The organism is Jeotgalibacillus campisalis (assembly GCF_000829515.1).
GTDB lineage: Bacteria > Bacillota > Bacilli > Bacillales > Jeotgalibacillaceae > Jeotgalibacillus > Jeotgalibacillus campisalis.
In genome coordinates, this window is record NZ_JXRR01000008.1 from 1 (window position 1) to 230686 (window position 230686).

Below are 230686 nucleotides of genomic sequence, written 5' to 3' on the forward strand. Positions count from 1 at the left end.
AATCGAAAAAGCATTTTTTCAGCAGAAGTGTAAAAAGGAAACGAGCAAAAAGTGTAAAATTCAACTTGACGTCTACAGCTTCATCTGATTCAACAGATAAAACATAATTTTATTCAGCCATTACCTATCCACATAGAGTTACAAACCAAATTGTCTTTGATGTTAAGGGCTGGATATCAAGGAAGAAATCCAGTTAGTCCACTGTATGCTCGACAGTTTACGATAGGAATCCCTAGTATATTAAAAGGAGAGTACGATGAAGAAAAAGGAAATATTATTGGTAATCGTTCGACTGCAAGTAGTTTTGCGTTAATAGGTATAAGTGGTATTGGAAAATCAACAGCGATTGAGAATATATTATTATTGTATCCTCAGGTCATTATACATTCTGACTATGAGCTAAATGGGATATCTATGGGTTATTTAAAACAAATTGTTTGGTTAGTTATTGAATGTCCTTTTAACGGTTCGAGAGGTACTTTGTGTAAAAACTTCTTTGAAGCAGTTGATAGCATTTTAGGTACAAACTATTATCAAAAATTTGCTAGCAAAAGAATGAATGAGTCTGACTTAATTGACAAGATGTCTCATATTGCCGCTCTTCATTGTATTGGGGTCCTCGTATTTGATGAAGTTCAGAGAATGCAGAAAGGGGAGGAAGGTCAACTAACGATGAATTTTTTTGTAGAACTACATAACAAACTAGGTGTGCCACTTATTTTTATAGGCACATATAAGGCGGTTGATCTTTTTACTCCTTTGTTAGCTAATGCGAGAAGAGCAAGTGGGATGGGTGCTGAATTTTTTGACAGAATGGATAAGGATAGAAAGTGGGATTACTTTCTTTCACAGCTATGGAAATTCCAATGGTTAAAAGAACAAATTCCCTTAACTGAGGAGATGAATGAATTGTTTTATAAAGAAACTTTAGGAATCACAGATTTGGTTGTTAATTTATTTATACAGTCACAATACTTAAGTATCACATCAGGAAACGAGAAATTAAGTATAAACTTAGTTAAAAAAGCTGCGAAGAAAAATTTAAAACTATTACAACCTATGCTCACAGCTTTAAGGACAGGTGACCACGATAAATTAAAGAAGTTTGATGATCTAAAGCCTGAATGGATTGATATAAATTCCTTTATAAAAGAATTACCAGGAGATGTGAATATCGAAGGTTCTTTTTCAAAAGAGCATAAGAAAGCACTCTCAGATGCCAAAGAATTTATAAAATATGTTAGCTTTGCTGAGAGTTTGGGTTTGAAAAAAATAGAAGCAGTTGAATTAGTGTCTAGACTTCTAGAGGAAGAAAATTTAGTGGCTTCAAATAACTATGTAGTAAATAAAAAAATTGCTGAAAATATATTGTCTATCACTAATTCTACTAAGAGTGTTAGTGCGATAAGAAAAACGAGTGGTAAAGTTATTGATAGTGATAATAATTACATGTATGTTATTGGGTTAAGAGCAGTGAAAGAGAAAAAGTCATTAGTGGAAGAGTTGCAAAAAGTTAATGCAATTGCTCCATTTAATGAATTCTTGGTTTAAAAAATATAATGGTTAGCTTTTTCCCCCCTATTTATCATGACGAGTTATTTTATAGTGTTCTAGCACGCTTTCATCAAAGAAGCGGAAATGAAAGCTGTAAGCAAACTTTAATAGAATTATTCAACAAATCAACGACCAGTGCAATTTCAGATTTTACTGGCGAGATTGGTGAGCTATGTAAAAATATTGACCAGGATAGATATAAACCGATTGAAATAATTAAAAAAAATACTTTGCTGCCATACTATTTGCCTTTTATAACAAAAGAGCAGGAAGATAAGATTAAACTCCAAATGATCCAAGGCAATTCAGTCGCTATTTCCGTTGCTCTAGGTTTAGCAGCGAGTAAAATTAAAGAAACAAATTTCTTTAGGTTTTGTATTAGTTGTTTTGTAAACGAAAAGGAAATATATGGTGAACCTTATTGGCATAGAACACATCAATTACCAGGAGTAATTATTTGTCCCAAACATAAAGAAACATTATCAATTTCACACATTCCCTACAGAAATAAACAAAATAAACATAGATTTTTTACTCTTGATGAGACTTCAATTAAGAACGGTAAGAAAATATCCGTTCCAACTCAATTCTTTGATCACTATGCGTTTATTGCTGAGCAATCATACAGGTTATTGAATGAAGAAGAGTTATTATCAGGTATTAAAAATATGCAAAACTTCCTTTTTGAAAAGTTAATAAGAAAAGGATACCTAACGCCTTCGAAACGTCTAAAAATGAAGGAATTAGTATCCTCATTTCTAAGGTCGTTTCCTCATGGGTTCTTAGATGATATTAATAGTAATTTTATCGAATTGAATAATGATACTTGGTTTCATAAGGTATTAAGAAAACCTCGTGTTGCATGTCACCCAGTAAGATATTTATTGGTTTTCAATTTTTTAGAAGAAGTAATGCCCAAGAGTTTGCTAATAAATCACTTTAAATTTCAACCATTTGGAATAGGTCCGTGGCCATGTTTAAATAAGGCTTCATTGCATTATAAAGAATTAAAAATCACTAACTGTGTTATTACTAGTGACTCTAAAACAAAACAACCAGTGGGTACGTTTATATGTGATTATTGTGATTTTATTTATTCAAGGAGGGGTCCAGATAGAGTAGAACAAGATAAATATAAAATTGGTAGAGTGAAGAACTTTGGAAATGTATGGTTGAATAAACTTTATGAACTAGATGCCTTAGGAGAACATTCTACTCTACATATTTCATCAGTGCTAGGTGTGGATTCAAATACTGTTAAAAAGTATCTAAGAAATAAAGATAATAAAGTTAAAAATGAAGTGATAGAAAGGAGAGAAATTCAGAACAGGGCTGGAGAAATGCATAAAGAGAACTTTCTAGCATTAAGGAATGAAAATCCTAAATTTAGTCGAACTCAACTAAGAAGGGCAAATCCCTCAACGTATATGTGGTTATATAGAAATGAAAAAAATTGGCTTTTTAGGAACTTGCCATCTCCTAAGAAACCTCATAAATCCATTGAAAAAGTAAATTGGGTTAAAAGGGACGAAGACTATTCTGTTTTAATTATTAAAGAGGCAATTAATATGTTATTTGAAGACCCTTTAATAAGAATATCTAAATCAAGGATAGGAATAAGATTAGACATTCGCACGAATTTAGAGACAAAGATAAATAAACTACCATGTTGTAAATCACTATTAAAGGATATAACAGAAACAGTAGAAGATTTTCAAATAAGAAGAGTAAGGTTTCATGCTACAAGATTAAGACAGGAAAACTTGCTATATACACGTTCAAGTTTACTTCGGGCTTCAGGTTTAAAAAGCCAATTAACAAATAGTGTAAATGCAGTAGTCATAGATGAATTGACGTATTTAAAAAACGAGGATGTTTGAGGCATTCTTTGGATGTATTTGATAATAAGCTAAAAAATTGGATGGGGGAGAAAAATGACAAATGAACTTTCTTTTTTCCCTTCACCATTTAAAGATGAAGACTTAAGAAGTGTTATAAAAAGATACCATAAGAGAAGTTGTAATAAACATGAAATAGAATCAAGAAGGGAACTATTAAACACTGCAGCAAATACAATTCTACCCAGAAATATTGATTTTTTATTACAAAGGCTGCCTTATAACTTTAAGAAGGAAGATCTAATTTTCAAACATACTTTATTTCCTATATTATTTCCTTTTGTAAATCATGGAAAGAAAGCAACGTTATTAGAAGATATTTCTGTTATCAAAGACGCCAAACATTCATCTAGTTTATACCTGAATAAATTTGTATCTAAAGAACTTAGATACTGTCCTGAGTGCAAAAAGATTGATATTAAAAAAAATGGAGAATATTATGCTAGAAGAATACATCAGTTGGAACGATTTAATTTTTGTAACATACATCATATAAATTTAGAAGATGAAGTAGGAAACACTATTTTTTCAGTACAACATGATGATATTCTATTGCTTAAACCAATTTTAATCGAAGTTGAGAATATATTAAATAATGAAAGAATTTTGACCATGGGTAATGAATTATCTTATAGGTATCTTGCAGCGTTTTTTGAAAAAAGCTATATTACAAGAGCTGGGAAACCGATTACATATAACTTTATTGAGGATATGTGGAATAATTATTCAGCTGTCTTGAGTAGATTAGGTATTGATCCCCACTTTTTATCGATGCATAATCGGATTTGGAAAATGATTAGACTTGAACATAAAACACCTCATCCTCTTTTACACATAATAATGATGAAATTTTTAAAGAAATCAATAGATAATTTTTTAACTGATAAACCTACTCCTATCTTGTCAGAAGTGCCTTTTGGTACTGGACCATGGGCTTGTCGGAACCACTTTTGTGAATTTTACAAAAAACCTATTATAGAAAGGGTAGTCCTCCGACTGCTATTTTTGAGTGCCCTTTATGCGGATTTATTTATTTAAAAAATGGAGGGTGTAATGAAAAAATAATAACAAAGGATTATGGTACAGTGTGGAAAGATGAACTAGTGTCAAAGTATAAAGAGACAACGTCTTTAAAAGAAACTTCCATCTCTCAAGGTGGATTAGAATATGATGAAAAATATACTTACTCGTGCTGATCATCTACTTGTGGGACATCAGAATTCCTCCTTTTAGGTATTCGTGATAAGGTGGCTGATGCTATAGAGATTACGGTATCTGTTGCCGGGCAACTTGTTACTATGGTATGGAAAAAAGGAATTATTGACTTGTGTTATTAGACGTCGAACAATATTAACTCTAATTAGAGATAATCCTGGATTGGGAAGATATCAATTAAAACAGTTAGCAAGAGGTGATTAGGAATGATAGAGGTTGGCTAAAAAATATTACCGAAGCCTAAATAATGAAATAATAGTTTATAATAAAAGTGAAGTAACTGATTTATGGAAAAGCATCACTAATTATAAAGGAGGGGGAAAATGACTGATATACACTATACATTACCTAGGAAATCGTATAAAGATGACCTAAAAGAACGTGAAGAATTTATCAAGAAAATTGAAGATGAGGCAAAAGACAACGTCAATCAAAAACCCTCAATTGCTCCCAAATTAAAAGAACGATATGAGATGTTGAACCGCATATTAGAGGAAACAAAATAAGTACAATAAATTCATTCTTATTGAATAAGATTTTAACTTGTAGAAAAGGGTAGGTTTTCACCCGAAATCTACAAGTTTTTTGTATAATTAAAGAACAAAATTTTGTAAAAATGAACGTAGAAAGGTTTGATAGTATGTCTAGAAGCCAGCTATTAATAGATGCTATAAGTGGTAAAGAAAGTATCGAAAACATTTTATTAAGATTAAAAGTTATCTTATCTGATTTTGATAATGAAAAAATAATGAATTGGGTTAATGGGGAATTAGAGGGATATAAGGAATTAGAAGACCTTCCAGCTTACAGAATCGTCCGCGGAAGCATTACAGGTACCTATGTTGTGAATTTTTCTTTTCAATATACAGATCAGCCTGTTCCATTAGAATTCCTTTTACCAAAAGAAAAAATAGTTGAGATTAGTACCGTTAATCTAACAGATGGGGTTTCAACAATTCAAAATATCCTGAATGGAGAGAATAGGGAAGGGTACGCTTCTGTTATTCCTACAGCTTTTTGTCATAGCATATCAACAGATCAACTACAAATAGCGGGGATGAAGGTAAAAGTCCCGTCAAACCATTTAGACAGCCTTGTATCTCGTGTGAAATCTAAGCTGGTAGAAGTAATCATAGCTCTTGAGAAGGAATTTGATAATCTTGATGATATGGATATTAGATCACAGATAGAGGAGAATGCTTCTGCAAAACAAGTAATCTACAACATTGAAAATATAATATATGATGAATCAGTCAAAGTGGGAGATAGGAACAAAATTGACGGTTCACGTATTGGGAATATATGGGTTAGGGGGGATAAAGAATGAGTATAAGAATTGGAAATAATAATAAGATAAAAAATTCCTCTATAGGTCATAAATACAGTTCAAACGGGGTGGAAAGTGACTCAAGTAGTAAAGAGAAATTCCACAAAAAGCACCCCGTTCTATTTAATTTGCTTATCTCACTTGTGGGAGGTTTCTTATTGCTTTTCTCTTTTTGGGAAAGCCTTGTAATATGGTTAGAGAGTTTTTTAAAGAGATAAGAGACATCATTTTAAACTTTTATTTTCTTGAAAAGGAGAAGGACTGCCAGCCAAATAATGTTAAAATAAAGTAAAGTATATTAATATGGGGGATCGAGGACAATATGCAAAAATTGTTTAGTACCGAATTGGCTTCCAAACTAACAACTGAGATAGAAGATAAATCTCAAAACAATGTATTTGCTAGGTTAACACCTGCGATGCAACAAAAAATAAAAGAAAAAGAAAAGTTAACTGCGGACGAACAAATTGAATATTTGATTGCAAAAGGCATTAAATTTACCAGTATGAAAGAGGAGGAAGCGAAGCGTTACTTGATGGAAAACTCATATTATTATAAAGTGACAGCTTATCGCTTAAATTTTCTAAAAGATAATGATGGGTTTTACCATAATTTAGATTTTGCTCACTTGACTGACCTAGCAACTATAGATATGCACCTACGATACTTGGTAATAAAGCTCTCTTTAGATATTGAACATGCTTTGAAGAGTTTATTAGTGAATTTAATAACAGATGATCCGGGACAAGATGGTTATCAAATTATCGAAGCTTATAATGATCATATTGCAAACAACTTGAAAAAAAGATCGGAAAATGGGATGCTTCCCCAGGATTATGTTCATGTTAAGGATAAAATTATAAAAGTAGTGAGGAATGTTCGTGACTACAATTATGACTTTTATCTAAAAACAAAAGATAAAACATCTATCTGGAAGCTTATTGAAATGATGTCATTTGGTCAATTAGTGTCATTCGTAAAATTTTATGTAGATAAGAGCCTTCACAAATCAAAAAAATTAAAAAAGGCTGCACTGTTATTAGGATACGCAAAGAACGTAAGAGACTCAGCTGCCCATAGTAGACCTATTTTGTTAAATGTGACAGAAATCAACCAATTAAATGGACAAGGTAGTTCGCATAAAACAAAGCAACCGCAAGCAGAACCTGAGTTGAAAACTTTTGTGAAACAAAATGGTCTTAATAAGAAAGTGGCTTCAAGGCTTCTTACTAATTTTAAAATAAATGATCTATGCTCTTTAATTCTTTTACATGACGTATATATTCAAAGCCCATATATGAGAAAAGCAAGAAAAAAGGAAATTATTAAGTTATATAGACGTGCATTATACAAAAAAAATATATATAAAAATGTCAAAGAGTTTGATGAAATCATCGAATTATTTTTCGGTGTCATTAAAAAATATAAAATAAAATGATTGACGTTTTCAGATAGAAATGTTATTCTTGCTAAAGATGAAAGGCCCTTTTTCCGAAGGGGTCGTCTACAAACTGGCTCTTTAAGGGTTGGCTGTAGATTACAGGACATAATAAAATCCTTGAAGCAAACACGCAAGATTGTGTTTTTGCTTCAAGGATTTTTTAGTAATATTCTAAAAAAGAGACCTTCAGTTTAACTAGCCGAAATCTGGATTATATTTTCAGGCTATGATAACTAAACCGAGAAATAATTTTTAAAAAATCAAAATATTTGTTCGTTTTTTTATACTTTTCTTTGAATATGTAGTACTTTGAAACCCTTTTCGTTACACTTACATCATAAAGTGTAATGGGATGGGTTTTTAATTTTTTAGAATAGTCGAATCTATTAAGTAATATAATAAGTTTAATACTAAAATGGATTACCAAAAGGAATACGTAATGATAGACAGCAACCAACATTTTGCTCTAACTTAACTTGATATATTTATACTTATTAAAAGTAATGAATTAATAAATAAATTAGAGTAAATTAAAAACTTATACTGTAATAGAATATCTTGGGAGGTTTTCAGGTGGAAAATGAATTAGTCAGATATTCAAGAGCTGGAGATGTGTTCCATTATCGATGGGCAGCCCGTCGTTGTCTCCAAATGATATACCCTAATTCAAAGATTAGTAGTATTACAATTGAAGGTTCAAAAGAAAGTGAATCTGCAGGCGAATACGTTATTGATGTTGCAGAATACTCCAATTCAAAAGAGGGAGAAATAAAAAATATATCTTACTACCAATTAAAACATACAAGTGTTAGGGCAGATAAACCGTTTATATTAAGTGATCTTAAAGGCACAATTGAAGGGTTTGCTGAACGATATTCTGCACGTTGTGGAAGTAATCATTCGAAAGGTGCAGTGAAAATAAGCTTTACAATTGTCACAAATAGACCGATTGCAGATAATTTCAAACAAAATATAGATATTATTTGTTCAGGAGGCATTGTTAATTCCGGATTTAGCACTACTCTACAGAAATATACTAAGTTAAAAGGAGAGCATTTAAAAGAATTTTGTGCACTTCTCCATTTCGTTGATGGTGAAGGAGATTATAATGAGCAAAAATATAGTCTCCATTCAGAAATATCCCAATTGATTGCTGGTACTGTTGATAATGCTCAAATTGAAAGCATTACTTCTTTGGTAAGAGATAAGGCATTGCCAAACACTGATGGAATTATTATTCGAGAAGAAATATTAAAACGCTTTGGAGTTAGTGCTGAGGGAGATTTATATCCAGCACCCCCAGAATTGGAAGAATTGAAGGATGTAATTCCAAGACAACACCATGATGATCTTATTGAAATAATCACAAATTCACCAGTGCCAATTATTATACATGCGGCAGGGGGAATTGGTAAATCTGTTTTTGCTCAAAATTTGGCTCGATCACTACCTAATTACTCATTTGGGGTAGTATACGACTGTTTTGGTGGAGGGCGATATAGAAACCGAAGTACAACTAGACATAGATACAGAGATGCACTTGTACAAATTAGTAACGAATTAGCAGCTCAAGGGCTGTGTGATCCTCTATTACCTCAATCTACGGCTTTAGAGGATGAAATATTAAGAAGTTTCTTAGTTAGAGTTAAAAGTTCCATTAATTCCCTTAGAAAAACCAATATGAAAGCAAACTTAGTAATAATAATTGATGCTGCTGATAATGCTGAAATGGCAGCAGAAGAATTTAGTCATTCGTGTTTTGCAAAAGAATTATTAAAAGAGTCTTTTCCTGAAGGGTGTATTTTAGTTGAGCTCTGCAGGACGGAAAGAGTCTATTTGCTCAACCCATCTCATTTAATTCTTCAAATAGAGCTAAAACCATTTTCTAGTGAAGAAACCTTGAATAATTTAAGACAATTCTTTCCTGAGGCTAAGAAACAAGAAGCCGAAGAGTTTCATCGATTGACAAATGGAAACCCACGCGTACAAGCCAATGCATTAAGCCGGGAATACCATTCAGTAATAGAAACTTTAAAAAGTTTGGGTCCATCATCCATAACAGTAGAAGATCAAATTGATGCACAGCTGCATTTAGCTGTCTCTTCGCTTAAGGAAATATATCCTACTCATTTTCAAGAAAAGATAAATACTATTTGTGTTAGTCTTGCAACTTTACCACCATTTATACCACTTGATGTGATATCTGTAGCAGCTGAAGTAGATGAAGCCACAGTAAGAAGCTTTGTTGCTGATCTGGGGCGGCCTCTTTGGATTACAGATACATCAGTTCAATTTAGAGATGAGCCTACGGAGACGTGGTTTCGAGAAAACTTTTCGGCTAATGTAGAGCAAATAAAAGGTTTTGTTAAACGGCTTAAACCATTAGCTTATAAATATTCTTATGTTGCAGAAGCACTACCGTCATTATTACTGCAGTCTGAACAATATGAGGAGCTGATGGAATTAGCTCTTTCACAAGAGTTTATTCCAAAGGAAAACCCGATAAACAGACGAAATATACTTGTATATAGATTACAGTTTGCTTTCAAAGCAGCTTTAAAAGTTGAAAAGCATGAGGATGCTATTAAGTTAGCACTACTGGCAGGAGAAGAAGTCGCAGGCGATAGAAGGCAATTTGAGATTCTTAAAGATAATATTGATTTAATACCTATCCTCTTAAACAATCAAAAAGTACAAGAGTTGGCTTATGGCCGGAAGTTGTATAGTGGATGGGAAGGTTCAGAGAACGTCTATTCAGCATCTTTGTTATCCTGCATCAGAGATTGTCATGGAGAATCTAGAGGATATTTAAGGTCAGCCCACAATTGGCTTAAATTATATTTTGAAGACAAAAGTATTAACGGTGGGTTCTCTCAAAGAAAACTACAAGATGAGGATATATTGGAATTAGCCTTTACACATCTTAATCTGCATGGAGTTAATGAGACTATTAAGTTCATTGTAAGGTGGCGACCTAATGAAATATCGTACCGCATTACAAGCTTATTAGCGAAGAGACTTATAGATATAGGTGACTTCAAAACTATCTTTGAAATGTTACAAGTCGATTCGAGAAACCAATATCTTGTTATTGCACTGGTACATGAGTTACTAGAGGTCGGAAAGTTAGCTAGCGTAGAAACAATAGAAACTTGCTTAGATTTACTTACAGTAAGTCGCGTGCGGATACCAATGCCATCGTATTCTTACAATAACAACATTAAATCTGCACTTCTTTCTTTTTTAGAAGTTTGTTATGCAAATAATTTACCAAAAGAAAAAATCCTTAGAGTAATAAGACATTACTTTGATATTAGAGGAACCCGAACGGTTACGAGTAACTTTAATAATGAGGACCGAAGTATTTATTTTCGTTCTATTGCTCTTAGATCTTTATTAGACGATAATAATGAACTAAAAATGGATATGCTTTTACCAGAAGATTTTACCAATAAGAAACAGAACTATAATGAAAAGCAAGAAGTTCAAGAATTTAAGGAAATAATTGGTGCACTATTACCCTGGTATATAATTAGAGCGCAAATCTTACTGGGTGATAAAGACGGTCTTCAGCTAATCGAACAGGCTGAAAAGAAATCGAGGGAGGCAACAAACCGTCGATATAAAGACTACGACATGATACCTTTTGAAATCTCGCATCTTCTATTTGAAGTTTTGAAGTTTTACAATAAAGCTAATCAAAATCAGGTAAATTTTATTTTCGATTCGTACTTAGAGAAAAACTCAAATATAAGATTCAAGGATTATTTAAAAGCAACTTACTTCGCATGTCGATTGGATCATCTTTCTGGTTTAGTCAGAAAGCTTGAACAAATATCATATCAAATAGTCAAATCAGAATCGGATGAGGGGCCCGAAATGGTTTCATCATGGTTCATAGATCTAGCCCGAGCGCTATTGCCTATAAGCAGGGATGACGCTGCAGCCTATTTTGATTTAGCAATTGAAGCTGTTTCAAAATTTGGTGATGAAATAGTCGAGCGATGGGATGCAGTAGTATCAATAGCAAATCAAGCATCACTCAATGGACAAACATTACCGGAATTGGCATATCGCTTTATTCGAGTTGCTGAACTAGTTGGAGATAACGTAGCACGTGAAAAATATTTTAATCGTGATGAGGCAATTAAGGTTTCTGCTAAGTTATCTCCAGTTTCTTCTTTAGCATCGTTAAGTAGATGGCGTGATCGCTACAAAGGATCATTTGATCGTCAACTTCCAGCGTTAATTCACGAATTAGTGCAATCTGAGAATTTAGATCCATCAGTAGGATGGTCTACCTCATCGTTCATTGATTATTATAAAATAGAAGACTTTGCTGTAGTATGTATTGAAAAAGAAAAATCTTTAAGTGCAAAACGGAAAATATTTGAATGTGCTTATAGAGATATTAGAGTTAACGATACTACTCAATTTCAATTTCAGAAATTAAGGCAATTTGTATCAAAATATTCTTTTGATACTCACGAAATATATGATGCAATCGATAGTTTTAGTATAGATGAGCAAGAAAGTAAGAAAAATAGTATAGAGTCTTTAGATACTAGTTACAAAGAATGTACCTGGGTAGATTTATTTGATGGTATTGACTTAACCTTATCCCATGATATCAATGAGTTAATTCAAAGATATGATAATTTCAAACATAATGCCAAAAAACATATTGATCCAAAAGTCTTTTGGCAAGAGATTTACAAAAGAGTTAGCGACAATGACACCATTCCATTTTTACGTGAATTGATTATTGCAGAAAATGCTGATTTTTATGATTGTATAAATGGATTGTCATATATGCCAAAAGAAATGAGAAATAGAATAGGAGTTAAAAGGGTACTGCCTGAAATACTGCATTTTGTTGCTAGAAGATATGCTAACTACCTAACAGGACATGGTACATTAGAGTTTTTTATGACAAGTATTAAAGTAGAAAGAGACTTGCAACCTTTTATTGTGAATGGAATCTTGGATGGATTAACTCGTAATAGCGAGCTCATAGATGCCAGTACGTTGTTTGGCTTTATAAATATTGCAGCATCTATTATCGACCCTTCTCAAGCTATGGAACTGCTTGAATTTGGCTTATCACGTTTTGAACAACACATTAGCGAAGACTATGCGGACGGGAACTGGTCAGAGAGTCTTACACCACCAGAAAATATAAATGTTGCTTTTACGGGATTTATTTGGTCTGCATTAGGGGCTCCCGAGTCAAAAATTAGATGGCAAGCTGCTCATGCTGTTCGCAGACTAGCTGAAGCGAATTGTGTTATGGAAATTTCTCATTTGATAAGGTGGATGGAAAATGGCCAAAACAATGCTTTTGTTAGTAAAGAATTTCCTTTTTATGACCTTCATGCTCAATTATATTTCTTAATTGCTCTTGCAAAAGTGTCAAAAGACCATCCTAAAGTGATAAAATCTCATTTTAGAATTTTTACTAAATATGCATTAGAAGGTACACCTCATATATTAATTCGAAAATTCGCAGCAGAGATTTCCTTAAATATAGAAAATGCTTTTCCAAATACTCTCACCAATGAAATAGTTTATAAACTGAGACAAGTTGGTGTAAGTCCGTTCCCCCTTAGTAAAGAAAGCAAGTATGGTGTAGAAGTTGAGAGTTACTTCCATGAAATTGGTCAAGTAGATACGAGTGTAGATTTTTCACATGGGTATGATATGGAAAAGCATTGGTTTGAAAGACTTGGGAATGTGTTTGGTGTTTCAGAAGATCAAATTGTGGAGCTTGTAAATGATGTAATAATTAATGAGTGGGGCATTGATAATAATACGGGAGACCCGCGCTACAGAGTCTGGAACTCTAATCGGAAAATTCAAACTACTTATCACGATCATGGAAGTTATCCACACACTGATACCTACGGTTTTTATCTTTCTTATCATGCGATGTTTGTTGTTGCGGGAAAACTCTTAGAAAAAATGCCAATAATAAAAAGAAATGATTGGTGCGATAATGAGTGGGAAGAATGGCTCCAAAGCCATCTTTTAACACGAGGTGATGGTGGCTGGTTGGCAGATCGCCGTGATCTAATTCCATTAAAGAATTATCGATTTATAGAAGAAGATTCTCAAGGTGATTGGCATAAAGATATAATAACAAATGATTTCTTAAATATATTATTAGACGAGCGGAAGGATAGTACGTGGTTAAATGTATTTGGATCATGGTTAGAAGGTGATACTGACAAAGAAGATACTTTTTCCATATCTACTGCATTTGTTAATACTGAAGTTTCTCAATCATTGCTAAATGCATTATCAAGTTGTTCAAATCCTAATGATTATAAATTACCAGAATATCAAGAGGAACGGATGGAGTTAAGTTTATCTCCATTTAATCTAAAAGGGTGGATATGGAGAGAGAACATAGAAAATAATTTAGATGAAAAAGATCCTCATGCAGCGAATATAAATTATCCACCCTATCAAATTGGAAAAACTATTGCAGATAAATTAGGATTAACTCCGGATGATGAAAAAAGAAATTGGTATATATCTAATGAAAAGGAAAAGTTATTAGATTGTGAAATTTGGAGTAACATAACCGAATACGATGAAGAACCGTCAAGAGAAGGGAATAAATTGAGTGCGAAATTATCTTTTTTAATTCATCTGTGTAACTATTTGGAGATAGAACTTATTATAGAAATACAAATTAATCGTAGGTATAAATATAAATCTTATATGATGAGGGAGGAAAAACATGAATATAAACCCCCGCAATCCAAGATTCTTATCCTCGGAGCAGATGGAAGACTTAGAGACGAAACAACGTATTATGAACTTAGGGAAAGCAATAGTTAAAGAATTAGATTTAAATAAAAGCACGGATACACTCGGCCGGTGGATGGCTCATTATATAGCTGAACAAATTGATAGAGCCACTACAGCAGATGAAGTAAATAAGGAAGGGTTAGAAAAAGATTGTTTTGAAGCTATTTTGAAATTATGGGAGCATAGAACATTTCTTCCTGGTGAGAACCGCCCTTTTAAAAATTATGATTCTATCTTAAAGGTACTGGATAAAATAAATCCTGATAATAAATCACCATTTTATTTTGACTCTAGAGATTTAACGAACGATTTGGAAACAACAGAAGAAGTGAGAAAATGGTTGGGAATTGCAGATACTCTTGATAAGACAGTACAAATAACTATGAATTACGTTATTAATCAAGCGGCTTTATGCGCTACGGATGAAAGAACAAGAACTTGGCTAGAAAACTCAATTAGTATAAGTGATAGTGATGATATTCCTTTATTTCTTCGTTTATTAAGGGACATGGAATTTGATGATACTGAAGGTACTCAAGTTGAAAAAGAACAGGAGAGACGAAAATATTTATTATTGAGAATTAAAGAATTAGAAGCCTTTGTTGATATTAATCGTGTAATAATTAATAGCTATAAACGAGAACTTGAGGAATTATGAATTCAGGGACTTAAAATAGAAATAATGTGAGTTAACAAGTTAGTGGTTAGTGTCTTCAAAAATTGCTAACCCAGCTAAGCTATCTAGATTGATATCCTAGTTTATCAAACACTTTAAAACGAGAGGAAATCGGACTTAATCCGATTTCCTCTCGTTTTTTTGTGGATCAAAAGGGGAAAAAGCTAAACTCAATAAATTTGTTAGGAGATATAAATGATTCAGCTAAGACCCCACATAACATGCTGCGAGATTATTCTATTTATCAGACGAGAAATAGAGTAAATGATGTAGAAGTTCCAAAAAAATATAAGGTGATTCTTATGATGCTTTACAATTAAGTGAAAATCTAATTTTTGAAAGGCTGTCCCTAGGGGCAGCCTTTTTTTATTGTTTGTCACTAAAGTCTAGTTTAGCAAACATTTTAAATTACTTTTAGGAGGGGATATTATGGCAAAGAGAAAAAGGAATAATTCAAATGAAGAAAAAATAAACAAATGGATTAAAGAAGGAAGGGGGCAAGGAGAGGGGTGTACCAGCAAAATATAAATCTTCCTTAGCAAAATAAACTGTATTCTTGGTCAAATAAAATGTTCCCTAACTCGAGCGGATATCGGAATCACCATCCGATTTTCCTCGTGTTTTTTGTTGGAGAAAAAGAGCGAGGGAATAACCTGGCGAGAAAAAACATGGGGAAAAGCAAGATATATTTGCTAGATATACTATTTCATGACAGATATACTAAATATAAGAAGATTACCATCATTGAAAAAATATAGGAGGAACTTAAATTATGTATATCAGCAAAGTGAAAATAAGTAATTTTAGAAATTTCAAAGAAACAGAAGTTGAGTTGGGGAAACAAATGGTTATTGTTGGGGAGAATAAAATAGGAAAGTCTAACTTTATACATGCGCTAAGACTGGTTTTAGATCCAACTTTATCTGAATCGAAACGTGTATTACAGATTTCAGACTTTTGGGATGGCTTAGATCTTCCGTTAAATAACGAAGAAATAAAAATAGATATTGAACTTACTGGGTTTGAACAAGATGATAAATTAAAATCCGTGCTTTCTGAATTTTTAGTAAAATCTTTACCGTTAACTGTAGGCTTAACCTATAAGTTTTTTCCAGAAGATGAAAACGGAAATAAAGTTTATAACTTCAAAGTTTATGGAACAAAAACAGAAAATATTTTTGGTTATGAACAAAGGAAATGGTTACCTCTTGAGGTTTTATCAGGGTTAAGAGACACCGAAAGTGATCTATCAAATTGGAGGAAATCTCCTTTAAGACCTTTAATTGAAAGAGCAATCGAAACGACAGATAAGCAAGAATTAGAGAACGTTGCTAAGGAAATTACTCGTTCAACAGATTCTTTAAAAGAATTGGACGAAATTGGATCGTTAACTGAAAGAATAAATACTCAATTAGAAAATATTGTAGGAGATAGACATTCGATAGAAACCAGTCTAGGTTTTTCTCCTGCTGATGCTTCAAAGCTTTACCGTGCAATAAAGATGTTTATTGATGATGGAAATAGAGGAATTAATGAGGCTAGCTTAGGATCTTCCAATTTACTTTATTTAGTGCTAAAGCTTCTTTCTTTAGAGCTATATGTAGATGAAAATGAACGTGCCCATACATTTTTAGCTATTGAAGAACCCGAGGCACACCTACATCCTCATTTACAAAGATTACTTTATAAATATTTGTTGAATCACGATAAGTTGATAGTTGAGGGTTCTCAAGAACAGCACAAAATTCATAGTGTTTCAAATATTTTAACGACGCATTCACCTCATATTGTAAGTGTTGCTCCATTGAGATCTATAGTTTTATTAAAAGAAACTCACGAAGAAGATCAAGCTACAAAAATAGTCTCTACTTCAAAAATTTCTTTAGATGATAAAGATGTCAAAGATTTGGAGCGCTACATTAATGTTACAAGAGGGGAGGTTCTTTTTTCTAAAGGGGTAATATTAGTTGAAGGAGACGCTGAAGAATTTTTGTTACCTTCCCTGTCAGAATTACATGGAATTGACCTGGATAAACATGGAATCACTGTGTGCTCGGTATCTGGAACTAATTTTCTTCCATATATCAAGCTTTTGGGGAGAAAAGGATTAGATATTCCTTTTGTAATTCTTACTGACTATGATCCTAACATTAGGAAACCTCTTATTCATAATCGCTTAATAAAATTATTAAATTTTATAGATGAAAATCATGAATATAAAGAATTAAAAACTGGGGATTTAGTTACCTATGGAGAAGAAGTTGGTATTTTTACAAATAGCCACACTTTAGAGATTGATCTATTTGATACAATGCCTGAGGAAATTTTAGAAACGTTAATTGAATTGACAACAAATAAGAAAGCAATTGAAAGAGCACAAGGCTGGAAGGCAGCAAGTAGCATTAATGGAAATAAAGACAGTTATCTTTCTGACATAGAAAGTATTGGAAAAGGGAGATTTGCTCAGAGATTAGCGACTAATCTTACAAAGAAATCAGTTGTTCCTGATTATGTGAAGGGAGCCTTAGATTATGTCATTGCTAAGGTTTGATAAGCTTCTTTATAGAGAAGCAGCCAAAGATTTAGAAAATAATGAAGCACAAAAAAAGGTTTATGATTCTACAGGGAATTGCGTTGTACTTGCTGGTCCAGGTAGTGGAAAGTCGAAAATTCTTACATTAAAGTTAGCCAAAATATTGAATGAAGATATAGAACCACCTCAAGGAGTTGCTTGCTTAACTTATAATAAAGAATGCGCAAGAGAACTAAAAGAGAAGTTAAACAAATTAGGTATCAATGAATCATCCACAATTTTTATTGATACTGTACATTCTTTTTGTTTAAATCACGTGATTAGACCTTACAAACATTTAGTGAACACTAATTTACCAAAGAAAATTAAAGTTGCTACTTCAAAGGAAATAAAGGATACAATGCTTCAAACATTCAATTTAACTATTGGAAAGAATGAAAAGCATACATCAAGCTGGTCAACAGCATTTAATGTATATAGAAGAACCTTTTTAGAAAGGGAATCTTCTGAATGGCAAACTAACGACAGCGATATAGCACAATGGATTCTTAATTACGAAAACTCATTAAGACATCAAGGGTTAATAGATTATGATGACATGGTTTTAAATGGGTTGTGGATGATTAAGGAAAATCAATGGATTCAAGAGTTACTTCAAGCAAAGTTTCCTGTTATAGCAGTTGATGAGTATCAAGATTTAGGGGCATCTTTGGATAAAATAATAAGAGTTCTCTGTATAGAAAATGACACTCGACTTCTAGCAGTTGGTGATCCAGATCAATCAATATATGGGTTTACAGGAGCTCAACCTAGTTTATTAAATGACCTTGCTCAACAATCAAGTGTTTTAAAAGTTAGACTAAAAAAGAATTACAGATCCAAAAAAAATATTGTTAAGGCATCGATTGCTTCATTATTAGAAGAAAGAGATTTTGTTTCAAGTAGAGATGGAGACGGAAGTATAATATTTCATAGTATTAGGGACGGAATTGATGCGCAATGTGATTATATTTGCAAAGAAGTAATCCCTAATATTCTTACTTCTGATCCTTCCAATACGCTTGGAGATATTGGAGTGTTATACATTGATAAAAATGATGGTGATCTAATTGCTGAGAAAGTAACAATAGAAGGTTTACAATATATTCGAGTAGATGGAAATGCTCCTTATAATAAAAATCAGCTAACTGTTTGGATAGAAAACTGTGCAATGTGGTGTTCTGGAGGATGGTTAAAAGGAAGCCCAAAATTTTCTGAAATTGAGCGTACTTTCGGTTCCTTTTTTTTAAATTCAAATATTTCGGAGTCAAAACTAGAAAGTAGGAAGTTAAATCTATTCAAATTTTTATTTAGATGTAGAGATGTTAAACTTAAACTAAGTGATTGGCTTGATGAATTTAACGATAGTATTGTTTCCGAATTATTAGATTTCTTTACTGAAGAGCCAGATATAGTAAAAGAATATAATAAATTAATTGTATCAGCAAAAAATGGACAACTAAAAGATTTTAAAATATCTTCTTTATCTCGCCAAGTAGGATCTAAAAGTCATTTGAATTTATATACTTTACACAGTTCCAAGGGATTAGAGTTTAAGTATGTAATTATGTTTGGTTTGGAACATGGAAGGATTCCTTGGTTGAATGTTCTTGAAAATAAGGTAAATGAGTCAAGGAGATTATTTTACGTAGGCCTAACTAGAGCAAAGGATGAAATTCATTTATTATCCTCAGGGTGGTATTATGATTACTATGGTAGGTATCAAAATTATGGACCATCTAAATTTGTCTTAGAACTTAAAGAATTTGTAGATAACAATTTGTAAATCGAATATGTTGATTTTGAGGTTTGTGCTTAATGAAAATTAGTGTCCAGGTGTTTTAATTTAAAAAATGATCAGCTGATAATGTGCCATTATTGTAAAAGAAACGATTGTCTGGATATGAAATAGGATAAAAATTAATATCATCTGAACCAACTTGAATTAATAATGATAGCTGTTGGTTGTATACATTTTGCTACTTATAAAAGAGTCATGTAAAAGTGAGGAACGGAACTTTTCACATCTTTCCTGAAATGCGTTATTCATTAATGATTTTTACTTTCCAATGTATAATAATTGCATTTCCAACTTTATTTGTTCAGCAACTATCAGAATTAACACGACCGTTTCCAACTTTATTAAAATTAAGCTTATAAATTAAGTTATATAAAACTTGATATTACTGGTTTTACGTTTCCAACTTTATTTGTTTTATACACGTAGTATTTCCCACTAAACTGAATTCTTGGCTAAATAAAACGTTCCCTAACACGAGCGAAAATCGGAATTAACATCCGATTTTCCTCGTGTTTTTTGTTTGATATAATAGCCAGTAAAAAAGTGTGAGAGAAAACCTGATTATGGAAATTCAGGTTTCACCGTGTTTCTCCGTGAAAAATTAGTATCTACCCTTTCCAATAAGGTAGATTCGATCTCCTTCTCCTTCAGCAGTTGCAAATTTCCCCGGGACCTCAGTTATTATTGACTATATAGCTTTCTGAATACCAGATAATAACATAGAATAGTAGTATGCTGGTTTGTAATTTCAATATGATGTGTACAAGAGTAGATAGATATGTTTAGAAAAACAATATTTGGATCTTATGCAGTTCTTAGAGGGGTACGTGCGAAATTACCGAAGAATGAATTTGTCTCAATTGCATAATCGCTCCATGTTCACCAAAAGAGAAATAGATTATTATTCAAATCTTGGCGAGATGCTCGGCTTCAGTGCTTTTATAGAAGATTCTCCTTATGAAAACTTGTTATCATTTTGGTTGGTTTACGAACGTCTTTCCAGATAATCTAGTCAGAGTGCTGCAAAAGGATCTCTCTGATCGAAAATTGCTTGTCATGATTCGAGCGAAACATTTTTAAATGGACTGATTTTCCTTTTTGCTGGCTTGTATTATAAATACATTCTTTTAGAAAAGCCAAACGCCTGGAAAAAAGAATTCCAAGCGTTCTTTTTACTTATTTTTAACATCCACTAATTCAAAACGCTCACAAACCAGCATCATATCCTGAGAAAATTCCAGTCCTGCTTCGCGCAGCTCTTTTGTGAAAAAGGCAGTATGAACTTCTTTCCAATGACGATAGGTGCGATCTCCTTCTCCTTCAGCAATCGCAAATTCCTCTGGAACCTCATTCATCGGCATAACTTGAACGTCTGCTGTTCTGATGATCGCTGCAGGTTCGTCTTTGCTGTTTAAAACTACACTGTAATCCTCAACGGCAGGCAGCGGTTCATTATCAAGTTCATAAAAAACCAATCCTGAACAAGTCGCCGATTTCACACCCTCTATGACTAATTGAGCCAGATAGTCCGGTTCAGCCCCAAACTGCCATGCAGTCACTTTCTTCGGTTTTTCTTTGCTTTGTGATCGCCAGAATTCATCCCAGTAGAGCTGTGATGCTTGATTCATATAGAATCTCCCCTAAAATATCGTTTAAATATAGTATATCATTTGCAAAATTAGAAAAGCAGGACTTGTTTTGTCCGTACGATAGGTATAATAACAATATAAGAAATTGAGAAAGGTGATTCATTATGACCAAGCATAAAGACCGATTTTGAAACCTTTTTTGCTGAAGCCCCAGAGATGAATGCATCACGAACACTCATTAAAGGTGTCATATGCGGGATAAGAGTCGAGGATATTGAAGAACCCACCATGCAGGAAATCCGCTACCTGGACAAGCTGGTGGATGAACTGGCAAAAGGAAAAGCAATGGAAAAGATATTGCGAAAGTAAGTTGGATCGTATTCCTGCGGGACAATACAAAAATCATACAGGCACGGCTCTTCTGACTGATAGGAATGCTATGCAGCAGAGGAGTCGTCCCTATGCATTTTAACGGTCATCAAGCTTACTGCTTACTAAGCTTGCAATTTTAGCTAAATGTTCATTCTTTTCTTTCTGCAGCTTAATCAGTGTGACCATAAACCAGATGACAAAAGCAAATGCTGCAATATATAAAATAAAGATTAGAAGTGGAAACCACGCAATAGCCATTTCATTCAAAATCTTACACCTTCCAGATTCGTATATTAAATGTTTATAAAATTCAATCATTACTATGTTAACATAAAATGGTAGGGAAATTTAATCAATATTTATTACGGGGGACTTCAGGTGAGATCAAAAATAGACATATTTGAAGATATTCAAAGCATTTTAGAAAAGGACTATGCCGGCTATTTAAATAAACGAGAGTTGAATCATCCCGAACACTATCAAGTTACAGACGAGATGAGCGACGAGCAATTTGAAGAGATAATGAAGAGTTATTTATATGATTTTAAAGATGGACATCTTGGCTTCAGTGCAAAAGACACATCGCTTCCACATCGAGGCTTTTCAGTAAGGAGATATGAAGATGCGCTGTATGTGACAGAAGCAAAGCAGGAAAACAGGCTGTCAGTTGGAGATAAGATCACGAGAATTGATGGCAAATCAATTGATGAAGTGGCAGTCATTTATCAAAAATATTTAGAGAATGATGAGCATGAACGTCAGTTCTGGAATGTGGTTATGCGGCGAGTAAAGTGCGTACAGTTTGAGCGGGATGGTGAACAAATTGAGCTGCAGCTTGGTGAGCACGAATGGAGTGATGAGCCAGAATATTCATACCAACAAATTGACTCGCACACTTGTTACATGAAATTCACTGATTTTTTACAAGAAAAGCCGATCCTGAGAGTGATTGAGGATAATAGAAAAGCGATTGAGCAAAGTGAGAACTTGATTATTGATGTACGTGTGAATGCAGGAGGAAATGATGCTTTTTATTTCGAACTGCTAAATTATATTTTTGATCGTGAGCTGGCTTTTTCCGAGCTGTTTACGGGCAATGAAGTGATGCTGACAAACTATACAGAGCGCAATGCTGAAGCTTGGATTGCTGATCTGGAAGAGTATCTAGAGCAGGACCTGGATGGTGAGACGGCGGAAATGATTCGGAATGATATTTCGTTGTTTAGAAAAAATACAGGAAAAGGGCTCCTTGAGGTAAAAGAAGATCTTGGTCATACGATCAAAGGGCGTCCCTCCCCGCAGTATGTATATGTACTATCGGATTATCAGTGTGGGAGTTCAGGCGATACATTTGTGAGAAATGCAAAAAAATCTCCCAAGGTTACTGTGGTCGGCCGCCCGACGATGGGAATCATGGACTACTTTAACGTGACAGCGATTGACTACGGAGACTTTGAGTTCTGGTATGGCGTTTCTAAAATGCACGATGATTATTTGACACATGGAAAAGGTGAAGCACCTGATGTGTATATTCCATGGACACCTGAGCATGTAAAGAAAGATATAGATCTTGAAGTTGTGATGAAGTTAATTAAAGGAGAAGTTTATACACAAAAATATTAGAATTCAGCTGCCAAGCCGAAGGTCATATGGTATGGACATTCAGCTTTTATGTTGAAATAGGGGCAAAAAGAAAAGGAATGGAGAAAGTAATGCAGAATTGAAGATTGAATGTCCATTTCCAATTTAACAGGCATAAGAGAGGAGCTTGTATATGACCAAAAGCATCCCAAGCCGCAAAGTGGATGGCTTTTTAAAGAAAGAAAAAAAGTGGCAGGCTGAATTTCAAAAGCTAAGGGAACTAATGCTTGAATGCGGACTGACGGAGGATTTTAAATGGATGCATCCCTGTTACACATTTGATGGGAAAAATGTTGTCATCATGCATGGGTTTAAAGAATATTGTGCTATTATGTTTCAAAAAGGGGCTTTGCTAGAAGACCCTGAACATCTTTTGATTCAACAAACGAAAAATTCACAGGCTGCACGACAAATCCGTTTCACAAATGCAAAAGAGATTATCGATCGGGAAGAAATCGTAAAAACGTATGTTAATCAGGCAATTGAAATTGAAAAAGCCGGTTTGGAAATCGAGTACAAAGATACTTCTGAATACGAGATTCCTGAAGAACTGCAGCGTAAATTTGAAGAAATTCCTGAGTTGCAGGCAGCCTTTGAATCATTGACACCCGGAAGGCAAAGAGGCTATCTTCTTTATTTTTCTGAAGCAAAACAAGCAAAAACGCGAGAGTCACGAATTGAAAAACACATGGACAAAATAATGGACGGCAAAGGCTTAAGAGATTGATAAGCTGTTCTGTGAATCAGTGCAGGTTCATTTAAAATACTGGGAGATCCTCTATGAAAAAATATGAAAATCAAATTCCTACAAGTATGAAAATGGGGTTTAAGTCTTTGTTGAGCATGGCGAAGGATTCCGTTACAGGAGTAGCGGATCAGCGGCCTACAGCGGCTATTTCTGTAAAGTCTTTTAAACAGGATAAAACTCCTTCGATTTCTGACTCCCCAAGAGTTACATGGTTCGGTCATTCAGCTTTTTATGTAGAAATAGAAGGTAAAAGACTTTTAGTTGATCCGATGTTCGGTTCACGTCCTTCGCCTTTTTCATGGGCGGGAACGAAACGCTATGAACGAAAGAGTTCAGTAAACCCTGAACACTTTTCGGAATTAGATGCGATCATTCTTTCCCATGACCATTATGATCACCTGGATCATGATTCTATTGTGAAATTACAGAATAAAACAAAGCGATTTATCGTTCCGCTTGGTGTGCGCCAGCGATTAATTAAGTGGGGTGTCCCAAAGGAGAAGATTACTGAACATGGCTGGTGGGACGAGCTGCAATTTGAAGGTCTTAAACTGGTTTGCACCCCCGCGAGACATTTTTCCGGAAGAGGTCTGTTTGACCGAAATTCGACTTTGTGGTGTTCATGGGTCATTAGCGGAATGGAAACAAAAATTTTCTACAGTGGAGACAGCGGGTACGGGCCACATTTTAAAGAGATTGGTGTATCGTACGGTCCCTTTGACCTGACTCTCATGGAATGCGGGCAGTATGATGAACGGTGGTCTGCGATTCATATGCAGCCGGAAGAAACCGTGCAGGCGCATCTTGATGTAAGAGGCAGCGTTTTAATACCGGTTCACTGGGGAGCTTTTACATTGGCTTTTCACTCATGGACTGATCCGGTGGAGAGGGTTACTAAAGCAGCGTTGGCCCATGACGTAACGATATCAACACCTGAGATGGGGCAATCCATTCGGGTTCATGCAGAAAACTATCCTGCCCGGGCCTGGTGGAGATGAAGCAGGTGGCGGGCTTTACTTTTAAAAACAAATCTATTATCAAACATTTCTTTTAAAAAGAAGTGTTTTTTTTTGTGCATTTTAGAGCATGGAGAATTTATAAAACGGTAAAGTTTGTTGGTTATATGGGGTACAAAGTGTCAGGAGTCAACCTGTTTATTCAGTTTCCATGCAGGGTAAAAAAACAATATGACCGTTTCAAATCAAAGTAGAAATGTCTGTTTTAGTACGGTCAACTGTTAAAAAAGAGGTGTTTTTACATGACTAAAGAAATAACGATTAAAAATAAAATTGGATTAGGTACAGCTCCCCTTGGAAATATGTTCAGGGAAGTTCCGGAGAATGAAGCGAGAGAGACGATTCAATCTGCATGGGATGAAGGCATCCGCTATTTTGACACAGCTCCCTTTTATGGTGCGGGTCTAGCAGAATCAAGACTGGGCGATGTTTTATCTGCTTATGACCGTGATGACTATATACTGAGCACAAAAGTCGGCCGCATCGTGCTGAATGAGGAAGAAGAAAAAGAGGGGCTGTTTGAAAACGGACGGAAAAACAAAATTAAGACCGATTATACTGAAGAAGGAACCCTCAAATCGATTGAGGATAGTATGAAACGTCTGAAAACGGACCGCCTGGATTTTGTATACGTTCATGATATTTCCCCGGATTTTCTCGGTGATGAATGGATTTCCAAGTTTGATGAAGCGCGTAAAGGTGCTTTTAGAGTGCTGGACCGCTTAAGAGATGAAGGGACCATTTCGGCCTGGGGCTTGGGTGTCAATACGACTGTTCCAATCGAAGTGGCGCTGGAGCTTAAAGAAGCGCATCCGAACCTGAGTCTATCGGCTACACAATACACGATTCTTCAGCATGAGGGTGCACTGGAGCGGATGATGCCCCTTGTTGAGGAAAAAAATGCAGGACTGGTAATCGGAGGAGCATTTAACTCAGGAGCCCTTCTGGGAGGCGACCATTTTGATTATCAGAAAATCACACCGGAAATTAAAGAACGGGTAAGCCGCTTCCAAGAAGTTGCCGAAAAGCACGGAGTTCATTTGAAAGATGCTGCTTTGCAGTTTTCTACAGCTCATCCGGCAGTTAAAGCGGTCGTGACGGGATCTACAAGACCAGACCGCATAAAAGAAGACTTGAAAGCTCTCCAAGCAGATATCCCTGCAGCATTCTGGGAGGAGCTTTTGAACAAAGAGCTTATATCTGCTAAAGCTCCGCTGCCAAAAAAGTAAACATCATTAACACCGACTAAACTGAATTTACCGCTTCATTGCGGTTAAGAATTGACCCCTGAGGTGAAGCAATAATTATTGTTTCCGACCCAGGGGCTTTTTTAGTTTTGTTATTCAGAAAAGGAGTTTACTGGATAGCTGGGAAAGCATACATAATAAAAACTTATGGAGATAACCAAAAAATAACTATTATACTTATAGGTTAATTGCTTATAAAGTAGAAGAGAACACAAAATAAATGGGAAATTGCCCATATAGAGGGAGGAAGCGCCATGTTATTTACATTTAAACGAATTGATCATGTTCAGTTAGCCGCACCAAAAGGATCGGAAGAAATGGCAAGAGCGTTTTATTCCGGCATTCTCGGTTTTGAAGAAGTAGAAAAGCCTGAAGTACTTAGGGCTCGCGGGGGTGTTTGGCTTAGAGCGGGTGAAAATCAGCTGCATATTGGGATTGAAGATCCATTTACACCTGCAAAAAAAGCGCATCCAGCATTTGAAGTGGAGAAGTTGGCGGAACTGAAAAAGCATCTCACTAAGCATGAAGTTCCGTATTTGGAAGATGATCTGCTTCCAGGCGCCAACAGAATCTATGCAGAGGATCCATTTGGGAACCGAATTGAATTGTTGGAATGGAGAAGATAAAAACAAGAAAGATAAAGAGCTGGGGCCGCATGTTAATTACAGTTTATATTCAGTAAATCTCTACTGAATTAATTTACGGCCCGTAATCGAATGAAAGCAATGGTAGCCGCTGACTGATACCCCGATCGTACCGCCGCCAGGAAATACAGAGTCTCCGCAAAGCCAGAAATTTTTAAGGGATGTGCGATGGGACACGCTGAGAAAAAGAGAATGCGACCTGGTTTGCGGAAACCCGCCGACCATGCCTGAAGGACGGTATGTAAACCGCTCCCAGGCCTTTGGTGCACCAGGATACAGCTCCACAAGAGCCTCATCAATTGCAGGGTAATACGCTCTGATAGTTCTGAGCATTTTCTCAGTAAATAGGGCTTTGTTTTCCTCATACTGCTCATCATTTTTCCAGTGGTCCAGGTTAATATGTGTACTCACGGTTAATGTGCGATAGCCTTCAGGCGCACGCAGACGATCGTGGGGATCAGAAATCGATAAAAATAAGTGGTCACCTTCATCGTGTCCTTTTCCATCTGGGTTCATCAGCTGCTGAAACAGCGGGAAGTCAGCGGGCAGATAAGCATCCTTTAAAGACAGATAGGCGGTCATGGTGCCCCATGTATCCTTTTTCGCCCGTTTTTTTAATCCCGTTGAAAGCTGAAGATACGACGGATGATCCAATAAACCAGGAAGGGATTGAATCGGAGCATTGCAAATAACATGATCAGCTGTTCTGATTTTGCCGCGATGGTCTTCAATTTCAAAGCGATCCCCGACTTTTTTAATAGAGGTTACCCGCCGCCCAAGAATGGCTTGAGCGCCATTACGTTTTGCCGCATTCATCAGCTCATAAGCAAACTGATACAATCCTCCCTGCACGTAAAAAGCGCCTTCATGATAAATATCCAGAGCGAGAACTCCCATGAGAAGGGCGCAATCCCTGCTTGTTGTCTGCATGCTGTCAATCAGCTGACCGTCAATAAAAGAAACTAAATCATGACAGGTATGCAAATCATGTTTTTTTAAAAGTGAGCTTATCGTTTTAAAAAAGTCCGGTGTTAAGGACACGTGTGCCGGACGAAGGGAAGAGAGAAGTTCAAACGCCTCTTTTCCTGTTTTCACTGGCAGGATGGGAAGCTTTTTCATGAGCAAGCGGATTTTCGCTGCTTTTTGATAAACCTCTTCATAAAATCCTGAAATTTCGTTCTTTTTCTGAGGGAACGCCTGCTGAAGTGCCTGCACGTGCTGCTGTCGGTCTGCATGAAACGTCAATGTCCGGTCGCCCTGCTTGATTTTCATGACAGAATCGAGCCTTTGGGCATCCGTTTTAATCCCTAAATGCCGAAAGATTCTCTCGTGTATGCCGCCTTTTTCAAGCCCCATGCCGAGTGTCGCTCCGGATGCAAATAGAAACTGATTGCGCTGGAACTTACCGGCGCATCCGCCCCATTCTCTTGAAGCTTCGAGGATTGTCACTCGGCATCCTGCCTGAGCAAGCATGGCGCCGGCAGTGAGTCCGCCGATGCCGCCTCCAACTACAATGATTTCTTTTTTCGCCATTTGACGTTCCCTCCAGTCAACTTCTATTGTAAATGTCTAAATTCGTTCATTCAATTTTCTGTGCGTTTGGAAAGAGTCCGTTTAGCTGCGGCTGCATCCTATCTATCATGTTGACAAATTTATTGCCGAAATAAAAAACAGGAGCTTCCTGGTGGAGGCTCCTGTTTTTCGTATTTGCTTTTGAGAATCAATTAGTTAAGATCAAAGCGATCTGCATTCATTACTTTCACCCATGCTGCTGCAAAGTCACGGACAAGCTTTTCTTTATTATCGTCTTGTGCGTACACTTCTGCCATAGCGCGCAGGACAGAGTTTGAACCGAATACAAGGTCAAAGCGTGTGGCGGTGCGCACGACTTCACCTGTTTTGCGGTCACGTCCTTCATACAGGTTAAAGCCTGCAGGTTTCCACTCGATGCCCATATCAAGCAGATTCACGAAGAAATCGTTCGAGAGTGTGCCGACACGGTCGGTGAAGACGCCATGTTTTGTGCCGCCATGATTTGTTCCAAGTACACGCATACCACCGATCAGCGCAGTCATTTCAGGCGCAGAAAGGTTTAATAGCTGTGCTTTGTCTACAAGCATTTCTTCCGGGCTGACACTGTATTCTTTTTGTTGATAGTTGCGGAAGCCATCAGAAACGGGCTCAAGCACTTCAAAGCCTTCTACATCTGTCTGCTCTTGTGTAGCGTCTCCGCGTCCAGGAGTAAACAGGATGGAGATGTAAACTCCTGCGTCTTTCGCAGCTTTTTCGACTGCTGCCGTTCCGCCAAGTACGATTAAATCTGCCATGCTGATATTCTTTTTAAATCCGCTTTGAATCGTTTCATAGACGGATAGTACTTTTGCAAGCTGCTCCGGCTCGTTTGCTTCCCAATCTTTCTGAGGCGCAAGACGGATACGGGAACCATTGGCACCGCCGCGATTATCTGAACCGCGGAATGTGCTTGCAGAAGCCCAGGCCGTTGTAATAAGCTCACTCACTGTCAGCTCTGAGTTCAGGATCGTTTCTTTAAGTTCGTTCACTTCTTTTTCCGTTAACGTATAGTCTACTTTCGGTACAGGATCCTGCCAGATTAATTCTTCTTCAGGAACTTCCGGGCCGAGGTAGCGGTCTTTAGGTCCCATATCACGGTGAAGCAGTTTAAACCAGGCACGTGAAAATGCTTCAGCAAACTGGTCCGGATTCTGGTGGAAACGACGGGAAATCTTCTCGTAATCAGGATCCATGCGCAATGCCATATCCGCTGTGGTCATCATGGTAGGAACTTTGATAGACGCATCTTCTGCGTCTGGTGCAAGGTGCTCTTCTTTAGGATTAATTGGAGCCCATTGGTTTGCACCTGAACGGCTCTTAGTCAGTTCCCATTCATAGCCAAATAACAGATCATAGTACCCGTTATCCCATTGCGTTGGGTTAGCTGTCCATGCCCCATCTACACCGCTTGTGATCGTATCGCGTCCTTTACCGCTGCCATGAGAGCTTAGCCAGCCTAGTCCTTGTGTTTCAATATCAGCTGCTTCTGGTGCTGCTCCCACTTTTTCTGGATTGCCTGCTCCGTGCGACTTGCCGAATGTATGGCCGCCGGCTGTTAACGCAACGGTTTCTTCGTCATTCATTCCCATGCGGGCAAACGTTTCGCGGATGTCTCGTGCACTTGCAAGCGGGTCCGGCTTGCCGTTTGGACCTTCAGGATTTACATAGATAAGACCCATTTGAACGGCTGCGAGAGGATTTTCAAGCTCACGGTCGCCGGAATAGCGGTTGTCGCCCAGCCACTCTTTTTCGTTGCCCCAGTAGATATCTTCTTCAGGATGCCACACATCTGGTCGTCCGCCGCCAAAACCGAACGTTTTTAATCCCATTGATTCAAGCGCAACATTACCGGTTAAAACAAGTAAGTCAGCCCAGGAAATCTTGTTTCCATACTTTTGCTTGATTGGCCATAGAAGGCGGCGTGCTTTATCAAGGTTGGCATTATCAGGCCAGCTGTTTAATGGAGCAAATCTCTGTTGGCCAGTTGCGCCGCCCCCGCGTCCGTCTCCTGTGCGGTACGTACCGGCTGCGTGCCATGACATACGGATAAAGAATGGGCCGTAGTGACCGTAGTCAGCCGGCCACCAGTCCTGGCTGTCTGTCATCAAATGATGAAGGTCCTTTTTCAGTGCTTCGTAATCCAGCTTTTTAAATTCTTCAGCATAATCAAAATCTTCTCCCATTGGGTTGGTCTTTTTATCATGCTGATGAAGGATGTGCAGGTTTAATTGATTCGGCCACCAATCCTTGTTGGAGGTTCCTACCTTTGCGGTTGTGATGGCACTTTCTTCGTGCGTTTTCTCTTGAGATTGTCCTTCAGAAAAAGGGCATTTCCCAGCATTGTTATTTTCGTTGTGATCCATTCTTCGATCTCCTCCCGAAATGGTAATATAGTAAATTAATTTTATAAATAATAGTCTAATAATCGTTATTACTTTATAATTATAATAAACTAGGAAGAGGAAAGTAAAGAGAAATGTTTTCGTTTCATTCTCAATTTCTTCTATCATTGAAAATATTGGGTAATAAAAAAAGAACCCCACGTTTGTGAGGTTCCAGCATTCTTAGTTATTTAGCTGTTAATTCTTTTTCCAGTTCTGCGATGCGGAGTGCGGCTTCTTCTTCAGAAATCTCATGACGCACAATGTAGCGGTTGCGTTCATGTTTGGTGCATTCCAGCGTACATCCGCCAAGGTGTTTGGCCTCATTTTCTTCTGACGTAATGATTTGTTTATTACACTCAGGGTTCGCACAGTTGATATATCGTTCGCATGGTGTGCCGTCAAAGTGATCTTTTCCAACCACCACATGTTCAACCTGATTAATCGGAACCGTCAGGCGCTCATCAAATACGTACATTTGACCGTCCCATAGCTGTCCTTTTACTTCAGGGTCTTTTCCGTAGGTCGCAATGCCGCCGTGCAGCTGGCCAACATCTTCAAAGCCTTCACGTACGAGCCAGCCTGAGAATTTTTCACACCGGATGCCGCCTGTACAGTAGGTCAGAACCCGCTTGCCATCCAGCAGTTCACGGTTATCACGAACCCAGTTCGGCAGGTCGCGGAATGTTTCCACATCAGGCCGGATCGCACCACGGAAATGACCGACATCATATTCATATGTGTTTCGAGCGTCGAGAACGATGGTGTCCTCACGCTGCATTTCTTCGTAAAATTCTTTTGGAGATAAATAATTCCCTGTTAATTCATTTGGATTTATATCATCTTCCAGACTTAAATGAACAAGCTCTGGACGGGGGCGGACATGCATTTTCTTAAAGGTATGCTCTTCAGCTTCATCTGTCTTAAAAACAATTCCTTCAAAAAGAGGATGGTTTTTCATTGCTTCCATGTATTGTTCTGTCTGCTCAATGGTACCTGAGCAAGTCCCGTTTATTCCTTCGTTTGCTACTAAAATACGGCCTTTAAGACCGAGCTCTTTACAATAAGCTAAATGCTCTTCAGAAAAAGCAGCCGGATCTTCAATCGTTGTGTAATGATAATATAATAAAACTCGATAATTCACTTTTTTTTCCACCTATCATTTTATTTTGCAGGAATAACCTGATGGGTTTGAACCGTCTTTTACTTTACCTTATTTATGGCAGTGCAGTAAAGAGGTAACGATCAGGAAATACGGCCATTTTCTACTAACCAGTATAGACTGTCACCAGTTTTTCAAACTTTGTAAGAAATGTTCTTTGTTAATTAATCTTTAGGGATCTTTTTTAAGAAAAGAGGGTGGCTGGGATATAGACTGTTGATAATAGGGTAAAGAATGAACATCTGATAAATAAAGGAGAAGGTTTAATGGACAGTATTATTTTTGACCTTGACGGCACCCTATGGGATCCAAGAGAAACCGTTTTGACATCGTGGAACCAGGCGTTAAAAGAGCAGGGCTACAATAAAGTGCTGACAAAAGAAGATTTGACAAAAACAATGGGGCTTCAAATGCATGAGATTGCGAAGATTCTATTTACAGAATTAAATGAGCAGGAACAAATAAAAATGATGGACGACTGCATAGCCATTGAGAATCCGTATGTGGCAGAACATGGGGGAGAGCTTTACCCGGAACTGGAAAACACCCTCAAAGAACTGCATAAATCTTACCGGCTTTTTATCGTCAGCAATTGTCAGGACGGCTATATTGAAGCATTCTATCACTATCATAAACTGGATCACTTTTTCACAGACTTTGAAAATCCGGGAAGAACCGGTCTGTCAAAAGGTGAAAACATTTCATTGATCATGCAGCGAAATGAGTTGAGAAATCCGGTTTATGTAGGGGACACACAGGGAGACCGCAATGCTGCCCGCGCCGCTGGAATCCCCTTTATTTATGCAGCGTACGGCTTTGGCGAGGTAGAGGATTTTGAGGGGAAAATAAATGGATTGGTGGAGCTTCCTGAGTTGCTTCGGACATTTCAGGGGTAAGTGGATGAAAGAAAATCCGATCCGATAACCGGTTGGAGTGTTCCTTTGTCTGGGATGGGTCTTGCTTTTGATAAGCGATGCCCTCTATAGTTTGATTGAAATGAGTGAAGGCATAGCGGAAATTCTGGAAAGCATGTAGAGAACCACAGAAAAGAGCGTTTACATTCGGTTTTTAAATCAGGTATACTCAATGTAAATCCTTTGGGAGTTGAGTTCATGCGCAATCGAAAAGGCTCTAAACGGTTTGAAAATCACGACCCTATTGAAGAAACAGAAAATGTTTATGCCATTTTGCCTCCTCCTGGAACGATTATTGGAGAGGCAACGGAAGAGGAAATGGAAACAGCCGCTGCACTTGAAATTAGACATATGGCTTTTGTGAGACTGCAGGACATGAATATTCGTTTTGATGGGGTTTCCTATAAGGAGATTTTAAAAGAGTTTCGGGAGTTTGAAACCGATTCAAGTGCATTTTGGAGAGGCGTGTGCAGACGACTGTCTGTTCCTTACGAGTGGGCCATCCGAATTGATCATGCAAATGGACCCATCTATATTGGAGATACCGGAGAACACGAGCTTTTGGAAATAGAGGAAACAGACTAACGATAGTATGAGGCACATTCCTTGCAGGGACATGTGCTTTTTTCAGTCTATAGAAATGATTCTATTTTAATATTTTGCGAGATTGAAAGGGGTGGCCACCTATGGGATGGATTCGAGGTAACGGCTTGGTACAGTAGATCTGATAGCAGATTGTGTCAAGCTTAAAAATGAAAGGCTGTCAGACTGCTGTGCCATTTCTGTATTTATTATAAAAAACAGGAAATGGAGTGGCAGGAATGAGAGAAAAAGAGATAAAGAAGGAATGGATGGATGCCCAGAAAGCGGGTTTTACAGGATGGGATTTTTCACGAATTGCGGCAAGTGTGTCAGAAGATCCGCTGCCGTGGGATTACAAAGAAATCGTTTTAGCTCATATAAAGCCGGAAGATCATCTGCTGGACATGGGAACGGGCGGGGGTGAATTTTTACTTGAGCTCGGTCATCCATATGACAATACGACCGTTACGGAAGCGTGGGAGCCAAATGTAAAGCTTTGCAAGGAAAAGCTTGCCCCGCTTGGCATTCGGGTGGAGCAGGTGTTTGAGGATGCAGTGCTGCCGTTTGAAGACCATGCATTTGATCTGGTTATCAACCGGCATGAAGCCTATGACATCTCGGAAGTACGCCGTATCTTAAAACCCGGCGGCTGTTTTATTACCCAGCAGGTAGGCGGGAGGAATAATGAGTGGCTGTCCGGGTTTTTAATTGAAGATTTTCAGCCGGAATACCCTGGTCTTTTTCTGCAAAAGGAAAAGGAGAAGTTTTTGGCTCATGGGTTCAACATAGAAGCGAATCAGGAAGCATTTCCTTTTATGCGCTTTTATGATGTGCCAGCGATCGTGTATTATGCGAAAATCCTGGAATGGGAGTTTCCCGGATTTTCAGTCGAAACGCATGTTGAACGATTAAAAAACCTTCAGGAAATGATTTCTGAACGAGGATATATCGAAACCCTTGAACACCGTTTTTTCTTGGTGGCCAGGAATAATAAATAATAGATGATTAGAGAGGCTGGAACCACAAAGTTCCAGTCTTTTTATTTTTTATGAATTTTTCAAAAGTGTAATTGACAACCTTTCTCATTTGGAGGTATACTAAGTTTGCTTGTGATTTTGATAATCATTCTCGGTTATAGAAGTCATAGGCACTATACGATCAGGAGGATTACATAATGACTAAATTCGTACGTATGTCTTTATTCGCACTGCTTATTCTTTCACTATCTGTTTTTATCGCAGCTTGTGGAAATGGTAATACAGAAGAAACGGATTCTGAGAATTCAGATGCTTCAGGTGATACAGGATCTGAAGAGGCCGGAGAAGTTAACTTGTATACAAGCCGGCACTATGAAACAGATCAGGCTCTATATGATGCATTTACAGAAGAAACTGGAATTGAAGTGAATGTCGTTGAAGGAAGCGGCGATGAGCTGATTGAGCGGTTAAATCAGGAGGGGGAAAGCACAGAAGCTGATTTGTTTATTACAGCGGATGCAGGAAACCTCCACTCAGCAAGTGAGAGTGAGCTGCTGCAGCCGGTAGAAAGCGAAGTACTGGCTGAAAACATTCCTGAAAAATTTCGTGATGTAGATAATGAATGGTTTGGTCTGACGAAGCGGGCGCGTGTCATTGTATATGATAAAGAACGTGTGGATCCTTCAGAACTATCAACGTATGAAGCATTGACGGAGCCTGAATGGGAGGACCGTATTGCCGTGCGCTCTTCAAGTAATATGTATAACATTTCTCTTCTTGCATCTTTAATTGAATTAAATGGATCTGAAGAAGCAGCCAAATGGGCAGAAGGAATTGTAAACAATATGGCGATTGAACCTCAGGGCGGGGATCGCGATCAGGCAAAAGCAGTGGCAGCCGGTCAAGCGGATGTTGCCATTATGAATACGTATTACATTGGCGGAATGCTGAATTCAGAGGATCCTGAGGAAGTTAAAGTTGCCGAGTCAGTCGGCGTCTTTTTCCCGAACCAGGATACAACCGGAACGCATGTAAATATAAGCGGCATTTCAATGACTAAGCATGCTAAAAATTCTGATGAAGCTATACAGTTGATGGAATACTTATCAAGTGAAGCATCTCAGGAGGAGTTTGCAGCAGCCAATTATGAATATCCGGTTAATCCGGCTGTTGAAGTCACAGGCTTGCTTGAATCATGGGGTGAATTTAAAGAACAGGATTTGAACTTATCTGTATTGGGAGAAAATCAGCAGGAAGCTATTCGCTTGTTTGACCAGGCTGGCTGGAAATAAGGATGCACTAGACAATAGACCGTGCCACGTAATTGTGGTACGGTTATATTGGTTTTATTGATAATGATTTTCACTATCTATTGATACTGAGATCATGAACAGCATGAGGGTGTGAACGATGAGACACGGAGTCAGGACGATTAAATCAAAATTTAATATATGGGCCATTTTAAGCCTGATCTTTATTGCCATCATTTTGATTCCCAACGGATTAATTGCTGTGAATGTTTTTACGGAATCGAATGAAAACTGGCAGCATATTAAAGAGTATTTGTTGAAGGAATACATTACAAATACAGTTATTTTAATAAGCTTTACTGCTCTTTTTTCCATGATGATCGGAGTAAGTCTCGCATGGTTCGTCACCATGTTTGAATTCCCCTTTAGACGCTTTTTTAAATGGGCACTCATCTTGCCTCTTGCCATTCCGCCCTATATTGGGGCATATGCCTACCACGGGTTAATTAACTATACAGGCATCATACAAAGTAAGCTTAGAAACGACTTCGATGTAACGGTGAACCAAGACTACTTTTCGATTATGAATAACCAGGGTGCCATTTTTATTTTTTCGATTTTTCTTTTTCCGTACGTTTATACGATAACTAAAGCATTTCTTCAAAATCAATCTTCTTCAATCATAGAAAACGCCCGATTACTTGGCAGCAGCTCCTTTGAAACGTTCTTTCGGGTGATTTTGCCTATTTCAAGAGCAGCGATTGTGGGGAGCGTTACACTAGTCGTTTTAGAAGTGCTGAATGATTATGGTGTGGCCAACTATTTTGGCATTCAAACCTTCAGTACTGCAATTTTTAGAACATGGTACGGAATGAAGGACCTCGACTCTGCTCTTAAGCTGGCCGGTGCCTTAATGTTTCTCGTAATCTTTATTCTGGTTCTTGAAAAAGTCAGCAGAGGCAGAAGAAGGTTCAGCTTTTCCACTACAAAAGTCAGACCGATTCAGCCAAAGAAATTAAAAGGTGTCAAGGCTTGGCTGCTCGCAGGTTATTGTTTTACGGTTTTCGGTGTTGCGTTTCTAATTCCGTTCACCCAGCTTTTGTATTGGGCGTTCTTAACATTTGAATCAGTCTTCAGCAGTGAATTTATTCAGCTGATCTATCAATCTGTTTTTATTGCATCGATTGCTTCCATTTTAATTGTCATTATCGCATTAATCATTGGGAACTATACAAGACTTCATAAGAGTCTTCTGACCTCTCTGATTTCACGGGTTACAACACTTGGCTATTCGATCCCGGGAGCAGCCATTGCGATTTCGATTATTACTATTTTTGTTGCACTCGACGGCTATTTGGCTGATCTATATCGAACGCTGCAGATTGAACCGGTCATTATTCTTAGAACCAGTCTTGTCATGCTGGTGTCTGCTTATATCATCCGTTTTCTTGCCATTGGGTATAATGCGGTTGATGCGGGCTATGAAAAAATGGGAAATACATTTACAGAAGCTTCACGCACATTAGGGTTCTCAACGGTTAAGACCTTTTTCAAAGTCGATCTTCCTATGATGAAGCCGGCGATATTTGGCGGGTTTATCCTGGTCTTTATTGATGTGTTAAAGGAGTTGCCGCTCACGCTCTTTCTACAGCCCTTTAACTTTGCTACGCTGGCTACTCAGGCCTATAAGTATGCAAACGATGAACGAGTGCACGAAGCAGCTCTTGCTTCCATTTTGATTATTATCGTCAGCGGTATTTTTATTTTTGTTTCCCACAAATTATTGGAAAAGGAGCCAGCGTAATGTTTGTTCAAATCAAAAATCTTCAGTATCAGTATAAAAATAGCACAGAGCCTGTTTTAAAAGATTTTTCGTTATCAATTGAGCAGGGAGAAATCATTACGATTCTTGGAGAAAGCGGGAGCGGGAAAAGTACGATTCTGCGACTGCTGTCAGGATTGGAAACACCGAAAAGCGGTTCCATTACCATAAATAATCATCTTATTTTCAGCGGGCACCATGTTATGCCTCCGGAAAAACGAAACGTGGGAATGGTCTTTCAGGATTATGCACTTTTCCCCCATATGACTGTGGAAAAAAACATAAAGTATGGCTTAAAGAAAATGAACCGCCGTGAAAAACAAAAAAGAATGGAAGAAATGCTTGAACTGATTAATATGACGAACTACAAGAATCGCTATCCATATGAACTGAGCGGCGGACAGCAGCAGCGTGTGGCATTAGCCCGTGCACTGGCACCTGCTCCATCCCTTCTGATTTTTGACGAACCGTTTTCGAATCTTGATGCAAATCTCCAAATTAAAATAAGAGATGAGCTTCGCGGGATTTTAAAAAAGACAGGAATTACATCTATTTTTGTGACGCATGATCAGGCGGATGCACAGGCCATCGCAGATCGTGTAGTCTTTATTGAAAAAGGGGTAATTAAACAGGTAGGGAAACCGGAAGAAGTGCTCGGCTGTGCAAGTCTTGTCATGTGGGCGAATTCATAAAAAAAGAAGGCATGAAAAATGCTCTTTCGGTTTTATGAACCATGTTCTAAAACACGTAATAGTACTCACCTGGGGACCCTTCTGAAAAAAGGGTCCTTGTTTTTTCTTTCGCCTGATTCTATGAGTTTGTTATACTTAGGAAATAACTTGAAAATATAGGAGGGCTCTGATGGAGACGATTACAAAAAAACGTACAAAGGCCATTTTAATTGATTTGGCCATCTCCGGACTTGTGACAGCTGGAGTTGAACAATTCCTTCGTAAAAAGGTGAAAAATGAGTTTGTTCATATGATGATTACGCCGACAGTAGTCCTGTGGGGACTTGAGTACATTCAGCTTCACTGTGGCGGTCAGACAATTGGCTATAAAAAAATGGGGCTCACGCTCGAAAGCATAGACGGGACGGAACTGTCTACAGAACAAATTTTAAAGAGATTGGTGTACAGAGATACTTTAAGCACACTCGATTTGTGGAAAAACCGGGCCTCCTTTGAAGGAGAAGAAGGTGCTGTACTGCCTCATGATGCCTTCGCTGGTACGGTTGTAAGAGAACAAGTATAACAAAGCTCTACATGTGAACCTCCTGAAGAATATAAAGTAAACATAAAAATCTCCATTCGTTCCTTTAAAGGATGAAACGAATGGAGATTTTTAATTTACTTCTTTTAAATGAATGCAGTCAGAAGATCTCAGTGGACTTTCATGATAACGTTCATGCATTTAGCCTCTAATCGTATAGAGTCCTTCTGCTTTAAATACACCCTTTATCGCATTGCGGCCCTCTGTCAGAACGGCTAGTCTCCAGTCGTGATCGTCAGGGTAGAACATGGCCTTAAATTCGCTGAGAATTTTCTGACGGTCTTCTTCATGCTCAGCTCCTTCATGATAAAGCCTGTTTTCAAGCGTAATGGTTAAGAATTCACGAATATTCGCAGACATGCTCGTTCCGAATGTGCCAAACTCAAAAAGAGCAGAAAACAGTCTTGTTTGAGGGAATTCCAGGTTCTTGATTTCATAGAAATGATTTGTTGAATCACCTTTCACATCACCGGGACTGAAGGTTTTTACATTTTTCAAGCCATATTCCTTCTTCAGTTCTTTATCACTGCGGCCATCATTTTCACTCATAACCATGGTGACCTCTTTCGTCGGTCCAAGAGCAGTATGCCAGTCCATGTGAATGACTTTGCTGAAAGTGGACAGCAATTTTCGCTGAATCGAAATTAAAAAGACAGCAGACTCTTCCTTTTCTTTTCCTCCGAAATAAACCCCGGTAGGAAATTCAAACTGACCCATGCCTTTTGCTTCCATCAGGCCGCTGTAGCCTTCTGACACGACGCCTCTTGACATATGATTGCGAATTTCTGACTCTTCCACCAGATAGCTTTTAATTTTTCCGTCTGGCAGAAATAACTTAAGTAAACGTTCATATTCTTTATTTATGTCTTCTGGAACACTTGAATCCACTAAATAGTTACGATTTAAATCCACATTGTTTTCAGTAACACGTCTGAAATGCTTCATTCCCCACGGATTCAGCGCGTGAATTAAGCAAATCCCTGTTCGTTTTACATCCACCAGATCTGCAAGCTCACTTGCAAAAACATCGAGCATCGCCGCACCTGCATAGCCTTCAATTCCATGCTCACCTGAAGTCATAAATAGCACACGCTCATTCGTTTCAGTACCCTCGGCGTAAATCATATCAATCGTATTGTCTTCTTCTTTGCCGATTGAGTGCGACGTAAGCTCGGCGTTAGGCCAAAGCGCTTTAATGATATCAAAATTTTTGCGGAAAACCTTTCGTGATTCCTCATAGGTTTTTGGGAAATAATCATCAATTGCTTTCATTTTACGTATCCTCTCCTCATCGTTCTTCTTATTACATAGCTTTCCACTTAAGTTGAATGCTGAAACATCAACAGAAACAAAGTACAAGTTCTTGTGAAAACAAAAAATAAAAGACTTCGAAATAGGACGATGTACTAAGCAGATTTACCACACACGCATATAGTAAATCAGAACGAATAAATAGAGGAAGTGAACTCGTTGGATAGGAGAAGAATGAATCGTCCACCCGGGCTGTGCCTGTTTCCTGGATATAATTGGTGTGGTCCGGGATGCAGCGGTCCCGGGGCCCCGGTAAATGAAGTCGATGCCTGCTGCAAAACCCATGATGAATGCTACGAACGAGGCGGGTCAATGTGTGAATGCGACCTCGCCTTTCTTGAGCAGCTGAAAAAACATGCAAATCCCCGAACAGAACAAGGCAAAAAAGCCGCTTTGATGCATGACTTTATCAAATTTAGAATGGCGTTCACTTGTGGAAGGAGATAGAGAGATAATTACCTGTCTAAAAACCTTTTCATTACAAAAGTTGTAATAAAAAGGTTTTTTTGTTTGGAAGTAGAAACTAATATATACGTCTGTTAAAACAGGTGATGCTAAAAAAGGGAGGTTGAGTATGAGCAATTCATACAGAGCATACGGCTGTTTTGTAAAGGAAAAAGGGTATACATTCAGGACATCTGCTTTTCTGCAATGGGGAAAAGGAACAAATTCTTTAGGCTGCTTTCTTTTACTAAATCCGGGAAGTTCAGAACCTTTAAAAAAGAGCAGCTTCTCAAACGTAAAAGAAGTGTACGAGCTTAAAGTAGACCCAACAATGACACAAATGGGGAGACTGGTCAGCAGGATCAATGAAGACAAGTCGCTGGACGGGAGAGTTCATATTTATAATTTATTTTCATTAAGGAATCCGAAGAGTAATTCAGCTATAGGTCTGTACGAGACAATCTCTCAACAGCATGAAACGACCATTATGGATGAACTTCCACTCTTAGAAGAACTCAAACAGCACCCGTGGATGTGTTACGGTTGGGGCATTCACGCGACTAAATATCGGCATTTATCTGCAAGAAAGAATAAGTGGATGGATCATGTGAAATATTCTCAGGTTCCTGCATTTGGTAAGATGCATGCAAATGGACAGGATTACTACCATATTCGCCCGCATTTAATTAGAAACCAACATAAAATTATAGAGGACTTAACCGGAGAGTATTTTAAATGCTTAAATAGTCCAGCTAAAAGATGAACCCAGGGTATGGTAAAATATAAAAACATTAATCGAATTCTGCCCTTCTCCTATTATCGGAAGAGGGCTTCTTTAATTTCATGCTTTTGCCGAAAGTTCCCTTATTCAATTAGCCCCGTATTGTGTAAAATGAATACGGAATGATTTTTTGAAGGGGGAAATAAAGCTGGATACGATTTTGTTTGATTGGTTTCAACATAACCCTTCACTGGCGATTGGCATAAGTTTGCTGGCAAGTGTGATCATCAGTGTATTTGCCTTCATACCCAGTTTTTTTCTTACAACAGCGAATATCGCTTTTTTTGGTTTTGAACAAGGGTTGCTTCTCTCTTTTGCAGGAGAGGTTTTAGGGGCGATTGTCAGCTTCTATTTATATAAAAAGGGAATTTTGTTATTGAAAGACCGCGGAAAGGCCAAGTATGTTAGATGGTTCGCACGGTTTGAGCAAGTAAAGGGTGTTAGAGCCTTTGGCTTGGTAATTGCCCTCCGTTTACTGCCTTTTATGCCGTCAGGTCTCGTCACTTTGCTCGCAGCGACTAGTTCAATGGGCGCTCTTTCTTTTATTGCCGCGAGTACTATAGGGAAAATTCCTGCGGTTGCATTAGAAGCGTATGGAGCGAATCAGCTGCTTCTTTTAAATAAAAATATACTTTGGTTAGTGGCAGCTAGTATAGTGATTTTTGTTTTCGTGTCTAAAAGAGCGTTGTCACGAGACGAACATACATGATCTGCGCGAGTATATTCTGAACTTAACCTTTTCGGTACAAAGGTCTAGCTAACATGGTTTGTTGAATAACGGCTTTATGATTTGATCCTTTACTAATGATTTCGGACGGGTGGATTCCTGACCGTTTCTTTAGAAAGGATTTTTTATTGCCTAATTAATAGTTTCGAAGATGCTGATTCTCTTAAATCATTCCTCTGGATCAGCTTGCAAGTTACAAAGACCAGTTTCACAGCCTTTTTCCAGTATATATAACTACTTTAATCAATTATTTTAAAAAGTTAAATACATATTATGACAAGCTATAGGTAATATGATACGATAGGTAACATGTTTGTTATTATTGTAACGGGAGTGAAATTTTTTGAAGGATATACCTAATCAAAGACGAATTCGCGTAGAACTAGAGGGGTTACGAGCAGTAGCTGCCATTTTAGTTGCCATATACCATATATGGTTCAACCGTGTTTCGGGTGGAGTCGATGTATTTTTCGTCGTATCAGGGTTTTTAATTACAACTTCTCTTTTATCGATGTATAACCGAAAAGGCAGGATTTTGTATTTTTCGTATGTAGTCAAGTTGTTAAAACGGTTACTGCCAACTGCGTGGATAATCGGAGTCATTACCTTTGTAGCAAGCTTATTTTTATTACCGCTTTTCACAAGGTACCAAGTATTAAGTGAATTTATAGCATCCTCATTTTATTTTCAAAACTGGAGATTGGCAATTGATGCAGTTGATTATTTAGCTCAAAATAATTCTGCGTCTCCGTACCAGCACTTTTGGGCATTAAGCATTCAGTTCCAATTTTATTTACTATGGCTGATTCTATTTTCTATTGCGGTCTCTTTAAGGAAAATAGTAAAAATAGATATGAAGAAAGTACTTATTCCTACTATTAGTATAGTGATTTTAGCATCACTGACCTATTCAATCTATTTAACAAGCGTAAATCAGCCAGTTGCTTATTATCATACCTTTACGCGTGTGTGGGAATTTGGTATTGGCGGAATTCTTTCTTTAACAATTCATAAAATTTCTATTAAGAAATCACTCGCCTGGATCATGGGGTGGATGGGCCTATTTGGCTTATTAAGCGGTGGAATACTGTTTCAAGTTTCGAGTGTATTCCCAGGTTATGCGGCATTGTGGCCGGTTTTATCAGCGGTGTTTATCATCGTGGCAGGGAATCATGCAGAACATTTCAGTGCTTATAAAGTTTTGAGCTGGAAGCCACTTGTTAAATTTGGTGGAATCTCTTATGCGTTTTACCTATGGCATTGGCCTCTATTAATCTTTTATTATGCCTATTTTGACGTTGAACAGGTTTCGATCATCAACGGATTATTGATCATGACGGTCGCAGCAGTTTTTGCTTACTTAACAATCAGGCTTATTGAGAAGCCAATCAGGACGATAGAAATTCCTGTTTGGAAGACAGCTTCTACAATTCTTGCAATGTCAATTCTATTAATAGTCTCAGCACAGCTGTATCAGAATAATCTATTAGAACAAGATGAAACAGAGAGTGTCTCTGGCTCTTTAGATGTGGTAATGGAAGATATAGTAGTGGAGGATGCAGATATTCCGTCACATCCAGGTGCGTTAATTAAATTTTATACAGACGATCTGCAGGGTGATGAAGGATTTGAGGAATCATACCTGCCAAGATTGGATAATGCTTCTCAGGACAGAGCCGACATTTATCCGGATAGCTGTATTTTAGGCGGCGGCACAACGGATGTAAGAGTATGCGAATACGGAGAAGTAGAAAATTACACCAAAACGATCGCACTTGTAGGGGGTTCGCATGCTGCTCATTGGCAGCCCATGCTAAGTGAGGTTGTGAAAGATGAAAATATACGAATCCAAACGTATTTAAAAGGAAATTGCCGCTTCACAACAAAAGTAGAATCAAAGTTTACAGAATGCAATGACTGGTTTGCGAATGTTATGCAGGCACTAGTTGACGATAAACCGGATTTGATTTTCTCAGTTGGGGACGCAGGTAAAAAAGACGAACACTTTGACACGGTGCCAGAGGGCTTTATCGATGCATGGGAATTCTTTGATTCTCAGGACATTCCTCTATTCTTAGTTAGAGATACTCCATGGTATGGTCAGAGCGTGCTGAACTGTATTAATGATAATCCGGAAAATCCTGAAGAATGTAAAGAAGACCGTGACGAAGTAATTAGAGATCCAAGTCCCTATTCTTTGGTAGAATCCTTTCCTGATAATGTAACAACAATGGATTTGACCGACTATTTTTGCGATGAAGACTACTGTTATTATGTAGTAGGAAATATCATTACGCACTTTGATAGTAATCATATTACGGCAACGTTCTCCAGAACATTCGCTCCTATTATGAAAGATGAGATCATGGAAGCTCTGGAAGGAACAAGTACGGCGGTAAATACAGAAGAATCCGATCTAACGACAAATTAATAATGAACGGGGGGCTGGGACATGTGTCTCAGCCTTTTTTTGTACACGGAACTTCTGATTTTCAAAATAAGGAAGTATTTATAATTGGCATTTATTGTACAATGAGGTATGGAAGTTGTGTCACCGCCTGACCACAGAATATCCAAAGTGGTGAGAATACACGAAGTTATGATGAGAGATTAATAGTCTTTAAAAAGGATAGCTTGCACAGTTTAAAGCCAGTTGATTTGAAACAGCAACTGGATGGGGAAGGAGAAGTTAATGAAATTATATAGTGCATTAATTCTATTAAGCTTAATTTGGGGACTTTCGTTTGTTTTTATAGAAGAATTAATTTCGACTGCGGGAGTTTGGGGAACTGTTTTTGTCAGGTGTCTTGCAGGTGCTGTCATCTTGATTCCGGTTCTTTTGTTGAAGAAAAAGCCAGAAAAAAAACAGCGTCCCCTGCCATGGAAAGCCATTATAACAGTCGGAGTTTTTAATGCGGGGCTGCCGTGGGGGTTGATCGCGCTCAGCCAGACCGAAATCACCAGCAGTGCTGCCGCGGTATTGAATGCTTCAACACCTATCTTAACTGCGGTGATGGGGTTTGCCGTTTTTTCTGTGCTCTTGAATAAACGTCAGTGGGGCGGGATTTTTCTGGGCTTCATTGGTATTTTAATCCTCATGAACTTTCAGTTGGGTGAATTATTTTCCGGACAATTTGTCGGGATTGGAACGATGATTCTAGCAGCCGCCTGCTATGGATTTTCTTCTCAATTTTCGAGAAGGTACTTAAAGGAAGTTAATGTATTTGTCCTAACCACACTTTCTTTGCTTGTTGGTGCCGGCATCGGAGGACTTGGTGCTGTTTTTACCACCCCGTCTTTATTCACTAATTTGGTCCAATCAGTCGATCTGCTTTTCGTAGGAGCAGTCATCGGGCTGGGGTGCCTGGGATCTGGAATTGCTCATCTGCTTTTCTATTATTTGATTAATGAAGGAGGAGCTGAATTTGCAACCACTGTAACCTATCTTGTTCCCTTAACCGCTATCCTGTGGGGGCATGTTTTACTGGATGAGGCCATCTCAAAAAATTTGATCGCAGGCTTAGTAACGATATTTATTGGCGTCTTCCTAGCGAATCAAAATATAAAATGGAACAGGCAGGCGAATGGATCTCTTAAAAGAAAGCAGGTATAAGGGTTGGTTGAATAGCTGGTTTTATTTCAAATTATCTATATGTGTTAACATAGAATAAACTGGGAATTCCTGATACTTAAAATGGAGGAGGAGAAGAACATGCACGTATCGTTTTGGCTGTCAATTTACTTTATTCTAGTTGGCTTTGTCGTTCTCATTTTTATAAAATGGTTAGCTGAAAAGAAAAACAAAACGACGACTCAATTCATGGTTGGGTGGATCATGGCTATAGCAGTATGGGGATCAGTAAGTGTTCTTCTAGTACCTTTCTTTATTTTTCAATAGATTCTTATTTAAATATAGGAGTGCGATCTTTACTTTTTGTCATTCGTTTGGAAAAATTTCCGCAAATCTGGAACCTTTCTCTCGTTCTTCCGTAGATATAGTCGGAATCATTAATTTTTTCTGAAGAATATCTTTAGGAAAACAAAAGGAGGAAGATTCATCATGGAAATGCTTCAGGCACTCACAATTATTGTTCCGATTTTAGTCATTCTGGCCATTGCAGGAGTAGTTGTGTTTATTTATTACAAGATTCGCTACAGAACGGCTCGCTCAAATCAGGCACTCATCATTACAGGGCCAAAATTGGGAGATACAGAGAAAGAGACAAATATATTTACTGATTTAGAAGGACGATCGATGAAGATTATCCGTGGGGGCGGCCATCTTTTACGGATGCACCAAACGGCTACACCTGTTGAACTGACTTCATTTCAGCTGAAGCTGACAACACCTCGTGTTTACACAAATGGAGGGGTGCCAATTGTGGCAGATGCGGTTGCGATGGTCAAGGTCGCGGATACGTTAAAAGGAATAGCGAATTACGCTGAGCAGTTTCTTGGTAAAAAATCATCAGAACTTGAAGAAGAAATTGCTGAAGTCCTGAGTGCAAACTTGCGGGCGATTCTATCAAAAATGACAGTAGAGCAAATTAATGAAGACCGTGAATCATTTAACGCGCAGGTAACTGACGTTGCGCAAAAGCAGCTTGATGATATGGGATTCCGGATTACATCACTTGGCTTGACGGATCTGCGAGATGCAGACAGTGAAAACGGCTATCTAGAAAATCTGGGCCGTCCGAGAATTGCTGAGGTTCGAAAGCTTGCAGAAATCGCAGAAGCAAACAGTGAAAAAGAAACGCGAATTCAGCGTGCGAACTCTGATAAGGAAGCAAAAGAAGAAGAATACAAGCGCCAAACAGAAATTGCGGCTGCACAAAAAATTAAAGACTTAAAAGATGCATCCATTAAAGAAGAAACCGAGCGTGCACGTGCAAAATCAGAACAATCGTACATACTGGAAAAAGCCAAACTTGATAAGCAGGTGCAAGAAGAGGAACTAGGTATACTTGCCAAGCGAAAAGAAGAAGAGCTTCGTATTCAGCAATACGAGCGCTCACGCCAGGTTGAAATTGAAGAAGAAGAAAACAAAATCCGCAGGGCCAAGTCAGATGCAGACTATTACACTGTCACAAGACAAGCAGAAGCGGACGCGCGCAAGGCTGAAATAGACGGAGAAGCGAAGGCGAAAATTAAACGTGAAGAAGGTCTTGCTGAAGCACAAGTTATCCTGGAGCGCGGTAAAGCAGAAGCAGAATCAAGACGTCTCTTGACTGAAGCCATTGCACAGCACGGGGAAGTTATTCTGGCAGAGAAACTCATTGAAATGCTGCCGATCTATGCAGAAAAAATTGCACAGCCATTATCAAATATTGATTCGGTAAAAATTATTGATACAGGCAACGGCGACGGTGTTTCCGCATACGGGAAAAGCATCACTCAGACCATGGTTGCGCTGCAGGAACCATTAAAGGAACTTGTAGGAATTGATGTCTCCAAGCTTCTTTCGGATGTAGTGAACCGCGGGAATACCCATACGGTTGTTTCTGAAAAAGAAAAAGCACAAGCCTCTCAAAATGGCGTTCAGCCTCCTGCAACTCAGGGACCGCAGACTGAGGAGCCAAAGAAGGAAGACTGACCACCATTTAATTCATAAAAAACAAACATGGAAGAGGTTGAGACTCAATGTTCTCAACCTTTTCTTATACTTGAAAAGAAGGAGGAAATGAAGTGAGGTTGCTGTCGCTACTTGAGTTACTAATCCTTGCGGTCATGTTCGGCTGGTTCTTCTATGTATTGGACCCTTTAATGGAAGATCGCTGGACTGCTTACTTGGCTTTCATAGGGATTGCTACCGTCATTACAATCCTTTTTTATAAGCTCGAGGGGAAAATTCCCATCCTGGAAAAACGATTGGACCAAAAGATCAGTTTGCTGCTTATCTTTTCTATCGTCATGATTCCAATATTATTGGCTTGGTGAACTAGAGGTAGGCTGTCCAAAAGCAGTACCGCAACTTCCCGTTGTCCTCGCAGATGTTCTTTCGCTATAATTAGCTATATCGATCAAGAAGGGAAGAACCTGGGTGATGATACGAATTAGGCTAGTGCTCCTGCTTGTGTTTGTTGTGCTGGTGGCAGCGGCCTGCTCGCCTGAAACAGAAAATCAGGAGAAGGAAACCGTTGAGCTGACCATTTCGGCAGCCTCAAGCCTTCAAGATGCATTGAGAGAAATTAAAACGGAATTTGAAAAGGATTACCCCTACATAAAAATCAATTATAATCTTGCTTCTTCCGGGACGCTTCAGCAGCAAATCTTACAGGGGGCGCCGGTGGATGTGTTTCTTTCTGCTGCAGCAGAAACATTTGATCCGCTTGTGGAAGAAGGACTGATTGATTCAGACCAATCGGTTGACTTGCTGGGAAATGAAATCGTCCTCATCGTTCCTAAAGGAACCCAAAGCGAATTTTCGTCGTTTGATCAAATTGTTTATGCAGAGCGAATTGCCATTGGCACTCCTGACTCCGTCCCGGCAGGCATCTACGGGAAAGAGGTGCTTGAAAATGTATCTGTTTGGGAGAAGACTGAAAGCAGCTTAATTTTTGCCAAGGATGTCAGGCAGGTTCTGACGTATGTAGAAACGAATAATGTGGATGCCGGCATCGTGTATAAAACAGACGCACTTCGTTCAGATAAAGTTGAGGTTGCGGCTGAAGCGGACGAAGAAGACCATACTCCCATCGTGTATCCGGCTGGCGTTGTGAGCTCGGGTAATCATCCGAAGGAAGCAGCGCTTTTCTATCAATACATACAAAACGATAAATCGATGGATTTGTTTAAAGAATACGGTTTTAAGGATTTGATTAAATAAATGACACAGGATTTTTGGGGACCCGTCCGATTATCGATTGAAATCGCAACTGTATCCAGTTTTTTTGTGCTGATTTTTGGACTGTTGCTTGGCAATTTCATGGCAAATAGAAAGTTTAAAGGAAAGATCGCAGTAGAAACCGTGTTTCTTCTGCCTCTCGTCCTGCCCCCTTCTGTGGTTGGTTTTCTGCTAATTATGATCTTTGGGCGAAACAGTCCAATCGGTCAATCGATAGAATGGCTGTTTGATCAACCCATCATGTTTACCTGGTGGGCGGCAGTTATCGCTTCTTCTGTTGTTGCTTTTCCGCTTATGTATCAAGCATCGAAAACAGGATTTGAATCTATTGATGAAGATATTCAGCGGGCAGCACGCGTCGATGGTGCGAGTGAGCGTACACTTTTTCTATATGTCTCGGTTCCGCTTGCATTAAAAGCAATTATTGCAGGAGGCATCCTGAGCTTTGCCAGAGCGTTAGGTGAATTTGGTGCCACCCTGATGTTTGCGGGAAATATCCCAGGTAAAACCCAGACTGTCCCGACTGCGATTTACATGGCAATAGATTCAGGAAATATGGATCTTGCCTGGCTTTGGGTAGCCTGCATGGTGGGGCTTTCTTTTTTCATGCTTACCCTCGTCAGTCTAATACGATCATAGATGTGCAATTCAGTTCGTTTACCTCTAGGCGCAGTCTTATTTCATGATGTAGATTTCAGGCGATTCGAACGATGTGTTTTTCACTTCTTGGGAACAACTAGTAGGTTTAGTAGGCGGAAGTTTTGTTTTGTTCTATCTACTCGGCTTTGTGCATTTTCAGGGGAAAACGGTATCGTTTCATACTGGCTCTTTCGTTCCGAAACGGAAGAGTTTTTTTGTGAAAAAAATTAGGAAGAAGGAGATCGACTGCAGGAAGGAGAATGCAAGAGGAAAGAGAAGCAACGTTTATCTTGATCTGATAAGGGTAAAATTACCATAAAGATTTTCTACTATGAGGAGTGAGCACTTGAATAAAAGCAGGATGGTCATTTGGTCCGTTTTTGCCTGTTTTGGTCTTGCGTTTCTGGTCATTTACCTTACTGGAAATGAAAATGCTGAAAACATTGAAGCGCAGCTAAAAGAGCGGCAGGGGAACTTTGACTCAATAATAAAAGAAAAAGAAACCAGTCATGGAATGCTCGTTTTTTATACACTGAGAAAAGAGGAAAGAGCAGGTATAGGCCTGGCGCTGTTTAAGGAAGAAAGCGAAGGGAACTGGGTGTATCAGGATGGAACGGCGCATCTCTCCAATCTCAATCGGCGCTCATTTCTCTCAGACTATATCGAAATTGACGAAGAAATCAAAGTCGTTTACGGGTATGTGCATGACTCCTCCATTCTTGATATGAACTTAGTAAAAGAGATGGAACTTGAAAATGATACGTTAATGGTGAGTGATTCGCATATTGCCTACACCTTTGTTGAAAAAGATAAAAAAGTAAAAATACAGCCGGTTGACAACTAGGTTGATGTACTTTTAAATTGTGAAAAAGCTGTGAAAGGGAGAGGCCTTTCACAGCTTTTCCTCTTAAGATTTCATGCCCTTCACTTGTGTTACTGCAAGTTAATTTTTAACTAGTAGAATTCCGTGAAATGAAAAGCATGGACAATCAACCGAAGCAGTTTGGCATTCCGGGTCTATGGACTGTTTTACTTAAAAGAAGGAGTTAAGTTTAACTCTTTTATCAGGAGCTGAGAGCGTGAAAGGAAAACGGACAGTTGTCACAGGGATCATTTTGTTAGTCATCGTTGTTGCTTATGCCACCTTTAAGCTAAGTTTGGATTATTTACAAACCAAGGAAGCATCCTATATTCCTCGGGATCCTTACAGAGAAGAAACAGTATTGGAAGAAGACATCGTGCGTCAAGAACCAAGAAGAATGATTTCTCACCCTGCCCCGTCGACAGAAGAGCGGGAGCTGCCGGTGGAAGCTGAAAAAAAGTATACCGTTTATGAAAATTCCCTATATGTCACAACGAACGAAGGGGAATCCTGGTTGAGGGTGCCGGATGACGAAACGGCGGGTTATTCAAGAATTAGCGATTACCTGGACGTTATATCATCTCACAGCATCTATCTGTCGAATGAAAGAATAAGCGTGGTCTATGGAGGCAGGGGAATAGAGAATCTATCCGTCCTGACAACGCGTGATCGTGGAGAAGTATGGAGTGTCGGCAGTGTTCCTAAAACGGCAAGCGGCGAACTGAATAAGGGATACGAGGAACTTTATATTGATTTTCTAGAGGATGGAACAGGGTATATTACTGCTGTGCCGGAAACAGGTGAGTCCATCCTGGCGTTCAGAAGTGTAAATAACGGGGTAACATGGGATCCTATTGAAAACAGGGATGCGCTATATACAGAAATTCTCAGGCATTTTGAGGTAAGGGAGGTGTCTGAATGATACGGAACCGGAAAATAAAATGGTTTCTTTCAGCAGGAATTTTTCTCCTATTTTTATTTCAACTATTGAGTATAGGAATCGCTGAACCACGCGGGTATTCTCTCTTATATGACTGGATGGCTTATGCGGTCAACTACGTGATTGTGATCATGATTCTTTTCCTTTACATACAAAACCTTTACGTCAGATGGGCCGTTCGAATGGCAGCTGTCATTCTGATTGTGAGTACGACCACCTTCTTTCTTTTCAAAGGGGATGTTCATCTAGTGGTTGAACAGTCGGAGGATCGGCGTCATGAGGTGATTTTAAAGGAATATAGCGAAATGAAACAGGAAACAATCAGCCTGAAACGAATTGCATGGATCTTTGGAAAACAAACAGGGATTTTGACGGGGAGCTCAGATTATAAGACGATTGAGAGAGATACATATAAAGTAGAGTGGCATCATGGAGATACAGCTGTCATTACGTATCAAGCATCAGAAGAAAAGGACTCCCTCGAGCAGGAAGTGGTCAACTTCAGGCCATCTTCTTATGTCAGTTATCAGAATGCGGTTGTCGGTTTGATGGGGAAATGGGTTGACGTTGATCAGCCTGAAAATTTCTTGCTGGCTGAAGGCAGTCAATTTGTCTATGCGCGCGATGGTGAACTTTTTTATTATCGTGCTGAGGATGCAGAGCAGCATGGAATTTATGCGGTGACGCTTAAAGGCATGGAACAAAATCCATCACTGACAATCGTGCTCAGCCCCGAGGCAGAGTTTGGTGATGATAATCTGATAAGCGGGTCCATTACGATTCATCCTGTGACGCTCGACCCGGCAGATGGTGCGATCTATGAGAGAGAATAGAAGTTCTTCAGTATGTCAGGCTTGTGCATATTCTGACACTCTTTAAAAGGGGAGAATGACGCATGCTGCTAGGCACCCGTTTAAATTTGGAGGCATATAGTAGGGTAAACGAGGAAAGCTGATGTGAAGCATGATGAAGTTTCGGAAGAAAGGTACGCTGTCTTTGCGAGCAAGCTTCATGATTTCATTTGTCCTTTTTATTATCTCAACTTTGTGCAGTGTCTGGCTGATCGATAAACGAATCGAACCGAGTATTATGAATATAGCAGAAACAAAGACACACGATATAGCCATTCAGGCAATTAATGAAGCGGTGTCGGAGGAAATGACGAACGAGTTGGATATAAAAGATTTAGTCATTTTTCAAGAAACAGGTGAAGGAACAGCTTATAGCTTTAACCCGGTTTTGTATAATCGGCTGGATAATGAGGCGTCAAACAGAGTCCAGGAGTTTTTAAATAATGGCTACAAAGCAAAAGAAGCAGAAGCAAAAAACATAAAGCTTGAAGATGATATTATCTATTATATGCCCCTCGGAATGACAACAGATAATCTGCTTTTATCAACACTTGGTCCAAAGATTCCCATACAATTTGAAACCATTGGCAATGTGACGACAACGATCGAAACAACGCTGAAAGAAAGCGGGATTAATAATACGTATTTGGAGATTTTTCTGGAAGTGGATGTGGAAATGAAAGTCATTATTCCTTCTATGAGCAAAACAATGGAAGTGAAAAATCTGATCAAGCTAGGTGATTTATTCCTTAAAGGCGATGTGCCGGAGTATTATGGAGACGTTCCTGCCATTAACAATGATGAAGGCGGGGATGCTCCATGAAGTGCGGGTTTTCTCGCCATAACAGATAAAAAAAGCGAAGAGGAATGTCCTCTTCGCTTCGTTTTTATTCAGGGTCTGTTTCTTGCTTTGATTGTTTTAAAATTTCCAGAGAAACCAGCAGTGTCTGGTAGTTCTCCATTTCTGCAACAGATAAGCGGTATATTCCCTTTTGAATGGAAAAGTCTGATGCATTTTCTTCGTTGTGCCGCTGGATCCATCCGCCAATTGTATCAATCTCGTCACTTTCATCAAAATGCATGCCAAACCGCTCTTCCAATTCTTCAAGAAGCACACGACCGTTAATATGATAGGTCATATCATCAATTTGCTGGATATCTAAAAGTTCGTCCCCATCAAATTCATCTCGGATTTCACCGACAATTTCTTCTAAGATGTCTTCCATCGTGACAAGTCCGGCTGTACCGCCATATTCATCAATAACTAATGCAATATGAAGCCGCTGTGACTGCATTTGAAGGAGTACTTCTTTAATCGTTGCCGTCTCATGAACCAACAGCAGATCATGTGTGATGTCTCCAACGTTTATTGCCACACCATTTGCAAAGTTTGTGAGCATTTCTTTCACGTTAATAAAACCAATTACATGATCCTTGTCACCGTTTTCTGTAACGGGGTAACGGGTGTATTGATGTTCATCAAAAATCGGTAAAATCTCCTGCTGATTAAGGGACTGGTCTATGGCTATCATCTGGGTTCTGGGAACCATGATATCCTTAACTGCCCGATCATCAAATGCAAAGATATTGTTCAGGTAGGAAAGCTCAGTTTGATTAATCTCGCCGCCTTTATAGCTCTCAGTGACAATAATTTTTAACTCTTCTTCGGAGTGAGCCTGATCATGTCCTGCAGGCCCTACGCCAAAAGCACGAAGCAATAAGCGTGCCGAGCCGTTTAAAGTCCAAATTAAAGGTTTCATAATTTGACCAAACCAGTATAGCGGGCGGGCAAGCAAAAGCGTCATTCTTTCAGCATACTGAATAGCAAGTGTCTTAGGAGCGAGTTCTCCTACCACCACATGCAAAAAAGTAACAAAAGAAAAAGCGATAATAAAGGAAGCTGTAGCAGCTACAGAAGCCGGGACATCGAAGCTATCAAACACCGGATATAGAATTCGCTCAACAGTCGGCTTTCCAAGCCAGCCGAGACCAAGTGCTGTCACTGTTATTCCAAGCTGACAGGCAGACAAATAATAATCTAAATTACTGGACAGCTTTTTTGCGATAACCGCTTTTTTATTGCCCTCTGATACTAACTGATCAAGCCGTGACGCTCTTACCTTCACAACAGCAAACTCTGAACCAACAAAAAAAGCGGTCAGTGCAATTAATAAAACAAGTAAAGATAAATTCAAAACGATTATGGGATCCAATATTCTCCCTCACAAAAGAGGGATTCACCTCCGGGTTCGATTACTTTTCATTTGATTCTGTTAAAGGCCTCATTGATTTCATCTGCAGACGTCAGCTGAAAGGAGCTGACTTTTGCAGCCCCCAATAGCGCTTACTACGATGTTTTATTAAATAGTTCAAGTTTAAGCTGCAGGATCTGGTGGTTCTCCATGTTGGTTACAGTCCATCTGGCTTTTTTACCTTCAATGGAGTCCTTTTCCACTGGTTCGTTATGCTGGTGTTGAAACCATCCGCCGATCGTATCAACATCTTCACTGTCAGTAAAGGTAAGACCGAACTGTTCTTCAAGGTCCTGCAGAAGCACACGTCCATTAATATAGTAAGTCGATGAATCAACTTTTTGAATTTCAGGAATTTCATCTGTGTCAAATTCATCTTGAATTTCACCCACAATTTCCTCCAGGATATCTTCCATTGTAAGAAGTCCTGCAGTTCCTCCGTATTCATCAATGACAAGCGCAACATGGACGCGCTCGGTCTGCATTTTTAACAAAGCATCCTGCAACGGAGTGATTTCATTAATCAAAACCAGCTCATGAAGACTGTCCTCGATGGATTGCTCCCTGCCGGCAGCATAATGGGTGAGCATTTCCTTTACATTAATAAATCCTAAGATGTGATCCTTATCGCCGTTTTCAGTAACCGGATAACGGGTGAAATGATGATTATTTAAAACAGACAGCAGCTCTTTATGGTTCATATTTAATGTCAGCGTAGTCATCTGTGTACGGGGAACCATGATATCCTTTGCCACACGCTCATCAAAGGTAAAGATGTTTTCCATATAAGACAATTCTGTTTCGTTGATTTCGCCGCTTTGAAAGCTTTGAGCCATAATGATTTTCAATTCTTCTTCCGAATGAGCTTGTTCATGCCCTGCAGGCTGAACGCCAAAGCTTCGAAGGAGAATCCGTGCCGAGCCATTTAATGTCCAGATAAACGGATACATAATTTTACCGAACCAATATAAAGGAGAAGCGAGAAGCAACGTCATTTTTTCGGCAAATTGAATGGCAAGTGTTTTAGGGGCGAGTTCGCCGATGACGACATGTAAAAAGGTCACGATCGAAAAGGCCAGTGCGAACGAGATAATTGCCGCAGCCGTATTTGGGATATTAAAGTTCTCAAACACAGGGTGTAAAATCTTCTCAACTGTAGGTTCACCGAGCCAGCCTAATCCTAAGGCGGTTACCGTTATTCCTAGTTGGCAGGCAGAAAGGTAGTAATCCAGATCTGTAATTAATTTTTTCGCCGTCACAGCACGTTTATTTCCCTCAGAAATTAACTGGTCAATGCGTGACATTCGAACCTTTACGACCGCGAATTCTGAACCGACGAAAAAAGCAGTAGCGGCGATCAGCACGGCTACGAGTACTAAATTTAAAAGTAATAGACTGTCCAATGAGTTCCCTCTGTGTGAGGGATTCACCTCCGAAAGTTTATAATAAAGTTAAAAGCTGCATGACGACTGTCAGTTTATTTGATAAATCATTGTAAACGATGCGTTTTTCAGATGAAGGAGCGTCTTTTAGTGCTTCTTCGAGCTGAGTAACTTTTTTTTGAAGGCGCTCGATTTCTTCCTGCACTTCAAGAAAAAGAGGTTCTTGCTTTTGAGGCTGTACCTGCTTTAGCTGTTGAGCAATTTCATCCAGAGACATTCTTTGTTTTTTTAAAAATTTTACTCTTTCAAGTGTTTGAAGTACATTTTTTTCATACATCCGGTAATTTGATTCCGAACGCTCCGATGATAAAAAACCGTAACGAGTGTAGTAATCAATCGTACGGGTGGATAGACCGCTTAGTTTAGCAACCTCTCCTATACGAAGTAAATCCTCCCCAAGGGACAGCACCTCCAAATATACAATAAACTAAACATACCACATATTATCAAAAAGTATACAGTACAACGTGATGGTTTTAGGGGGATAGTTGTAAAAAAGAAAAAACAGGGTAGCAATAGCGGCGAATGAATGTGAAAATTAATAGAAAATGAGAGAAGAGTGCGTAAACGAGGAGGAAACCAGACGTGCAGCAAATCGTGCAACAAGGAGAAGATCAAGCATTGCGTTCAAGAATTCAAGTCTTTCAGCGATTTGACGAGAATCCGCTGGAGGCTGAATCCGGTCTGATTGAGGAGGCCAACTGTTTTAAGGTAAAAGGGATACCTGGACCTGCTTTTAACAAAGTGCGACATCTGAACGGTGAGAAAAGGGCTGCGATAAAGGATATAGAGGCATGGTATGGCAACACCCGTTTTCAAATAGAAGTAACGCCCTATGAGGCAAACAAAAAACTGTTTCATTCACTTCATAAAAATGATTTTTATCAAACAGGGTTTCATAGCTCATTTATGGGCCGTACGATAAAAGTGGCAGAATCAGCATTAACAACTTCCATTGAAATCAGGCCCCTCGGTGAAAAGGAGTTTGAGGATTTTGCAGACGTCTATGTAAAAAGCTTCGGGCTGCCAGACAGCATTAAAGAAGGAGTCAGACAAAATAACGAATGTTTAAGGGATGCTGAAGGGTGGAGTTTTGTAAAGGCTGTAGACAAAGGCGCCATAGCAGGTATAGCGGCTGTTTATGTTGAGAACAACGTCGCCGTTCTGGCATCATCAGCTGTCTTGCCAGCATTTAGAGGAAAGGGAATTCAGCGGGCGCTGATTAAAAAAAGAGCAGAAATAGCAAAGCAGGCAGGAGCAGCCTACATCACAGGTGAAGCAGCATTTTCAAGCGCGAGTCATAGAAATATGATCCAATGCGGACTGGAGCTCGTCTATACAAAAGCCCTTTACAACAAGGTGACATAAGAATGATAAGCGTTCAAAAGAAAGCTGTCTTTTGAACGCATATCACGCTATTCATGTTCGATGATGTATTGAAGCCCGTCATAGGTAGTAGAAAAAATGAGGACGTCACGTTCCAGACTGGTCATGGTCGCAGCAAGAGAAGCAGGTATGCCGACAATGATGCATTTGGAGCCGATTAAGCTAATGCAATCAATCAATTTTTGAAAATAATGTGTTACGCCATCTTCCCCAACATAAACGTCATTTAAGCTTAACAATACATAGTCAACCCTGTCTTTTACGCAACGCTCCAAAACGTTTGTGATGAGGAGGTCAAAACGCTCCAGATCAAATTCACCAATTAGGGGGATGGCAATGGCATTCTTCCACACTTTTAATATAGGCGTAGAGAGCGCCTGGATCAGTTTTTCTTTTTCTTTTTCTTCTTCAGCCTTCGTGGTGACATCCATCAGCATCACGATATAGCCTTCAATAGAATTTTCTTCCTGCACAATCGGTGTGATGACAATGTCAGCGACAAATTGATCCCGGATCGTGATGCGGGAGCGGTGAGGGCCCGTCAGCTGATCCATAATTTTTTGCTGATAACCAGGACGCTGATGAAAATGGTTCATGCTTAGTCCGATCAGGTCCTGGCTTTCTTTTAAACCGAATAAAGGAGCCACTGAAGAAAGAAGGTTTTTAGCATGTGAGTTCATCCACATAACCGTATATTGATTATCAGCAATGATGATCGTTTCCCCAATACTGTCCAAAGCATTAAGAGAAGTAATATTTTTAGGAATGTTTCCATATGCACTCATGTGTGATCTCCTATCCAGTGTAAGATCGATATAATTACCGTTCTTGTCTGATAACTTACTACTCTAGTATAACTCAATACCGAACAATTCCTGAAGTTTAATACCATGTTATTTGAGAAAAGCGCTATTCATTGAAACATTTAAGCTGTTTTAAAGAACGATTGATAGGATAAAAGAGCCGATTACTAGATTAAAAAGGGTTGATTACTTCAAAAAAGGAAGGATGGCCAAAAAATGCATGATCAACACCATCTAAAGCAAATAGAAGAAAAGAGAAAATCGTTGTGAAAAAGATTTTGGCATTTGAAAGCGCAGAAGAGGCAGTTTTTTTTGAACCAGTCATATCGCGGATGATGAAACGCCTAGATACATATAAAAAGTTCCTGGAGAAAAATTTCAAGTTAACTTCCTGTCCCAAAGGAGTTATTTGGACAAGCAGCGAATTAGCCACGAAGCTTTTTTCATCCCTTCCCATTCCTGCTTATGCACGTGAGGACTTTATATACATCTCACCGGACCTTAATGCCTGGCAGGACTTGATGGTGCGCCAGCTAGAGGATAAGGAACTGCCAGAGGTGCGGGCCTATTATGAACAGTTTGGAGAAGATGAGTTGTTTGAAATACTTGCTCACGAGCTGACACATTATATTGACTTGTTTGTGGATGAGTTTGATGATGAACGGACAGACAGTATTTGGTTTGAAGAAGGCATGTGTTTTTATCTTCCCCGGAAATATGGTCTTTCTAAAAAGAGTTTTGAGAAAATCACAGAGATCGAAGGAAGATTGGCTAAAGCATTCAGCGAACAGTACGATGATCGATCACTGGACGATTTCGGTGCTGGTAGCTATCAGCAATCTCTCTCTGGCATCATGTTTGATTATTGGAGAAGTTATTTGACAGTTTACTCCCTTGTTGAAAAAATGGGGGGAGATGAACAAAAGCTGTTTTCTCTTTACCATAAGTGGGATCGAACGGGACGGGAAATGAGTTTAACAGGGTATTTTCAGATGAATAAATTATAGCTTCTGCTGCTGCAGGGGCTTTTTTTCAGTCAGATACTAAGTGAAAAAGTAAAGCTTCCTTGACGTAAAGGAAGCTTTACTTTATGATCAGTTTACAAGGAGGTGGGATGCAGTTGAAAAATAGATTGGCGGAGTATCGAAAAGGCAAATCATTATCACAGGATAAGTTGGCTGAGCTTTTGAAGGTGTCTCGGCAAACCATCATTTCGATTGAAAAAAACCGTTATTCTCCGTCACTTCCCCTTGCGTTACAAATTGCAAGAATCTTTCAAACCACCATCGAAGATATATTTATATATGAAGAGGAGGACCTTGACTGATGACTGATTATTATCCCCGTACGTTTTTTATTTGTGGAATTTTACTGGCATTACTGGGAGGATTATTGATTTTTGCTGGAGTCATGGCAGAATCTCCTCCTATACCCGCAGCTTATATGCAGCTCTCGCTTTCAGTCGTTTCTTTTTGCATGAGCTACTTGTATCCTCAATTCAAACAAAAAGATGAAAGGATGAAGGAAATCCGCAAACAGGGCGTGTATTATTCCTATTTTGCCATTCTCGGCTACCTCTTTCTTTTTCTCCTTCTTCTTCAATTGAATCTGATTTCCTGGGATGCACTTCTCATCTTAAATGTGCTGTCTGCACTTGCCATCTCAACGGTTTTCGTGTCATGGGTGATTCTTTCAAAACGCTATTAACAGGAGGTGAGAAGATGGAGTGGGTGTTTCCTGTGCTGGCTCTTATAGGCTTTCTATTGCTTTATGCGGTAACTAAACGAAATACAAACAATGGGTCACTTTCGAGAAAAGGGTTCATTCAATTTATTGCTGTTTTTGCAGGAACTTTTGCAGCAGTCATTGGTATTGTCTATTACCTTGCTTAAAAAAGTTATTGCATAAAAAAAGATAGTTTTTAATGGGTGCTTAAAGGATTCAAGAAGAGGCTGAGACAGCTGTGTTTCAGCCTGTTTATTTACAAAAAAAAGCAGAAATTTGTCAGCTTTATCGATTTAGACCCTCACCACTCTGTTTCCGCTCATCCGCTTTGTCCGGTGCCCCACTCATGCATCGCTTCAAGTACAGTCTTTAACGTAAAACCTTTGTCAGAAATGGAATACATCTTTCATTTCTGTGTCCAGGATCCCGATATTGAAGGATTGGTGGAAAAAATTCTTGCCCACGGAGGAAAGAAGCGTATGCCAATCCGTGAATACTATCCAAATGATAAGCCTTATAAGATGGTGTATGTAGAAGATCCATTTGGAAATATTTTCGAGATTTATACATATAGTTATGAGATGACTTATTCTCAAAGGGCTTACTAAGATTACGGCAGGCCCAGTTTGATAGGAAACTTGGCAGACTTTCTTAGATAGATCCGATATGTTCCTGTAAATGAAAAAGTAAACTACAGTTTTGTCTTATTTCAACTACCACCAGTCTCCCTTTTTACGGGATGACGGTGGTTTTTTAAGGTTTAAGACATCCTTCGCTTTAATCGACTAAAATAGAATCATCTCTGCTCGAGGCAACCATGTTATGATAAAGCATACAATCACGTCCCTTTAGAAAGGAGTGCGGCCTTTTGAATATACGGCTGAGTAAGAAAATCATCAAGGAAAATTGCGGGACCGTTTCCTTCAGTCGGGGGGAGGCTTTTTACCGCTCAAATAAAGTACATATAAAGGGATACAGTGACACAACATGCGAGGCTATCGTCACAGCGAAAGAGAAGTTTTACGTAACCATTAATCAAAATGGAAATGGCTACGAGGCATCTTGCAGCTGTCCAACGCTTGCTTCCTATGATAAAGACTGTCAGCACATTGCAGCTGTTTTAATTTGGATGCTTGAAGAGCAGCAAAAGCAAGTCCAGGCGCACTCCGCTACGCACTCAGGTGAATCATTTGAACCAAATGAACTGACAGAAGGATTTATGACACTTTTTAACGGGGAAGTTCAACGAGGAAGCGGACATCAGCGCCATTTTGAAACACGCAAGGAAATTGACTCTCACTTTATCCTGTCTCCGGTGGCAGTGAAAAAAGGGGAGAATTTGATTGCCATTGAAATGAAAATCGAAGGAACTGCCGTAAAAGACATCCGGTTGTTTCTTCATCATGTAAAAGAAGGAATGAAATTACAGATTTCCAAAACAACAGTATATGATCCAGCTGAGCACTGCTTTGATCTGGTCACAGACGGAGTTATTTTACAACTCATCGAGGCATTTAAGAATGATGCGATGTATAAGGATTCCTTTCAGGAGGGCGGAGCAAACGAACCTCATTTACTGCTAATTCCGCCATCTGTGTGGGACCCCCTCAAATCCTGCTTGAACAAATCTCCCAATGTAAGCCTGAACTATCGCCAAAAGACCTTCAACGGCCTGCACCTCTCAGATGAAAAACTTCCTTTGCAATTTGTCTTAACAAAATCAGAGGAGGAAGTTTATCAGCTTACGATTAATGGGATGCACGACATTGTCCTCATGCCCGCCTATTTTGCTGTAATAGCGGATGGGAAATGGATTGAGCTGAAAGAAGAAGACAGCAAACGACTGAACGATTTAAAAGCTATGCTCGACGCTTCAAAAACCAGCAGGATTCCTGTGCCGCCGGAACAAGTCGACCTATTTCTTGAAAAGGTAGTCCCGGGCTTAAAAAAGCTGGGTGACGTTGTGCTGCACGGGTTGCCGTCAGGGGCTTTTGAGAAAAAGCCGTTGGCCGCAAAGCTTTATTTGGACCGTGTGAAAGACCGGCTGCTGGCAGGGATTGAATTTTGCTATGGTGAAGTGACGATTAACCCGCTCGAAGATCAGAAGCGCTGGACTGGCTCACTTCTTGCCAGGGATAAAGAAAAAGAAGAAGAAATTCTGCAGCTGATGAAAGAAAGTGAAATGACGGAAACAGACAGCGGGTATTATCTTCACAATGAAGCGCTTGAATATCATTTTTTACACCATGTAGTCCCGAAAATGCAGGGTCTTGTTCAGCTGTACGCGACGACAGCGATCAGAAACCGGATTTTCAGAGAACATGCACCGCCAAAAATCAGCGTAAGAATTAAAAAAGAGCGGACAAATTGGCTTGAGTTTAAATTTGAAATGGAAGGTTTTCCGGAAAGAGAAATCCGCGCCCTTCTTTCTGCTCTTGAAGAAAAAAGAAAATACTACCGCTTGCGCAATGGATCTCTTTTTTCATTGGAAACAAAGGAGATAGACGAGATCAGACGCTTTTTAAACGCGGCACCTATACAAGCGCAAGAACTTGAACAGGAATTTGAAATGCCCCTCATAAAGGGATTGCGTCTGCTCGACAGTGTGCAGGCTGACGATTTTGTAAAGCTTGAGGAGTCATTCAAGCAGTTTCTTACTCAAATGGAGCATCCGGAGCAATTAACCTTTGAGCTTCCGGATTCTTTGAAGCACGTGCTGAGAGAGTATCAGAAGCATGGCTACAACTGGTTGAAACTGCTTGCAGGTTATGGATTCGGCGGAATTTTGGCAGATGATATGGGTCTTGGCAAAACGCTTCAAAGTATTGCTTTTATAGTATCTGAGCTGCCCGTAATGCGTAAAAATAATCAGCAGGCGCTCATTGTATGTCCATCGTCTGTTACCTACAACTGGCTGAAAGAATGTATGCAGTTTGCACCGGAGCTTGAGGCGGTTGTGCTTGATGGAAGTGCTGCTGAGCGAAAAGAAATACAACGGGAATCCGACCGTGTCGATGTGCTAATCACCTCATATCCATTGCTGCGGAAAGACGTAAAATGGTTTGAAGAAAAAAGGTTTCATACCGTTTTCTTTGATGAAGCACAGGCCTTTAAAAATCCTGTTACCCAAACGGCGCGTGCGGTTAAAAAAGTGGAAGCAGATCACCGTTTCGCCCTTACTGGAACCCCTGTTGAGAATTCAATTGAAGAACTATGGTCTATTTTTCATGTCGTTTTTCCGGAGTTATTTCAAGGATTAAAAGAATACAGCCATCTTTCCCGTAAAACGATTGCCAGGAGAGTCCGGCCTTTCCTCTTGCGACGTATGAAAGAGGATGTGCTAGAGGAGCTGCCGGAAAAATTAGAGCTGCTTGAATCGATGGAGCTGCTGCCGGAACAGAAAAAACTGTACGCCGCTTATCTTGCAAAGCTGCGTCACGATACTTTAAAGCATTTGGATAAGGATACATTAAGGAAAAACCGCATCAAAATTCTTGCAGGTCTAACAAGACTGCGTCAGATTTGCTGCCATCCAACGCTTTTTGTTGATGGATATACAGGAAAGTCTGCGAAGTTCGAACAGCTTCTGCAGATTTTAGAGGAATCGAGAATAGCCGGCAGAAGGGTGCTGGTGTTTTCACAATTTACGAAAATGCTCGGCTTGATTGGCAAGGAATTAACCATTCAGGGCCGTTCTTTTTATTACTTGGATGGCAAAACGCCTTCGGAGGAAAGGGTGGATATTTGCCAGCAATTTAATCAGGGAGAGCGGGATCTGATTTTGGTTTCACTAAAAGCAGGGGGGACAGGGCTGAATTTAACAGGCGCTGATACCGTCATTTTGTACGATACATGGTGGAACCCGGCAGTCGAAGAACAGGCCGCTGACCGGGCTCACCGGATGGGACAGAAAAAGGCCGTCCAAGTCATCAAGCTGATTGCGCGGGGGACCATTGAGGAAAAAATGAATGAACTACAGGAAAAAAAGCGGCACTTAATTGAAGAGCTGATTGATCAAAATAAAAATGAGCCCGTGTCGTTAACAGAGGAAGATATTCGAGATCTGCTTCGCGTATAGTGGGCATAAACCTATCAAGTTTCTTTACGGCAACAACAGAAAAAGAAAAAACTATGCACAAAAAAGGATGTCCGCACGATACGCTTTCGTGGGGACATCCTTTTTACTTATTTAGCATTATTTAGGTAAGCTGCTGTTCAGCAAACTCACGATATAAGTCATGATTCGCTACTAACTCCGCATGCGTACCGATTCCAGTGATTTCACCTTTTTCGATGAAAATAATTTTGTCCGAGTCTACGATGGTGGAAAGTCGATGAGCAATGACAAACGTGGTTCTGCCTTCCATAAGACGTGCGAGAGCCTGCTGAACAATACCTTCTGACTGGCTGTCAAGACTTGCAGTTGCTTCGTCCATCATAAGAATTTTAGGATCCCGTAAAAATGCACGGGCAATGGCAATCCGCTGTCTCTGGCCTCCGGAAAGCTTCACGCCGCGTTCTCCCACCTCAGTATCTAGTCCCTTTGGAAATTCTCTTATAAAAGGAGCGGCATACGCCATTTCAGCTACTTCCCATAAACGGTCATCGGAAATTTCCCCGTTTTCCTCAAGCCCGTAGGAAAGGTTTTCGCGGAGCGTTCCGGCCATCATTGGACTGTCTTGCGAAACATAGCCGATCTGGCTTCTCCAGGAATCCATCGAAAGATCTTCAATGGGAGTCTCCCCAATCAAAATCCTGCCGCTTGTCGGCTCATAAAACCGTTCGATTAAGCCAAACATCGTCGTTTTCCCGCCGCCGCTTGGTCCGGCGAAGGCAACCATTTCTCCAGGCTGCGCTTCAAAGGAAACATCTCTTAAAATCGGTTCATTCTCTTCATAAGCAAATGAGATATGCTCGACACGAACCGGCTGATTGGTAATATCAATATCCAACCCTGTACGTCCCTTTTCTAAAGGAAGTTCAATAATCTCGATAATTCGTTCAGTTGCGCCTTTAGCCTTTTGAAGCTGTGTGAAAAACATGGCAAAGGACGTGATAGGGAAAACAATTTGGAATAAATAAAGTAAAAAGGCCACGAGTGAACCGGTTGTCATAGAGCCTTCTGCCACGCGGACTCCGCCATAGCCTATAATCAGCACGATGACGACCATGACGACAAGGTAAATTAACGGGCCAATCATAGCAAAAATCCGCATTTCTTTTAGTCCATAGGAAAATAGGGTGTGAATCCCCGCTGCTCCTTTTGAACTTTCTGCCACTTCTGCATTAGATGCTTTCATTAAACGGATTTCACTTAATGTTTGTTGAATACTTCCGGTAAAGACGGCTGTTTCATCCTGAAGTCCCTTTGAAATTTTATTCATTTTCTTTCCAAGCGGCAGCATGATGCCAACTGTGACAGGCACAGAAATTAACATTAACAGTGTCATTCTCCAATCCATTACCAATAAAATAATGACTGCGCCGATGATCGTGATAATCCCTGTAATAAATTGAGGGAAGTGCTGTGAAATCAAATCCTTTACGATACCGGTATCATTTACAACCCGGCTGACAGATTCCCCGCTCGCTTTTTTATCAAAATAACTGACAGGCAGTCGAATGAGCTTCGTCCACATCATTTCACGCATGCCCGCTACAACTTTCTGGCCGACGTATCCAAGTAAATACGTTGATACCCCGTCGGTTAACGCCTGAATGATAAAAACGGCCCCTATTAACACAATCAGCCAGACGCTGAGGGATTCTACAGAAAATCCATCCACCAGTTCACGCGTCAGCAAAGGAATCGTCAAGCCGACAAGTGTGGTGATAATACTCCCGACAAGCCCGATGGTCAGGGCCACCTTTGGTATTTTTGTCGATAAAATAAGGGAAATAAATGGCTTCAAGCTATTTTGTTTTTGTTCCATACGTATCTCCTGACTATAAGGTTTTCAAGAAGAGTGTTAACGTTCTTCCCACATGTATTCTTGATAATTGTCTTTTGCCACCTTAACCCACTCGGTTCTCTCCTCATCCCATTCGAGGACTAAGATTTCCCCGTAATACCCCGATAATTCTGTCGTTTGAACGATCGCAATCCGCCCATCCCCTAACGAGACTACTTCTTCTTTCGCTGATTCTTGAGTGTATGGCTCCTGGTACACACTCTCATCAGCTCCCACAGGTTTTAAGGCAATAATAAGTAAACAAATAAAAATCCCTACTAATGACCGGCTGGACTTTGGTCTTTCCTTTTCCATTCTTTATCGCCCCCTTACCATTATCTGCCTTTTAATATTCCGTTTTTTCTATCTTCAATAAATAAAAACAAGTTTTGATCGCTCGCTTTCATCATACCTTTTTTTATCTTCTTATTCCTCTGGTTTGTTTTATTTCTATTGAGCAATGTCTTTTACACGCATCGTCACCGATCACATGAACAAGAACCTAGTTGCCTCTTGCATCATTCTTCTTCCTTCTTTACCATAGTAGTTAAGGGATTTAATGGTAAATATAAGATCATTTTCTAATCGTCTTCTTATGAAAAACGGGGGTATTCAATGTTCAGTTTAGTTGAGAGTTTAGAATTAATTTTAGGCTGGAGCATTATTCTGTTTATTGCTCTTCACTTGTATAGAAAAGCGGAGAACCTCCCGTCTATTTGGAAGGTCGCTATCGCTATAGCCGTTGGACTTTTTTCGTTTTCTATTAATATACCGGTTGCCGGTGAGTTAATTAGTCTGCCTATTTTACCCCTTGGTGTATGGGCTTTAAATTTCTTTTTAAGAAAAAGAGAAAGATCATGGGAACGCTACCGTCCATTTGCCTGGCTTGGATTTGGAGCAAATTTTGTATTTCTTATACTGGCTCTTCTAGCTATTCCTCTACAGAACCTGATCTATCCAGAAGATCGTCTAACTACCTACGTCAGCGATACGGAGAACGCGTCTCTTATTGTTCTTCATCCCTCCGCAGACGACAGCGCAGCACTTGATAAAAAAATACTTCTTGAGCAGTTGGAGATATCAAATCAGCAGGCTGTTCAAAGTGAAGAATGGTATTACGATACGGTGATGGATCATGAAATGGAAGATCGCAACGAACGATTTCCGTATCAGCTGGCTGAGGTTTCAGCAAAATGGGGAAGCGGGTTTTCTCCTCTAGTGTTTATAGAAGAAGATGGCCAAGGGATCGTAGTGATGAAAGAGGCAGAGCAAAAATATTTCCGGTTGGAACATTCTATTTTACAGAGAGGGGAAAGCTGATGCATAAAAAGTGGAAGTGGCTTTGGATCGTAGTTCCCTTAATACTGGTAACGGCTGGAGGCTTGTATTATTCAGCTGTGGTGAAAAACCCGGGCTCTTTTCTTTCGCAGGACCGCATCATAAATGAAATCAATAAGCAGTTTCGCAATGGGGAGACGGAAGAGATTTTAGATATTGAGTATTTAGACGACCGGAATGTGTTCGTTCCTTTTCGCTCCAATAAAGATCAGTACGGGATGGCTTATTGGGAATGGAGGATGAATGAGTGGGAGCTTATGATGGTCAGCTCTTCTGGAAATCCCGTTATGATTTCTAGTAATGAAGGTGATCCCGAGAATCAGTTCATCGTTTGGAATTTGCATCCTGATGACGAAGTTGAAAAAGCAGTCTTTTACTTAACGATGGAACGGAACTTTCAGGTTTCACAAGGAGAACAGCTGTATACTCCACGCGTTCAAATGAAGGAGGAAATTGGGTTTGAGAAGTCCTATGGATCTATGAAAATGCCTGCAGATTGGAGCACCTACATGAAAAGCTATCAACAAGCTTTAGCTCCTGAAGATGGAATCCCTTTTGATGTATTTAATGATGCCTTTTTCCCACAGCCGCATTTCGCCTACGGGTGGATTCCTTATACAAATCAAAATGAGGTGGCAGAACTTCAACATACGAGGGGGCAAAGCGGATTTTCAAGCGGATATACAGAAACCATCCTGCAATTGAATCCTTCGGAATTAGAGAGCAGCAGCGAAGAATCATAAAGGCGGAGGCGCTAGTGAAGGGCGTCTCCGCTTTTGTTCATGGTCATTGACGGACGTGGTCTCGCGGCTTTATACCATTGATAGCATAATATAATAATAATGATCACATCAATGGCATCCCCGCCGTAATACATCAGCATGCCCCCAGATTCTGCCTGCTGAGGATCAACGCCTGCAGGGGGATTAGCATAAATGAATTTCGATAAAATCCCGTGTCCGGCAAGTGCCGCCGTTAAGACCACAGCCCGATAAATAAATGGAGTGCGGTGACCAACAGGATCAATATAGATCATGGAAATGGTAAATAAATAACCTGCTGCAAAAACATGAAAATGAATGACGATATGTAACAGCAGTGAGTCGTGCATGGCAGAATAAAGATTCGTTGTATAAAGCAGCCACAGCCCTCCAATGTTTAGGACGGAAGCTGTCAGCGGGTCACTTATAAAGCGTATGGGCCGGCTTTTTAAAAGTCTGGATGTTTTTCTCCCCAGGGAAACAGGCACCGACCGCAAAAATAAAGTCATCGGTGCCGAAAGAACAAGCAAAAGCGGAGCGAGCATCCCAAGCAGCAAATGGCCAAGCATATGGGCAGTAAAGTCTGTATGCGCGCGCTCTGCAAGGGGACCAGTAACGGCTGCGGCTGCAAAGCTTATCCCGAGCACCCACAGTCCTGTCCGGTAAAGCGGCCAATTTTTAAGCTTCCGGCTCGAGAGGATAGAGGCTGCTATGTACAATGCGATTGCCGCTGCAAAAGGCAGCAGCAGTAATAAGTCAGTCCAGACCCACCCTGCTGCTTCATGTGTGTGGTGGTCATGCAAGACATTCCCTCCTCCTACTTTTTCGGACGTGTTTTCGCTGTGAGATAGGCACCTATGATAATCATAATAACCGCTGTTACGTTCCAGATAACATCATAGATCCATATATTCTCCACATACCGGATTTGATGGATGCCCATGACTTTGTGCTGGATAATGCCGTCATAAAGCTGGAAAATACCAGCACCTAAAAAGATGCCTCCAATCCACCTTTTCCTCCAAAAGGCTTTTCTCCTTCTAAGGTCGGCAACTAAAAACAGTCCTCCGACTGTAGCAAACCAGCTGAATGCGTGAAAAAAACCGTCTGATACTAAACCGGCATCAGTTGTGGACAGATCATAAAAATGGTGCCAGTGAAGCAGCTGATGAAAAACCGTTTCATCAAAAAATGCCACAAAGCCAAGTCCCACTAAAAAGCCTGACCAAAAATTCCGGGCAGAGTGAAAAGAGCGGTCCTCATGCGCATATCTTCTGTCCTTTAAGGTCGTCATAGAATATCCCTCCCCAGTTCCTCTTTTTCTTCCACTTTACCCCAACAGGAAAATGTATAATCAATTTAATAGAAGAATCATTAACAAGAAGGAGCGAGGGGAATTATGATGGAACGAATCGATCCACTAAAAGCAGCTGAACAATTTATCCAAAAGCATCATCCGCACTGCCAGGCAGCCCTATTAGCGGGAAGTGTAGTCAGAAAAGAAGCAACACCGACTTCTGATCTTGATATTGTTGTGTTTAATCAGTCGATCGAATCATCTTATCGATCCTCTTACCGGGAAGCAGGTTGGCCGATCGAAGTATTTGTTCACAGCCTGGAATCTTACAAGATATTTTTTAAAAGTGACTGTGAGCGTGCAAGACCATCTATGCCTAATATGGTGGCAGAGGGTCTCGTAATTAAAGATGATGGACAAATCGCTGCAATAAAAGAAGAGGCTCAGGCACTGCTTGATAAAGGACCTGCTCCATGGGATGCACAAACCGTCTTGTTGAAACGATATTTTTTAACTGACGCGCTGGATGATCTGTCAGGAAGCTCACTAAGGGAAGAAGAACTATTTATTGCCAACACACTGGCTGTTTTGCTCAGTGAATTTATTTTACGTATTAATAATCAATGGATCGGTGATTCAAAATGGATGATCCGTGCCTTAAAGCAATTCGATCCTATTATGGCGGTTGAATTTACTGAAAGCTTTGATGTTTTTTATCGCATGGGAGAGAAAGGGAAGATTATTAAAATGACTGAAAAAGTGCTGAGGCCTTACGGTGGATTGTTATTTGAAGGATTTTCATTAGGAAAGACTAATTAAAGAAAGATTTACCTGCTGTAGGGGAGCCCGCAAAGTTCAATGTAAGAAGTCCGGATAGACCTACAAAGTAAAGTAACAGAAATTTCAAACTTTCCATTGACTAGGCTATCTAGTTCGAATAACATAGTCTATATTAGAACTATTGACCTATCTATTGGGGAGAGATGTAAGAATGACAAGTACAGTTGGAAAAAAATTAATTACTGCCTTTATTATTGTTTCTATTATTTCTGCTGCATCTGGTGCTTATTCATATACCGTCCTCAGACAAATGGATCAGACCTTCAGTCAGGTTGCCGATACATTTTTTGAGGCAAAGTCGTATGCATTAAAGCTTGAAGGGGTTGTGCATGAACAGAACGACTCATTTCGCGGGTATCTGTTAACCGGTTCACAGGAGGATCTGGAAACATTTAACCAATTGAATGAAGAAACGAACAACATTGCCAATGATTTAAACCTTCTATTGGAAAATGAAGAGTCCAAGGCATTTTTAGATTCCATCATCCAAAAAAACTCTTCCATGCTTGATGTCAGCAAAAATGTTACGGCAATTTTTGATGCGACGCCACAGGTGGGGATTTCTCTGGCTAACAGTGATATGTCACCTCTGGCAGAAAGAATGGCAGAGGAATCAGCTGTATTTGTCTCAAATTTGGACGAACAAATTAACAGTGATCTGTCAGGGGCTTCTCAATCAATGGAGCAGGCGCGTGTCTGGTCTGTTGCGATAACCGTTCTGGCGCTTGTCATTGCGATTGGACTTGGTGTCGTTCTAACCTCACGGATTACCAAACCATTAAAATCCATGAAAACTCTTGCCGAGCAGATGGCTCGAGGAGATTTAACCGACGATTCTGCACCGATGAAAGGCAAGGATGAGATCGCAGCTCTGCATCATTCCTTTTTACAAATGAGAGATCATTTTAGGGGGCTCATTCATCAAATTTCCTTTAGTGCCACACAAGTAGCTGCCTCCTCAGAAGAATTGCTGGCAAATGCAGAGCAAACCTCACAGGCAACAGTGCAGACGGCCGCATCGATAGAAGATATTTCTAAGGGTTCGCATGATCAGATGAATGCATCCAATAAGAGCGTACAAAGACTGGGTCATATGACAACGAATGTAAGAGATTTATCCGAGAGCGCTGAAAGGATTGAAAAGTATTCAGTGCAATCTCTTACGCACGCAGAAGATGGAGGTCTTTTAGTAGAGGAAACACTGAGCAATATGAACGCGATTGATCATTCCGTTCAAGCATCTGATCACGCCATCCACGCATTAACGTCAAGAGCAGATGAAATTGGTACGATATTAGATGTTATTCGCAGCATTGCTGACCAGACAAATTTGCTGGCTCTAAATGCAGCCATTGAAGCTGCGCGTGCAGGTGAGCACGGAAGAGGCTTCGCTGTGGTGGCAGACGAGGTGCGAAAACTGGCTGAACAATCAGCCGGCTCAACGCATCAAATTAACGACCTGATAGAAGAAATGCAAAAAGAAACGAATCAATCCGTTCAAAAGATGAGTGATGTGAAAGAAGAAGTGACAAGGGGACTCGCAACCGCTGCGACTACGAAAGAAAAATTTCAATCGATCATTGAATCGGTTCAATCAATGTCAACTCAGATTGAACAGATGAATCAAACCGCTCGATCACTTTCAACCAATTCTGAAGAAGTATCACAATCCGTTACAACGATGGCTGCTGTTGCAGATGAAACAAACAGCCACTCCGACACAGTAAGTGCTGCCGCTCAACAAACACTCGCATCGATGGAAGAAGTCACACAATCTGCTTCTTCACTTACTGGAATGGCTGAAGAATTGCAATCTTATGTAGGCCGTTTCATTCTGCCGCAAGAGTCAGCAGGAAAAACGGTACCCGAAGAAGAGGAATGGACAGAAGAAATGCGAGAACAAGAGACTAGAGAAGAGATGGAGGATCATAATAAAATTGCTTAAACGGCATAGGTCATAAAAAAATCTCTTAAAGAAAATCCGGACCAACTCGAATTGTGAAAGTGTGAATATCGATTTACGGTCTGGATTTTTTTGCTGAAGCGGCTATTTTTCAGTCAGGACTTTTGGTTCATTTTTGGTAATTATTCTTAAGTATTTGAAAAGCGGGTAATACATAAGGGTACAATCTTTTCAGCGAAAAGGAGGAAATACCATGAACAAAACAACGAAAAATATCGTAGCAGGATCACTTTTAACAGCAGGTGCCGCTGCAGCAGCAGTGGGGTACCAAAAAATAAAGAAAACTGATCAAAAAGATTTTTTAGAAGATACAGATATGCGAAACAGCAAGAAAATTGATCGTCAGGAAAGCGTTTTTGCTGAAGACACTGATAAAGAAGAAGGTTTGACTAAGCTGGATTCTGCTTATCGTGGAGAATGGCAGGCAAATGGTTTTCCTCAGACACATGCTGAACAGCAGGAGCTCGAAAAAGAACAAGCAGAAATCGATAAAAATAAATAAAGCTAATTATATAGGGTAATAGGAAGTCGTCGTTCTTTCCATTGATAGGAAGGAACGGCGGCTTTTTTCTGCTGTAAAAAAACGCTTCTAAACACACTCAAAGAAGTTTAAATAAATACAGGTTTAAGTCATCATCATTTTCGCATGTAGAATATTGTTCGGCCTGTTCACCTCTATACCAAATCCCGGTTCCATCTGGTATGTATCCCCGCTTAATGTACATCCTTTGGGCAGCGCCATAACCGGAGTGCAGGCCTACTGCCAGCGTGACAAGGTTATGTTTTGCTTTAGATAGTGATTCTGCTGTATCCATGATTTTGCTGCCAATCCCTTTGTTCTGAAACTTTATCAACACGTTTAAATCTACAATTTCAGGGAGATTTTTAAACGCGAACGGGCCCTTGTCAGCACAAGGCAGTAAGGTGACATAGCCCGCAGCCTGATGATCTATTTCAGCGACTAGTACAGAAATTTTGTGTTCATTTTGTTTCTGGTAATAGCCTTCAAATAAGTCAGCAGGTTTATGCCATCCCTGCGCAGAAAAGGCGGATACAAATTGTTGGATATCACGATTAATCATGGGACGAATGATCAAATCGCCTTCTTGAAAATAGAGCATTTTCACCTCTCCTTGTCATCGTTGTATTAAAGAACTTTCCTAAAGCTTTTAGGAAGTACTGTAAGCTAAATTTTATCATGGCAGTAAGTATAAAAAGACTTAATTTTCGAAATATGGTATGGTAATGGAAATACTAACGGAAAAGGAGAAAGTCCGATGTAAAACACCCCTTATAAATCATCCAACTGAATAAGGAAAAGGAGCATTTATATGGGGAAAAAATCGTTTCGTTTCTTGTGGATCGGACAGACGATGGCCAATGCCGGGGATATTTTATTTATTGTCGGGCTAATTTCAACCATCTATCTGTTGACGGGTTCTGCAATGCTTATGGCACTGCTGCCATTTTTTAATATGACAGCAAGGTTTGTCAGTGCGCTTTTAGCCCCCTTTTTGCTTGATCGAATGCTTTTGCAGCGGTTACTGGCATTTTCTCAAATGGGAAAAACGGCAGTTCTCTTTGCGCTGGCTATTTTTTCAAGCATTTATTTGACCGATGAGACGATTGGGGTGCTGTTTATTTTTGTGGTGATCATTGCATTTTTAGATGGATGGGCAAGTCCTGCCAGAAATGCCCTGATCCCGAGACTTGTTGAAAAAGAGGAACTTGTCAAAGCTAATAGTTTTATAGGAGTGGCGGATCAGCTCATTCAGCTGGGCATGTGGCCGCTTGCAGCGATTTTTGCCGCATGGCTTGGGGCAGAAGAGGTCGTCTGGCTTACCGTTGGCCTCTACACAATTTCAGCTGTACTGATGTACTTGCTTATGAAGGTTGAGGATATAAAGAAAGCGGAAGATGAGCATAGCCAAACAAAATTTGAAGGATTTAAAGAAGGCTGGCTGACGATTGTGAAAAGTCCATTTTTACTAATTGTAAGTGTGTCAGAACTGATTGAATCCAATGCGAATGTCGTTTGGATTGCCGCTATTATGTATGTCTATGTGGCAGAGGTTCTCCAGGCCGGAGAACAATGGTGGGGGTACGTTAATTCAAGTTTTTTTGCAGGTCTTTTACTTGGAGGCATCCTTGGCTTGCGTTACAGCAGGCGAATTGAAGAAAAGACGAGATTTCTGATTTTAGCAGGTGCCTTGTTTACAGCGGCCGTTACTGTCGTATTCGCATTGATTGAAAATCCGCTGACTGCCCTGGTCTTATCAGCTGCATTTGGGTTTTTCAGTCAGTTAAAAGGAGTGGCTCAGCAGACACTTGTACAAAAAAGAGTGACAGAGCGGCTCCTGCCGAAGGTGTATTCAGCTCAGGAAGCGGCTTACTTTTCAATGTTCGGCCTTTCAACACTGGGATTTGGGTATTTAACGGAAGTGTATGGACCACGCTTTATCTTTTTAGTAGCTGGGGGATTGCTTCTTGCTTCGGCTGTCCTTTTAATAGCGTTCAGACGGCATTTAACAGATGAAGTGGCATCTCCTGAATCAAGGGGGATTGTATCTTGATGAGTCTATTTCGAAATAAAAATTTTGTTGTTATGTGGACCGGACAGCTGGCCACGATTTTTGGAAACAGATTTAGTGAGATCGCTATTCCCTTACTTGTTCTTCAGCTGACGGGATCTTCTCTTAGTGCGGCATTAGTCGTCGTTTGTTCGCAATTGGCGCCACTGCTGTTAAGTCTTCCTGCAGGAAGCTATGTGGAGGCCAGATCGAAGAAGAAGATAGCCATGGGAGCAGATGCTGTCAGCTTTTTTACCATGCTGTCACTAGTGGTGCTGGTTATGATAAATGAAGTGACCATTTGGACACTCGCCTTCGCGCTTTTTGTTCTTGGCGCATCCGGCGTATTTTTCCGGGTGTCATTCGTGGCGATGGTTCCCGGTGTGGCAGGACGAGGCAAGCTCGTTGAGGCTCATACGTATTTTGAAGGAGCCGATGCTTTGAGCACGTTAGCCGGACCGGTGTTTGCCGGACTGGTTTTGTCCGCTTTCGGTGCAGTATGGGCACTCGCAGTAGATGCATTTACTTTTTTTATCTCGTTTTTAGGAATTTTGTTTTTAACGGTCTCTGAAAAACGAAGAGAAGAGAGAAGAGAGATTATTCATTGGACGGGTCATTTTTCTTTAAGGGGTATAAGCCTGTTAGTTAAAAATCCGCTTCAGACATTCGTGACCTTTCATCAGGCTGTTTTAAGCTTTACGACAACCGCCATTACGTTAACGGTTATCGTCTACACCTCGGTTGTGCTGGATTTTAGCGAGTGGCAGACAGGAGTCGTGCTGTCTGCTGCAGGAGCGGGAAATCTGATCGGTGTATTCGTATTAAATAAGCTCAGCAGACTGTCCTGGCGGGTGCTATATGGCGGGTTGATGGCAATTTCAGCAGCAGGCATCTTTTTGATCATGGGGTCAAGTCATCTATTTATTTTATCTTTAGGCATGTTTTTATTTGATGGGGCGCTATCTGTAGCATTTGTGATTAATGGCACTGCCAGGCAGGCGATTACGCCGGATTCATTTTTAGCTCGTGTGGGAGGAGCAGGCCTGCTTCTCGGTGGAGTTGCTGCAATTGGAGGAACTCTTTTTGCCGGCAGTGTTTCGGAGATAATAGATCCAAGAGCAGCTCTGGGATTCTGCGGCTGTCTGCTTCTTTTTGCGTCGATCATTGCTTTTACCTTTAAAAATGGGAAAAGAAGTGTCAGAGAGCTGGAGCCAATTAATTTGGATGAATAGAAACAGTCTGCCTTAAAAATCATCAAAGGAGTGGTTCAATGTGGTCGAATCAGTTAACCGAAGCACTTGGAATTAAGTACCCGATTGTTCAAGCACCTATGGCAGGAGGCATAACAACAACCGAGCTTGTTGCAGCCGTGTCAAATGAAGGAGCACTCGGCATGATTGGGGCTGGATATATGACGTCTTCAGCCCTGTCTAAGCAAGTGAAAGAAGTGAAAGAAAAAACGAAAAATCCTTTTGGGGTAAATCTGTTTGTGCCTGTTCCTTATGCTGCATCAGAGGATGAATTGGAGGCTGCTTATCAAGTATTGAAGCCGTATCGAAAAAAGCTCGGTCTTTCAGATGAAGAGGTTGAAATACCTGATTATGATAGGGACGTAAAGACATTTCAGGATTTCATCGAGGTGATTGTGGAAGAAAAGGTGCCGATTTGTTCATTCACATTCAGCCTGCCGGATCAAAAGGTGATAAAGCGGCTAAAAGACGCCGGGGTGGTGCTGATCGGAACGGCCACCACCGTTGAGGAAGCGATGGCAGTTGAAAAGTCAGGAATGGATATGGTGGTGGTTCAAGGAAGTGAAGCCGGCGGGCACCGGGGTCATTTTCTGAAAAAAAATGAAGAGAGTATGATCGGGCTGCTGTCGTTGATTCCGCAGACGGTCAACCATGTGGACATCCCTGTCATCGCAGCAGGAGGCATAGCAGATGGCCGGGGGGCAATGGCTGTACATGTTCTTGGAGGGGCTGCCATACAAATAGGGACTGCCTTTTTAACCTGCAGGGAAAGCGGAGCAAACCCTGCTCAAAAAGAAGCCATCCTCCGTTCAAGTGAAGAGCAAATAGTCATGACGCGAGCATTTTCAGGGAAATGGGCAAGAGGCATTCAAAATCAATTTATCCATGAAATGAGTGACTTTCAATTTAACGTGCCGTCATTTCCTATACAGAATGCGCTGACCAAAGACATTCGCAGCGCTGCATCCCAACAGGTAAATACGGAATATATGTCCCTTTGGTCCGGTCAAAGTCCAAGAATGGCAAAAGAGCAGACGGTCAGGGAACTGATCCACTCGATCGCAGAACATGAGCATTTCACCTGTACACACAAACGGTAATCTCGCCCTTTTTTGTAACTGTAGCGATTAAAATATTGTCCAAATCTTCATTTTTTCTGCGAATTTGCTCAAGCAGCCATTTTTCATCTTTTCCGCAGAGCATAAGTTCAGCTCTATTGATTTTGCCTTCTTTCACAACTATGCGCGGCAGCTCAAATGGAGAAGAAGCCATTCCCATATCCGCAGGTGTTAGCGGCTGATGCTTAGGGTCCGGGAAAACAGAGATGGTTCCTCCAGGCTCCCACAGCGCAAGCGCGACTTTGCTGAAGTCCTCAAGTTGTTCTTTTCGCAGTTCAGCGAGCAGACTTTCCACTGTAATGCGTGCTTTTTTTAAATGGCGGTAATAGATCTGCCCGTTTTCAATCAGCGTAATAGGCGGCGGATCAACAAGTCTTTTCAATGGGCTGAAGTTCAGCGTTAAAAAGACGCCTGAAAGATAAAGAGTGACCAGCACGCTCATGGTTGTGATGGAGCCTGTCATGCCTAACCCCTCATCTGACAAAGGGTGGGCAATGATGTTTCCGATTAGTAAAGCCATCACAAAATCCATGAATCTCAGCTGGGAAATGGAACGCTGGCCCATGATTTTAGCGATGATCACAAGAAAGAAAAAACCAATGACGGCTCTAAGGCCCCATTCAAAAATAGAGAGGGATTCCTGACCGCTGAAAAAATCCATTGTACGTTCACATCCCGGAATAAAAGTGTTTTTCGTAGTGTTCCTCAAACAGCGAAATCCATTAAAAAGTAAATTCACTCCTTGACAGCTTGAATATCCTTCTATATATTGAATAAAAATGAAACGCGATGACGAGGACATGAATTTTTCTGAACGGTTTTTAGAGAGGGAGGCCATCGGCTGGGAGCTTCCTGACGCAGCAGAAAAAATTTACCCCCTTTGAGTTGTATTGATGAAGGCCAGTAGTCAATACCGCAGGAGCTGTGATAAAGCTGAACAAGCCGTCACTTGATGTTAAGGAGTGCCGGGAACTTGGGTGGAACCACGAGAAGAGCACACACTCGTCCCTATTTTAGGGATGATTGTGTGCTTTTTGTTTTTTATATTTTTTTGTGATGAAAAGGATTTGAAGAATTGTGGACGGTTGAACAGAGAGGGAAGCCACCGGCTGAAAGCTTCCTCAACGCAGCTCAATTCTTTACCGCCTTGGAGCTGAAGGAGTGAAGCAGCAGTAGCTCTTTCCGCAGAAGCTGCGATAAAGCTTGAATGAAGCCAACTTGATGTAGTTTAAAATCAGGATGGAAAGCTGGGTGGAACCGCGGGCTGCACACTCGTTCCTTTTGTATAGGGGATGAGTGTGTTTTTTGTTGTAAATTTTTATGAAAATGAGAGAATAACATGGAAAAAATTCAAATTCGGTTCCCGGATGGCAGAGAGGGCAGTTATCCACGCGGCATATCACTCGAGGAGGTAGCGCAGTCCATCAGCCCTCATTTAAGGAAGAATGCAGCTGCTGGGATCGTGAACGAGAAGCTGGCCGACTTGAAAAGCATTCTTCAGGAAGACGCATCGCTTGAACTGGTGATGCTTAAATCCAAAGAAGGGGCTGAAGTCATTAGACAGACGGCTGCGCAGGTACTGGCGCAGTCAATTAAACGTTTGTTTAATGGAGTGAACCTTGGTACAGGGCCTGTTATAGAGAATGGCTTTTATTACGATGCAGAGCTTGCAGAAACGATTTCTGTTCAGGATCTTGCCAAAATTGAAAAAGAGATGAAAAAGATTATAAATGAAAATTTTCAGATTGAACGTGAAGAAGTATCACGAAAAGATGCGGAAAGAATGTTTAAAGAAGATGCCTTAAAGCTTGAACAGGTAAGCGGGTTTTCGGAGGGGAAATGATTTCGATTTACCGTCATGGAGAGTTTGTTGACGTGTGTAAAGGAAATTCGATCTTTCCTATATCAATGAGAAAAACGAAAAAAGCAGGCCAGTCGTTATTCACCGGCTGTCTTTGGGTCGATTGACCGATTACTAGGAATCTTAATCGAGCATTACGGAGGGGCTTTTCCTCTCTGGATTGCCCCGGTTCAAGTAAAGATTCTCCCTGTTTCCAATAAAGCGCATCAAACGTATGCCAAAAAAGTTTCAAAGCAGTTCAAGCAGCAGGGAATCCGTACAGAGCTTGACCTTCGGGAAGAAAAACTCGGCTACAAAATGAGGGAAGCACAGCTGAAAAAAATCCCGTATATTCTCGTGATAGGAGATAAAGAAATGGAAAAGGAGAAGGTTAATTTACGCGTCTATGGGCAGGAGGGCAGCCGGGAGATCCATATAAAGGAGCTGATTCAGGAAGTGAAAAAAAGCCATGACGTGTTAGAGACTTATTAACTCCAAGTACCTAAGGAAAAATAGTTAGAAAACGACCACTTCAACTGACAAGATATTGGACGGTAAGCGCGGGCGTTCAACTTAATAGTTCTACAGTATAAATCCAAAAAAAAATTATAAAAATTTTTTCTGCAAAGATTCTGCATACAAATAGGGTAGATTATAACTGAATAAACAATTTGGAGGGATTATACGTGGAAATGAAACGGAAGCTTTTGTTAGGAACCATGATACTCACTATGAGCACAGCGCTTGCAGCATGCGGCGGGGAAGAAGACAATATGGGCACAGAAGAAGGAATGGAAGAGAATATGGAAGAGATGGATCATGGAGACGAATCAGATGATTCAATGGAGGGAATGGATCATTCAGATATGCATATGTCCGGTTCTGGTGAAGTGCCTGATGGTCTAGAAGAAGCGGAAACTCCTACCTTTGAAGAAGGGGACACAGCCATGATCACAGAAGCTCATATGGAAGGAATGGAAGGAGCAGAGGCTGTGATTGTCGGCGCATACGATACGGTTGCTTACAGCATTTCCTATGACCCGACTGATGGCGGGGAACGCATTGAAGATCACAAATGGATCATTCATGAGGAAATTGAAGATGCCAGAGAAGACCCTTATGCTGCAGGAGATGAAGTGGAAGTTGACGCTGACCATATGGAAGGAATGGACGGGGCAGCTGCAACGATTGATTCTGTTGAGGAAACAACCGTGTACATGGTTGATTTCACTTTGGAATCCGGTGAAGAAGTGACGAATCACAAGTGGGTTATTGAGAAAGAGCTGTCTGCTGAATAAGAAAAGGTGGTAATTTATTAATTTTTTCGTAGTCTGACTATCAATAGTGAACAGGAAAGTCACTATTAAAGGAGGCAGAATTCGATGAGTGACTATAAGAAAAACAGTATTACATTAACAGGAGCAGTAGGTCTTGGTACCGGTGTAATGATTAGCGCCGGTATTTTTGCCCTATTGGGACAAGTAGCAGAACTTTCCGGTGCGTGGTTCCCGCTAATGTTTATTGCAGGCGGAATCGCTACTGCTTTTAGTGCGTATTCATATATTAAATTGAGTAACGAATATCCCTCAGCAGGGGGAATTGGCATGTTTCTCGTGAAAGCCTATGGTAAAACAACGGTTACAGCGGGGGCTGCATTATTAATGGCGTTATCTATGGTCATTAATCAAAGTCTCGTCGCAAGAACTTTCGGTACGTACACCCTGCAATTATTTGGAACAGATTCAGGAAGCTGGCTGGTACCTGTACTAGGTGTTGGTTTGTTAACAGTCGCTTTCTTGATTAATATTACAGGAAATTCCTTTATTCAAACCTTTACTTCCATTATGTCCCTTTTGAAAATCTTAGGGCTGACCCTTTTTGCTATTGCAGGCTTATGGGCTGCAGGCTTTACTTTTGAGCCGGCTCAACCGGGAACAAATGCACCTGATCTGTCCGCTGCAAGTTATATTGCGGCTATTGCTCTTACTATTTTAGCGTTTAAAGGATTTACAACTATTACGAACAGCGGATCTGAGATCAAGGAACCTAAAAAGAATGTGGGCCGTGCCATTATGATTTCCATTGCTGTGAGTCTCACTGTCTATATGCTATTGGCTTGGGCAGTTTCAGGGAGCTTATCCATCACAGAAATTATTCAAGCGAAAGACTATGCACTGGCTGAAGCCGCAAGACCTGCTTTTGGTGAAATGGGGGTTTGGTTCACAGTCATTATTGCAATTCTTGCGACAGTTTCAGGGGTTATCGCCAGTGTTTTTGCAGTATCCAGAATGCTTGCCATGTTGACAGACATGAAGCTGATACCGCACAAACACTTCGGGATGCCTGGCGATATACAAAAGCATACCCTCGTGTATACGGTTGTCCTTGCGATGACTCTTACTGTTTTATTCGACTTAAGCAGAATTGCGGCTATTGGTGTGATTCTATATCTTGTCATGGACATCATTATTCATTGGGGAGTCTTAAAAAGGCTGAAAGAAAAAGTTGATGCAAATCGGGGGATTGTCACAGCTGCACTAGTGATTGATGGTATTGTACTTGGCGCTTTCATTTGGGTGAAACTGCAGCAGGATTGGTTGATCGTAGCAGTAGCTATAGCAATAACTGTCCTCACTTTTACTGGGGAAAAATTCTTTCTCAAGTCTGTTCAAAGCAAGGAAACTTAAATTAAGCAACGAACCTGGCATTCCCTAAGCATTGCCAGGTTCTTTTTCAATTGTTCTAATTAGGTCCACCGCCTGATTTTAGTTGATCCATTTATAGCCAACTCCCCAAACTGTCTGTAAGTGTTTTTCTAAAGGAAAGCCCATTTTTCTCAGTTTATCACGGAGATTTCTTACGTGTGAATCCACAGTGCGTCCATCAGTCCATGCCTCATATCCCCAAATAATGGTTAGCAGCTGTTCCCGTGAATAAACCCTTCCAGGATTTTTCAAAAGCTGTCCAAGTATAGAGAATTCTTTCGGTGTTACTTTCACCTGCTTTCCTTTGTAAGAAAGTTCATGTGAAAATTCGTCCCAAATCAATTCTCCACATTCAATTTTTCGGGCAAAATCTTCTGAGGTTCTTCTGAATACAGCATGAATTCTTGCAATTAATTCTCCCTCGTCAAAAGGTTTACTAATATAATCATCTGCCCCTGACTGCAATCCTTTGACAATCTCTTCTTTTTCAGTAAGGGCTGTCAGCAGGATGATTGGTATATCTGAAAATCTTCGTACCAATCTGCAGGTTTCGAAGCCATCCATCACAGGCATCATGACATCTAAGATCATTAAATCAGGTTCTTCTTTTTTTAAAAGCATCACGGCTTCTTCCCCGCTCCGCAATTTGAAGCATTCATACCCTAGAGGTTTCAGGTACAGTTCAAGTAAATCCAGCATCCGCTGTTCATCGTCTACTAGTACGATTTTTTTCATGAGGCAACTCCTTTTAAATCAATCACAATCCTTAAACCAGAATAGGTGTTTTCGGCTGAGATTTTTCCATTGTGGGCTTCGATAATTTCCTTTGCAATTGCAAGTCCAAGACCTGTACCTCCAGTCTCTCTATTCCTTGATGGATCAACTCTGTAAAAACGGTCAAATAGAAAAGGCAAATCCTCTTCATTCACGCCCGGCCCTTCGTCTGTTACGACAATACCATCTTTACTGATCGTGACCTGTACTGATTTACCAGGGGGTGTGTATTTTAGGGCGTTGTCCATCAGGTTGATCATGACTTGCTCAAATCGGTTACGGTCGATCTGTTTATAGAAAGTGGAAGATGCTTTAAGCTGAAGGCTGATTCGTTGTTCTGCAAATACAAGCTGTCTCCTGTCGATCATGTTTGTTATAAATGATGTCACTTCCGTTCTCTCGGGTTCTATTGTAAAGTTGTTTTCTTCCATTCGGGCGAGTTCAAACAAATCTTCAATTAACTTGTGGAGGCGTTCTGATTCTTCATAAATAATTCCACCATACACAGATTGATCTTTCTTTAGAAGTCCTGCGTATCCTTTGATGTAGGTAATGGGCGTCCTCAATTCATGGGCAATGGATGTCAAAAATGCTTTGCGGTTTTTTTGCATTTGATGAAGATCTCCAGAGATCTTAGTGATGGCTCTTGCCAGCTCGCCAATTTCATCTTTTCTTTTCATTTCAGGGACTGAGATCACTTCACCCTCGCTCAATTTTTCTGTTGCCTGTCTAATTGAAAGCAGCGGCTTTATGATAACGTGACTTAAAAAATAAAGACTGAAAATCAAAAAGATACTTGTTAAAAGGGCGGCAATTAAAAAATGCCGGTTTAACTCACTGATTAGTGACTGCACCTCCTTGGTCGGTTCGAGCATGATGACACTGCCGCCACCCTTCATCAAACTGATGCTTGCCAAAAACGGTTCGTTTCGCCAATCGTCTTCAACGATTCCTTCAGTTGACGAGATCCATTCTTCTCTCAAATGATTATTTGCGTTGTTGGATGTACCTGCAATTTGACCTGTTTCATTTATAATGATGACCTCTGTACTCGCTTTTTCCTCCATCATCACAACGTGTTCAACTGTACTTGGATCAAAATGATCAACCAGCACATCACGGTGACTGTTCCCACGCTGTTGAAGACTTTCCAGTTCATTTTGCACTTGTTGATTTACTAGCAGGTTGTGCATTACAAATAGAGATACTACTAAAATTAAGGAAATTCCTGATAAATAAAAGAGACTAATTTTCAAAGACAATTTACTCATTTCCACACCTCTTCCCGCATAACCAGTATACGAGGATTTTGTGCAAAAAATATGCAGAAATCAAGCTTTTTAATTAGTTCGTCTGTTTTTATTCAGTGGAAACCGGGTCTGGTCAAATAAAAGAACCGATTCTTATAAATATGGCACTTTTTCTAGTAAATCTTAATGAAAATTGTTCAAAAACCATATATTCTTCACCTGTATTCTGGATGTATGAACTGATATCATAGTATAAATTTTTCACAAATAAGGAGGTCTTCAGAAGAAGAGTGTGGAAAAAGAAGGGTGCCGATAAAAATACAGGAGCGGATCAAATGACCTTTTATATTTGTGAAACGTGCGGAGTTCAATACGAGAGAACAGAACATCCGCCAGAGAAATGCCTAATATGCGAAGAAGAAAGACAATACGTATCACCTCAGGGGCAGACATGGACGACTCTCGAAGCTATGAGAAGCAACGATGTCTACCATAATGAAATTTTGCAGGAGGAAGAAGGGCTATTCAGCATCACGACAACGCCATCCTTTGGAATCGGACAAACGGCTTATCTGGTTCAGGACCAAGGCTTTAATATGCTGTGGGACTGCATCACCTACATAGATGAAAAAACAAAAGAGGACTTGGTCTCAAAAGGCGGCCTTCATGCCATCGCGCTTTCTCATCCTCATTATTATTCTACTCAAGTGGAATGGGCAGAGGCGTTTAACGTCCCGATATATATTCATGAAGATGACCGGGAATGGGTGACAAGGTCTTCTGACAGGATTATTTACTGGAAAGAAGAATCCCTCTCCTTATCAGACGGAATAAAGCTTCACCGGCTTGGCGGGCATTTTAAAGGAGGAGCAGTGCTGCACTGGTCTTCTGACTGGCATAATGGAATTCTCCTGACAGGAGATGTCATTCAGGTGGCAGCAGACCGCAGATGGGTCAGCTTTATGTACAGCTATCCCAATATGATTCCACTGCCGGCAGCAACAGTAGCAAGAATCGCAAATCAAACCGCTTCACTCCCATTTGACCGTTTGTACAATGCCTTTCACCGTGTTGTAAAAGAAGAGGCAGGACAGGCTGTGCAGCGTTCAGCAAGGCGGTATATACAAGCGTTGGAAGGCAAAGATTTTACTACGTAAACGAGGTGACGGAGTTGTTTAGCTACTATGGAAAACTGAGTACAGAGGTCTATAATCTGACAAAGCCTCCCGGGCATTCTATCGACGGGGATATTGAGTATTACACAGATCGGTTAAAGGGTGTAAAGGGACAAATTCTTGAAGCAGGCTCAGGTACGGGCAGGATGCTCATCCCACTTTTGGAAGAAGGGCTGAGGGTAGATGGTATTGATTATTCTGAGGAGATGCTTGATTCCTGCAGGGAGCATTGTGAAAAAAGAGGCCTGTCACCCCAGCTGTATCAGGGAGATTTGAGGGACTTTTCATTACCTGAGAGGTATGACGCAATTATTATGCCAACAGGATCCTTTGCTTTGCTAGACAGCAGGGAGGCAGCAGAAAAGGCACTATCCTTATTTTATCAGCATCTCAATCCAGGTGGCAGGGTGATCATTGATTTGTATCTGCCAGCCTCCTTTCAAGAAGGAGAAGTAACAACAACGGCTTTTGATTTAGGAAACGGAGAAGGCATTACCCTGGAAAAAAAGTCTGTTGAAACAGATTGGATCCATCAGCAAACGGTAACCTATTTAAAGTACGAAAAGTGGAGCATGGGAAAGCTGATTGACACAGAGCTTCAACAGTTCACCCTCAGATGGTACGGGCTTGAAGAATTTATCATGCTACTTGAAAGAGCAGGCTTTAAAGAAGTTACATGTTCAGCGGGCTATCAGTTTTTGCAGCAGCCTTCAAATAAGGAGCAGGTTTTCACGTTTGAAGCAGTAAAATAGGGAGCAAGCAGACTGGGGGTGAGCTGGCAGAGCTTATCCCCTGCCTAGAGGAAAAGAGCTTAAAAGAGCCAGCAGGAGAATCCAATACAGGGTCTGTTTACCTATTTTTTATGCAAACGCTTTCAAAATTATCTGAATATGCTATGATTTTTGGAAGAGCTGTTGCTTTCAGAAGAAAAGACATCTACGAAAATGCAACCGCTTGCACTATTTATATAAAAGGAGAATGATCAGGTATGAAGCGTTTGACTGTTGTGCTGTTATCTTTTGTCTTACTGGTAAGTTTTATCGTCGCACCACTGCTTTCCGTACCTCAAGCCATGGCTGAAGAAGCCCCATACGATTCTGTGGTACTAAGAGGAAGCGCCGCGCCGCTTGATTGGAGCTCAAATCAAAATCCCCTAACGTACGACGAGGAAAGCAAGACGTGGGAAAGTGCCCCGATTCCTTTAACTGGCGGGACAGCATTGGAGTTTAAGTACGTCTATAACGGTGAATGGATGCAGGGAGATAACCTCGTTTTTACGCCGGATCGGGACGGGAACTATGTTTTTATTTTTTATCCGGAAGAAGAGCGGAAAGTGGATGTCCGTCTTGCGGATGACTATGAGGGCAGCATTACATTAAAGCTGACCGTTCCGGATACCACTCCTCAATGGGCCATTCCGACAGTGGCGACAAATTTAAATGCTTACAACTATGAATTAACATCTCTTCAAAAGGGAGAGGGGCCTAATGAATGGGTGTTGGAAATTGAAGGTAACTTTGGAGAAGAGCTGCAGTATTTGTACGGGCTTGGAGCAGAGCAGTACAAGGAAAATAAAGAGGAAAAGCGAACCGCTGTTTTTTCAAAAGAAGGAACAATCATTGAGGATACAGTTGAAAGCTGGGTGGCCGTTCCGATTGCTGAGAACGTTACGCATGATTTTCAGCACACCCCTTTTCTGCCAACAAAAAAGGATAGTGTAACAGTTAAAACAACAGTCGAACATTATGGACCAATTGATTCTGGGGCTGTATATTACACAGCCAATGGATCTTCTCCAAATGGGAAGCGGGGAGAGTCTGAAAAAAGTAAAGTGGTGCCGCTGAACGTGGATTCCACAACAGAGCAGGAAAATGGCCTTTTCATTACCGTTCTTTCGGGTGTGATTCCAAAACAGCCGGATCAATCTCGGGTAAAATACAAAATTGATGTGTGGCACTCAGAGGGTGAAGGCTCTCAATTTGCGGATACAAATAGCTTTGATCAAAAAGAGGCGACAGAGTTTGCGTATTATGTAGACAACTTTCAATCCCCGCAATGGGCGAAGGATGCTTCCATCTACCATGTTTTTGTAGATCGCTTTTATGATGGGAATACAGCGAATAATGAACCAGTAGATCCAGACCTGCCTTATGATGAGCAGTTAAAAGGCTGGATGGGAGGAGATCTGGAAGGAGTAAAGAAAAAAGTCCGGTACATTCAGGAGCTTGGCTTTGATACCATCTGGATCTCGCCTGTATTTGAAGGTCCTTATTCTCATGGATACCATCCGACTGACTTTAAAAAGATCGATGAACGCTTCGGTGATGAAAAAATCATGAAGGAACTGATTACAGAAGCTCATCGGAGAAAAATGAAAGTAGTCTATGATTTTGTACCAAACCATACTTCAAGCGGGCATCCATTCTTTGAAGATGCAAAAGCAAAAGGAGAAGGAAGTCCATTTTACAATTGGTACACCTTCACAGAATGGCCGAATCAGTACAATACGTTTTACGGTATTCCTGAGCTACCTGAATTAAATAATGATAACCTTGCAACAAGACGATATGTTTTAGGTAATGTGGTGCCTTATTGGCTTCGTCAATTAAAATTTGACGGCTTCCGTCTGGATTATGCTAAAGGGCCGAGCTACAGCTATTGGGTTGATTTTCGTCATGCTGTGAAAAAGACTAATCCGAATGCTTTTATCTTTGGTGAGGTTTGGGACACAAGAGAGAAAATTAACTCGTACGCTGGTAAATTAGATGGAGCACTGGACTTTGGTCTTGCGGATACAATGGTAAATGTATTTGCAAAGGACTCATCTATGACAGAACTGAGCACGACGATAGCAGATAATCTTTCAACGTATCCGAAAGAATATCAAATGGTCACGTTTTTAGATAACCACGATAAACCAAGATTCCTGTTTGAAGCAGAGGGAGATGTAAATAAACTGAAACTGGCTGCAGCTGCACAATTTACTTTGCCAGGCACTCCTGCTGTTTATTACGGCACAGAGGTTGGTTTGTCGCAAAGTAAAGATCATAATCTGGTGCCTGACTGGAAGGATCGCTATTACCGTGAATTGATGCCATGGAAAAAAGAAGATCAGGACCTGGAATTGAAAAAATTCTATAAAGACCTTGTCGCTCTTCGGAACAAGGAGCAGGCCCTGCGCACAGGTTCGTTTAAAGAAATCAGTGTGACAGAGGACGTATTTGTCTATGAGCGGAGCACGAAAAATAAGAAATTTTTAGTTGTTCTGAATAAAGGCGATGCATCGGGCTTATCGCTAAATACGATCTATAATCAGCCCTCTTTAGAAGGGGTAAAACTGCGGGACGCAATGGACCGGAGAAAATCAGTCCAACCTAAAAAGGGGGAACTGACTGTCAGAATGGCTGCCCAGTCGTTCACGGTATACGAGGTATCAGGCAAGCTCGAGCAAGCGGCGCCTGATGAAGCCAAAAAGTATAAGGAAGTTATCGTTAGAGGAAGCGAGCCGTTCAACTGGGAAAACAATGATTTTTCATTGTCTTATGATACCAATGAAAAAGTCTGGAAAACCAAGCCAGTCAAGCTTTCAGCAGGACAAAGAGTTGAATTTAAATTTGTCAGGGACGGGGAATGGCTCGAAGGGGACAACCTGGTCTACACAGCTGAGACCGAAAAAGAATATGTATTTGTCTTTAATGCGCTAGACGAGAGAAAGGTGGATGTTCGTTAAGCTGGAACGTAAATAATAAAGAAAAAAGAAAGGGCCTGGGACAAAAATGTCTCAGGCCCTTTGGCCGGTTCGCTGGCTCCGTTCATCTCTTACTAATTATTAATCCTGCCTAGTTTTTTAAAAGTTTTTTGTGTTTTGGCTCACCGTTTTTAAATTTAGCTATGTTCAAGATTGTTGTTGAAATTTGAATCACCAGTACTCAATGGTTATAGAGATAATTTAATCCCGATTGTCGATACATAGGTTGTCTAAGTTCACGGCATAATCCTATCTCTTATTTAACTAACGCAGCAGGATAGTTGAAGAATCGGCTTCGAATTAACAGACTGTTTGAAACTAAATTAGAATATTATCGTAAGTGTAATGTAAGGGATAATGAGGGTAGTTGTTGAAGTTTTAATAGAGGAGGTTTATATGAGAAAGTTTATAGTATCTTTCGTTTTAGTTGTTATCATAGCTTTAATAACTTTCAACATAAATAATAATAAAATTAGACATCAACCTATTTCATTAGAAAAGGTTGAAGAAATTGTTGTATTTCAAGAGTTTTATAAAGTTAATAATGGTGGTGGAGGGGTAACAATTGAACATCTTGATTCTAATATAGACACAATGGAAGCTAAACAACTTGTTCAATGGTTTAATTCGGTATCAAACGAAAATATAATCTCTGAAAATGAACTACCTCAAGCCTTGGCTGGAGTATCATTTGAAATGAAAAATAATAAAAGGGTAGTAGTTCATTATCATGAAGGGATATTCTACGTTTCAAATAAAGACAATACATATTCTTTTGTTAACCATGATATGAAGAGCTATTTTGAGAAAATACTAAAACAAAATGAAGCTAATCCTACATAAATGTTATTTCTTTAAAGGGTGCGATTGTTCAATAAGAGCAGTCGCTTTTTCACTAAAGCAGCAGTATAGTTCAACAATATAATGAATACGGGGGAAGTTCCAATGTTAATCAGAGAAATTAAACCTGATGATGCTGAAAGTTTTGTATATTTAATAAAACAAGTTGAAGCTGAGGCTGAATTTATGTTAATGGAAGCAGGAGAAAGAAAAATTTCCCCTGAACAACAACGAAAGGGACTGGAGCAATTGGGAAAGGAAAGTAATTCAACAATATTTGTTGCAGAACAAGAAGGGGGAAAGTTATTAGGGTATTTAATAGTCATTGGAGGAAATGCAAGAAGAACCAAACACTCTGTCTATCTTGTTATTGGAATCTCAACTCAATATCAAGGGCTTGGCATAGGGACAAAACTCTTTAAACAATTAGAGGAGTGGGCAACGCTACATAATATTCATCGACTAGAATTATCCGTAGTAACTCGTAATAAAGCTGGATTACGATTATATAAAAAAATGGGATTTGAAATTGAAGGAACAAAAAGACATTCGCTATTAATTGATGGAGAATTTGTTGATGAATACTATATGTCTAAACTTTTATAGAAATTCCTTGTTAAACTAACGGGTAGCGTTAGTTAAAGAAGCCATTAAAAATAACAAAAATAGATCGAAAAAAAATCGAAAAATTTTAAAAAAAAGAGACAGTAATGGTCAATAGTAAGAGGTGAGCGGAGCGGAAGGTGGCGACTCCTGCAGGATATGACGGCAAGCTGAGACTTTACAGGGCAACGTCCTAGAAAGGCTCAGCGCCGTCCCTGCGGAAAGCGTCCACCTGAAGTGCAGCGAACCGGTCCAAGAGGCTGAGACACTTTTGTCCCGGTCTCTTTTATCATATTGAAAAACAATATTAAACTATAACAAAGCCTTAAATTTAGATTAGATCCAATGAAATTTTATCTATACGTTCTAGATTCTATTTTCCAAGCCTCATTTCTTTTAAAACAACCATCCATATCCCTATTGTGTCTCGCCTTCACTACATACTAAATAATAAAAGATCAGGAGGAAATATCAGCTCGAATAGAGAAGACAAAATAAAGACCATTTTTAAAAAACAGTTGATAGAAAGGAGAGTCGTACTTGCTTATTCAGGAACAAGCCGTAGAAATAATTAGTGCCAGTTTCATCAAAGACAGCAGTGTTCGAGCCATCTTCCTGAAGGGATCGATGGAGCGGGGGAACACGACGAGTTTTCTGATATAGATCTCTATGTTCTTGTGAAGGAAGAAGAAAAAGAAGCCTTTCTATCCAGGAGGGTCAACCATTTAAAAGCATATGGCGATACCTCGATGAAGTATGGATCGTCGCTCCGCAAATGATTGCTGTATATAATGATTTGTTACATATCGATTTGTTTACGGTTACCTCAAAGACTTTTACAGAAAAAGACTTTTTTAGGGTCCTATACGATCCGTTTCAACTGATGCCCTCTTTTGAGTCAACGCAAAGCCTTAAACGGGATCACGCAGATTTTATAAATGATATCCACGATACAGCCTGGTTCTTATTTCAATACAAAAAATCAGCGGACAGAGGAAATGATATCTGGTCTGTTCGAATGCTGATGAATGTAATGCACCATTTGTCGTACGTCCTACTTCAAAAATATGCACCGCACCGGGCTCAGCTTGGTCAGAAAACGATTGAAACGTCCCTGCCAAAGCTTCTTGTTGAGGAAATAAAGGAAATTTTCACATGCATTACGCCGCGTAAGCATGCACAAGCGGCAATGTTAATCAGCCGGCTTTTAGAAAAAGAAAGAGAGTGGATCACCTCTCATCTTGATGACAATAGCCAGCTTCAGTATTTTCTCAAAGAAATGATTGACTGCCATGACCCAAATGGTAAATAGGCATGAAAAATCAATTTTACTAGAATGCAGGATTAGTATAGAAATTCTTTGGCTACACTGACTACTAATAGGATTTAAGGTTTGACTACGATAGTTTGAAAGGAGATTTACCATGAATCGACAGTTAATAAGAGTGGGAACTACTTATTTGCCCGTGAAAGATGTCCAGTGGTCTGCCAGTTGGTATGTAAAGAAATTAGGAGCTGAACTGAGCTATCAGGATGACGAAAAAGCGATTCTGAATATTGCAGACCAAAGCTTTTTCCTGGTGAAATCAAAGCCGGGCCAGTCCGCAAATTTTATTGATCATTCAGGCAAGGAACGATTTTCGATTACGTTTGAGGTGGATGGAGTAGATGCATTAGAGCAGCTTCATACAGACTTTCAGAATCGGCATATTCCGGTTGGTGAGATAGAGCAGCGGGGTCATACGGGAAAGAATTTTACCTTCAGGGACCCGTGCGGTAATAAGTTTGATGTATGGAGCGAATTGAGTCTGGCATTTAAAGAAACGCACAAAGTAAGCAGCTAGATTCGGTGGTCTCCCTTTGATATTTTCCAAAATAAAAAGGGCTTTCCACTTATTGCTCCGATGAGTTTAACATGTGGAGATGACATCCAAAATATTCTTCATTTGACATGTAAAGTAAACCTGTTAGTATAAGGGCAAGCAACAAAATAACTGCATATCGTCATTCTGCTGGGGGAGCTTTTAAAAGCTGAGACGGATTTTTCCGGACCCTTTGAACCTGATCTAGTTCGCACTAGCGTAGGGAAGTGGAGGCTCTTGTCCGGAAGCATCTAATTTCCAGAATCGCCGCCACTTTCTCTACTGATGAGGAAGTGGCTTTTTGTTGTTTAATTACGAATCTGGGGGAGTTAATCATGTCATTTACACAGGAAATTCGAAAGAAAGCCGATCATATCTGGCAGGCAAGCTTTGACCATCCTTTTGTAAAAGGGATTGGAGATGGAACATTATCACTTGAGCGATTTCGTTTTTACGTTATGCAGGATGCTTATTATTTAACTCATTTTGCAAAAGTGCAGGCACTCGGAGCTGTAAAAGCAACGGATCTTCATACCACAAACAGGCTTGCGATCCATGCACAGGGCACCTATGAAGCAGAGCTTGGCCTGCATCAGACATTCGCTGAACTTCTCCATATTACAGAAGAAGACGTGGCAGCTTTTGAACCGGCTCCTACGGCGTATGCCTATGCTTCTCATATGTACCGTGCAGGCCAGGGAAGTCTTGGAGATGTAATTGCAGGATTGCTTCCATGTTACTGGCTCTACTATGAAATCGGGGAAAAACTGAAAATGTGTTCTCCGGATGAACCAATTTACCAGCAGTGGATTGCCACATATGGCGGAGAGTGGTTCAGAGAATTGGTAGAGGAGCAGATTGAGCGCTTGGATGAATTGGCTCTAAAAGCATCTGAAGAAGATCGGAAGCGCTGGCTTGACCATTTTCTGATCAGCAGCCAATACGAATACGCTTTTTGGGAAATGGCCTATACACTCGAGCAGTGGCCGGTTGCACACCCTTCTTTTTCAAAGAAATAGGGAGGTAAATAGAATGAGTGATTTTCAGCTGCACGTCTTATCCACAGGTGGACAGCCGCCTGACCAATGGATTGAAATTGCAGGATATGTGCATAACGCTATGGATTACTTTCATATACGGGAAAAAAGAGCAACGGCTTCTCAATTACTGGAGTGGGTGGATCTTCTTTTAAAACAAGGAGTTCCCGCAGATAAAATCGTCATTAATGACCGAGTTGATGTCGCACTCGCAAGGAGCCTTAGCGTACAGCTTGCCTACCACAGTCTGCCGGTAAATGAAGTGAAAAAACTGAATAGTGGCATTCGATCCGGGGTTTCGATCCATTCCCAAAAGGAAGCAATGCAAGCGGCCGCGTTAGGAGCAGACCTTGTCTTTTTTGGCCATATTTACGAAACGGACTCAAAGCCCGGACTTCCGCCAAAAGGGACAGAAGCGCTGTTACCCACAGTGAAGGCCTGTTCAGTTCCCGTCATCGCGATTGGCGGAATTAAGCCCCATCACGTTCCGCTCATCAAAAAAACAGGGGCAGCGGGAATCGCAGTGCAATCAGGCATTATGAATGCAAAAGATCCTTTAGAGGCTATTACGGCATATCGTAAGGGGGGATTTAGTTGATACAGCCGGATGTAACCATCGTCGGTGCGGGCGTGATCGGCGGTTCGATCGCGTATGAGCTCTCAAAAAGGGGGGCAAACGTCTGTCTGATGGATCAGGGAGAAGCTGGACAAAAAGCATCAAAAGCGGCTGCCGGCATGCTTGGAGCACAGGCTGAAATGGATCTTGACTCGCCGCTTTATTCCTTTGCTCAATACAGCAAAGCGATATTTGAAGGTTTAAAAGAAGAGCTTCAGGATTGTACAGGAATCGACATTGAACTGGTGCAAAAAGGAATGATCAAGCTCGCCCGAAATCCGCTTGAACAGGAAGGGCTGAAGAAGCGGGCACTTCATTTCAAAGAATCAAATGAACAGGCATTTTGGCTCGAAGAAAAAGAAATACAGGCAAAAGAGCCTGCGATTCAAACCGGCGGCATGGGTGGATTGTGGATACCTGGAGATGGCCATGTGAATCCATCCGCGTTATCCACAGCGTTTGTTCAGGGAGCCGTTTCAAATGGAGCAGCACTTCTGGACTATACACAGGTTTATTCATTGATTGTGGAAAACGGAAAAGTAAATGGCGTCATGACCTCGGCTGGTCCAATTAAAAGCAATCATGTGATTGTGGCCGGCGGAGCCTGGAGTGAGGAACTTTTACAGAAAACAGGTATTCAGCTGAATACGTATCCTGTAAAAGGAGAATGCTTTTCTGTTTTTGCAAAGCAGCAGCTCCTTCAATCCACCTTATTCACAGAGGGGTGTTATATCGTGCCTAAAAAAGCGGGAAGACTGCTGATCGGCGCTACTGAAACACCTCATTCTTTCAACGAAAGAGTGCAAGTGAAAGGGATGATGAGCCTGATGGAAAGAGCAGCAGGATTGCTTCCGGCCCTCAAGGAGGCAAGCTTTGAAAAATCGTGGGCGGGCATCCGCCCTCAAACAGCGGATGGTCTGCCCTATATGAGCAGACATCGGAATCTGAACGATTTATGGATTGCGACAGGCCATTACCGAAACGGCATTTTACTTTCAGCAGGGACCGGTGTGTACATGGCGGATCTACTTGAAGGCCGCGAAGTAAGAGAGGATTGGCTTCAGACGTTCAGTATGGAAAGGCAAATTTCTTATGCAGGGAGAGAATGAACATGAAACTGATGATTAACGGAGAGACCGTTGACGTTCCAGATAATATCAGCGTGGTTGAAGAGCTGCTGCACCATTATGAACTGAAGGATCGGGTCGTAATGGTAGAGCTAAATAAAGAAGTGATTGATCATGCAGATCATAAAACGCAAACGATTGGGGAAAACGACAGGCTTCAGCTTGTTCAATTTGTAGGAGGAGGATAAATAACATGTTAAAAATAGCGGACAAAACATTCGGATCACGTTTACTTCTTGGAACAGGTAAGTACCCGGACTTTGCTTCACAGAAGAAAGCAGTAGAGGTATCAGAAGCGGATATTCTCACGTTTTCTGTTCGGAAAATGGACATCTTTGATAAAAATCAGCCGAATCTGCTGCAGGAATTGGAGCGCAGTGACTATACTCTTCTCCCTAACACAGCGGGAGCAAGTACCGCAGAGGAAGCAGTGCAGACCGCGCGTCTGGCAAAAGCAAGCGGGCTTTGCGATATGGTAAAGGTTGAAATCATTGGATGCTCCAAAACGCTGCTGCCGGATCCTGTTGAAACACTGCGGGCCTGCGAAATGCTGCTCGATGAGGGATTTATCGTGCTTCCTTATACCTCAGATGACGTCGTGCTGGCAAGACGTCTGGAAGAGTTAGGCTGCCACGCGATCATGCCGGGCGCCTCACCGATTGGATCAGGTCAGGGGATCATTAATCCTTTAAATCTCCAGTGGATCATTGAGCAATCCTCTGTTCCGGTCATTGTAGATGCAGGTATTGGCTCTCCGTCGGATGCGGCCTATGCGATGGAACTGGGAGCAGATGGTGTTTTGCTGAATACTGCGGTTTCTGGAGCAAAGGATCCGGTTAAAATGGCGCTAGCGATGAAAAAAGCGATTGAAGCGGGACGTTTGGGATTTGAAGCAGGTCGGATCGCTAAAAAAACCTATGCCATTGCGAGCTCGCCTGAAGCAGGAATGATCCAATCATGAACGAAAGATATTCCCGTCAGGAACTTTTTGCACCTATTGGCGTGGAAGGACAAAGAAAAATAGGGGACAAGCATGTGCTGTTAATCGGCCTCGGGGCGCTTGGGTCTTCCGCTGCAGACATGCTTGTTCGTGCAGGGATCGGAAAACTCACCATTGTTGACCGTGATTATGTAGATTGGAGCAACCTTGGCCGTCAGCTCCTTTATCACGAAGAAGACGCTGCGAATCATTTGCCAAAAGCAATAGCCGCACAGCAAAAGCTTAAAAAGATCAACAGTGAAGTGGAAGTGACCGCACATATTATGGATGTAACGGGGCCGGATTTAGAAGAGCTGCTTCAAAAAGGAGAGATTGATCTGATTTTGGATGGCACGGATCAGTTTGACATCCGTCTTTTGATCAACGATGCCGCACAAAAATATGCGGTGCCCTGGATATATGGAGCATGTGTGGGAAGCTATGGCATGAGCTATACCATCCTTCCAGGCGACACCCCTTGTCTTCACTGTCTGCTGCAAAAACTGCCTCTGCAGGGACCGACATGTGATACAAATGGAGTAATCAGCCCAATCGTACATGTGGTTACCGCTCATCAGGTGACAGAAGCGCTGAAAATATGTACGGGTGATCTTTCCGCCCTGAGAAAAGAACTCGTAACCTTTGATCTATGGAACTACCGCCATCAGGCTTTTCGGGTAGAAAAAATGAAAAAGGACAATTGTCCATCCTGCGGAGTAAATCCAACCTATCCGTATCTTCAACAAAGAGATGAATTTCAGCTGGATGTCTTGTGCGGCAGAGATACGATTCAGATTCGTCCTCTTGAAAATAATGACCGGGATCTCAACACACTTGAAGCACTTCTGCAGGAAAAAGAGGGGAAAACAATTCGCAACGAATACCTGCTTGTTCATCAGGCAGAACATCGGCTGGTTTTCTTTAAAGATGGAAGAGTGCTGGTTCACGGAACGAAAGACAGGAAGAAAGCAGCTGAGCTTTACCAGCAGCTGGTGACATAGCACGCTTTATTGTCTTCTATGTTTTTAACTCTTAAAAAGAATGCAAAGGAAAAAAGATCATGAAGGCTTGCGGGAATTCGAGAAAAAATCGACGACTCAAAAGCAAAAAGATCAGCAGGATAAAGGCCGCGTACCTGATCAGCAAAATAGATTAAAAGAACAGGAGAATCAAAGAAGACAGAAAAAACACTCCGTTCCATTTGGAAGGGAGTGTTGATTTTCTATTGCATACATTTATTTTGTATCATCTAAGATCTGTTTAAGCATGTCAGATCTTTTCTTTAATTCCGGAGCAATAGAAGGCTTGATGATGACACTGTTGGATGAGGCAGTCAGTGCAGCATAGCGTTCCCGGCGCTCTCGAATATCATCTAAATAAGACTTTTTCTTTAGAATAATATCGTCCATAAGTCATCCCTCCTTTTCTTTATTATACAGCAAAATGCAGTGATAGAGCAAAGAGTGCAGTTCATCCCTCATGATCCTGTCAATCAGACGATCCATCTCACGTTCCGGAAAGTGAAAGGAATAAACATAAACAGTCTGCATCACGTTCATTTTGATAGCCAGGGAAACTTGATGGTTTCTTATATCTATTTGGAACAAATCTTTTTCTTTTTGGGCCAGACAAGCCTTAATTATGGCCCAATTCTGTTTTTCTGCGTCCTCAAGCGAGATCTCCTTAGGTATATCATATGTGTGATGCCCTTCCTTCAACACCAGCATATCACCCGTTTTTTCAAAAAGGCTGTAATCACAATATAGATATAAAATATCCTTCGAGATGCCGTTGTCGATTGAAGCCTGCACCAGTTTTAATGAATGATCATAGACGCTTAACAAATTGGATAAATTTGCTTCGTAAAATTCAATGTCCTTTATCAAAAGATCGCGTTCTTCTGTCAGTTTTTCCAGTTTTTCATAGACAGCCTTTAATTCTGTATACGCCTCGATTCCCGTTTGCTGTTCCCGTTCTAAAATCGTCCGGATCGATTCGTGCAGACTATTAAATGAAAAAGGCGCTGTCCCGCTAAAGGATTGAAAGGATTGGTAAAGAGAGGGATGAATTGCTTTGAAAGCATGAAGATCAAAGAGTTCATCTTTAAAATCCAGCTGTCTGAAAAAAATTACAATTACTGAATACAAGTAAAGGGCAATGCCGATTCCTATGTAAAGATAGGGCTGTGCCAGAATTCCTTCAATCGTTGTGATCAAACTGAGATAGCCCAGTGCTCCAAATGCAGCAATGACAATCGGTGAGGAAACAATATTCATGATTCGCTGAACCACATCATCTGTCGTGCCTTTTTTCACATAAAAGGCTTTGAGAAATGGAAGGACCATCCATGCGTATTTATTCCGGTTGCCTTCGCCTTCGAATTTTTCCTGCATGGTTCGTGTCAGATCATCAAGATCCTTTAAACGCTCCAACATTCCTTTAATATAATGAGGATCCTGATTCATTTTTATCCCCCTCGCGTAATCTTTAGTCTACACTATTAGAGAAAAGCAACGAACATGTCTAAATTGAAAAAACATAAATGAAGTTACAGCAGCTTGTTATGTACTTAATTGAAACAATTCCCTTTTTTATTGACTGTAAACGGAAATAACAGGAAAAAAGGAGGCTCTATATGAGGCCCATTGCAAAAACACTAGGAATCATACGAAAAGACGATAAGGTGCTGCTCGAACAGCAAAACCGCAAGCACTCAAAAGGCACAGGGAACTTTTATCGTCCATTAGGCGGCACGATTGAGCTGGGTGAAAAATCCGGTGATGCATTGATAAGGGAATTTAAAGAGGAAATTGGGGCAGATATCGAAATTGATGGCTATCTGGGATGTGTGGAGTCAATCTTCCGTGTAGATGACCAAACCGGCCATGAAATCATCCTGCTCTATGCAGCATCCTTTAAGGATTCTATACTTTACGAGGAAGAAATGTTCCATGTAACTGAACCGGGAAAACAAACCGTTGCCATATGGGTTCCTGTAGAAGAACTGGAGAATGATACGTGTATTGTGTACCCGGAGGAAACGAAGGAAAAAATTAAAGAGTACATAAAACATCAAGAGGCTGGGACATAAATTAAAAATTGTAGAAAATGACCCAGTATCTTCTGTGAAGTTAGAGGTGAGCGGAGCGGAAGGTGGCGACTCCTGCAGGATATGACGGCAAGCTGAGACTTTACAGGGCAAAGCCCTGAAAAGGCTCAGCGCCGTCCCTGCGGAAAGCGTCCGCCTGAAGCGCAGCGAACCGGTCAAAGAGGCTGAGACACTTTAGTCCCAGCCTCAATAATCATAAAATCAAGTAGTAACAGCAGCTAATCCTGCTTTATTCAAAAAGTTCCATGGCTGATTAAAATGCGGCTGGAAGAAGAAATCGACGAATCCAAGCTCATCAATGGTCATGCCGGTTTGAATGCAGACACTTAACGTATTAATGGCCTGGGTTACATCCGCCTTTGAGATAACCTGAGCGCCGATAATCTTACGGCTATCCGGCAGATAGCTTACCTTCAGCATAACGTTTTCAGAGGTTGGCATGAATTCAGGACGGTGATGTTCGTTCACCGTAATATTTTCAATTGCAACCTTCATGCCAGCTGCAGACGTCTCCGTCAAACCGGTCGAAGCCATGAACAGATCATATAGATGAAGACCGGATGTTCCCTGAGTACCGACATTTTTAGTCGTTGGTTCTACGATGTTGCGTGCAGCAAGCGTTCCCATTCGCACAGCATTTGTAGCAAGCGGAATGTACATATGCCCGCCAGTCGGATTGTACTTCACCGCACAGCAGTCGCCTGCGGCAAAAATGTCCGGATCGCTTGTTCTCATATATTCATCCACTTTGATGGCTCCGTTATCAAGCATCTCCACCTTATCTTTAAGCAAAGAGGTGTTAGGACGGAAGCCGACACACATGATAACAAGGTCCGTCTCGACCCGGCCATTGCCTGTTACGACCGCTTCTACGCGGTCTTTTCCTTCAAACTTTTCTACCTTCTCACCAAGTCGAAGCGCTACTCCGCGTTCTTTGAACGCTTCCTCCACGATATCAGTAAACTCTTTATCGAGATATTTATTTAAAATACGATCGACGCCGTCAATTAAGGTGACATTTTTGCCCGCCTGCTGGAACGCCTCAACGAGCTCAACACCGATGTAGCCTGCTCCAACGACTGTGATATTTTGTGCATTCTTCGCTTTATCAATAATTGTATTCGCCTGGGTGTAATTTTTAGCCAGCAAAATGTTTTCCAGGTTAATGCCTTCAATAGGCGGTGTGATCGGCCATGAACCTGTAGTCATGACAAGCTTATCGTAACGGTCATAAGCGGTTTCTCCTGTAATCAGGTTAACGGCTTCTATCGTTTTTGCCTCGGTATCAATATTTTTCACATCATGCTGCAGTTTTACATTCACGCCAAGTGCAGCAATTTTTTCGGGAGATGAATAAAACAAGCCTTTTGGATCTTCAACCACGCCGCCCACATAAAGAGCAATGCCGCAGGATAAAAAGGATACATTGTCATTTCGTTCATAAACGGTAATATCAGCATCTGGATATAATTGAGCCATATTTGTAACTGCAGCTGTTCCTGCATGCGTACTTCCAATCACAGCTATTTTCAAGGTGAATTCCTCCTGTAAATTATATTGTGAAATACATCACAATCTCGATGTACATTCATTATAGTATGGCTCAAAAGAAAATACAATAGTTATGCTCAGTATTTCACAAACTATTTTTTAAAGTTGTTTGATGTATAAGATCTGCTTCTGTGGCGGTGTTGGATTGAATGAGATATAGCAACAAAGATGGTATTCAATTACACTTAAAAGGGATTATAGTTAACGAAAGAAAGGAGAAATTATGTGAGCAACTCGGCAAGAGTGACGGTATCATCAGTCCTGCCGGAAAATCGGGACGAATTTATGCCCTATTTACTTCAGGCGGATGAAAATAAAGAGATAATTGAAACGTACATCCGCAAAGGGGAAATGTTTTCCATTCGTGAGGGTGAATATACGGTTGGCGCGGTGCTCTTTATCCCAGAGGATGATCAAACCATTGAATTAAAAAATATTGCAATCGATGCTTCATCGCGAGGAACAGGACTGGGTAGAGCAGTCATTGAAGAGGCGATTTTGTTATTCAAAGAAAAGGGCTTTACAAGCATGATCGTCGGAACTGCGAATTCCAGCATTGAAAATATTGTGTTCTACCAAAAAGCCGGCTTCCGAATAAGTGGTGTGCGCAAAGGGTTTTTTGAGGATTATCCTGAAACGTTTTATGAAAATGGAATACGAGCATTGGACATGGTGATGTTTGAACGAAAAATTAGTGAAGAAAGAAGGCTGGATGATGAAAATAATTGAAGCAGCAATAAATGATAAGGATGGAATCACAGAGCTATTTAACGAATATCGCATGTTCTATGGAAAGGCATCAAACAAAAGTGAAGCGGCGCTCTTTATTGAAGAGAGACTCGAGAATCAGGATTCAACGATTTTTGCCGTAAAGAAGGGTGAACAGTTTGTAGGATTTGTTCAGTTGTATCCTACTTTTTCTTCCATTTCAATGAAGCGCGCATGGATTCTAAACGATTTATTTGTTCTGAAAGAAGCCAGAAAACAGGGAGTTGCTCAGATGCTGTTGGATCAGGCCTTACTATTGTGCAAAAAAACAAATGCCATGGGTCTTTCTCTTCAAACAGCTCCTGACAACTTAAGCGCTCAAAAATTGTATGAAAAGAATGGGTTTAAACGGGATGAGGAATTCTATACATACTCATTAATGTGCTGAATAAAGAAGCAGTAGTCAAGCTTGGACCATCGTTTGTCCCAAGCTTTTACAGGGAAGGGAGTAAGAAAGAAGCTTAAGGGGGGAGAACGATGTTTTTTAATGGCTGGGAAGTAATCGGAAGAACCATCCTCGTAGGTGTCCTGGCGTATGCGGGGTTAATTGCAGTTCTCAGGATTTCAGGAAAGAGAACGTTGTCCAAGATGAATGCGTTTGATTTAATTGTCACAGTTGCACTCGGTTCCACGCTTGCTACGATTCTGTTAAGTAAAGATGTAGCCCTGGCGGAAGGGATGACTGCATTTTTCGTGCTGGTGGGTATGCAATATTTGATTGCGTGGCTGTCCGTGCGTTCTTCTGTAGTGAGCAATTTGATTAAGTCAAATCCAGAATTGCTCTACTACAATGGAAATTTTTGCAGAGGCGTGATGAAAAAGGAACGGGTGCTTGAAGTAGAGATTTTACAGGCTGCACGTTCAAGCGGTGCTGATTCATTAGAGAAAGTGACGGCAGTCGTGCTTGAAACAGATGGCAGCATCTCTGTTATTCAAAAATCAGATAAAACACATGAAGATTCTACTTTTTCAAACGTAAAAAGCCGGGATTAATTGTTATAAGCAAAATAATGTCAGGTCTGCTTCTGCTGCTTTATAAATGGGTAGAATCATGAGATAGGAAAGAAGCGCCTAACAGGAGGAAGTTATGAAAAAGTGGCTGAAGTATAGTTTGTTTTTGGTATTGGCATTATTTTTAACCGGGATCACGGTCTTTTATATATGGTCACAGCAGACCTACCAAGCTTCAAATGAATTATATGATCTGGTGAATTCAAGTGAATGGTTAAATGAAGATGGCACTTTGACCTTTCTTCCGGAGAATCCAAACAATAAAGGGGTTATTTTATATCCAGGCGCTAAAGTAGAACCGGAGGCATATGCGTATTATGCCAAAAAAATCTCAGATGAAGGATATGTTGTTGCCATACCATCTTTTCGCTTCAACTTGGCTATACTGGATAGTAAAAAAGCAAATACAGTGATGGAAGCTCATCCAACTGTAACAAGCTGGGTAATCGGGGGCCATTCACTAGGGGGCGTAGGAGCAGCTTCGTTTGCAGCTGAACAAGAAGACCAAATAGCAGGTGTCCTGTTTCTCGCTTCCTACCCTGCAGGTTCAGCCGACTTTTCAGAGTCCGCTATTCCAATGCTTTCTCTTTATGGAGAAAATGATGGGCTTACGACAGAGGATCGAATAGAGGAAACCGCAAAACTTCATTCAACATCAGCAGAACTTTATGAAATAAAAGGGGGAAACCATGCCCAGTTTGGTTTGTATGGAGAACAAAAAGGGGATTTGCCGGCTGATATACCTGCAGTAGAGCAGCAGGATGAAATGGTGCAACGTACATTGGATTGGCTGGAAGAAATAGAATAAGGTCATGGAAGTGAAAGGTTCATCCATATTTTCTTTGAAGGCATAAAAAAACGTGCACATATGCCTGTGCACGTCTTTCATTGATTATTTATCCGTTGATTTATCTGTTAAATCATGGTGGAGTTCAACTGCAGGAACTGCCATTTTTGGCGCTTTTCCTTTTGGTTTAGGAGTTGATACATATTCAAAATCACCTGTTCCATCCTGAGCCGTTCCTCTTGCCCATGGACCTTCTTTAGATTGTTCCCCTTCAGAGAAGTTAAACAGCTTGTACGCCTCTGATTGAGATTCCATTTCCGCTTGCGGAGGGAATGATGCCGGAACGACAACGCCATTCTTTTCTTCCAACTCTGCAATCGCAGCCATCCACTGATACTGGTGGTAGCGGTCACGAGCAAGCATTTTGCGGAAAGTAGCGCGGACACCTTCATCCTTCGTCATATGATATAAACGGGATACTTGCAGCCGTCCCTGCGTTTCAGCGTGAAGATTTGAACGCATATCTGCGAGTAAATTGCCGCTTGAAACCATATAAGAACCGTTCCATGGAACGCCATTTGAATTCGTAGGAAGTGCGCCGAGACCGCTTACGATTAATTGCTGTGGATTCACGCCGCCCATGATGGCTGCAACATTTGGATCTTCCGCTGCTTTTGCCTGATCCTCAGGAGATGCACCGTCAAGAAGCTGGCTGATCAATGCACAAACCATTTCAACATGTCCAACTTCTTCGGTGCCGATATCCATCAACAAGTCTTTGTACTTTTCTTCTCCCCGGCAGTTAAAACCTTGAAAGAGGTACTGCATCATTACGGTCATTTCACCAAATTGTCCGCCGAGAACCTCTTGCACGTTACGGGCAAGCATTGGATCCGGACGATCTACTTTTACTTCATACTGCAGTTCTTTTTGATGACGAAACATGATTAAATTCCTCCTAGAAATGGATTTTTATTTAAAGCAGTTTCCTTTTTTATTCTTCCCGCTTTTTTGAAAATAAAACAAATTTCCATTAATAGAAACATATGGACTAGTTCCTGTTTATAAGAGCGGGATAAAAGAAATAATTCTTAGTTGCATTAATTAATTTATTTGTTATAGTTATTAAATGATAATAATTATAATTAAATACAGGAAGTGAGAAAATGAATACAAAGTATAAGCCGGCCATTCATTTTAATGATGTTACATATACAATAAATGATAATGTTATTTTAAAAAGGATTACCGGGTCCTTTCCTGAAGGGAAGATTACGACATTAGTCGGTCCGTCCGGGGCTGGGAAAACGACGCTGCTGAAGCTGTGCAACCATCTTATTTCAGCCGGGTCTGGAGAAATTTATATTAAAGATAAGGCGATTGAACAATACGAGCCCGTTGAACTTCGAAAGCTTGTAGGGATGGCATTGCAAAGCGCGCCAATGGTAGAAGGGACGGTATTTGAGAACCTATCCTTGCCATTGTCTCTTCAGGGGGAAAAGCTTGATCCAAAAGAGGCGGAAGAATTACTAGAGGATGTAGGGCTTGGAAAAGAATATCTGCACCGAAGCAGTACGGATCTTTCCGGTGGTCAAAGACAAAAAGTGTCCATTGCCCGCACGCTCGTTAATCGTCCTAAAGTGCTTCTTTTAGATGAAATTACGTCTTCTTTGGACTTTGCATCCTTACATGAAATTGAAGAGCTGATCAGCAAGATTAATCAAAAATACGGAACCACTATTATTTGGATTACCCATAATCTAAAGCAGGCCTTATTGATCGGGAACTACACCTGGGTCATGATGGATGGAGAAGTGATCGAAACTGGAGAAAGCAGCCTCCTTGAATCTCCTGTAAATGAAAAAGTACGGCGGTTTGTGAAAGGAGAAGCAGAATGACCTATCTCACTCTGTCCATTACCTTAATTTTTGTAGTTATTCCTTTAGTATTATCTAAAACACTTCGGCTTGGTCTTGAAAAAGATACAATTGTCGCAACCGTTCGATCGATTATTCAGCTCCTAGCAGTTGGATTCATTCTTAAATTTGTTTTTGATTCGGACAGTTTAATTTACATTTTCTTAATGGTCACGCTCATGATTATTGTCGCCACCCATAATGCAAAGCGTAAAGGAGCCTCAATCAAAGGAATCACTTGGAAGGTAGGACTTACTCTTGTCCTAATTGAAGTTTTAACGCAAAGCATTTTGCTGGGCTTTCAAATTACTCCTCCGACCGCTCAATATATTATTTCTATCAGCGGCATGGTAATTGGAAATTCTATGGTGCTTGCGATCTTGTTTTTAAATCGTTTCACATCCGAAATAGAAGCGCATCAGGAACAGACCGAGTTAGTTCTTTCATTGGGTGGAACACCAAAACAAGCCATTCACAGTCAGCTGATTAAATCGATTAAGGCCAGCATGATCCCAACCATCGAAAGTCAAAAAACAGTCGGGCTTGTCCAGCTCCCCGGCATGATGAGCGGTCAGATTATTGCGGGAGCAGATCCGATTCAGGCTGTTCAATTTCAGCTTCTTATCATGTTTCTATTGCTTACTACGGCGGCAGTTACAAGTACGATGCTTGGTTTTTTATCGTATCCTACCCTTTTTAACAATCGCATGCAGCTGTTGAAAAACCGGTAAATACAGAACTCAGCGATGGGACAAATCTTATAAATTACGAAGAACGTCCTCATGATAAAATCATGAGGACCATTTTTATTTTGCAAAAAATAAGTTTTTCTACTCTTTTTTGTGATCGTGCTTTTTACAGCAGCATGTTAAAATCAGGACTGCCAGCAGGACAAAAACCAATGATCCGATTAAAGCGGAGAATAGGTATATGCCAACAATGACTGGACCAAGGGGCGGAAAAAGCCCGCTGCCGATCCAAGCGCCAATTGCCCCCGCTAAAATCAAAACGCTTAATCCGCAATGAGGAAAATATTTTCCTTCAAATGCCATGGCCAGCCATCCGGCAAATACACCAATAACTAAAAACAAGAGAAATTCCATTCGTACATCCTTCTTTCCTTTAATAGCTCGAGGCTAATGGGTCAATACTATATACCGTGACTGATTATATGAAACATAGCGGCTAATAAAATAATTTTGGCTTAGAGAAGCCCAACTTCAAAAGGGCATCATAGTGGCTTACTTGCGAAGAGATTTTCTTTGACCGCACATTTGAGGTGCAATCATCCGAAAAGTCATAAGGGATAAATTGTTTAAATTCCGTTGCAAAAAAGTCGGCATCTCTAAACATTTCATATGGTTGATCGACCGATCCATCCTTATCCCGCTGTTCTTTCAAATGCCTGACAATGGTGTCCCCGATAAATCTCCCAAGCTTAAGTCCTTCATCGTTATCAATCGGAAAGTGAACACCTGAGTAGAGACGGCTGATCGCATCTTCCTCTGCGAAGCGCTTTAGTTTTGATGCTTCCCGAGGGAAAAAATAGCTTAACACTACCTCCGCACAGCCTGACATGCTGGCATGTCCGGATGGATAAGAAGGAAAACGCGGCGTGCACAGCAAAGGTTCGAGTGACTGATCATATTGAATCGGTCGTGCTGTGTCCCATTTGTATTTTAAATCCCACACAACAATCATCGTATCGTTGATCGCCATTTGAACAACTGCCAGGATTCTTGCGGCTGAGACCGGAGATACTCCGTAGGAATCAATCAAACGGTCAATAACCGGGGTCCACTGTTTAGTAGGAACTCCTGTGCCATAAAAAATGCCGATTCCTTGTTGGTTCGGTGTTGACTCCTTTAAAGCGAGCTGAACAGCTTCAAGCTCTTTTTCGAAATTAATCCGATTTGGATGAACAATAGGGAAAACGATCGCTCTGCCATCGGGATTTAAGAACTCCCCCCGTCTGTTTCGTTTTAAAAATGTCAGCGGCCAGCCGCCAGCAAGTGGAGTCACTGGATCATTTGGAGGAGCTGATTCACCTCCATAAGGTTCCTCTGACCATTTCAAGTATTTTTTCATTACATTTCACCTCCAGTCCTTGTAATAGCTTATGAATGGTAGAGGGTGCAGGATTGTGTAATAAGGGTAATTAATTAGTAAACTGAAGCATTTGTCCATGTAAGAAGAAACGTATGAACCGTTTTTAAACGTGAATACTACTTAACAGGAGGTGGTTGTTGTGGCTCAAGATGTATTATGCGAAGTCAATAACTGTACACACTGGAAAAATGGCAACAGATGCAATGCTAAAGAAATTTATGTAGTCAGTCATAAGGGGAAAAATGCATCGAATAGCGAAGAAACTGATTGTAAAACGTTTGAACCTCAGGCATAGGTTTATGGATAAATGATGATAAATCAAGAGCGTTCCGCTTACAGTGGAACGCTCTTTTTTTGGCAGAAAATTCTTTAATCATGCAAAATCAGGTGATTGTTTGTTACCATAGAGTCAGATCAATATGGGGGGATTTAGCATGAAAAAAGCAATAATCGGCTCTTTCTTATTCACGGGTGTTGTATTTTTAGCAGGCTGCAGCGACCCAGTTACACCTGATGAGCGCCTTGAAGAGTACATAAAGTTATGGAATGATCAGGAATTTGATCAAATGTACAGTGATTATACTTCAGCTGACACAAAAGAAACCTTTACAAAAGAAGAATCGGCAGACCGTATGGCTGCTTTATATAGTGACTTGGAAGTAACGGATCTTGTAGTAACGATGCCGGATGTGGCGGAGGATACTGAGTGGGAAGAGGGAGAACCTGCCACTTTTACAGTTCCAATAAGCTTTCAAACGCTAGCAGGACCGGTTGAATATGAGCAGGATATGACGGTCGTTTTTGAAGAAACCGAAGAAAACGAAAACTGGTTTATTCAATGGGAGCCCGCTTTGATCCTTCCCGAACTTGAAGCAGGAGATCGAGTGCGGATCGTCGACACGCCAGGTGTCCGGGGTGAAATTTTTGACCGTAACGGAAATCCGCTTGCTGTAAATGGATCAGGCTATCAAGTTGGGGCCGTTTCGGGAGAACTGACAGACGAAGCAAAAAATAAGCTGGCAGAAGAATTGTCGTTAAGCACGGAAACGATCGACGAGCAGCTTGCACAGGATTGGGTGCAAGCTGGTCAGTTTGTGCCATTGAAGAAAGTATCGAATTCACAAAGAGATAAAGTCGCCGACCTATCCGAGCTGGATGGGATAACGTATCAGGAAATTAAAATGCGTGAATATCCTTATGGAGAAGCCGCCTCACACTTAACAGGCTATATTAGTGCGATTAGTGCGGAGCAGCTTGAAGAAATGGGTGAGGAGGGCTACACCGCAAATGACCAAATTGGCAACCGGGGTCTTGAACAGCTTTTGGAGGATCAGCTGCGGGCGGAAACAGGGAGAAATATTTTAATTGAAAAAGGCGGGGAAAAAACGGTCACAGTGGCCGAAAAGCCTGCCGAAGATGGAGAAGACATCACCTTAACCATTGATGCCGAGCTGCAAAAGACAGCCTTTGAATCGATGAAAGGGAAACAGGGAACAGCCGCTGCAGTCGATCCGGAAACGGGAGAAACACTCGTGCTCGCAAGTTCTCCAGGCTTTGACCCGGGTGAGTGGTCGCTTGGGATTAGCGGGGAACGGTATACCGAGCTTTCTGAAGATCCGGATGCACCACTTTTAAATCGCTTTTCAGCAGCCTATGCACCGGGCTCCACCCAAAAAACGATAACCGCTGCGATCGGTCTTGAAGCAGGGACACTCGACCCGGAAGAAGGCTATACAATCAATGGGCTTGAATGGCAGGAGGAAGGCTGGGGAGACTTCGTGGTCACACGTGTTCATGAAGCACCAAATCCCATTGATTTAAATAAAGGGCTTGTTTTTTCTGACAACATCTACTTTGCGCGTGTAGCATTGGAAATGGGAAAAGAAACATTCATTGAGGGACTGGAGAATATGGGATATGGTCAAGAGCTGCCTTTTGTTTATCCGATGTCTGATTCTCAAATTTCCAATGACGGATCGATTGGTTCTGAAGGACAGCTTGTCGACACTTCCTATGGCCAGGGAGAAATGCTGACCAATATTCTACACCTGGCTGTCATGTATGAGACGGTCGTTAACGACGGGGTCATGATGAAGCCATTGCTTTTTGAAAGTGAAGAGCAGGAAGTCTGGAAAGATGGCCTGCTATCGCCGGAACATGCAGAAATACTTCGCGGGGATTTACGGGAAGTGGTAACTGAGGGCTTCGCAGGTCCCGCAGACATTCCAGAGGTACAGATCGCCGGGAAAACAGGTACGGCTGAACTAAAGCAGTCCGGTGAAGAGTCAGGAAAAGAAAACGGATTTTTCGTAGCCTACGACCAGGAAGATCCTGCATTCATATTGGCTATGATGATTGAAGGGGTAGAAGACGAAGGCGGCAGTTCATATGTATCTGAGCTCGCTGCAGAAGTATTTCAAAATCAGTAAGCCTATCCCTTGGTTATAAATCGGCAAGGATGTATGAAACACAGTAGACATGGCAAACTACCCTCGAGAACAAAAGGAGGGTTTCACCTATGCAAAATGATCATCAGGATAATATACAGCAATCGACTGCAATGTCTCAATCGCTTAATCATGGCGGACATGAATTGTTCGATGTCAGTGAAGTGCTATCCATGTCCATTGGGGTAATCGACCAGTATACAATCTTCCGTCAGCATGTAAAAGATCAGGAATTGATGCAGATTCTTGACCACCAATTGGATTTTTTAAAGCAGGAATACAATACAACGCTTGAGATTTTTCAAACAGGCTCCAAGCCATCGCAATCCATAAAAACGTACGATATGAAAATGGATCATGGAAATTCGACGGTTTTTGGTCTTACACAAATGCCGCCGTCAAAGCCTGTCCAATCCGTAAATGAAATCAGCGATCAGTCTATTTCAGGGTACATGCTTGGCCATGTTAAATCAGGCGCGTCGCTTAAAGCCATGACAGCCCTTGAGATGACTCATCCCGTTTTAAGAAGAGCGGTTGCAGACAGTGTGGCTAACTGGGTGGAGATGGCCTATGAACTTTTCCTGTATCAAAACAGACACCATTATTATCAGGTGCCGCAGCTATCTCAAGGCGACATGCAGCAAATGACAAACGGGTATGCGAAAGCACCGGCAACAGCAGGACCATCCGGCAGCCAAATGATGCAATAAAATCAAAAGATGCTCGGACCAAAGGTGCAATGGCAATGAACCGGCGAAATCGAATGCCTTAATGGATTTTATTCCATTAAGGCATCTTTTTGTTTATGGTTCGTTTTTCGCGCTCCAAGGAAAGCCATAAGAAATTATCGTTGGATAAAGATAAAAATGTTAAATTGATTAAACAGGCAGTCGGACTGGCTAAACAGTAGGGAATGCTAATTTCCCGTCTTGCAAACCGTAAAACCCAAGGAGGTATGTGACTTGAAAGCAGAGGACAGATATAAACAGATGGCTGGTGAAAAAGCAGCTTCGTTTGTTCAAGAAGGAATGATCGTTGGACTCGGATCCGGATCCACCATGTACTGGATGGTGAGAAAGCTTGGTGAAATGGTTCAAAAAGGACTCACCATAGCGGGTATACCAACCTCCCTTCAGACCGAAAAATGGGCAAAAGAATTTGGCGTCCCGCTAACCTCTTTTGCTCAAAACCCTGACATCGATCTGGCTATTGACGGAGCAGACGAAATCGACCCGGAATTCAGGCTGATAAAAGGCGGAGGCGGCTCTCTAGTCAGAGAGAAAGTGGTCGCTGCTGCGGCAAAACAATTTATTATTGCCGCTGATGAAAGCAAAGTGGTCTCTGTTCTGGGACATTTTCCTTTGCCTGTAGAGATCGTCCCATTTGGCTTTGAAGCCACTGCACTTCAACTGGGGAAACTGGGCTGCGATCCACAAGTAAGAACAAAGGGAAACGAAAAGTTTGTTACGGATAACGGGAATTTTATTTTAGACTGCTCATTTTCAAGGATTGAAGATCCTGTCTCTCTTCACCACAAAATAAAAATGCTTACAGGAGTGGTGGAAACGGGTCTTTTTCTAAACATGGCAGATGTAGTGATTATAGGCGATCAAAGAGGAGCACAAAGGATGAACATGCGGAGGGGCCAGAGGTGAATAATTGATAGACAGCGGAATAGTGGCAGTCGTCAGGGGCCAACCCTGAAACCATTATTGAGACGGTCGTGCATTAAAAAAAGCGGTGTTTCAGCGGAAAGGAAAACAGGTTTATTTAGCCTGTTTTTGATGCTTTTTACTACATTTGTGCATCCATCTGTCACTCTCATTCATAAAGAGCGCAAAACAGGCTCATACTTGTAAAAGCGCAAATGTTTTGGTGAAAGGGTGAGGATTGTGGAATGGGATTTACTATGGAAAGCTGTCATCATCGTGCTGGGGGGAACATTTTTATTGCGGTTTGCAGGCAGAAAATCCATTTCTCAAATGACGCTGACACAAACAGTCATCATGATCGGGATTGGATCTCTTTTAATCCAGCCTCTAGCTGGTGAAAATATTTGGACCACATTACTGGTTGGAGCAGTGCTTGTGGTCACTCTGGTAGGGATGGAATTTTTTCAAATACAATCAGATGGTGTTGAAAAAGTGATCACTGGAAAATCCAAGATCGTTTTAGAAAATGGACATCTTCATGAAAAAAATTTACGGAAGCTGCGTTTAACAGTCGACCAGCTTGAAATGAAATTAAGACAGCAGAACGTCTCAAAAATAACCGATATTAAATGGGCAACTTTGGAGCCAAACGGGCAGGTAGGTTTTGAATTAAAAAAAGATGCTAAACCAATAACCTTTGCTGAATTTCAACAGCTTCAGCAGAGCCTGGACCAAATTATGCAGCATCTTGGCATTGTAAGTCATGCAAAAGAACAAAATACAGAGGAAGCTGCTCAAGATCTTTTTACAGAAGTTCATCAGCATGAACATTCTGTCAGGCCCCCCAAGCACTTGCAATAAAAACTGATCAGATGAGAGTAGGGGCAGGCTCCATAAAGTCAACGTTTCAATGCTGCCCCAAATCTCAGGTTCTAAAACCATTTACCCCTCATTCGTATCGGTAGTAATCCTGGGAATGATAGACTTCAAACCCGCATGATTGATAAAGCTCCAATGTATGCTGATGATCAGCTTGAACCTCAAGATGAATTTCCTTTTTTGAGATCGAATGTTTTTGAATGACCTGCTGCAGGGCACTGCGACCAATGCCTTTTCCCTGATAAATTGGCAGAATGGCAAAGCCATAAATCCACAATTGGTTGTCTGCACGGTGAATCCGCAGCTTTCCAACGCTGCTGCCTGCATGCTCAATAATGTAATTCGTCTGGCCATGCTCCTGATTTCTTAGATCCCAATGCTGTTCGGCTTCTTCTCTTGTTGTTTCAAAGGCTTCAATATCAAGCCGCAGTTCAAGCTCCTTATCTTCTGCTCTTGCTTTTCGAACCACCGCTTGGTTCGAAGGAGATAAAGAAGCGGGTTTCCACATCATTTGGTACTCGGTGAAAGAATACGTACAAGCGAGTGTTTCCAAATAAGCTTTACCTGATAATGAATCTGCAGGTGTATTTAAAAGAACTTTTGTGTATTTTTTTTGTTTGAAATAACGTTCTGCTTCTTCTTTGAAGGAAGTGAAAATCCCTTTCCTTCTGTGAGCAGGGTGCACCATTCCGCAAACCTCTGCTGTCAAACCGAATCCATAGATCGCAAGAAATCCGATTAATTGGTTTTCTTCATACGCCTTGTAAACCTTTAAACCATCAGGATTGTCCATCGCTAGCCAGTCTTCGTTTAATTTAAGATTGACTCCATCATGCTTTTCGCAGATTTTTTTCAGCACATCGATTTCATTTAGCTCATTTTTACTTAACATATTCACACTCTCCATCTGAATTGAACAGAAATTCTGTCCAATCCTATTTGCTGATCCCGAAAAGGATGGTTACTTTCAATTATACTGAATAGAACAAAATTAAACTTGTTTATTTTTGATCCTTTTCAAAAGGGAGAAATTTCTCAATTGGTTACTATACCAGAAAATTACTCGTTCAATACTTAAATAAAAAAGAGGATTTAAGATAGTAAAAAAGAATGTTAAAAAGAGAGGGATTTCTGAAGAAAGATAATGTAAAGATTGAAAACAATTTTAAAAGAGGAGTGGAAGGACCAATGGTACATTCCCATACAAAAATTACCCCTTTTTTAATGTTTGAGGGTCAGGCAGAAGAAGCGATGAATTATTATGTTTCCATCTTTGATCATTCAGAGATCATTAATGTTCAATACTACGGACCAAATGAATCAGGAGAAGAAGGAACCATTCTGCAAGCTACATTTTCCCTTAATGGACAGGAATTTATGTGCATTGACAGCAGCGTGAAGCACGAATTTTCATTTACACCTGCCATTTCTTTTTATCTTAACTGTGGAACGGAAGAAGAAATCACTCTTGCGTATGACTGGCTATCTCAAGGAGGGAGTGTAATGATGCCGCTCGCATCTTACCCTTTTAGTGAAAAGTTCGCTTGGGTTAGAGATAAATTCGGTGTAACCTGGCAGTTAAATTTAGTAAAAAACTAAAAATCATCCCTGCCATCATACTGTGATCTATAAGAAACTATTTTCAGGCTAAAGTAATATTCTACATGATCGAAAAAAATGCCCGGAAGGTAGTTTTGAATAGTGGGAGCAGGGTATATATTCTTTGAGACCACGTAAACCAACGGTGAAGCAGCAGGGAAGTCCCGCAGGATAGAACGCTGTTTTGACGATTTGTAGTGAGAGTCAAAGATGGATTTGCTTTCTTAAACCAAGTTTTAATTTTTCTTGCAATGGAGCAAGTGAACTAAAAGAGAGCAAATCTTTTTTTATGACTGCTAATTATATGAACAAACCAATAAATAGGCCTTTACCCTTAAATGGGGTAAAGGTCTTTTCGTGTAAAAAAGTCGTATGGTGTCGGAAACTTTTTCATTCGACAGTGTTTTTTTGAAAAATTTATTTACGCTATCCCGAGTAAAGAGTAAATTAGGTGAAAAATGAATACCAATTACCTATGATCAGAGTAGTGCACTTTCTTTAAAACTTATTTCCGTTTTTCTTCCTGGTGCGCGGAATAAAATTGAATGGCTTTCTTATAGCTCAGCACTTCTTTATCCCCTGCTTGTTCGAGTAAACCTGAAAGGAGCATCTCCATCGCCTCTTCGTGATGTTCCAGATTATAAAGGGTCATGGAAAGGAAGATCGGCATAACCTTATTCTCTTTGAAAAGCTCAGTGCCGCGTTTTATTGTCTTCTTAGCTTCTTCATACAAGCCAAGCAACCGATATGTACTCCCTGATCCAACAAAGGTCCTCATAATACCGGTATCAAGTGCCTTTTTATAATTAGGCACTGCATCAGCCTCTTTGCCAAGTACATCAAATTTCAACGCGTATTAAAAGTGAAGATAACCGTCTTCAGGTGAATTCCTTACTAAGTCGAGCAGTTTTGCGTTAAACTCTTTCAGGTTCCCTTTTCTCCTTGACTCCAATGCAGCAGCTAGTAAAGTGTCCATTTTTTTCCTCTGTCACTAAAAAAAGGCCCCTTTGAACAGGGACCTCTAACCAATTAAATGCAAAGATTTTTTACACTAATGAACTCTTGATCGACATCTCTACAAGAGAGCGCCATCGTGCATAAGCCATTAAAACCTCTGGTGTTTTCTTAATTGAATCCAGCATGTTTTGAACTCTTTTCAGCATATGCGTTAAAACCTTGCTGCTCGGCTTTTGAGATAAAATTTCTTTTTCAATTGCTTTTATCGCATTACTGATTTTATTTATATCATCATCCGAACAGTGTTTACAGTCATATAGGCGAGTCTCCAGTTGAGAAGAAGCAACTTTTATACAGTTAATCACCGGCTGATCTGCAGCTTCTACATTCATTTCCTGCTCAAGCTGTTTTTGAAAATAGTTATAGTTAATCATTTTAATCTTCTCCTAATTGTGTATTTTAATCTTTAAATACCTCTTTTTCGCCGTCTCAAAACGGGCATATTTTCCTGTTATTATTATAATGAAATAGGAAATGTCGAAAAAGATAGAATATCCCTTATTTTAGAAAAATATTCACATGTCTATACAGACAGATGAACTGTCATTGACAATAATTGAAAATTCTCCTACTATTAGTTACATAAAGTAACTCGTTGAGATTTTTCGCACAAAATTATAGTTATGATAGGAGAAGTGGAAATATGACCTTTCATCAGCCTCCCGCCTCTTTCGTGGGGCAAATAGAATTAGTGGTTTCGGATATTGAACGTTCTTTGGCTTTCTATGAGTGCATTGTTGGCCTGAAATTGATCAGTAGAGATGAAAAAAGTGCAAAGCTGTCAGCAGATGGCTCGAAAATTTTACTTTCAATCGTGCAAACAGAGGAAGTAAAAGAAAAAGAACCACGTTCCACTGGTCTCTACCACTTTGCACTTTTACTTCCCACCAGAAGCGATCTAGCTGATCTGGTGAAACATTTAGTAAAAAAGGGAGTTAAGTTGGGCGGCTCTGATCATGGGGTAAGTGAGGCTGTTTATTTTGATGATCCGGACGGCAATGGCATTGAAGTATATAGAGACCGCTCTCATACTGAGTGGGGATGGAACAACTCTCAGGTAAAGATGTCAGTGGACCCCTTAAATATAGAAGAATTATTGAGCGAAGGACAAAGAGAGTGGAGTAAAGTGCCGTTGAAAACGATTATTGGCCATCTCCATCTTCATGTGTCAGAGCTTGATAAAACGCAGGAGTTTTACAGAGAGGGCCTGGGTCTGGATGTTGTCAGCCGATTTAATGGACAGGCACTCTTTATGTCAACAGCAGGGTACCATCACCACATCGGTTTAAATACCTGGAAGGGCGTGGATGCTCCTCCGCCGTCAAAAAACAGTGTCGGACTTCATTGGTTTTCTTTTGTTGTTAACGACGAAGATGAAAAAATGAAGGTCGTCGAACGGCTGCAAAAATTAAATTATGCTGTGTATTCTAAAGAGGGATGCTTTTGGACACAAGATCCTTCCGGACATCAGATAAAAATTATAACAAATAAAGAATTCAGCAGTTAAATAAGTACCTAAATGAATGGTTGTTCAAGCAGGATAACCGCTCGAACTTGAAGAATATAGAAGGAAGAAGATCAGGTCTTCAACAAGTCCTTGTTCGTTCACTGAAAAAGAAACATACAGGGAGGAAATATAATGGATAAAATTAGATTAATTCCTTTTCAAGTTCAGGAAATCCATTCTGTTTCGCAGCAGAGCATACCAGAGGGCATAAAAATGATTCAAGCACCGGATGTCTGGGAAGAAGGAGCGTATGGTGAAGGGCAGATCATTGCGGTTATTGACACAGGCTGCCAAACCGATCATCCTGATTTAGCTGGAAGAATAGTAGGCGGGTGCAATTTCACAACTGATTTTGGCGGTGATGCCGAAAATTATAGTGACAACAATGGACATGGTACTCATGTCGCAGGTACGATTGCGGCTTCTATGTTAGAAGGTGAAGGTATTGCAGGTGTTGCTCCAAAAGCCGGATTGCTGATCTTGAAAGTTCTGACCGGATCAGGCAGCGGCAGCTATCAGGGAATTGTTGATGCCATTCATTATGCGATCGACTGGCGGGGTCCTAATGATGAAACCGTCTGTGCTATGTCCATGTCTCTTGGAGGACCTTCAGATCTGCCTGAGCTTTATGAGGCGGTAAAACGGGCAGTAGATGAAGGGGTTGCTGTCGTTTGTGCTGCAGGAAACGAGGGAGATAACAGACCGGATACTGATGAATATGCATACCCCGGTGCCTATGCCGAAGTAATTCAAATCGGCGCAATCAACTTTAATAGGGAAATTGCTCCTTTCAGCAATACAAATGATGAGATTGATTTAGTAGCCCCCGGGGTAAATATTCACTCCACCTATTTGGATGGTCAATACGCCAACCTTTCTGGTACGTCAATGGCTACTCCGCATGTATCCGGTGCGCTTGCACTGATTAAAAATATAGCCGAAAAACGCTATGAACGGCAGTTGAGTGAAGCAGAACTTTATGCGCAGCTTGTTAAGAGAACGGTTCCTCTGGGCTTTCCGAAAACGGCAGAAGGAAACGGACTGCTTGCACTTGACATCCTGGATCAATTTGATAAAGTCTTTAGAATGTATAATGCATGTTTTGGAAATACCTCAGACAACAATAGTGAAAGTAATACAGTAAATACCAAATTATAAGGCAACCAGAGAAGGCTCAAGCGCCATCCTGAAGCGCAATCAAAAGGTTAAAGAGGCTGAGACACTTTTTTTGTCAAAGCCTCTTTGTGCCTTCATTTAAGCAACGATTGTGTAGATGCAGTGAAAAGAATAAAATCAGCCACTTGACAATATACCTATAGGGGTATATGATTAGTCTTGTTCAGCAAAAGGAGGTACTCATCATGGACTACGATGATAAAGTAAAAAATCGAGTTAAACGCATAGAGGGTCAATTAAAAGGAATTCTGCGTATGATGGAAGAAGAGCAGGACTGTAAGGACGTAATTGTCCAGCTGTCAGCTGCCCGCACGGCTATTGATCGCACGATGGGAGTCATTGTCAGTTCTAACCTGGTTGAATGTGTGCGTAAAGCAAACGAAGACGGGGAAGATACAGACGCTCTTGTTCAGGAAGCAGTAAATTTACTTGTTAAAAGCCGATAAAAATAGAAAGGTTGACAACCCTTTTTATTTAGATTAAATTATACCCCTCGGGGTAAATAATATTTTTTTAAACAAAAAAATACCCCTAGGGGTAATAGGAGGAATAAAGAATGTCAGAACAAAAAAAGAAAACAACCATCGTTTTATTTAGTGGAGAGTACGACAAAGCAATGGCAGCATACATTATTGCCAACGGAGCAGCAGCTTACGATCACGAGGTAACCATTTTCCACACGTTCTGGGGCTTAAACGCCCTGCGCAAGGAAGAACTGGTACCGGTTAAAAAAGGATTTTTAGAAAATATGTTCGGGCGCATGATGCCGCGTGGCGCTGACAAAATGCCTCTTTCAAACATGAACTTTGGCGGTATGGGACCGAAAATGATTAAGCATGTGATGAAAAAGCATAATGCCATGACGCTTCCAGAATTAATAGATATGGCAAAAGAGCAGGATGTAAAATTGGTAGCTTGTACGATGACAATGGACCTTTTAGGGCTTCATAAAGATGAGCTTGTGCACGGACTGGATTACGCCGGAGTAGCTGCATATCTTGGAGATGCTGAAAAAGGAAATGTCAATCTGTTCATCTAAAGGGGACGGTTAAAATGGAAACAGTCTTTCTGTTAATTGCAGTGGTTGCGATTGGCTTCATACTCGCAACCAAAATGGGCAAGTCCCAAAAAGGCATAAAGCAATCGAGCACAGAAGAATTGCAAAAAAATCTGAACCAAAAAGATAAACAATACGTGGATGTCCGTACTCCGGCTGAATATAAGCGGGGTGCGGTTCCCGGGTTTCAAAACATTCCTTTGAATGAACTGCCAAAGAGAATGACGGAATTAACGAAAGATAAAGAAGTCGTTGTCATGTGCCAAAGCGGCATGAGAAGCATGAAAGCCAGCTCAACGCTGAAGAAAAATGGATTTGGCTCTGTAACAAATATAAAAGGCGGTATGTCTGCCTGGAAGGGGAAGGTGAAATAGCAGTGAAACAAATAACTCCTGCTGATGTAGAACAAAAGCTCTCAGCTAAAGAAGAACTTCAGTTAATTGATGTAAGAGAAACCGATGAAGTAGCACAAGGGAAAATTCCAGGGGCACAAAACATTCCACTTGGACTGCTGGAATTCCGTATGCATGAACTGGATAAGAAGAAGGAATACACACTTGTCTGCCGATCCGGCGGAAGAAGCGGGATGGCGGCTGAACTGCTTGACCGGAATGGCTATCATGTCATCAATATGACTGGCGGTATGCTCAAGTGGAATGGACCTACTGAGTAAAAAAATAAGGAGGAATAAGAGATGATACAAGCAAATGAGGTACTCGATGCAAAAGGACTCGCTTGTCCAATGCCAATTGTTAAAACAAAAAAAGTGATGAACAACTTAGAGCCGGGACAGGTAATTCAAGTTCAGGCAACGGATAAAGGCTCAACAGCTGACTTGAAAGCATGGGCGGAAAGTGCAAATCATCAATATCTTGGAACAGTTGAAGAAGGAGACGTACTTCATCACTACCTGCGTAAAGCAAGCGGAGAAGAAATGGCAGAAACAACACATGAGCCGACTGTATCAAATGAAGAGTTGGAGTCAGCATTAGATAGAGAAGATAGTATGGTGCTCGATGTTCGGGAAGAAGCAGAGTTTGCGTTCAGTCATATTCCTGGTGCGAAATCCATTCCGCTTGGCAAGCTTGAGGAGCAAATGCAGGAACTGGATAAAAATAAGAATGTTTATGTCGTTTGCCGTACTGGAAGCAGAAGCGATTTGGCCGCCAAGAAGCTGGCAAATGCAGGGTTTGGGAAGGTTCACAATGTCGTTCCTGGTATGAGCGGATGGAATGGGAAAACAACATCTCTATAAAAAATTTTAAATAGAAAAATACCATAGGGGGTACTAAAATGACTGTAACACCAATGATGGCGAAACAGCTTGCACAAAAAGTGATACGCAAAGAGCCAATCTTTGTTTTAGATGTGCGAAATCATGACAGTTTTTCGGACTGGAAAATAGAAGGTGAAAACGTTCAATCCATCAACATTCCTTATTTTGATTTGCTTGATGGGGTGGAGGAAGTGATGAAAGAACTTCCTGACGATCGGGAAATCGTCGTGGTCTGCGCCAAGGAAGGTTCATCCATCATGGTAGCGGATATGCTTGCTGAAGAAGGGAAAGACGTCTTTTATCTGCAAGGCGGAATGAAAGCATGGAGTGAACATCTTGAACCCGTTAAAGTAGGCGATACGACTCAAGGGGGCGAAATTTATCAATTTGTCCGTCTAGGCAAAGGATGTCTATCCTATATGGTTCTTTCAAATGGAGAAGCATCGTTAATTGATGCTACTCGTATGACAGACGTGTATATTGAATTTGCTCAATCAAAAGGAGTAAAGATCCAGCATGTTCTTGATACTCACTTGCATGCAGACCACATTTCCGGAGGCAGAAAAATAGCGCAGCAAACAGGAGCCTCCTATTGGCTTCCTCCAAAAGATGCTGTAGATGTGCCTTATTCTTATGAAGCATTAGAAGAAGGAAAAGTAATCACGGTTGGTTCGACCACCATTCACATACAGCCGATTTACTCACCAGGACACACGATCGGTTCTACATCTTTTATTGTGGATGATGCTTACCTGCTATCAGGCGATATTCTTTTCATCGATTCGATAGGACGCCCGGATCTTGCGGGCTTGGCAGAAGACTGGGTAGGGGACCTGCGCGAAACACTGTACAGCCGATATAAAAATCTCTCAGAAGAACTAATGGTCCTGCCCGCACACTTTATGATTATGGAAGAGTTAAACGACAATGGAAGTGTTGGGAAAAAATTAGGACACTTGCTCAGCGAAAATCACGGATTGAATATTGAGAGCGAAGAGGAGTTCAGACAAAAAGTAACCGGTAATCTTCCGCCTCAGCCCAATGCCTATCAGGAAATTCGTGAGCTTAATTTAGGGAAAATCACAAAAAATGAAGAAGAGCAGCGTGAAATGGAAATTGGTCCAAACCGCTGTGCGATTCGATAAAAGATAATAGGAGGAGTTTAAAAATGAACGTTTCAAAAGTATTAGATGCAAAAGGGTTAGCTTGTCCAATGCCAATTGTAAAAACAAAAAAAGCAATGGCAGATCTTCAATCAGGTGATATTCTAGAAATACATGCAACGGACAAAGGCGCAAAAAGTGACCTTGTAGCATGGTCAGCCTCTGGCGGTCATGAACTTGTTGATAGTGCGGAAGATAATGATGTATTTAAATTCTGGATTAAGAAAGCATAACATCGAAGGAGAAGAAATGGGAGAGGCCTTTTGGTTCTCCCTTTCTATTTAGGGAGTGAGAAGCAATGGATTTTGAATTTATTTTAATCATCTTTTTAATCGGCTTCGTCGGCTCGTACATTTCGGGTATGCTCGGTGTTGGGGGTTCTATAATTAAGTACCCGATGCTTCTTTATATTCCGCCGCTCTTTGGTCTTGCAGCGTTTAGCGCGCATGAGGTAGCGGGAATCAGTGCAGTTCAGGTATTTTTTGCCACGATTGCAGGTGTCTGGGTCTACCGTAAAGGAGGATACCTGAATAAAAGTCTGATTGCCTATATGGGTGTCAGCATTTTAATCGGTAGCTTTATCGGCGGCTACGGGTCGAAACTGATGCCGGAGGATGCTATTAATATTGTGTATGGTGCACTCGCATTAATTGCAGCTGTCATGATGTTTATTCCAAAAAAAGGACTGGATGACATCCCGCTGGATCAAGTACGCTTTAACAAACCGCTTGCGGCTATTTTAGCATTGGTTGTCGGAGTGGCTGCCGGGATCGTCGGAGCAGCCGGAGCGTTTTTGTTAGTGCCAATCATGCTGGTTGTGCTAAAAATTCCAACTAGAATGACCATCGCCTCTTCGCTGGCTATTACGTTTATTTCATCGATTGGGGCAGCCGTGGGTAAAATCACCACGGGTCAGGTCGACTATTACCCGGCGCTTATCATGGTGGTCGCAAGCTTAATTGCTTCACCTTTAGGAGCTATGACAGGAAAAAAAGTGAATACAAAGCTATTGCAAATCGTCTTAGCTGTTCTTATATTAGCAACAGCTGTTAAAATATGGACCGATATCTTGTTTTAATTTATCAAGTGGCTATGACATAACTGAAAAAAAGGCAGTATATATCATTAGTATAAGGTGAGCGGAGCGGAAGGTGGCGACTCCAGCAGGATATGACGGTTGCTTGAGACCCCGCAAGGCAAGCCTGAGGAGGGCTCAAGCGCCGTCCCTGCGGAAAGCGTCCACCTGAAGTGAAGCGAACCGGTCAAAGAGCTTGAGACTTATGTCCCAAGCTCTTTTTTGTGCAGAAATAATTGCTACCTATTTTTCACCTTCAACCGGGCATATTACACAAGTAGGGGGTGAGTCTTTTGAGTAATCCAAAGAAAAACAGCAAAGCTTTTGTACCGGAGCATCTAGGCACACAATCTAAAAATGCAGCGAAAACAAATAAAGGGAAAATGCTGGACAAAACGGGCAAAGAACCTGACGTTACAAACGGTTAAAATCACTGGAGGGATTTTTATATGAACAAAGGTCAACAGCAAAATGGAGAACATCGTGCAAAAATAAAAAAAATGCAGGAAATGCTGAACAATACTGAGCAAAATATGAAGGATACCGAATTTGCCATAGAGCACGCAGACACTGCTGCCGGCAGAGAAAAAAGAAGAGAAAAAAATGCCATGCGTATGGAAGCAGTCGAAGATACACGCCGTGAAATTGAAGAAGAACGTTCTAACCTGTAAGATCTTTAAGAACAGCCGGTCAATGCGGCTGTTCTTTTATAATTCGGCATAAAAAGAAGTGACTCAAATCTGCAATGGTTTGAGTCACTCTTTTTTTAATGGCTGTTATCTAATGTACGTTCGCCGGATGCTTCCATTCTTTCTTGAGGGTGGGTATTGATCGTGCCATCTGCCCGTTTAGAAGCAAATTGTGATTTTGCCCTCGCTTTTCCTGCTTCACCCTTCATCGTCATTTTTGGAAAGTCTTTTGCTTTATTGCGCATGCAAATTCCTCCATTCTCAAAAGTAGTAAAGCTTTCTTAGTGTGGATGATTGGAGAATAATTATAACCATTAAAACATGGCAATAAAAATCAGAATAACATGGCTGCTTGAAGGAGAAAGTATAAGCAGGGGGGATGCAGAATGGGAAAAGACAGACAGGAAAAAAAGCTGAAAAAACAAAAGAAAGTACAGTCGGACCGGGACCAGGCTCTTCACTACCCTGGAGCGGCAGGCTCTGAAAAAGATGGTTCAAGGTCAAGGGTCATAGAAGAATAAAGATTCAAGGACTTTTCACAATAACAGGCGTTCCACAGAATATGTGGAACGCCTGTTATTAACGTGCAATAAAAAATGGAAGATCCTTCGCGCCAGTCAATCGTGCGTAAGTAAATAGTTGTCCTTTATGGTGAATCTCATGGTCTTTTCCACTTTCAAGCAGTGCATAGCCTGGCATGACAGAGCCAAAAAATTCTACGTTTTTTTCCAGCTTTTCTTCAGAAAGAGATTTTAAATCAGCAAGTGTTTGTTCCGTTGCTGCTTGCAAGTAGTCCTGCAGCTCTGAAATAGAGTCTATTTTCTGGTTCTTAGAGGGAGGAGTCAGCTCTCCGTTTTGCACTGTTTGAATAAACATACCTGTAGAATCAGCAGTGTGCTGAACAAGCTCGGATACAGACATTGCATCCTCCCAAGGTCTGAAATGGAGATGTTCATTATCGATCACTTCAACAAGTTCAATGAGTGCCTGTCTGTGACTTAACCATCCCGCCATCATTTGATCAATTTTAGCCATACGAAACCCTCTTTCCATTTTTAGTTGATATTGCGAGTATAAACGAAGTGCGGTTTCATTTCCAAAAATCCGCTTGCGTGAATGTTTTTCATCTGCCTAATGGGGAATGGGAAGAATAGGGAAAGGGCGGTATTACTCATGGCTTCTACCTTATTAATAGGAATCACCATTGTGTATCTTCTTATTACACTTTATTATTTTTTTACAAACAAGTCTTTTACACATAGTTACTTCAGTCCAGTGCTATTTTATAAATTATTCTTTGTTCTTTTAAGCTTAACGGTAGGCTTTGGTCTTCTGTATTATCTATTGTCCATTAACGAACAGATCTTATCGATTAATGATCCGAATGGAGATCCGGTTGAAAGAACATTTGCTAATTATCTTTATTTCAGCGGTGTGACTATTCTGGCTGTAGGCTATGGCGACATGGTGCCTGTAGGGGCAGCACGATTTTTCTCCCTTATACAAGCCAGTCTTGGCCTGCTGCTGCCGACTGCTTATTTTATGAAGGCATTAAGTTCTTCAAAGGATGAAGAGGATAAAAGTTAAAAATAGATAGGAAAAGGAGCGGTTTGCAAATGGATAAATTAATACCTGTATTGTCTGTTAAAGCAGGAGATGGACAGGATGTTGCCTCTGACGTTTTTATATATACCAATCAAGTGGTCAACCTCTTTTTTGTAACCATTGATCCAGCAGCCAAATCGTGGGTGCTGATCGATGCAGGGATGCCCAAATCAGCTGAGAAGATAAAAAAAGAAGCAGAAGAACACTATGGAAAAGGAACGAAGCCTCAAGCGATCATCTTAACACACGGTCATTTTGATCATGTAGGAGGGGTGGAAGAGCTTGCGGAGGAATGGGATGTGCCTGTTTACGCACATTCATTAGAAATGCCTTATCTTACTGGCATGCAGGATTACCCCGAACCCGATCCATCTGTTGATAAAGGACTCGTAGCAAAAATGTCACCTAAACTGTTTCCGAATGAAGCCATAAATTTAGGGGAGAGAGTGCAATCTCTGCCAGAAGACGGCGCAGTGCCGTTTATGCACGAATGGAAATGGCTTCATACCCCCGGGCATACTCCGGGCCACATCTCTTTATACAGGGGACGAGACCGTTTCCTTATAGCGGGAGACGCATTTGTGACGGTTAAACAGGAATCGCTTGTAAAGGTGACGATGCAGAAACTTGAAATTCATGGCCCGCCCAAATACCTCACGATGGATTTTCAAGCTTCATGGGATTCTGTGCGCGTTTTAAAGGAGTTAAATCCGTCTATTGCTGTAACCGGACACGGGAAACCAATGGAAGGCCAAAAGCTCACTGAGAACCTCCAAAAGCTTGCCGATGAGTTTGAAACCATTGCGATGCCGGATCGATCATAACGAGGTTTAACAAGTCGTTCCTTCGATCTGTATTGCATTATTATGCGGAGAGATCAGAACTTAGAAAAAGCCTGTCCACACGAAAGTAGTTTTCGTGTGGACAGGCTTTTTTATAGGGCTAATGATAACCGTTTTGTCCATTAGCAGAGCTTGATGTTTTTCCTTTAGGCTTTTGCTTGCTGTTTTGTTTTGTACCGCCGTCTTTATTTGCTTTATTGTGTGAGCTCATGTAAGTCCACCTCCTGCATAACTGTTTTTATTTTCTCCTTTTAAGTGGAGAACTATGCTGGTGAATGCAGGAAGCGGCCTTGGCCATTAAGTCCAGTTACTTATTCTTTCTCATTGATTTTAAAATAAAGCTGACAATCAGAATAAGGATGATGGCGCCAAGAAGTGCCGGAATGATCGCGATATCAGCAATTTCAGGTCCAAGATCGCCTAAAATCATATCACCAATCCATGCACCGATAATACCGGCGATGATGTTCCCGATGATGCCGCCCGGTATGTCTTTTCCTAAGATCATACCCGCAATCCAGCCTATCAGACCGCCGACAATTAAATACAATATAAATCCCATTCATATCCCTCCTAACTAATTTTTATGTTTTAGCATTTCCGTCTCCCCCTTCATTTATGTATGTATACATAGAAGCAGACCGCCGGGGAAAGCTATATAAAAATAAAGGGGGGACAAAGATGAGATTCATTCGAAATATATCGTATGCCATGGCATTTCTATTGCTTTTAACGGCTTGTAATATAAATGATTTAAGTGAATCACAAAAGCAGCAGCCAGGTCATCAGAAAGAAGGAAGTGCCAATGTTCTTGAAAGAGACAGAGAAATTCTCGATAACCGGGATGATGGCACGGCGATTGAGTTAGATGAAGGCGGAACAGAAGCGCAAAATGACCCATGGGATGGGATTGGCGGAAAAGAAACAGATGAGGTTAGAGAATAATGTTAGGACAGGCTGCCGTGTGAAGATTAGGCAGCCTTAATGTGCGATAGGGGTGTAAACATTGCTGAAAAGTAACCGACATTAAGGAAAGGGACAAAAAACGGTTAAAGGGGAATGGGATCCATTGAATTATTTTTCAGCAGAAACGGTCATCCAGAAGAGCGGAAGGTCCAATCAGTTTACGTTAAGCTATACAGGACCTGAGCAGCTAAAAGATGAATTAATTGAATTCTCGAAACAAAATCATTTACATATTGGGTACGAAAAACAGGTGTCTATTTTTTCAATCGTACGCAAAAAACTTTTAAGAAAAGGCTTTTCTCCCTTCTATGAAGTCCGCCTCCATAACAACAAAATCGAAGACCAGTACCACTACCCTCATGTGATTTCTGTTCAGCAGCTTATATTGGATCACGTCCATGTCAGCCTTGCAACCTCTCAGGAAGCGAGCATTTTAAAGGGAAAAATCCTTCTGGAACTTGAAGAACTCGCGGGTGCAGTAGAGGGCGGTGCATTGGTGTTAAGTAAGTCGAGCTAAAGTGCAAACCTATAAAAAACGAGATTTTGCTTCACCCCCTAAAAAGAGCGGCCAGCAGAAAGATGCAAATGGCTGCTTTTTTCTCATGAGCTTTTTTTGAAGTAGTCCATCTGCCTAAGTTCAATGTGTGAATTTCACAAATGTGTTTCATATTCGTGCCATGAGTCAGATGTTTTAGGGTATAGATAAAAAGGACAAAATTAATTCAGGGGGCCATTCATGACAAAATTATCGAATGAATATATTGAAGAAGTAGTAAAGGCGTGCAGACCTTTTGCTTCTAGAGGATCTGTGGTGGATCACATACCAGGATTGGATCAATCACATCTGACAGACCTGGGAGTAACGATTGTAACACTAGATGGAGATGTTTTTTCTGCGGGCGAAGATCATAATGATTTTTCATTTCAAAGCATCTCGAAAGTCATTTTGCTCTTAATGGCTCTTGAAGATTTCGGAAAAGATATTGTGTTTCAAAAGGTTGGAATGGAGCCAACGGACGATTTTTTTAATTCCATTTCTAATCTTGAGGATTATGAAGGGCAGAAGCCATACAATCCGCTGATCAATTCTGGAGCAATCGCTACAGCCAGCATGATCAAAGGAAGCTCAACGGAGGAACGGTTTAAAAGATGTCTGGATTTTATTCGTAAAATCACGGAGAATAAAAAAATCAGCATGAATGAAGCTGTGTACGAATCGGAAGTGAAAAACGGCGCACGTAACAAAGCGCTTGCTTACTTTATGGAAAGTACTGGTGTGTTATCCAGTCAGGAATCTGACGACGCACTTGATCTGTATCACCGCATAAACTCCATAGATATTAATTCCCTTGCTTTAGCAAAAATGGGTTGCTTCCTATCCAATCATGGAAGACTCATCGGTTCAAAAAAGCAGCTGATCAGCCCTGAGCATGTTCGCACCGTAAAGGCAATTATGCTTTCGTCAGGAATGTATAATGAATCGGGCTCATTTGGTGTAGAGGTAGGTTTCCCGCTGAAAAGCGGTGTATCCGGCAGCATTGTTGGTTCTGTGCCGGGACAGATGGGCATAGGAATTATTGGTCCTGCTATTAATAAAAAAGGAAACAGCGAAGCAGGAGGAGAGGCTCTTCGTATTCTTTCCAGAGATTTAAAATTAAATATTTTTCACGACAGCAATGTGAAAAATCTGGATATTAAATAAAAAGGCGACAGCCCCATGAACCGTTTGCGGTTTCATGAGGCTGTTTTTTATAAATGAACGTTCAGTTCCTTTAATCCTCTTAATAAAAACTGATTTATCCATTCTGGCTGCTCTTGACCCGCCATGCGAATGGAAGGGAAAGCGGATAATAGAGAATTCAATGCGATTTTTCCCTCAAGTCTGGCAAGAGGTGCTCCCAGGCAAAAATGAATACCGAAGCCAAAAGCCATATGTCCGGCCTGCTCTCTAGTAACATCAAAAGTTTCCGCATCAGAAAACTTTTCTTCGTCCCGGTTTGCTGAGCTTAAAGAAGCCAGAACGAAATCTCCCCGTTTAAATGTTTTTCCATGAAACTCCATTTCTTCTTCTGACCATCTGGCTGTAGAAAAATCAACAGGACTGTAAAAACGCAGTCCTTCTTCTATCGCTGATTCAATAAGTGAATGATCCTCCTGAACGGCCTTTAATTGATCAGGATGCTGAAAGAGAGCGTACATCGTGTTGGCGATTAGGTTTACTGTGGTTTCATGGCCTGCAATAATCAGGAGAACAACCATTGAGTAAAGCTCGTCTCTATTTAATTTTTCCCCATCTGCTTCTGCCTGCAGAAGCTTAGAGATCAAATCATCTTTCGGCAGCTCTTTGCGTTCTTCAAATAAGCGAGTTAAGTATTCAATAAAATCCTCTACATCCTGAGCGAAATCAGTGGTTAAATTATCAGAAGCTGCCAGTATCGTGTTGGACCATTTACGAAATTTATTGCGGTCTTCAACCGGCACCCCGAGCATTTCACTAATTACGATAATCGGAAGTGGAAAGGCGAAATGAGTGATCAGGTCGACCGGACCTTTTTGGTTTTTCATTTCGCTGATCAGTTCATCTGCAATGACGTTCATCCTCGGCTCAAGTGCTTTAATGGTTTTCGGATTAAAAAAAGGCTGGACAAGTTTTCGGAGTCTGGTGTGATCTGGCGGATCTGCATCTAGCATCATATTGCGAAAGATCCGTATAATTTTGCCTTCATCTCCTTCAGCTTCTGGAGTGACGAAGATTTTTGATTGATCTTTAATAAAATTCGGACTTTTGAGAAGCTCTTTAACGTGGTCATATTTTGTGATCACCCAAGAGGTCTGTCCATTTTGCTGGTTCATGGCAAACACAGCGTCAGATTGGCGGAGATGGCGGTAAAAATCATAGGCACCTACTTTAAAATTTGAGGTATAGATCGTTTCCATTGTTTCCATCTAGTATTCCTCCTCATCTATCTGATCAAAGTATAAAGGATAGTGAGAAATGCTTCAAACAAAATATGGTAATTCGTTGCGGGTTATGACTTTTGTATGATACGTAGAAAATGCTAGAAAATTTATGAGCATGGAACGTGCAATTACTAAAAGATAAGAGGATAATAGCGTACGAAATAAGCTGTTAAATAAACTGAAATTCAATTAATATGGCTGGCTAGCCAATTCTATTTGTTTTTCTATAAGAAAGGTCGCTAGATATGAGTCTATTATCCGGGAGAAAACGTTTGCAGTTTGCATTCTTATTAGGAACATTAGGTGCGCTGGGTCCTCTGACTATCGATATGTACCTGCCTGCGTTTCCTATGATCGCAGCGGAGCTTCACACCAGTGCCTCGGCTGTTCAATTAAGCTTAACTGCCTGTTTGCTGGGTCTTGGGCTGGGACAGCTAGTAATGGGCCCATTAAGTGATGTACATGGGCGGAAAAAACCGTTAATTATTGGTTTGATTGCGTTTTTACTCGCTTCTCTTCTCATTTCGTTTTCACCGAATATCTATTTTTTAATCGGAGCACGTTTTCTGCAAGGCTTTTCTGCCGCGGCAGGAATCGTCATCTCACGAGCAATTGTGCGGGATGTTTACAGTGGACGAGAGTTAACAAAATTCTTTTCCCTCCTGATGTTGATTAGTAATCTTGCGCCAATCTTAGCGCCAATTGCCGGGAGCGGAGTACTTTTATTTACAAACTGGCAGGGTGTATTTATTCTCCTTGCTGTAATTGGACTGGTTTTGGCAAGCACAATCTTCATCCGGTTTGAAGAAACGCTGCCGGCTGAAGATCGTGTGCCGAGTAATATTGGACAGACGATGAAGAATTTCAAATCCCTGCTCACGGATCGTCAGTTTGCAGGTTATGCACTTGCGCAGGGTCTGATGATCGCCGGCGTATTTGCTTACGTTTCAGGGACTCCATTTGTTTACCAGAATGTTTACGGGGTTTCGCCTCAGCAATTCAGTTTGCTGTTTGGAATGAATGGATTTGGACTGATCATCGGAACTCAATTGGTTGGCCGCCTGACTCATGTCATATCTGAAAAAACGTTCCTGCTCATTGGTCTTTCCCAGGCGTTCATCGTCAGCACCGCTCTTGTCATTGCTGTGCTTCTGAACGGACCTTTTATATCATTAGCCATTCCGTTATTCTTTTTTGTAATGTCCATCGGAATTGTGTCAACATCCAGCTTTTCACTTGCCATGCAGACACAAGGGCATATCGCAGGAAGTGCCTCAGCACTACTCGGTCTTCTGCCGTTCCTGCTGGGGTCTATAACAGCACCGCTCGTAGGAATTGCGGGCGAACAAACTGCAGTTCCAATGGGGGTTATTATGTTTACCACGAGCAGCCTTGCCTTGCTGTCTTACTTTGGTCTTGCAAGAAGAGGCGAGAAGAAGCGAAATGCAATTTAGCAAGAGATAAGGTAGTGCTTCACAGTACAAAAGGGGCCTGGCCCCTTTTGTCAGCTAAAGGGAACAGGCCCAGTGTAGAGGGATTGTGGACGGAAAATACGGTTGTTGTTTGATTGTTCGATGATGTTTGCTGTCCACCCGACCATTCGGCTTGCTGTGAAGGTTGGGGTGAACAATTCAGCAGGAAGGTCCACCGCTTTTAAGATCGCAGCAGCGTAAAATTCAACATTTGTGTAGAGCTTTCTGCCAGGCTTATAGTGATCGAGCAGACGAAGGGCTGTTTCCTCTACATAATAGGCAAGGTCAAGCCATGGATCTTCGCCAGCGAGCTGTTTAGTCATTTCCTTCAGTGCTTCAGACCTTGGATCGGTTGTTTTGTATACCCGGTGGCCAAAGCCCATCAGTTTTTCGTGGTTTTCCAACTTCTTTTTGATCCAGCTTTCTGCTTTTTCCTTTGTCTCAATCTCGTTCAGCATCTGTGTCACTTCACTTGGCGCTCCACCGTGCAAAGGACCTTTCATGGCACCAATGGCACCAGCTGCACTAGAGATCAGGTCTGATTCTGTAGAGGCAATGACTCTTGAAGTAAAGGTGGAGGCGTTCATGCCATGTTCCATTGTTAAAATGCTGTAAGCGGTCAATGCTTTAATATGAGTATCAGTTGGCTGTTTGCCATGCAGCATATATAAATAGTTTGCGATGTGATTAAGGGAAGGGTCCGGTTTAACGGGCTCTTCTTTTTTTAAATAGGCAGCTCTTGATGTAATGATGACTGGGATAACCGCTGTCACCACGATGGCCTGGTCAACGGTTGGCGGCCAGGAGAAGAATGGGCTTTCAAGTGCAGAAACGCAAGTTCGAATCACACTCATCATAGACATCTCTGCAGGAAGCGCTTTTAAAATAGTGATGATATGCGGAGGCAATGTTCGATGCTGTTTAAACTTTTCATTGAATTTGATGAGTTGATCAGCATCAGGTAAACTGCCATGCCAAAGCAAGTGACACACTTCTTCAAAAGAGGACGTTAAAGAAAGTTTGTTTGCCTCATACCCGCGATAAATCAGCCGGCCATTTTGACCATCGACCAAACTGATCTTCGTATCAGTGGCGATAACACCTTCAAGCCCTCTGCTCCATTGTTCATTCATTGAAACCACTCCTTTTTTTATCTTCCTACGATAACTATACAGGCGGTTAATGATTATTAAAAATAGTAATTTAGTGAGATAATGATTAAGAATCTTAATCTATTTATGGGGGCTCCTTTATGAATATAAGCTGGCTAAAAACTTTTATTACTGCTGCTGCCTGTGAAAATTTTCATCAGACTGCGGAGCTTTTATATTTATCTCAGCCAACTGTGACAGTTCACATAAAACAGCTTGAAAAAGAAACCGGGATCGAGCTGTTTCAGCGTAAGGGAAGAGTGGTGCGTTTAACGACTGCGGGGAGGACGTTTCTTCACCACGCAAAGTCAATTGTGCTGGAAGTAGAAAAAGGACAAAAGAAGATGGAACAGTTTCGGCAAGGATACAAGAAAACATTAACGTTGGCCGTTTCTCCGCTTATCGCCTCTTCTTACCTCCCATATTGGGTGAATACCTATACGAAAGAAAATCCTGAAGTTGAGGTCATGATTAAAGTAGTGGAATCGAATATTATTAGTGAGTGCATTGAACATGGAAGGGCCGATCTTGGTTTGTCCAGAATGAAAACAAACCAGCTTGGATTAACGTGCGAAAAATTGTATAGTGAACCGCTTATGGTCGTGGCTTCTCATGACGGGCGTGAGGAAGAAAACGCAGCGCCTCTTGAACTTGAAGAGGTAATTGAAAGCAACTATTTAATCACGCATAATCACCCGGAATACTGGGAGGAAGTTCTGTTAAAAATGAAAAGTCTTTACCCATCCACTAAAACGATGAGAATATCCCAGGTTCATGTCACGAAGCGTTTTATTGAGGAAGGAATCGGCTTTTCAGTCCTGCCGCAATCCATAGTGCGCCGGGAGCTTGCTGAGGGCAGAATGCTGGAAGTGTTTACAGAGAAAAAAATGAACCTGCCTTATTCGGCCACTTATTTAGTTCAAAGGGATGGATTAACAGAGGGAAAGACATTCGAAAATGTGGTAAAAAGACTAATTTAACTATTTTTACGAAAGTAGATTTGAACTTTTACACTAGTAAAAATGAAAGTCTTCTATCTTTTCTAACGTTTAGTATGGGCAAGGCAGGATTCATTTCAGTGCCTGAAATGAGCAGCATAGGGACTTTGAGTGTTTTAAATCGAGCGTATGTGGGATTTTTAAGATTTGCCCGAAAATTCATCTTATTGCGTTTTACAATGTGGGGTTTGGAGGAATAATATAGAAAATGGTATTTTATAAGGAGTGGAAATAAATGAGCCGTTCTAATACAGCTATGTTAATTATTGATATGATGAATAAAATGGATTTTGAAGGCGGAGAAGATCTGCTTAAGCACAGCATCCCGATGGTGGACCGTTTGGTTGCTTTAAAGGAAAGAGTAAAAGGAAAAGACATTCCTATCATTTATGTCAATGATAATTTTGGCCAATGGCAGGATAATGCTGCAAATATAATTGAAGAATGTATGAAAAAGCCCGGAAAAGAGGTAGTTGAAAAAATTCTGCCAGAAGAAAATGACTACTTTATTATTAAGCCGAAGCACTCAGGTTTTTTTGGCACTCAACTCGATATCCTGCTCCACCAGCTTGGCATTGATAATCTTATTTTAACCGGTATTGCGGGGGACATCTGTGTGCTTTTCACCGCTAATGATGCGTATATGAGAGAGTATAATCTCTATGTACCGAAGGATTGTATGGCTTCAGAAAAAGAAAGTGACAATGAAAACGCCATACAGATCATTAAGCGTTCCCTGATGGCTGATACAACGGAAAGTACAGAGCTTGATTTAGATTCTTTTGTTCAAAAAAAATAAAGACAGTGAAGCATTTAAACCCGTATACAGACTATAAGTGCGTTTTTGGGGGTTGGGTTATAACTGAAAGAAGGTTAACAACAGCAGTATATAATTCGCAGCTGTTTCCGCCTGAAGCGAAATAAACCGGTCAACGAGCCTGAGACAGATAGTTGTCTCAGGCATTTTTTCTATAAAAATTTTACCAGATTGACATTAGGAAAACGATTACCCTAAAATTCTAAAAAAGTGGTTGATTTCGAAAAAATATACGCTATAATAATCATAAGTAAGCGCTTACCCTGATATATTAACTACGTGAAGCTATATTTTTTTGTCTATTAGGGTAATCGCTTACTTAAAGAAAAAAGGGGGATGGATATGAAAAAGATTCTTGGAACGGTGGCAATGTCTGCAGCTGTGCTTGGATTGATGGGGTGTGCTGAAGATCGTTCATCAGAAGGCGGCAGCGGGGGAGACAATGAAGAACTTAATTTTTGGGTGTTTGGAGCGACGAATTATGAAGAACTGGCCGCTCAGTATATGGAGGAAAATCCTGATGTGAAAATTAAGGTGAATTTCACTGAAATGGGAGATTTGCATAATAACTTGTTTACAGCTGTCTCTTCAAACTCTGGGGCGCCGGATATTACCATGATAGAAGTGAGTCAGATTTCTAAATTTCTAGACGCGCAGGATCGATTCCATAATTTATATGATTTTGGAGCGGAGGAAGTTAAAGGGGATTACCTGGATTGGAAATGGAATATAGGCCAAAGTGCAGATGGTGAATTTTTAATGGGGCTGCCTACTGATATTGGTCCTTCCGTGATGTATTACCGAAAAGATGTATTTGAAGAAGCAGGCCTTCCTACAGAGCCAGAAGAAGTACAGCCGCTCGTGAGTGATTGGGCTGGATTCGAAGAAACAGCGAAAATTATCCATGATAAAACTGGAAAAATGATGGTTGATACACCAGAAACACTTTTCGCAGCGAAAAGAGATCAGGCGCCTGAACAGTATTTTAATACAGAGGATGAGTTGATTATCGATGAGTCTCCGTATGTGAAACAAGCGTACGATGACACGGCAAAAATGATTCAAGAGGATCTGGTTGGTCAAAATGCAATGTGGACACCGGAATGGGGTAATGCAATGGCGGAAGGAAGCTATGGTGCTTTGCTCGCTCCTGCCTGGATGGTAGCAAGCATTAAAGGAAATGCACCTGATGCTTCTGGAGACTGGGGAATTGTTCAGATGCCTGAGCGTGCCGGAAACTGGGGAGGCTCTTACATCGCGATCCCTAAAGAATCCGATCAGCCGGAAGAAGCCTATGAATTTGTTGAGTGGCTTGTAGCACCGGAAAGACAGCTTGAATCGTTTAAAGACAGCGGGATGTTCCCATCTGCACCGTCAGTATATGAGGAAGAAGAGTTTGCAAATACATCTGATGAGTACTTTGGCGGTCAGAATACGGCTCAAATCTTTGCTGAAGCAGCAGAGTCAGTTGAACCGATCTACATGGGTAAAAATTATTCTATTGTACATGATGAATTAATGACAGCGCTTACGAATGTGGCAAGTGAAGGAACAGATCCTCAAGCGGAGTGGGATGCAGCGGTTGAACGCATTAAATCTCAGCTTGAGCGCCAATAAAGAATGAACGGAAGATCAATGCGCAGTATGATTTTCGCATTGGTCTTCTTTCTCTTAAAGGAGGGACATCAGAATGAGTGCAGAAGCACATTCACCGAAAAGGTGGAATGAGAAACGAAAAGAATCTTTATCTGGCTACCTATTTATCTCGCCATTCTTTATTTTGTTTGCCATATTCGGTTTGTTTCCCATGCTGTTCAGTTTTTATCTTGGTTTTCAGCGGTGGAATGGATTAGGGGAGATGGAGTTCGTTGGGTTTCAAAATTTCGTTTTCGTAATGGAGGATCCGATTTTTTGGAAGTCTTTATGGAACACGATCATTATGGGAGTGCTCGGAACAGTGCCGCAGCTGATTGTAGCAATATTCCTTGCGTTTGCCTTAAACTCGGCGCTCGTGAAGTTTCAAAGTGCATTTAGAGCTGCTTTCTTCCTGCCTTATGTAACTTCTACTGTAGCGGTAGCCATTATATTTGGAGTAATGTTCAGCAGCCAGGATTTTGGTTTAGTGAATGTATTCTTTAATTTACTAGGGCTAGATAGTGTGAACTGGCAGACAAATGAATGGGGAGTGAAAATTGCGATTGCCGTGATGGTATTCTGGCGCTGGCTTGGATATAACACCATTATTTATCTTGCCGGTATGCAGGGAATTCCAAATGATTTATACGAAGCGGCTACGATTGATGGAGCGACAGTTTGGCAGAAAATCCGTTTTATCACCATCCCAATGCTTCGTCCGATCATTATCTTTACGATCTTCCTCTCAACCATTGGATCACTTCAATTGTTTACAGAACCGCTCATCTTTTTAGGCGGTAATCTGAGGGAAGAAGGAATTACGGTTGTTCTCTATCTGTGGAGAGAGGCCTTTTCAAATATGGCATTTGGAACCGCTTCTGCATCAGCCATCATTTTATTCCTGATTATCATCGTATTTGCTACTGTGAATTCTCTATTGGCGAACAAAGTATTTAAATAAGGGGGAGAGTCCAAGATGTCCAACGTTATTTCAAAAATTAGTTTATACGCGGTTTTAGTCATTGGTGCATTGTTGTCGATCTTCCCTTTTTACTGGATGTTCGTCATGGCGACCAATCACAACAGTGTAATTAATAGTGTTCCACCGGCTTATTTGCCCGGGCCTGAACTGGTAACCAACTTTCAAAACGTTTTAAGCAATATTGATTTCTTCGGTGCAATTGGAAATTCCCTTATTGTAGCGACTATCTCCACCATCGGTGTACTGTTCTTATGTTCACTTGCGGGATTTGCATTTGCAAAATATCATTTTAAAGGTAAAAATCTGTTATTTGGACTTTTGCTGATTACGATGATGGTTCCGCCTCAGCTTGGCCTTATTCCCCAGTACTATATTATTACACAATTGGGATGGCTGAATGATTTAAAGGCGGTAATTGTACCAGGGCTCATTGACGCATTCGGTATTTTCTGGATGAGGCAGTATATTTCAAGCAATGTACCGGATGAACTTCTTGACTCAGCAAAGATCGACGGATGCTCCCGTATACGTGTGTACTGGAATATCGCAGTGCCGATTATTCTGCCTGCCTTTGCCACCCTTGCAATCATTAAATTTATGTACATGTGGAATGATTTCTTATGGCCGCTGGTTGTCTTAAGAGATGAATCTGTCCATACCATTCAGATTGCGCTAAGAGGATTGATCGATGCTTACGTCAAGGATAATGGTATGATATTGTCAGGAACTTTCTGGGCCACAATCCCGCTTGTTCTGATCTTTCTTCTCTTCAACAGGCTCTTTATCTCCAGCCTGACACAAGGTGCGGTAAAAAGTTGACCATCACGGGGAAGAGTACAGGAGTTGACAGTATGACTAAACGATATACCATTCAGGATATAGCAGTACTTGCTGGTGTTTCTGCGGCGACGGTATCGAAAATTATGAATAACACAGGTAACATAAGCAAAGCAACACAGGATCGGGTAAGAGCTATTATTAAAGAAACGGGCTACTCACCGACTCATTCAGCGAAAAGCCTTGCTTCGAAAAAAACAAATTTAATCGGCATTGTCTACGCAGGAAAAATCAATGTCGATTTATCACATCCATTTTTTAATCAGGTGTTAAATAGTTTTAAAAGCCAAATTGGACTATTAGGCTATGATTTTATCTTTTTCTCGAACGAACAATATAAGGGAAATTACTTATCCCGCTGCCGCCATTACAATGTGGATGGTGTGCTGATTATTGCCGGAGATGATGTGGAAGATGCGATTGAACAGCTTGATCACAGCTCAATTCCTTGTGTAGGAATCGACATCGAGCTTAAAGGAGAGCGGTCAAGCTATGTCATGACCAACAATCTCAAAGTCTCCCATTTAGTGGTTGAATATGCATATATGAATTCAATTGAACGGGTTGGGATGCTCGGGGGAACACATGATTCAAGAATTTCTATGCTTCGTGAAGAAGGGTTTAAAGAGGCAATGAAAAAATTCGGTCTTCTTTTAAACGAGGATTGGATTGTATACGGTGATTATTATGAAGAATCCGGATACCGCCTCATGAACCAATTAATCGCAAAACATACAGGAAATCTTCCAGAGATGATTTTTGCTTTTTCTGATCTGATGGCGCTTGGTGCGGTAAGAGCGCTAAGAGAAAATGGCTTGCAAGTGCCAGGTGATATGAAAGTAATCGGCTGCGATGATATTGAAGCGTGCCGCTATTCGCATCCTAAGCTCACGACTATCCGACAGGATAAAGAAAAGATCGGGATTCTGGCAGCAAAGCTATTAAGTGATTTGATTGATAAAAAAGGAAAAACAAGATCCTTACTGGTTGATCCGGAACTGACGGTTAGAGAAAGCTGCGGGTTGTCTGCAGAAAAAACGGTTTAGAGGAGGAGTCGAAAATGATAAAAGGTTTTTTAGGAATCATGGAAATGTTTGCGTCCTTTGTTTTGCTGAACCTTCTGCTTTTCGTTTACTCTCTTTTGATCATCACGTTTATTCCTGCACTGGCAGCAGCAATCGAAACGATGCATAAGTGGAAAAAAGAAGGCTTGAGTCCTTACTTTATTAAAAACTTTCACGCAAGCTTCAGGAAGCATGCGAATAAAACGAGTTTGACTCTTTCCGGCATTTGGTTTGCCGGGCTGACGATTCTTGCAGCAGATGCATGGCTTGCTGCCTCCTTTGTAATGGCGATGGGAGATGTGCTTTACGTCACAGCGATTCTTTTCTTCTTGATGTGGCTGTTGATGATGCCATATATGACGGTACAGACGATGAAAACAGATCTGAATGTAATTGGAATTATAAAGAATAGCTTTTTGCTGCTATGGATTGAATGGAAGAGAAGCCTGGCGATGTTTGTGATTTTTGCAGCCTGTTTAACAGGGATCATCATCATGCCATTTATCAGCTTGATTACAGGCAGTTTGCTCGCTATATCGATCTATTCAATTTTTATCCCAGTGATTAAAACCTACTACGCAGCACCAATTCCAAGGGAGGTAATGGAATGAGTAAGATTCAATTTCCAGAAGATTTTATCTGGGGTACAGCGACAGCTTCTTATCAAATTGAAGGAGCTGCAAATGAGGGAGGAAGAGGTGCCTCTATTTGGGACACGTTTTCAAAAGAACCGGGTAATGTAAAAAACGAAGATAATGGAGATGTGGCATGCAACAGCTACCATTTATATAAAGAGGATGTTGCTTTGCTGAAGGAACTTGGTGTATCAACCTACCGTTTCTCGATGGCATGGCCGCGTATTTTTCCAAATGGGAACGGCGAGCTGAACCAGGAAGGCTTAGATTACTATCACCGTTTAGTGGACGAGCTGCTTGAACACAACATTAAACCGATGTGTACTCTTTACCATTGGGATCTTCCTCAGGCGCTGCAAGACCGGGGCGGATGGGAAAACCGGGAGACGGTCGACGCGTTTGATCATTATGCTAAAACCATCTTTTCATCCTTTAAAGGAAAGATTTCAACGTGGATTACAATTAATGAACCATGGTGTGCTTCGTATCTGTCAAATTATCTAGGGATACATGCACCAGGAAAGAAAGATTTACAAGTAGCGACGACCATCGCTCATCATTTGATGCTTGCACATGGTCGGGCTGTTCAATCATTGAGAAAAATTGATGCGCAAGCGCAGATCGGCTATGCGCCAAATGCCGGATGGTCAGAAGCCTACTCTAATTCAGAACAGGATCAGCAGGCGGTCCGCCGTGCAAATGGCTGGCAGATTGAATGGTTTATGGATCCTGTCTTTAAAGGAGAATATCCCGACTTTTTAGTCAATTGGTTTAAGGAAAATGAAAATGTCACCGTTCCGATTCAGGAAGGCGATATGGATGTGATCTCAAGTCCGATCGATTTTGTGGGAATCAATTACTATACGGGAAATGTGGCGAGGTATGATGAAGGAAATGGTCTTTTTCATATAGAAAACCTCGATTTTAATTATGAGCGTACAGATATAGGGTGGCCGATCTACCCTGAGGGCTTCTATCAATTGTTGACATACCTGAATGAGCGCTATGGTCAGGTTCCAATCTACATTACGGAAAATGGCGCCTGCTATAACGATGGAGTTGAAAATGGAGAAGTGAAGGATGACAACCGCATCTCTTATATGAAAAGTCATATCGCCAGTGTTCACCGTGCCATGCAATCAGGTGTAAACGTAAAAGGCTACCTTGCCTGGTCACTCATGGACAATTTTGAATGGGCAGAAGGATACGATATGCGCTTTGGCATCGTGCATGTGGACTTCGATACACTCGAAAGAACGAAAAAAAACAGCTACTACTGGTACAAAAAGCTGATTTCACGATCATCTTTTGATTTAATTAAAGGGTAATAATCGGTAATAAAACGTTGATTATTACTATCTGAAAGCGGCTGGGGCAAATGTGCCTTAGTCGCTTTTAATCGTAAGCTTTCACCAGAAAAGGCGCCAGGATCTGCCATGGTATTCAAAGCACAGGTGATTTGAGGCGAGCGGAGCGAAGCGACTCCTTCAGGAATGACGGTTGCTTGAGACTTTAGGGCAAGACCCTAAAAAGGCTCCACCAATCGTCCTTGTGAAAAGCGTTTGCCCTAAGTGCGGGGAACCGGTCAATAACCTTAGGACACAACTGTCCAAGGCTCTTTTTTGCGTTTAGAATATTTGCTGAAATGTAAACATTATTGACTACCTTCAATAGTCGATTCGAGATATAATGGAGACAGGTTTTCGCGATAATAAGTATGGTGTCAGTCATATTGAATTTATTTAGTAAATAGTAAGTTAGTTGTTATAAGTTGCATAGGACGTGCATAAAATAACATGAGCCCACTCTATCTATTCAAGCCATTCTAAAATTCCTTTAAGATTTGTGTAGACACAATCCGGCGTCAGTCCTAATTCTTCTTCAGGCAACCCGGTGCGGTTTATCCATGCTGTGTGAAAGCCGAAACTTTTGGCCCCTGATATATCCCATCCGTTTGAAGACATAAAGAGTACTTCTTCACGCCGAACATTCAACTCCTCAAGTACCAGACTATAAGAAGCGGGAGAAGGTTTAAATTGCTTAACCTTGTCCACACTGATGGTATCGGTTAGCAGAGAGAAAAATTCGGAATGTTTAACAAGCGGTTCCAGCATAGTAGGAGACCCGTTTGAAAAAACAACCAATTTCCTGCCTTGAAGTGCGCTGAGCACCTCTTTTACTTCTTCATATGAATCAAGCTTTTTATACGCATCAAGTAAAGCTATTTCCTGTTCGTGTGAAAGGTCTTCCTGCTGTTCCTTGACAGCGTAGCGCAGAGCATCAATGGTGACCTGATCAAAAGGTGCATATCTTCCCATCACTTGACGAAGAAAGAAGTATTCCAATTGTTTTTTTCGCCAGCTTTGACTGATGTCTGCTCCTTTGCCAGGGAAAAAATCATTGCATGCTTCCGTTACAGAGTGCACGTCAAAAAGTGTCCCATAGGCGTCAAAGACAAAAGCTTTTATCGAAGGTTTCATTCATTTCAACTCCTTTATTTTGTGAAGGCACTAGTTTGTTATTCCCTCTTTCAGCATGAAAAACACTTTTTAATCCAGACAAATGCCTGCTGTACCATTTAAGTTAATACTGAAATTTAACCTGCTTTAAAAAAACAAAGAAGTCTGTAACGTTTCGATTAAATCTAACGTCTGTTAAACGAGTAAAAAGAAAAGGGGAAATGGAGATGAAGAAAACGGTCTTTGCTGCACTGGCATTATTTTTTACTCTTGCCAGTATCATCCTTGCATCCAATACGTTTTCTAAAATTGACCACGTAGCCATTCAGTATTGGGATCAGGATACTGGAGAATATGGAATACAATCATACATAACAGACCAGTCATCCTTAAAAACGATTCGAGAGAGCTTAAATAAAGCAACTCACGAGAAACGTCAATCGGAAATGTCGCAGTCTGCCAATATAAAAATGACCGTTTTTTATGAGGATAACAAAGAAGAAAAAATTTATTTATGGAAAGAAAGCGGACAATTCACCATTTTTACAAGCGGTGACCGTGACGGTACGTATTTCGTAAGCGATGGAAAATCGAAAGAGCGTTTAGAGGATGTATTTAAATAGATAAGATGAGAGAAGCGGGCGATTATTCGTCGGCTTTTTTTATGTGGAAAACGGATTGTGTGTTCACCAATTTTTCTGACTTTGATTAAGAGCTGGCATGCTTCTGGTATACAATAGAGGTATGAGGCGGAGAGGAGTGAATGGGAATGGTTTTGAGACGGACGTTACTTTCAAAATGGTGCATTGGATTATTATTCTCGCTGCTTACTACGAATATTCTGTTGTATCAGCCGGTCGTTTTGCGAGCGCTAACATGGGAGATTGAAAAAGAAATGGTTATCGGTTCAATGCTGGACTTGATCATTGTAGCTCCATTGCTGGCTTACGCTGCTTTTCCTATTTCAAAAAAGCAGGCAGCAGGGCTGACGGTGCTTGGATTACTGGCAGCGCGATTCATCATTCCTATGGAATACTTTGCTCCATACACCATGTTTCTCTACATAGCACTTATTGCAGAAGGTGTCCTCATTCTAATTGAAATTGCCTTGATCGTATGGCTAATTCGTAAGGTTCCTTCAATTAAAGCTGAAATGAATAGGATGGATGCAGGTCCGATTTTTGCACTTTTGCCGGCTGTCCAAAAAATGACCAAAGACCGCTTGTTTATTCGGGTGATTCTTTCAGAAGGAATGATGCTGTATTACGCCTTGTTCTCCTGGAGGAAAAATCCTCCCCGCCATGAAGGGGCAGTCACACTCCACAAAAACACTTCCGCGATTGCCTTTCACATTATGATTATTCATGCCATTGTAATAGAAACAATTGGAATCCATTGGTGGCTTCACGACAGATGGCCCGTCCTCTCCATCATTTTGCTCTGTCTAAATATGTATTCGATTCTCCTGTTTCTCGCCGAAATTCAAATCACACGTCTTCATCCTGTGGAGGTTAAAAATGGAAATGTTTATGCTGCGCAAGGACTGATGAAGCGTATCGTATTCCAGTTGAAAAACATAGAGAAAGTTGAATGGAACACTCAGCCCGGAGCTCATGCGATGACTTTTATGTTAAAGGACTTTGAGGAAGTTCATGCACAGGCAGTTGTCTCATTAAAAAAACCTGTTGAAGGAAGCTTGTTTATGGGAAAGAAGCAGATGGTAACAGTGGTGGCTTTTCGCGTAGATGAACCTGAAAAATTCAAGCGTCTGCTCGAAGGAAATAGAACCGACGTATGCTGAGAGTAGAAAAAAGTGGGTCCGTTAGAAACTTTTTTTCAAGGGGACTAGACGGGACAGAAGACGAGAACCTGCAGATGCGACAGCATCAAAGTAACTCACCTCCCGCCACGCGGAAAGCATGGGTCTCCACTTAGCCAAGGAGTCAGTCTCCCGTATAGTCTTAAATCTCAAGTTGGATTACATATTTTGCTCGGCCTTTGTCAGCAGATTGCTCGTCAGAACAGATAATCCTTCAGTTGTGTGGCTGATTTCCTGAATGGAGTCGACGATTTTATCTAAATCCTGCTTGTTGCGGCCAAACATGCCAATATAATTTTCCATTTCCGTTTTAACGGTAAATAAGCCTCTTTTCACTTCCTGGAGCTTGGTCTGAGAGTCCTTATTTGATTGCGTAATGTCTTCCATTTGAGAAACAAGCTTGGTGATGCTGGCATTATTTTTGCCAATCAGCGTATTAATGCTGTTGCTCATTTCTTTCGAGTTTTCAGCAAGCTTTCGCACCTCGCTTGCCACGACAGAGAATCCTTTTCCATGCTCGCCGGCACGCGCTGCTTCAATCGAAGCATTTAGAGCTAAAAGGTTGGTCTGGTCTGCGATGGCTTCAATTCCCTGCGTCATGCGGATGATTTCTTCAGAGGTTTCTTTTAAGTCCTGTATACCGGAAAGAGAAGTATTAACTTTATCGGTTGATTGGATAAATTGCACTTCCATATTCTCCATCTGCTCTTCATTTTGGATGGTCAGGCCGACAAGGTTCTTGCTCGTTTTCTCCGTTTGCCCTGTTTCTTCGAGAATCTGAGCCGCCCGTAAACTGGTATCTGAAATGGCGGCCTCGGTTTGCTCAACAGAAGCTGCGACTTCCTGGCTCACTGACACAATCTCCTGTTGAAGATTCAGCCTCAAATCATTCGCTTCATTAATTTCTTTCAGTCGTGCATCCATGTACTGGTTTATCACAATCTGTGAATCTAGATTCATGGCGTGAGAAACGGCCTGTATTGCTTCTGCTAAAAGCGCGGGCTGCTTTTGATAATGCTCAACAATCTTTGGAATTAACAGTGTATTAAAAGCAGAGTATGAGGCTATAAACCAAGTAACGGGTACAAAATTGCGATTATGTGTACTCCCCATTCTCTTGCGCATTTGAAGAAAATCTTCATCTATTTTGCCGGTCAACAGACTTCCAAAGTAATCACTGAATACTTTCTTCAGTCGTTCGCGAGTTGAATGATTTTGAGCGATCTGAGCCATTTCCGGGCTTTTCATAAGGTGATCAAGTACGCTTTCGAGCACATCATCAAGGATTGATTCCATGAGTGGAGCCATTTCCTTCAATGTATTTACTTGAGCCTGCGTATAGCCCATATAATATAATCTGTCAGATAAACTTTTATCTGAAGCTGCGGCAATAGCGGATTTTTCAGGAAATTCGATCGATGCATTGAACAATAAGTGATTCTTTTTTTCCTTTGTAAATGGGAACATGGGCTTCCTCCGATTTTCTTCTGATTCTTCTATGGATCTTTCATTGAAACAAAGACAAGTCACTCGAAAAATTCCAAAAATAGTATGCTATACATGCTTTTATACTTAATATCGGAATAGTTCTACCATTATTAATACGTGAGCAAAAGAAAGCAAAAATAAAACCCGTCAAAAAATGACGGGCGGTAAAGTGGTCGGCGCTGCATGGAGGCGAGCGCTGCGCCTTTATGGTTATTGTTTAAGTTTAAACCAGCGATAAAAGTCACTGACATCTTCTTTAGGGACATCTGCTAATTGACTGACATGAACAGGCTTCGAACGGTTGGAAAATTCAAGAGTAGACACACCGAACTTTCGTTGAATCCAGGAGTGGCGGACTTGAATTTGCTGGATACGTTCTATCCTGGTTAAAAAGGTTTCGTTGGAAAAGCCGCCTTTTCTCGTCTGAATAAAGTCACCATGTCGAAGATAGCTTGTAAACAGGTAGTCGAGCACACGGGATACTATGGCTAAAAGAAATACAATACCAGTAATCCAGAGCCATTCACGCTGGAAAATAAACAAGCCTATTCCGACGATCAGGGTACCGTAATAGGGAGAAATCAATTTCAAAAGCAAGACTTTTCTAGGCAGCTTTTTCATGTTTTCTTCAATATGATAATGAGGCAATAGTTCATTCGTTAAACGATACGCCTCTTGTCTGGACATGAAAGGATAAAGTGAATTGGTTTCCTGTTTGCCATCTCCCATTTTTCCGGCACTCACCAATTTAACCTCTGCCATATTCAATAGTCTTTTTATAAAAGATTGATGAATGGTGATGGCTTGAACTTTCTTTTTAGGTATCGAAAAGGAAGAAGTCGAAAGCACTCCTTTTTGAATGTAAATCCGCTCATCATCCGCAGAAATCTCATAATTTCCATATTTGATGACAGTTTGGATGTAGCCAATTCCTACTGATAAGATCATTGCAGCTATAAAGATAGGAACCAGCAGCCACAAATGATTTGCAAAATAGGAAAATATGTTTTGGGCTGATTCATCCAGGCTGAAAAAATCATCAACTTGAAAATAGAGGGCGGCTAAAATAGGAAAAATGGCAAGAAAGCTGAAGGAAGTAAAAGCGGCCTTCAATGTATCTTTTTTAGTAGAGCGAAAATAAATCGTTTTGTTGGCCGGCTCATCTTCTTCCTCTTCATCATCAGACCCTTTTTGATCATTTACCACTTTTAAAATTTGCTGTGCTTCATCAAAAGAAAGAACAGTGAACTTAACGGAAGACTGTGCATCACTCGTTCCTGTTTCAAGAGATAGAGAGGTTAAGCCAAGCATTCGATGTAAAAAATTTGTGCTGGTTTGATTGTTTTGAATTCGTTCAAACGGAACGGTGCGCTGTTGTTTTACAAAAACACCTTCACGGAGAATAATCGATTCGTTTTTTATCTGATAGGTGTGAAAGATCCACTTCAAAACCATATGGATCAGTGTCCAGATTGCGAAAAAGATAAAAAGGTATTTCGCCCACAGAACCCAACCCGTATTGGTTCCGGCTCTTAAGATAAATAAAAAGAATATAAAGATAAAGCTGTTTTTCAGAAACGAAAAAAATTCAAATAAAAGCCATGCAGGATGATATCGTTTCGGTTGTGTCATCATTCCTTTTCTTCCCTTTCTGCATCTGTGTCCTTCACTTTAGCAAAAACGGCAATCTGTGAGCGCAGCGCGATGGCTTCATCTTTATGAATGGCTGGGATCGTGTGACTTGATGTTGTCGTCCCAATTTTAACATTATAGAGATCATGCTTACGTAAAAATGGTCCCTGATCAGTCGTCACATACTCCACTTTTTCCATTGGAATAAGGGTATGGTACTGGTTGAACCGGCCATGCTTCAATTGTACGAACTCCTCATCAATTTCATAGCGCCAGGACTTTTGAAGGAAAGCCGGTTCTATAAAGATGGAGAAGACGGCAGAAATAATCATCAATCCGATTAAAATGTAAAGAAGGGGATCAATCCATCCAACCCATTGAAAGGTTTGGCTGAAATAAAGAAGAGCCCCTAAAATGGCTAGAACAATTGTGTGTCCAATGGTGTTCGTAACCCGCCAAATACCAATAATCTTTGAAGAAATTTTCTGTGATGGTTCTGTTATATGTAAATACATTTCGTTCACCTCTAATATGGTGTACGGTTCAAGTGGAAAAATGTTTCAGAATCTTCAAGCCTCTTTGTCCTTCATTTTGCAGAAGAAAGTAGAGTAGTAAGTCGAGGATGTATGATACAATTAATGGAAAACACATAATAGTCTGTTTTTTTATGTGACAGCAGGGGAGGAAACTGAATGGAAGGTAAGGGGGAAAGTCTTTTTACAGGCGGAAAACAGAATCATTTTTCTATTGACCGGTCATTTCAAGAAGAATTTACGCGGCAGTTTATTTCTTCAACAGAAGAGGTGGAACCAGGCTTTTATTCCTTACATTCAGGTACAAATAAGTATGACATGATGATACCAGTGGAAACAATTGTCGATGGAATGAGCTACACACTGGGATCTAACATGGATTATGAGTCCTTCTTATGCTATATCGAGCGTGGTGAATGGGGGACGGCTCATCTCCAAGTGACATTTTTTGCAGTAAATAATATGCGGTTTGTGCAGGACTATTTAGCTGTCACCCAATCTCATGCAGGAGAAAAGCTGGAATTTGATAAAACTATTCTGCCATTAAAAGATCTTTACGTGGCGCTTGGTGCCGATCACCGTTTAAACAAAGTAAAAAGAAGCGGATACATAGGATATATACAAAATACAGCAGGCAACGGAGGGATGCAGTTTTATTATGACATCTTTATGAAACCTGAGTCAGCCGTGCTGCATCAAGAAATAAAAGCTAGTGAAAAAGAGACATTCCACCGTATCATGCGATCTGTATCGTTTCTTTCTGAAGGCGGTGCCGCAAATGAATCCTGAATTGCTGTCAACCGATGCTATCAGGCTCCGTGTTATTGAGGCAGAATACGATAATCTTACAAAACCTCTCTTTATTGAAAAAGTGCAGCAGATCTATTTTGAAGAAACCGGAAATCATCTTGAAGGGTCGATAGAAGTGTTGTGGACAACAGATGTGGAAGCGCTTAAGGGGGATACTTCGGGATACAATGGCACAGCGATTCATTTTCATTCTGCTCCTGACACCATTAACCAGCTTTATATTATTTCACAAGGAACCATTGATTCAGGGGATTGGTATTACAATATCAGCTCGTTATTAGGAGGCGATCAGGCCTACCAGGCCACTAGTGCTGGTATTTTTAAAAATTACGCTCTCAGACGCTTTAGCAAACTAGATGGGGACAGTCCTATTGTAATCGGCCTTGCTCATTCCCTTGCCCACAACAACAACGCAAGTTCTCAATTAATCACCAATGGTTTTCATAAGCTGTACAGTGTCAACGGTGCCCAGCCAAGTGTCTATCAGCTCGCTCTGACAGACCGGAATCTAAGGAGCGGGTTAATCAGTGCCTTCCCGGAAATATTAACGGACCCATCAGCCATTTATACACTACCCCCAGCCAGTTTAACCGCGTTTGCAGAGGCCTATTATAACGAAAAAACGGAAGGGATCGATCAGCTTATTTCTGAGGATGACCCCATTTACGCAATCAGCAGCATCAGGGGTTTTTTTACGGCAGGAAGGGTCCGCATGATAGATACGAACCCGGGAACAAGCGGGCTGCGCTCGATGGCAGAAAAAGTACCGGACAGCTTTGTTGCAAGACTGCAGCGTCTTGCGCAGGAATATGCGGCTGCATTCAGAGAAGGCAACTATGTGAAAGGGATTGAAGCGCTTACAGGAATCAACGTGGCATTATTCGCAGGTGTCAGTCGATTACTAGGCGTGCTGAAAATTTACTTTACTCAATCCGCTCAAATCGATGAAATGATACGACGTATGAACGAAAGAATCCCCCCCCTATTTCAGTTGTTAAAATTAGTAACGCAAAAAAGGGTGCCCATCTGGAACGCCTTCTTTTCTAACTATTTTATTACCGAGGAACAAAAAAAGCTTCTAATTCTTGAAACAGAGAGAATAGAGGAAAATGGTCAAAAGGCAATTGAACTAATTGAAAAGGTACATGCCAGAAGAGACCTAGGGTCATATCCCGTCCTGCCCGCTCAAAAAGGAGCGCGATGGATTCCTGTCACGGATCTTTATTACGGTATCCGTTTATACTTTCTGGTTAAAAGATTGAGGACCAATGTTAAAAAAATGGTTGAAACCCTTAAACCCGTATACTGTGACATCCTGAACAGCCACAGTATAGTAGAAATGCTGCAGGCACTAAAAAAAGAAAAACATTCTTAAAGGTTTTAGGCCATACGGCTTAGAACCTTTTAGTTTGACTACCAGAAAAAAGCGCAGGAAATCAGAGAATCGTTTCTTTTCAACGGTAAAACGTATAGGGGACGTTGCAGTCAGGAAAACTAGAGAGGACGGGTATTTCTTGAATGCATGCCGATTAAGTTGCTCTTAAATGGGGTAAGGGACAATAGTAGCTATACTAAAGGAATGAGGGTGGAGACATGAACCGCGGAATTATTACAGCGATATCAGCAATAGGAATTGCTCAGGGCTTAAAAGTGTTTACCAATAAGAAACTGACCGGTAACTGGGACTGGCGGCCATTATTCCAAACGGGAGGCATGCCGAGCTCCCATTCAGCTGGAGTTGCGTCATTAGCAGCCTATGTAGCCGCCAATCGCGGAACCCGGCACATTGAAACCGCCATCGCAGTCGTATTTGGATCGATTGTTATGTATGACGCCCAGGGGGTAAGACGTCACACGGGAGAAATAGCCCGCTTAGTGAACGACCTGGAGGACCATTTTGAAGTGATTTCCGGAGACTATCCAAGTCTGGAATATACAAAACGCGAAAAAGATCTGAAGGAATTGCTCGGTCACCAGCCAATCGAGGTAGTAGGTGGTGCACTGTTTGGCATCCTTTATGGAATTATCATAGCGAAATTTGAAGATAAGACATTAGGTAAAGTGGAAGAAATCTTAGAAAACTAGATTTCTGCCTACATAATCATAAGAAGAAACAGCCTGGGACCATTGTGTGTCTCAGGCTTTTTGGGCGGTTCACTAGTCTTCTTCAACTAAATTTTTGTCACTATTGGGATCATGAAGGCTGTATGCGACTGTGACAATAGCATACCAAACGCCGCCTCACTACGATTGCATTTGCTCTACTTTAACGACATGTCGCTGCCATGGCTATAGTCTATCTGCTAGGAACACATTCAATAGTTTAGATCAGATGCCAAAAAGGAATGGAATTATATTGAATCTAATGAAGGAGTGGAAATATGATCTTAAATGGAGAAAAGATTTTAGACCGCTACAGAAAAGGAATTGAAGAGGTAAATGAATCTTTGCCTGAAGCTATAAGTGAGTACAATCGCTTTACAGGGAAAGCATTCGAGAGTGGTGAGATTGACCGCTCGCAAAAGCATCTGACAGCTCTGGCAATTGCAGTCAAGGATGGAGATGAGTCAAGTATCGCTTATCATATGGATCAGTGTATCGGATACGATTGCACCGATCAGGAGATTCATGAAACGATGATGGTTGCAGCAGCCTATGGCGGAGGTTCAGCTATGAGTCATGGTGTGACGATGGGGCTGGAATTGTTAAAGCAGTTTCGAAACAGATAAGGATTCACGGCATATTGACTGCTAATGGATGACTTATATCATTCATCTACTGGCTAGATGGTTTTTTGTTTACCAACTAAAATTCAAAATGAAAGGGCCTGGGACCAAAGTGTCTCAGGCTTTTCGGGTGGTTCTGCGCCAATACTTATACTCATTTTTTCACCAGCTAAGGTGTTAACAACCGGGTCACGTTCAGCCGCGCCTTTTTTATTCCTTCATACGAGTTGATCACTGTATAGAGAATGACCGTGAGGATGGAGGTCAGGCACAGCCACTGAAGTCCAATTATTAACTCAGCATGTGACTGGCCCAGCTGTTCCTGCATATAGGAAATAAATGCTGGATTAAAAAGAGCTGGCCTGCTTGCAACTGCGGCAAAAAATGCAAGGAAGATGCCATTCCGAGCCATATTGAGTAATGCAAGGTGCTGCGTCCATTGTCCAAGCACCCATTTATAAACGGCTAACGCTGCTTCTATGGCGATTAATAAGATGACAAATGGCCAAAAATACAGCAGAACTTCTTCGTTAAAAACAGGAATAGAGCTTTTAAAGCCAATCCCCACTCGTTCAAACACTGCAATGAGGTGAGAAGCATTAAAATACAGCCCCGCCAAAACAGCAGTCCAGATTAAATTCCAGATAACTTTAGATTTAGTGATCCGCTTCTTTTTGGGTAGTGTATGAACATGTGTTAAGTCGTCAGGACTCCAACGTGAACGAGCACCCGATTGAGGAGAGGAATCGGGAATCACACCTGATTTTTCAATAAAAGCAAAAACAATTGTCATCCAAAAAAATAGCTGAGCTCCGACCATAAATGACTGTCCCACTACGTTGAATAAGGTTTGAAGCAAAAGAGAGCCAGGGTCTATTTCCCCTGAAATCGAAGTTAGAGAGAAAATGATTTGGGTCACGAGAACAACGGCTAATGTCATAATCAGTGAAAGTTTTAAAATGGACAGGTAGTGTTCATAAAAAGCCGGACCGATCAAAAATGTCGGCCTGCCAGTAAAATTGTGTGCAAGCTTTGCAGGATCCCCAAGCTTTGTAAGCTGTTCTTTAATCTCTTCCTCAGTCGAATCTTCCGAAAGCATATCCTGGATGGACGAATGCAGCTCTAATGCAATATCTTCTCTGATCTTAAGGGGCAGCCGCCGGGTCACCTCATAGACATACAGGTCAATAAGCTTCATTTTGTCTCTCTCCTTCCAATAATTGCTGAAGCTCAAAAGAAGTTTTTAGCCATTCACCTTTTAGCTGCGCGTACACCTGTTTTCCATAGCTGCTGAGCACATAATATTTCCTTGGCCGACTCTCGCTTGTATCCCAGGAACTCGTGACTAACTTTTGCTTTTCAAGACGCCTAAGCAAAGGATAAAGTGTACTTTGATCGATTGTAATGCCTGATTTTTCAAGCCGCTGCACAAGCGAATACCCATACTGAGGAGTTTCTAACTGACTTAATGCAGCTAGCGTCAGCGTTCCCCGCCGCAATTCCGTGGCAAGAGAGGCAAATAGATCACTCATTTCGTCACCTCTTTTCTTAATAGTATATGTCTTACACTATTATGATATTCACAATATCAGCATTAGAAAGTATTGATGGCGAAAATATCCAATCTGTTTATAAACGATTACTGGAATACAAACGATTGAAAAACGACTTTCTCCAATGAACTTTACCTGTTTAATTTACTTAAACTAAGAAAAACCTTGCATTGAGAAAGGTTTTCATTTAGGATCAAGTTATCGATCATATAAGGACTGAATAGATGAAAAATAATAAGTATTACTTAAATGATTCACTGGGGTATAAGCTTTTTCATAGTTCACGTCTGATGAATAGCCAATTAAACCGCAACTTTAAAAAACTTGGCCATGAGATAACCCATGAACAGTGGCAGGTATTAAGCCGGTTGTATGAGCGTGATGGGCAAACACAAAATGAACTTGCGATTCAAAATGAACGGGATCAGGCGAGTATTTCCAGACTTATCGATAATATGATTAAAAGAAACTTGGTGAGACGGGTTTCTCCAGAAAGGGACCGGAGGATTAATTTTATTTATTTATCGGATGAGGCTAAGAAAATTCAATATGATCTTGAGAAACAAGCCCTAGAAACCATTCGCCAGGCATCTGAAAATCTTTCAGAAAAAGACCTTGAAATTACGCTGCGGTCTCTCGATCAAATTCGAAGGAATCTAACTTAATTCTTATTTGCGACCAATACTTGTTGCAACAAGTATTGGTCGGAGAGAAGAAGAGGGATCCTCTTTTTTTACCCCTTATTGAGAATGATTATCTCTATCAAAATCAATACTATCTTTTTAGAAAGTAAGGTTTTCACTTTATGAAAAAACGGTATCTGGCCAGTGCACTCGTTCTTTTCTCAATTGGATCTTTGTTTGTAGGCGTCTCAGCAATTTCTCCGCTTGAGGTGTTCGATCTGACAGAAGATCAGCTTCACATCTTAACAGCAAGCAGATTTCCCCGCTTGATTAGTATCTTGCTGGCAGGAGCAAGTATCTCTGTATGCGGGTTGATTATGCAGCAGCTGACGAGAAACAAATTCGTGTCGCCAACAACGGCAGGTACGATGGATTCTGCAAGGCTTGGAGTCCTCGTCTCTCTTATGATTTTTACTTCAGCCAGTCCGCTGCAAAAAATGAGTATTGCGTTTATTTTCGCTCTACTAGGGACGTTCGTATTCATGAAAATTTTGGATCGAATAAAGTTTAAGGATGTGATCTTTGTTCCGCTTGTAGGGCTGATGTTTGGAAATATTATTTCTTCCATCACTACTTTTTTCGCCTATAAAAATGATCTCATCCAAAATATGTCGGCTTGGATGCAGGGGGATTTTTCTCTCATCGTAAGCGGGCGGTATGAATTAATGTACATCAGTATTCCTGTTATGATTCTAGCGTACATATTTGCCAATAAGTTCACGATTGCCGGAATGGGAGAGGATTTCTCAACGAGTCTCGGGTTAAATTACCGGACAGTCGTAAATTTAGGACTGATCATCGTGGCGTTTGTCGCCTCCTCTGTTCTTTTAACGGTCGGAATGATCCCTTTTTTAGGTCTGATTATTCCAAATATCGTAAGCATATACCAGGGAGATCACTTAAAAAAGAATCTTCCGCATACGGCTTTGCTAGGAGCACTTTTTGTTCTGGTGTGTGACATCATTGGGCGGGTTGTCATCTATCCGTATGAGCTGCCGATCAGCCTCACGGTTGGTGTAATCGGAAGCGGTATTTTTGCTTACCTGCTGATTAGGAGAAAAGCATATGAGGTTTAAATGGAAATTATCTCTATTAGCCCTTCTTTCACTTATACTTATTGCATTTTTTATGCTGACAGATGCCGGTGGAAACTGGGATTATATTCTGCCGCGCAGAGGAATGAAGATCTTAGCAATGGTCATCACCGGAGGAACGATTGCGGTATCGACAGTCATTTTTCAGACGATCACCAATAACCGGATTCTGACACCCAGCATTCTGGGGTTGGATTCGCTGTATATGCTGCTTCAGACAGCTGCGATCTTTCTTGTAGGTTCCGGAAGCGCGATGATGATGAACCGCAACCTGAACTTTTTATTAACGGTTGTGGCAATGGTTTTATTTTCAGGTCTGCTGTATAGATTATTGTTTAAAAAAGAAGGCTCAAACATTTACTTTTTGCTTTTACTAGGCTTAATATTTGGCACATTTTTTTCAAGTATCTCTACTTTTATGCAAGTGCTGATTGACCCCAATGAATTTCTTATGGTGCAGGACCGGATGTTTGCGAGTTTCAATAATATTCATACGGATCTGGTATGGGTCGGTCTTGCAGTGATCGCGCTGGGCACTGTTTTTATGTGGCCGTTCTTAAAATATTTAGATGTTCTTTCTTTAGGAAAGGATCAGGCGATTAATCTTGGAGTGGATTATGACAGGGTAATGAAACGTCTATTTTTAATCATCGCGGTTTTTATATCGATCGCGACGGCACTTGTCGGCCCCATAACCTTTCTCGGTTTGCTTGTGGCTAATGTGACATATGAGTTTATGAAAACGTACAAGCATTCCTACTTGTTTGCAGCTTCCATCCTCATCTCTATTATTGCGTTAGTAGGGGGGCAGCTTTTAGTTGAACGGGTGTTTACCTTTACCACTACACTGAGTGTCATTATTAATTTCACAGGAGGCGTTTATTTCCTCTATTTATTATTAAGGGAGCGATCGTAAATGGTAGTAGCGAGAAATGTGTTCAAGCTTTTTGGCAAAAAGAAGGTCGTGGAAGATGTTTCGATTGAGATTCAAAGAGGGAAAATCACCTCTTTAATCGGGCCGAACGGGGCGGGCAAGAGTACACTGCTATCCATGGTAAGCCGCCTATTGACTGCGGATGGCGGTGAGATCACAATTGATGAGCTTGATGTAGCTAAATGCAGGGGAAATGACTTGGCTAAAAAAGTTTCAATTTTAAAGCAGGCAAACCATGTGACCCTGAAACTTACAGTAAGGGAGCTTGTGTCATTCGGGCGTTTTCCGTATTCTCAAGGCAAATTGACCAAAGAAGACCACCAATTTATAGATAAAGCAATTGAGTATATGGAAATGACAGAAATGCAGGACTCCTATTTAAATGAATTGAGTGGAGGACAAAAACAGCGGGCTTATCTTGCAATGGTAATTGCTCAGGATACAGAATATATCCTGCTCGATGAACCCTTGAATAACTTAGATATGAAGCACGCTGTGCAAATGATGAAGGTGCTGCGCAAACTCGTGGATGAGCTTGGAAAGACGGTCGCAATTGTCATTCATGATATTAATTTTGCCTCCTGCTATTCGGACTATATTATTGCCATGAAAGATGGAAAAGTAGCTAAAGAAGGATCCGTGCAGGAAATCATTCGTCCCTGTGTTTTAAAGGAAATTTACGACCTGGATATGAAAATTGAAGATGTAAACAACAATAAAATCTGCGTATATTACGCTTAATAAAGGTGGAACTTTAACATGAAAAAACAAGCATTTTTACTTCCTATTGCAGCTCTTACTCTCACTCTGGCAGCCTGTGGAGGATCAGATGCATCTCAAGGCGAAGCTTCGGCAGAGGAAAAAGAAGAAATGACGCTGACGCATGAATTGGGTGAAACAACATTTGAAAAAAATCCTGAGAATGTTGTTGTATTTGACTTCGGAGTATTAGATACGATGGATGCTTTGGACATAAACGTGGCCGGGATTGCAAAAGCAGGGACCGTTCCAGGCTATCTGTCACACTACGAGGCGGACGATTACGAGAATGTTGGCAGCTTAAAAGAGCCGGATTTTGAAGCCATCAATGCAATGGCACCGGACCTCATTATTATTTCGGGCAGACAAAGCGATATGTATGACGAACTGACAGAAATTGCTCCAACAATTTATATGGGCGTGGACACATCTAATTATATGGAGTCTTTTAAAGAAAATGTGACCACGATCGGTGAGATGTTTGAAAAAGAAGAGGAAGCAGAAGAGCAGCTGGCAGGGGTGCAAGAATCCATTGATGAACTCAATGAAAAAGTAACGGCAGCAGAAAAAAATGCGTTGATTATTCTGGCGAATGATGGAAAAATAAGTGCATATGGCGCAGGATCCCGTTTTGGACTTCTTCATGATGTGTTTGGCTTTACGCCGGCAGATGAAGGCATTGAGGTTTCCACTCATGGTCAAAGTGTATCCTATGAATATATCGTAGAAAAAGATCCTGAGTTTATGTTTGTAGTAGACAGGGGAGCGGTTGTAGGCGGTGAATCTTCAGCGAAGCAGGTAGTTGAAAATGAGCTGGTTGAGAAAACGAAGGCTTATCAGGAAGGGAACATTGTTTATCTTGATCCTGATTACTGGTATTTGTCAGGCGGCGGACTTCTATCCGTGCAGGGCATGGTTGATGAGATTTCAGAAGCTGTTCAGTAAGCAAGAGACCCATTCTTACTAGTAAGTGGTTCTTAAAACGGGGGTAAGAGTCAGAGATTTAGATGTCGTCTGACTCTGCTGTTGCCCGGTACATAACAAGATAGGGCAGTATAAGGAAAATCCCTGTCGCCATTGTTAACATGGTTAGGACAGTGGGGAGTAGCGTAAAAGGACTCGCATAATATGGATATACGTACAGAGGAACGATCAACAAAACGACACAAAGAAGCCTTGATGATAAGGTGATTTGGTGCTCAGTACTACAGAAGGAACAGATTATAGGTCGGTATAAAATGAATAAAGAACGGGCTATTTGCCACCACTGAAATCGCTTCTCACACGTCGTACATTTTTGCATGTGCTCACATCCAATTTAAGATAGCGTAAGGTCTTTCTTTAAATAATAGTGTTCATGATCCCGTCCAACATTTTTCAGAGTGCCGAATACTTCATACCCCAGCTTTTCATAAAATTCCCTAGCTTGAAAGCTGAGGGTATCCACTTTAATGAAATCACAATTTTTTGTTCGTGCTATTTTTTCTGCTTCCTTCATTAATTTTGAACCGTAGCCGGAATGTCGAATGTCTTCGTCCAGAATTAGAACATGAATTTCAAGCCAGTTCCAGCAAATCTCCCCCAATAGTCCTCCGTGAATCTCATTTTCATCGTCTTTAACAAAAAGTGAAACTTCTTCATACCGGCCGCCAAGATCCTTGGGAAACCGGGCAAGATTAAATTCATACAACCACTTATTTACCTGGTCCTGCCCATGTTGATTTTTTTCGCGTGTCAGATGCAAGTTCATGATGAATCTCCTTTAATTCACATCGCCCAAGTAAATAGGCAACGATTCATTTTGTGTATAAGAGACGATCTTTTCTACTAGTTTTTTAGGATAAATACGATAAAGAGCTAACCTGGATAAAGGTACCCACTCGATTCCAATTTGATTTGAATCAGGAGCAGCAGGCTCAACTTTAGTAACGTTATCTTTCAAGGAACAAATAAAATAAACCTCTACCTGATGAACATGAGAATCAAAAGCGGCATGTTCATGGTTTTGACCAATATACTCTCGTATAAACAGCACATCTCCAATTTCAATTGCCAAGCCTGTTTCTTCCATGCATTCTCTTTTTAATGTTTTATGGAAGGTTTCACCGTGCTCCTGTCCGCCTCCGGGAAAAAGATAAAAATCGCCTTCCGGATCTCTGTTTTTTGTGAGAAGAACGTGCTCACCTGATAGAATGATTGCTTTAATTGAATTTCTGATCATCATAGTCCTCCATAGGTTTTTGTAAGCGCTGCTATTTATTTTACGCATTGGGCCAAGAGGAGACAAGTGAATTTGTAATAATTTAGTAATCAAATAAATAAGCCAGCTTAATGTGCCGTTTATATTCATATTCTATAATAAGATTGCAGCAAGAAAAAATTCAATAAAATGTGAGGATGATTCCATTGTTACATACAGTTGAAAACCTAAAAGTAAAGAACGAGCTGCGGAATACTGTCATCTATCAGCAGGAACAAAAGAAAAAATCAATCAGACAAATCGTTGACGGCCTTAAGGAGAAAGGCGTTAATGCGAAACGTTGTAAAAGAATTCAAGCTGTCATGCCTATTCATGGATGACAGCTTTTTTACGTGTTGTGGTATATAGGTTTATATATTCGCATAAAACGCTGCGGTCTTCCGGGAAAGAAAGGTCGAGTGTTTGAAGCTGCTCATAATCTTTCCAGTCAATTTCGTATATTAATTCGTCCGGATCCTGAATAGTTTTTGTGCCGCCGATTATGCGCACGAGAAAGTAGTGCACCTCTATACGTCCTATTCCTTCCAGTTCTTCTTTTTTTACAAATAAGCGTTTAATAATTTTAGCGTCAAAGCCGGTTTCTTCCTTAAACTCCCTTATGCAGCATTCTTCAAAGGTCTCCCCATTTTCTTTCCCACCTGAAGGAACGGACCACTTTTTATGCTCTTCCTTCGTACCCTGTAACACCATCAACAGTTTTCCTTCATCGTTCACACAAACCCCTGCTGCACCGAAATAGGCTGTATTTACTGTCATTCATCTTCCTCTTTTTCAGGGGCAGTGGAAAACTGGATCAGCAAATAAGCGGCAATTAGAAGCCCAAAAGACGCAATTATTCCACCTGCCACCAAGAAATTTGTAATGTAGCTGTTGATTTTAAGGTCAGAATCAAATTCCCCTATTCCTGAACCCCATGAAGTGCTGCAAAAAATGAGTAGAAAACCGATTGCAATGCTTATGATCGAGGTGGTGACGAGACGGTCAAAATGGTGACGTGTCATAACGTATGCTCCCCTTTCTCTTAAAATACAACCTAATTATAGCATTATTTACCATATGTATTCGGTAGAATGTAATAAAGACCAAACAATAAAGGAAATGACCGTCGAGAGTGGAAGTTATTAAGGAGAGACTTGTTATTTCTGTTATGCTAGTCCATAAAACAAGTAAAAGAGGTGTTCCATATGAAGAAGATCGCATTAGTAACCGGAGCCAATTCCGGCATGGGGCTCGCCACAACCGTGGAGCTCGCCAGACAAGGAATGCATGTTGTGATGTTGTGCAGAAATACACGCAGAGGAAAAGTGGCCTGGATTTCAGCAAAGGAGCAGAGCCGTTCACAGGAAATCACGCTCATGCAGGGCGACCTGGGTTCTCTGGAAAGCATTCGCGAGTTTGCAGAGGCGTTTAAAGAAAAGTTTGATCACTTAGATGTTCTCGTAAATAACGCGGGGGTAGTTTCACTCAAAAGAGAACTTACAGAAGATGGATTTGAATCTCAGCTTGGCATCAATCATCTTGGTCATTTTCTGCTGACGAATCTGCTACTGGAACATTTGAAAAAAGCGGAGGCAGCCCGAATTGTAATCGTAAGCTCTGGTGCGCATAAGTGGGGGAAAATGGACTTTGATGACCCTCATTTTGAAAAGGGATACAACGTAGCAAAAGGATATGGACGGTCAAAGCTTGCCAATATTCTTTTCACAAAAGCGCTGGCAAAACGCCTGGAAGGAACCAATGTTACAGTGAACGCCGTGCACCCTGGTGCAGTCGCGACCAATCTCGGAGTTGATCGTAAAACCGAGTTTGGCAGAACGGTTACCCGTGTACTGAAGCCATTTTTCCAAACAGCAGAGGAAGGTGCGAAGACGGCATTGTATCTCGCTGTAAGTGACGAAGTAGCAGGGAAAACAGGAAGGTATTATTACAAAATGAAAGAAATGGACGTTTCAGAAGAAGCCAATAATGAATGGCTGGCGGAAGAACTATGGGGATGGAGTGAAGAACGGGTAGGACTTTAAAAAAACAAGAAGAAGTGTGTGGAGGATTAAAATGAATCAAATTTTAATTGATTTTCCTGATCAATTTGAAACAGACCGATTAATTGTCCGTTCAGCAAAGCCCGGAGACGGCTCTAAGGTATGGGAAGCAGTGAATGCTTCACGCAAGGAACTGAAGCCCTGGCTTGCTTTTGCGTCTCATGAGGCCACAGCGGAAGAAACGGAAATTAATATAAGAGAATCATATACTAAGTTTCTAGCGAGAGAAGACTTGAGACTGCTCGTGTTTTTAAAGAATTCTGGTGAGTTTGTAGCTTCTTCCGGTCTGCACCGGATCAATTGGGACGTCCGCAGATTTGAAATCGGCTATTGGATCGACAGCAGGATGAGCGGACAGGGCTATATGACTGAAGCGGTGGAGGGGATTGCCCGTTTTGCTTTTACTACACTTGACGCACAACGGGTAGAAATCAGATGCGATGCTGAAAATAAAAAAAGCAGGTCAATTCCTGAGAAACTGGGGTTTGAACTGGAAGGTATCCTGAAAAATAATGAGTTAAACCCGTTGTCGAAAAAGCCGATTGACACATGCGTTTATGCAAAAGTCATAAGGCAGCGTAACGGATGAAACAAACTGTTTATGTGATATCAGGGCCAGCAGGAGCAGGGAAATCCACTCTGTCAAAAGCACTTGTTCATATGCTTCCCAGAAGCGCCCGTATTGAAGGGGATATAGTGAATCATATGGTTGCAGGCGGATACAAACCTCCTTGGAAAAGTGAGTGCCTGCTTGAACTGACTTGGAAAAACATTGCGGATCTCTCCCATAACTTTGTTCAGGCAGGGATGGATGTCGTCATCGACTATGTTGCGTTTCCTCATGAAGTCAGCCATTTAAAACAAAAACTCAAAGAAGAAACTGGCTGTACGATTAAATACATTGTTTTACAGGTGGAAGACCAGGAACTGGTACGAAGAGATCGTCTGCGGCCCGCATCACAACAAATGGGTCCTCGCTCAATTGAGTTGGCACGTCAATTTCGTGAAAGCGGGGTAAACGAAACGTTTATACTGGATACTACCGCAGTGCACGATGATCATTTGGATAAAGTCTGTCAAGAAATTCGTACAAATGATCGTTATGTACTATAAAAATGAATTTTAATTAGAGCTTTCTTTGCATTTAACAGATGCAGAGAAAGCTATTTTTTTTTGCGAAAAAGGACAGAAAAAACGATCTTTATAATTAACGAAATAAAGGAAAAATGCATAAAATTCTGTTATTGGGTTGCAGGATTCCCTTCATAAAGGTACAATTGAACTAAGTTTTCAGAATTGTTTTGAGGTTGGGGGCTTAGAAATGCAGGAAATACTGCAAAAACTGGAGGAATCATATCCTCATTTAAGCGCAGGTCAAAAGAAGGTGGCAAAACTATTTTTTGAAGAACCTGGTGTGATTGCTTTCTCTTCAGCACTTGAAGCGGGAAAACACGTCAATGTGAGTGAATCGACTGTGATCCGTTTGACACAAAAAATTGGCTACAAGGGGTATACGGAAGCGCAGCATATTATACAGCGGAAATTGGCAGAGGAAAGGTGGAAAAAGCTTCAGCCTGAGAACAAAATACTCAGCGAAGATCAGACATTTCTTCACAATCTGCTCGATGCAGATATTGCGAATATTTCAAAGCTGAAGGAAACGTTGAAGGAAGAGATTCTTTTAAAGGTTGTTGAACACATTAGTGGTGCAAGAAAAATCTATGTGACGAGCAATTTTTTCAGTTTTGGTCTTGGGCATTTATTTGTTCAGTGGCTCAATATGGCGCTTGATAATACAGAAATGCTGATGCAGGGGGACACGCAGTACTATCAGCAGCTCTCGAAAATTGGAGAGCAGGATTTAGTGCTCGCGCTCGCATTTCCCCGGTACACCAAAAACATTATTGAAACCGTTCAAACCGCAAAACAGCAGGGGGCAACGGTTATTACGATTACAGATCAACTAGATTCACCAGTCACAGTTCATTCAGACCTTGTCTTAGAGGCAGCGATGAATTCAAATCTCAATATTGATTCTTTCACAGCAGCGCTCTCACTTCTTACCTCTATTATGAGATTTGTTTCGGTTAAAGATCATGAAAAAGTAAAAGAAAACGTAAGCCGTGTGGAGAAGATGTACGTGGAAAAAGAGATTTTCTTCGACTCCTCCCATTCAAAATAAGGGTAAAAAAGCAGAATTTAATAAGAGAAAACGTAACTTTACAAAAGGGGAGATTACTCATGAAAAAACTTACACTATTTGGTACAGCAGCACTTTCTGCAAGCCTAGTTTTAGCAGCATGTGGAAGCGATGATTCAGAAGAAACATCAGGATCAGACGGTTCTGAAGAGGCCGGCAGTGAATTCAATCTGAAGGAAGAAGGACAACTCACTTTTGCATCAAGCGGATTGTATAAACCGTTCAACTATGAAGAAGGCGGCGAACTGAAGGGCTTCGATGTTGAAATTGGAAAGGCAATAGCAGAGCAAATGGGACTTGAGCCTAACCCGATTACAACTCCTTGGGAAACGATTTTACAGGGACTGACCGGCGAGCGATTTGACGCGATCATTGGAAGCATGGCGATTACAAACGAACGTGCAGAGCAGGTCGACTTTTCTGATCCCTACTATTACTCTGGCGGAATGATTTTTGTTGCAGAAGGCAATGAAGAAATTACATCAGCAGAGGATCTTGAAGGAAAGAAAATCGGCGTAGTTGCCCAAAGTACGTACGATGAAGCTGCACAGGAATATACAGAGGACATTCAATATTACAACAGTGACGTTGTGGCGCTGAATGACCTTGAAATTGAAGGACGTCTGGATGCCGTTATAACAGCGGATGTTGTAGGCTTTGAAGCAATGGCAGCCGGTCTTGGCATTAAAGATGTTGGGGACCCACTGTGGATTGAGCAGGCAGCAATTGCCGTAAACAAAGACAATCCTGAGCTTCTTGAGGCAATCAACGAAGCACTTGCAGAAATTCAGGAAGATGGGACTTATGACGATATTTCTACGAATCTATTTGATCGTAACCTTTTAGATGTAGATCTGGAAGGAATTGAAATTTTAGAATAAAAAGTCCAAGAGTTAGGAAGGTGCAGCCTCATGCCGGAGATTTTAGTAACATTATATGAAGTGTTAAAACGGACTTATCCTGGATTTTTGGATGCCGTGGTCATCACCCTCCAGCTGACTGCAGTTGGAGTGGTGCTTGGCTCTTTACTGGGGCTGTTTTTTGCTTTACTTAAGCTATCCAAGTCAAAGCCCCTGCAGTGGATTGCAAATATTTATATTACAGTTATAAGGGGAACACCCTTAATTGTACAAATTACATTTTTATATTTTGGAATCGTAGAATTTGTTACTCTATCAAATTTCTGGGCAGGTGCGATCGCTTTAGGGGTGCATAATGGTGCCTATATTGCAGAGATTTTCCGTGGTGCCATTCAAGGCATTGATAAAGGGCAGTCAGAAGCAAGCAGCTCACTTGGAATGAGCAAAACACAGACCATGAAACGAATTGTGTTTCCACAGGCTTTAAAGCGTTCCATTCCGCCGCTTGGCAACCAGTTTATCATCGCGCTAAAGGATTCTTCTCTCGTTTATGTAATTGGAGTAGCAGAGTTGTTCTCCATTGCAAACCGGGAAGCGGCACAATCCTTCCAGCCTTTTGAAACGTATCTGGTTGTTGGACTGTATTATTTAGTTCTGGTTATGATCTTTTCATTCCTGCTTCGTTTATATGAAAACAAACTTGATGTTGATAAGGATTAAGGGGGAGGTCATATATGCTAACAGCAAAAAATATCCACAAGTCATTTGGTGAGTTAGAAGTGTTAAAGGGGATTGATCTCCAGGTGGAGCCGCAGGAAGTAGTCGTACTTGTAGGCGTCAGTGGATCTGGAAAAAGCACGCTTCTCCGTTGCTTTAACTTTCTGGAGATGATTAACAGTGGTGAGATTATCATTGATGGAAAACAAATTAATGGGAAAAAAGATAACTTAAACAAAATACGGGCGGAAGTCGGAATGGTGTTTCAGCATTTTAATTTATTCCCGCATAAAACCGTACTCGAAAATATTATCGAAGCACCGATGCAGGTCAAGAAAAAGAAAAAAGCGGACGCCATCAAGCATGCGAAGCAGCTGCTTGAAAAAGTAGGGCTGTCGGATAAAGCAGATGTGTATCCAAGCAAGCTGTCAGGCGGTCAAAAGCAGCGGGTAGCGATCGCCCGGTCTCTAGCGATGGAGCCGAAGGTCATGCTGTTTGATGAACCAACCTCTGCTCTGGATCCTGAATTGGTCAGCGAAGTGCTTGCCGTTATGAAACAGTTAGCCGAAGAAGGAATGACCATGGTGGTGGTCACCCACGAAATGAGATTTGCAAAGGAAGTAGCGGACCGCATCATTATGCTTGATGAAGGACGAATTATTGAATCCGCTGATCCGAAAACATTTTTTGAAAACCCATCTCATGACCGCACAAGGCAGTTTATTCAGCTGGTGGAATAAAAGGGAAAATCGTATAGAGCATCTGCATGAAAGTTATATTTCGTGCAGATGCTCTATTTTTTTCCGGCTAGAAAATGAACCAGCTCGCTGTGTTCATCCACTACGTTGTGTAAAGCACGCTGTTTGTGTTTTCATAAACAAGGGTATTTAGGAAGACGATATAAAAAAAACAAAATCGTACTTTCCAAAACGGACGCAGTGTTCTCCTGTTTAATGGAAGGCTGGGAGGAACCAATGGACATCAGCAAATACAAGGTAGATGGCGATCAACAAGTAAAATTACAGGAATTCGCCACATCAGAAGATCACGGCATTGATGAAAAAGAACTTCGTGAAAAACAAATCCCTGATCGTGTAAAAAAATTGAAAGAACTGCACTTGCGTTTGCACGCTGAAGAGAAAAAAGGCATCGTGGTGGTACTGCAGGCGATGGATGCTGCAGGGAAAGACGAGGCCATCAGTTATATTTTCTCTAATTTAAATGCACAAGGACTAAAAACGACATCCTTTCAAAAACCATCAGACACCGAAAAGAGTCATGACTATCTTTGGCGCATTCGGGAAGGACTTCCTGCCAGGGGACAGGTCGGCATTCTAAATCGGTCTCATTATGAGGAAGTCATTGCACCGAGAATACATGATTTACTAGGTGATGAAGTCATACCAGACAATACCGAAAAAGAAAAAGTGTGGTCATTGCGCTTCCGCCAAATAAATGATTTTGAACAATATATGGTGGAAAACGGCTTTGAAGTCGTCAAATTTTTCTTTAATATGTCAAAAGAAGAACAAAAGAAACGATTGCTTGAACGGATGAAAGATCCCGAAAAGAATTGGGAATTTTCGTTCCGAGATGTGGAAGAACGACAGCACTGGGACAGCTACCAGGAAATTTTTGAAGACATGCTCAACCATACCTCCACAGAAGCTGCACCGTGGTATATCCTCCCTGCAGACGATGAGTGGTACTCACGCTCCATTATTACGGAAGCGATGATTCAATGTCTGGAAAAAATAGATCCTCAGTTTCCTGAAATTTCTCAGGAAAACCAGGATAAGCTGGATCAATACATTAAGCAGCTGGAGAATGAATAAAACAATTCAGTAAACTGTACTTGAGGTGTTAAGTAAAATAAAGGGAAGTGACTTTGCATTGCGCTAAAGTCATTTCCCTTTTTTATGCCGCCTAAGATTGTCAACTCCTCCTCGCTGGATAAACATCCACCTGAACCGGAAAGGCACCGGTCCTTTTACAGGACCAGTTTAAAAAGTGCGGAAACTTTCACATTAACTTCACAGGAAATTGGTAAAATAGCCGTATCAATGCGAAACGGGGAATTCACATGAGTGTGCGAAAAGTAATCATCGTGGATGATGAAGAAGCAATGAGAAAACTGATCAAATCGTTTCTGGTTACAGAAGGCTATCACGTCTATGAAGCAGCGCATGGGCTCGATGCCCTATCCATTATACGCGCTGAACAACCGGATTTGATTTTGGCAGATATCATGATGCCGTTCATGGACGGCTATGCATTAACAGAAGAAATAAGAAAGACGTCTCAAACACCCATTATCTTCTTATCCGCTAAAGGAGAAGATCTGGATAAAGTGAAAGGGTTGCGTCTTGGGGCGGATGATTATATTGTAAAGCCGTTTCATTCAGAAGAGCTGCTGGCAAGAATTGAAACCGTTTTACGCAGAACAGATCCTCATTTTAAAAAGGGGAAAGTAGCGAAGGCGGGTCCTGTCGCGCTTGATTTAACAAGTCATCGTGTCTTTATAGAAGAAGAAGAAATCAGGCTGACGATTAAAGAATATAAGCTTTTGTCTTTGCTGGTCACGAATAAAAATAGTCTCGTATCAAGAGAATATTTAATGGAGACAGTATGGGGGCTTGAGTACAGCGGAACGGAACGTACGGTCGATACACATATTAAAACGCTGCGGATGAAGATGAAACAGCATGGAGAACGAATTAAGACAGTATGGGGATTAGGCTACAAACTTGAGGTGTAAGGATTGAAAAAAAGCAAATTGAACTTTAGCAGGAAAATTGTTCTGCTGCTTGTTGGCAGCGTGGCGCTATCATTGGTTTTTTCATTTGTATTTTTATATTTTCTATATAAGGATCTGTATTTAAATACGGTTCGTGAATCAGTAGAATACCAGGGTCAGCGAACGGCAGCCCACTACCATTATGGAGAGTTAAGCGAAGAAATTATTGAAAAAATCCACTGGTATAACGTAGTTTCAGAATATGAGGTCATCGTGGTGGATGAACTTGATGAATTGAACAATTCTTTTCCGTACCTGATAGGAAAGGAGAATCTGGTAACGGAAGAAGACGAAACCCTGCTTCTTCAAGGCGAGTCCATCATGAAGGAAGGCTATGTTGAGAATTTCCGAAGAGAAGTGATCGGAGCTATTTATCCGATTAACGACGGGGACAATGTCATTGGGTTTATTTATATTTATGTGCCCCTTGCTGGTCTGTCCCAGGTATTTGGAAGCAGTATTCCACTTCTTTTTGGAATCGGGATTCTGTTTTTTCTCGGCGTAGCATATCTAATAAGACGCATCCAAAAAACTCTTTTTCAGCCGCTGGTTTCCATCCAGGACATGTCAAAAGAAGTGTCAAAAGGAAACTACAAAAACCGTCTTGCGATCAGACAGATGGATGAGATTGGACAGATGGCCACAGCTTTTAATGAAATGAGTGAAGCACTTGAATACCAGGAAGAAAGAAAAAGAGAATTTCTTTCAAATGTTGTACATGAACTCAGGACGCCGTTAACGTATATTAATGGCTACACAGAAGCGCTGAAAAACGAATTATATGCTTCCCCGCAAGAAGAAAAGCAGTACCTCGAAACGATTGAACAGGAGGTAGGAAGGTTAAAAAAGCTTCTTTCCGATTTAGTTGATTTAAATCATTTGCAGGATGATTTGTTCCATTTTGACAATGAACCAATCGCCTTGGGCGGTCTGCTTTATGAAACAGCCGAACTTTTCAAAATTCTCGCAGCAAAAAAAGAAATCAAGATGGAATTTGATGTGGACGAAGAGCTGATCATTTTAAATGATGCCAAACGCATCCAGCAAATCTTTTATAACTTAATGGATAATGCGGTGAAATATTCACATGACAAATCAATCGTCTATCTGAGACTTCAAGCCGTGGAAGATCACTTCGTGTTTGAAGTCACAAATAATGGACATGCACTCTCAAAGGAGGAGAAGGACCGGATGGGAGAACGCTTTTTCAGAACAGACCGGGCGAGAAACCGTGGAACGGGCGGGACAGGGCTTGGGCTGTCAATTGTGAAAGAAATTGTGCGGATTCAGAACGGAACGTTTACGGTTACAAGTAATGAAAGTGGAGAAATTAATGTGGCGGTCGAGCTTCCGGTACAAACGGAGGAACACTCAGAATGAAAAAGAGACTGGCTGGGTTCTTCTTTATTTTGCTTCTGAGCGGCTGCTCCCTTTTTCAGGAAGAGGGCCCAACTGTCAGCCCCTTTACTTTTATAAATCAGCACGGAGAGCGTTTTGGACTCGAAGACCTGGAAGGAAAGGTATGGATTGCTGATTTTATCTTTACAAATTGCGAGACCGTCTGCCCTCCCATGACTTCCACGTTGAGTGATCTGCAAAAGACGTTAAAAGAGGAGGGGCTGGAAGTGGAGCTTGTTTCCTTTAGCGTCGATCCGGAGGTGGATTCACCGGAGCGACTGAAAGAGTATCTATCGTCCTTTACAGAGGAAGATGTGAATTGGAACCTGCTCACAGGTTATTCCCAAGAGCAAATTGAAGCGTTCGCCCTAGAGGAATTCCAGACCCTGGTGAGTAAGCCGGATGAGACAGATCAAGTACTTCATGGAGTGAACTTTTATGTGGTGAATCCTGAAGGGATGATCGTAGAAGAAGTCAGCTTTACAGATTCAGATGCAACGGAGAAGATTATGAAGGAAGTAAAAAGGTATCAATAAACTAAGAGTACTTTCACAAAGGGATTCACGTGTGAAGGTATTCTTCCTTTATTTGTTCATATACATGCCACAAATGAGTGGAAAAATCATTTTTGTGCATTTTCTTCATAGTTATTTCACATTCTTTTTGTATGGTAGAAAAGGACAAAGGCAACCTTGTAAAAATGAATAACCCCATACAAGAATGTGAACGATGATAGAAGAACATAAGAATGGAGAAAAAACATGAATGAGTTAAAACAGGAATACACCGCCACACCTTCACCAAAAAAAAGCAAAGCTTCCTGGTATCAGGCGGTTTGGCGCTGGCATTTCTATGCAGGTCTTTTTGCAGCTCCTTTTTTACTTATCCTTGCTTTCAGCGGGGGCGTGTATCTTTTTAAACCCCAAATTGAGGGGATGCTGTATCAGGAACAATTTGAAGTGAACGAAATGGGATCACAAGTGCTGGCTCCGGCAAGTATAACCGCGGCAGTTCAGGAAAGTTACCCAGACGCTGCTATTTCAACTTATAAGGTGTATGAAGAAGCAGATCGAACAGTTGAAGTAGGGGTAATGGATGGCGGCATTGCAAAATCAGTGTATGTCAATCCGTATAATGGAGATGTACAAGGAGAACTGATTACGAGCGAAAAGTTCACGGAGCTATTTAAAAAGCTTCATAGCGAATTAATCGTAGGCGGCACATTTGCGAACCGATTAGTTGAACTGGCTGCTTGCTGGACCATTCTTCTTCTATTAACAGGTTTATATCTTTGGTGGCCGAGAAAGTTAAAATCAATATGGGGAGTAGTTCTGCCGCGTTTTAACGCAAGAGGAAGAACCTTCTGGCGTGATCTTCATGCAGTCCCGGCATTTTGGTTTTCAATCATGATTGTCATCCTGATTGCGACAGGTCTTCCATGGTCTGGTATTATGGGGGAGCAAATAAATAAGCTTGCCACTTCAACAAACAGCGGGTATCCTGCATTTGCTCATTCTTTCGGAGAAAAGCCGGCTTCCCCTGTCCGTGCAGAAGAGGTAGCAGAAGATGTCCCTTGGGCATCGCAAAACGATGTGGTTCCAGTGTCAGCGGTTGGAGGATATCAGACTATTTCCATTGACGATGCATCGATGATTGCCTCTATGGAAAATGTGGCCAAGCCCTATACAATCTCGATGCCAATGGGAGAAGAGGGAGTTTACACCATTGCCACCTCTCATTCTGTCCCGTGGGATAATGCCACCCTTCATTTAGACCAATACAGCGGGGGTATTTTGTCAGATGTGCGTTTTGCTGATTACGGGTTAATGGCTCAGGGAATCACAGCCGGCATTGCGCTGCATGAAGGCAGACTGTTCGGCTGGCTGAATCAGGCACTTGGTCTGGTTACGTGTTTGGCCATTATCGGTATTGTCATCAGCTCATTTGTCATGTGGAGAAAAAGAAAGCCTGATGGACTGGGCGCTCCTAAAAAGCCGATAAGTAAAAAAGCATCACGCACCATTTTTATCTTAATGATTGCAGGCGGGATTTTAATGCCTCTTGTAGGAGTCTCGATTATAGCAGTACTATTAGTTGATTTCTTTATTGTAAAAAAAATACCGGCTGTTAATCGTTGGTTTCATGGGAAAACAGCTTAGATTAGGAAGTGGAAAAGTTGAAAAAGTGGATGATCGGTACAGTTGCCTGTTTAGGAATGATGTTGTCGGCATGTGGAGAAGAAAGCGAACCGCAATCCCAAGAATCAGAAACGCCTCAGGTAGTAGAAGCGGAGATTGTTATTCCGGAAGATATTGAGGCCGAGGAAGCTGCCAAGCTGCAAGTGGAAGTATCCCAGGGTGGCGAAGCGGTAGAAGATGCGCATGAGGTGATCTTTGAGATTTGGAATGATGTAGAAGGCGAAGAAAGCGAGCAGCACGAAGCTGAACATATAGGAGAAGGAGTATATGAAATTGATTACACCTTTGATGAAGACAGCATCTATTCTGTGCAGACCCATATTACAGCCAGAGATATGCACGTCATGCCCAAAAAACAATTTACAGTCGGTGAGGTAACAGAAGAGCAAATGAAAACGGCAGAAGAAAATGCTGAAAATCAAAAAAGCAATCATATGGAATCAGAAGATGGAGACGACAGCGGTCACGATCACTAAGTGTTAATCCTTCTAATAGAATGGAGTGGGTCCGGAATGTCAGTGAAAGCTGATATTCCGGACTTTTTTTGTTTATAATTTGTGCCATTTATTCATTATAAATCTCCCTCTTTCGACTAAAGCTGAGAAAAAATAAAAACTTTTTTAAAAAAAGTGATCTAAATCAAAATCTTCTCCGTTTACTTAGTGTATTGAAAAACAGAACATACTAGAAAAGGAGAGTGACGTTAAGATGAAAATGAACAAAATCGCAGCATCCGTTTTAGGTTTATCATTATTGGTACCAGCAGTAGGACAAGCACAGGAGGGGCCAACTGTAAATGACCCGGCAGCAGATTTAAGAGCAGACTTGGATTACTTGCTTTCCGAGCATTTTGTTTTAGCAACGAACGCAATGGTAAAAGACTACATGGATTCTCCTGACTCAGAAGCTTACAATAAGGCACTTGATCAAAATGCAGCTGACATGACACCAGCGATTGCTTCTATTTATGGAGATGAAGGTGCAGCAGAATTTGAACGTATTTTCAGAGGCCACAATGACTACACGGCTGATCTTGTAGAGGCAGCACAATCCGGAGATGAAGAAGCTCGTGCAGCTGCAGAAGCAGAAGTAGAAGAATTCGTCATTGAATTCTCAACATTCCTGGATGCAGCAACAGAAGGAAATCTTCCACAGGAAGCAGCTGAAGAAGTCCTTCGCACTCATGAGATGGACGTTCTATCTTTCTTTGACAGCTATGTAGCGGAAGATTACGAAGCAGCTTATGGAACATTCCGTGAAGGTTATGACCGTATGTATGATATTTCAGCAGCTTTATCTGGAGCAATTACTACACAGTTCCCTGATAAATTTGGTGATTACAAAGTAGATTCAGCTACTTCTGATCTTCGCTCAACACTTAACAATTTAGCAGCAGAGCATCATGCACTTGCTGTAATGGGACTTAAGAGCGGAGTAGATGGCGCACCTAACTATGACTTTGTTACATGGGCTGAAGATATGCATACACAAGACTTTAAAGCAGTAATGGCTTCTGTTTATGGTGAAGAAGGAGCAGCAGCATTTGAAGATGTATGGACTGCAAACCATATTGAAGCTGAAGGTAATCTAGTATCTGCTTATATTGCTGAAGATGAAGAAGCAATCACAGCAGCAAAAGCGCAATTTGAAACATTTTCAAACGACTTTGGTGCATTCCTTGGAACAGCAACAGAAGAAAATCTTCCAACTGAAGATGCTCAAGCAGCAGTATGGGGACATGAAGAATTAAAGCAGGCATCACTTGATGAGCACGTTGCTGGAGACTATGAAGCATCTGTTAACACATTCCGTGAAGGTTACGCTTACATGTATGGTGTAGGTGAATCTCTTGGAAATGCGATCGTAGCACAAAACCCTGATATGTTTACAAACACTGAAATGCCGGAAGAAATGCCAAATGCCGGTATGGGCGGAAGCCAGCAGGGATCTTCTAACATGGTATGGGTAGGCGTTAGTGCAGCAGCATCCGTTCTTGCAGCAGCATTCTTCTTCCTTCGCCGTAAAGAAGAACAAGCGTAATAACCAGAAATAAATAGTGAGAATGGTTTAATCAGCCGGCTGAAAATCCTTCAGCCGGTTTTTTAGTATGCAAAAAACAATAATTTCTTAAAAGAACAATATAAAACTCTTTTTCAATAATCAGTTCAACAGACAAAAAAACTGCCGAAAGTCAGTGGACTACTGATCATCCGGCAGCTTGAAAAAGTTTAGTTCTGGCGAAGCTCTACTCTTCTGATTTTTCCTGAAGCTGTCTTGGGCATCTCACGAATAAATTCAATTTCTCTAGGGTACTTGTAGGGTGCAGTCATTTCCTTTGTATGAGCCTGCAGCTCCTTGATCAATTCCTCATGACCCTTCTCTTCAGAGTCCTTAAGAACAACGAACGCTTTAACAATGCTTCCTCTGATTTCATCCGGTGCTGCAACCACTGCACATTCGCGTACAGACGGGTGTTTTAAAAGGGCATCCTCTACTTCAAAAGGTCCAATCGTGTAGCCTGAACTGATGATAATGTCATCGCTTCTTCCTTCAAACCAGAAGTAGCCATCCTCATCACGTGTGGCCTGATCACCGGTTAAATACCATTCGCCCCTGAACGCTTTTTGAGTGCGCTCATGATCATTCAGGTATTCCTTAAATAGGGCAGGGCAGTCCCGATGAACGGCAATATCCCCGACCTCACCCGTTTTCGCCGGCTGTCCGTGCTCATCAATAATATCAACCGGATTGCCCGGCGTCGGTTTGCCCATGGAGCCTGGCTTGATCTCCATGCTCTGCAGGTTACAGACGAGCAGCGTGTTTTCTGTTTGCCCATAGCCATCTCGAAGGTGGATATTGAAGGCTTTCACAAAGGCTTCCATGACAGGCCGGTTCAGTGGTTCGCCTGCTGAAACGGCACTTTTTAAATGCGGCAGCTGATAGGTATTAAGATCATCGACTTTCGCCATTAATCTGTATTCGGTTGGAGTGCAGCATAAAACCTGGATTTTCTCTTTCTCCAAAATAGACAAATATGTATGGGCATCAAAGCCGCCATTATAGACAAACGCAGTGGCACCGAGCGTGATGGTGGATAAAAACGGACTCCAAATCCATTTTTGCCAGCCTGGAGCAGCGGTAGCCCAAACAAGATCGCCTTCTTCCACACCAAGCCACTCCTTAGCGGCGGTCCGGACATGCGCGTAGCCCCAGCCGTGGGTATGTACAACTCCTTTTGGGTTTCCTGTCGTTCCGGAAGTATACGATAAAATAGCAGTATCATGCCGGCTGGTTTTTTCACCTTCGTACGATGTACTTTCCTTTGAGGCCAACTTTTCAAAGGACTGCCATCCATCCTCCTGTCCACCGACAATCAGCTTGGTTTGAAGAGCCGGATAATTCCCATCGATGCCATTAACCTCAGAAGTAGTTTGATGAAAAGCAATAATACCTTTTGCCTCCGCATGCTCAATTCGGTAAATTAAATCTTTTTTTCGCAGCATTTCAGAGCACGGGATAGCAATAATTCCTGCTTTTAAGCATGCCAGATAGCTCATATATGCTTCAGGTATGCGCGGCAGCAGGATAAGAACTTTATCTCCTTTTTCAATCCCCAGCCTCTTTAAGGCAAGTGCGAACTGATTCGTGCCCTCAACCAGTTCTTTGTACGTAACATCCCGGCGGTTGCCGCTTGCATCTGTCCATTTAATCGCCAAACGACTGTTGTCTTGTGCGAATTGATCCACTTCTTCAGCGATGTTGTATTGTTCTGGTGCAATCAAATGTTGAAACGTCATCATCCATTCCTCCAAACGATCCCCCGTCCTCAACATGAGGAAGCAGCATCCAAGTTAGTTTATTTAGCATAAAAAAATTTCGTTCTTTCCCTTCCTACTGATTGTATATGCTTTTAAAAATAACAGTCAAGAATGTTATTTTACTATTCTAAAAATAATGACAAGTATTATTCTGGATGTCTAACATTTATCACAGATAGGGTGTATGCTCTAACACAATTTTGATACACTTGTAAAAGAAGCTAGTTTGCAGAGAAGAAGGGATACTGTTGAAAGATAAATTCACGCTTGGCATGTTTTACACAATTGGATTAATTCTATTGTCTTTTGGCATCTCTATGATGATTTTGGCCGATTTAGGTGCAGGGCCATGGGATGCTTTATATGTTGCACTTGCGGATCAGATTGGGTTAACTGTAGGAACGTGGATTTTAATTACAGGTTTTATCCTGATTGTGGTGAATGCGGTGCTTATGAGGAAGATGCCGGATTTCTATGCGGTCATTACCATTTTTATCATGGGATTTCTCATTGATTTTTGGCTGCTGTTTATTTTCGCAGAGCTGAAAGCAGAAGTGCTAATGAGAAGTTTTATGCTGGGCGGGGGAATCTTGATCATCGCTGCCGGCGTGTCACTTTATCTGCAAGCCAATTTTGCAAAAAATCCGATTGATGGATTGATGGTGGCTGTTCATTTTCGGACAGGTTTAAGCTTATCACGGTCCAAAACGGTCCTCGAGGTAGCTGTACTCGTTGTCGCACTGCTGATCGGTGGACCCATTGGTGTAGGAACGGTCATTGTTGCATTTGGCATTGGACCTTTAATTGGGCTCTTCTTTATCCCTGCTGAAAAAATGAAGGCACGCATGCTCCTTCAGCCGGCCGTGATGCAAAAATAATGCCCGGGCAGCAGAAAATAATAAAAAGAAAAGACTTATAAATCCGTTATGCGCCTGCTACAGTTAAGTGGACTAGAGTTAATTTAAAAGGCAGAAGGTGAACGGCATGAAGAAAAAATCTAAAATAGAACGACCGGTCGTTTCTGCAAAAATAGGGCAGGGCCGTTTTAATGATATTTATTCTGAAGAGGAACTTTATCTGGCCGATGTTATGATTGAAAATGAAGTGATCGGTCCGGAGACGCTGACCAATTTGGAATTAACGCGTGTTGTTTTTAAGCATGTCGTGTTTGAAGAAGTGGTTTTTGACAAAGCTGATTGGACGGATGTTTCCTTTGAACATTGTGACCTGTCAAACAGTAAAATTACAAACGCATCCCTGCACCGTGTTTCATTCCAGGAATGCAAGCTTATCGGAATTGAAATTTCTGAATCGAACTGGATTCATGTGTCCATGAACGAGTGCATTGGAAATTTTAGCAATATCGTGGAATCCCGCCTTAAGCTCGTCAAGTTCAGCGAAACCTTGATGAACAATGCAAGCTTTTATGATAACGAACTCCTTCATGTGGAGATGGAGCGTTGTGAACTGGAGGATGCCAGTTTTATTGAAATGCCGATGAGCGGGCTTGATATCAGCACATGCAGCTTCGAAAAAATCAATGTAGCGAAAGAGCAGCTGGCAGGATGCACAGTTGCACCGCATCAGGCAATTGAGTTTTCGAAGCTTATGGGACTGATCGTTACTAATGAATAAATGTAAAAACAACGCTGCCCTTGTTAAAGGAGAGCGTTGTTTTTATTATGACGAATGAACTACCCGGGTTCCTGCAATCAAGTCGTGAATCGCCCGCTTATCTTCTCTAAATAGGACAAGGAATGCACTGACGATAATCGAAATGCCGAATGTGACGAAGGATAATAAGTATAGTCCAGCCACTTCTCTGAAAAACATATTGAGGAATGTCAGCTTTTCATTATCCATTCGTTTAATTTTAATTCCCATCATCCGTTTACCAATGACGTAGCCGCCCCAAAGTAGCGGTGTAATCGTCAGGTAAAGATAATAGAGGATATCCCACGTCCAATTGCTCATGCTAGTAAAAGAAATTTCGCCAGTGATAAAGTAAATAATGAGTGAAAAGGGAACGAATATAAGTAAGCCATCAAGAAAATTTGCAAACAGACGAACCCAAAAGCCTGCGGGATTTGTTTCCCGAATCATGATTTTTCCTCCTTTCTTTTTTGTTAAGGAGGAACTGTTGCTTGCCAATAATCGCCTCATGTTTTAGCGTACTATATTCGAAAGGTAAATAAAAGATTAGTATGAAAATTCTTACAACTAACACTGCCGGTTTAAAGGGTAAAAATAGTAGTGGTCCGTACCTCTTAGGACATGATAAGATAAGCAGGTACGATTAAATAGAAGAGGTGTCACCATGAGAAGTGGGTTTATCATAGGAATGTTTTATTTACTTGGGTTATTGTTGTTGTCGTTTGGAATCAGCACGATGATCGTAGCGGATCTCGGGGTAGGACCGTGGGATGCGCTATATGTTGGATTAGCCGAAACGATTGGTTTTACCGTAGGAACATGGGTGTTTATTTTAGGAATACTGTTAATTTTGCTTAACGGCTTTCTAATGAAACGGGTACCGGATTTCCTGGCGATTATCACAATCTTTTTGATCGGGGTCTTTATGGACTTCTGGCTGCTCGTTGCATTTGCAGGAATAGAGTCACTGGCAATGCCGCTCAGGGCTTTCATGCTAACAGCAGGAGTCGCGATCATTGGCCTTGGCATCGCTTGTTATTTACAGGCTGATTTTGCCCGTAACCCGATCGACTCTTTAATGATGGCGATTCAGCACCGGACAGGGAAAAGTCTCGCTGTATCAAAGACCATGATGGAGGTCAGTGTACTTGTACTGGCATTTTTATTTGGCGGCCCAATTGGATTAGGTACACTTCTAGTCGCTTTTTCCATGGGCGCTCTTATTCAGCTCTTTATCAAGCCTGTTACCGCTATTCGCAAGCGTTTAACAAACGAGCAGGAAGTCGTTATAAATTAATCAAAAACCTCACCGTTCAGCTGAAACGGTGAGGTTTTTTGTGATTGATTTTCATTCCCTTCATACAGTGATAAGAGCGCATATGTAAAGGAGGAATAGGCATGACCCTTTGGATCGATGTATCAGTACCTAAGCGGGAGCTCACCCTATATGATGCCAGTGAGGTGATTAAACGGTATCCTATTGCTGTCGGCAAGATGCTGACGCCTACTCCAAGAGGCAACTATATGATCGTTAACAAAGAAGAAAATCCGGGAGGTCCATACGGTGACATGTGGATGGGTTTGTCCAAGCCCCATTACGGCATACATGGAACCGACAATCCTGCATCAATCGGGACGGAAGCTTCACAGGGCTGCATACGCATGTACAACGAAGACGCCGTCGAACTCGCTTACACAGTCCCGCTTGGAACGAATGTATACATTCATAATTAAACGGTATTGGAATGGAAGTGAGGTAAAGCGTGAAAGGGGCCAGGTCCCTTTAATGCGTTACCTAACTAGAAAAAGAAAAAATCCAACCTGCATCGATTTCTGAACAGAATTCGATGCAGACTGGATTTTTCTTTGATTGTCGTTAATTGCTGTTTTGAATACCAAGTACTTCTTTAAATTCTTCTTCAGTAGAGACGTTTAAAAGCGAGTAGGCACTATCACCTTCAGAATCTTCTGCAACGGGGTCAGCTCCGTATTGATAGAGCAGAGCTGCAAGCTCATCATTTTCGTTGGAAACCGCAAGGACGATCGGAGAGGTGAAAGTATCCGATGCATTAGGATCAGCGCCTTCTTCAAGCAATAATTGTGCAGCATCATTTTGAGATGCGTAGACTGCATACATTAAAGGTGTGGAACCATCGGTATCTGTTTCCTCAATGTCCTCACCGTCTGCAATCAAATCTTCCATGATTTCAAGCTCTCCATAGGATGCAGCGTCCATTAGTGGAGAAGCGCTTTCGTATTCTTCAAATTCTTCGCCAGGCAGCAAGGAAGCAAAAACAGTTGTACCGACTGTGAATGCGAGAAGAACGGCAATGTAGGCGCCAAACAGTCCCCCAAAAAGCAGACTTGCTCCCACTGCAATTTTTCTAAAGTTCGGCCGGTAGAGAGGAGTGGTTTCATTGTTCATGAACAATCCCACTGATTGAATGCGCTTTGGCAATAAAGGATGAGTAGATAAAATTTCACTTAGCCAAACGGCTCCATTCGATTCAGAACGGATCTGTTCAAGATAGGCATCTTCATTTACTTCTCTCGCGATTAGTTTCCCCGCACCCAAAATAGTTAATGCGCGCTTTGCCGCCTCACCATCACCTGTCATATAGGCAGCTTCCCGATCACATGTGTATTCACAAGAACGGCTGTACGCCTGAGAAAGAAACGGCAGTAACTGAGCGGGCATGAGTAAAATGTTTTTCCACACGTGCCGCCGCTTAATATGTGCAAGCTCGTGAGCAATAATAAAGTCAAGCTCTGCTGAACCCTGCTGTCTGGCAAGCTCAAAAACTTCCGAATAAAGCACCACCATATTACGGCCGAAAAAGCGGGTGGCAAAAGCATTCAAGGCGCCTTCTGATTGAATCACAAATACATCAGGCGTTTTCTTTAACCCCATTTTAGAGGACAGTTCCTCAACGCGCTCGTATACATCTCCAAACTGCTGATGGCTGATGCGAATTCCGTTTCCGCGTATGGACCCAAGCATCGTGGCGTTCATGAACAGCACCACAGCTAAAACGGCGAGAGCAATTCCAATTCCTATAATAGAAATAATAGCAATAAGATAAATTATTGCGCTGTAAACAGCACCAATCACAAAATAAATCGTTTCTCTTTCTGATTTTACTGGCCCCGCCGTCATATTCCAAATACCTCTTTTCATGGTTTAATTTTACAACCCTATTTTACTTTAAGGCAGAAGGGGTGCGGGGTCAATAGAGTACGAGACAAAAAAATCCTCCACCATAAGGGTGAAGGATTGGGATGATTAAGTGTTTTTTTCTTTTGTTCCGGCTGCTTTAGAATCAAGCGTAGTGGTTTTAACTATATCTTCCGCAAGTACTGACCCGCATATTACGCTTAGTTAATGATAAAGTAAAGGGAGTTAAACAAATGTTTGATTGAAAGAAAATTTTCTAGATTTCTCTTCGCATCGCCTTCAGCACATCAATCTCTGTAGCACGTTTTGCCGGACGCAAGCCGGAAAGGATGGTAACAAGCAGGCAAATCACGACCGCTATCACAATTAATAGTGGAGGGATGGATGAAAATTGCAGACCTGCAGGCATTTCTTCATCAAACGCTGCTTCCAGGATCAGAGGAAGCCCAAAGTTCACCAGAATACTAATTACATAGGCAGCAGCAATGCCAATCGCTGCACCAATCAGACCAATGTAGCTGCTTTCGAGAATAAAAATCCGCTTAATTACTTTAGGACTTGCTCCAATGGCTTTCATAATGCCGATATCAGGCGCCCGTTCTGTAACCGCCATTGTCATTGTATTATATATGCCAATAGAAGCTATTAAGATGGCGATGGTGCCAATGAAGATCAATCCTGCTTTTGCAATGGTGAACAAGGTATTCATTTGTTCCATTTCATTTACAATGGAGTAGGACATATAATTCTGATCTTCAAGTTGTTCGCTTACATTTTTCACACTTTCAAGATCGCTTGCAATAACCGTAACCTGGTCGTAGGGGACTTCTTCAGCAGAAACGTCTTCAAAAGTAGAAGGATCCATTAATGCTGCGCCAGGGGTGCCGGTAAAGGTCTCCAATTCGTCCAGCAAATCGTCGGTTATGTAGACATGTTGGTCCCATTCCCATTCGCGGCCAGGCGCCTTCATTACACCCACAATCTTGACATCAAATTCTTCAGTGGTTTCTTGATCACCGTCTGTTTTGGCGATCTCCATCGTAAAGATTTGCCCGATTACATTCTCATCAAATTGCAGCTCTTCTTTGATGAGTCCGTCTTCGTTATATAGTTCATCGGGATTTCCTTCTGTTGGAGTTAATAAAGGAATAAAATGATGCCCAACTACCACCTCATCGGCAGCCTCTGGTAATCTGCCTTCTGCGAGCTCAGCACCTGAGGCAATCTCAGATGGAAAATGAGCGGCAACAGTCGGAGCATAGGCTTGGAAATCGTCCACTGAATAAATTGCCTCCTGCTGTACAGATTTTTGTCGTGTAACAGCACGGACGCCTTCCAATTCTTCAAATTTGGCAATATCCTGATCTGTTATCCCCTGTCCTTCCTCGCCGCCATAGACCTCTACTTCATTAATCGTCCGGTTTTCCAGCGTATCTCTTAAAATAGAGTCATGCAGTCCAAAGGCAACGGAGGCAAGAACGATTAAAAATGCACACCCCATAGCCGTGGCGAGAACGGTCATGAACACACGAATTTTATTTTTTTTCATATTTTGAAGAATAAAACGAAACTGATCTTTGAGTTTCATGAAAACACCACGCTTTCCACCATTTTTCCGTCTGCAAGTGTAATCGTCCGATCGCCAATCCTGGCTACTTCGTCGTCATGTGTGATAATCAGAAAGGTGATGCCCATCTCCTTGTTCAACTCCTGAATAAAGCGAAGCAGATCTTCTTCTGTTTCACTGTCGAGACTTCCTGTTGGCTCATCCGCTAAAATAAGGGGAGGCTCGAGAACAAGTGCACGGGCAATGGAGACGCGCTGCTGCTGACCGCCTGATAATTCGCTTGGGTAGTGCCCTGAAAAGTCCTCAAGGCGGACTTTTTTCAGCATATCAAGCGTCATCTTTTTTCGTGCCTGTTCACTAATGCCCTTTAAGATAAGAGGGAGCTCAATATTTTGATACGCTGTCATACTTGGGATCAGCTGAAAGTTTTGAAAGATAAAGCCCATATGCTGCAATCGAAATTCGGCAAACTCACTTTCATCAAACTCACTCACTTTTTGATTCTGAATGATAATTTCTCCCTGAGTCGGGCGGATAAAGCCGCTGATTAAGTTTAAAAGAGTGGATTTACCTGATCCGCTGCGGCCCACAATGGTTACAATTTCACCTGCACGTACATGAAAAGAAATATTCTCTAACACGGACAGTGAGGTTTGATCTCCTTTTTTTCCTAAAGTAAAGTGATGGGAAAGCTGGTTAATATCAATCATTTAGTACCCTCCTTAAAGTATAATTCCATTTTGGGACCGATTTTGGCAAAATGAAAGAAGGGACCCGTGCTCGAGTACCCTTCTTTACTTGTTATGGCAAAGGAAGTGCGTCCTTAATAAAGTCAGGTGCATTTTCTGCAGTAAAGCTCAGCGTAGTGTAGCTGCCGTTTTGCGGAACAATCACGGTGTAATCTCTTCCGGCTCCCTTTGTAACGGCAGAATAGATTTCCTGAATTTCCTCGTTTTCCGTTGCGATATATTTTGGATCGGGCAGCTGGTTGATGTCTCCATTGTTATATAAGATCTCATCGTATTCCATACTCCAGTCGCCGGTCCATTCCGGCACAACGATCACACTTTCCAGCTCTTCAGGTGCAAGCATTCCTTCTGTGTAATTATTTTCCTTAAGCCATTCAATCGTATTTGTATAATCCATGTAGAGAGAAATACCTGGAGGAAATTGGTGATCTTCGTCCAGCCCTTCAAAGAAGATACTTCCCAAATAATTGTCGTTACCTGATGAAAATTGCCAGCGGCTCGGCGTTTCCCGCACGTCTTTCTCAATGGCATCCATCAGTTCCCCGATTTGATCGATATCTGTAATTCGCGTTTCTTCAGCCGAATTGTTAAGACTAAGACTTAAATATGAAATTTCGTTATTCTGCTGCATTCTAAAAATCGGTTCATTCATTAGCTTGTATTCCTCGTTCCGACGCAACTCTTCGGTAAGGTCAGCAACAAGTTCATAGGGAACACGGTATTCTCTCGATAATGTCCCACCGTCCTTCAGCTTATATTCGATGGAAATGAAATCGGTATTGTAGCTATTTGAAACAGCTTCATCGGTGAGTGTTTCATGAATCGCAATGACCTGTTCAATACTTTCTACGCTCTCCATATATCTGACTTCAGAATCCGAATACATATTGTTAATACTGACACTCTGCACTTCGTTTGCTTCAGGTACAGTATTTTCATAAAACCCTGCAGCAAGGTTTACCGGGATGATAAGCAGGGCAACGAATACCCCATAAACCACAAACCCTTTCCAAGGCCACACCAGACGCAGTGTTTTCTGTAAGATCATTTGAAGAATGGTATACCCGATAAATGCTCCAAGAACATAGCCGACTACGGTCCAGGCAAAGTTGCCCTGCTGAATTTCACTAAAGAAAAAGCCTGCTACGAGCATAGCGAAAAAGGTCAGGACATAGAGAAATAAGTAACGGAAGAAAGGGAAGACGATGGTCTGATCCGTTGCTTCTGACGGCCTCTTTGTGTATGCGATATAAGAGGCGGCTGTAAACAGGGCAGCTATCAGTGTGTAGATGGCATACTCCGTTAAGCTGAAAGGATCATCGAGCAGCATCGTCAGCCGGACAAAAAACATTCCGTTTGTCATAATATTTTCAGCATAATTGGTCAGCGCAAGACCTTTTACATAGTATTGGAGATTAAAAAGAACAAGCACAATCAGACCTGCCGGCACAAAAATCATTAAATACGTGAGTCCGGCATGAAGCAGACCGTTGCCAACAAACATTCCAATCGTGATGGTAAAAATAAATAACAAAAGCACGATAAGAAAAGACAGTCCCATCCAACCGAGAATATCAACGAAATTGTAGAATTGGTCATTTAAAAACGGAAGGAGGATGGCAAGCAGGACTCCCGTTATGAGCAGAGGAACAAGCAATGCGGCCGTACCCGCCAAATAGGTATTCGTTAAAATCGTCTGCCGGGTAAAAGGCAGGCTGTGCATAAAATCGGTTGCTGCTTTTTTTGTTGTGAAATTAACGAGAATGATTCCCAGTAAAATAGGGAAGATGGCGTATACAATCAATTGAAAGGCATAGGAAAACTGAAAAACTGGATTAATCTGGTAATTGGAATAAGAAAAGGGGGCTGTAAACTGTCCACTGGCCGCCCTTGTTAAATGATCGATCAGGATGCTGAGCGGAAGCATAATAATAAGGGTCAAAGTGAAAAATACAGCTATCCAGGTGATGGATCGTGCCTGCTGCTGAAACAGTCCTTTATTCCACAATAAGATTCCGGATTTCATAGCCGACACCTCCCAGTTCATAAATAAATATTTCTTCTAACGTCAGCGGCAGCAAATCAAAAATGGCCGGCTGATACGATTCTACATAAGCAGTAATCTCATCGACATTTCCTTTTACGATGCATAAGACTACGCTGCCTCGCTTTTCATAATGAAGCACATCCATTCCATCCAAAAAGCTTTTGTCGGGAACCTTTTTAAAAGCAATTTGAAGTTTATGAATATCCGTTTTCAATTCATCCATATCCCGCTCAAATAAAAGGGTGCCTTTATGCATGATGCCGACATAATCACAAAAGTCCTCCATCTCGCGAAGATTATGGGACGATACAAGCAGGGTAAGGGAGCGGTCAGCGACATCCTGCAAGATCAGGTTCTTCATTTGCTGGCGCACAACAGGATCAAGGCCATCAAACGGTTCATCGAGAATTAAAACGTCAGGCATGGCCGAAAGCGTAAGAATAAACGAAGCCTGGCGCTGCATTCCTTTCGACATGCGGGAAAGCTTTTTATCCGGATCCATTCGTAAATGGGAGGTCAGCTGCTTGAACCGTTTTGCATTCCAATTGGCATAAACCTCTTCATAAAAAGAAGCCATTTGATTTAAAGATGTCTGGTGAAGAAAATAGGGCTGATCAGAAATGAAGAGAACTCGCTGTTTACTATCAGGTATTTCATACACAGGCTGGTCAGAAACAGTAATGCTGCCATGATCCTGTTTATAAATTCCTGCAATCATTTTCAGCAGGGTGGTTTTACCTGCTCCGTTGGATCCAAGCAGGCCGTAGATTGAGCCTTTCCGAACGTGAAGGGAGAGATCATGAACGGCTTGCAGGTCTTCAAATTTTTTATTCACAGCAACCGCTTTAATCATTTTTATCCTCCCTTTCTGCCACTTTGACTTTTTCAATCAGTTGAATCAGCTCATCCTTTGAACCGCCAAGGAACAATATTTCACTCACTATTTTCTCTAAATCCTGCTTCAGCATCTCCAATCGCTCCTTATTAGCATCAATCTGAAATGGTGCTACGAAACTTCCTTTGCCTGGTATGGAATAAATAAATCCTTCCCGCTCAAGCTCGCGGTACGCTTTTTGAATGGTATTGGGATTAATGGTCAGCTCCTGCGCAAGGCTTCGAACTGAAGGCAATTGTTCATCCACCTGCATGACATCACGCATCATCAGCTTCTTCAGCTGATCCATCAGCTGTTCGTATATAGGGACCCGGCTACGCGTATCTAACGTAAACATCCGCACCCTCCTCATTTGAAATGTACTATCTGTATTAGTTATTGTAATACGGTTAATACGGTTGGTCAATAGGAAGAAATGAAAATGTTTTACATTTTTTTCGACAAGTAACTGGGGGAGAGGCTGACAAAACTTTTAAACTGAAGTTGCCACTTACAAATGAAGATGATACAGAAATTGCTGAAGAAAGATGTATTTAAAAAGACAGCGAAGACATTTGCGATTTTGTCCAGCAAGAAAAAGATCGTTGAGTTATCCACATGTTAATAGTTTATTCCGAACAATAGGTTAAAAAACTTGGGAAAGAGTGCATATGTGCATAAGTAATGTGAATAACTCAGCAGGAATTTAAAGTTTTATTCGTCTGACTTATTTTTATATAAAAATGTGGATAAGTTTAGAAGAGCTGACTTCAATGTGGCTTTCTATGTAGAATCGGTTATGCGTTAACTGAATGATCACTTTGAGGTATGCAACGAATTCATGATAGTAAAAAATCGGGTGTTTATTGAGTCCCTTAATAGAACAGGTAGAGAAAAATACGTTTTTTTCTTTACCTGTTTTTGTGTTTTCTCTTAAGATTTTATCTTGGCATAATCAAGAAAAGAACAGGAGGACAGTCGCAACATCAGGATTCCGGCACGACGACTATCCGTACTAAAGCGAAGAAACATTTTACGCAAGCCAAAGCATCGAGTACCGCTGAATAGTACATAGCATTTTCTGTCTCTTTTTATTTATCAAGAAAAGTAAAATAAACCAGTCAAAATGTATAATGAACTTTACAATATGTAAAGTCTGTTATACATTATAGTTAAGCAAAATAGAATAAGGAGGCGTGATATATGGCCATTCGAAATCGGGTAAAAGAACTGCGCGCCAGACATGGACTTACACAAGGGGAGTTGGCAGAAAAAGCAGGTGTAACAAGACAGACCATCGTTTCTCTTGAAAAAGGGAGCTATACACCGTCTTTGCTGCTCGCAATGAATTTATCGGATGTTTTAGGAGAAAAAATAGAAGATATTTTTTATCGGGAAGGGGACGAAACATGAAACGAGTCATTATCGAAATTATTTTAAGTGTGATTTTTTATACACTGCTAGCCTGGGTGCTGAGTGGTGCAGCTCAGATGTTTAGAGCCATCGTGCAATTTGAAGAAACGGATTGGTCACAAGGCGGAGAGTTTTACTTTACTTTTAATTTAATTCCATTTTTTATTTTGGGGTTGTTTTCAATTTTTTACGCGTTTTATTCGTTTAAAACAAGAAGTACAAACAAACGGACGCTTAAATGGATGTTTACTTCTATGACAGAGTACAGCGAAGGGGATGAGCGGGAAAGCATTATCACAAGCAAAGCAACGCGTGCAGGTTATTATACGTATGGGGTTACGGTCCCGATTTTTATGATCATTCTTGTTTTTTCACCCTTTTTCAACGAGCACTTTCCAAGCTATCCATTTTATACGCTTGCTGCGATTTTAAATATCTCGACTATCGTATATGGAGTGGTTTGGGTAAGAGAATATCGGAAATAGCCAAGGGCCGGATTTCCATCCAAAGAAATCCGGCTTACTGTTTTTTAGCGTAACCTAAAGCCAATACTGTTTAAAATCCCTAATATATTCATTAATAGACGTCTGTTTTTTGCCGGTTATTTTTTCAAAATCATTTGAAATTCCTTTGGCTAACCCAAGCTTTGTAGGAAAGTGAATGCCTGTGACTACGTTAATAAAGGAGCTGTCGGCTCCTTGTGAGAGCATCCAGCTTTTAAATTCTTTTACAGAAGGATTCGTATACTCAACAGGTGTTTCTAAAATGTGTGTCATTCTTTTTGCCACTTCATAAAAAGTCAGCGCTTCATTTCCCGTAATGACATAAGACTTATTTTGATGAAGGGATGGATTTCTAAGTGCCATAACTGCAATTTCTGCCAGATCGCGGGCATCGACAAAACTTGTTTTTCCATTACCGGCAGGGACAAAAATTCTTTTTCGCTCTTTCAGTTCCTGCAATAAAAAGTCATTTAAATTCTGCATAAAGTATCCTGCTCGAATAAATGTGTAAGGGATGCCTGTTTTTTTAATTAACTTTTCATTTTTATAATGATGAATAAAGGGCATGAATTGAACATCTTTTAAAGATAGATAAACGATGTGTTTGACCGATCGCTTCTTTGCCGTCTCTAAAAATCGTTCGAATTCAATGCCCTCTCCAGGGGGATAAATAAGAAAAATGCTGTCTACATCACTGAGTGCCTGCTCAAATGTTTCAGGCTTGGTAAAATCCAGCAGGGTGAACGAATAATCGCTGCCATAGTTTGCTTTTGCCTTTTCTAGGCTTCTTACGGCACATGTACTGACAATAGAGGCTGACTTTGCTTTTTTGGCTACTTCAAATCCTGTTTTTCCGTTAAACCCAGTGATTAATGTCTTCATGGAATCATCCTCTCTGTTATTCATTGTACATCAGTAGTTTTTTAGGTGGGAAGTAAGTATGTTTATTTTAAATATAGAGGAAATTGCCTTTACTATTTATTGAAAATTCAGTATAATATACTTACTAAGAAAACAATAGAGTTTCTTCGCTGATATGCTGTTGAGACAAAACAGACGAATTTCATACATCCTTGGTAAGATGCTGTGGGCACTAGAACTATCAGCAAAGCCGAAATGGATCGAATAAATCGATCTTTTTCGGCTTTTTTATTTTGACAGCTCTATTGATTCATAAAAAGCTAGAATAAGATAATAGGAGGAAAGCAATGACACAAACCAGAGTACTTCCTTCAAAGATCCGCTATGTATTTACCCGTGTGAAAGATTCGTTTGAAGAAAATGGAACAATCTTCATTTCCTTTTCTGCAAGATTAACTAGAGAATATCCCCATGCCGGATTTACTGAAAATGAACGAATTTGGTTTGATTTTCAAGAACTTAAGAAATGCCATGCCAACTGTAAAATGAGCGGGCTGCGAGAAGGAATCTCAACCTACCTTCTTTCTGAAGAAGTATTTGAAGAACTGGTCAAGCTGTCTTCCCATTGTCCGAAAGAGCTTTATCATATAACGCCTATTTTTGAAGATACGTATTTTAAGAAACTGGCCAAGTACGGTTGAACCGGCTGGCTTACATACACGATGATAAAAATCAGCCCGTTTTAGGAGCTGATTTTTCCGGTTATTTAACAGGAATCTTAAGTTGAAAGGTGGTTCCGACACCTTTCTCACTGTCAATTTCAATTCTTCCTCCAATTTTGTCTACCACACTGTAAACCATTACCATGCCAAGACCCGTGCCTTCCTTTTTGGTTGAATAATACGGCTTTCCGATCAAGGAGGCTTCCTCTTCTGTCATACCTTCACCCGTATCTTTTATGCAGATAATGATATATGGCTTTCTGGAAAAAACATCAATGGAAAGAATGCCGCCCTTTTCTTTCATGGCTTCAATCGCATTTTTATATAAGTTAATCAGACATTGCTGAATTTGATTTTGATCAAATTTGCGGGTCAGATCATTTTCAAAGGTAAATTCAATTTCAACTAAATGCTGGTGAGCGTATGGAACCATAATATTGTTTACATACTCTATTTCATTTTCTAAATTTGTCGTGATCATATTTTTCGCTTGAGGCTTCGCAAATGAAAGAAAGTCACTGATGATTTTCTCGGCTCTTTTTAATTCATTTAATGAATAATTAATATATTCCTTATCCCCTGCCTGCACCGTTTTAGACTCCTTTAACAACTGGAGGAATCCGCTTGTTACTGTGAGCGGGTTGCGAATCTCGTGTGAAACGCTTGCAGAAAGTTCGTTGATGACGTTAAGCCGTTCTGACTGCAGATACTGTTCTCTCTCTTGGTTATTTGCAATAATCTTTTCAATTAAAATTAAGACCACCACAACGCCAATGACATGGATAGGAACAATATTCACTGCAATCATCCAGTACTCTTCGTTGAGGACCGGGAAAAACGCAGTGAGTGTAACAAGATAAAAACCGACGACTAAAAATGACGCAATGCCCCCCCATATAATTCTATTTCTGGGGCTTAATTGGATAAATTTTTTGCACCAATAAGGCACAACAAGTAAAACGACTGTTGAAAAAAGAAAAGATTGAATCATGCCTTCTCCGCCTAAAATAAAGCGATAAACATTTAAAATAAGATAGAGAGGGACCGCCACTTTGTAGCCAGAAAAAAGGGCTGCTATGATAAATGGGATATACCTAAGATCAAAATTAAATCCAAGCTCCATTTTAATAGGAAAAGTCATCGTCAGCACTAAAGGAAAGGAGGCTAATAGCAGGAATACACGATGGTCCCGGAAATGACTTAAACGATCTTCAAAGAAAATAAGGTAAATTAAAACCGGAAGTAGAATAAATAGAAAATTATTTAATAGGGTTTCAGTCATCGCTTTCTTCCTTTCGTGAGTTCGTGTGCATCGGGTATGGAAGAAAAAAGCTGTATGGGTTCAATGTGTATTTAAATTGAAGACTCTATTCAATTCAAAATAATATAATCCCATAGAGCGAACACGCTAAGCATCTAACATGGGGACATACAGAAAAATCGATTAGTGGATAAGCTTATTTTTCTTCCCCATTCAATCCCTCAATCTTTAATAGGGCTTATTAAGTAATTTAGCAAGGCAAAGCATAGTCTGGCAAGGGCTAAACGAAATGACGCACCAAAAATGACAAGAAACAGTTCAAAAAGACATGATTTCAACACTGTAATCCCCATTTTAGCTAATTTCTTTTGTTCCTCCTTCTTTTCGGCTATAATAATGTTTTAAGGTTGAAATTTAACTGAATTTTTGGAAATTAGGAGGAAATGGATATGACTGAATCAACAGATCGTAACGCACCCTTACGCAGTGATGTGAAGAAGCTCGGCTCTATTTTGGGCGAAGTTTTAATTCATCATGGAGGGATTTCTCTCTTAAATAAAGTAGAAGAAATAAGAGAGACGACGAAAAACCTGAGAAAAGAATACAATGAAGAAACCTATAGACATTTAAAAGAAGAGATCAGTGCGATCAAACCGCCCATGCGTGAGCAGGTGATTCGTGCATTTTCCATCTATTTTCATATCATTAATATTGCAGAGCAAAACCATCGAATCCGCCGTTTCAGACAATACCAGCTTGATGACGATGGTGTTATTCAGCCAGCGTCCATTGAAAGCGCAGTAGCTTACATAAAAGAGAATGATTTTGCGCCGGAGGAAATTCAGCAAATTGTTAATGATTTGTCGATTGAATTAATTATAACCGCTCATCCAACAGAGGCAACGAAGCGTACAGTGCTCGAAGTGCAGAAGCGGATTTCCCTTCTGCTCCGGGCGCTTGATAACCCGTATTTAACCAAAAAAGAAAGAAGAAAGCTTGATGATAGCTTATTTAATGAAGTAACAGCACTTTGGCAGACTGATGAACTGCGTCACCGCAAGCCGACTGTCATAGATGAAGTGAAAAATGGCTTATATTACTTTGATGAAACGCTTTTCGCTGTTCTTCCTGCCATTCATCAGGAGCTTGAAGATAAGCTCGAGGATTACTATCCTGATCTGGAATGGACGGTTCCAAACTTTCTTCACTTCGGTTCTTGGATCGGCGGAGACCGGGACGGTAACCCGCACGTTACACCTGAAATCACGTGGGAGACTCTTGAAATGCAGCGCAAATTGGCACTGAAAAAATACGATCAGGCACTCGTGGACCTGATGAAGCGGTTCAGCCAGTCGATTACCCGCGTAGAAGTGAGCGAAGAGTTATTCCGATCTGTGAATGAGGATGAGCAGACGTATTTAACGGAGGATGAAGCGTGGCCTGTAGAAGGAGAAGTGTATCGCCGCAAGTTTGCGGTCATGCTAAAGCGGGTGCGGGAAGTAGGAAAATCCGATCTGGGCTACAAGGACGCTGAGGAACTGCTGTCAGATTTAATCTTAATTAAAGAAGATGCAGAAACTCACCAGCCGGATAACCGTAAACTCAAAACCATCCGGAAAGTCATTCGTCAGGTGCAGTTGTTTGGATTTCACCTTGCAACACTCGACATACGAAACCACAGCGGGGAACACGAAGCCGCTATGACAGAGATTTTAAATGTGATCGGCATTACAGAGGACTATGCTTCGCTTTCGGAGGAAGAAAAACTTACAATTCTTGAAAACGTGTTAAAGGATCCAAGACCTGTCACGCTTTTGCAGGAAGATTATTCGAAAGAAACGCAGGAAGTTTTTAAGGTTTTTCAAATGATTAAAAAAGCACATGATGAATTTGGCAAGCGCTCGATTGATGTTTACCTGATCAGTATGACTCAGGCATCAAGTGATCTTCTTGAAGTGCTCGTACTGGCAAAAGAAGCGGGTATTTACCGTCTGCATGCCGATGGGAATGTAGAGAGCAACTTAAATGTGGCGCCGCTTTTAGAAACGGTCGACGATTTAATCGCAGGTCCTCATATTATGAAAACATTGTTTGAAATGGATGTTTACCGCAGTCATCTTGGAAAGCACGGTGACCACCAGGAAATCATGCTTGGCTATTCAGATGGAAGCAAAGACGGAGGAACGCTGACGGCGAATTGGAAGCTCTTCAACGCACAGCAGGAAATCCACGAAATGGCGAGAGAATATAATGTGGGACTGAAGTTCTTCCACGGCCGCGGAGGCTCTCTTGGCCGGGGCGGCGGTCCGTTAAACCGCAGCATTCAATCGCAGCCTGGTGAAACACTGGGGCACGGCGTTAAGATCACCGAGCAGGGTGAAGTCTTATCCTCACGCTACCTGCTTGGCGACATCGCATACCGTAATCTTGAGCAGGCGGCTTCTGCTCTGTTAGAGGCTTCAGCTAAAGCCATCCGTCAGTTTAAAGACGGACATGCACTTCCTGCAGAGTGGAAAGAGGCCATCACACAAAGCTCGGATGCTGCTTTAAAGAAATATCAGGCGCTCGTTTTTGGAGACGAAGACTTTTTGACTTATTTTAAACAGGCCACACCACTTGGCGAGTTGGGAGAGCTTAATATCGGCTCACGTCCAATGAGCCGTAAAGGAAGTCAGAAATTTGAAGATCTTCGGGCTATTCCTTGGGTATTTGCCTGGACACAATCAAGACAAATGCTTCCAGCCTGGTATGCTGCTGGAACAGGGCTTCATTCGGTTGCCTCACAAGGACCGGAGCAGGTGGAAACACTAAAAGACATGTACGAAAACTGGCCATTCTTTAAGTCAACCATCAACAATCTTCAAATGGCGTTATTAAAAGCCGATTTAACCACAGCAAAAGAGTACTTATCTTTAGTACATGATCCTTCAATTGCAGAGCGCATCTTCGGAGAAATCTCAGATGAATATGCTCTGACAAAAGAAGTACTGTTGAAGATTACAGGCAATACCGAGCTTCTCGATCATACACCAAACATTCAAGACAGCGTGAATCTGCGAAATCCTTACGTAGATCCGCTTAACTTCATGCAGGTTGAGCTGATTAAAAAGATGCGCGAATCAGATGATCACTCAGACGAACTGCTGACAGAAGTACTGCTGACGATCAATGGCGTTGCCGCAGGACTCGTTAATACAGGTTGATTTGTAAAGTAAAAGAGCGATAATCAGAAAATCCACTTTTCTTCTGGAAAAGTGGATTTTTGCTGTCTATAGGGGTTTTCCGAAGGCATGTCCGTTGAATTTAACTGAGGACATTACGCTGCTATAGTTGCAGTTTAAGAGATTCCCGCTCCTTAGGTTATAAAATGTGAAAGAAAGCAAGGTAAATATCCTTCCATATCATAGTTCCCGATCAACGTGCATACGATGAAAAAAACGGTTGGAGTGAACAGGAAGATGACAAGAATTCAAACAACAGGCATTTGCTTAGCGATACTAGTAATCGCACTAGCGGTTTTGTTCAGCCAGACACCCGTGCAGGAAAAGCCCGTTGGGGCAGTGTTCGCTCAGTTGTCCGAAACAGAACAGGAACTCTCCTTAAAAGAAGTTCAAGTATTCAATGACGCGCTGCTTAATGAAGGAGCCCTGTATGATCAAATCAGAACGGAATTGACAAATAAGGGCTACGCGCCTTTCCGAATTATGGGGAATGCCTATACGACTGACCAAATCGCTCTTCAGGTTCAGCTGCAGGAACAAGCGGCAACAGCGGAAAATAAGGAAGAGATTCAATTGCTTTTCACTGAACTGATTATTAAAAATGGATTGAGCCCTTCACGTTTTGATGTTGAAGTAAGTTCGGTTTTATATTGAGGTAAACCGGTCTTTCGTGGACCGGTTTTTTGTATGGACCCGGACTGTTGAAATTAATGAGAATAGCGTTAAATAGGATCAAACACGCAGTTTCCTTATTTTATCAGGTCGGATGTTGATCTTAAGAAAAAAGAGAAACATGCCGCCCCCACGGTTCTTCTGAAAAGTTATGAAACCGTTTTTTTGCTTGCGGCTGCTGGGGCATGAAGGGCTTTTAAGCCATGCAAGTCCAATAAACTAAAGCCGACTTTTGATAAAATAGGAAGAAAAATAAAGATAGCAACATCCGTCAGCTCCTGTGTTAAGCCCAAGCCGGAAGGGCCTATGATCCAGGCTGAGGGATAACATACCCATAGAATGGTCAGGTACGCTGCAGTCCGTTTAAAATGCTTCTCAAGTGCTAAGCCGCCCTCCCTGGCAATTTTAAGCAAAGGTCCCCAGATTAAGTATAAAATAAAGACAAGTGCACCCACGCCGATAAAATACCAGACATACGTTAGGGCAGGCGGAGAAAAATCCCCAATTAAACCAGTTAAAATCATCAATACATCTGCTGACACCAACGACCAAATCAATACTTTATTTTTTCGAGGCGAATAAAACATTGCAGTCAATGCCAGTGCCACCAGCAATAAAGGGGTGGTGACCACCCAATCAATATATCTGGCAAAGTAAACGGTTTTGTCAGAGGTTTCAAACAGCCCCTGTCCAATGGCAATTGAAAAGTAAGCTAAGCCGGACCATATAGGAATGATCGACGCAATTAAAAATTCATAGGATGGTATTCCAGTTGGTCTTCGGCTCAACCAAATAAAGTAACCCGCTCCTGAAAACATCACAGCAGCATAAACCCAGTGTAGTAAAACAATCGTTTCGTTCATGTTCTTCACTCCTTTTACGTCTATACGTTAAACAGTATGGACATCAGAGCGAATAATGAAACGTTCAATGTGAATGCAGCATCAAAGCAACTGGAGATTTTAGTAGATAGATGAAGAGGGCAAGAAGCTAGATCAGATTTATTAATCATAGAAATGGAGCTGATCACGATAATTTCCTGGTTTAAGAAATTCCATCATGATCCGGACATTGTTTTAAGGTATACAAAGAAAAGACAAGCGAAGAAGGACGTTTCCTTAGTTATAAGACGAAATAAACAAGAGCTGATATCCATTAATCCTGAGATCCCTCTGCCTCTAGCAAGTACCGTAAAAATCATCCTTGTAATTGAATTCGCGCGGCAGGTTAGTGTAGGGAAAATCGATGAAAATAAGCGGTTTCCAGAAGATGAGCTGTTGAAGTATTATGTTGAGCATACGGATGGTGGAGCTCATAAAAAATGGGTGGAGGAGTTCAATAAAGACCACTATTCATTAAAAGAAATTGCGATCGGAATGGCAGCCTACAGTTCGAATGCGAATACTGATTTCCTGTTGGATTATCTGGGGATAGAAGAGGTAAATCAGCTTCACAAATCATTAAACCTAAACCAACATTCGATGATTTTCCCGCTGGTGTCTTCATTATTTATTTGTAATTACGTAAGTTTTAAAGAGAAAATTTCGAACAAAAGGAAACAATTAAATCGCATGCAAACCATGCCGATGAGTGAATATATACAGTATTCTCTCATAATACATGAACACGTAACAAATCAAGGGAAACAAGCGTACATGGAAAATATAAATCTGAATTATGAATTTCAGAAAATCTGGTCTGACCGTTTACCATCAGCATCTGCAGCTGATTATGCAAGGCTGGTGGAAATGATCAATGATGGAAAGGTTTTTAGTGAGAAAATGCAAAGCTGCATAGAAGAAATCCTTGGATATTCCATCTTTAAAAATGAGAAAAACAGAAAATGGATTGAGCGTGGAGGTGTTAAAGGGGGATCCACGTTATTTGTATATACATATGCTTCTTATACAACGGATAAAGACGGGAATCAAACAGAAATTATTTTTTTCTCTAATAATCTGAACGCGCTGACTTTAAGAAGAATACAAACGAACTTTAATCAATTTGTACTGAAGGTTTTGACAAGTGACGAGTATCGAAAGAAAATAAGCAGAGTGTGATAAGAGCTGAGACTGCAAGTTCCGACGATTTAAATTTAGTGAGAAAGATATGTATAGCTTTCTTTGACCCAAATGACCTGCCTGCATGAGTATTAGCATCCCATCATACCATGGTAAAAACATGTAAAGGTGCTGAATCTATTTGAACAGGATAAAAGGCAGTTTGCTCGCTGGATTGATCGCATTTTTTTGCATTGTCCTTGTCATTAATGTGGCATTGTATGAGACAGTACTGAATATGAGCCTGCTGAGCGGACTTGTTATCGGAACCGCACTTGGACTATACTTTAGCCGTATGACAATGCAAGGTTTGGCGGTCACATTTTGTATGATTTGTTTAAGCGGAGGATGTCTGGCGCTAATGATTCCCGACTACACTTACAGCGAAGCGACTGCACTTGTCGGGCTGACGAAGCCTGGCGTGCTTGCTGTACATGAACAGAAAAAAATACCAGGGGATTATGATGAGTTTTCGCTCATTCGGCCTGCGTGGCATTACCATATCAGCATGAAAATGGAGGACAAGCTGGTTTCCTACCGTGTAAATCCTGTGACAGGGGATATAACGCAATTATCCAATGATTAATAGGAGAATCCTTAATGAATATAAATACGAAGCGATTGAAAATAAGAGAATTCAGAGAAGACGACTGGCGGGATCTCTGGATTTATTCGAAAAATGAAAAAGTGATGACTTATATACCAGAGGGAGTCATGTCAAAAGAAGCCGCCAAAGAATTTGTTGAAAAAAACAGTGGAGAGAAAGCAGAGAATTATCCGATTATTTTGAGAGAGAATGACAGGTTAATCGGACATCTTGTTTTCCATCCGTATTTTGGTGATCACACATATGAAATTGGCTGGATCATGAACCCCGCTTATCAGAGAGTTGGCTATGCCAGCGAAGCGGCAAAAGCAATCCTTGAGTACGGCTTCAGTGAATTGAAACTGCACCGCATCATCGCCACATGTCAGCCTGAAAATAAAGCCTCTTTCAAGGTGATGGAAAAGATCGGGATGAGAAAAGAAGGCTATTTTAAACAATGCATTCCCCATGAAAATGGTTGGTGGGACGAGTTTTATTATGCGATTCTGGCTGACGAAGCACAACAATAAAAAGCACGGACAGGGAAGCCTGTCCGTGTTTTCTTCATTTCTTTACGAAATAAATCGTTGATCGAACTTAGAAATCAATCTTCATTGCCTCTGCCATCAGCTCAGGCATATCTGTATTGTCAAGAAGACCGTGGAACAACCCAGAACCTGGTCCATACGCATAAACTGGCACATCTACTCCGGTGTGAGCTGAAGTGGACCAGCCTACATAAGCACGTTCACTGACAATCGTATTAATGGTCATGCCGACTTCACCTTCAGGAGCCGTTTGAATTCTGCCTACTTCTTCAGCCGTTAATTTAAGTCCGGTATGCTCTTGCACTACTTTGCGGGCGTTGCCGCGTTTTTTATTCATCTGAGAAGCCATGAATTCACCTGTAGCTTCTACGTTGCGAAGTATTTCAACGTTGGCGTTGTATTCGTCATATCCGCCAACAGACATGCCGCCTGTGTCGTGGTCTCCTGCAATGACAACAAGTGTCTTCTTATCTTTTTTCGCGTAGGCAAGCGCTTCTTCAACTGCTTCTTCAAATGCTTCGGAATCATGCATGGCCCAAGCTGCATCATGAGCGTGGCCCGCCCAGTCGATCTGGCTGCCTTCTACCATAAGGAAGAACCCTTTTTTATTCGTAGATAGAGAATCAATCGCCGTACTTGTCATTTCAGCAAGGCTTGGTTCTTCAGTCATTTCACGGTCAAGCTCTGGCGCCATTGCACCATCTGCAAATAGACCCAGTATTTTTTTCTCTTTGCCATTTAGATCCATCAGATCGTCTCTATCCTCTACAATGGCATAGCCGTTTTCTTCTGATTCTTCAATTAAATTACGCTCTTCTTGCTTGCCGCCAAGTGATTCAGGAAGAAAATTGGACTTTCCGCCGCCAAATAGTACATCAACTTCATTGACCATCTGCTGAGCGATAGCCGCTTCACTGCCTCTTGATTGCACATGAGAAGCAAATACAGCCGGGGTTGCGTGTGTGATGGTGGATGTTGCCACTAGTCCGGTAGATTTGCCGGCGTCATCAGCCGCTTCTAAGATCGACTCCACGGTGCGGCCATTTGGTGTAACGCCAACCATTCCGTTATTCGTTTTATAACCGGTTGCCATGGCTGTTCCGGCTGCTGCAGAATCGGTGACCCAGTTATCAGAGGAATTGGTTTGCATCATGCCGACAAGAAGGGGATCAAGAACCGTTTCTTTTCCTTTAAAGATGCGATAGTTTGTTGCATAGGCTGCAGAATACCCATCTGGAATCATGAAAATGACGTTCTCGATCTTTGACTTGCCTTTTTCATTTTTAGAAGGTCCTGCCTCTGCTTCGTGAACATACGTAACACCTGAAACGACCATGGCTGTACACAATGCTGCTGCTGCAAATCCTTTGAATTTTTTCAATTCAATTCCTCCTATGAAGTCGATTAGCTTACATTTATTAGTTTAATAGGACATAATTGAGAGAGTATAAAGAGCGTATAAAAGATAAGTGAAGTTTAATACGAAAAGATTTCAAATAGGGTTATGATGTTAAAATTAGTATTTTAAGGTAAATTAAAAGTGTTATTAATCATAAAGGATCGTAAGAAAATGCAAAAGGGGGCCCTTTCATGGAGTTTCAGGATGAATTTATAAAATCGGTGCATCTGTATGCAAAAGAAAAGGGAGAGGACTGGCTTATGAAACTACCATTTTTAATTCAGCATGCTGAGCAAAAATGGAATTTGACGGTAAAGGAGCCATACACTCTTTCTATTAATTATGTGGCGCCTGCTGAAAGGATGGATGGGGAGAGGGTAGTTATTAAGATTTGCCTGCCAGGTGACGGTTTTACCCATGAACTAAGGGCCCTGAACCATTTTAAGGGCAATGGGATGGTGCGCCTGCTCGATTGGGATGAAGAAAAAGGCATCCTGCTGCTTCAACACATTTCACCGGGCACTTCACTTAAAGATGTGCTGCAAGACGAAGAAGCCTGCAAGATCGCTGCTCGTGTGATCAAGCGTCTAGCACACCCTGCTCCTGCAGAAACAGTGATTCCAACGGTTGAAGATAGGCGAAAATCACTTGGGATAATGATGGCTGCGCATCCTGAAGGGGTGGGACCCATCACATTTCCTGTCCTTAGCAAAGCATTGAATCTTTTTTCATACTTAACACAATCAGTCCGGCAGCCGTATCTGCTCCACGGAGATTTTCATCACTATAACGTTTTACTCTCAGGTGAAAAGGAGTGGGTAGCCATCGATCCTAAGGGCTTGATCGGCGAGATTGAGTATGATTTAATCCAATTCTTATTAAATTGTCTGCCTGACAAAGAACTGATCGCCTGTACAAAAAGAAGGGTGGCAATTTTTACAGAGGAACTGGACTTAAATGAGGAACGATTGCTGCAGTGGGGGTATTGCCATACAGTCCTTTCAACTGCCTGGTCAGTTGATGAGCAGGGCGGTTACAGTGAAAGCTTTTACCAGATGATTGACGTGTTTGAAAGACTGATGGAGGGAGCGTAATCTCCATCTAACCGGCATTGAGAGACAGATTAGATTACCTGCTGCTCATAATAAAGAACCGCTTCTTCCATAAAAGCCATTACATCATCTTGAACAGGATAAAAGTTTAAGTCAGCTGACGCGGTTTTGGATTTGCGCGCTTCAAAAAACTTCTCAGCTAAAGCGGTGTTTCCTTTAAATAATTCGTTTGAAAGAATCAGCGTATCTTCTGCAATAAGTTGTCCGTCGCGGGTCTCAGGTCCTTTTCCTTCTTCGAGACAAATCTCAATTCGTTTTATTAGGTTCATCCATTTCGTAAGCTGTTCATGATCTGTCTCCATTTTAGGCAAACGTTTCCGGAGTATTTCTTTTTCATCGTCAGAAAATAGAACTTCCAACGCTTTTTTCCTGCGAAGGTCCTTTACGTTTTGATCCTCAGCTACAAGCGGAAGCAGCTGATTCCATTTTAATTCTCCCTCTAGTTTCAGTATGTTAAAAAGAGTATGCGTATAATCGAGCGATTGTTTAAGCTCATCCATTTCTTGTTCAAGCTGCTCCTTGTGGATGGTAAGGGTTTTGAATACTGTTGTTTGGGTGATCATTTTTTGAATGTCTTCGAGCGTCATGGAGGCTGATTTTAAAAGCTGTATTTTTTGAAGCAAGAGTAAATTTTGGGGTGAATAAAGACGTTTTCCATAGTCATCCTTCAAAGCAGGGTTCACTAATCCAATTTCATCATAATAACGCAATGTCCTCAGTGACAAATTAAGTTTCTTTGCGACTTCTCCCGTTGAAAAATAATCCATTTTACTTTTCCTCCTAAAATAAGCTTGCGGGTAACGCTGCGTAACCTTTTATGCTTACTTTATCACATAAATTTTAGGAGGAAGCTTAATATGAAAGAAATAATGACAGAGATGAAATGGACATATAGAGAACTCTTTGTCCTTTTGGCATTGGTACTAATAGTAGTGCCGATTTTCATTGAAGAACTTCTGCAAAATCGCTTAGTTGACTTGATTGGGAACCAACTTTACTCAGGGACGTTGACAGGATTGATCATGGCGATCGTATTTATGCTTGGCGTGTATTTTGTCTTACTAAAACCCCGTGGACTTGGATGGGAGGCAGTCGGTATTTGTTCATTCCCCAAAAAATATTGGACAGCCGTGGCGGGATGGACAGTTGTCATGATCGCAGGAAGTATCACCATAGTAGTGGGAATGGACCTGTTAGGGTTTGGTACAGATAATGCAAAAACGGAATCATTAAAAATGGAGATAAATTGGTTTACGTTTGGGATTGCCTTTGTTTCCGCTGCCATTATTTCACCTATTTATGAAGAAATTTTCTACCGGGGGTTTCTCTACAAATGGTTTAAAGTAAAATGGGGGATACCAGCGGGCATTCTCTTCAGTTCTATCATTTTTACGGTGGTTCATATTCCTACCTACAATACACTGCCTGTCAATTTTGTCTCAGGTATCATTTTTGCGTGGACATATGAAAAGTCAGGTTCGATTCTTCCTGCAATGATCATACATAGCATTCTTAATGGACTTGCTGTTGTTTTGACCGCTTTATTTTAGAATAAGTTACTCTTTTTCCATACATGATTTTTTCTTGTTTACCATAATGATTTTTCTTCATACTCGTAGGAAATTCCATCATCTTCTATTAAATAGTGCATTTCTTCTTTTTCCAGAATGGAAATAAGGATGAAAGACTTGTTCAAGAGATTTTGATTGTAGCGGGTAAGAATCGTGTTCAGCTTCTCGGGATCAAGGGTTGGTGAACAAACAGCAAGCATTTGATGAATCAGGTCAATCTGACCGTTTAAATAATGTTCTAACTCTGATGTTCGTTCATCCCCATTTACCATTTGCTCACTCAATAGAAATAGAGATTGATTAACCAGTTGAATGGTTTCCTGGTCGAGAGGCCCATGCTGAGCAGAAGCAGTTAGATAATTCACTTGATAGGCAAGTTTTGATTCTATTTCTTCTGCTTTGACAAAATAGGAATGGATCTCTTCTTCTACATGGCTTCCAGTGAGTGCTTCAATCGAAGGAAAGTGCGAAGTGCCCGGGATAAACCATGTATAAGCGGCGTATAAGTTCCAGGTTAATACTAACCCTCCAACCACCCCACCTAGTACGAAAAACGGCTTTTTCCCTTTTGATCCTCTATACGTATTGTGTGCCAAAGAACCATGTATGTACTCCTGATTTTTCAGGCGGTTGATTTCTTTCATTTTTTTTTTGAATTCACGCTGACGTTTGTTTAACAAAATGGTTCTCCTATCCCTTTTTGAGACTATTATACTAAATAAGAGTGGATAATTAAATATAATAACCATTTATTACATTAAATATATGTAAATATATTTAACAAAAACTATGTTATTCAGTTTAAAGAACCTCATAACTCGAGCTTCCCACTTTATTGAAGTATAATGGTTCAAAAAGAGGGAGGGGTCATGATTGAAAAACGGCATAAATCCGGAAAAAGGGTTAGAGTTTGGTCTGTATACACTTGGAGATCATCTTCCAAATCCTTTAACAGGAGAAAGAATATCGGCTGAACAGCGGATTCAGGAAATTATCGAATATGCAACGCTTGCCGATGAGGCGGGGATCGATTTTTTCAGCGTCGGTGAAAGTCATCAGGAATACTTTGTGACGCAGGCTCATGCAGTCGTGCTTGCAGCGATTGCCCAGGCGACGAAAAGGATTAAAATCGCAAGCTCATCAACAATTATCAGTACATCGGACCCTGTACGTGTTTTTGAAAACTTTGCGACGATTGATTTGATTTCAAAGGGACGGGCAGAAATTGTGGCTGGCCGTGCGTCACGTGTGGGGCTTTTTGAACTTCTGGGCTATGATGTCCGTGATTATGAAGCGCTGTATGAAGAAAAGTTTGATCTGCTGCGCAAGATTAATGAAGAGGAAGTAGTAAATTGGCGTGGTGAATTCCGTGCTCCTTTAAGAGGGGCAGAAATCCTGCCTCGGCCTCAAAAAGGGTCGCTGCCTATTTGGCGCGCAGTTGGCGGCTCCCCGGGAAGTGCCATTAAAGCAGGCACTGCAGGTGTGCCGATGTTTTTAGCTCACTTAGGCGGTGCAGTTGAATCGTTTAAGCCGTCCGTGGATGCGTATCGTGAAGCCGCAGTTTCGGGTGGATTTGATCCAGCGGAACTGCCGATTGCGACAGCTGGCTTTTTTTATGCAGCCGAAACCTCCCAGCAGGCAGTCAAGGAAATGTATCCTCATATCAATGAGGGGATGAAAAAAACAAATGGCCAGGGCTTTCCTGAACGGCTTTTTGCTCAGGGAGCGCATCGCCAAAGCGTCATTAATATAGGCAGTCCACAGGAAATCATCGAAAAGATTCTTTATCAGCATGAAGTGCTTGGCAATCAGCGATATGTGGCACAAATTGACTTTGGCGGCGTGCCGTTTGAGCGCCTCATGAAAAATATAGAGCTTATTGGAACAGAGATTTTGCCGGCAGTAAAAAAGTATACGGCGAAGAAATAGTGAAAAGCTGCAGTCCGGGTGAGGACTGCGGCTTTTTTCAGCTTACAGTGCAGCGTATTTTTTCAGTACGATCAGCGGCCAAATGTAATTATAGCTGTGGTAATAGACGTAAAAATTACCTGGAAGTCCTGCACCGGTCGGGTAGCGGTACGTCCAGTCTTTAGTTTTCAGCTGTCCCAGCAAACAGTTTATTCCGCGCTCTATGGACGGGGTTTTTTGCTTGTGCACACTGAGCAATGCATCGAGTGCCCAAGCAGTTTGGGAGGGCGTGCTTGAACCAAGGGGGATATAATGCATTACCTGGTCGCTTAAACAGGATTCACCCCAGCCCCCGTCTTCATTTTGAACACGTTCAAGAAAGGAGACCGCTTTTTTTATAGCAGGATCCTCTCCATTTAATCCTGCAGCAGACAAGCCGGTTACAGCGGACCACGTTCCGTAAAGAAATGAAATGCCCCATTTACCGTACCAGGAGCCATCGGACTGCTGATTCTTTTTCAGCCAGCGAATGGCATGCTGTATAGCGGAATGCTGAAAAGGAAGACGCGCTTCACTGCTTAAAAATTCGAGAGTCCGTCCTGTTAAATCAGCCGTGGAAGGGTCAATGGCAGCATGGGATGCACCATCCATCGGCACGAAGGTGAGCAGCTGGTTAGTTTTTGCCCGTTCGAATGCCGGCCAGCCGCCGTCCTCGTTCTGAATTGCTAAGACCCAACTTACACCTCGCAGATACGATTCTTTTAGGGATGGATCGACTGTTATAGAAGGGCTGAGCGCTCGTAAGGAAGCGGTCGTGTCATCGACATCCGGATGAATGGTGTTGCTGTCGGAAAATCCCCAGCCGCCAGGAGAAGTCTGATCAGCTGTAAGGATCCAGTCCCCAAATTTGTCATGCTGATGCTTAAGGAGATACACCTCTGCTTTTTTTCGTTTATATGGTGAAAAAGGAAGGTCGTGCAGCGCATGGCATAGGAGAGCGGTGTCCCAGACAGTAGAAGTGGAGTTCTGAATATGCCATCCGTTGTTTGTGAGGCAGCGATGTGTTTTTAGTCCTGTGATCGCCTTTTGAATCAGAGGGTGCTGCTTTGAATAGCCTTCACTAACTAAAGCAAAGAGCATGTAAAAGGTAGAGGAAACGTAACTGTATAACGTTCCATCTCCTTCGATGCGCTGAAGCATATACGTCACAAGACGCTTTCTGGCACGCTGATGCACGAGGTGAGGCAGACCGGCAATGGAGGAAGCGGTTTGGTAAATGCCTGAAAGAAGTGAGCGCGAATGTTCATTTAGCTGCTCAGAAGGGGTTCTTATCAAAAGTGCGCTCATGTCCGGTATATCCTTTTCGCCGAGCTGAAAGCGGCTGTCAGTTAAAAGAAGAATCGGTGCCATATGAACGCGTGCATAGCTGCTGAAATCATAAAACGAAACAGGAGAGGAAGAAGGAAACAAGATGAAGTGGACAGGCAGATGCAGCAGGTTAGGCCATGGATATTGTCCGTGAATAGCGAGCATGATTTTCGTCATGGAGTGAGCAGCACCAAGCCCTCCCTGAGCCAAAATAAATCGGGAAGCTTTCTGTGCGGACCTCTCACTTTTTTTCCAATAACCTGTATATAAAAGAGCAAAATACGCTTCAATTGTAGCCGATAAATTTCCGTTATCACCGGGGTATATGGACCAATAGCCATCAGGGTGCTGTAGGGAAGCAACACGCGCGCCAAGTTCATTCATCAGGCTTTCATCTGTGGTAAAGGTTTTTAACAGCAGCATCATATTGGTATCTGTCATCAGACTGTTTTCAAAGCAGAAACGAAAGCTTCCATCCGGTGCCTGATGAGCTTCAATTTCGTTGATCAACTGTCCGATTAGTTCATTTATTTGGTTCTGCATGTTCTTTCTCCCCCTCAATTTCATCCTTCTATTTTTATTCTTGTTAAAAGGTTTTATGAAAATGGGGAAAATCATTTTAATATTAGCGTAACGAGGGAAAAGGTATAATAAGTGAGCAGGGGAAAACAATAACAACAGCTTATGTAGAATTAATTTTTATCCAATAAAAATAGATATCTGTACTAGACAAGGAGGATTTGATGACACAAAGTCATGCAGGATGGAAGTTAGAAAACAGCTACAGCCAGCTGCCGTCACTTTTTTTTACTCCGATCGATCCAAATCCGGTCCCAACACCGGAGTTCGTGCTTTTTAATGAAGCACTAGCCGATTCACTTGGACTCAGCTCAGACGCTCTGCACAGTGATGAAGGAGCTGCTATTTTTGCTGGAAATAAGGTTCCTGAAGGGTCTCTGCCGATTGCTCAAGCTTACGCCGGACACCAGTTTGGCAACCTGACAATGCTTGGTGATGGACGTGCTTTGTTAATTGGAGAACAAATTACCCCATCAAACGAACGATTTGATATTCAGCTGAAAGGCTCCGGACGCACGCCTTTTTCACGGGGTGGAGACGGCCGTGCAGCACTCGGTCCCATGCTGCGTGAATATGTCATCAGTGAAGCCATGCATGCTCTTGGCATCCCGACGACACGCAGTCTCGCTGTAGTCAAAACAGGCGAAGACATTATTCGTGAAACCCTGCTTCCAGGCGCTGTTATGACACGTGTCGCATCCAGTCATTTGCGTTTTGGAACCTTTCAATACGCAGCGGGAGTGGAGGAAGGAAAGGAATTGAAAGCTCTTGCAGACTATGCAATTGAACGTCATTATCCTGAGATCAAGGAAGATGAAAACCGCTACCGGTCTCTACTTGCCAAAGTGATTGAAAAGCATGCTTCGCTTATTGCCAAATGGCAGCAGGTCGGTTTTATTCACGGTGTGATGAACACAGATAATATGTCCATTTGCGGAGAAACCATTGATTATGGACCTTGCGCATTTATGGATTCATATGATCCTGCAACAGTATTTAGCTCTATTGACGCTCAAGGGCGATATGCTTACGGCAATCAGCCTAAGATAGGCGGATGGAATCTTGCGCGCTTTGCGGAAACACTGCTGCCGCTGCTGCATGAAGATCAAAAAAAGGCGGTAGAAATTGCGCAGGCAGAAATCGAAGCGTATGGAAGAATCTATCACGAAAAATGGCTGAGCAATATGAGAGGAAAGCTTGGACTTTTCCGCGCTGAAGACGGGGATGAAAAGCTGATTGAAGAACTGCTTGGGCTGATGAAAGATCATAAATCAGATTTTACGAATACGTTTCGTATGCTGACGGATGGCGTAAAAGAGGAAGAAGGACTTTTCGCTGCACCTGAATTTAAACAGTGGGAAACGAAGTGGCAAGAAAGACTAAGCAGTCAGTCCGGGTCACTTGAGGAAGCAAAAAAACAGATGCAGCAGCATAACCCGGTCGTGATTCCGCGTAATCATAAAGTGGAAGAAGCACTTGAAGCGGCGGTTCGGTACGATGACTATACCGTGCTCACCAATCTGCTTGAGGTGTTATCAAGACCTTATGACTATTCAACCAGTAAAACAAGTGCGTACTGCATTCCACCGGATCCTTCAAACGGACGGTACAGAACGTTTTGCGGGACGTAATTACAGGGCAATCAATTCAAAAACAGGCTTAACGAAAAGGTTGAGCCTGTTTTTTCTGTCTATAACAGGTTCTTGTGCTTCATACTCAAATTTGAAATAATAGGAACTTGTCTTAAATGGAAGAGGTGCTTCTCTTGTTACAACGTATAATCCAAAAGAACAATAAGCAGATTTTTGTGATATCACAGTTCATTCTGGTGGCATTTTTAGCTCTGGCAATTTATACATTTTTCACGAAAGAAGCCTCTGCGGCCAAGATACTTGCAGTTCTTTCATTTGCAGGAAGTGGAGTTCTATTAATTATTTCTCTGATCGGCAGTTATCGAATGCGGAGAGACAAAGCGTAAGACAGCTTATGTCTCCCGTTATTTAATAGTATACATATTTTTCCACTCAATACAAAAGTGATCCTAACCTTCAAGACAAATAGTTTAGAGACTGCTCGACCTCGCAACTTTACTATTCTACTGGAAAATTCGTCACCATTGTTGACTCTGAGGCGCAGACCATAAACAAAATGCGCTTTTCTCTAATTCCACGAGACGGATTAAATTCCACCACCCCGAGATTGTTATAAATAATTATATCTAAAAAACGGTAAAAATTTATTGATAAACAATAAATTCAAAGGTATAATTTATTATATATCAATAGCGAGGATGATACTTATGAAAAAAGGAACAATCAATTTTCTTAAAGGTACGATTTTTATTATTGCGATTGCAACCTTATTTTTATGCTTGTTTTGGCTTCCGCAGCAGGCGGAGAGTGCAGCCCAATCAGCACCTGAATTCGCCAGTTTGAAATATCCTGTGTTATTTGGCCTGTATGCAACCGTTGTTCCATTTTTTCTTGCTTTGTATCAGGCGTATAAATTACTGGACCTTATCGCGGACCGCCGTGCTTTTTCAGAGTCCTCTGCTGCTGCATTGGGACGCATTAAATCAAGTGCGTTTGCGATCATGCTTATTTACATAGCAGGTATGGTCATGTTAGGAATGATGAGTGCGCTGCATCCAGGCATTGCACTGGTCGGTCTGGTGATCTTATTTGCTGCTTTAACCATTGCGATCTTTACGGCAGTTCTTCAAACACTGCTAAAAGATGCATTGAAATTAAAATCTGAACATGATTTAACGATTTGAGGTGATAAGATGGCGATTGTAATTAATGTGGACGTGATGCTCGCAAAAAGAAAAATGAGCGTAACCGAATTATCGGAGAAAGTGGGCATTACCATGGCTAACTTATCTATTTTAAAAACGGGGAAAGCAAAAGCCGTGCGATTTTCCACCCTTGAAGCCATCTGCAAGGCGCTGGATTGCCAGCCGGGTGACTTACTCGAATACCAGCCGGACGAATCCTGAAACCATTTGAAGCCTATAACGTAAATAGAAAAAAGGGGCGACAAATATGGAAAAAATCGTATACTTCTCGGACCAGTTTTTTTCAGCCGGAAGAAAGGATATTTGGAACGAATCAAAAGAAAAAATCGGGGTGCTGGATTTGAAAAGTGCCTTCACTTCGGGTGTAAATGTAGAAAATGCTGAGGGAGAGTTGATGGTGGAAGGAGGGTTTCCTTTTTTATCAGGCAAGTGGCTCGTCAAGCAGAGAGACGGTACAGAGCTTGGTGAGGTAAAGGGGAATTTTTCCTGGTTCTCGAAAAGTTACCGGTATACAGCTGATAGAGGCCACTTTGAAATAGAATCACCTGCTTTTTCAAGAGAGTACCGTATGGTGGACGAAAACGGGGAAGAAGCGGCCACATTTAAAAAGGTAAACGGATTCTTTCAGGCTCCTGCCTATGAACTGGTAAATAAATCAACAATCCTTTTAACGGATGAACTGATTGCAGTGGTCATGGGTGTGAATGCAATTGAAAAAAGAAGAAAAGCCGCTGCAAGCAGTGGAGGAGGATAACAAAAATCCGGCTCAGATAAAAACCTGAGCCGGATTTTTTTATTTCCCCAAAATAGCCAAAAAAGTTTTAAAGATCAAATAAAGAGAAAATACGATGATAGCAATAATCGCAATCCAGGTAAAAACCGGTATGAGACTTGATAAGAATGTTCCCGCTAAAGGAAGCCTTAATAATGCGAAACCAGCGATAATACCAGCGAGCAGCAGAAAAATGAATTTGTCCATTGTCATCTCCTCCTCTTTGTAGAGTGTATGAATGAGCAGAACTTTTATGTTTAAATTGTGATCAAAAAGAAATAAACATGACATGTATATTTTTTACTTAGTGGAATAAGATCTATGAGAATCAAAGGATGATATTCCTCTATACGAAAAAGATTCTTGTGCAGACGCTTACATATGTTTACAACTTTTTAATTGAGGAAAAGAATACTGTCGAAAGAAATAACGAAAACCGAAATATATAAGCAAAGGGAGCGATGAACGATGGATATTCAAAAACAGCAGCAAAATGGGCAGCCAAACCAGACGCAGGAAAAGCAGCCGGGGATTGAATCCAAGATGGACCCTCGTCCAATTCAGCCGCTTAACTATAAAGGAAGCGAAAAACTTTCCGGCCGTGTGGCTCTTATTACGGGTGGCGACAGCGGAATTGGCCGAGCTGTCGCAATCGGCTATGCAAAAGAAGGCGCAAATCTCGCCATTAACTATCTTGAAGAGGAACAAAGCGATGCAGAAGAAACAAAAAGCCTGATTGAACAAGAAGGCGTTCAATGCCTATTAATACCTGGCGATGTATCAGAGGAAGCGGTATGCAAAAACTTAATTGACCAAACGGTTGAGCACTTTGGCAAACTCGATATCTTGATTAATAATGCAGCCATCCAGTTTCCAACAGAAGACATTCAGGATATTTCATTTGAACAATGGGACAAAACCTTTAAGACCAATATGTATTCTGTTTTCCATATGACAAAATTTGCAATCCCTCATTTAAAACAGGGAAGCTCGATTATTAATACAACTTCCATTAATCCATATGTAGGGAATCCAATGTTGATTGACTATACGTCTACCAAGGGGGCGATCGTCGGCTTTACACGAAGCATGGCTGCCAACCTTGTAGAAAAAGGCATCCGCGTGAATATGGTGGCGCCAGGACCAATCTGGACCCCATTAATTCCGTCTACTTTTGATGGAGAATCCGTGGCTGAATTCGGTCAGGACAATCCAATGGGACGTCCGGGACAGCCGGCGGAACTAATGGGGCCGTATGTACTGCTTGCATCGGATGAAGGCTCTTATATGACAGGGCAATGCATACACGTAAATGGCGGTCAGTTCACCTCATCTTAATCGTCATCAAGCACATATAATTAGGACGTTTTTCACACCTGAAATTACAGATAGCCCCCTTCGATGGAGAAGGGGGTTTTGGTTTTGTTATGATCTTTTTTAATAATTGTGAAAAAAGGACGAATATTTTCATCAATAGCAATTCCATATTAAGTAATTCTTGATATACTTATAAGTATGGATTTTCATAAATATGGCATTTAAATAGTAACGATCATATTTAGAGAATCACAGGTTGGTATCAAACTAACGGGGCACGAGAACATGTTTTTAGTCAATACATACTTGAAGTTAAAATGAGGGACTGGAATACTCCAAACTAGTTTATTTATTGGGAAAGAAGAGTGATAGGACAATTTAATAATTGGTTGAATTGAAGAAAAGTTATATTCGCAATTTAGGATACTGATTTACTAACGGCTGGCTCTGCGGGCAGGTTGTTTTTCGCTCGGATTTTTAGAAAAATGGCAGAATTATAAAATTAAAAATGCAGGGAGACACTTATGAAAAAAACGATCATTGGCGGATTTATACTGTTAGGTGGATTATTAACTACATTAACCATTATTTTGTCAGGAGCTATATATGCATCTCATATTACGGAATGGTCTGGTGAGTCAAAGTTGTGGTACGCAATCTTTGGAGCCGAACAATATGGAGATGAAGTTATACAGTCATTATTCTTAGGATTTCCATTCGTAATAGGATTAATTTTTACACTTTTAGGTTTAGTTATTTTAGGGATCGAATATTATAATACTTTTGAAAAAAAGGTTAAGTAAATTTTATTTAACTAAAGGGTCAGGTTGATACAGCAAATACTTATGTAATCGTTTATGAACTACAGGGAGTGCTATTAGTATGTTCAAAAAAGCAAATTCCTCTTATTATTTTTTATAGTATGGCTATAAAAGGAAAGAGTCTTTATATTGAGAAAGAGATTAATATAGATAAGCCATAAGGGGCTCCGATCATCCTAAGGTGATTAGAGCCTTTTGACTGAGATCTTAACAGGGGTTGATATAGTTGAAGTTAGTTTAACTAATAAATCGACGGGTATTGTTCGCTCCCGTTAACGAAATCTTCACAAATATTAGGTACAATGTTTGATTGAGAAGAAGATTGTTAGTGTTTACAATTAAATAGGAATGAATATTCATTCCGCCAATTGCTCAAGAAAGGATTGAGTCATAATGCCAACTGCAGTAACTAAACGAGACAGTATTGTATCCAGCGCTTTGAGCTTATTTGCTGATCGGGGGTTTGATGCGACGACGATTCCAATGATTGCGACATCAGCAGGAGTTGGAGCGGGTACAATTTATCGTTACTTTGAGAATAAAGAAGTACTCGGGAATACCATTTTTCAGGAGTACGTAAAAAAATTCACAGAAACTCTTGAGGATGGATTTCCATCTGATGAATCCATTCGTAATCAGTTTCACCATATTTTCAAATCGATGGTCCGTTTCACAAGTACGCAGCATCAAGCGCTTTATTTTATTAAAACACATAGCAGCGCACATTTTTTAACAGAAGAAAGTCATGCCAGCTTTCAGGGGCTGCTGAATATATTAAAAAATCTTTTTGATTCAGGTAAAAAGAAGAAAAAAATTAAGATGCTTCCAACTTCGGCTTTGATCGCGATTGTGTATGGATCATTTTTAGAAGTGCAGAGACTCGTTCAAATTGGAGAGTTAGAACTTGAAGCACAACTGCTTGCTGAAATAGAAGAAAGCATGTGGGACGCTGTTCGTTTAATCGTTTGAGGAAGACAGTAGTTTTCCTTTCACTAACCGGAATGAACGTTCATTCCGTTTTAAAAACTATTTAAAGAGGTGCGAATCAAATGACAAACACAAATCAATTTCCACAGCCAAAGACATATGGACCGCTAGGCAGTCTGCCTGTGATCGATAAAGATAAGCCTCTTCAATCGTTTGGGAAACTGGCCAGAGAACTTGGACCTATTTTTCAATTTCAATTTCCCGGCCGTATGAGCACGTTCGTATCGAGTGCTGCCTTAGCTGAAGAAATATGTGATGAAACCAGGTTTGATAAAAAAGTTGGTCCTGCATTGCAAAAAGTAAGAGCGTTTGGCGCAGATGGTCTGTTCACCAGTGAAACGAAAGAGAAGAATTGGAAAAAGGCTCATAATATTCTGCTGCCAAGCTTTAGCCAGCAGGCAATGAAGGGCTACCATGAGAAAATGGTCGATCTTGCTGCTCAGCTTATACAAAAATGGGCCCGCTTGAATCCTGGTGATGAGATTGATGTGCCTGAGGATATGACTCGCTTAACCCTAGATACAATTGGTCTTTGCGGATTTGATTATCGCTTTAACAGCTTTTACCGGGAGACCCCTCATCCGTTTGTGGACAGTATGGTTCGAGCGTTAGATGAAGCAATGAATCAAACGCAGCGGCTTGGTATTCAGGATAAGCTTATGATCAAATCCAAAAAGCAATTTAACGAAGATATTGATTATATGTTTTCTTTAGTAGATGAATTAATTGCAGAACGGAAACAAAATGGCGATCAGGGAGAAGATGATCTGCTTTCTCACATGTTAAAAGGGGTAGACCCTGAGACAGGGGAAGCACTGGATGACGAAAATATCCGTTATCAAATCATTACCTTTTTAATCGCAGGACATGAAACGACGAGCGGTCTTCTGTCATTTGCAGTCTACTACCTTATGAATAACCGGGATAAGCTTCAAAAAGCACAGCATGAAGTCGATGAGGTAGTGGGTGATGGTGTTCCTGATTATAAGCAAGTGAAGAAATTGAAGTATGTACGCATGGTGCTGAACGAATCACTTCGTCTGTGGCCGACTGCCCCGGCGTTTTCTGTATATGCCAAGGAAGACACGACGTTAATCGGAAAATACAATGTGGAAAAAGATGATGTGTTCACACTCCTTATCCCCGAGCTGCACCGCGACCCATCCATTTGGGGCGATAACGCGGAAGCTTTTATTCCGGAACGTTTTGAGGATGCGGCTGCGATTCCCTATCATGCCTACAAGCCCTTTGGAAACGGACAGCGTGCCTGTATTGGCCAGCAGTTTGCTCTTCATGAAGCGACCCTTGTGCTTGGCATGGTATTACAGCATTTTGACTTTATTGATCACAAAGGGTATGAACTGGATGTAAAAGAAACATTGACGCTAAAACCGGATGGATTAACGATGCGCGTTTCACCACGTAAAGCAGCAATGTCTTTCCCCGCTGCATCTCAAGAACCAGAAAAAGAAGTGGTAGAGACCGCAGCTGCAGCAGTCAATTCGCATGGCACACCTTTGCTCGTTCTGTATGGATCGAACATGGGAACGGCAAAAGGCATTGCACGGGATCTTGCTGAAAACGGTCGCAGGCAAGGATTTCATCCGAAAGTTGCTTCGTTAAATGAATATGCGAATCAGCTTCCAAAAGAAGGAGCTGTTCTCATCGTCTCAGCCTCTTATAATGGAAATGCGCCTGACAATGCAGGTGACTTTATCTCATGGTTAAAAGAAAGTCACGAAGGAACAATGGACGGGGTTCACTATGCTGTCTTTGGATGTGGAGACCACAACTGGGCGAATACGTATCAACGCATTCCAACATTGATTGATGAGCAAATGGAGCAAAAAGGAGCGATTCGTCTATCAGACACAGGCTACGGAGATGCAAGTGATGATTTCGAAGGAGAATACGAGAAATGGACGGAGGCTCTTTGGCCAAATCTTGCCAAAGCTTTAGATATTGAACCGGCACTCAATGATCAAGAAACCAGCTCGATCACGATGAGCTTTGTCAGTAATGTGAGCGACACACCTCTTGCCAGAACGCATCATGCTTTTACAGCTGTTGTGAAAAGTAATAATGAATTACAACACCATGAAGAAAGCGGGAGAAGCACACGGCATATCGAGTTCACACTGCCAGAGGGGGTTCAGTATCAGGAAGGCGATCATATCGGGGTTCTTCCTCAAAACCCAGCGGAGCTTGTCGAGCGAGTGCTCAGTCGGTTCGCCCTAAATGGCGATGACTATGTCAATCTAACGGGAGATTCAGGAAAAGCTGCTCATCTTCCTACAGAACAGCCTGTAAAATTGCATGAACTACTTGCGAATTATGTAGAGCTGCAAGATCCTGCTTCGCGTTCTCAAATACGTGCACTGGCGGCTCACACAGTATGCCCTCCACATGTAAAAGAGCTAGAGGAGCTTTTAGAGGATAATACGTATAAACAAGACATACTTAAAAAGCGAATTACGATGCTTGACTTGGCAGAAAAGTATCTTGCCTGTGAAATGCCATTCGAAGGCTTTTTGGCATTGCTGCCTCCTTTAAAAGCAAGATACTATTCAATCTCAAGCTCTCCTCTTCATAAAGAAGGAGAAGCGAGCATTACGGTAAGCGTTGTGCGCGGAGATGCATGGAGCGGCAAACGGGAATACAAAGGAATTGCATCAAACTATCTCGCATCCCGATCTGAAGGAGATAAGACTGCCTGCTTTATCAGTACGCCACAATCCAACTTCCAGCTTCCTGAAAACCCTGAAGCGCCAGTTATTATGATTGGCCCTGGAACAGGAGTGGCACCGTTTAGAGGATTTATTCAGGCACGCCGCGCTCTAAAAGAAAAAGGGGCAGCACTTGGAATGGCCCATCTATACTTCGGATGCCGCAACCCGGAACATGATTTCCTCTATCAGGAAGAACTGGAGCAAGCCCAGCAAGAGGGTCTGGTAACCCTTCACACTGCTTTCTCCAGATGTCCTGGTCAGGAAAAAGCGTACGTTCAGCATCGAATCGCAGAAAACGCTAAAGATATTCTGCCACTATTAAAAGAAGGCGGGCATCTGTACATCTGCGGAGACGGAGGTCAAATGGCACCTGCTGTTGAACAAACACTGGTTGAGAGCTATCGTGAATTCTATCAATCTACAAATGATGAAGCGGTACAATGGCTGCAATCATTAGAAGAAAATGGACGATTTGCAAAGGATGTCTGGGCAGGGGCTTAAACGAAAAAGCGATCCTGCAGATAATAGCTGACATACAAAACCAGATGTTTTATCAATCTAATACAATCGAAACAGCACCTAAATCCGCTGAAACTTTAACAAAAGCTTCAGGATTTGCAGGTGCTGTTTTTTTCTTTAAAGAACTAGAGAAACATAGTGAAAGAAAAAAGGGATTTTACCAGTTGTTAGGGAATAGAGAAAAAGACAATGATTCATTAGGAGGTTTCGTATGCGAAAGCTGTTTGAATACAACTGGCAGGTGCGTGAAGAGTGGTTCGACTGGTGTGAAACCGTTCCGGAGGAGGAGCTTTTAAAAGAACGAACGGGAGGAATTGGCAGCATTTTGTATACTCTTTTTCATATTGTAGAGACAGAATACAGCTGGCTTCAGGCGTTGGAAGGAAATCCAGGAGTAGAAGAGCCTCCATTTGAAGAATACAGCAGTTTGGAGAAAGTCAGGAGACTATCAAGTGAGTTTCACAGACAAGTTGAGCCTTTTGTGAGAGAGTGGACAGCTGACATGGAATCGCACAGGCTGAGTGTGCCGGATGAAGAAGAAGCGGGCTTTGCCTACGGAGAAGTCATGCGTCATGTGATTGCGCACGAAATTCATCATATCGGCCAGCTGTCGATCTGGTCGCGGGAGCTTGAGCGAAAACCGATTTCTGCTAACTTGATTGGAAGAGGGCTGTACGTAGGCTAGATATATAGAAGCCGTTTGAAAGCTACGAGGGCAAGTAAGATTAAGAGAAAGATGGATGATTGAATGAGTAAATTTTGGTTCTATTTTTGGATTATCGTCATTGCGATTATTGCTTTATTGACGGGAGAAATCGCGACTGTGATGATGCTGTTTTTGATTTTATTATCGTTAAATGGCATTCATGCTACGCTTGAGGATTTTTACGCTGATTGGAAGAGTAGACTTTAACACTTATTAAACTTATAAAGCGCACAGGAGCATTAAAACCTGTGTGCTTTTTTGTGCGGAAAAAGCTTAGTTTTCTTACCTAGAAGGGTGGCTTATATATCTGTCACATCGTAATATAAGACACCATCCAACGAATCATAGATTTTATCACCGTAATATAAGACACCTTTTCCGTAATGTAAACGGTTACTTTAAGCTGTTTTGAACTCCATAATTAAACTTGTAATCAATCGAATAAGGGGGAAATGACTTTGAAAACGCGTAAATTATCTTTTTTACTGGCATTGAGTATGGGGGCATCACTGGTGGCGGCAGGTTGTTCATCAAGTGATTCAGGCAGTGGAAATGATGGAGATAAAGTAGTGCTGGATTATTGGCACACATACGGGGAGCAAGAGGAAAAAGTTTTGGTTGAGGAAATCAAGCCGGCTTTTGAAGAAGAGCACCCTGATATTGAACTTAAGTTGACTAGAATGCCTCAAGAGGGATTGAAGCAGCAAGTTATAGCAGGGGTTGCCGGAAATGCAGCGCCTGATATAATGCGAATGGACATTGTATGGGTTTCTGAGTTTGCTGAAATGGGCGCACTTACAGAAATGGGTGAAATGGATGGATTTGAAGAGGTAAAAGAGACACTTTTCGAAGCACCTATGTCTACCAATTTTTATGATGGCGGCTACTATGGCCTGCCGCTCAATACAAACACAAAAATAGCAATCTACAATAAAGAAGTACTCGAAAGTGTAGGCTACGATGAAGCGCCTGCAACAATGGAAGAACTGGAAGATGCTTCTCGTAAAGCAGTAGAAGCGGGAGCAGAAGGCGGGATATCGATTGCTGGAGTAGGACAAACATGGGATTATCTCCCATACTTCTGGAGCTTAGGTGGCTCGTTGTCAAATGAAGATTATACAAAATTTGACGGTTATCTAAATAGTGAAGAAAGCGTTAAAGCACTAGAAACGATCGTGGGCTGGAATGAAGAAGGATTAATCAGTCCAATCATGCTTGGCGGGGAACCGGGTACCTGGGAAGGCATTGAAAAAGGACAGTATATGATGGTTGATGATGGACCCTGGTTCTTCAGTATTTTAATGAATGAAAAAGATAAACAAAATCCATTGGATTATACAACATGGGCACCGATTCCTGAAGGTGATGGCGGAAGCCGATCCGTGATTGGCGGAGAAAATCTGGTCATTTTTGAAAACTCAGACAAGAAAGACGCTGCTTGGGAATTTACGAAATGGATGACAGAAGAAGAAGCTCAAAAAATCATGGGAATTGGAACAGGACTGATCCCTACAAATAGGACAGCTGCCCAAGATCCGGAGTTTTTAGAACTGCCATTTATTGAACAATATGTAAAACAACTTGAAACAGCATTGCCTCGTACACCAATTCCGCAATGGTCAGAAGTAGAAGGTGAAATTACCTTGAATTTTGAAAAAGTACTTCGCGGTGAGATGGATCCAAAAGAAGCACTGGATGATGCAGCGGCTAAAGCTGATCAGATATTAAATCAATAAACAAAAAGAACACTTCAATCCAGTACAAGATTGAAGTGTTCTTTTCAAGAAAAGTACCATTAAAAAGGTGGGATAACCATGCTACAGCACAATGAACAATTAAATGATCCAGGCGTTCATGAAAAAGTGAAAAAAGGTAAACGCAATAAAAAACCGAAGGAAAAAAAAGAGCGGACAAGCTTTAAAAAAGGACTGCAGCAATGGCGTGAGGTATTTCCATTTTTAATCGTGGGATTGCTCGGTACGGCATGTTTTGTCATTTATCCCTTGTTTAAGGGGATTGTCATGAGTTTTCAGGAATACAGCATTATGCCAGGTGCTGACAGTCCGTGGGTTGGAATTGAAAATTATGCACGAGCATTTCAGGACCCCACCTTTGGGTATGCGGTTCGAAACACATTTTTAAATACGGTTGTTACAGTTCCGATAAATTGGTTTTTAGGTATTTTCTTTGCTGTATTGATTAATATGCAATTTATTAAATACAAAATAACGTTCCGCACCTTGTACTATCTTCCGATTATTACCTCGTGGATCGTCGTAGCATTTTTATTCCGTTATTTATTTGCAGCAGGTGATGGCGGATTTATTAATTATATTTTATATACTCAGCTTGGTCTTATTGATGAACCGATCAGCTGGCTGCAAAATCAATGGACAGCCATGTTTGTTATCTGGACTTTTCATATTTGGAAAACAGTGGGTTGGACAGTGGTCATCTATTTAGCGGCTTTGCAAGGAGTGCCGAAATCATTATACGAAGCGGCAAGAATTGATGGCGCAAATGCATTAAACTTGTTTCGTCATGTCACCATTCCAATGCTTGCACCTATCACGATTTTTGTTGTGATTAATTTGGTTATGGGGGCATTTAATATTTTTCCTCAAGTCTATTTTATTACTGGCGGAGGACCTATGCATCAAACAGAAGTGCTGCAGAGTATGATTTTTAATGAAGCATTTACGAATATGAACTTTGGATACTCCTCAGCAGTAGGAGTCATGATGGGCTTGACGATTTTTATCTTAACTTGGACCCAGCAGAAAAAAATTGGGAAACAGAAATTCTATTAGTGAGTGGACTGGAGGTGTAAGAAATGAAAAATCGATCTGATTTATTTTGGAAAATCGTGGTGTATGCTATCTTGATTTTTGGGGTGCTCATCTTTATTTTTCCGTTCATTTATATGATTCTAACAACATTTTTAACGAGTGCTTATTCCTTGCCAAGACCGGAAGAGGTTTTCACTGCGAGACCTAATCTGGAAAACTACAAAGAAGTGTGGATGGAATATGAATTCTATCGTTATTTTTTGAATAGCTTACTTGTCGCAGGTGTGGCGATGGTTGGCAGCTTATTGCTGGGATCAATGTCTGCTTATGCATTTGCACGATTTGAATTTCCTTTTAAAGAATTAATATTCAGGGCTTATTTATTTACGATGATGATCCCGCTTGTCTTGGCAATCGTTCCTCAGTTCACGGTGATTAATAATTTGGGACTTGTCAATACGTATGCTGGTTTATGGCTGATATACATTGGCGGTGGTGTAGTGGGATCAACCTTCTTTTTAAGAGGATTTTTCGAAACGATTCCGAAAGATTTGGAGGAGTCCATCCTTATTGATGGCGGAGGAAAGTGGCGTATTTTCTGGAATATTTATCTTCCACTTTCAAAACCGGCGCTCGGCACGATGGCGATCTTTGCTTTTTCGGGTACGTGGGATGAGTATTTTGTTGCTTTAACGATTATTAAAGATGAGGCAATGAGAACACTGCCGATCGCTTTAATGATGTTTCAAGGGCAGCACGCAAGCAACTGGGCATTAGTATTCGCTGCTTCTTTGATTGCGATTATACCAGTGATTATTATTTATATTATTTTCCAAAAGAAATTTGTTCAAAGCGGCCACTCTGAAGGTGCTGTTAAAGGATAATTCATTTAAAGAACTCGCAGTTGAAAGAAGTGAAGGATGTCTGACTGGATAGTTTATTGAATTCTTAAAAGAACTTTGTTTTGAAAAAAGGATCAAAAGCCAGATGAGTCCGAATCTTGTATTGAATGAGAGAGAGCAGAGGGCTATGATGAGAGATAAGAAATCATAGACTTGGTGAGGGATTAGACGAATGATCAAGAAAGGAATGTATAAACATCGGTTTGCAACAAAAGTAGTAGCTATTATTCTGGTTTGCAGTCTTATCCCTACTTTTTTTACGAGTGTGTTTTATTATATTTCTTCCTCGAATATTGTAAAAGAGAATGTAAGAGACTCTTCCCTGCAGATCTCTCAGCAGGCAGCGGATTCCTTATCGTATATTCTTGCTACGGGCAGCGATATGTCGGATTTGGTTTATAGTAATGAACGAATTCAGGAAGTGGTGGTGGAAGATGTAGACGAAAATCTTCCCTTTGTCACGCGTCAGGAAAACAATGAATACCTCTCTTCCTTTCTTAACTCAAATGTATACTCAAGCTCGTTTGTGAAAGCGATTTATATTTTAAAGCAGGATGGCAGAAGCTGGGGAAGCGGTACGTTTTCAGAATACAAGTTTTCTCAGTATGAACTGTCTGATTTATATTGGCCAGAAGAAGCCACTGAGCTCGATGGGGAGATTGTCTGGACGAATCTGCAACTTGACCTTTTCAGAGGGGCAGGAGAAAACACGGAGTATGTCCTTCCGATTAGCAGAGTAATGAAGGATTTCACTGATTTATCCACGATTGCGTATGTTCAGGTGCTGCTTGATGGAGACGCCATTATAGATAAAATCAATGAAATCAAATTAGGTGAGACCGGAAGATTCTTTGTCGTGGATTCTGAGGGTAAGGTCATGATTGATTCCAAGACAGATCGAATTGGCTCCCTTATCAGGAACCAGGAACTTCGCCTTGCTGCCTTAAATACATACGAAACTGAATTTGAATTCGAACTAGAAGGCACGGCTTATTACGGTGTGAAACAAACGGTAGCAAACGGATGGACTGTGGTTGGAACGGTGCCAATTGAGGAGATCACAGGTGAATTGCTTTCCATTCAATATATCGTTATCTTAAGTTCCCTCTTTTTTTCAATTATCGCGATTATGATCGGTTTATTTGTAGCAAGAAAAGTTACAGAGCCGGTTAAGACGCTGACGTATCAAATGAAACGGGTGGGAAAAGGCGATCTTAATGCAAGAACCAGTGTCCAAACCTCTGATGAAATTGGTGAGATGAGCATGGAATTTAATCGGATGATTGAACAAATTGATCAGTTGGTAGTTCAGGTAAAAACAGAACAGGTTCAAAAAAAAGAAGCGGAACTGCGTGCAATTAAACATCGAATTAATCCGCATTTTCTGTTCAATACGCTAAGTACCATCAAGTGGCTTCTAACCTTTAAACAATTTGACCGGGCGAATGTAGCTTTGACCTCATTGAATCGCTTGCTTGAGGCAAATATGGGGAAGAAGGGAACCTTTGTAACGATTGCCGAAGAAATTGATATTGTTGAAAAATTTATTGATATTATGAAAATTCGGTATGAACAAGAATTTCATTTAATTCTAGATCTGGAAGAATCGGTTAAAGCATTTCATGTACCTCAAATGCTCCTTCAGCCAATTGTTGAAAATGCGATCTTTCATGGCATCGTTCCCAAGGGAGTGGAGGGAACGGTTTTAATCACAGGCAGATCTATTGAAAAAGGCATTAGACTCACAGTTCAAGACGATGGAATGGGCATGAGTGAGGAAAGCCTTAACGCCATTAATCACGCGGTTCAGACAAAAAGCAAATCGCTTGGCATTGGACTTTTGCATGTAGTTGATTCGATCGATCTTTATTTTGCACCTGAATCCACTGTCATGATAAACAGCGACGCAAAAGGAACAACATTATCCATCACGCTAATTCAAAAGAATGGGGAGGGTAATCATGTATAACATAATGATTGTGGATGATGAACCTGTTATTCGTTTTGGATTAAAAGCGTCCATTGATTGGAAAGGAGAAGGGTTATTCTTTGCAGGGGATTATTCAAACGGGCAGGCCGCATTAGAAGCGATGAAAACACAGCCGGTTGATATCTTAATCACGGATATCAAAATGCCTTTAATGGATGGCTTAACGCTTATGAAACATGCCATCAATCAAAACCCTTCCCTTAAAGTCATTTTAATCAGCAGTTATAACGACTTTGACTTTGTAAAAGAAGGACTTGTACTTGGAGCTGTTGATTATGTATTAAAACCTACACTTGAGCCGGAATCGCTCCTTATTTTAATAAAAAAATGTGCTGCTCTGTTAAGTGATGAACAACGAATGAAAGAGAAGATGAAAGCAGCCGATCAAACCGCTAAAGATACCGAAAGAAGAAAGCTTGAGCATGATTTTAAATCAGCTATTGTTCAAACCAACAAAGAACTTCCATTTCCATCATCTTGGAAAGAAGAGGATAGGGTTCTTATCATGTATATGAAATTGCAGGATGCTGAAAAAATAGAAGCTGAAAAGGGCACGTATTATAAAAGTCTGCTTTTAGACGATATTCAACAAGCGTTCTATGAAAAGGTTGAAGAGGGTATTTGTTTTCCTCTTGGGCAATCTGATTTGATCTTCTTCCTTCATTATAAAAAAGACGGTGATCATCCTATACAAAGGCTTAAGCAAAAGCTGGAGAAAGCGGTCGGTCATCCCCTGTCTTTTGGATATGAAATCGCAACATCTTTTGAAGCAGTACCTGTGAGTGTGGAGCGGAGTAAACGGGCTTTCCAACGGAAGTTTTTTTATCCGGAGAAATCATTGTTTCCTTATCCCGACCAGCCAAGTCGTTCCAGACAGTGGGTCCAGCTTTGTGAAGAAGTGGATATTGAATCATCTGCACGTTCTGACCTTTTCTCTTATGTGGAAAAAAGAGTTGAAATGTGGAAAGAGTACGAAACGGATCCTGACGTGATTAAACAGGCAGTATGCGGCTGGCTAATAAAACGGTTTTATCATGATATAGAATATGACGTATTATTGGAAAGGCATGCGGAACTTGTGAGTGCCTGCTCTTTAATCGAATTGACTGAACGCTTTAAAATGAAGGTAGAAGAATGTGAAGAAATAAAATCAAATCGATCATTCCCTTCACATACAGATAATGAACTAATTGATCGAGCTCTCACATACATTCACGAGCATTATCAGCATGAACTGACTCTTCAGCTTGTCGCCGACCATATTCATATCAGCCGAAACTATTTCAGCCTGCTCTTTAAGCGGTTGATGAAGCAGACATTTATTGATTATGTAATCGAACTTCGCATAAAAAAAGCGAAGGAATTGCTGGGAACAACGACAATGAAGGTATATGAAGTTGCTGAGCAATCAGGATTTAAAGATGTGAAATATTTCAGCAAATTATTTAAAAAGACAACGGGACGAACGCCTGTCGACTACCGATCAAACATGCTATGAACGTTTAGGGGGGAGAATAGATGAAATTCAGCATAATGATGATCCTGTTCTGCATGTTGATGGCGTCAGGATGTGCTGACCAGTCGATCATTAATGAAAAAAATCAATCCTCCTCTCATGAAGATGAAAAAGAAACACTCGTCATGTGGCATACATACAGTGAAGTAGAAACGAGTCTGCTTGAAAATGTAATCATTCCATTATTTGAAGAGGAATACCCTGATATTAAGATCGAACCGGCAAGACAATCCCATAATCCGCAGCTTGAAGCATCTCTGATCGCCAGAGCCTCTTCAAAAAAAGTCCCTGATATTATTCGGATGGACCTTTCCTGGGTACCTTCTTTTGCGCGTTTAAATCTCTTGCATCCTGTCAGTCAGTTTGAAGACTTTGAAGAAATTAAAGCCCGCTTTTACGAGCGTCCACTTGAATCAAATTATTATAAAGGTGACTACTACGGAATTCCACTTAATACAAATACCCGTGTAGCAATTTATAACAAACAATTACTAGAGCAAACAGGCAGCAACGAGCCCCCTGATACAATGGAGGAATTGATTGAAGTAATAAAAAAATATGACTTGACGATTGGCATATCTGATCTTCGTCCCTGGGATACACTGCACTATTTTAAGGGTCTGGGGGGTGAATTAACCGATTCTTCCTATACACAGGCAAGCGGTTATTTAGATAGTGAGGAGAGCATCGAAGCATTTAAAACGCTTTTATCACTCTATCAAGAAGGTTATTTGCCGGAAGGGCTCCTTGTTCGGGATGCTCAGACGTGGGAAGGCATTACCGATGGCTCTTACTTTATGATCGATGAAGGGCCCTGGTTTTACAGCACAAGATCAAATGAAAGACTTACTCACGCATTAGAGAATACGCTATCTGCTCCTTTTCCCGGATCGAACGGGGAAAGAGGTGTGCTCGGCGGAGAAAACCTGGTGATATCAAAAGCCACAAAGCACAAGGAAGCAGCATGGATATTTTTAAAGTGGATGTCTGAAAAAGAACCGCAAATGCTGCTGGCTCAAACAGGTTTGATCCCAAGTAATAAAACAATTGAAATGACAGGTTACTATGATCAATACCCATATTTTGAGCCATATCTGGCAAGCTTGGAAGAAGCTGTTTTACGTCCACCAGTTGCTCAATGGAGGGAAATTGAAGAAATTTACACGGATATGAGTCTCAGTATTTTCTCCGGCAGTGTCGGTGTAGAAGAGGCTTTGAAAAATGCAGCAGAACAGATCGATCAATTACTTGAGGATGGGAAGGATGATCAAAATGGATAAAAAATGGTGGAAAGAAAGCGTTGTCTATCAAATCTACCCTAGAAGTTTTAACGACAGCAATGGGGATGGCATTGGAGACATTAAAGGAATCATCGAGAAACTCGATTACCTGAAAAACTTGGGAATTGACGTGATCTGGCTTTCCCCAATCTATCAATCTCCAAATGACGACAACGGCTACGATATCTCAGACTACAAGGCAGTTATGAACGAATTTGGCACGATGGAAGACATGGATACTCTAGTAGAAGAAATTCACGCACGCGGGATGAAGCTCATGATGGACCTTGTTGTTAATCACTCTTCAGATGAACATCAATGGTTCATTGAATCAAAAAAATCAGCAGATAATCCGTATCGAGATTATTACATATGGAAAAAGGGTGACAATGGAAAACCGCCAAACAATTGGTCTTCTTTCTTCAGCGGATCCACATGGGACTACGATGAAACAACAGATGAATATTACCTGCATCTTTTCAGCAAAAAGCAGCCTGATTTAAATTGGGAAAACCCGGCGCTTCGTAAAGAAATCTATGACATGATGACCTGGTGGCTTGATAAAGGGGTAGACGGATTCCGAATGGATGTTATTAATCTTATTTCAAAAGTGGACGGCTTGCCAAGTACATCGAGCGGGAAAGATCTCGACTGGGGTGGTGAGTACTTTATGAATGGACCACTCGTTCATGAATACCTGCAGGAAATGAATCAGCAAGTACTATCTAAATACGATATTATCACGGTTGGGGAAAGTCCTGGGGCCACAACAAAAGATGCTGCCAGATACGCCAATGCAGAAGGTACAGAATTAAATATGATCTTCACATTTGAACATATGGATCTTGATTCAGGGCCGGGAGGAAAATGGGATGTGAAACCTTGGACACTCGGTGATTTGAAAGAGGTTATGTCAAAATGGCAGTACGATTTAGCTGGCAAAGGGTGGAACAGTCTGTACTTAAACAATCATGATCAGCCCCGTATGGTATCAAGATTCGGAAATGACGGTGAGTACCGTGTGCGATCTGCGAAGATGCTTGCAACATTTCTTCATATGCTTCAAGGCACCCCTTATATTTATCAAGGGGAAGAAATCGGTATGACCAACGTACGCTTTGAATCTATTGAAGAATACGACGATATTGAGATTCACAATATGTTCCGGGAAGCTGTAACAGAGGGCGGCCAGGACTATGACAAAGTGATGGAAGCGATCTATGTAAAAGGACGCGATAACGCCCGTACGCCTATGCAATGGGATAACAGCGACCATGCAGGCTTCACCACAGGTACTCCTTGGCTGAAAGTGAATCCAAACTACGATGAAATCAATGCAGTAAATGCACTGAATGATCAGGATTCCATTTACTATTTTTATCAACACCTTATTCAGATGCGAAAACAGCATGATGTCATTGTTTATGGAAAATATGAATTGATACAAAAGGATCACGCTCAGATCTATGCTTACACAAGAACACTGGATCAGGATGAGCTGCTTATACTTTGTAATTTTTCAGGTGAAAAAGCTGAATTTTCCTATGAAATGACATCAAAACAAGACACAGTTGAATTACTTGTTCAGAATATGGAAACCGTTGAGGACCAGTTTTTATCAGAATTAACATTAGCACCGTATGAAGCGAGAGTTTATAAGATTTCTAGATCGTAATATGGATGCTATACGGAGAAATTCACTAGTCTATGATGGAAGAGCTTGAGACAAATGTGTCTAAAGCTCTTTGACCGGTTCACTTCGCTTCAGATGGACGCTTTCCGCAGGGACGGCGCTGAGCCCTCTTCAGGCTTTGCCTTGCGAGGTCTCAGCTTGCCGTCATATCCTGCTGGAGTCGCCACCTTCCGCTCCGATCACCTCGTACTAATGATATGTACTCATTTTTAACCTTTATTCAGTTATGTCTCAATCTCTTTTTTATTTCTGGTGCATAACGATTGCCAAGGAAAATGAAATCAAATAATAGGTGTTTTGACATTTACTTTAAATCCCAAAACCCATAGAATTTGCTGTACATAATTTGTCATCTCTATTCAAAAGATTAAATCACTTTATCAAAAAACCATATGATACAGGCTTTTAAGCCTCCATAAAAATATCCTGAAGAGACGGCTCTTCTACATGGACACCGTATACGTCTACTTTGCTCTGATTTAATGCACGTATAATTTCCGCGATCTTTTTTTCGCTGCTAACGGTTATAGAAAGGCTTTGATCTTTCATTATCAGATCTGTGCCCGCACCTTTTAGCCATTTTTTCAACGTTTCCCTTTCTGAAGGCGGAATGGGAGAGTGTTTCATTTTCACGATCATAGTAGACCGATAAAAGGATTTTAATTCATCCATAGTACCGCATTTGATAATCAACCCTTCTCTCATGATGGCAACCCGTGTACAAATCTTCTCTACTTCATCCAGGTTGTGAGAGGTCATAAAGATTGTTTTGCCTTGTTCCTGAAGAGAAGAGATTAATTTTTGAATGTGAATAACAGATTCTGCGTCAAGTCCGGATGTTGGCTCATCTAAAAAAAGCAGTTCGGGATCATGGATTATGGCTTGTGCAATCCCAAGTTTCTTTTTCATGCCAAAAGAATATTTCTTTGTTTTTTTACGTACATGGTCATTGAGGCCCACTGACTTTAAAACCTCTATACATCGTTCTTTGGATGCAGGATTTCCTGAAAGGTCCGAGAAAAAACGAAGATGGTCAACAGCTGACATATGTTCATAAAAAGTAGAGTAATCAGGCATAACGCCAATTTTCTTTTTTGTCTCGCTCCGATGTGCCTCTGCTCCAAGAATCGAAAAGGAGCCGGAGCTTTGATTGGCAATTCCCGTCAATATATTTATAAACGTCGACTTTCCTGCTCCGTTTCGCCCTAAAAACCCGAAAATCTCTCCTTTCTTAATTTGCAGGCTAATTCCTTTCAAAACAGCCATCTTCCCATATGCCTTTTTAAGATCATTCGTTTCAATTGCAATCATTTAGCATTCTCTCCTTTTAAAAAGCTGAGTCGCAATGCCAATTAAGGCAGCGGCTAACAATAGAATTAACAGATAAGTAAAGTCATCATTTAATAGGTAATAATAAGGCATGACAAATTTGATCGAACTAAACCAGCTATCAGAACCAAAAACCAGCCAAATGCCGATAATCGGGAATGCAATTCCGACTATGACCCCTAAAAACATGGTAAAGGAAGGCCGGCTGATGATCGTTGAAACAAGAACGGCTAAGGCTATCTGATACGTAAGCAGGCTAAGCGTTTGTCCGAAAATAAGATGACTGATTCCCTGTGAAAATATACTGACCAACAAAAATGATACAACCAGACAGACAGTCCAAAACAACCAAATCCCAAAAAACTTTCCTGCTACAATAGAAGATTTGGAAGTTCTGGTGACCAGAAAACGGATCGTCCTCTCATGAGTTTCCCGGTTAATGGTATCGTGGGAGAGTCCTGTTACAAACAGCATGCCGAATAACAAAATCAATATTTGCAAACCGGAAGAATGAATATTTGCCTGCTCATAACTGGATAGCTCTATTCCACTCATCAGAAATTCGGAATATTTAGCAGAGTAAAAAGAAGTGAAAAACAAAATAGCAATGACGATGATGGATTTGATTGACTTAAACAAACTGAAAAACTCCCTTTTAGCAATTACATACATACGTGATTTCTTCCCTTCAATGAATGTAGTAAAGAAGGAGAGCGACATTGTAATAAGCAGCATCTTCTTCTCTCTTTTCCTAAGAATAGCATTCAATTCTTAAAGGAACCAAAACGCTTCCTTAATTTTTCCTTAATTCCTTAAATTGAGAAAGATGGATGATAAAATAGAATAATAGAATCCTTAGATAGGGGCGTTATCATGCAGCACTCTCATTTACTGTTAGTAGACGATGAACAAGCGATTTTACATATGCTGAGTACCATTTTAAGAAAGGAAGGATTTACGCAAATTGATACAGCTTCCACAGCCGAAGAAGCGCTTGCATCCTGCAAAGTAAAAACGTATGATCTAATTTTTTTGGATGTTATGCTTCCCGGCCGCAGCGGCTTTGAAATTTGTCCATTAATAAGAGAAACAACGAATGCGCCTATTTTCTTTTTAACCGCACGCTCCACTGATCTGGATAAGCTTTCAGGCTTTGCACTTGGAGCAGATGATTATATAACAAAGCCGTTTAATCCCTTAGAAGTGGTGGCAAGAGTGAAGGCGCACCTTCGCCGTCATACAAGCAATACGACCGCACAACCACAAAAGAAGAAATTTCATTTTGGGCCCCTTCATCTGGACACCTCTTCAGGCGAGGTTCGAAAAAACGGGCGTCTGTTATCTCTGCCTGCTCAGGTATATCAGCTGTTAGTCTTTTTTTGCCAGAATCCCAATCAGCTTTTCAGTAAAGGACAGTTATACGAACGGGTATGGGGAGAAGAATTTTTAGGAGAGGACAATACGGTAATGGTCCATGTTCGAAAACTGAGAGAGAAAATTGAAGATGACCCTGGACACCCGACAACGATTGTAACGGTCAGGGGACTTGGCTATAAATTTGTGCCGAAAGCAGAATATCATGGGCCTTCATAAGCATTTTATTTTACAGTTTTTTTTACAGCTTATTTTGGTGAGTGCCGTATTAGGTGTTTTTAGCGTTTTCCTTTTTATGTTAATTGGGTTTGGTGTGATGAAAGATGAAGTAGCCTTGCATTTAAACGAGGCAGATGCTCTATTCGTTGAAGACAATGTAAAACGGGAAGAAAGTACAGTGATTTTTGATGATGAAATTAAGCAGCTTGCAGATAATCAGAATGGATGGCTGATGGCCGTCAACATGGATGGGGAAGTGAGGGGCTCCCATCAAGTTCCAGAATTAAAGAGGTCATACTCAAAAAGCGAGCTTGCATCCATGGTGGCACACAATGGGACAAATACATTCTGGGAAATAAACGAAGGTGACGATACATATATAGTGCTATATGGCAAACGCCAAACAGCTTCAAATCTGCTTTCAACTATTGAGGATGAATGGGACCAGGGTGAACTTAGTTTATCAAAAGAAAACGAGGAACAGCTGAAATTATCTGGAGGTTGGGTGCAGGTTATTGGAGCTGAGGGAAATGAAATCGACACGGCTGGGGAAATGCAAAGGAGCGCTTCTTATTCCCTAGAACAACTTTTATCCATGGCAAAAAATGATCCATACACAGCCATTTCTTACAACGAAGAAGCTGGTCAAACTCTCATGGTCGGCTTACCGTCACCACCAAAGGGTGAAAGCGAAGAAATGTTCATTAAGCGGATGGGGATCGGTTTTTTAGTTTTTGGATTTTCATTGTTGGTGATTGTCTTTATTGGAGCTTTTTGGTATGCTAGCAAGTTTGCTCTTCCACTGATCATGATCATGAAATGGATACAGAATCTTGGCAGCGGTAATTTTACACAGCCAAAGGACAGACATCAGCGCTCCTTGCTTGTAAATAAAAAGGGGACATTGAAAAGAAAGTACCGCTTATACAAGGAACTCATTCTAACGCTGTCTTACCTGACGAGTACTTTAAAAGAAAATGAACATCAGCGAAAAAGAATGACCCAGACTCGTGAGGAATGGATCAGCGGTCTTTCGCATGATTTAAAGACTCCTCTGTCTTCGATCACTGGGTACGCGCAGATGCTTCAGTCAGATCAGTATAGCTGGAACGAAAATGAGGTGAGAGAATTCGCTGGAACCATAACCGAAAAATCAGCGTATATGATGAACCTTTTGGAGGACTTAACCTTATCTTACCGTATTAAAAATCAGGCATTGAGCATTGCGAAGGAAAAAATTGATTTAAATGAGTTTGTACGCAGAACTGTTATTCATTACATAAATGATCCTAAGCATTATGACATACACTTTACTTTTGAACCTCAGAATGATAAGGCGAATGTCTTTATAGATCCCAAGTGGTTTAGAAGAATCATGGATAACATCATCTCAAATGCCATTTCATACAACCCCAAGGGCACTACGATTACGATCAGTGTTTCACTTATAGATAAGCATCTGGCTGTGATTGTATTTGAAGACGATGGGGTTGGGATGGACCACCGCACGCTTGATCAGCTTTTTGAGCGATACTACCGCGGGACGAACACAAGTAACTCAGGAAACGGCAGCGGGTTGGGTATGGCGATTACCAAACAGCTTGTCAATCTCCATAACGGAACCATTAACGTCAAAAGCGAGCCAGGAAAAGGAACAACCGTCCGGATCATATTGCCAGTTGGTAAGGAGCCGCGTGAAGTTATTGAGACTTAAGGGATCGAATATTTATTTCGGCATGAATCCCAACTGAAATTCAGGTGCGTTTATGTAAACCTTTCTTTAGTAATAAATGTAAAACATGTATGATAACCAATAAGAATAGATCATAGGGGAGGATTGGATGACGAAAAAAATGGTTATGATCGTTTTTGCAGGTATAGTCGTTTTTAGTTTAGGGTTGTCACCGGGTGTTTATTTAGTAAAGGATGAGGTGACGGCAGAATGGTCGTTTGCGAAGGTGAATGCTGAGATATCAGAAAGGGCCACTGCCGCAACGTTTACCAATGCCGACCATTTAAACGAAGTAACGAATCTGACATCAATTTTTATGCAGGGTGAACCTGTGGAGGCGCAGCCAGAGATTGGTGATGCCCAGCCCGATTATGCCCTCAACTGGAATGACCCGTCACGCAAGGTTAGAGTATTCACCTTTTATGTTTGGTTTACAGAAGAGGGAGGCGTCTATGCCATTCGTCCATCTGATGAGTCAGACGAGCCGAGGTGTAAAGTATTGAATCAAATGAACGCAGACTTCTTAAAAAAGATGGCGATTGAAGGTGCTTAAAGAAAGAACAAAAAGGGGCGGGGAAGTTGAAGAGTAAGATTGTGTTAATGCTGCTCATCATAAGTGTTGGAATCAACCTTTTCATTCTTGGAAGATGGGTATTATTTGATTAATGGGTTGAACCTACAGATGAAGAAAAAATTGTTTTAAGTGAGATGGTTCAAAAAACGGTGGAGAGTGAAGATTACAAGCGCCTGGCAGAGAGCGAGGACGTTATCGCAATTAGTACGGATATAAATAAGGCAAAGGGCGGAGTATTTCCTTACTATTTTAATGTAAGAGTACGCACAGAGCAGCAAACCTACCTATTCAGCTGCAGTGATGAAAAATGCTCCACAATGGAAGAATACGGTACAACCCACTCCATCTATAAAGATGAACGTCCGCGTCTGCCGTTCAGTGAATAGTAAACCGTAAATAAACGAGAAGGGCTTGAGGACATGGATGCACGAAAGAAAAAATTACAAGCTCATTGTGAAAAGGTCTTAGTTGAATTAAAAAAGAAATACTGGAAAGAAGTCCAATATGGGGGGACATTCCGTTCCGTGTGGAAGAGTAATTCAGATGCAGTACATATCCTCAAATCAGACGGTTCAGTAAACGAAATTAACATTAGTTAATGGCTAAGACCTGTAGTCGATGAGTTAAGGGAATACCACAACCCCTTAATTGACGAAATGAATCAGGCGGAGACGCTATATGACAGGCTTACTGCATAAGCAGGCTTTACGTGCTGAACTGAAATAAATTACCTGACAAAAGCGTATAAAGAGGAGAGTTGTTACGTGTTTTTCAAACAAGATCATCATCCGCATGCGAAAAAATATGCAGATACGGCCTGCTTTGTAACGTTTGTTTTTTGGGGTTTTGTATTGCTTCTGAACTATACTGGTGAATCATTCTTTGGCGGCCCCTTTGTTTCAAATTCTTTACATATCTTGCTCGCAGGATTAGCTGTATTTTTTAGTACTGACTTATTATTGAGAATTATTAAGAGAGCTTAAATTTTTCATTAGAACGAAGAAAAGAGAGATGGCATGGAAACTTACGGGATGTACAAAGGAAAACAATATCCATTAACCAAAATAGGTCAAAGGCTAATTTTAAAGAGCACCAATGAAGAGCCTGGATTTACTAAATATGTGGATGTATTAGGAAAGATACACGAAGATCTGTTTGTAAAAGAGGTTAAGAGAAAAGATCTCGAGAAGGTTTTTCAGGTAAACGATCTTGCCTATTATAAAGGGGAGAAATTTGACGTGTTAAATGTGATTAATGACGATACCGAAGAAATTGAATTGTTTACGATGAATAAAAGTAAGGCTGAGAAACTCGGCTTTATTCAACATGATCAATTATCCTTTAGAAAAACGACAGCCAGAAAAGAAGTGGAGCTGGTCAAGGAATATAAGGATTTACTATAAGTGTTGTTCAAAGGATGCAGGCAAACAAATTGACTTATCCCTGAATGGGGTATAATATTTGATACATCAATAATTGATAGGTCAATTAATTTATTGGAGGTGGATGCGATTGGCGGAAGAACTTACTGGGAAAGAAAGTGTGCTGCTTCGGCTTCATGATATGAGTAAACGGGTGGCGCCAAAGTTTGAGACCTGTATGGGTATCAGTCAGACGAGGCTTGCGATTTTGCAGCGGTTAGTGGAAGTGGATGAAATTAGCCAGAAGGATCTGCAGCAGCGCGTGAAAGTTGACCATGCGGCAGTAACGCGTCACTTAAAGCAGATGGAGGAGCAGGGGACCGTTTCCCGTCACAAAAGTGCTGCGGACAATCGGGTCACCTTTGTTCGATTAACAGATGAAGGACGTTCGCGCATTGAGCATTATTGTGCGGAAAAAACACATTTTATCAATCAATTATTTGATGGGGTTTCAGAAGAGGAATCTCATCAGCTGGATAAACTCCTTGAGAAGCTTCAGCACAACATAGAATTTATACAGAAACGGGAGATGAATTAAATGAATACAACAAGAGTAAACGATTTTAATGAAATTATTACAGGACGCCGTTCGGTCCGAAGCTACGATCCAACGGTTAAAATCAGTAAGGAAGAAATGAAAGAAATCCTGACAGAGGCTTCTTTGGCGCCGTCATCAGTGAATCTTCAGCCTTGGCGT

Annotated in this window: 236 protein-coding genes, 2 pseudogenes and 1 riboswitch (1 of these 239 cut by a window edge); of the genes and pseudogenes, 177 read left to right on the forward strand and 61 right to left on the reverse strand. The window is 41.1% G+C overall.

The genetic code is table 11. The features are described 5' to 3' along the window. Window positions 1-159: 159 nt before the first annotated feature. From KR50_RS03440 to KR50_RS03490, 11 genes are all read left to right on the forward strand, one after another. Entirely contained in the window at window positions 160-1551 is a 1392-nt protein-coding gene (locus KR50_RS03440; protein ID WP_041054947.1) for an ATP-binding protein, read from the forward strand. 8 nt (window positions 1552-1559) lie between these two features. Then, window positions 1560-3434 carry a TnsD family Tn7-like transposition protein gene (locus KR50_RS03445; RefSeq protein WP_041054949.1) on the forward strand — a complete coding sequence of 625 codons (1875 nt, stop codon included), beginning with the start codon at window positions 1560-1562 and terminating at the stop codon, window positions 3432-3434. A gap of 54 nt (window positions 3435-3488) precedes the next feature. After that, window positions 3489-4490: a TnsD family Tn7-like transposition protein gene (locus tag KR50_RS03450; RefSeq protein WP_041054951.1), complete on the forward strand. Its 1002-nt coding sequence runs from the start codon at window positions 3489-3491 to the stop codon at window positions 4488-4490. Between the two features lie 500 nt (window positions 4491-4990). Next, window positions 4991-5173 (forward strand): hypothetical protein, encoded by a 183-nt coding sequence (locus KR50_RS03455; protein ID WP_041054956.1) that lies wholly within the window; start codon window positions 4991-4993, stop codon window positions 5171-5173. A gap of 134 nt (window positions 5174-5307) precedes the next feature. Further along, entirely contained in the window at window positions 5308-5994 is a 687-nt protein-coding gene (locus tag KR50_RS03460; RefSeq protein WP_041054958.1) for an AbiTii domain-containing protein, read from the forward strand. Beyond that, window positions 5991-6212 carry a hypothetical protein gene (locus KR50_RS03465; protein ID WP_041054961.1) on the forward strand — a complete coding sequence of 74 codons (222 nt, stop codon included), beginning with the start codon at window positions 5991-5993 and terminating at the stop codon, window positions 6210-6212. The genes KR50_RS03460 and KR50_RS03465 overlap by 4 nt, the downstream gene beginning before the upstream one ends. A 104-nt stretch (window positions 6213-6316) precedes the next feature. Next, entirely contained in the window at window positions 6317-7432 is a 1116-nt protein-coding gene (locus KR50_RS03470) for an Abi family protein (RefSeq protein ID WP_052476736.1), read from the forward strand. Between the two features lie 576 nt (window positions 7433-8008). Next, window positions 8009-14281 carry a P-loop NTPase family protein gene (locus KR50_RS03475; protein WP_041054963.1) on the forward strand — a complete coding sequence of 2091 codons (6273 nt, stop codon included), beginning with the start codon at window positions 8009-8011 and terminating at the stop codon, window positions 14279-14281. Further along, window positions 14181-14909 (forward strand): hypothetical protein, encoded by a 729-nt coding sequence (locus tag KR50_RS03480; protein ID WP_156969450.1) that lies wholly within the window; start codon window positions 14181-14183, stop codon window positions 14907-14909. Before KR50_RS03475 ends, KR50_RS03480 begins: the two co-directional genes overlap by 101 nt. Window positions 14910-15699: 790 nt before the next feature. Further along, window positions 15700-17478: an ATP-dependent nuclease gene (locus KR50_RS03485; RefSeq protein WP_041054967.1), complete on the forward strand. Its 1779-nt coding sequence runs from the start codon at window positions 15700-15702 to the stop codon at window positions 17476-17478. Then, complete coding sequence (locus KR50_RS03490; protein WP_052476738.1) at window positions 17459-19285, forward strand: ATP-dependent helicase; 1827 nt, start codon at window positions 17459-17461, stop codon at window positions 19283-19285. The genes KR50_RS03485 and KR50_RS03490 overlap by 20 nt, the downstream gene beginning before the upstream one ends. Before the next feature lie 1187 nt (window positions 19286-20472). Here KR50_RS03490 and KR50_RS03495 read toward each other — a convergent pair. Next, complete coding sequence (locus KR50_RS03495) at window positions 20473-20928, reverse strand: ASCH domain-containing protein (protein WP_041054969.1); 456 nt, start codon at window positions 20926-20928, stop codon at window positions 20473-20475. Between the two features lie 138 nt (window positions 20929-21066). Between KR50_RS03495 and KR50_RS03500 the strand changes: the two are divergent. After that, window positions 21067-21258 (forward strand): annotated as a pseudogene (locus KR50_RS03500) (DUF2200 family protein); the annotation flags it as partial. Between the two features lie 99 nt (window positions 21259-21357). On the opposite strand, the gene KR50_RS18390 reads toward KR50_RS03500, so the two are convergent. Next, window positions 21358-21528, reverse strand: coding sequence for a hypothetical protein (locus KR50_RS18390; RefSeq protein ID WP_156969451.1), 171 nt, complete (start codon window positions 21526-21528; stop codon window positions 21358-21360). 111 nt (window positions 21529-21639) lie between these two features. Here KR50_RS18390 and KR50_RS03505 point away from each other — a divergent pair, with 111 nt between their 5' ends. The 5 genes from KR50_RS03505 to KR50_RS03525 all read left to right on the forward strand — a co-directional run bounded on the left by KR50_RS03505 (window position 21640) and on the right by KR50_RS03525 (window position 26539). Then, window positions 21640-22884 (forward strand): S41 family peptidase, encoded by a 1245-nt coding sequence (locus tag KR50_RS03505; RefSeq protein WP_041054971.1) that lies wholly within the window; start codon window positions 21640-21642, stop codon window positions 22882-22884. A 151-nt stretch (window positions 22885-23035) separates the two neighbouring features. Further along, window positions 23036-23629: a YdeI/OmpD-associated family protein gene (locus KR50_RS03510; RefSeq protein WP_041054973.1), complete on the forward strand. Its 594-nt coding sequence runs from the start codon at window positions 23036-23038 to the stop codon at window positions 23627-23629. 53 nt (window positions 23630-23682) lie between these two features. Further along, window positions 23683-24648 (forward strand): MBL fold metallo-hydrolase, encoded by a 966-nt coding sequence (locus tag KR50_RS03515; RefSeq protein ID WP_041054975.1) that lies wholly within the window; start codon window positions 23683-23685, stop codon window positions 24646-24648. Between the two features lie 260 nt (window positions 24649-24908). After that, window positions 24909-25895 carry an aldo/keto reductase gene (locus tag KR50_RS03520; RefSeq protein WP_041054978.1) on the forward strand — a complete coding sequence of 329 codons (987 nt, stop codon included), beginning with the start codon at window positions 24909-24911 and terminating at the stop codon, window positions 25893-25895. A 272-nt stretch (window positions 25896-26167) separates the two neighbouring features. Next, the gene (locus KR50_RS03525) at window positions 26168-26539 is read left to right on the forward strand and encodes a VOC family protein (RefSeq protein WP_041054980.1); all 372 of its coding nucleotides are present in this window, start codon (window positions 26168-26170) and stop codon (window positions 26537-26539) included. A 60-nt stretch (window positions 26540-26599) separates the two neighbouring features. Here KR50_RS03525 and KR50_RS03530 read toward each other — a convergent pair whose 3' ends face one another. The 3 genes from KR50_RS03530 to trhO all read right to left on the reverse strand — a co-directional run bounded on the left by KR50_RS03530 (window position 26600) and on the right by trhO (window position 31654). Further along, entirely contained in the window at window positions 26600-28090 is a 1491-nt protein-coding gene (locus KR50_RS03530) for an FAD-dependent oxidoreductase (RefSeq protein ID WP_041054982.1), read from the reverse strand. 191 nt (window positions 28091-28281) lie between these two features. Continuing rightward, window positions 28282-30492, reverse strand: a complete 2211-nt coding sequence (gene katG / locus KR50_RS03535; RefSeq protein WP_041054984.1) for a catalase/peroxidase HPI — start codon at window positions 30490-30492, stop codon at window positions 28282-28284. 205 nt (window positions 30493-30697) lie between these two features. Continuing rightward, window positions 30698-31654: an oxygen-dependent tRNA uridine(34) hydroxylase TrhO gene (gene trhO / locus KR50_RS03540; protein ID WP_041054988.1), complete on the reverse strand. Its 957-nt coding sequence runs from the start codon at window positions 31652-31654 to the stop codon at window positions 30698-30700. A gap of 284 nt (window positions 31655-31938) precedes the next feature. Here trhO and KR50_RS03545 point away from each other — a divergent pair, with 284 nt between their 5' ends. The 7 genes from KR50_RS03545 to KR50_RS03575 all read left to right on the forward strand — a co-directional run bounded on the left by KR50_RS03545 (window position 31939) and on the right by KR50_RS03575 (window position 38471). Beyond that, entirely contained in the window at window positions 31939-32568 is a 630-nt protein-coding gene (locus tag KR50_RS03545; protein WP_041054990.1) for an HAD family hydrolase, read from the forward strand. A gap of 216 nt (window positions 32569-32784) precedes the next feature. Further along, entirely contained in the window at window positions 32785-33171 is a 387-nt protein-coding gene (locus KR50_RS03550) for a hypothetical protein (RefSeq protein ID WP_041054994.1), read from the forward strand. A gap of 236 nt (window positions 33172-33407) precedes the next feature. Further along, window positions 33408-34166 carry a class I SAM-dependent methyltransferase gene (locus KR50_RS03555; RefSeq protein WP_041054996.1) on the forward strand — a complete coding sequence of 253 codons (759 nt, stop codon included), beginning with the start codon at window positions 33408-33410 and terminating at the stop codon, window positions 34164-34166. A gap of 176 nt (window positions 34167-34342) precedes the next feature. After that, the gene (locus tag KR50_RS03560; RefSeq protein WP_041054999.1) at window positions 34343-35437 is read left to right on the forward strand and encodes a Fe(3+) ABC transporter substrate-binding protein; all 1095 of its coding nucleotides are present in this window, start codon (window positions 34343-34345) and stop codon (window positions 35435-35437) included. A 118-nt stretch (window positions 35438-35555) separates the two neighbouring features. Further along, the gene (locus KR50_RS03565) at window positions 35556-37199 is read left to right on the forward strand and encodes an ABC transporter permease (RefSeq protein WP_041055003.1); all 1644 of its coding nucleotides are present in this window, start codon (window positions 35556-35558) and stop codon (window positions 37197-37199) included. Then, entirely contained in the window at window positions 37199-37909 is a 711-nt protein-coding gene (locus KR50_RS03570) for an ABC transporter ATP-binding protein (RefSeq protein ID WP_041055005.1), read from the forward strand. Before KR50_RS03565 ends, KR50_RS03570 begins: the two co-directional genes overlap by 1 nt. A 169-nt stretch (window positions 37910-38078) precedes the next feature. Further along, on the forward strand, window positions 38079-38471 hold the full coding sequence (locus KR50_RS03575; RefSeq protein WP_041055008.1) for an RDD family protein: 393 nt from the start codon (window positions 38079-38081) through the stop codon (window positions 38469-38471). A 159-nt stretch (window positions 38472-38630) separates the two neighbouring features. Here KR50_RS03575 and KR50_RS03580 read toward each other — a convergent pair whose 3' ends face one another. Next, window positions 38631-39761 carry a M14 family metallopeptidase gene (locus KR50_RS03580; RefSeq protein ID WP_041055013.1) on the reverse strand — a complete coding sequence of 377 codons (1131 nt, stop codon included), beginning with the start codon at window positions 39759-39761 and terminating at the stop codon, window positions 38631-38633. Between the two features lie 213 nt (window positions 39762-39974). On the opposite strand from KR50_RS03580, the gene KR50_RS03585 reads away from it, so the two are divergent. From KR50_RS03585 to yunB, 14 genes are all read left to right on the forward strand, one after another. Further along, window positions 39975-40247, forward strand: a complete 273-nt coding sequence (locus KR50_RS03585; protein WP_041055016.1) for a hypothetical protein — start codon at window positions 39975-39977, stop codon at window positions 40245-40247. 127 nt (window positions 40248-40374) lie between these two features. Then, window positions 40375-41007: a hypothetical protein gene (locus KR50_RS03590; RefSeq protein ID WP_041055021.1), complete on the forward strand. Its 633-nt coding sequence runs from the start codon at window positions 40375-40377 to the stop codon at window positions 41005-41007. Between the two features lie 148 nt (window positions 41008-41155). Beyond that, window positions 41156-41734 carry a TVP38/TMEM64 family protein gene (locus KR50_RS03595; protein WP_232304234.1) on the forward strand — a complete coding sequence of 193 codons (579 nt, stop codon included), beginning with the start codon at window positions 41156-41158 and terminating at the stop codon, window positions 41732-41734. A gap of 361 nt (window positions 41735-42095) precedes the next feature. Further along, entirely contained in the window at window positions 42096-44183 is a 2088-nt protein-coding gene (locus KR50_RS03600) for an acyltransferase family protein (RefSeq protein WP_041055025.1), read from the forward strand. A 261-nt stretch (window positions 44184-44444) separates the two neighbouring features. Further along, complete coding sequence (locus tag KR50_RS03605) at window positions 44445-45365, forward strand: DMT family transporter (protein WP_041055027.1); 921 nt, start codon at window positions 44445-44447, stop codon at window positions 45363-45365. 99 nt (window positions 45366-45464) lie between these two features. Next, entirely contained in the window at window positions 45465-45650 is a 186-nt protein-coding gene (locus tag KR50_RS03610) for a hypothetical protein (protein WP_041055030.1), read from the forward strand. Between the two features lie 162 nt (window positions 45651-45812). Further along, window positions 45813-47348 carry a flotillin family protein gene (locus KR50_RS03615; protein ID WP_041055033.1) on the forward strand — a complete coding sequence of 512 codons (1536 nt, stop codon included), beginning with the start codon at window positions 45813-45815 and terminating at the stop codon, window positions 47346-47348. Window positions 47349-47440: 92 nt separating this feature from the next. After that, the gene (locus KR50_RS03620; RefSeq protein ID WP_041055037.1) at window positions 47441-47692 is read left to right on the forward strand and encodes a hypothetical protein; all 252 of its coding nucleotides are present in this window, start codon (window positions 47441-47443) and stop codon (window positions 47690-47692) included. A 106-nt stretch (window positions 47693-47798) separates the two neighbouring features. Next, the gene (gene modA / locus KR50_RS03625; protein ID WP_041055699.1) at window positions 47799-48581 is read left to right on the forward strand and encodes a molybdate ABC transporter substrate-binding protein; all 783 of its coding nucleotides are present in this window, start codon (window positions 47799-47801) and stop codon (window positions 48579-48581) included. Continuing rightward, a complete protein-coding gene (gene modB / locus KR50_RS03630) occupies window positions 48582-49238 on the forward strand; it encodes a molybdate ABC transporter permease subunit (RefSeq protein WP_041055039.1) in 657 nt (218 codons plus the stop codon). Between the two features lie 346 nt (window positions 49239-49584). Next, the gene (locus tag KR50_RS03640) at window positions 49585-50082 is read left to right on the forward strand and encodes a hypothetical protein (protein ID WP_041055045.1); all 498 of its coding nucleotides are present in this window, start codon (window positions 49585-49587) and stop codon (window positions 50080-50082) included. 235 nt (window positions 50083-50317) lie between these two features. Beyond that, window positions 50318-51022: a beta propeller repeat protein gene (locus KR50_RS03645; RefSeq protein ID WP_041055048.1), complete on the forward strand. Its 705-nt coding sequence runs from the start codon at window positions 50318-50320 to the stop codon at window positions 51020-51022. Continuing rightward, complete coding sequence (locus KR50_RS03650; RefSeq protein ID WP_041055052.1) at window positions 51019-51873, forward strand: hypothetical protein; 855 nt, start codon at window positions 51019-51021, stop codon at window positions 51871-51873. Before KR50_RS03645 ends, KR50_RS03650 begins: the two co-directional genes overlap by 4 nt. 133 nt (window positions 51874-52006) lie before the next feature. After that, complete coding sequence (gene yunB, locus KR50_RS03655) at window positions 52007-52714, forward strand: sporulation protein YunB (protein ID WP_269746055.1); 708 nt, start codon at window positions 52007-52009, stop codon at window positions 52712-52714. 64 nt (window positions 52715-52778) lie between these two features. Here the strand turns inward: yunB and KR50_RS03660 are convergent, their stop codons facing one another. The 3 genes from KR50_RS03660 to KR50_RS03670 form a co-directional block, all read right to left on the reverse strand. Further along, window positions 52779-54104 carry a hemolysin family protein gene (locus KR50_RS03660; protein WP_041055059.1) on the reverse strand — a complete coding sequence of 442 codons (1326 nt, stop codon included), beginning with the start codon at window positions 54102-54104 and terminating at the stop codon, window positions 52779-52781. Window positions 54105-54238: 134 nt separating this feature from the next. Next, window positions 54239-55546 carry a hemolysin family protein gene (locus KR50_RS03665; RefSeq protein WP_041055062.1) on the reverse strand — a complete coding sequence of 436 codons (1308 nt, stop codon included), beginning with the start codon at window positions 55544-55546 and terminating at the stop codon, window positions 54239-54241. A 37-nt stretch (window positions 55547-55583) separates the two neighbouring features. Continuing rightward, window positions 55584-55994, reverse strand: a complete 411-nt coding sequence (locus tag KR50_RS03670; RefSeq protein ID WP_232304243.1) for a MerR family transcriptional regulator — start codon at window positions 55992-55994, stop codon at window positions 55584-55586. A 176-nt stretch (window positions 55995-56170) separates the two neighbouring features. Between KR50_RS03670 and KR50_RS03675 the strand changes: the two genes are divergently transcribed. Then, a complete protein-coding gene (locus tag KR50_RS03675; RefSeq protein WP_041055065.1) occupies window positions 56171-56953 on the forward strand; it encodes a GNAT family N-acetyltransferase in 783 nt (260 codons plus the stop codon). A gap of 47 nt (window positions 56954-57000) precedes the next feature. On the opposite strand, the gene KR50_RS03680 is transcribed toward KR50_RS03675, so the two are convergent. Beyond that, window positions 57001-57756 (reverse strand): RsbR, positive regulator of sigma-B, encoded by a 756-nt coding sequence (locus KR50_RS03680; protein WP_041055067.1) that lies wholly within the window; start codon window positions 57754-57756, stop codon window positions 57001-57003. 284 nt (window positions 57757-58040) lie between these two features. Between KR50_RS03680 and KR50_RS03685 the strand changes: the two genes are divergently transcribed. The 6 genes from KR50_RS03685 (at window position 58041) to KR50_RS03705 (ending at window position 63577) form a co-directional block, all read left to right on the forward strand. After that, the gene (locus KR50_RS03685; protein ID WP_052476740.1) at window positions 58041-58781 is read left to right on the forward strand and encodes a hypothetical protein; all 741 of its coding nucleotides are present in this window, start codon (window positions 58041-58043) and stop codon (window positions 58779-58781) included. A gap of 107 nt (window positions 58782-58888) precedes the next feature. Then, window positions 58889-59101: a helix-turn-helix transcriptional regulator gene (locus KR50_RS03690; protein ID WP_232304244.1), complete on the forward strand. Its 213-nt coding sequence runs from the start codon at window positions 58889-58891 to the stop codon at window positions 59099-59101. Beyond that, window positions 59101-59481 carry a hypothetical protein gene (locus KR50_RS03695; RefSeq protein WP_041055073.1) on the forward strand — a complete coding sequence of 127 codons (381 nt, stop codon included), beginning with the start codon at window positions 59101-59103 and terminating at the stop codon, window positions 59479-59481. Before KR50_RS03690 ends, KR50_RS03695 begins: the two co-directional genes overlap by 1 nt. A 14-nt stretch (window positions 59482-59495) precedes the next feature. Then, on the forward strand, window positions 59496-59666 hold the full coding sequence (locus KR50_RS18395; protein WP_156969452.1) for a hypothetical protein: 171 nt from the start codon (window positions 59496-59498) through the stop codon (window positions 59664-59666). Window positions 59667-59702: 36 nt separating this feature from the next. Next, window positions 59703-60107 carry a VOC family protein gene (locus KR50_RS18685; protein WP_232304235.1) on the forward strand — a complete coding sequence of 135 codons (405 nt, stop codon included), beginning with the start codon at window positions 59703-59705 and terminating at the stop codon, window positions 60105-60107. Between the two features lie 260 nt (window positions 60108-60367). Then, the gene (locus KR50_RS03705) at window positions 60368-63577 is read left to right on the forward strand and encodes a DEAD/DEAH box helicase (RefSeq protein WP_041055075.1); all 3210 of its coding nucleotides are present in this window, start codon (window positions 60368-60370) and stop codon (window positions 63575-63577) included. Window positions 63578-63698: 121 nt separating this feature from the next. Here the strand turns inward: KR50_RS03705 and KR50_RS03710 are convergent, their stop codons facing one another. Then, on the reverse strand, window positions 63699-65432 hold the full coding sequence (locus KR50_RS03710) for an ABC transporter ATP-binding protein (RefSeq protein WP_041055078.1): 1734 nt from the start codon (window positions 65430-65432) through the stop codon (window positions 63699-63701). A gap of 36 nt (window positions 65433-65468) precedes the next feature. Further along, on the reverse strand, window positions 65469-65765 hold the full coding sequence (locus KR50_RS03715; RefSeq protein WP_041055081.1) for a hypothetical protein: 297 nt from the start codon (window positions 65763-65765) through the stop codon (window positions 65469-65471). 300 nt (window positions 65766-66065) lie between these two features. On the opposite strand from KR50_RS03715, the gene KR50_RS03720 reads away from it, so the two are divergent. After that, window positions 66066-66770, forward strand: coding sequence for a hypothetical protein (locus KR50_RS03720; RefSeq protein ID WP_041055084.1), 705 nt, complete (start codon window positions 66066-66068; stop codon window positions 66768-66770). Beyond that, a complete protein-coding gene (locus tag KR50_RS03725) occupies window positions 66770-67531 on the forward strand; it encodes a hypothetical protein (protein WP_041055087.1) in 762 nt (253 codons plus the stop codon). Before KR50_RS03720 ends, KR50_RS03725 begins: the two co-directional genes overlap by 1 nt. 11 nt (window positions 67532-67542) lie before the next feature. On the opposite strand, the gene KR50_RS03730 is transcribed toward KR50_RS03725, so the two are convergent. Then, on the reverse strand, window positions 67543-68352 hold the full coding sequence (locus KR50_RS03730; protein WP_041055090.1) for a cytochrome c oxidase assembly protein: 810 nt from the start codon (window positions 68350-68352) through the stop codon (window positions 67543-67545). Between the two features lie 14 nt (window positions 68353-68366). After that, the gene (locus tag KR50_RS03735) at window positions 68367-68843 is read right to left on the reverse strand and encodes a DUF2243 domain-containing protein (RefSeq protein ID WP_041055092.1); all 477 of its coding nucleotides are present in this window, start codon (window positions 68841-68843) and stop codon (window positions 68367-68369) included. A 108-nt stretch (window positions 68844-68951) separates the two neighbouring features. On the opposite strand from KR50_RS03735, the gene KR50_RS03740 reads away from it, so the two are divergent. The 3 genes from KR50_RS03740 (at window position 68952) to KR50_RS03750 (ending at window position 72151) form a co-directional block, all read left to right on the forward strand. Continuing rightward, window positions 68952-69665 carry a nucleotidyltransferase domain-containing protein gene (locus KR50_RS03740; protein ID WP_041055095.1) on the forward strand — a complete coding sequence of 238 codons (714 nt, stop codon included), beginning with the start codon at window positions 68952-68954 and terminating at the stop codon, window positions 69663-69665. Window positions 69666-69837: 172 nt separating this feature from the next. Continuing rightward, window positions 69838-71631, forward strand: coding sequence for a methyl-accepting chemotaxis protein (locus tag KR50_RS03745; protein WP_052476742.1), 1794 nt, complete (start codon window positions 69838-69840; stop codon window positions 71629-71631). 211 nt (window positions 71632-71842) lie between these two features. Further along, entirely contained in the window at window positions 71843-72151 is a 309-nt protein-coding gene (locus KR50_RS03750) for a hypothetical protein (protein ID WP_041055098.1), read from the forward strand. A 97-nt stretch (window positions 72152-72248) separates the two neighbouring features. Here KR50_RS03750 and KR50_RS03755 read toward each other — a convergent pair whose 3' ends face one another. Further along, on the reverse strand, window positions 72249-72770 hold the full coding sequence (locus KR50_RS03755; RefSeq protein WP_041055101.1) for a GNAT family N-acetyltransferase: 522 nt from the start codon (window positions 72768-72770) through the stop codon (window positions 72249-72251). Between the two features lie 210 nt (window positions 72771-72980). Between KR50_RS03755 and KR50_RS03760 the strand changes: the two genes are divergently transcribed. Genes KR50_RS03760 through KR50_RS03770 form a run of 3 tightly spaced genes read left to right on the forward strand, consistent with a single transcriptional unit; the run spans window position 72981 to window position 76569 of the window. After that, window positions 72981-74222: an MFS transporter gene (locus tag KR50_RS03760; RefSeq protein WP_052476743.1), complete on the forward strand. Its 1242-nt coding sequence runs from the start codon at window positions 72981-72983 to the stop codon at window positions 74220-74222. Next, complete coding sequence (locus KR50_RS03765; RefSeq protein WP_041055104.1) at window positions 74222-75451, forward strand: MFS transporter; 1230 nt, start codon at window positions 74222-74224, stop codon at window positions 75449-75451. The genes KR50_RS03760 and KR50_RS03765 overlap by 1 nt, the downstream gene beginning before the upstream one ends. 38 nt (window positions 75452-75489) lie before the next feature. Next, window positions 75490-76569: an NAD(P)H-dependent flavin oxidoreductase gene (locus KR50_RS03770; protein ID WP_041055106.1), complete on the forward strand. Its 1080-nt coding sequence runs from the start codon at window positions 75490-75492 to the stop codon at window positions 76567-76569. On the opposite strand, the gene KR50_RS03775 is transcribed toward KR50_RS03770, so the two are convergent. Further along, window positions 76547-77248 (reverse strand): DUF421 domain-containing protein, encoded by a 702-nt coding sequence (locus KR50_RS03775; protein ID WP_041055713.1) that lies wholly within the window; start codon window positions 77246-77248, stop codon window positions 76547-76549. The two genes, KR50_RS03770 and KR50_RS03775, sit on opposite strands and share 23 nt — an antisense overlap. Window positions 77249-77926: 678 nt before the next feature. Between KR50_RS03775 and KR50_RS18870 the strand changes: the two genes are divergently transcribed. The 4 genes and pseudogenes from KR50_RS18870 to KR50_RS03790 all read left to right on the forward strand — a co-directional run bounded on the left by KR50_RS18870 (window position 77927) and on the right by KR50_RS03790 (window position 81114). Then, window positions 77927-78430 carry a TGS domain-containing protein gene (locus KR50_RS18870; protein ID WP_041055109.1) on the forward strand — a complete coding sequence of 168 codons (504 nt, stop codon included), beginning with the start codon at window positions 77927-77929 and terminating at the stop codon, window positions 78428-78430. 43 nt (window positions 78431-78473) lie between these two features. After that, window positions 78474-78919: pseudogene (locus tag KR50_RS18875) on the forward strand (His/Gly/Thr/Pro-type tRNA ligase C-terminal domain-containing protein); the annotation flags it as partial. 200 nt (window positions 78920-79119) lie between these two features. Next, window positions 79120-79725: a YdhK family protein gene (locus KR50_RS03785; protein WP_041055716.1), complete on the forward strand. Its 606-nt coding sequence runs from the start codon at window positions 79120-79122 to the stop codon at window positions 79723-79725. A gap of 84 nt (window positions 79726-79809) precedes the next feature. Then, window positions 79810-81114, forward strand: coding sequence for an APC family permease (locus KR50_RS03790; RefSeq protein WP_041055112.1), 1305 nt, complete (start codon window positions 79810-79812; stop codon window positions 81112-81114). Window positions 81115-81192: 78 nt separating this feature from the next. On the opposite strand, the gene KR50_RS03795 is transcribed toward KR50_RS03790, so the two are convergent. Both KR50_RS03795 and KR50_RS03800 read right to left on the reverse strand, forming a co-directional pair. Then, window positions 81193-81867 carry a response regulator transcription factor gene (locus KR50_RS03795; protein WP_041055115.1) on the reverse strand — a complete coding sequence of 225 codons (675 nt, stop codon included), beginning with the start codon at window positions 81865-81867 and terminating at the stop codon, window positions 81193-81195. Beyond that, window positions 81864-83177 carry a sensor histidine kinase gene (locus KR50_RS03800; RefSeq protein ID WP_041055118.1) on the reverse strand — a complete coding sequence of 438 codons (1314 nt, stop codon included), beginning with the start codon at window positions 83175-83177 and terminating at the stop codon, window positions 81864-81866. Before KR50_RS03800 ends, KR50_RS03795 begins: the two co-directional genes overlap by 4 nt. A gap of 314 nt (window positions 83178-83491) precedes the next feature. Between KR50_RS03800 and KR50_RS03805 the strand changes: the two genes are divergently transcribed. The 13 genes from KR50_RS03805 (at window position 83492) to KR50_RS03865 (ending at window position 96144) form a co-directional block, all read left to right on the forward strand. After that, entirely contained in the window at window positions 83492-84313 is an 822-nt protein-coding gene (locus tag KR50_RS03805; RefSeq protein ID WP_041055719.1) for an MBL fold metallo-hydrolase, read from the forward strand. Window positions 84314-84327: 14 nt separating this feature from the next. After that, window positions 84328-85083: a class I SAM-dependent methyltransferase gene (locus KR50_RS03810; protein ID WP_041055121.1), complete on the forward strand. Its 756-nt coding sequence runs from the start codon at window positions 84328-84330 to the stop codon at window positions 85081-85083. Between the two features lie 236 nt (window positions 85084-85319). Further along, a complete protein-coding gene (locus tag KR50_RS03815) occupies window positions 85320-88061 on the forward strand; it encodes a glycoside hydrolase family 13 protein (protein WP_041055124.1) in 2742 nt (913 codons plus the stop codon). Window positions 88062-88475: 414 nt separating this feature from the next. Beyond that, window positions 88476-88922 carry a hypothetical protein gene (locus KR50_RS03820; protein WP_041055127.1) on the forward strand — a complete coding sequence of 149 codons (447 nt, stop codon included), beginning with the start codon at window positions 88476-88478 and terminating at the stop codon, window positions 88920-88922. Between the two features lie 102 nt (window positions 88923-89024). Next, window positions 89025-89525, forward strand: a complete 501-nt coding sequence (locus KR50_RS03825; protein ID WP_041055129.1) for a GNAT family N-acetyltransferase — start codon at window positions 89025-89027, stop codon at window positions 89523-89525. A gap of 772 nt (window positions 89526-90297) precedes the next feature. Further along, window positions 90298-90834: a hypothetical protein gene (locus KR50_RS03830; protein WP_232304236.1), complete on the forward strand. Its 537-nt coding sequence runs from the start codon at window positions 90298-90300 to the stop codon at window positions 90832-90834. 112 nt (window positions 90835-90946) lie between these two features. Further along, a complete protein-coding gene (locus KR50_RS03835) occupies window positions 90947-91366 on the forward strand; it encodes a VOC family protein (RefSeq protein WP_041055131.1) in 420 nt (139 codons plus the stop codon). A 160-nt stretch (window positions 91367-91526) separates the two neighbouring features. After that, a riboswitch (TPP riboswitch) is annotated at window positions 91527-91627 on the forward strand. Window positions 91628-91719: 92 nt separating this feature from the next. Continuing rightward, window positions 91720-92403 (forward strand): thiaminase II, encoded by a 684-nt coding sequence (tenA, locus tag KR50_RS03840; RefSeq protein WP_041055134.1) that lies wholly within the window; start codon window positions 91720-91722, stop codon window positions 92401-92403. Between the two features lie 13 nt (window positions 92404-92416). After that, entirely contained in the window at window positions 92417-93019 is a 603-nt protein-coding gene (locus KR50_RS03845) for a thiamine phosphate synthase (protein WP_041055135.1), read from the forward strand. Continuing rightward, entirely contained in the window at window positions 93016-94146 is a 1131-nt protein-coding gene (gene thiO / locus KR50_RS03850; RefSeq protein WP_041055137.1) for a glycine oxidase ThiO, read from the forward strand. Before KR50_RS03845 ends, thiO begins: the two co-directional genes overlap by 4 nt. Window positions 94147-94148: 2 nt before the next feature. Further along, the gene (gene thiS / locus KR50_RS03855; protein ID WP_041055139.1) at window positions 94149-94352 is read left to right on the forward strand and encodes a sulfur carrier protein ThiS; all 204 of its coding nucleotides are present in this window, start codon (window positions 94149-94151) and stop codon (window positions 94350-94352) included. Between the two features lie 5 nt (window positions 94353-94357). Continuing rightward, window positions 94358-95125 carry a thiazole synthase gene (locus KR50_RS03860; RefSeq protein ID WP_041055142.1) on the forward strand — a complete coding sequence of 256 codons (768 nt, stop codon included), beginning with the start codon at window positions 94358-94360 and terminating at the stop codon, window positions 95123-95125. Then, a complete protein-coding gene (locus KR50_RS03865; protein ID WP_041055145.1) occupies window positions 95122-96144 on the forward strand; it encodes a ThiF family adenylyltransferase in 1023 nt (340 codons plus the stop codon). Before KR50_RS03860 ends, KR50_RS03865 begins: the two co-directional genes overlap by 4 nt. A gap of 234 nt (window positions 96145-96378) precedes the next feature. Here the strand turns inward: KR50_RS03865 and KR50_RS18405 are convergent, their stop codons facing one another. Then, a complete protein-coding gene (locus tag KR50_RS18405) occupies window positions 96379-96552 on the reverse strand; it encodes a hypothetical protein (RefSeq protein WP_156969453.1) in 174 nt (57 codons plus the stop codon). A gap of 3 nt (window positions 96553-96555) precedes the next feature. Further along, entirely contained in the window at window positions 96556-97608 is a 1053-nt protein-coding gene (locus tag KR50_RS03870) for a hypothetical protein (RefSeq protein ID WP_041055146.1), read from the reverse strand. A 170-nt stretch (window positions 97609-97778) separates the two neighbouring features. Here KR50_RS03870 and KR50_RS03875 point away from each other — a divergent pair, with 170 nt between their 5' ends. Continuing rightward, window positions 97779-98234, forward strand: a complete 456-nt coding sequence (locus KR50_RS03875; RefSeq protein ID WP_041055149.1) for an NUDIX hydrolase — start codon at window positions 97779-97781, stop codon at window positions 98232-98234. A 219-nt stretch (window positions 98235-98453) separates the two neighbouring features. On the opposite strand, the gene KR50_RS03880 is transcribed toward KR50_RS03875, so the two are convergent. After that, complete coding sequence (locus KR50_RS03880) at window positions 98454-99785, reverse strand: FAD-dependent oxidoreductase (RefSeq protein ID WP_041055152.1); 1332 nt, start codon at window positions 99783-99785, stop codon at window positions 98454-98456. A 243-nt stretch (window positions 99786-100028) separates the two neighbouring features. Between KR50_RS03880 and KR50_RS03885 the strand changes: the two genes are divergently transcribed. From KR50_RS03885 to KR50_RS03900, 4 genes are all read left to right on the forward strand, one after another. Further along, window positions 100029-100532: a GNAT family N-acetyltransferase gene (locus tag KR50_RS03885; protein ID WP_232304237.1), complete on the forward strand. Its 504-nt coding sequence runs from the start codon at window positions 100029-100031 to the stop codon at window positions 100530-100532. Next, on the forward strand, window positions 100519-100959 hold the full coding sequence (locus KR50_RS03890; RefSeq protein ID WP_041055155.1) for a GNAT family N-acetyltransferase: 441 nt from the start codon (window positions 100519-100521) through the stop codon (window positions 100957-100959). The genes KR50_RS03885 and KR50_RS03890 overlap by 14 nt, the downstream gene beginning before the upstream one ends. Before the next feature lie 89 nt (window positions 100960-101048). Beyond that, complete coding sequence (locus tag KR50_RS03895) at window positions 101049-101564, forward strand: DUF421 domain-containing protein (RefSeq protein ID WP_041055158.1); 516 nt, start codon at window positions 101049-101051, stop codon at window positions 101562-101564. A 94-nt stretch (window positions 101565-101658) separates the two neighbouring features. Further along, entirely contained in the window at window positions 101659-102390 is a 732-nt protein-coding gene (locus KR50_RS03900; RefSeq protein WP_041055160.1) for an alpha/beta hydrolase, read from the forward strand. A gap of 84 nt (window positions 102391-102474) precedes the next feature. On the opposite strand, the gene KR50_RS03905 is transcribed toward KR50_RS03900, so the two are convergent. Further along, entirely contained in the window at window positions 102475-103314 is an 840-nt protein-coding gene (locus KR50_RS03905) for a manganese catalase family protein (RefSeq protein WP_041055162.1), read from the reverse strand. Window positions 103315-103535: 221 nt separating this feature from the next. On the opposite strand from KR50_RS03905, the gene KR50_RS03910 reads away from it, so the two are divergent. After that, on the forward strand, window positions 103536-104267 hold the full coding sequence (locus tag KR50_RS03910; protein ID WP_041055164.1) for an ABC transporter ATP-binding protein: 732 nt from the start codon (window positions 103536-103538) through the stop codon (window positions 104265-104267). Further along, window positions 104264-105016 carry an ABC transporter permease gene (locus KR50_RS03915; RefSeq protein ID WP_041055166.1) on the forward strand — a complete coding sequence of 251 codons (753 nt, stop codon included), beginning with the start codon at window positions 104264-104266 and terminating at the stop codon, window positions 105014-105016. Before KR50_RS03910 ends, KR50_RS03915 begins: the two co-directional genes overlap by 4 nt. A gap of 99 nt (window positions 105017-105115) precedes the next feature. On the opposite strand, the gene KR50_RS03920 is transcribed toward KR50_RS03915, so the two are convergent. Together KR50_RS03920 and KR50_RS03925 are read right to left on the reverse strand one after the other, a co-directional pair. Continuing rightward, complete coding sequence (locus KR50_RS03920) at window positions 105116-105388, reverse strand: GlsB/YeaQ/YmgE family stress response membrane protein (protein ID WP_052476745.1); 273 nt, start codon at window positions 105386-105388, stop codon at window positions 105116-105118. Between the two features lie 82 nt (window positions 105389-105470). After that, window positions 105471-106373: a vanadium-dependent haloperoxidase gene (locus KR50_RS03925; protein ID WP_084215481.1), complete on the reverse strand. Its 903-nt coding sequence runs from the start codon at window positions 106371-106373 to the stop codon at window positions 105471-105473. A gap of 160 nt (window positions 106374-106533) precedes the next feature. Here KR50_RS03925 and KR50_RS18195 point away from each other — a divergent pair, with 160 nt between their 5' ends. From KR50_RS18195 to KR50_RS03945, 5 genes are all read left to right on the forward strand, one after another. Further along, entirely contained in the window at window positions 106534-106689 is a 156-nt protein-coding gene (locus tag KR50_RS18195; RefSeq protein WP_084215482.1) for a DUF1540 domain-containing protein, read from the forward strand. 139 nt (window positions 106690-106828) lie between these two features. Further along, window positions 106829-108823, forward strand: a complete 1995-nt coding sequence (locus KR50_RS03930) for a penicillin-binding transpeptidase domain-containing protein (protein ID WP_041055169.1) — start codon at window positions 106829-106831, stop codon at window positions 108821-108823. Window positions 108824-108912: 89 nt separating this feature from the next. Next, on the forward strand, window positions 108913-109551 hold the full coding sequence (locus tag KR50_RS03935; RefSeq protein ID WP_052476748.1) for a spore coat protein: 639 nt from the start codon (window positions 108913-108915) through the stop codon (window positions 109549-109551). Between the two features lie 252 nt (window positions 109552-109803). Further along, the gene (gene rpiA, locus KR50_RS03940; RefSeq protein WP_156969454.1) at window positions 109804-110496 is read left to right on the forward strand and encodes a ribose-5-phosphate isomerase RpiA; all 693 of its coding nucleotides are present in this window, start codon (window positions 109804-109806) and stop codon (window positions 110494-110496) included. 237 nt (window positions 110497-110733) lie between these two features. After that, complete coding sequence (locus KR50_RS03945) at window positions 110734-111354, forward strand: DUF421 domain-containing protein (protein WP_041055171.1); 621 nt, start codon at window positions 110734-110736, stop codon at window positions 111352-111354. Window positions 111355-111442: 88 nt separating this feature from the next. On the opposite strand, the gene KR50_RS03950 is transcribed toward KR50_RS03945, so the two are convergent. Further along, a complete protein-coding gene (locus KR50_RS03950) occupies window positions 111443-112264 on the reverse strand; it encodes a GNAT family N-acetyltransferase (RefSeq protein WP_041055174.1) in 822 nt (273 codons plus the stop codon). Window positions 112265-112560: 296 nt separating this feature from the next. Between KR50_RS03950 and KR50_RS03955 the strand changes: the two genes are divergently transcribed. Next, window positions 112561-112971 (forward strand): VOC family protein, encoded by a 411-nt coding sequence (locus tag KR50_RS03955; protein WP_041055732.1) that lies wholly within the window; start codon window positions 112561-112563, stop codon window positions 112969-112971. A gap of 505 nt (window positions 112972-113476) precedes the next feature. On the opposite strand, the gene KR50_RS03960 is transcribed toward KR50_RS03955, so the two are convergent. After that, window positions 113477-113821 (reverse strand): tetratricopeptide repeat protein, encoded by a 345-nt coding sequence (locus tag KR50_RS03960; protein ID WP_084215484.1) that lies wholly within the window; start codon window positions 113819-113821, stop codon window positions 113477-113479. Between the two features lie 196 nt (window positions 113822-114017). Then, window positions 114018-114362 (reverse strand): hypothetical protein, encoded by a 345-nt coding sequence (locus KR50_RS03965; protein ID WP_041055176.1) that lies wholly within the window; start codon window positions 114360-114362, stop codon window positions 114018-114020. A 269-nt stretch (window positions 114363-114631) separates the two neighbouring features. On the opposite strand from KR50_RS03965, the gene KR50_RS03970 reads away from it, so the two are divergent. From KR50_RS03970 to KR50_RS04025, 12 genes are all read left to right on the forward strand, one after another. After that, window positions 114632-115495, forward strand: coding sequence for a VOC family protein (locus KR50_RS03970; protein WP_041055178.1), 864 nt, complete (start codon window positions 114632-114634; stop codon window positions 115493-115495). A gap of 132 nt (window positions 115496-115627) precedes the next feature. Continuing rightward, window positions 115628-116653 carry a S8 family peptidase gene (locus tag KR50_RS03975; protein WP_052476752.1) on the forward strand — a complete coding sequence of 342 codons (1026 nt, stop codon included), beginning with the start codon at window positions 115628-115630 and terminating at the stop codon, window positions 116651-116653. Window positions 116654-116856: 203 nt separating this feature from the next. Continuing rightward, a complete protein-coding gene (locus KR50_RS03980; protein WP_041055181.1) occupies window positions 116857-117117 on the forward strand; it encodes a metal-sensitive transcriptional regulator in 261 nt (86 codons plus the stop codon). 110 nt (window positions 117118-117227) lie between these two features. Continuing rightward, entirely contained in the window at window positions 117228-117710 is a 483-nt protein-coding gene (locus KR50_RS03985) for a DsrE/DsrF/DrsH-like family protein (protein ID WP_041055184.1), read from the forward strand. Between the two features lie 74 nt (window positions 117711-117784). Further along, the gene (locus KR50_RS03990) at window positions 117785-118102 is read left to right on the forward strand and encodes a rhodanese-like domain-containing protein (RefSeq protein WP_408606140.1); all 318 of its coding nucleotides are present in this window, start codon (window positions 117785-117787) and stop codon (window positions 118100-118102) included. A gap of 2 nt (window positions 118103-118104) precedes the next feature. Beyond that, window positions 118105-118401 (forward strand): rhodanese-like domain-containing protein, encoded by a 297-nt coding sequence (locus KR50_RS03995; protein ID WP_041055190.1) that lies wholly within the window; start codon window positions 118105-118107, stop codon window positions 118399-118401. A gap of 21 nt (window positions 118402-118422) precedes the next feature. Next, entirely contained in the window at window positions 118423-118983 is a 561-nt protein-coding gene (locus KR50_RS04000) for a sulfurtransferase TusA family protein (protein ID WP_041055193.1), read from the forward strand. Between the two features lie 38 nt (window positions 118984-119021). Next, on the forward strand, window positions 119022-120149 hold the full coding sequence (locus KR50_RS04005) for an MBL fold metallo-hydrolase (protein ID WP_041055196.1): 1128 nt from the start codon (window positions 119022-119024) through the stop codon (window positions 120147-120149). 23 nt (window positions 120150-120172) lie between these two features. Continuing rightward, window positions 120173-120400 carry a sulfurtransferase TusA family protein gene (locus KR50_RS04010; protein WP_041055199.1) on the forward strand — a complete coding sequence of 76 codons (228 nt, stop codon included), beginning with the start codon at window positions 120173-120175 and terminating at the stop codon, window positions 120398-120400. Window positions 120401-120465: 65 nt separating this feature from the next. After that, window positions 120466-121245 carry a sulfite exporter TauE/SafE family protein gene (locus KR50_RS04015; RefSeq protein ID WP_041055201.1) on the forward strand — a complete coding sequence of 260 codons (780 nt, stop codon included), beginning with the start codon at window positions 120466-120468 and terminating at the stop codon, window positions 121243-121245. 281 nt (window positions 121246-121526) lie between these two features. Next, window positions 121527-121670, forward strand: coding sequence for a small acid-soluble spore protein N (gene sspN / locus KR50_RS04020; RefSeq protein ID WP_408606139.1), 144 nt, complete (start codon window positions 121527-121529; stop codon window positions 121668-121670). Window positions 121671-121691: 21 nt separating this feature from the next. Continuing rightward, window positions 121692-121913 carry a hypothetical protein gene (locus KR50_RS04025; protein WP_041055205.1) on the forward strand — a complete coding sequence of 74 codons (222 nt, stop codon included), beginning with the start codon at window positions 121692-121694 and terminating at the stop codon, window positions 121911-121913. A 95-nt stretch (window positions 121914-122008) separates the two neighbouring features. On the opposite strand, the gene sspK is transcribed toward KR50_RS04025, so the two are convergent. Further along, a complete protein-coding gene (gene sspK / locus KR50_RS04030; protein WP_041055207.1) occupies window positions 122009-122176 on the reverse strand; it encodes a small, acid-soluble spore protein K in 168 nt (55 codons plus the stop codon). A gap of 141 nt (window positions 122177-122317) precedes the next feature. Here sspK and KR50_RS18200 point away from each other — a divergent pair, with 141 nt between their 5' ends. Next, window positions 122318-122452: a YpzI family protein gene (locus KR50_RS18200; RefSeq protein ID WP_084215485.1), complete on the forward strand. Its 135-nt coding sequence runs from the start codon at window positions 122318-122320 to the stop codon at window positions 122450-122452. A 58-nt stretch (window positions 122453-122510) separates the two neighbouring features. Here the strand turns inward: KR50_RS18200 and KR50_RS04035 are convergent, their stop codons facing one another. Then, complete coding sequence (locus KR50_RS04035; protein ID WP_041055209.1) at window positions 122511-122966, reverse strand: DinB family protein; 456 nt, start codon at window positions 122964-122966, stop codon at window positions 122511-122513. A 138-nt stretch (window positions 122967-123104) separates the two neighbouring features. Here KR50_RS04035 and KR50_RS04040 point away from each other — a divergent pair, with 138 nt between their 5' ends. Next, window positions 123105-123518: a potassium channel family protein gene (locus KR50_RS04040; RefSeq protein WP_041055210.1), complete on the forward strand. Its 414-nt coding sequence runs from the start codon at window positions 123105-123107 to the stop codon at window positions 123516-123518. 29 nt (window positions 123519-123547) lie between these two features. Then, the gene (locus tag KR50_RS04045) at window positions 123548-124360 is read left to right on the forward strand and encodes an MBL fold metallo-hydrolase (protein WP_041055211.1); all 813 of its coding nucleotides are present in this window, start codon (window positions 123548-123550) and stop codon (window positions 124358-124360) included. A 325-nt stretch (window positions 124361-124685) separates the two neighbouring features. Here KR50_RS04045 and KR50_RS04050 read toward each other — a convergent pair whose 3' ends face one another. Beyond that, window positions 124686-124940 (reverse strand): GlsB/YeaQ/YmgE family stress response membrane protein, encoded by a 255-nt coding sequence (locus KR50_RS04050; RefSeq protein WP_041055212.1) that lies wholly within the window; start codon window positions 124938-124940, stop codon window positions 124686-124688. Window positions 124941-125059: 119 nt separating this feature from the next. Between KR50_RS04050 and KR50_RS04055 the strand changes: the two genes are divergently transcribed. The 3 genes from KR50_RS04055 (at window position 125060) to glsA (ending at window position 127046) form a co-directional block, all read left to right on the forward strand. Next, the gene (locus KR50_RS04055; protein WP_041055213.1) at window positions 125060-125323 is read left to right on the forward strand and encodes a hypothetical protein; all 264 of its coding nucleotides are present in this window, start codon (window positions 125060-125062) and stop codon (window positions 125321-125323) included. Window positions 125324-125447: 124 nt separating this feature from the next. Continuing rightward, a complete protein-coding gene (locus KR50_RS04060; protein WP_041055214.1) occupies window positions 125448-125861 on the forward strand; it encodes a hypothetical protein in 414 nt (137 codons plus the stop codon). A gap of 219 nt (window positions 125862-126080) precedes the next feature. Further along, a complete protein-coding gene (gene glsA / locus KR50_RS04065; protein ID WP_041055216.1) occupies window positions 126081-127046 on the forward strand; it encodes a glutaminase A in 966 nt (321 codons plus the stop codon). A gap of 47 nt (window positions 127047-127093) precedes the next feature. Here glsA and KR50_RS04070 read toward each other — a convergent pair whose 3' ends face one another. Continuing rightward, window positions 127094-128290 carry a cytochrome P450 family protein gene (locus KR50_RS04070; protein ID WP_041055218.1) on the reverse strand — a complete coding sequence of 399 codons (1197 nt, stop codon included), beginning with the start codon at window positions 128288-128290 and terminating at the stop codon, window positions 127094-127096. A gap of 260 nt (window positions 128291-128550) precedes the next feature. Between KR50_RS04070 and KR50_RS04075 the strand changes: the two genes are divergently transcribed. Next, window positions 128551-129759 (forward strand): Bcr/CflA family multidrug efflux MFS transporter, encoded by a 1209-nt coding sequence (locus KR50_RS04075; protein ID WP_041055220.1) that lies wholly within the window; start codon window positions 128551-128553, stop codon window positions 129757-129759. A gap of 50 nt (window positions 129760-129809) precedes the next feature. On the opposite strand, the gene KR50_RS04080 is transcribed toward KR50_RS04075, so the two are convergent. Beyond that, window positions 129810-130910: a citrate synthase/methylcitrate synthase gene (locus tag KR50_RS04080; RefSeq protein ID WP_041055223.1), complete on the reverse strand. Its 1101-nt coding sequence runs from the start codon at window positions 130908-130910 to the stop codon at window positions 129810-129812. A 119-nt stretch (window positions 130911-131029) separates the two neighbouring features. Between KR50_RS04080 and KR50_RS04085 the strand changes: the two genes are divergently transcribed. The 8 genes from KR50_RS04085 (at window position 131030) to KR50_RS04120 (ending at window position 139224) form a co-directional block, all read left to right on the forward strand. Beyond that, window positions 131030-131908 (forward strand): LysR family transcriptional regulator, encoded by an 879-nt coding sequence (locus KR50_RS04085; RefSeq protein ID WP_041055225.1) that lies wholly within the window; start codon window positions 131030-131032, stop codon window positions 131906-131908. A gap of 253 nt (window positions 131909-132161) precedes the next feature. Next, window positions 132162-132725: an isochorismatase family cysteine hydrolase gene (locus KR50_RS04090; protein WP_041055228.1), complete on the forward strand. Its 564-nt coding sequence runs from the start codon at window positions 132162-132164 to the stop codon at window positions 132723-132725. 360 nt (window positions 132726-133085) lie between these two features. Continuing rightward, a complete protein-coding gene (locus KR50_RS04095; protein WP_041055229.1) occupies window positions 133086-134360 on the forward strand; it encodes an ABC transporter substrate-binding protein in 1275 nt (424 codons plus the stop codon). A 73-nt stretch (window positions 134361-134433) separates the two neighbouring features. Beyond that, window positions 134434-135339: a carbohydrate ABC transporter permease gene (locus tag KR50_RS04100; protein ID WP_041055231.1), complete on the forward strand. Its 906-nt coding sequence runs from the start codon at window positions 134434-134436 to the stop codon at window positions 135337-135339. Between the two features lie 15 nt (window positions 135340-135354). Continuing rightward, window positions 135355-136179 (forward strand): carbohydrate ABC transporter permease, encoded by an 825-nt coding sequence (locus tag KR50_RS04105; RefSeq protein WP_041055234.1) that lies wholly within the window; start codon window positions 135355-135357, stop codon window positions 136177-136179. Window positions 136180-136211: 32 nt separating this feature from the next. Continuing rightward, window positions 136212-137243: a LacI family DNA-binding transcriptional regulator gene (locus tag KR50_RS04110; protein ID WP_041055235.1), complete on the forward strand. Its 1032-nt coding sequence runs from the start codon at window positions 136212-136214 to the stop codon at window positions 137241-137243. 14 nt (window positions 137244-137257) lie between these two features. Further along, a complete protein-coding gene (locus KR50_RS04115) occupies window positions 137258-137872 on the forward strand; it encodes a DUF624 domain-containing protein (protein WP_041055236.1) in 615 nt (204 codons plus the stop codon). Continuing rightward, entirely contained in the window at window positions 137869-139224 is a 1356-nt protein-coding gene (locus KR50_RS04120; protein ID WP_041055237.1) for a GH1 family beta-glucosidase, read from the forward strand. Before KR50_RS04115 ends, KR50_RS04120 begins: the two co-directional genes overlap by 4 nt. A 483-nt stretch (window positions 139225-139707) precedes the next feature. On the opposite strand, the gene KR50_RS04125 is transcribed toward KR50_RS04120, so the two are convergent. Beyond that, window positions 139708-140376, reverse strand: a complete 669-nt coding sequence (locus KR50_RS04125; RefSeq protein WP_041055238.1) for a haloacid dehalogenase type II — start codon at window positions 140374-140376, stop codon at window positions 139708-139710. 206 nt (window positions 140377-140582) lie between these two features. On the opposite strand from KR50_RS04125, the gene KR50_RS04130 reads away from it, so the two are divergent. Next, window positions 140583-140978: a hypothetical protein gene (locus tag KR50_RS04130; protein WP_041055240.1), complete on the forward strand. Its 396-nt coding sequence runs from the start codon at window positions 140583-140585 to the stop codon at window positions 140976-140978. Between the two features lie 146 nt (window positions 140979-141124). After that, the gene (locus KR50_RS04135) at window positions 141125-142156 is read left to right on the forward strand and encodes a hypothetical protein (protein WP_041055242.1); all 1032 of its coding nucleotides are present in this window, start codon (window positions 141125-141127) and stop codon (window positions 142154-142156) included. A 177-nt stretch (window positions 142157-142333) separates the two neighbouring features. Here the strand turns inward: KR50_RS04135 and KR50_RS04140 are convergent, their stop codons facing one another. The 3 genes from KR50_RS04140 to KR50_RS04150 form a co-directional block, all read right to left on the reverse strand. Beyond that, complete coding sequence (locus KR50_RS04140) at window positions 142334-143641, reverse strand: globin-coupled sensor protein (protein WP_041055243.1); 1308 nt, start codon at window positions 143639-143641, stop codon at window positions 142334-142336. Between the two features lie 231 nt (window positions 143642-143872). Further along, window positions 143873-145297, reverse strand: coding sequence for a PH domain-containing protein (locus tag KR50_RS04145; protein ID WP_041055245.1), 1425 nt, complete (start codon window positions 145295-145297; stop codon window positions 143873-143875). After that, the gene (locus tag KR50_RS04150; RefSeq protein WP_041055247.1) at window positions 145294-145809 is read right to left on the reverse strand and encodes a PH domain-containing protein; all 516 of its coding nucleotides are present in this window, start codon (window positions 145807-145809) and stop codon (window positions 145294-145296) included. Before KR50_RS04150 ends, KR50_RS04145 begins: the two co-directional genes overlap by 4 nt. Before the next feature lie 177 nt (window positions 145810-145986). Between KR50_RS04150 and KR50_RS04155 the strand changes: the two genes are divergently transcribed. From KR50_RS04155 to KR50_RS04170, 4 genes are all read left to right on the forward strand, one after another. Beyond that, window positions 145987-146616, forward strand: coding sequence for a hypothetical protein (locus KR50_RS04155; protein ID WP_041055249.1), 630 nt, complete (start codon window positions 145987-145989; stop codon window positions 146614-146616). Then, a complete protein-coding gene (locus tag KR50_RS04160) occupies window positions 146606-148012 on the forward strand; it encodes a DUF6792 domain-containing protein (RefSeq protein WP_041055251.1) in 1407 nt (468 codons plus the stop codon). Before KR50_RS04155 ends, KR50_RS04160 begins: the two co-directional genes overlap by 11 nt. Window positions 148013-148230: 218 nt before the next feature. Then, window positions 148231-148722, forward strand: a complete 492-nt coding sequence (locus KR50_RS04165; RefSeq protein ID WP_041055253.1) for a divergent PAP2 family protein — start codon at window positions 148231-148233, stop codon at window positions 148720-148722. Between the two features lie 296 nt (window positions 148723-149018). Further along, window positions 149019-149366 (forward strand): carboxymuconolactone decarboxylase family protein, encoded by a 348-nt coding sequence (locus KR50_RS04170; protein WP_041055256.1) that lies wholly within the window; start codon window positions 149019-149021, stop codon window positions 149364-149366. 166 nt (window positions 149367-149532) lie between these two features. Here KR50_RS04170 and KR50_RS04175 read toward each other — a convergent pair whose 3' ends face one another. Together KR50_RS04175 and KR50_RS04180 are read right to left on the reverse strand one after the other, a co-directional pair. Then, a complete protein-coding gene (locus KR50_RS04175; protein WP_041055259.1) occupies window positions 149533-150561 on the reverse strand; it encodes a hypothetical protein in 1029 nt (342 codons plus the stop codon). After that, window positions 150548-150895 carry a PadR family transcriptional regulator gene (locus tag KR50_RS04180; protein WP_041055261.1) on the reverse strand — a complete coding sequence of 116 codons (348 nt, stop codon included), beginning with the start codon at window positions 150893-150895 and terminating at the stop codon, window positions 150548-150550. Before KR50_RS04180 ends, KR50_RS04175 begins: the two co-directional genes overlap by 14 nt. 245 nt (window positions 150896-151140) lie before the next feature. Between KR50_RS04180 and KR50_RS04185 the strand changes: the two genes are divergently transcribed. From KR50_RS04185 to KR50_RS04205, 5 genes are all read left to right on the forward strand, one after another. After that, complete coding sequence (locus KR50_RS04185; RefSeq protein WP_041055264.1) at window positions 151141-151581, forward strand: MarR family winged helix-turn-helix transcriptional regulator; 441 nt, start codon at window positions 151141-151143, stop codon at window positions 151579-151581. Between the two features lie 140 nt (window positions 151582-151721). After that, entirely contained in the window at window positions 151722-152675 is a 954-nt protein-coding gene (locus tag KR50_RS04190; RefSeq protein WP_041055267.1) for an ABC transporter permease, read from the forward strand. Further along, window positions 152665-153609, forward strand: a complete 945-nt coding sequence (locus KR50_RS04195; protein WP_041055269.1) for an iron chelate uptake ABC transporter family permease subunit — start codon at window positions 152665-152667, stop codon at window positions 153607-153609. The genes KR50_RS04190 and KR50_RS04195 overlap by 11 nt, the downstream gene beginning before the upstream one ends. Then, complete coding sequence (locus KR50_RS04200) at window positions 153610-154368, forward strand: iron ABC transporter ATP-binding protein (RefSeq protein ID WP_041055271.1); 759 nt, start codon at window positions 153610-153612, stop codon at window positions 154366-154368. It abuts the gene before it with no gap. An 18-nt stretch (window positions 154369-154386) separates the two neighbouring features. Further along, window positions 154387-155331: a siderophore ABC transporter substrate-binding protein gene (locus KR50_RS04205; protein WP_041055274.1), complete on the forward strand. Its 945-nt coding sequence runs from the start codon at window positions 154387-154389 to the stop codon at window positions 155329-155331. Window positions 155332-155389: 58 nt separating this feature from the next. On the opposite strand, the gene KR50_RS18880 is transcribed toward KR50_RS04205, so the two are convergent. From KR50_RS18880 to KR50_RS04215, 3 genes are read right to left on the reverse strand one after another with little or no spacing between them, the layout of a single operon-like run. Further along, window positions 155390-155689, reverse strand: coding sequence for a TIGR04104 family putative zinc finger protein (locus tag KR50_RS18880; RefSeq protein WP_084215487.1), 300 nt, complete (start codon window positions 155687-155689; stop codon window positions 155390-155392). Between the two features lie 15 nt (window positions 155690-155704). After that, window positions 155705-156136, reverse strand: a complete 432-nt coding sequence (locus KR50_RS04210; protein WP_041055276.1) for a GNAT family N-acetyltransferase — start codon at window positions 156134-156136, stop codon at window positions 155705-155707. Between the two features lie 12 nt (window positions 156137-156148). Beyond that, entirely contained in the window at window positions 156149-156607 is a 459-nt protein-coding gene (locus KR50_RS04215; protein ID WP_041055279.1) for an NUDIX domain-containing protein, read from the reverse strand. Window positions 156608-156792: 185 nt separating this feature from the next. On the opposite strand from KR50_RS04215, the gene KR50_RS18410 reads away from it, so the two are divergent. Beyond that, entirely contained in the window at window positions 156793-156966 is a 174-nt protein-coding gene (locus tag KR50_RS18410; protein WP_156969455.1) for a hypothetical protein, read from the forward strand. Here KR50_RS18410 and KR50_RS04220 read toward each other — a convergent pair. Continuing rightward, complete coding sequence (locus KR50_RS04220; RefSeq protein WP_052476754.1) at window positions 156953-157402, reverse strand: NUDIX hydrolase; 450 nt, start codon at window positions 157400-157402, stop codon at window positions 156953-156955. The genes KR50_RS18410 and KR50_RS04220 overlap by 14 nt on opposite strands. Next, window positions 157399-157647: a hypothetical protein gene (locus KR50_RS04225; RefSeq protein WP_041055282.1), complete on the reverse strand. Its 249-nt coding sequence runs from the start codon at window positions 157645-157647 to the stop codon at window positions 157399-157401. The genes KR50_RS04220 and KR50_RS04225 overlap by 4 nt, the downstream gene beginning before the upstream one ends. 183 nt (window positions 157648-157830) lie before the next feature. Here KR50_RS04225 and KR50_RS04230 point away from each other — a divergent pair, with 183 nt between their 5' ends. From KR50_RS04230 to KR50_RS04295, 14 genes are all read left to right on the forward strand, one after another. Continuing rightward, on the forward strand, window positions 157831-158667 hold the full coding sequence (locus KR50_RS04230) for an SDR family oxidoreductase (RefSeq protein WP_041055285.1): 837 nt from the start codon (window positions 157831-157833) through the stop codon (window positions 158665-158667). Between the two features lie 31 nt (window positions 158668-158698). Then, a complete protein-coding gene (locus KR50_RS04235; RefSeq protein ID WP_041055288.1) occupies window positions 158699-159274 on the forward strand; it encodes a GNAT family N-acetyltransferase in 576 nt (191 codons plus the stop codon). Continuing rightward, the gene (locus KR50_RS04240; protein ID WP_041055291.1) at window positions 159271-159798 is read left to right on the forward strand and encodes an AAA family ATPase; all 528 of its coding nucleotides are present in this window, start codon (window positions 159271-159273) and stop codon (window positions 159796-159798) included. Before KR50_RS04235 ends, KR50_RS04240 begins: the two co-directional genes overlap by 4 nt. A gap of 208 nt (window positions 159799-160006) precedes the next feature. Beyond that, the gene (locus KR50_RS04245; RefSeq protein WP_041055293.1) at window positions 160007-160867 is read left to right on the forward strand and encodes a MurR/RpiR family transcriptional regulator; all 861 of its coding nucleotides are present in this window, start codon (window positions 160007-160009) and stop codon (window positions 160865-160867) included. Window positions 160868-160926: 59 nt separating this feature from the next. Further along, complete coding sequence (locus KR50_RS04250; protein ID WP_041055296.1) at window positions 160927-161766, forward strand: transporter substrate-binding domain-containing protein; 840 nt, start codon at window positions 160927-160929, stop codon at window positions 161764-161766. Window positions 161767-161796: 30 nt separating this feature from the next. Next, the gene (locus KR50_RS04255; protein WP_041055299.1) at window positions 161797-162465 is read left to right on the forward strand and encodes an amino acid ABC transporter permease; all 669 of its coding nucleotides are present in this window, start codon (window positions 161797-161799) and stop codon (window positions 162463-162465) included. A gap of 14 nt (window positions 162466-162479) precedes the next feature. Then, window positions 162480-163202 (forward strand): amino acid ABC transporter ATP-binding protein, encoded by a 723-nt coding sequence (locus KR50_RS04260; protein WP_041055301.1) that lies wholly within the window; start codon window positions 162480-162482, stop codon window positions 163200-163202. A gap of 234 nt (window positions 163203-163436) precedes the next feature. Next, complete coding sequence (locus tag KR50_RS04265; RefSeq protein WP_041055304.1) at window positions 163437-164297, forward strand: PPK2 family polyphosphate kinase; 861 nt, start codon at window positions 163437-163439, stop codon at window positions 164295-164297. A gap of 248 nt (window positions 164298-164545) precedes the next feature. Next, window positions 164546-165220 carry a response regulator transcription factor gene (locus tag KR50_RS04270; RefSeq protein ID WP_041055307.1) on the forward strand — a complete coding sequence of 225 codons (675 nt, stop codon included), beginning with the start codon at window positions 164546-164548 and terminating at the stop codon, window positions 165218-165220. Between the two features lie 3 nt (window positions 165221-165223). Continuing rightward, window positions 165224-166639 (forward strand): sensor histidine kinase, encoded by a 1416-nt coding sequence (locus tag KR50_RS04275; RefSeq protein WP_041055309.1) that lies wholly within the window; start codon window positions 165224-165226, stop codon window positions 166637-166639. Beyond that, window positions 166636-167193 (forward strand): SCO family protein, encoded by a 558-nt coding sequence (locus KR50_RS04280; protein WP_041055311.1) that lies wholly within the window; start codon window positions 166636-166638, stop codon window positions 167191-167193. The genes KR50_RS04275 and KR50_RS04280 overlap by 4 nt, the downstream gene beginning before the upstream one ends. Before the next feature lie 225 nt (window positions 167194-167418). Next, a complete protein-coding gene (locus KR50_RS04285) occupies window positions 167419-168816 on the forward strand; it encodes a PepSY-associated TM helix domain-containing protein (RefSeq protein WP_041055314.1) in 1398 nt (465 codons plus the stop codon). A 17-nt stretch (window positions 168817-168833) separates the two neighbouring features. Continuing rightward, window positions 168834-169331 (forward strand): FixH family protein, encoded by a 498-nt coding sequence (locus tag KR50_RS04290; protein WP_052476756.1) that lies wholly within the window; start codon window positions 168834-168836, stop codon window positions 169329-169331. 232 nt (window positions 169332-169563) lie between these two features. Continuing rightward, window positions 169564-170895 carry a hypothetical protein gene (locus tag KR50_RS04295; RefSeq protein ID WP_041055319.1) on the forward strand — a complete coding sequence of 444 codons (1332 nt, stop codon included), beginning with the start codon at window positions 169564-169566 and terminating at the stop codon, window positions 170893-170895. A gap of 188 nt (window positions 170896-171083) precedes the next feature. Here the strand turns inward: KR50_RS04295 and mbcS are convergent, their stop codons facing one another. Beyond that, entirely contained in the window at window positions 171084-172652 is a 1569-nt protein-coding gene (gene mbcS / locus KR50_RS04300; protein ID WP_041055322.1) for an acyl-CoA synthetase MbcS, read from the reverse strand. A 269-nt stretch (window positions 172653-172921) separates the two neighbouring features. Between mbcS and KR50_RS04305 the strand changes: the two genes are divergently transcribed. After that, window positions 172922-173551, forward strand: a complete 630-nt coding sequence (locus tag KR50_RS04305; RefSeq protein ID WP_052476757.1) for a YczE/YyaS/YitT family protein — start codon at window positions 172922-172924, stop codon at window positions 173549-173551. 106 nt (window positions 173552-173657) lie between these two features. After that, a complete protein-coding gene (locus KR50_RS04310; protein ID WP_041055325.1) occupies window positions 173658-174308 on the forward strand; it encodes a pentapeptide repeat-containing protein in 651 nt (216 codons plus the stop codon). A gap of 45 nt (window positions 174309-174353) precedes the next feature. On the opposite strand, the gene KR50_RS04315 is transcribed toward KR50_RS04310, so the two are convergent. Continuing rightward, the gene (locus tag KR50_RS04315; protein ID WP_041055328.1) at window positions 174354-174776 is read right to left on the reverse strand and encodes an RDD family protein; all 423 of its coding nucleotides are present in this window, start codon (window positions 174774-174776) and stop codon (window positions 174354-174356) included. Window positions 174777-174990: 214 nt separating this feature from the next. On the opposite strand from KR50_RS04315, the gene KR50_RS04320 reads away from it, so the two are divergent. Both KR50_RS04320 and KR50_RS04325 read left to right on the forward strand, forming a co-directional pair. Further along, a complete protein-coding gene (locus KR50_RS04320) occupies window positions 174991-175623 on the forward strand; it encodes a YczE/YyaS/YitT family protein (protein WP_041055330.1) in 633 nt (210 codons plus the stop codon). A gap of 101 nt (window positions 175624-175724) precedes the next feature. Continuing rightward, entirely contained in the window at window positions 175725-176060 is a 336-nt protein-coding gene (locus tag KR50_RS04325) for a L,D-transpeptidase (RefSeq protein ID WP_041055332.1), read from the forward strand. A 142-nt stretch (window positions 176061-176202) separates the two neighbouring features. Here KR50_RS04325 and KR50_RS04330 read toward each other — a convergent pair whose 3' ends face one another. The 6 genes from KR50_RS04330 to KR50_RS04355 all read right to left on the reverse strand — a co-directional run bounded on the left by KR50_RS04330 (window position 176203) and on the right by KR50_RS04355 (window position 183096). Beyond that, on the reverse strand, window positions 176203-177483 hold the full coding sequence (locus KR50_RS04330; RefSeq protein ID WP_041055334.1) for a M48 family metallopeptidase: 1281 nt from the start codon (window positions 177481-177483) through the stop codon (window positions 176203-176205). A gap of 274 nt (window positions 177484-177757) precedes the next feature. Next, window positions 177758-179089 (reverse strand): ABC transporter permease, encoded by a 1332-nt coding sequence (locus KR50_RS04335; RefSeq protein ID WP_041055336.1) that lies wholly within the window; start codon window positions 179087-179089, stop codon window positions 177758-177760. Continuing rightward, a complete protein-coding gene (locus KR50_RS04340; protein WP_041055338.1) occupies window positions 179086-179778 on the reverse strand; it encodes an ABC transporter ATP-binding protein in 693 nt (230 codons plus the stop codon). The genes KR50_RS04335 and KR50_RS04340 overlap by 4 nt, the downstream gene beginning before the upstream one ends. 91 nt (window positions 179779-179869) lie before the next feature. Continuing rightward, window positions 179870-181843 (reverse strand): DUF6449 domain-containing protein, encoded by a 1974-nt coding sequence (locus tag KR50_RS04345; protein ID WP_041055340.1) that lies wholly within the window; start codon window positions 181841-181843, stop codon window positions 179870-179872. Next, a complete protein-coding gene (locus KR50_RS04350; RefSeq protein WP_041055342.1) occupies window positions 181815-182717 on the reverse strand; it encodes an ABC transporter ATP-binding protein in 903 nt (300 codons plus the stop codon). Before KR50_RS04350 ends, KR50_RS04345 begins: the two co-directional genes overlap by 29 nt. Continuing rightward, the gene (locus KR50_RS04355) at window positions 182710-183096 is read right to left on the reverse strand and encodes a GntR family transcriptional regulator (RefSeq protein ID WP_041055344.1); all 387 of its coding nucleotides are present in this window, start codon (window positions 183094-183096) and stop codon (window positions 182710-182712) included. Before KR50_RS04355 ends, KR50_RS04350 begins: the two co-directional genes overlap by 8 nt. An 845-nt stretch (window positions 183097-183941) precedes the next feature. On the opposite strand from KR50_RS04355, the gene KR50_RS04360 reads away from it, so the two are divergent. After that, entirely contained in the window at window positions 183942-184151 is a 210-nt protein-coding gene (locus KR50_RS04360) for a helix-turn-helix transcriptional regulator (RefSeq protein WP_041055346.1), read from the forward strand. Beyond that, window positions 184148-184636 (forward strand): hypothetical protein, encoded by a 489-nt coding sequence (locus KR50_RS04365; protein WP_041055349.1) that lies wholly within the window; start codon window positions 184148-184150, stop codon window positions 184634-184636. Before KR50_RS04360 ends, KR50_RS04365 begins: the two co-directional genes overlap by 4 nt. Window positions 184637-184690: 54 nt before the next feature. Here KR50_RS04365 and KR50_RS04370 read toward each other — a convergent pair whose 3' ends face one another. Beyond that, window positions 184691-185536, reverse strand: a complete 846-nt coding sequence (locus tag KR50_RS04370; protein WP_041055351.1) for an SDR family oxidoreductase — start codon at window positions 185534-185536, stop codon at window positions 184691-184693. A 326-nt stretch (window positions 185537-185862) separates the two neighbouring features. Here KR50_RS04370 and KR50_RS04375 point away from each other — a divergent pair, with 326 nt between their 5' ends. Continuing rightward, entirely contained in the window at window positions 185863-186216 is a 354-nt protein-coding gene (locus tag KR50_RS04375; protein ID WP_052476760.1) for a hypothetical protein, read from the forward strand. Between the two features lie 61 nt (window positions 186217-186277). On the opposite strand, the gene KR50_RS04380 is transcribed toward KR50_RS04375, so the two are convergent. Next, window positions 186278-187519, reverse strand: coding sequence for an ATP-binding protein (locus tag KR50_RS04380; RefSeq protein ID WP_041055353.1), 1242 nt, complete (start codon window positions 187517-187519; stop codon window positions 186278-186280). Window positions 187520-187947: 428 nt separating this feature from the next. Between KR50_RS04380 and ppc the strand changes: the two genes are divergently transcribed. Together ppc and KR50_RS04390 are read left to right on the forward strand one after the other, a co-directional pair. Next, on the forward strand, window positions 187948-190701 hold the full coding sequence (gene ppc / locus KR50_RS04385) for a phosphoenolpyruvate carboxylase (protein ID WP_041055354.1): 2754 nt from the start codon (window positions 187948-187950) through the stop codon (window positions 190699-190701). A gap of 255 nt (window positions 190702-190956) precedes the next feature. Beyond that, complete coding sequence (locus tag KR50_RS04390) at window positions 190957-191373, forward strand: hypothetical protein (RefSeq protein WP_041055357.1); 417 nt, start codon at window positions 190957-190959, stop codon at window positions 191371-191373. 167 nt (window positions 191374-191540) lie between these two features. On the opposite strand, the gene KR50_RS04395 is transcribed toward KR50_RS04390, so the two are convergent. After that, window positions 191541-192254, reverse strand: coding sequence for a bacteriorhodopsin (locus KR50_RS04395; protein ID WP_041055746.1), 714 nt, complete (start codon window positions 192252-192254; stop codon window positions 191541-191543). Between the two features lie 153 nt (window positions 192255-192407). Between KR50_RS04395 and KR50_RS04400 the strand changes: the two genes are divergently transcribed. From KR50_RS04400 to KR50_RS04410, 3 genes are all read left to right on the forward strand, one after another. Beyond that, window positions 192408-193451: a serine hydrolase gene (locus KR50_RS04400; protein WP_052476761.1), complete on the forward strand. Its 1044-nt coding sequence runs from the start codon at window positions 192408-192410 to the stop codon at window positions 193449-193451. A gap of 142 nt (window positions 193452-193593) precedes the next feature. Then, window positions 193594-194037, forward strand: a complete 444-nt coding sequence (locus KR50_RS04405) for an MraY family glycosyltransferase (protein WP_041055360.1) — start codon at window positions 193594-193596, stop codon at window positions 194035-194037. Window positions 194038-194051: 14 nt separating this feature from the next. Beyond that, on the forward strand, window positions 194052-194567 hold the full coding sequence (locus KR50_RS04410; RefSeq protein ID WP_041055363.1) for a GNAT family N-acetyltransferase: 516 nt from the start codon (window positions 194052-194054) through the stop codon (window positions 194565-194567). 67 nt (window positions 194568-194634) lie between these two features. Here the strand turns inward: KR50_RS04410 and KR50_RS04415 are convergent, their stop codons facing one another. Further along, window positions 194635-195966, reverse strand: a complete 1332-nt coding sequence (locus tag KR50_RS04415; RefSeq protein ID WP_041055366.1) for an alkaline phosphatase — start codon at window positions 195964-195966, stop codon at window positions 194635-194637. Window positions 195967-196175: 209 nt separating this feature from the next. On the opposite strand from KR50_RS04415, the gene KR50_RS04420 reads away from it, so the two are divergent. Then, window positions 196176-197078, forward strand: a complete 903-nt coding sequence (locus KR50_RS04420; RefSeq protein WP_041055368.1) for an aminoglycoside phosphotransferase family protein — start codon at window positions 196176-196178, stop codon at window positions 197076-197078. A gap of 29 nt (window positions 197079-197107) precedes the next feature. Here KR50_RS04420 and KR50_RS04425 read toward each other — a convergent pair whose 3' ends face one another. Then, window positions 197108-197863, reverse strand: coding sequence for a MerR family transcriptional regulator (locus KR50_RS04425; protein WP_041055370.1), 756 nt, complete (start codon window positions 197861-197863; stop codon window positions 197108-197110). A gap of 90 nt (window positions 197864-197953) precedes the next feature. On the opposite strand from KR50_RS04425, the gene KR50_RS04430 reads away from it, so the two are divergent. Further along, window positions 197954-198646: a CPBP family intramembrane glutamic endopeptidase gene (locus KR50_RS04430; RefSeq protein WP_041055371.1), complete on the forward strand. Its 693-nt coding sequence runs from the start codon at window positions 197954-197956 to the stop codon at window positions 198644-198646. Between the two features lie 38 nt (window positions 198647-198684). Here KR50_RS04430 and KR50_RS04435 read toward each other — a convergent pair whose 3' ends face one another. Next, window positions 198685-199347, reverse strand: a complete 663-nt coding sequence (locus KR50_RS04435) for a hypothetical protein (RefSeq protein ID WP_041055373.1) — start codon at window positions 199345-199347, stop codon at window positions 198685-198687. A 193-nt stretch (window positions 199348-199540) separates the two neighbouring features. Here KR50_RS04435 and KR50_RS04440 point away from each other — a divergent pair, with 193 nt between their 5' ends. Then, entirely contained in the window at window positions 199541-200596 is a 1056-nt protein-coding gene (locus KR50_RS04440; protein ID WP_041055376.1) for an LLM class flavin-dependent oxidoreductase, read from the forward strand. A gap of 42 nt (window positions 200597-200638) precedes the next feature. On the opposite strand, the gene KR50_RS04445 is transcribed toward KR50_RS04440, so the two are convergent. After that, window positions 200639-202486, reverse strand: a complete 1848-nt coding sequence (locus tag KR50_RS04445; RefSeq protein WP_041055377.1) for a terpene cyclase/mutase family protein — start codon at window positions 202484-202486, stop codon at window positions 200639-200641. A gap of 200 nt (window positions 202487-202686) precedes the next feature. On the opposite strand from KR50_RS04445, the gene KR50_RS04450 reads away from it, so the two are divergent. From KR50_RS04450 to KR50_RS04470, 5 genes are all read left to right on the forward strand, one after another. Then, window positions 202687-204153: a protein adenylyltransferase SelO gene (locus tag KR50_RS04450; RefSeq protein WP_041055379.1), complete on the forward strand. Its 1467-nt coding sequence runs from the start codon at window positions 202687-202689 to the stop codon at window positions 204151-204153. 134 nt (window positions 204154-204287) lie between these two features. Beyond that, window positions 204288-204500: a hypothetical protein gene (locus KR50_RS04455; RefSeq protein ID WP_156969456.1), complete on the forward strand. Its 213-nt coding sequence runs from the start codon at window positions 204288-204290 to the stop codon at window positions 204498-204500. Window positions 204501-204821: 321 nt separating this feature from the next. Further along, a complete protein-coding gene (locus KR50_RS04460) occupies window positions 204822-205298 on the forward strand; it encodes a DUF2975 domain-containing protein (protein ID WP_041055384.1) in 477 nt (158 codons plus the stop codon). Window positions 205299-205307: 9 nt separating this feature from the next. Continuing rightward, window positions 205308-205520 (forward strand): helix-turn-helix domain-containing protein, encoded by a 213-nt coding sequence (locus KR50_RS04465; protein ID WP_041055386.1) that lies wholly within the window; start codon window positions 205308-205310, stop codon window positions 205518-205520. 46 nt (window positions 205521-205566) lie between these two features. Further along, window positions 205567-206073, forward strand: coding sequence for a hypothetical protein (locus KR50_RS04470; protein ID WP_041055389.1), 507 nt, complete (start codon window positions 205567-205569; stop codon window positions 206071-206073). A 39-nt stretch (window positions 206074-206112) separates the two neighbouring features. Here the strand turns inward: KR50_RS04470 and KR50_RS04475 are convergent, their stop codons facing one another. Beyond that, window positions 206113-206298: a hypothetical protein gene (locus KR50_RS04475; protein WP_041055392.1), complete on the reverse strand. Its 186-nt coding sequence runs from the start codon at window positions 206296-206298 to the stop codon at window positions 206113-206115. A 261-nt stretch (window positions 206299-206559) separates the two neighbouring features. Here KR50_RS04475 and KR50_RS04480 point away from each other — a divergent pair, with 261 nt between their 5' ends. The 13 genes from KR50_RS04480 (at window position 206560) to KR50_RS04535 (ending at window position 223322) form a co-directional block, all read left to right on the forward strand. After that, a complete protein-coding gene (locus tag KR50_RS04480; protein ID WP_041055395.1) occupies window positions 206560-207429 on the forward strand; it encodes an SDR family oxidoreductase in 870 nt (289 codons plus the stop codon). A 503-nt stretch (window positions 207430-207932) separates the two neighbouring features. Then, window positions 207933-208211 (forward strand): hypothetical protein, encoded by a 279-nt coding sequence (locus KR50_RS04485; RefSeq protein ID WP_041055398.1) that lies wholly within the window; start codon window positions 207933-207935, stop codon window positions 208209-208211. A gap of 411 nt (window positions 208212-208622) precedes the next feature. Continuing rightward, window positions 208623-209198, forward strand: coding sequence for a TetR/AcrR family transcriptional regulator (locus KR50_RS04490; protein WP_041055401.1), 576 nt, complete (start codon window positions 208623-208625; stop codon window positions 209196-209198). Between the two features lie 80 nt (window positions 209199-209278). Beyond that, window positions 209279-212446, forward strand: coding sequence for a bifunctional cytochrome P450/NADPH--P450 reductase (locus KR50_RS04495; RefSeq protein WP_041055404.1), 3168 nt, complete (start codon window positions 209279-209281; stop codon window positions 212444-212446). Between the two features lie 229 nt (window positions 212447-212675). Beyond that, window positions 212676-213149 (forward strand): DinB family protein, encoded by a 474-nt coding sequence (locus KR50_RS04500; protein ID WP_041055407.1) that lies wholly within the window; start codon window positions 212676-212678, stop codon window positions 213147-213149. Between the two features lie 63 nt (window positions 213150-213212). After that, window positions 213213-213377 (forward strand): hypothetical protein, encoded by a 165-nt coding sequence (locus KR50_RS18625; protein WP_198134227.1) that lies wholly within the window; start codon window positions 213213-213215, stop codon window positions 213375-213377. 251 nt (window positions 213378-213628) lie between these two features. Next, the gene (locus tag KR50_RS04505) at window positions 213629-214906 is read left to right on the forward strand and encodes an extracellular solute-binding protein (RefSeq protein ID WP_052476763.1); all 1278 of its coding nucleotides are present in this window, start codon (window positions 213629-213631) and stop codon (window positions 214904-214906) included. Between the two features lie 78 nt (window positions 214907-214984). After that, complete coding sequence (locus KR50_RS04510) at window positions 214985-215980, forward strand: carbohydrate ABC transporter permease (protein ID WP_052476765.1); 996 nt, start codon at window positions 214985-214987, stop codon at window positions 215978-215980. 23 nt (window positions 215981-216003) lie between these two features. After that, window positions 216004-216843, forward strand: a complete 840-nt coding sequence (locus tag KR50_RS04515; protein ID WP_041055412.1) for a carbohydrate ABC transporter permease — start codon at window positions 216004-216006, stop codon at window positions 216841-216843. Window positions 216844-217033: 190 nt separating this feature from the next. Continuing rightward, a complete protein-coding gene (locus KR50_RS04520; protein WP_041055415.1) occupies window positions 217034-218830 on the forward strand; it encodes a sensor histidine kinase in 1797 nt (598 codons plus the stop codon). Continuing rightward, the gene (locus tag KR50_RS04525) at window positions 218823-220349 is read left to right on the forward strand and encodes a response regulator transcription factor (protein WP_041055417.1); all 1527 of its coding nucleotides are present in this window, start codon (window positions 218823-218825) and stop codon (window positions 220347-220349) included. Before KR50_RS04520 ends, KR50_RS04525 begins: the two co-directional genes overlap by 8 nt. 20 nt (window positions 220350-220369) lie before the next feature. Then, the gene (locus KR50_RS04530; RefSeq protein WP_041055420.1) at window positions 220370-221647 is read left to right on the forward strand and encodes an extracellular solute-binding protein; all 1278 of its coding nucleotides are present in this window, start codon (window positions 220370-220372) and stop codon (window positions 221645-221647) included. After that, on the forward strand, window positions 221640-223322 hold the full coding sequence (locus KR50_RS04535; RefSeq protein WP_041055753.1) for a glycoside hydrolase family 13 protein: 1683 nt from the start codon (window positions 221640-221642) through the stop codon (window positions 223320-223322). The genes KR50_RS04530 and KR50_RS04535 overlap by 8 nt, the downstream gene beginning before the upstream one ends. 423 nt (window positions 223323-223745) lie before the next feature. On the opposite strand, the gene KR50_RS04540 is transcribed toward KR50_RS04535, so the two are convergent. Together KR50_RS04540 and KR50_RS04545 are read right to left on the reverse strand one after the other, a co-directional pair. Next, complete coding sequence (locus KR50_RS04540; protein WP_041055422.1) at window positions 223746-224651, reverse strand: ABC transporter ATP-binding protein; 906 nt, start codon at window positions 224649-224651, stop codon at window positions 223746-223748. Beyond that, window positions 224652-225404, reverse strand: coding sequence for an ABC transporter permease (locus KR50_RS04545; RefSeq protein WP_232304238.1), 753 nt, complete (start codon window positions 225402-225404; stop codon window positions 224652-224654). 138 nt (window positions 225405-225542) lie between these two features. Here KR50_RS04545 and KR50_RS04550 point away from each other — a divergent pair, with 138 nt between their 5' ends. From KR50_RS04550 to KR50_RS04590, 8 genes are all read left to right on the forward strand, one after another. Next, window positions 225543-226262 carry a response regulator transcription factor gene (locus tag KR50_RS04550; protein ID WP_041055425.1) on the forward strand — a complete coding sequence of 240 codons (720 nt, stop codon included), beginning with the start codon at window positions 225543-225545 and terminating at the stop codon, window positions 226260-226262. Then, window positions 226249-227976, forward strand: coding sequence for a sensor histidine kinase (locus tag KR50_RS04555; RefSeq protein WP_041055426.1), 1728 nt, complete (start codon window positions 226249-226251; stop codon window positions 227974-227976). The genes KR50_RS04550 and KR50_RS04555 overlap by 14 nt, the downstream gene beginning before the upstream one ends. A gap of 127 nt (window positions 227977-228103) precedes the next feature. Continuing rightward, complete coding sequence (locus KR50_RS04560; protein WP_041055429.1) at window positions 228104-228547, forward strand: hypothetical protein; 444 nt, start codon at window positions 228104-228106, stop codon at window positions 228545-228547. A gap of 170 nt (window positions 228548-228717) precedes the next feature. Beyond that, window positions 228718-228954, forward strand: coding sequence for a hypothetical protein (locus KR50_RS18690; protein ID WP_232304239.1), 237 nt, complete (start codon window positions 228718-228720; stop codon window positions 228952-228954). Between the two features lie 378 nt (window positions 228955-229332). Continuing rightward, complete coding sequence (locus KR50_RS04575) at window positions 229333-229551, forward strand: hypothetical protein (protein WP_041055434.1); 219 nt, start codon at window positions 229333-229335, stop codon at window positions 229549-229551. A 33-nt stretch (window positions 229552-229584) separates the two neighbouring features. Continuing rightward, complete coding sequence (locus KR50_RS04580; protein ID WP_041055435.1) at window positions 229585-229971, forward strand: hypothetical protein; 387 nt, start codon at window positions 229585-229587, stop codon at window positions 229969-229971. Window positions 229972-230074: 103 nt separating this feature from the next. Then, window positions 230075-230527 (forward strand): MarR family winged helix-turn-helix transcriptional regulator, encoded by a 453-nt coding sequence (locus KR50_RS04585; protein WP_041055438.1) that lies wholly within the window; start codon window positions 230075-230077, stop codon window positions 230525-230527. Continuing rightward, on the forward strand, window positions 230528-230686 hold the 5' portion of the coding sequence (locus KR50_RS04590; RefSeq protein ID WP_041055441.1) for a nitroreductase family protein. Its footprint extends 477 nt past the window's final position; the window shows 159 of its 636 coding nt (coding positions 1-159); the start codon lies at window positions 230528-230530; its stop codon lies beyond the right edge, outside the window.

Excerpts from the sequence above, each read along its gene's own strand:
- KR50_RS03440 (WP_041054947.1), top strand. The coding sequence starts at position 160 with ATGTTAAGGGCTGGATATCAAGGAAGAAATCCAGTTAGTCCACTGTAT.
- KR50_RS03445 (WP_041054949.1), top strand. The coding sequence starts at position 1,560 with ATGGTTAGCTTTTTCCCCCCTATTTATCATGACGAGTTATTTTATAGT.
- KR50_RS03450 (WP_041054951.1), top strand. The coding sequence starts at position 3,489 with ATGACAAATGAACTTTCTTTTTTCCCTTCACCATTTAAAGATGAAGAC.
- KR50_RS03455 (WP_041054956.1), top strand. The coding sequence starts at position 4,991 with ATGACTGATATACACTATACATTACCTAGGAAATCGTATAAAGATGAC.
- KR50_RS03460 (WP_041054958.1), top strand. The coding sequence starts at position 5,308 with ATGTCTAGAAGCCAGCTATTAATAGATGCTATAAGTGGTAAAGAAAGT.
- KR50_RS03465 (WP_041054961.1), top strand. The coding sequence starts at position 5,991 with ATGAGTATAAGAATTGGAAATAATAATAAGATAAAAAATTCCTCTATA.
- KR50_RS03470 (WP_052476736.1), top strand. The coding sequence starts at position 6,317 with ATGCAAAAATTGTTTAGTACCGAATTGGCTTCCAAACTAACAACTGAG.
- KR50_RS03480 (WP_156969450.1), top strand. The coding sequence starts at position 14,181 with ATGAATATAAACCCCCGCAATCCAAGATTCTTATCCTCGGAGCAGATG.
- KR50_RS03485 (WP_041054967.1), top strand. The coding sequence starts at position 15,700 with ATGTATATCAGCAAAGTGAAAATAAGTAATTTTAGAAATTTCAAAGAA.
- KR50_RS03490 (WP_052476738.1), top strand. The coding sequence starts at position 17,459 with ATGTCATTGCTAAGGTTTGATAAGCTTCTTTATAGAGAAGCAGCCAAA.
- KR50_RS03495 (WP_041054969.1), bottom strand. The coding sequence starts at position 20,928 with ATGAATCAAGCATCACAGCTCTACTGGGATGAATTCTGGCGATCACAA.
- KR50_RS03510 (WP_041054973.1), top strand. The coding sequence starts at position 23,036 with ATGACCAAAAGCATCCCAAGCCGCAAAGTGGATGGCTTTTTAAAGAAA.
- KR50_RS03515 (WP_041054975.1), top strand. The coding sequence starts at position 23,683 with ATGAAAAAATATGAAAATCAAATTCCTACAAGTATGAAAATGGGGTTT.
- KR50_RS03520 (WP_041054978.1), top strand. The coding sequence starts at position 24,909 with ATGACTAAAGAAATAACGATTAAAAATAAAATTGGATTAGGTACAGCT.
- KR50_RS03525 (WP_041054980.1), top strand. The coding sequence starts at position 26,168 with ATGTTATTTACATTTAAACGAATTGATCATGTTCAGTTAGCCGCACCA.
- KR50_RS03530 (WP_041054982.1), bottom strand. The coding sequence starts at position 28,090 with ATGGCGAAAAAAGAAATCATTGTAGTTGGAGGCGGCATCGGCGGACTC.
- katG (WP_041054984.1), bottom strand. The coding sequence starts at position 30,492 with ATGGATCACAACGAAAATAACAATGCTGGGAAATGCCCTTTTTCTGAA.
- KR50_RS03545 (WP_041054990.1), top strand. The coding sequence starts at position 31,939 with ATGGACAGTATTATTTTTGACCTTGACGGCACCCTATGGGATCCAAGA.
- KR50_RS03550 (WP_041054994.1), top strand. The coding sequence starts at position 32,785 with ATGCGCAATCGAAAAGGCTCTAAACGGTTTGAAAATCACGACCCTATT.
- KR50_RS03555 (WP_041054996.1), top strand. The coding sequence starts at position 33,408 with ATGAGAGAAAAAGAGATAAAGAAGGAATGGATGGATGCCCAGAAAGCG.
- KR50_RS03560 (WP_041054999.1), top strand. The coding sequence starts at position 34,343 with ATGACTAAATTCGTACGTATGTCTTTATTCGCACTGCTTATTCTTTCA.
- KR50_RS03565 (WP_041055003.1), top strand. The coding sequence starts at position 35,556 with ATGAGACACGGAGTCAGGACGATTAAATCAAAATTTAATATATGGGCC.
- KR50_RS03570 (WP_041055005.1), top strand. The coding sequence starts at position 37,199 with ATGTTTGTTCAAATCAAAAATCTTCAGTATCAGTATAAAAATAGCACA.
- KR50_RS03575 (WP_041055008.1), top strand. The coding sequence starts at position 38,079 with ATGGAGACGATTACAAAAAAACGTACAAAGGCCATTTTAATTGATTTG.
- KR50_RS03580 (WP_041055013.1), bottom strand. The coding sequence starts at position 39,761 with ATGAAAGCAATTGATGATTATTTCCCAAAAACCTATGAGGAATCACGA.
- KR50_RS03585 (WP_041055016.1), top strand. The coding sequence starts at position 39,975 with ATGAATCGTCCACCCGGGCTGTGCCTGTTTCCTGGATATAATTGGTGT.
- KR50_RS03590 (WP_041055021.1), top strand. The coding sequence starts at position 40,375 with ATGAGCAATTCATACAGAGCATACGGCTGTTTTGTAAAGGAAAAAGGG.
- KR50_RS03605 (WP_041055027.1), top strand. The coding sequence starts at position 44,445 with ATGAAATTATATAGTGCATTAATTCTATTAAGCTTAATTTGGGGACTT.
- KR50_RS03610 (WP_041055030.1), top strand. The coding sequence starts at position 45,465 with ATGCACGTATCGTTTTGGCTGTCAATTTACTTTATTCTAGTTGGCTTT.
- KR50_RS03615 (WP_041055033.1), top strand. The coding sequence starts at position 45,813 with ATGGAAATGCTTCAGGCACTCACAATTATTGTTCCGATTTTAGTCATT.
- modA (WP_041055699.1), top strand. The coding sequence starts at position 47,799 with ATGATACGAATTAGGCTAGTGCTCCTGCTTGTGTTTGTTGTGCTGGTG.
- modB (WP_041055039.1), top strand. The coding sequence starts at position 48,582 with ATGACACAGGATTTTTGGGGACCCGTCCGATTATCGATTGAAATCGCA.
- KR50_RS03650 (WP_041055052.1), top strand. The coding sequence starts at position 51,019 with ATGATACGGAACCGGAAAATAAAATGGTTTCTTTCAGCAGGAATTTTT.
- yunB (WP_269746055.1), top strand. The coding sequence starts at position 52,007 with ATGAAGTTTCGGAAGAAAGGTACGCTGTCTTTGCGAGCAAGCTTCATG.
- KR50_RS03680 (WP_041055067.1), bottom strand. The coding sequence starts at position 57,756 with ATGAGTGCATATGGAAACATTCCTAAAAATATTACTTCTCTTAATGCT.
- KR50_RS03690 (WP_232304244.1), top strand. The coding sequence starts at position 58,889 with ATGCAGTTGAAAAATAGATTGGCGGAGTATCGAAAAGGCAAATCATTA.
- KR50_RS03695 (WP_041055073.1), top strand. The coding sequence starts at position 59,101 with ATGACTGATTATTATCCCCGTACGTTTTTTATTTGTGGAATTTTACTG.
- KR50_RS18395 (WP_156969452.1), top strand. The coding sequence starts at position 59,496 with ATGGAGTGGGTGTTTCCTGTGCTGGCTCTTATAGGCTTTCTATTGCTT.
- KR50_RS03710 (WP_041055078.1), bottom strand. The coding sequence starts at position 65,432 with ATGGAACAAAAACAAAATAGCTTGAAGCCATTTATTTCCCTTATTTTA.
- KR50_RS03715 (WP_041055081.1), bottom strand. The coding sequence starts at position 65,765 with ATGGAAAAGGAAAGACCAAAGTCCAGCCGGTCATTAGTAGGGATTTTT.
- KR50_RS03720 (WP_041055084.1), top strand. The coding sequence starts at position 66,066 with ATGTTCAGTTTAGTTGAGAGTTTAGAATTAATTTTAGGCTGGAGCATT.
- KR50_RS03725 (WP_041055087.1), top strand. The coding sequence starts at position 66,770 with ATGCATAAAAAGTGGAAGTGGCTTTGGATCGTAGTTCCCTTAATACTG.
- KR50_RS03735 (WP_041055092.1), bottom strand. The coding sequence starts at position 68,843 with ATGACGACCTTAAAGGACAGAAGATATGCGCATGAGGACCGCTCTTTT.
- KR50_RS03740 (WP_041055095.1), top strand. The coding sequence starts at position 68,952 with ATGGAACGAATCGATCCACTAAAAGCAGCTGAACAATTTATCCAAAAG.
- KR50_RS03745 (WP_052476742.1), top strand. The coding sequence starts at position 69,838 with ATGACAAGTACAGTTGGAAAAAAATTAATTACTGCCTTTATTATTGTT.
- KR50_RS03750 (WP_041055098.1), top strand. The coding sequence starts at position 71,843 with ATGAACAAAACAACGAAAAATATCGTAGCAGGATCACTTTTAACAGCA.
- KR50_RS03755 (WP_041055101.1), bottom strand. The coding sequence starts at position 72,770 with ATGCTCTATTTTCAAGAAGGCGATTTGATCATTCGTCCCATGATTAAT.
- KR50_RS03760 (WP_052476743.1), top strand. The coding sequence starts at position 72,981 with ATGGGGAAAAAATCGTTTCGTTTCTTGTGGATCGGACAGACGATGGCC.
- KR50_RS03765 (WP_041055104.1), top strand. The coding sequence starts at position 74,222 with ATGAGTCTATTTCGAAATAAAAATTTTGTTGTTATGTGGACCGGACAG.
- KR50_RS03770 (WP_041055106.1), top strand. The coding sequence starts at position 75,490 with ATGTGGTCGAATCAGTTAACCGAAGCACTTGGAATTAAGTACCCGATT.
- KR50_RS03775 (WP_041055713.1), bottom strand. The coding sequence starts at position 77,248 with ATGGATTTTTTCAGCGGTCAGGAATCCCTCTCTATTTTTGAATGGGGC.
- KR50_RS18870 (WP_041055109.1), top strand. The coding sequence starts at position 77,927 with ATGGAAAAAATTCAAATTCGGTTCCCGGATGGCAGAGAGGGCAGTTAT.
- KR50_RS03785 (WP_041055716.1), top strand. The coding sequence starts at position 79,120 with ATGAAACGGAAGCTTTTGTTAGGAACCATGATACTCACTATGAGCACA.
- KR50_RS03790 (WP_041055112.1), top strand. The coding sequence starts at position 79,810 with ATGAGTGACTATAAGAAAAACAGTATTACATTAACAGGAGCAGTAGGT.
- KR50_RS03795 (WP_041055115.1), bottom strand. The coding sequence starts at position 81,867 with ATGAAAAAAATCGTACTAGTAGACGATGAACAGCGGATGCTGGATTTA.
- KR50_RS03800 (WP_041055118.1), bottom strand. The coding sequence starts at position 83,177 with ATGAGTAAATTGTCTTTGAAAATTAGTCTCTTTTATTTATCAGGAATT.
- KR50_RS03805 (WP_041055719.1), top strand. The coding sequence starts at position 83,492 with ATGACCTTTTATATTTGTGAAACGTGCGGAGTTCAATACGAGAGAACA.
- KR50_RS03815 (WP_041055124.1), top strand. The coding sequence starts at position 85,320 with ATGAAGCGTTTGACTGTTGTGCTGTTATCTTTTGTCTTACTGGTAAGT.
- KR50_RS03820 (WP_041055127.1), top strand. The coding sequence starts at position 88,476 with ATGAGAAAGTTTATAGTATCTTTCGTTTTAGTTGTTATCATAGCTTTA.
- KR50_RS03825 (WP_041055129.1), top strand. The coding sequence starts at position 89,025 with ATGTTAATCAGAGAAATTAAACCTGATGATGCTGAAAGTTTTGTATAT.
- KR50_RS03830 (WP_232304236.1), top strand. The coding sequence starts at position 90,298 with ATGATTGCTGTATATAATGATTTGTTACATATCGATTTGTTTACGGTT.
- KR50_RS03835 (WP_041055131.1), top strand. The coding sequence starts at position 90,947 with ATGAATCGACAGTTAATAAGAGTGGGAACTACTTATTTGCCCGTGAAA.
- tenA (WP_041055134.1), top strand. The coding sequence starts at position 91,720 with ATGTCATTTACACAGGAAATTCGAAAGAAAGCCGATCATATCTGGCAG.
- KR50_RS03845 (WP_041055135.1), top strand. The coding sequence starts at position 92,417 with ATGAGTGATTTTCAGCTGCACGTCTTATCCACAGGTGGACAGCCGCCT.
- thiS (WP_041055139.1), top strand. The coding sequence starts at position 94,149 with ATGAAACTGATGATTAACGGAGAGACCGTTGACGTTCCAGATAATATC.
- KR50_RS03860 (WP_041055142.1), top strand. The coding sequence starts at position 94,358 with ATGTTAAAAATAGCGGACAAAACATTCGGATCACGTTTACTTCTTGGA.
- KR50_RS03865 (WP_041055145.1), top strand. The coding sequence starts at position 95,122 with ATGAACGAAAGATATTCCCGTCAGGAACTTTTTGCACCTATTGGCGTG.
- KR50_RS18405 (WP_156969453.1), bottom strand. The coding sequence starts at position 96,552 with ATGGACGATATTATTCTAAAGAAAAAGTCTTATTTAGATGATATTCGA.
- KR50_RS03870 (WP_041055146.1), bottom strand. The coding sequence starts at position 97,608 with ATGAATCAGGATCCTCATTATATTAAAGGAATGTTGGAGCGTTTAAAG.
- KR50_RS03875 (WP_041055149.1), top strand. The coding sequence starts at position 97,779 with ATGAGGCCCATTGCAAAAACACTAGGAATCATACGAAAAGACGATAAG.
- KR50_RS03890 (WP_041055155.1), top strand. The coding sequence starts at position 100,519 with ATGAAAATAATTGAAGCAGCAATAAATGATAAGGATGGAATCACAGAG.
- KR50_RS03895 (WP_041055158.1), top strand. The coding sequence starts at position 101,049 with ATGTTTTTTAATGGCTGGGAAGTAATCGGAAGAACCATCCTCGTAGGT.
- KR50_RS03900 (WP_041055160.1), top strand. The coding sequence starts at position 101,659 with ATGAAAAAGTGGCTGAAGTATAGTTTGTTTTTGGTATTGGCATTATTT.
- KR50_RS03905 (WP_041055162.1), bottom strand. The coding sequence starts at position 103,314 with ATGTTTCGTCATCAAAAAGAACTGCAGTATGAAGTAAAAGTAGATCGT.
- KR50_RS03910 (WP_041055164.1), top strand. The coding sequence starts at position 103,536 with ATGAATACAAAGTATAAGCCGGCCATTCATTTTAATGATGTTACATAT.
- KR50_RS03915 (WP_041055166.1), top strand. The coding sequence starts at position 104,264 with ATGACCTATCTCACTCTGTCCATTACCTTAATTTTTGTAGTTATTCCT.
- KR50_RS03920 (WP_052476745.1), bottom strand. The coding sequence starts at position 105,388 with ATGGAATTTCTCTTGTTTTTAGTTATTGGTGTATTTGCCGGATGGCTG.
- KR50_RS03925 (WP_084215481.1), bottom strand. The coding sequence starts at position 106,373 with ATGAAAAAATACTTGAAATGGTCAGAGGAACCTTATGGAGGTGAATCA.
- KR50_RS03930 (WP_041055169.1), top strand. The coding sequence starts at position 106,829 with ATGAAAAAAGCAATAATCGGCTCTTTCTTATTCACGGGTGTTGTATTT.
- KR50_RS03935 (WP_052476748.1), top strand. The coding sequence starts at position 108,913 with ATGCAAAATGATCATCAGGATAATATACAGCAATCGACTGCAATGTCT.
- KR50_RS03950 (WP_041055174.1), bottom strand. The coding sequence starts at position 112,264 with ATGTTAAGTAAAAATGAGCTAAATGAAATCGATGTGCTGAAAAAAATC.
- KR50_RS03955 (WP_041055732.1), top strand. The coding sequence starts at position 112,561 with ATGGTACATTCCCATACAAAAATTACCCCTTTTTTAATGTTTGAGGGT.
- KR50_RS03965 (WP_041055176.1), bottom strand. The coding sequence starts at position 114,362 with ATGATTAACTATAACTATTTTCAAAAACAGCTTGAGCAGGAAATGAAT.
- KR50_RS03970 (WP_041055178.1), top strand. The coding sequence starts at position 114,632 with ATGACCTTTCATCAGCCTCCCGCCTCTTTCGTGGGGCAAATAGAATTA.
- KR50_RS03975 (WP_052476752.1), top strand. The coding sequence starts at position 115,628 with ATGGATAAAATTAGATTAATTCCTTTTCAAGTTCAGGAAATCCATTCT.
- KR50_RS03980 (WP_041055181.1), top strand. The coding sequence starts at position 116,857 with ATGGACTACGATGATAAAGTAAAAAATCGAGTTAAACGCATAGAGGGT.
- KR50_RS03985 (WP_041055184.1), top strand. The coding sequence starts at position 117,228 with ATGTCAGAACAAAAAAAGAAAACAACCATCGTTTTATTTAGTGGAGAG.
- KR50_RS03990 (WP_408606140.1), top strand. The coding sequence starts at position 117,785 with ATGGGCAAGTCCCAAAAAGGCATAAAGCAATCGAGCACAGAAGAATTG.
- KR50_RS04000 (WP_041055193.1), top strand. The coding sequence starts at position 118,423 with ATGATACAAGCAAATGAGGTACTCGATGCAAAAGGACTCGCTTGTCCA.
- KR50_RS04005 (WP_041055196.1), top strand. The coding sequence starts at position 119,022 with ATGACTGTAACACCAATGATGGCGAAACAGCTTGCACAAAAAGTGATA.
- KR50_RS04010 (WP_041055199.1), top strand. The coding sequence starts at position 120,173 with ATGAACGTTTCAAAAGTATTAGATGCAAAAGGGTTAGCTTGTCCAATG.
- KR50_RS04015 (WP_041055201.1), top strand. The coding sequence starts at position 120,466 with ATGGATTTTGAATTTATTTTAATCATCTTTTTAATCGGCTTCGTCGGC.
- KR50_RS04025 (WP_041055205.1), top strand. The coding sequence starts at position 121,692 with ATGAACAAAGGTCAACAGCAAAATGGAGAACATCGTGCAAAAATAAAA.
- sspK (WP_041055207.1), bottom strand. The coding sequence starts at position 122,176 with ATGCGCAATAAAGCAAAAGACTTTCCAAAAATGACGATGAAGGGTGAA.
- KR50_RS18200 (WP_084215485.1), top strand. The coding sequence starts at position 122,318 with ATGGGAAAAGACAGACAGGAAAAAAAGCTGAAAAAACAAAAGAAAGTA.
- KR50_RS04035 (WP_041055209.1), bottom strand. The coding sequence starts at position 122,966 with ATGGCTAAAATTGATCAAATGATGGCGGGATGGTTAAGTCACAGACAG.
- KR50_RS04040 (WP_041055210.1), top strand. The coding sequence starts at position 123,105 with ATGGCTTCTACCTTATTAATAGGAATCACCATTGTGTATCTTCTTATT.
- KR50_RS04045 (WP_041055211.1), top strand. The coding sequence starts at position 123,548 with ATGGATAAATTAATACCTGTATTGTCTGTTAAAGCAGGAGATGGACAG.
- KR50_RS04050 (WP_041055212.1), bottom strand. The coding sequence starts at position 124,940 with ATGGGATTTATATTGTATTTAATTGTCGGCGGTCTGATAGGCTGGATT.
- KR50_RS04055 (WP_041055213.1), top strand. The coding sequence starts at position 125,060 with ATGAGATTCATTCGAAATATATCGTATGCCATGGCATTTCTATTGCTT.
- glsA (WP_041055216.1), top strand. The coding sequence starts at position 126,081 with ATGACAAAATTATCGAATGAATATATTGAAGAAGTAGTAAAGGCGTGC.
- KR50_RS04070 (WP_041055218.1), bottom strand. The coding sequence starts at position 128,290 with ATGGAAACAATGGAAACGATCTATACCTCAAATTTTAAAGTAGGTGCC.
- KR50_RS04075 (WP_041055220.1), top strand. The coding sequence starts at position 128,551 with ATGAGTCTATTATCCGGGAGAAAACGTTTGCAGTTTGCATTCTTATTA.
- KR50_RS04080 (WP_041055223.1), bottom strand. The coding sequence starts at position 130,910 with ATGAATGAACAATGGAGCAGAGGGCTTGAAGGTGTTATCGCCACTGAT.
- KR50_RS04085 (WP_041055225.1), top strand. The coding sequence starts at position 131,030 with ATGAATATAAGCTGGCTAAAAACTTTTATTACTGCTGCTGCCTGTGAA.
- KR50_RS04090 (WP_041055228.1), top strand. The coding sequence starts at position 132,162 with ATGAGCCGTTCTAATACAGCTATGTTAATTATTGATATGATGAATAAA.
- KR50_RS04095 (WP_041055229.1), top strand. The coding sequence starts at position 133,086 with ATGAAAAAGATTCTTGGAACGGTGGCAATGTCTGCAGCTGTGCTTGGA.
- KR50_RS04100 (WP_041055231.1), top strand. The coding sequence starts at position 134,434 with ATGAGTGCAGAAGCACATTCACCGAAAAGGTGGAATGAGAAACGAAAA.
- KR50_RS04105 (WP_041055234.1), top strand. The coding sequence starts at position 135,355 with ATGTCCAACGTTATTTCAAAAATTAGTTTATACGCGGTTTTAGTCATT.
- KR50_RS04110 (WP_041055235.1), top strand. The coding sequence starts at position 136,212 with ATGACTAAACGATATACCATTCAGGATATAGCAGTACTTGCTGGTGTT.
- KR50_RS04115 (WP_041055236.1), top strand. The coding sequence starts at position 137,258 with ATGATAAAAGGTTTTTTAGGAATCATGGAAATGTTTGCGTCCTTTGTT.
- KR50_RS04120 (WP_041055237.1), top strand. The coding sequence starts at position 137,869 with ATGAGTAAGATTCAATTTCCAGAAGATTTTATCTGGGGTACAGCGACA.
- KR50_RS04125 (WP_041055238.1), bottom strand. The coding sequence starts at position 140,376 with ATGAAACCTTCGATAAAAGCTTTTGTCTTTGACGCCTATGGGACACTT.
- KR50_RS04130 (WP_041055240.1), top strand. The coding sequence starts at position 140,583 with ATGAAGAAAACGGTCTTTGCTGCACTGGCATTATTTTTTACTCTTGCC.
- KR50_RS04135 (WP_041055242.1), top strand. The coding sequence starts at position 141,125 with ATGGTTTTGAGACGGACGTTACTTTCAAAATGGTGCATTGGATTATTA.
- KR50_RS04140 (WP_041055243.1), bottom strand. The coding sequence starts at position 143,641 with ATGTTCCCATTTACAAAGGAAAAAAAGAATCACTTATTGTTCAATGCA.
- KR50_RS04145 (WP_041055245.1), bottom strand. The coding sequence starts at position 145,297 with ATGATGACACAACCGAAACGATATCATCCTGCATGGCTTTTATTTGAA.
- KR50_RS04150 (WP_041055247.1), bottom strand. The coding sequence starts at position 145,809 with ATGTATTTACATATAACAGAACCATCACAGAAAATTTCTTCAAAGATT.
- KR50_RS04155 (WP_041055249.1), top strand. The coding sequence starts at position 145,987 with ATGGAAGGTAAGGGGGAAAGTCTTTTTACAGGCGGAAAACAGAATCAT.
- KR50_RS04160 (WP_041055251.1), top strand. The coding sequence starts at position 146,606 with ATGAATCCTGAATTGCTGTCAACCGATGCTATCAGGCTCCGTGTTATT.
- KR50_RS04165 (WP_041055253.1), top strand. The coding sequence starts at position 148,231 with ATGAACCGCGGAATTATTACAGCGATATCAGCAATAGGAATTGCTCAG.
- KR50_RS04170 (WP_041055256.1), top strand. The coding sequence starts at position 149,019 with ATGATCTTAAATGGAGAAAAGATTTTAGACCGCTACAGAAAAGGAATT.
- KR50_RS04175 (WP_041055259.1), bottom strand. The coding sequence starts at position 150,561 with ATGAAGCTTATTGACCTGTATGTCTATGAGGTGACCCGGCGGCTGCCC.
- KR50_RS04180 (WP_041055261.1), bottom strand. The coding sequence starts at position 150,895 with ATGAGTGATCTATTTGCCTCTCTTGCCACGGAATTGCGGCGGGGAACG.
- KR50_RS04185 (WP_041055264.1), top strand. The coding sequence starts at position 151,141 with ATGAAAAATAATAAGTATTACTTAAATGATTCACTGGGGTATAAGCTT.
- KR50_RS04190 (WP_041055267.1), top strand. The coding sequence starts at position 151,722 with ATGAAAAAACGGTATCTGGCCAGTGCACTCGTTCTTTTCTCAATTGGA.
- KR50_RS04195 (WP_041055269.1), top strand. The coding sequence starts at position 152,665 with ATGAGGTTTAAATGGAAATTATCTCTATTAGCCCTTCTTTCACTTATA.
- KR50_RS04200 (WP_041055271.1), top strand. The coding sequence starts at position 153,610 with ATGGTAGTAGCGAGAAATGTGTTCAAGCTTTTTGGCAAAAAGAAGGTC.
- KR50_RS04205 (WP_041055274.1), top strand. The coding sequence starts at position 154,387 with ATGAAAAAACAAGCATTTTTACTTCCTATTGCAGCTCTTACTCTCACT.
- KR50_RS18880 (WP_084215487.1), bottom strand. The coding sequence starts at position 155,689 with ATGCAAAAATGTACGACGTGTGAGAAGCGATTTCAGTGGTGGCAAATA.
- KR50_RS04210 (WP_041055276.1), bottom strand. The coding sequence starts at position 156,136 with ATGAACTTGCATCTGACACGCGAAAAAAATCAACATGGGCAGGACCAG.
- KR50_RS04215 (WP_041055279.1), bottom strand. The coding sequence starts at position 156,607 with ATGATCAGAAATTCAATTAAAGCAATCATTCTATCAGGTGAGCACGTT.
- KR50_RS04220 (WP_052476754.1), bottom strand. The coding sequence starts at position 157,402 with ATGACAGTAAATACAGCCTATTTCGGTGCAGCAGGGGTTTGTGTGAAC.
- KR50_RS04225 (WP_041055282.1), bottom strand. The coding sequence starts at position 157,647 with ATGACACGTCACCATTTTGACCGTCTCGTCACCACCTCGATCATAAGC.
- KR50_RS04230 (WP_041055285.1), top strand. The coding sequence starts at position 157,831 with ATGAAGAAGATCGCATTAGTAACCGGAGCCAATTCCGGCATGGGGCTC.
- KR50_RS04235 (WP_041055288.1), top strand. The coding sequence starts at position 158,699 with ATGAATCAAATTTTAATTGATTTTCCTGATCAATTTGAAACAGACCGA.
- KR50_RS04240 (WP_041055291.1), top strand. The coding sequence starts at position 159,271 with ATGAAACAAACTGTTTATGTGATATCAGGGCCAGCAGGAGCAGGGAAA.
- KR50_RS04245 (WP_041055293.1), top strand. The coding sequence starts at position 160,007 with ATGCAGGAAATACTGCAAAAACTGGAGGAATCATATCCTCATTTAAGC.
- KR50_RS04250 (WP_041055296.1), top strand. The coding sequence starts at position 160,927 with ATGAAAAAACTTACACTATTTGGTACAGCAGCACTTTCTGCAAGCCTA.
- KR50_RS04255 (WP_041055299.1), top strand. The coding sequence starts at position 161,797 with ATGCCGGAGATTTTAGTAACATTATATGAAGTGTTAAAACGGACTTAT.
- KR50_RS04260 (WP_041055301.1), top strand. The coding sequence starts at position 162,480 with ATGCTAACAGCAAAAAATATCCACAAGTCATTTGGTGAGTTAGAAGTG.
- KR50_RS04265 (WP_041055304.1), top strand. The coding sequence starts at position 163,437 with ATGGACATCAGCAAATACAAGGTAGATGGCGATCAACAAGTAAAATTA.
- KR50_RS04270 (WP_041055307.1), top strand. The coding sequence starts at position 164,546 with ATGAGTGTGCGAAAAGTAATCATCGTGGATGATGAAGAAGCAATGAGA.
- KR50_RS04280 (WP_041055311.1), top strand. The coding sequence starts at position 166,636 with ATGAAAAAGAGACTGGCTGGGTTCTTCTTTATTTTGCTTCTGAGCGGC.
- KR50_RS04285 (WP_041055314.1), top strand. The coding sequence starts at position 167,419 with ATGAATGAGTTAAAACAGGAATACACCGCCACACCTTCACCAAAAAAA.
- KR50_RS04295 (WP_041055319.1), top strand. The coding sequence starts at position 169,564 with ATGAAAATGAACAAAATCGCAGCATCCGTTTTAGGTTTATCATTATTG.
- mbcS (WP_041055322.1), bottom strand. The coding sequence starts at position 172,652 with ATGACGTTTCAACATTTGATTGCACCAGAACAATACAACATCGCTGAA.
- KR50_RS04310 (WP_041055325.1), top strand. The coding sequence starts at position 173,658 with ATGAAGAAAAAATCTAAAATAGAACGACCGGTCGTTTCTGCAAAAATA.
- KR50_RS04315 (WP_041055328.1), bottom strand. The coding sequence starts at position 174,776 with ATGATTCGGGAAACAAATCCCGCAGGCTTTTGGGTTCGTCTGTTTGCA.
- KR50_RS04320 (WP_041055330.1), top strand. The coding sequence starts at position 174,991 with ATGAGAAGTGGGTTTATCATAGGAATGTTTTATTTACTTGGGTTATTG.
- KR50_RS04325 (WP_041055332.1), top strand. The coding sequence starts at position 175,725 with ATGACCCTTTGGATCGATGTATCAGTACCTAAGCGGGAGCTCACCCTA.
- KR50_RS04330 (WP_041055334.1), bottom strand. The coding sequence starts at position 177,483 with ATGACGGCGGGGCCAGTAAAATCAGAAAGAGAAACGATTTATTTTGTG.
- KR50_RS04335 (WP_041055336.1), bottom strand. The coding sequence starts at position 179,089 with ATGAAACTCAAAGATCAGTTTCGTTTTATTCTTCAAAATATGAAAAAA.
- KR50_RS04340 (WP_041055338.1), bottom strand. The coding sequence starts at position 179,778 with ATGATTGATATTAACCAGCTTTCCCATCACTTTACTTTAGGAAAAAAA.
- KR50_RS04345 (WP_041055340.1), bottom strand. The coding sequence starts at position 181,843 with ATGAAATCCGGAATCTTATTGTGGAATAAAGGACTGTTTCAGCAGCAG.
- KR50_RS04350 (WP_041055342.1), bottom strand. The coding sequence starts at position 182,717 with ATGATTAAAGCGGTTGCTGTGAATAAAAAATTTGAAGACCTGCAAGCC.
- KR50_RS04355 (WP_041055344.1), bottom strand. The coding sequence starts at position 183,096 with ATGTTTACGTTAGATACGCGTAGCCGGGTCCCTATATACGAACAGCTG.
- KR50_RS04360 (WP_041055346.1), top strand. The coding sequence starts at position 183,942 with ATGGCCATTCGAAATCGGGTAAAAGAACTGCGCGCCAGACATGGACTT.
- KR50_RS04365 (WP_041055349.1), top strand. The coding sequence starts at position 184,148 with ATGAAACGAGTCATTATCGAAATTATTTTAAGTGTGATTTTTTATACA.
- KR50_RS04370 (WP_041055351.1), bottom strand. The coding sequence starts at position 185,536 with ATGAAGACATTAATCACTGGGTTTAACGGAAAAACAGGATTTGAAGTA.
- KR50_RS04375 (WP_052476760.1), top strand. The coding sequence starts at position 185,863 with ATGACACAAACCAGAGTACTTCCTTCAAAGATCCGCTATGTATTTACC.
- KR50_RS04380 (WP_041055353.1), bottom strand. The coding sequence starts at position 187,519 with ATGACTGAAACCCTATTAAATAATTTTCTATTTATTCTACTTCCGGTT.
- ppc (WP_041055354.1), top strand. The coding sequence starts at position 187,948 with ATGACTGAATCAACAGATCGTAACGCACCCTTACGCAGTGATGTGAAG.
- KR50_RS04390 (WP_041055357.1), top strand. The coding sequence starts at position 190,957 with ATGACAAGAATTCAAACAACAGGCATTTGCTTAGCGATACTAGTAATC.
- KR50_RS04395 (WP_041055746.1), bottom strand. The coding sequence starts at position 192,254 with ATGAACGAAACGATTGTTTTACTACACTGGGTTTATGCTGCTGTGATG.
- KR50_RS04400 (WP_052476761.1), top strand. The coding sequence starts at position 192,408 with ATGGAGCTGATCACGATAATTTCCTGGTTTAAGAAATTCCATCATGAT.
- KR50_RS04410 (WP_041055363.1), top strand. The coding sequence starts at position 194,052 with ATGAATATAAATACGAAGCGATTGAAAATAAGAGAATTCAGAGAAGAC.
- KR50_RS04420 (WP_041055368.1), top strand. The coding sequence starts at position 196,176 with ATGGAGTTTCAGGATGAATTTATAAAATCGGTGCATCTGTATGCAAAA.
- KR50_RS04425 (WP_041055370.1), bottom strand. The coding sequence starts at position 197,863 with ATGGATTATTTTTCAACGGGAGAAGTCGCAAAGAAACTTAATTTGTCA.
- KR50_RS04430 (WP_041055371.1), top strand. The coding sequence starts at position 197,954 with ATGAAAGAAATAATGACAGAGATGAAATGGACATATAGAGAACTCTTT.
- KR50_RS04445 (WP_041055377.1), bottom strand. The coding sequence starts at position 202,486 with ATGCAGAACCAAATAAATGAACTAATCGGACAGTTGATCAACGAAATT.
- KR50_RS04450 (WP_041055379.1), top strand. The coding sequence starts at position 202,687 with ATGACACAAAGTCATGCAGGATGGAAGTTAGAAAACAGCTACAGCCAG.
- KR50_RS04460 (WP_041055384.1), top strand. The coding sequence starts at position 204,822 with ATGAAAAAAGGAACAATCAATTTTCTTAAAGGTACGATTTTTATTATT.
- KR50_RS04465 (WP_041055386.1), top strand. The coding sequence starts at position 205,308 with ATGGCGATTGTAATTAATGTGGACGTGATGCTCGCAAAAAGAAAAATG.
- KR50_RS04470 (WP_041055389.1), top strand. The coding sequence starts at position 205,567 with ATGGAAAAAATCGTATACTTCTCGGACCAGTTTTTTTCAGCCGGAAGA.
- KR50_RS04475 (WP_041055392.1), bottom strand. The coding sequence starts at position 206,298 with ATGGACAAATTCATTTTTCTGCTGCTCGCTGGTATTATCGCTGGTTTC.
- KR50_RS04480 (WP_041055395.1), top strand. The coding sequence starts at position 206,560 with ATGGATATTCAAAAACAGCAGCAAAATGGGCAGCCAAACCAGACGCAG.
- KR50_RS04485 (WP_041055398.1), top strand. The coding sequence starts at position 207,933 with ATGAAAAAAACGATCATTGGCGGATTTATACTGTTAGGTGGATTATTA.
- KR50_RS04490 (WP_041055401.1), top strand. The coding sequence starts at position 208,623 with ATGCCAACTGCAGTAACTAAACGAGACAGTATTGTATCCAGCGCTTTG.
- KR50_RS04495 (WP_041055404.1), top strand. The coding sequence starts at position 209,279 with ATGACAAACACAAATCAATTTCCACAGCCAAAGACATATGGACCGCTA.
- KR50_RS04500 (WP_041055407.1), top strand. The coding sequence starts at position 212,676 with ATGCGAAAGCTGTTTGAATACAACTGGCAGGTGCGTGAAGAGTGGTTC.
- KR50_RS18625 (WP_198134227.1), top strand. The coding sequence starts at position 213,213 with ATGAGTAAATTTTGGTTCTATTTTTGGATTATCGTCATTGCGATTATT.
- KR50_RS04510 (WP_052476765.1), top strand. The coding sequence starts at position 214,985 with ATGCTACAGCACAATGAACAATTAAATGATCCAGGCGTTCATGAAAAA.
- KR50_RS04515 (WP_041055412.1), top strand. The coding sequence starts at position 216,004 with ATGAAAAATCGATCTGATTTATTTTGGAAAATCGTGGTGTATGCTATC.
- KR50_RS04520 (WP_041055415.1), top strand. The coding sequence starts at position 217,034 with ATGATCAAGAAAGGAATGTATAAACATCGGTTTGCAACAAAAGTAGTA.
- KR50_RS04525 (WP_041055417.1), top strand. The coding sequence starts at position 218,823 with ATGTATAACATAATGATTGTGGATGATGAACCTGTTATTCGTTTTGGA.
- KR50_RS04530 (WP_041055420.1), top strand. The coding sequence starts at position 220,370 with ATGAAATTCAGCATAATGATGATCCTGTTCTGCATGTTGATGGCGTCA.
- KR50_RS04535 (WP_041055753.1), top strand. The coding sequence starts at position 221,640 with ATGGATAAAAAATGGTGGAAAGAAAGCGTTGTCTATCAAATCTACCCT.
- KR50_RS04540 (WP_041055422.1), bottom strand. The coding sequence starts at position 224,651 with ATGATTGCAATTGAAACGAATGATCTTAAAAAGGCATATGGGAAGATG.
- KR50_RS04545 (WP_232304238.1), bottom strand. The coding sequence starts at position 225,404 with ATGCTGCTTATTACAATGTCGCTCTCCTTCTTTACTACATTCATTGAA.
- KR50_RS04550 (WP_041055425.1), top strand. The coding sequence starts at position 225,543 with ATGCAGCACTCTCATTTACTGTTAGTAGACGATGAACAAGCGATTTTA.
- KR50_RS04555 (WP_041055426.1), top strand. The coding sequence starts at position 226,249 with ATGGGCCTTCATAAGCATTTTATTTTACAGTTTTTTTTACAGCTTATT.
- KR50_RS04560 (WP_041055429.1), top strand. The coding sequence starts at position 228,104 with ATGACGAAAAAAATGGTTATGATCGTTTTTGCAGGTATAGTCGTTTTT.
- KR50_RS04580 (WP_041055435.1), top strand. The coding sequence starts at position 229,585 with ATGGAAACTTACGGGATGTACAAAGGAAAACAATATCCATTAACCAAA.
- KR50_RS04585 (WP_041055438.1), top strand. The coding sequence starts at position 230,075 with ATGCGATTGGCGGAAGAACTTACTGGGAAAGAAAGTGTGCTGCTTCGG.